Here is a 229,343-nt window from a genome sequence, read left to right on the forward strand (position 1 = left end):
GGACGCCGAGCAGACCACGGCCTCGGGCCTGGTCATTCCGGACACCGCGAAGGAGAAGCCCCAGGAGGGCGCCGTCCTCGCCGTCGGTCCGGGCCGCTTCGAGAACGGCGAGCGCCTGCCGCTCGACGTCAAGGTCGGCGACATCGTGCTGTACAGCAAGTACGGCGGCACCGAGGTGAAGTACAACGGCGACGAGTACCTCGTCCTCTCGGCCCGCGACGTTCTCGCGGTCATCGAGAAGTAGTTCACCCCGAAGCATCTGCTTCACCACTGCGCCCCTGGTTCCCGCGACCGTAACGAAGCCGGGCGGCCGGGGGCGCAGGCACATCCACCCAGATTTTCCGAGAGGGCTCCCGCTGTCATGGCGAAGACACTGAAGTTCGACGAGGACGCCCGTCGCGCCCTTGAGCGCGGCGTCAACAAGCTGGCCGACACGGTGAAGGTGACGATCGGCCCCCGCGGCCGCAATGTCGTCATCGACAAGAAGTTCGGCGCGCCGACCATCACCAACGACGGTGTCACGATCGCCCGTGAGGTCGAGATCGAGGACCCGTTCGAGAACCTCGGCGCCCAGCTCGTGAAGGAGGTGGCGACCAAGACCAACGACATCGCGGGTGACGGCACCACCACCGCCACCGTGCTCGCCCAGGCCCTGGTCCGCGAGGGTCTGAAGAACGTCGCCGCCGGCGCGTCCCCGGCCGCCCTGAAGAAGGGCATCGACGCCGCCGTCAAGGCCGTCTCCGAGGACCTGCTCGCCTCCGCGCGCCCGATCGACGAGAAGTCCGACATCGCCGCCGTCGCCGCGCTGTCCGCCCAGGACCAGCAGGTCGGCGAGCTGATCGCCGAGGCCATGGACAAGGTCGGCAAGGACGGTGTCATCACCGTCGAGGAGTCCAACACCTTCGGTCTGGAGCTGGACTTCACCGAGGGCATGGCCTTCGACAAGGGCTACCTGTCCCCGTACTTCGTCACCGACCAGGAGCGTATGGAGGCCGTCCTCGACGACCCGTACATCCTGATCAACCAGGGCAAGATCTCCTCGATCACCGAGCTGCTCCCGCTGCTCGAGAAGATCATTCAGACCAACGCCTCGAAGCCGCTGCTGATCATCGCCGAGGACGTCGAGGGCGAGGCCCTGTCGACCCTGGTGGTCAACAAGATCCGCGGCACCTTCAACGCCGTCGCGGTGAAGGCCCCCGGCTTCGGCGACCGCCGCAAGGCGATGCTGCAGGACATGGCCGTCCTCACCGGCGCCACCGTCATCTCCGAGGAGGTCGGCCTCAAGCTCGACCAGGCCGGTCTCGACGTGCTGGGCACCGCCCGCCGCGTGACCGTCACCAAGGACGACACCACGATCGTCGAGGGCGGCGGCAACGCGGCCGACCTCACGGGCCGCGTCAACCAGATCAAGGCCGAGATCGAGAACACCGACTCCGACTGGGACCGCGAGAAGCTCCAGGAGCGCCTCGCCAAGCTGGCCGGCGGCGTGTGCGTGATCAAGGTCGGCGCCGCCACTGAGGTGGAGCTGAAGGAGAAGAAGCACCGTCTGGAGGACGCCATCTCCGCGACCCGCGCCGCGGTCGAGGAGGGCATCGTCTCCGGTGGCGGTTCCGCGCTGGTCCACTCCGCGAAGGTCCTCCAGGACGGTCTCGGCAAGACCGGCGACGAGGCCACCGGCGTGAGCGTCGTCCGCAACGCCGTCGTCGAGCCGCTGCGCTGGATCGGCGAGAACGCCGGCCAGGAGGGCTACGTCATCGTCTCCAAGGTCAAGGACATGGAGAAGGGCCAGGGCTACAACGCGGCCACCGGCGAGTACGGCGACCTGGTCAAGGCCGGCGTCATCGACCCGGTCAAGGTCACCCGCTCCGCCCTGGAGAACGCCGCCTCCATCGCCTCCCTCCTCCTCACGACCGAGACCCTGGTCGTCGAGAAGAAGGAAGAGGAAGAGGCCCCGGCCGGCCACAGCCACGGCCACTCCCACTAAGGCAACAGCCCTTTAGGGCACGCGACTTCGCCCCGCCGGGTTCTCCTGGCGGGGCGAAGTGCTGTCCCGGCTCCGGGTCGGCCTTGGTCAGCGCGGCCCGTACTTGCGCCCCGTGCGGGCGCTGATTCCGCCCAGGAGGTTGCGGGGGGCGATCTTCGCCAGGCCCATGAGGGTCTTGTAGCGGGGGTCGGGGATGGAGACGGTCTTGTTGCGGGCGAGGTCGGTCAGGGCGGAGGCGACGAGTTTGTCGGCGTCGAGCCACATCCAGCCGGGGATGTTGTCCGTGCCCATGCCGGCCCGTTCGTGGAACTCGGTGCGGACGAAGCCGGGGCAGAGCGCCATCAGCCGGACCCCGGTGCCCGCGAGGTCCTTCGCCGCGCCCTGGGTGAACTGCACGACCCACGCCTTCGAGGCGCCGTACGTACCGCGCGGGACGAAGGCCGCCACCGAGGCGACGTTCACCACCCCGCCGCGCCCGCGCTCCCGCATCGCCTCCGCGGCCGCCGAGGTCAGCCGGAGCACCGCCTCGCAGTGGACCTTGATCATGCGCAGCTCGTCGGCCATGGAGACGTCGAGATAGCGGCCCTTGTTGCCGAACCCGGCGTTGTTGACCAGCAGGTCGACCGGGTGCTTGCGGTCACCGAGCCGCTCGGCCACCGTCTCGATGCCCTTGTCCTCGGCGAGGTCGGCGGTCAGCACCTCCGCCTCGATGCCGTGCCGGTCGTGCAACTCGGTCGCCTGCTCCCGCAGCCGCGCCGTGTCGCGCGCCACCAGCACCAGGTCGTGCCCGTCCGCCGCCAGCCGCCGTGCGAACGCGGCGCCGATGCCCGCGGTCGATCCCGTAATCAGAGCCGTTGTCATGGCCCAAGAGTAGGGCGGCCACCGGTCCGTGGTGACGGCCGCTCAGCGTGCCTGGTCCGCCAGGTACTTGTGGACCTTGGCGAGGGCCTCGCCGTGCAGGGCGTCGCCCGCCGCGAGCAGCGACGGCAGCAGCTCCCGCTCGGTGGTCACCGCGCGGAACTGCGTCGCCGCCGTCACCCCGTGCTCCGGCCGGTGCACGATCTCCACCACGTCCCCCGCCCGTATCTCCCCCGGCTCGATCACCCGCAGGTAGGCCCCCGTGACGGCCTTCCGGGTGAACCTCTTCACCCAGCCCGGCTCGGCCATATGGCCCTGGAACGTCCGGCACGGAATCCGCCCCGACGTCACCTCCAGCACCACCTCGGACCCGATCCGCCAGCGCTCCCCGATCAGCGCCCCGGAGACGTCCAGCCCCTCGGTGGTCAGGTTCTCCCCGAAGAAACCGTTGGACAGCGGCCGGCCCAGCTCGCGCTCCCAGTCGTCCAGGTCCTCGCGCGCGAAGGCGTACACCGCCTGGTCGTCCCCGCCGTGATGGCGCAGCTCGCACACCGCGTCCCCGGCCAGCCCGCTGCCGCCGACCCCCTTCGGCCCCGGCGCCGCCACCCGCACCGGGCCCTCGACGGGCCGCTTGTCGATGCCCGTCACCCCCTCGGCCTGGTCGGTGTACGGCACGGCGCGGGGTCGCCCCAGATTGACGGAGAGAAGCTTCATGCGCGCACGGTACGTGACCGTCGCCCAAAGCGTCGACGCGATATCGGGTCCCTCTCCCAAGCACCGCTTATGCTCGAAGGGTGATCGAGGCCCGCCATCTCCGCGTCCTGCGCGCCGTCGCCGCCACCGGTTCCTTCTCGGCGGCGGGGCGCGAACTGGGCTGCACCCAGCCCGCCGTCAGCCAGCAGATGAAGGCCCTCGAAGCCTCCGTAGGCACCCCGCTGCTGGTCCGGGGCGGCCGCGAGATGCGGCTGACCCAGGCCGGGGAGGCCCTGGTCAGGCACGCCTCCGGCATCCTCGCCGGGCTCACCGCCGCCGAGGAGGAGGTCGCCGCCATCGCGGGTCTGCGCGCGGGCCGGGTCCGGCTGGTCTCCTTCCCCAGCGGCACCTCCACCCTGGTCCCCACCGCGCTGGCCGCCCTGCGCGCCGCCCACCCCGGCACCCGCGTCTCCCTGGAGGAGGCCGAGCCGCCGCGGTCGGTCGAGCTGCTGCGCGAGGGCGACTGCGACGTGGCCCTCGCCTTCCGCTACCAGGGCGCCCCCGCCACCGAGGAGTGGGACGACCTGGTGGTACGACGGCTGCTGACGGACCGTCTGGTCGCCCTGGTCCCCGAGCGGCACCGGCTGGCGGGCGCCGAGTCCGTCGCCATCGGGGAGCTGGCCGAGGAGCCCTGGATCGCGGGCTGCCCGCGCTGCCGGGGGCAACTCGTGCAGGTCTGCGAGGGCGCCGGGTTCACCCCCCGCATCGACTTCGCCACCGACGACTACCCGGCCGTGGTCGGCCTGGTCGGCGCCGGCCTGGGCGTGGCCGTACTGCCCCAGCTCGCGGTGGAGTCGGTACGGCCCAGGGGAGTGCGCGTGGTCCGGCTGGAGCCCGCGGTACGACGGGAGATCGTCGCCCTCACCCTCCCCGACCTGGCCCAGGTCCCGGCCGTGGCCGCGACACTGGAACAGCTCGGCAGGGCGGCCTCGCGGGGCTAGAAAGGGCTGGGCACGGCTCAGGGGCACGCGGGTGCGTGCCCGGATGGATGCAGAAACGTTCCTTCAGGCGTGGGAGCCGGGGCCCCCGCTGGTGGTGGACACCAGGCGGTTGCGCGCCCGGCCCATCAGCTCTTCGCGCTCGTCCTCGGTCAGCCCGCCCCAGACGCCGTACGGCTCACGCACCGCCAGCGCGTGGGCCGCGCACTGCGCTCGGACCGGGCACCGCATGCAGACCTCCTTGGCCGAGTTCTCACGTGCACTCCGCGCCGCACCGCGCTCGCCCTCCGGGTGGAAGAAGAGCGAGCTGTCCACCCCTCGGCAGGCTGCCAGCAACTGCCAGTCCCACAGGTCCGCGTTCGGTCCGGGAAGGCGGGAGAAATCTGCCATTACGTGACCCCTTGTAGCCGTTCTGGGCGGATACCGTGCCTTCGACCGTACATCTCCGGTCTAAGGAGATGAAAATATGACTCATTGCGAATCTAGCCTCAGACACTGAGAAATGGGACCAAAAGCGACTAAATGGGGCACAGGTTGTGCGGAAAACCTGTGGGTCCGCCGCGCGTGACGGCACTGTGTCGGAGCCCTCACGTAGAGTGCCGAAGTCAGTACGCCGACCCGTAACTCTTTCGGGTGACCGTCGTTGAGAGTGCGGAGGCGGTTGAAAACACAAGTGCTCGGGCAGGCGTCCGAGACGGTCGACCGCACAGGTGACGATTCCGTACCAGCCTGGAGGCTCAAGGTGACGCGCATCAGCTCCGGAGGGCGGTCATGACTTCCGTCCTCGTCTGCGACGACTCCCCGCTTGCCCGAGAGGCGCTTCGCCGCGCGGTTGCGACCGTGCCCGGCGTCGAGCGCGTGACGACGGCTGCCAACGGCGAGGAAGTCCTCCGCCGCTGGGGCGCCGACCGCTCCGACCTCATTCTCATGGACGTACGCATGCCCGGACTGGGCGGCGTCGAGACCGTGCGCCGTCTGCTGTCCGCCGATCCGGGCGCGCGCATCATCATGCTGACCGTCGCCGAGGACCTCGACGGCGTCGCCCTCGCGGTCGCCGCGGGTGCGCGGGGCTACCTGCACAAGGACGCCTCCCGCGCCGAGCTGCGGGCGACGGTGACGCAGGCCCTCGCCGACCCGACCTGGCGGCTGGCCCCGCGCCGGCTGCGCTCGGCCGAGATGGGCGCGGCGCCCACGCTCACCGCGCGCGAGATCCAGGTGCTGGAGGGCATGAGTCACGGCCGCTCCAACGCGGAGATCGGCCGCGAGCTGTTCCTCTCCGAGGACACCGTCAAGACCCACGCCCGGCGCCTGTTCAAGAAGCTCGGCGCCTCGGACCGCGCCCACGCGGTGGCACTCGGCTTCCGCTGGGGACTGGTCCGGTAACGCAGTGCGCGGCCGCTGCGCTCGGCCTTGGCCGTGGGGGTCCTGGCGGGCGTCGGAGGGTGTGTGCGGGCGCCCGGTGGTGGTCCTGGCCGGTGCCGGGCCGGGTGTTCTCGCCGGGGTGCTCTCGGCCGGTGCGGGCGGGGCTCGTTGGTCCGGTTCGCCGGGGGCGCCGGCAGTGGATTCGGTGTCCGCCGATGCCGGGGGTGCGCTCGTGGTTGGCGGCCGGGTGGCCGCCGGGCGCGGGTCGAGTCCCGCCTGCGGCGGTGCGCTTCGCGGCGGCGGCCACGCCGGCTCGGGTGAGAGTCGTCGGGCGGGGCCGGTCGCGGCCGGTGCCGGATGCGGCTCGGCGTGGTCGGGCGCCGGAGGTGCTGTTCGTCCGCGCGGCCCGGCGGAGCCGCCGTCGGCCGAAGGCGGTACCCGTCCGTCAGGGCTGAGCCGCTTCACCGGAGACACCGCTGCTCACGGGCACCCCCGTGCCGCCCCCGCCGGAGGCGCGCGTGGCGGAAACGGTTCCGTTCGAGCCCCGCGAGGGACCGCGTGCTGCTTGTTTCGGTGGGGATGCCGCATCCTTGAGGTGTGGAGTCTCTCGGGGACGAGTCGAGCGAGCGGAAAACGAGCGGAAGGGGAGGGCGCAGGAGATGAGTGCCGGCGCACCTGCTCATAACGCTTCGGTGCACAACCACGAACGCGATGCCACGGACCGGACGGCCGCAAGGCACCATGGACCGATGCGCGACGACGAGGCGGGCACGGCCCCCGGGCCGATCGGCCCCCTGGTACACCGTGCCGTCGACGGGGACGAGCAGGCCACGCACGACCTGCTCGCACACGTCCACCCCCTCGCCCTGCGCTACTGCCGCACCCGCCTGTCCCGGCTGCCCGGCGACGCCCGCCACTTCGTGGAGGACCTCGCCCAGGAGGTCTGCGTGGCGGTGCTGCTGGCCCTGCCGCGCTACCGCGACACCGGCCGCCCCTTCGAGGCGTTCGTCTTCGCCATCGCCTCCCACAAGGTGGCCGACCTCCAGCGCGCCGCGATGCGCCACCCCGGCTCCACCGCCGTCCCCTCGGACGAGATGCCGGAGCGCCCCGACGACTCCCTGGGCCCCGAGGAGCGCGCCCTGCTCAGCTCCGACGCCGCCTGGGCGAAGAAGCTGCTGGCCAACCTCCCCGAGAACCAGCGCGAACTGCTGCTGCTCCGGATCGCCGTGGGCTTGACCGCGGAGGAGACAGGGCAGATGTTGGGAATGTCACCAGGAGCGGTACGAGTGGCCCAGCACCGCGCGCTGAGCCGCCTGCGCGCCCTGGCCGAGCAGTAGCCCACGAGGCTCCCGTACTGAAATTCGTACGAACATACGAAGCCTGAAGCGCCCCCGTAGCGTGGAATTTGCTCACGACGCTTCCCGTTAGCATGGACATCCGCACCGATCAAGGCCATTTGGGGAAGGTGTCATGACTGCCAACGTCGACGGAGTGCCCGGTAAATTCCAGACACTCGGGCTGACCTACGACGACGTGCTGCTGCTGCCGGGCTCGTCGGACATGGCGCCCGACGACATCGACACCGCCTCGTACGTCTCCCGGAACGTGCGGGTCAACATCCCGCTGCTGTCCGCGGCCATGGACAAGGTGACCGAGTCCCGCATGGCGATCGCCATGGCCCGTCAGGGCGGCGTGGGCGTGCTGCACCGCAATCTGTCCATCGAGGACCAGGCCAACCAGGTCGACCTGGTGAAGCGGTCCGAGTCGGGGATGGTCACCGACCCGATCACCATCCACCCGGAGGCCACGCTCGCCGAGGCCGACGCGCTGTGCGCCCGGTTCCGGATCAGCGGTGTGCCGGTGACGGACAACGACAAGAAGCTGCTCGGCATCGTCACCAACCGCGACATGGCCTTCGAGACCGACCGCGCCCGGCGTGTCCACGAGGTCATGACGCCGATGCCGCTGGTCACCGGCAAGGTCGGCATCTCCGGCCCGGAGGCCATGGAGCTGCTGCGCAAGCACAAGATCGAGAAGCTGCCGCTGGTCGACGACCGCGGTGTGCTCAAGGGTCTGATCACGGTCAAGGACTTCGTCAAGGCCGAGCAGTACCCGAACGCGGCCAAGGACTCCGAGGGCCGGCTGCTGGTCGGCGCGGCGGTCGGCGTGGCCGGCGACTCCTTCGAGCGCGCCCAGGCGCTGATCGAGGCGGGCGCCGACTTCATCGTCGTCGACACCGCGCACGGTCACTCCCGGCTGGTCGGCGACATGATCGCCAAGATCAAGTCCAACTCCTCCGGCGTCGACGTCATCGGCGGCAACATCGCGACCCGTGACGGCGCCCAGGCGCTGGTGGACGCGGGCGCTGACGGCATCAAGGTGGGCGTCGGCCCCGGCTCGATCTGCACCACGCGTGTGGTCGCCGGCGTCGGTGTCCCGCAGGTCACCGCGATCTACGAGGCCGCGCTGGCCGCCAAGGAGGCCGGGGTCCCGGTCATCGGCGACGGTGGTCTGCAGTACTCCGGTGACATCGCCAAGGCCCTGGTCGCGGGCGCCGACACGGTGATGCTGGGCTCGCTGCTCGCGGGCTGCGAGGAGTCGCCGGGCGAGCTGCTGTTCATCAACGGCAAGCAGTTCAAGTCGTACCGGGGCATGGGCTCGCTGGGCGCGATGCAGACGCGCGGCGACCGCAAGTCGTTCTCCAAGGACCGGTACTTCCAGGAGGGCGTCGCCTCCGACGAGGCGCTGATCCCCGAGGGCATCGAGGGCCAGGTGCCCTACCGCGGTCCGCTGTCCTCCGTGGTGCACCAGCTCGTCGGCGGTCTGCGCCAGTCGATGTTCTACGTCGGCGGCCGTACCGTCCCGGAGCTGCAGGACAACGGCCGGTTCGTCCGGATCACCTCGGCGGGTCTCAAGGAGAGCCACCCGCACGACATCCAGATGACGGTCGAGGCGCCGAACTACAGCAGCAAGAAGTGACGCACGCGCACGCGTGCCGGTCGTGACGAGGGCGGTCCCGGAGCATCCGGGACCGCCCTCCGCTTCGCCGGGGACGGCCATCGCGGGCCCCGTCGGGGATACTGGAAGACGCTGTAAGCATCAGGGAAAGGCATGACGTGACTGAGATCGAGATCGGGCGCGGCAAGCGCGGCCGCCGGGCGTACGCCTTCGACGACATCGCCGTCGTCCCCAGCCGCCGTACGCGGGACCCGAAGGAGGTCTCGATCGCCTGGCAGATCGACGCCTACCGCTTCGAGCTGCCGTTCCTGGCCGCTCCCATGGACTCGGTCGTCTCCCCGGCCACCGCGATCCGCATCGGTGAGATGGGGGGCCTCGGCGTCCTCAACCTCGAGGGTCTGTGGACCCGGCACGAGGACCCGCAGCCGCTGCTGGACGAGATCGCGGAGCTGCCGGCCGAGGCCGCCACCCGCCGCCTCCAGGAGATCTACGCGGCTCCGGTCAAGGAGGAGCTGATCGGGCAGCGCATCAAGGAGGTGCGGGACGCCGGTGTGGTCACGGCCGCCGCGCTCTCCCCGCAGCGCACCGCCGAGTTCTCCAAGGCGGTCGTCGACGCGGGCGTGGACATCTTCGTCATCCGCGGCACCACGGTGTCGGCGGAGCACGTGTCCTCCTCGCACGAGCCGCTGAACCTGAAGCAGTTCATCTACGAGCTGGACGTGCCGGTGATCGTCGGCGGCTGCGCCACGTACACCGCGGCCCTGCACCTGATGCGCACCGGCGCGGCGGGTGTGCTGGTCGGCTTCGGCGGCGGCGCCGCGCACACCACGCGCAACGTGCTGGGCATCCAGGTCCCGATGGCGACCGCGGTCGCCGATGTGGCCGCCGCCCGCCGCGACTACATGGACGAGTCCGGCGGCCGGTACGTGCACGTGATCGCGGACGGCGGGGTCGGCTGGTCCGGCGACCTGCCCAAGGCGATCGCCTGCGGCGCCGACGCGGTGATGATGGGCTCCCCGCTGGCCCGTGCCACGGACGCGCCCGGCAAGGGCCACCACTGGGGCATGGAGGCGGTCAACGAGGAGCTGCCGCGCGGCCAGAAGGTCGACCTCGGCACCGTCGGCACCCTCGAGGAGGTCCTCACCGGCCCCTCCCGCACCCCCGACGGCTCCATGAACTTCTTCGGCGCCCTCCGCCGCGCCATGGCCACCACGGGCTACAGCGAACTGAAGGAATTCCAGCGGGTGGAGGTAACGGTCGCGGACAGCCAGCACCGCCGCTGATCTCTTCTTACGCTGAAAGGGCCCGGTCATCTCGACCGGGCCCTTTCGTGCGCGCTCAGAGGCGGTGCGCCGCGCCCGTCGGGGTTGCTCCTCGGGTGTCGAGGAGGAGTTGGGCTTTTACGGAGAGGCCCTGGAGGTCGTAGGTGCGGTGGGGTTGGAGGAGGAGGGTGAGGTCGGCGGCGGCTGCTGCTTCGTAGAGGGAGTCGGCGCGGGGGACGGGGCGGTCCAGGACGTGCCAGGCGGGGATGTGGGGGTCGTGGTAGCTGATGGAGGCGCCGAGTTCCATCAGGCGGACGGCGATCTCGTGGGCGGGGGCGCCCTGCTGGTCGGCGAGGTCGGCCTTGTAGGTGACGCCGAGGAGGAGGACGCGGGCGCCGCGGGCGGACTTGCCGTGCTCGTTGAGGAGGGCGGCGGCGCGCTGGACGACGTAGTGCGGCATGCGTTCGTTGACCTGCTGGGCCAGCTCCACCATGCGCAGGCCCCGGCTGGCGTGCCCGGTGAGGTCCTGCGGCACACCGTGGCCGCCGACGCCCGGCCCCGGTCGGAACGCCTGGAAGCCGAACGGCTTGGTCTCCGCGCAGCGGATCACGTCCCACAGGTCGACGCCCAGCTCGTGGCAGACGACGGCCATCTCGTTGACGAGCGCGATGTTGACGTGCCGGAAGTTGGTCTCCAGCAGCAGTACCGCCTCCGCCTCGCGCAGCCCCCGCGCGCGGACCACCTTGTCGGTGAGCCGGCCGTAGAACGCGGCGGCCGACTCGGTGCAGGCCGGGGTGAGGCCGCCGATGACCCTCGGGGCGGGAGCGTGGTCGCGGCTGCCGGGGTCGGTCCGGCTGGGGGAGTAGGCGAGGTGGAAGTCGCGCCCGGCGCGCAGTCCGGAGCCCCGCTCCAGGATCGGCCGCAGCAGTTCCTCGGTGGTGCCGGGCAGGACGGGCGACTCCAGGATGACCGTGGTGTGCGGGCGCAGCCGCTCGGCCAGCGTGCGGGCGGCCGCCTCGACCTGGCCGAGGTCGAGTTCGCCGTCGGCCCCGCGCGGGGTGGGCGCGCAGATGACGGCGGTGCGGACCCGGCCGAGCTGGGCGGGGTCGGTGCTGGGCCTAAAGCCGGTGGAGCGCATCCGGCGCAGTTCGGCGGGGCTGAGCGACCCCGCCTCGGGGCCGGTGGCGTACCCGATGGTGGGGATGCCTGCGGCGACGGCGGCCTGGGCCAGCGGCAGGCCGTAGGGACCGAGTCCGATGACGGCGAGATCTGCGGGCATGGCGTGGGCCGTCCTTCCCGATAGCCGAAGTGGGAATGGTGCGCAAGCCCGGTGGACCGCCTGAGCGAGCGCACAGTCAGACTAGGTACAAATATGACCGTTATGTGTGATTGTGTTCGTGTGTCTTCCGGGTGTCTCGGGGCGATACACGCAGGTTGTCCACAGGCTGGGGGCCCGTGGTGGCCGAACCCGGCCGGGCCCGCCACACTTTTGAGCATGAGGTTCTGGGCATGAGGAGGGGACGAAGGGGCGGCGCCGCACCGGGCGCGGCCCATCAGGGGGTTTGCGAGAGCGGGAGGCAGCGGTGAGGACAGCGACCCTAGACCCGGCGCAGCGCGCCGAGGCACTGGCGGAGATGGCCGAGCGCGAACTGGACGTGCTGGTGGTCGGCGGCGGCATCGTGGGCGCGGGCACCGCCCTGGACGCGGCCACCCGTGGCCTGTCCACCGGCCTGATCGAGGCGCGGGACTGGGCGTCCGGCACCTCCAGCCGGTCCAGCAAGCTGATACACGGCGGCCTGCGCTATCTGGAGATGCTCGACTTCCCGCTCGTCCGCGAGGCACTGAAGGAGCGCGGCCTGCTGCTGGAGCGCCTCGCCCCGCACCTGGTCAAACCGGTCCCGTTCCTCTACCCCCTCCAGCACCGCGGCTGGGAGCGCCTGTACGCGGGCACCGGCGTCGCCCTGTACGACGTGATGTCCATGGCGAAGGGCCACGGCCGCGGCCTGCCCACGCACCGCCACCTCAGCCGCACCCGCGCCCTGCGCGTCGCCCCCTGCCTGCGCAAGGACGCCCTGGTCGGCGCCCTGCAGTACTACGACGCCGAGGTGGACGACGCCCGCTTCGTCGCCACCCTGGTCCGCACCGCCGCGTCCTACGGCGCCAAGGTCGCCAACCGCGCCCGCGTCACCGGGTTCCTGCGCGAGGGCGAGCGGGTGGTCGGGGTCCGGGTGGAGGACGTGGAGGGCGGCGGGGAGTACGAGATCCGCGCCCGCCAGGTGGTCAACGCCACCGGGGTGTGGACCGACGACACCCAGGGCCTGGTGGGAGAGCGCGGCCAGTTCCACGTCAAGGCGTCCAAGGGCATCCACCTGGTCGTGCCCAAGGACCGCATCCACTCCAGCACCGGCCTGATCCTGCGGACCGAGAAGTCCGTCCTCTTCGTCATCCCCTGGGGCCGGCACTGGATCGTCGGCACCACCGACACCGCGTGGGACCTCGACAAGGCCCACCCGGCCGCGTCCAGCGCCGACATCGACTACCTGCTGGAGCACGTCAACTCGGTCCTCGCGGTACCGCTCACCCGTGACGACGTCGAGGGCGTCTACGCGGGCCTGCGCCCCCTGCTGGCCGGCGAGTCCGAGGCCACCAGCAAGCTGTCCCGCGAGCACACCGTGGCCCACCCGGTGCCCGGCCTGGTGGTCGTCGCGGGCGGCAAGTACACGACATACCGGGTGATGGCGGAGGACGCCGTGGACGCGGCGGTGCACGGCCTGGACCGCAGGGTGGCCGACTCCGTCACCGAGGAGATCCCGCTGCTCGGCGCCGAGGGCTACCCGGCGATGTGGAACGCCCGCGAGCGCATAGCCGAGCGCAGCGGCCTGCACGTGGCCCGCGTCGAGCACCTGCTGAACCGGTACGGCTCGATGGCCGACCAGCTCCTCGACCTGATAGCCGCCGACCCCACCCTCGGCGAACCCCTGCGATACGCGGACGACTACCTGCGCGCCGAGATCGTCTACGCCGCCTCCCACGAGGGCGCCCGGCACCTGGACGACGTCCTCACCCGCCGCACCCGCATCTCCATCGAGACCTTCGACCGGGGCACCCGCAGCGCCCGCGAGGCCGCCGAGCTGATGGCACCGGTGCTCGGGTGGGACGAGGACCAGATCGCCCGCGAGGTCGAGCACTACGAGAAGCGGGTCGAGGCCGAGCGCGAGTCCCAGCGCCAGCCCGACGACCTCACGGCGGACGCGGCCCGGCTGGGGGCGCCGGACATCGTCCCGCTGTAGGGCGAGGTCCATTCACTCGAACGAGTGGCCGGGTGCGGGATCTCCGTTCCCGGCCCGCTCGTTCAAGGGGGTGTGGGGGCACAACTCGGGGGCGGGCAGGGCCCGTTAGACATGGGGGCCTGGTGCCGCGCGGGCGGATTCGGCGCAGCCGGTGATGCCGCTGGTGCGGAGGAGAAGGGTGCGCCGGGTGGGGCTGGATTCGCCGCCGGAGTGCCGTGTCCCGGCGCGGAGTCGGGGCAGGAGTCCGGGGAGGTTCCGTTCGACTGTGCCGGACAGGGAAAGCCGGTGTTGGGGGTGAGCAGCAGAGCCACGAGAACCGGTATGGACAGGACTGTCCGAAGGGTCGGCATCCCTGGCTCCTGCCGCGCCGGGGGACATCATCCCGGCAACTGGAACATCTGGTTCACAGGGGCCGCCGACATGGCGGACGAGGTGCGCCCGGAGGGGCCCCCTGGGCGTCGGCCGGTTGCCGGGTGAGGGACAATGAAGGCTCTGTCAGGGCGGGTTGCATGAGGGGACGCATGTCGGAGGCGGAGCGGGCGGGGTCATCCCGTCAGGAGACTCGTCAGGGCAAGAACGAGCGTCGTCTTCTCGCCGGGCGGTACCGGCTGGGGGACGTGCTGGGCCGGGGCGGCATGGGCACGGTCTGGCGTGCCGAGGACGAGACCCTGGGCCGGACGGTGGCGGTCAAGGAGCTGCGGTTCCCGTCGAACATCGACGAGGAGGAGAAGCGCCGCCTGATCACGCGCACGCTGCGCGAGGCCAAGGCGATCGCCCGTATCCGCAACAACAGCGCGGTGACGGTCTTCGACGTGGTCGACGAGGACGACCGGCCGTGGATCGTCATGGAGCTGGTCGAGGGCAAGTCCCTGGCCGAGGTCATCCGTGAGGACGGCGTGCTGACGCCCCGTCGGGCCGCCGAGGTCGGGCTCGCCGTGCTGGACGTGCTGCGGTCCGCGCACCGCGAGGGCATCCTGCACCGCGACGTGAAGCCGTCCAACGTGCTGATCGCCGAGGACGGCCGGGTCGTGCTCACCGACTTCGGCATCGCCCAGGTCGAGGGCGACCCGTCCATCACCTCCACCGGCATGCTCGTCGGCGCCCCCTCCTACATCTCCCCGGAGCGGGCCCGCGGGCACAAGCCCGGTCCCGCCGCCGACCTGTGGTCGCTGGGCGGCCTGCTGTACGCGTCGGTCGAGGGCGTGCCGCCGTACGACAAGGGGTCGGCCATCGCCACCCTGACCGCCGTGATGACCGAGAGCCCCGAGGAGCCCAAGAACGCGGGCCCGCTGGGCGACGTCATCAAGGGCCTGCTCACCAAGGAGCCCGAGCGGCGGCTCGACGACGCGGGCGCGCGGGCCATGCTCAACAAGGTCATCCGCGCCGGTGACGCCGAGCCGCTGGACGCCACGCGGGTCGTGCCGATCCCGGCGCAGGCCGATTCCCCCGATTCCGCCGGGACCAGGCGCGAGGAGTCCGGCGACAAGGTGCGCGGCGCGCTGCGTTCGGTGCGCAAGGCCGCCGGTGCCGCGTCGGCCGCGGCTGCCACGCGGTCGAAGAGTGAGTCCGGCGCCACGGCCGGCGCCGGTGGGCGCGGGACGTCCGCCGCGCCGAACTCCAGCGCGAACAAGCCAAGTTCGAGCTGGCCCGTGATGCCCCGGCCCGACATGGACCTCCCGCCGAGGCCGGCGCCGAAGGCGTCGCTCACCGATGTGGTGCCCCGGCGGACGCTGATCGTCATCGCGGTGGTGATCGCCCTGCTCCTGGTGGTGGTCGGCACTGTCCTCGCCCTCACCCTCGGCGGGGACGACGACAAGGGCACCGGCGCCCAGGGCGCGCCCAGCGCGAGTTCCTCGACCAAGCGGGACCCGGACAAGGGCGGCTCCGGCGCGACCGGTCCCGACGGCTCGGGCTCCGCGCCCGCGACCGACGGCTCCCGCTCCGGCGAGGCCAGTGACGCGAGCACCGCCGACGACTCCGACGGCAAGGGCAGTAGCGGCGATGCGGACGACGACTCCGCCGGCTCCTCCGGGAAGAAGGGCTCCGGGAGCGCGCCCGTCGTGACGACCCGCAAGAGCTCCCAGGGCTACTCGATCGGCCTGCCCAAGGGCTGGAAGTACGGGTCGTCGAGCGCCGCGGGCGACCGTTACACCGGCCCCGACGGGCAGAAGCTGCTCGTCGCCTGGACCAGCACGCCCAAGAGCGACCCGGTGAAGGACTGGGAGAACCAGGAGCGCTACATGGTGCGCTCCCAGTACGACCGCATCCGGATAGCGAAGGTGGACTACCGGGGCTGGAACACGGCCGACTGGGAGTTCACCTACGTGGACGGCGGCACCAAGTACCGCTCCATCGACCGGGGTTTCGTGGTCAACGACCACCTCGGGCACGCGCTGATGTACACCGCGAAGAGCGCCGGCTGGGACGACGCGCTGCGCGAGGACACCTGGAAGACGCTCACGACGTCCTTCGAGCCCAAGTCGTGACCTGAACGAGTTCGGGTTGGGAGCCTGTAATCGCTCATCCCCTCGGTGCGGGTTGCCTCCGGCACGTATCGTGAATGGTTGAGAACCGTACGCAGCCGGGTGTGACGCGTGACGGGCGGTGAACGATCGCGGGCGACCGGAACGGCAGGGGGTGGCAGACGTGGACGACTACGCGGGGCGCGTGCTCGCCGACCGCTACCGCCTGCCGCTGCCGCCCTCCGACGAGTACGAACTCACCGAGACGTACGCCTTCGACACCTACAGCGGGCAGGAGGTGCTGGTCCGTCAGGTGCCGTTGCCGGAGGTCGTCGAGGCCGAGGTGATCGACGCCGAGGGACTGCCCGAGGGGTTCACGGCGCGTGAGCGCGGCCGTCGCGCCCCGGCGGGCCGCAGCGCCACCCGTACGCCCAGGGACCCCGCCGTGCGGCGCGCCGTGGAGGCCGCGCAGGCGGCGGCCCGGATACCGGACCACCCGCGGCTGGACCAGGTCTTCGACGTGTTCGCCGAGGGCGGTTCGCTGTGGATCGTCAGCGAGGCGGTGTCGGCGCGCCCGCTGTCCGCGCTCCTCGCCGAGCAGCCGCTGTCGCCGTACCGGGCGGCCGAGGTCGCGGCCGACGTGGTGATGGCGCTGCGCGTGCTGCACGCCCACGGCTGGACCCACCGCAACATCACCGCCCGCACGGTCCTGGTCTGCGACGACGGCCGGGTCATGCTGACCGGCCTCGCGGTCGGCGCGGCGGAGGAAGCCCTCTGCGGGTACGACCCCGTTCCGGCCCAGGACGGCCCGGAGGACCACCCGGTGCCGGACCAGCGGCAGCCCGGCGGGAGTGTCGTACCGCGTACGGCTGCCACGGCGGCCGTCGCCGACACGGACCCCGAGGCCGCACGGCGTGCCGCGATCCAGGCGCGCGTGGCGGGCGGACTGCCCGCACCCGCCGCCGACTCCGGAGCCCCCGCGCCGGCTCTGCCGCGTCCCATGGAGAGCGGGGACGACATCCGGGCCGCGCGCGCCGGGGCCATCGCCGCGTACCGCGCGGGGGCGCGCGCTGCCGCCCGCGTACAGGAGTCGCAGCGGGGCGGCCGTACCGCCCTGCCGGGTGCGTGGACGCCCGCCGAGGGGGAGATCGCGGAGGAGGGCGGCAACCCGCCCGGTTACGTGGCCGACCCGTACGGGGTGGCCGGACGCCCCTGGCACGGCGCGGCGCCCCGCCAGGCCCAGCCGGAGGCGGCGCCGCCGTACCCGTTGAACCCCGCCCAGCCGGGCGTGCCCGCGCCGCCCCGGCCCGCGCTGCCCGCGCAGAACGGCGGCGGGCCCGGCGTGTCCGGGTGGGACGAGCCGGAGACGGCCGGGGCGCGGCGCGGGCCCGGTACCGCCATCGCGGCCGAGCGGTCGCGGCACATGCGGATGACCGTGGTCGGCCCGGTGACCGAGCGGTGGGCGCCGGAGCAGGCCGGGCCGGTGCACGAGAACTGGCAACTGGCCGCGCCCGTCGGCCCCGCGACCGACCTGTGGGCGCTCGGCGCGCTGCTCTTCCGTGCCGTCCAGGGCCACGCGCCCTACCCGGAGGAGTCCACCGCCGAGCTGGTGCAACTGGTGTGCGCGGAGCCGCCCGCCTATGCCGAGGAGTGCGGGCCGCTGCGCCCGGTCGTGGAGTCGCTGCTGCGTCAGGACCCCACCGAGCGGCTGGACTTCGAGGAGCTGAGCGGCTGGCTGCGCTCGCTGGTGCGCTCCGCGCCCGAGCCGGACGCCGGTGCCCATGTGGTGCCGGTGCCGCCCGCCGACCCGACCCGGCTGCCGATAGTGCGCCGGCGCGGTGAGCTGGCCCGCTGGCGGCGCCGCAACAAGGCGCCGGTGCCGCATCCGCACGCCCGGCACAAGCGGGCCCGGCAGGAGGCGCAGGGTTCCCCGCGCAGCCTCGGCCGCACCCTGCTGCTGCTCGTCCTCCTGCTGCTGGCCGGGGCCGTGGCGTACGCGGTGATGTTCATGCCCAAGCAGGGCGAGGACGGCGACCGCGCCGGAGCGGCGGGCCAGGCCAGCCCCGCGCCCTCCCACGAGCGGCAGCCGTCCCAGGAGCCAAGCACCCCGGACGACGGGCCCACCGCGTCCTCGCCCGCCACCGAGACCCAGACCGGCGGAGGCGCGGCGGCGGACGGGTTCACCCTGCGCACCGACCCGGCCGGTTTCAAGGTCGCCGTCGCCAAGGGCTGGTCGCACGCGCCGCGCAACGGCAGCGGCCAAGTGGTGTACTCGCACGGCAACTTCGAGCTGGTCGTCGTCCCCGGCCGGGACAGTACGTCCACCTACGGCAGCGATCCGATGGTGTACCAGCGGGACAAGGAACGGGAGTTGCAGCCGTACCGCGACTCCAGTTGGGCCACCGCGTCCGGGCTGCGCACCATCGAGGTGGGCGGACGGACCATGGCCGAGGGGCAGTTCACCTGGACCGACGCCCAGGGGCGCGACCTGTTCGTGCGGAACATGGCGATGCTGCTGAACGGGCGGTACCACATCGTGCAGGTGCGCGGCCCGGAGGCGGAGCGGGACGAGGTCACCCGGCTGTACGACCAGGCGACGGCCACCTACCGCTACACCGGCTGAGGCGACGCTCCGACAGCGCCCTTTGCGGAAGCGGGCGTTCGGTTGCGCGGACTGTGCGGAAGCGACAACAGTCACAGTGCGGATTCCGTGGCACCCCGCCGGTTCCCTGGGCGGGGGCCGGTCCATAGTCTGACCCTGACAAGAGCATTGCGGGGCAACGTGAATCAGATGCAGGGCCAGCTCGTGGCGGGCCGCTACCGGCTCACCGATTCCATCGGCAGCGGCGGCATGGGACGGGTGTGGCGCGCCCATGACGAGGTGCTGCACCGGAAGGTCGCCGTCAAGGAGCTGACCGCGGCGCTGTACGTCTCCGAGAGCGACCAGCACGTGCTGCTGGCCCGTACCCGCGCCGAGGCCCGCGCGGCCGCGCGCATCAACCACTCGGCCGTGGTCACCGTGCACGACGTGCTGGAGCACGACGGGCGTCCGTGGATCGTGATGGAGCTGGTCGAGGGCGAGTCGCTGGCCGACGCGGTCAAGGAGCGCGGGCGGATCGAGCCCCGCGAGGCCGCGCGGATCGGGCTGTGGGTGCTGCGGGCGCTGCGCGCGGCGCACACGGCAGGGGTGCTGCACCGCGATGTGAAGCCCGGCAACGTCCTGCTGGGCCGGGACAGCCGGGTGCTGCTCACCGACTTCGGCATCGCGCAGATAGAGGGCGACAGCACCATCACTCGTACGGGTGAGGTCGTCGGCTCGGTCGACTACCTCGCGCCGGAGCGAATACGCGGCCACGACCCCGGTCCCGCCTCCGACCTGTGGGCGCTCGGGGCGACGCTGTACACCGCCGTCGAGGGCCGCTCGCCGTTCCGCCGCACCTCGGCGCTGGGCACCATGCAGGCCGTCGTGGAGGAGGACGCCGAGGAGCCCCGCAACGCCGGCCCCCTCGCCCCGGTCATCGCCGCCCTGCTGCACAAGGACCCCGCCCGCCGCCCGGACCTGGCCACGGCCGAGCGCATGCTGGACGACGCGGCGGCGGGCCGCCCGACGCAGACCGCGCCGGTGTACACCGCGCCCCCGCAGCACACCGCTCCCGCGCCCCGCGACACGGCCGTCACCCCGGTGACCCCGGCCCGGCGCGGCCACCGCACCCGCATGCTCGCCCTGGCCGCGGCGGCCGTCCTGGTCTTCGGCGCGAGCCTGACCGTCGGCTACCTCCAGTGGGGCGGCGGCCACCACACGACGGGCACGGACGACCCCAGCGAGAGCCCGTCCGCGTCGGCCACGAACAGCTCCAACGCCGTCCCCGACGACTGGCAGCGGTACGACGACCCGGTCGGCTTCAGCCTCTCCCTGCCCAAGGGCTGGCAGCGGTCCGTCTCCATCGACAAGGACGGCCTCCGGCAGGTCGACTACTCACCCGACCGCGGCAAGCACCTCGTCCGGGTGGCCGTCGACACCGACCCGGACTTCCGCACCTCCTACGAGCACCTGACCGACCTGGACCAGCGGGTCTCGGCGCGGCTGCTTCAGTACCAGCGGCTGGTCCTCAAGGAGGAGGTCTTCCGCGACGAGCCGGGCGCCCGCTGGGAGTACACCTGGAACGCCCTGGCCAAGGACGGCCCCCACTACTTCCCGGGCCCGTACCACGCCATCGACGTCGGCTACATGAACCCCGACAACACCGAGTACGCCCTCTACTCGTCCTCCCCGGCCGACGACTGGCCCACCACCAAGAAGCAGTTCACCTGGATTCTGCGGAGCTTCCAAGAGGGCTGAACCGGCCGCCACTGTCGTACCTTGGCCGGTCAGCGCCCCGGAGGGGGTGGGTCCGGTGCGGCATGATGGGCGGTATGGGGACCGAGGGGCACGACCTCCGTGTGGTCGCGGGCCGTTACCGCCTTGAGGCGCGCATCGGTCGCGGCGGGATGGGTGTCGTCTGGCGGGCCGACGATCTGGTGCTGGGCCGTCAGGTGGCCGTCAAGGAACTCACCCTGGACGACTCGCTGTCCGAGGAGGACGCGCGCCGGCGCCGGGAGCACTCCTTCCGGGAGGCGCGGGCGGTCGCGCAGTTGCGGCACCCGCACATCATCGTGGTGCACGACGTGGTCGAGCAGGATGAACGCCCGTACCTCGTCATGGAGTTGATCGACGGCTGCTCGCTCGCCGAGCGCATCGCCGCAGGCGGCCCGCTGGACGCCGCCGAGGCCGCCCGGATCGGCGCCGACCTGCTGAGCGCGCTGGCCACCGCGCATGCGGCCGGGGTGCTGCACCGGGACATCAAGCCCGCCAACGTACTGCTGGAGTCCGGCACCGACCGGGTCGTGCTCACCGACTTCGGCATCGCGCGGGTCGCGGGCGCGACGACGCTCACCGAGACCGGTTCCTTCGTCGGCTCGCCCGAATACACCGCGCCGGAGCGGATGTCGGGGCTGCGCGGCGGCCCCGCGTCCGACCTGTGGTCGCTGGGCGCGCTGCTGTGCGCCGCGCTCAGCGGCGAGTCGCCCTTCCGGCGCGACTCGCTCGGCGGCATCCTGCACGCCGTCGTCACCGACGAGATCCGGCCGCCCGCCGAGGCCGGCCCGCTGCTCCCCGTCGTCCGGGGCCTGCTGGAGCGCGACCCCGAACTCCGGCTCGGCGCGGCGGACGCCGAGCGCATGCTGCGTACGTACCTGGAGACCGGCAGCATGCCGCCCGCGTCCGGTGTCCCCGCCGCCGCGCGCACGCTCCGGCTGCTCGGCGCGGTACGCGGCACCAAGTCCGACACGCCGCCACCGCTTGAGGCCCCGCAGAGCCCCGCCCGGCCGGCGTCCCCGAGGCGGGCGAGGCTGATCGCCGCCCTGCTGGTCGCCGCCGTCGCCGGAGCCGCGGTGTCGGCGGCGGTGCTGATGCTGCACGAGAACCGGGGCGGCACCGACGACGCGCCCGGCGGACCCTCCGCCTCCCGCACCCCAGGCCCCACCGGCACCCGGGCGCCCTCCGGCTACCGCACCGCCCGCGACCCCGCGGGCTTCGCCCTGGCCGTGCCGGACGGCTTCACCCGCGAACGGCAGGGCGAGCGCGTCTTCTACCTCTCCGCCGGGGGCGTCTTCCGCCTCGGCATCAAGATCTCCCCGCCGGAACCGGGCGGCCCCGCCGCTGTCCTGGAACGCCTCGCGGCCGAGGGCGCCGACAGCAACCCCGGCTACCGCGACGGCCGCGTCACCGAGACCAGCCACGAGAAACACCCCGCCGCCCTCTGGGAGTTCACCTGGAACGGCTACACCCCCGCCGAGGGCCCCCGGCACACCTACGACCTGTGCTGGGAGGAGGGCGGCCGGATGTACGACGTGTGGGTCTCGGGCCCGGTCGGCAAGGTGCGCGAGGCCCGCGAGCACTTCGACGTGGCCGTGGACACCTTCACCGTCACGGCCCCCTGAAAGCACCTCCGCTTGGTCACGGCTCTGTGACCGGTTCTCGTACCCCCTGGCTGGGGGCCCGGACCGCTTGGTAGGCATGAACCATGAGCAGCGACGGGGGAGTCGGCCGCGCGGCCGACGACACGACGAGTTTTGTACTGCGCCCACCGGACAAGGAGCCGGGGCAGCCGGCCGTACCGGCGCAACCGCCCCAACCGGCCGGGGAACCCGGTGCCGGGCGGCTGATCGCGGGCCGGTACCGGCTGCTGGGCAAGCTCGGGCACGGTGGGATGGGCACCGTGTGGCGGGCCAGGGACGAGACGGTGGAGCGCGAGGTCGCCGTCAAGGAACCCCGCGTGCCCGAGCACCTCTCCGAGCGCGAACGCGCCAACGTCTTCGAGCGGATGCGCCGCGAGGCCCGCGCCGCCGCCCGTCTCGACCACCCGTCCGTGGTGGACATGCACGATGTCGCCGTGGTCGACGGCCGCCCCTGGATCGTCATGGAGCTGGTGCACGGCCGCTCCCTCGGCAGCGCCCTCCAAGAGGGCACGCTGGATGCGCGCGAGGCGGCCCGGATCGGCCTGGACGTACTCGGCGCGCTGGAGACCGCGCACGCGGCGGGCGTCCTGCACCGGGACGTGAAGCCGGACAACGTCCTGCTGGGCCGGCACGGCCGGGTCGTCCTCACCGACTTCGGGATCGCCCAGATCGAGGGCGAGACCCAGCTCACCGACACCGGCGGCTTCGTCGGCTCGCCCGAGTACACCGCGCCGGAACGGGTGCTGGGCCGGCGGCCGGGACCGGCGAGCGACCTGTGGTCCCTCGGCGTGGTCCTGTACACGGCGACCGAGGGCGTGTCGCCGTTCCGGCGCAGCAACACCCCGGCCACCCTCCAGTCCGTACTGCACGCGACCCCGGCGCCGCCCGCCGCGCGGGGCCCGCTGGCCGAGGTCATCGACGGCCTGCTCCGCAAGGACCCCGCCGCCCGGCCGACGGCACCGCAGGTACGCGCCCTGCTGGAGGCCGCCGTACGGCCCCCGGCGCCGCCGCCGCGCACGGTGGCCGCACCCGGGTGGCGGCCGGGCAGGAAGACCTGGCTCGGGGCCGGGGCGGCCGTGGTGGTGGCCGCGATCGCGGGCTGGCTGGTGCTGGCCGACCCGTTCGCGGGCCCGCTGCCGGACGGCTGGACCGACCGGAAGGCGCCCGCGCTGGGCGCCACCCTCGCCGTACCGGAGAGCTACCGGGTGAAGCTCCCCGAGAAGGACGACACCGACAAGAACTGGGTGTCGTACTCCGACTTCAGCGGTGCCGTCTCCGTCGTGCTGAGCCTGGACCGCAAGGGCGACGACTCCCTGAACGACATCCAGAGCAACGCGGCCGCCCAGATGTACGCCGACGACGAGAAGTTCAAGAAGGACGGCGCCTACCAGCTCGACATGCCGGGCGGTGCGAAGACGAAGCCGGACGGCTCGGCCACGTACCAGGGGCGGAAGGCGGCACGGAACACCGTCTCGTACACGACCGACGACACGCAGAACCCGCTCCCGCGCGAACTCCAGCTCTTCTACTACCGGACCGCGTCGGGCGACATGTACAAGCTCGTCGTCGGCTATCCGGGCAAGGGCGACTTCACCGCGCGGGGCCGTGAGGTGGCCCGGCAGGCGATCGCCGGGGTGCGCTTCGACAAGCCCTGAAACCGGCCGAGTTGACGGCGTGCGCCCGCGTCGACAAGCGCCGGGTGCGCGCGGTACTGATGGGGCATGAGTGACGACGGCGCACCCCCGCTCGACGATCCCTTGCTCGGCGGGCGCTACCGGCTCCTCGAACGGGTCGGGGCCGGGCCGACCGGCACCGTCTGGCGCGCCCGCGACGAGCGGGACGGGGACCTGGTCGCCGTCAAAGAGCCGCGGTTGCCGGGCAGTTCGGCGGGCGAGGAGGCCGGGCGGACCGCGCACCGGCTGCGGCGCGAGGCCGGCGCCGCCGCCCGCGTACGCCATCCGTCCGCCGTACGGGTCCTGGACGTGGCCGATGAGGACGGGCTGCCCTGGATCGTCATGGAGTGGGTCGAGGGCGAGTCGCTGCGCGAGACCGTGGGGCGCGGTCCGCTGCCGCCCGCCGAGGCGGCCAGGATCGGGCTCTCCGTGCTGGGCGCGCTGCGCGCCGCGCACGCCGTCGGCATCGTGCACCGGGACATCAAGCCCGCCAACGTGCTGATCGAGTCCGGCACCGGGCGCGTGGTCGTCACCGACTTCGGGATCGGCGACGGGCACACCGAGCACGCCCCCGAGGGGTTCGTCGCGCCGGAGCGGTCGTCCGGGCGGGGCGGGCCCGCCTCCGACCTGTGGTCCCTCGGCGCGCTGCTCGCCGCCATGACGGCCGGCGCCCCCGGCCCGCTCGCCCCACTGCTGGACCGCCTGCGCACCCCGGCCCCCGAGGCCCGGCCGGACGCGGCGGAGGTGGCGGCGGAGTTGGCGAGATGTGCCGGGGTGGCAGCCGAGGAGGCGGAACCCGCACCCGCGAGGGAGCCCACCCGGACCGTCGTGACCCCCGCCCCGGTCGTCCGCCGGACCCCGCTCGCGGCCCTCGGACTGCTGCTGTCGAAAAAACCCGGCGCCGAGTGACCGGGCCGACAACGCGCTGATCAGCACGTTTACCGCCAGTGATCACTGGCGGAATGTGTGCGGCCGGTGAAACCCCGTTACCGACGGGTACCCAAAGGGGAAGCCACCGGCATACCCTGCCGCTCATGACGGACTCGCAGGCCCCGGAAGTCACCGGCACCAACCCGATCGCCCCGGCCCCCGAGGGCGTGCGCACCGCCGCCGACGTGGTCACCCCCGAGCTGCTGGCCCAGCTCACCAAGGGCGTCACCGGCTCCGGCCGGACCAGCAACCACACCCCGCTCACCGGGGCCAAGCTCGCCGACCTGCCCGAGTCCACCCTGGACGACGTCGCCGCCGCCTTCGAGGCCGCCCGCGCCGCCCAGCGGGTGTGGGAGCGGACCCCGGTGCGCGAACGGGCCGCGGTGCTGCTGCGCTTCCATGACCTGGTGCTGGAGCGCCAGTCGGAGGTGCTCGACCTCATCCAGCTCGAGACCGGCAAGGCGCGGCTGCACGCCCACGAGGAGGTGCAGGCCGTCGTCGTCGCCGCCCGGCACTACGGCCGCCGCGCCCCCGCCTACCTGCGCCCCAAGCGGCACACCGGCGCCATGCCGACCCTCACCAAGGTGACCGAACTGCGCCACCCGCGCGGGGTCGTGGGCCAGATCGCCCCCTGGAACTACCCCCTCGAACTCTCCGTCGGCGACGCCCTGCCCGCCTTCGTCACCGGCAACGCGGTCGTGATGAAGCCCGACACCGAGACCTGCCTGACCGCCCTGTGGGCCCGTGACCTGCTGATCGAGGCCGGACTGCCCGCCGGGGTCTTCCAGGTGGTCCTCGGCGAGGGCCCGGTGGTCGGCCCGGAGATCGTCCGGCACGCCGACTACGTCTCCTTCACCGGCTCCACCCGCACCGGCCGCGAGGTCGCCCAGGGCGCCGCCGCCCGTCTGATCGGCGTCTCCCTCGAACTGGGCGGCAAGAACGCCATGCTGGTCCTGGAGGACGCCGACATCGAGAAGGCCGCCGCCGGTGCCGTGCGCGCCTGCTTCTCCTCGGCCGGCCAGCTCTGCATCTCCATCGAGCGGCTGTTCGTGCACGAGTCGGTCGCCGACGCCTTCCTGGAGCGCTTCGCCGCCCGCACCAAGGCCATGCGGCTCGGCACCGCCCTCGCCTACGGCGCCGACATGGGCTCACTCGCCGGGGAACGCCAGCTCAAGGCCGTCGAGGCGCATGTGACCGAGGCCGTCGCCAAGGGCGCCAAGGTGCTCGCGGGCGGGGTGGCCCGGCCCGACATCGGCCCGTACTTCTTCGAGCCGACCATCCTCGACGGTGTCGACGACACCATGTCCGTCTGCGCCGAGGAGACCTTCGGCCCGGTCGTCTCCGTCTACCGCTTCGGCTCCGACGACGAGGCCGTGGAGCGCGCCAACGCCACCCCGTACGGCCTCAACGCCTCGGTGTGGACGACCAGTCCGAAGCGGGGCCTGGAGATCGCCGCCCGGCTGCGCACCGGCACGGTCAACGTCAACGAGGGGTACGCCCCCGCGTACGGCAGCGCCCAGTCCCCGATGGGCGGCATGAAGGACTCCGGCCTCGGCCGCCGCCACGGCTCCGAGGGCATCCTGAAGTACACCGAGGCCCAGACCGTCGCCCGCCAGCGGCTGCTGCCCATGGCGCCCTCGCTCGGTATGGACGACGCCGCGTACGCGGCCTTCATGAGCCGCAGCCTGAAGGTGATGAAGGCGCTCCGCTTCCGCTGACCACCGTATCGCCGCCCGATCCGCCCGTTCCACCACCGTTCTCGACGAGGAGAGCACGTGCCGCAGGAGAAGACTGTCCCCACCCGGAACGAGGAAGGGCGCGAAGGGCGCGACGACGGTTACGACTACGACGTGCTCGTGGTCGGCTCCGGCTTCGGCGGCTCGGTGACCGCCCTGCGGCTGACCGAGAAGGGCTACCGCGTCGGCGTCCTGGAGGCGGGCCGCCGCTTCACCCCGGCCACCCTGCCCCGCAACTCCTGGGACCTGCGCAACTACCTCTGGGCCCCGAAGCTCGGCCTGTACGGCATCCAGCGCATCCATCTGCTGGGCAACGTCATGGTGCTGGCCGGCGCGGGCGTCGGCGGCGGCTCCCTCAACTACGCCAACACCCTGTACGTACCGCCGAAGCCGTTCTTCGAGGACGCCCAGTGGCGGCACATCACCGACTGGCACGCCGAGTTGTCGCCGTACTACGACCAGGCCAAGCGGATGCTCGGGGTGCGGCTCAACCCGACGACCACCCCCTCCGACACGCATCTGAGGGCGGCGGCGCAGCGGATGGGCGTCGGCGACACCTTCCACATGGCGCCGGTCGGCGTGTTCTTCGGGGACGGCGAGGACGCCGACGGCACGGCGAAGGCGCGGGCCGGCGAGCAGGTGGCCGACCCGTACTTCGGCGGCGTGGGGCCCGCGCGGCGGGCGTGCACCGAGTGCGGCGAGTGCATGACCGGGTGCCGGCACGGGGCGAAGAACACCCTCAACGAGAACTACCTGTACCTCGCGGAGAAGGCGGGCGCGGTGGTGCACCCGCTGACCACCGTCGTCTCCGTCACGGACGACTCGCGCGGCGGCTACGCGGTCGCCACCCTCCCGACCGACCGCAAACGCACCGGCCAGGGGCGGCTGTTCACCGCCCGCCGGGTCGTCCTCGCGGCCGGCACCTACGGCACCCAGACCCTGCTGCACCGCATGAAGGCCAGCCATCTGCTGCCCCACCTCAGCGCCCGGCTCGGTGACCTCACCCGCACCAACTCCGAGGCCCTGGTCGGCGCCCAGACCGACGACCGGCGCTACCGCAAGGCGCACGGCGCGGACAAGGTCGACTTCACGCGCGGGGTGGCCATCACGTCCTCCGTCCACCCGGACGCCGACACCCACATCGAACCGGTCCGCTACGGCAAGGGTTCCAACTCGATGGGCGGGCTCACCATCCTCCAGGTGCCCTACGCCGAGGGCTCCTCGCGCGTTCTCGGCTGGCTCGCGCACGCGGTCCGGCACCCGGTGCAGCTCGTCCGCTCGGTCTCCAACCGGCGCTGGTCGGAGCGGACCATCATCGGCCTGGTGATGCAGTCGCTGGACAACTCCCTGACGACGTATCTGAAGCCCGGCGGCGTCGGCAAGGGGCTGCTGACCGCCCGGCAGGGCCACGGCGCGCCCAACCCGACCCAGATCAAGGCCGCCACCGAGGCCGCCTCCGCGCTCGCCGCCGAGATCAACGGCTTCGCGGGCAGCAACGTCGGCGAACTGATGGGCACCCCGCTGACCGCGCACTTCCTCGGCGGCTGTCCCATCGGCGACTCCGCCGAGACCGGCGTGATCGACCCGTACCACCGGCTGTACGGGCACCCCGGCATCTCGGTGGTGGACGGGGCGGCGGTCTCCGCGAACCTGGGCGTGAACCCGTCGCTGACGATCACCGCGCAGGCGGAGCGGGCCATGTCGTTCTGGCCGAACAAGGGCGAGGAGGACCCGCGGCCGGCGCCGGGGGCGGCGTACGAGCGGCTGGAGGCGGTGGCGCCGCGCACTCCGGCGGTTCCGGCGGACGCCTTCGGCGCGCTGCGGCTGCCGTTGCTGGCGGTGCCCGAGGTGCCGCGCAAGAAGGGCTGAGTTCCTGCGGGAAAGAGACAGGGACCTGCGTCCCCCTCCGAACGCAGGTCCCTCGATTCTCACCGTTTTCTTGATCCCGGTGCCTGGTTCGATGCGTGAGGACGCCCGGGGGTTGTACCGGTGGCCTGTATTCCGGTGTGGTGTCGATCACATCTGAGGGTGGGCATGACGAAGGGCCCCGCGGGACTCGGCCGCGGGGCCCTTCGTCGTCGGCACCGGCGTCAGGGAGGTGCCGGTGCCGGGGAAGCGGCGCCGGGGGGTCGCGCCGCTTCCACGGGTTCTTGTGTGCAGTTGTCCGCCGGACGGCCCCGGGCGTCCCCGGAGCCGGCCGTTCTCTTGGGTGACCGGGCTGCTGTCCCCTGCCGTCCGGTCACTGTTCCGGGACGAGGTCCCACGGCGTACGGCACGACCCGTACCCCTCATCGCCCCGGCGAGCCACGCGTGGTTCTGTCGGGCCCGCCCCTGGCTGGCACGGACATGGGGCTCAACGAAGCGGTGCGCGAGCCGGTCACGCGCCGTACGGGTGAGAGCGGCCCCGAACTCAGATGCGACCCCGGCACAGCTCCAGCAGGGTCATGGCGAGCGCGGTGCCGGGCTTGCCGAGGGCGTCCCGGTAGCGGCCGAGGATCTCCATCTCGCGGGACAGGCTGACCCGGCGGCCGCCGGAGGCGATCCGGGTCTGCTGGACGACGGCGGAGACGGCCATCCGCTCCTGGACGAGGCCGATGATCCGGTCGTCGAGGGCGTCGATGCGCGTCCGGGCGTCGTCGATGGTGCGCTCGGGCTCGGTGTGCGCGGTCGCGGTCTGCGGGGTGGCGGTGGTCATGCGGGGCTCCTGGTGGCTGGTGGCCGCCCCGGACCGGCAGGACCCGGAAAGACGACAGGCGCTCCGGGCCTTGTCGGCCCGGAGCGCCTGTCGTAAGTCGCTTGTCATGTGCTCAAGCAGAACGACCATGGCAGCCGGCGGGCCCGGTGCCATAGGTAAAGAGGAACGTCGTCTGGGTGAACACGGGGTCAGTATGCCACGACCATCCGTCACCCCGGACCGCCCGTGGACATCGCCCTCCGGCGTCCGGGAGGGGGTCGGCGCCCACCCCGTTAGAATCGGTCATACAGACCCCCGCCCCACCGCCGGAAGGCACCCCGTGTCATCAGCGACCCAGTCTGCCGACGCCCCCGACACCGTTCTGGTCGTCGACTTCGGCGCGCAGTACGCCCAGCTCATCGCCCGTCGCGTCCGCGAGGCGCGGGTCTACAGCGAGATCGTGCCCAGCAGCATGCCGGTCGCTGAGATGCTCGCCAAGAACCCGGCGGCGATCATCCTCTCCGGAGGCCCCTCCTCGGTCTACGAGGAGAACGCCCCGCAGCTCGACGGCGACCTCTTCGAGGCCGGCGTCCCCGTCTTCGGCATGTGCTACGGCTTCCAGCTCATGGCGCAGACCCTCGGCGGCACCGTCGACAACAGCGGCGCCCGCGAGTACGGCCGTACCGGTCTGCACGTCTCGATGTCCGGCTCCACCCTGTTCGAGGGCACCCCGGACGAGCAGCCCGTGTGGATGTCCCACGGCGACGCCTGCTCCGCCGCTCCCGAGGGCTTCACCGTCACCGCCTCCACCGACGTGGTCCCGGTCGCCGCCTTCGAGAACGACGAGAAGAAGCTCTACGGCGTCCAGTACCACCCCGAGGTCATGCACTCCACGCACGGCCAGCAGGTGCTGGAGCACTTCCTGTACCGGGGCGCGGGCCTGACCCCGTCCTGGACCACGGGCAACGTCATCGAGGAACAGGTCGCCGCGATCCGCGAGCAGGTCGGCGACAAGCGCGCCATCTGCGGTCTGTCCGGCGGCGTGGACTCCGCCGTCGCCGCGGCCCTGGTGCAGAAGGCCATCGGCTCCCAGCTCACCTGCGTCTACGTCGACCACGGTCTGATGCGCAAGGGCGAGACCGAGCAGGTCGAGAAGGACTTCGTCGCCGCCACCGGCGTCCAGCTCAAGGTGGTCGACGCCGAGGAGCGCTTCCTCAAGGCGCTCGCCGGGGTCTCCGACCCCGAGGAGAAGCGGAAGATCATCGGGCGCGAGTTCATCCGCGTCTTCGAGCAGGCCCAGGCCGAGATCATCGCGGACGAGGGCCCGGCCGTGGAGTTCCTGGTGCAGGGCACCCTGTACCCGGACGTGGTCGAGTCCGGCGGCGGCACCGGCACCGCCAACATCAAGTCCCACCACAACGTCGGCGGCCTCCCCGAGGACCTCGAGTTCCAGCTCATCGAGCCGCTGCGCAAGCTGTTCAAGGACGAGGTCCGCATGGTGGGCCAGGAGCTGGGCCTGCCCGAGGAGATCGTCCAGCGCCAGCCCTTCCCCGGCCCCGGCCTCGGCATCCGCATCGTCGGCGACGTCACCAAGGAGCGCCTGGACCTGCTGCGCGACGCCGACGCCATCGCCCGCGAGGAGCTGACCGCCGCCGGTCTGGACCGCGAGATCTGGCAGTGCCCGGTCGTGCTGCTCGCCGACGTCCGCTCGGTCGGCGTCCAGGGCGACGGCCGCACCTACGGCCACCCGATCGTGCTGCGCCCGGTCTCCTCCGAGGACGCCATGACCGCCGACTGGTCCCGGCTGCCCTACGACGTGCTGGCGAAGATCTCCACCCGGATCACCAACGAGGTCCGCGACGTCAACCGCGTCGTCGTCGACGTGACCTCCAAGCCGCCGGGCACCATCGAGTGGGAGTGACCCGGGTGCCGGTCCGCTGACCGGCACCGCCCGAGGTGGAACGGCTCCGGCCGTTCCACCTCTTTTTCGTCACTCGGCCTCTTTTGGTACCCCGCCACCCGACGGTAACTTCCGGTCCGTAAAGCACCCCAGCGCTGGAGGACTCATGCACCGGCCCACCCCTCCCTCGCCGCTGCCCACCGACAAGCTGCGGTTCGCCATGCCGCCCATGCACGAGTCGGTCGACGAGGAACGCCGCCACCGCAAGGAACGCCTCGCGGGCGCCCTGCGCCTCTTCGGGCGCGCCGGGTTCGAGGACGGCGTATCGGGCCACATCACCGCCCGCGACCCGGAGTTCAGCGACTGCTTCTGGGTCAACCCCTTCGGGATGCCCTTCAAGCACGTCACCGTGAGCGACCTGGTCCTGGCCAACCAGGACGGCCAGGTCGTCCAGGGGGGTTACCACGTCAACCAGGCCGCCTTCACCGTCCACGCGGCGGTCCACGCGGCCCGCCCGGACGTCGTCGCCGTCGCCCACTGCCACTCCACGCACGGCCGCGCTCTCGCCTCCCTCGGCGAGGTCCCCGACCCCATCACCCAGGAGAGCTGCGCCTTCTACGAGGACACCGCGCTCTACGACGCCTACACCGGCGTCACCGTCGACGCCGAGGAAGGCCGCCGCATCGCCTCCGTGCTCGGCTCCAACAAGGCCCTGGTGCTGCGCAACCACGGCCTGCTCACCGTCGGCGACTCGGTCGACGCGGCCGCCTGGTGGTTCATGTCCATGGAGCGCTCCTGCCAGGTCCAGCTCACCGCCGAGGCCGCCGGACGCCCCGTCCTCATCGAGCACCGGCAGGCCGTCGCCACCCGCGAACAGCTCGGCGGCGACCTCGTGGCCTGGATCAACTACCAGCCCCTGTGGCAGGACATCAGCCGCAGCGAACCCGACCTGCTGAGCTGAGCCTCCCGCACGGGCGTGCGAGTGGGTCAGCAGGATGGGCGGTCCTTTCCGCCCAGCGCGGACCCGGGAACCCGAGGTGTCCGGGGTAGGGCACAATTCGCCTTGTTCACAGGGGAGTTGCTCGGCCACCGCACGCACTGTGCGGGACGGCCGTATTCCGGGATCTCGGGCAGCGGGGAAGGCGGGCGTCGGTCGTGGCGGTGCAGGAGGCGAGGCAGAGCGCGGCGGACGGCGCGGGGGCCCACGGGGGCGGCTGTGCGTGCGGAGACTGCCCGCACGGGGCACGTGAGGGCCACCGGCGGGCGCTGGCCGCCTTCCGGCAGGGCCGCGACGAGTTCGCCGCCGGACGCGGGCTGCCCCCGGCCGTGGCCCACTCCGCCTCGGCGTCCCGCCAGTGGATCTCCGCCGAACTCGCCCAGCGCGCCGAGGCGGTCGCCGAACGCGGCCGCGCCGAGGGCGACGCCTGGCTCGCCGGCCTCTGGACCCGCACCGCCTTCCTGGCCTGGGGCGCCGTGGTCGTCCTGCTGCTCGCCCAGGCCCTCACCGCGATCGGCACGGGCTGGAGCAGCGCCCGCACCGCCGGACTGCTCGCCGCGGTCGCCGTCGCGGGCGCACTGACCCTGGCCGGCTTCCTCCACCGGGCGCGCGGCGGGGCGCTGGCCCCGATGATCGGCGAGGACAACCGGATGTCCACCTCCCGCACGGTCGCCGCCTGCTGGGTCCTCTTCGTCGCCTACGCCGTCCTCCTGCTCGCGGGCCGCCTCGCCGCCGCCTCCGACCCCGCCGAACGCGACTCCCTCCTCGCCGGTCTCGACCTCGCGCGCGGTGCCGGTGTGGTGACCGTCCTCGCCGTGGTGTGCGGCATCGCCGTCCTGGTCCGCCGGGTGGTCGGGCTGCGCGTCCTCGGCCAGCGGCTCCAGAAGGTCCCGGCGCACCGCCCGCGCGCCGCCGACCTGCTCACCGACGACGCGGGCCGGGGCGCCTTCGCCGACATCCAGTACGTCGTGATCAGCGCCGTCGCCCTGGTCTTCGCCGCCGTCCGCCTCGGCCGCCGCCCGGACCAGCTCCCCGACCTGCCCTGGGGGCTGGCCGTGCTGGTGCTGATCTCGGCGGCCACCTACCTGGCGGGCAAGTACGCCGAGGGCGGCCGTCCGGTGGTGCTGTCCGTGGTCCGCGCCCGCGAGCCCGGCGACCTGGACGGGCCGATCCGCACCGGGGACGACATCGAGATCCGCGGCACCGGTTTCGTCCCGCCCGGCGCCCAGGGCGCCGACCGGCTCGCCCGCATGGTCGTCCGCATCGGCGCGGTCGACGTCCATGTGCCCCTGATCCCGGTCCCCGGCGGCTTCCGCAACCCCACCGACAGCGTCCTCACCGTCCCGGTCCCGGTCGAGGTGGAGCCCGGCGCGGTGGAGGTGCAAGTGGTCACGGCGGCGGGGCTGGCCACCAACCGCTACCCCATCGAGGTGACGGACTGACCCCCCGTACGCTGCACCGATATCCGGAAAATCGTCCGGGGAGGATTGAACCGGCTCCCTTCGTCATACGTATCGTCGGGTGAGGGGTCCGGGACGGCGGGCGAGAGGCGGCTAGCAGTGATGACTCACGGTATGCGGACGGACACGCACACCTCCCATCTCAACGGGGACCGTGACTGGCGGGCGACCGCCACCCGTTACGCCCTCCTCCCACTCCGGATCTTCCTCGGCGTCACCTTCGTCTACGCCGGTCTGGACAAGATCACCGACAGCGCCTTCATGAAGGCCAGTGGCGCCGGTTCGCTCGGCGACACGATGCGCGGGGTCCGGGACTCATCCGCCATCCCGGCCCTCGTCGACCTGGCCCTCAAGAGCCCCGTCGGCTTCGGCTACGCCATCGCCTTCGGTGAGCTGGCCGTCGGCATCGGCATCCTGATCGGACTCCTCGGCCGGCTGGCCGCCCTCGGCGGTGCGCTGATCTCGCTGAGCCTGTGGCTGACGATGAGCTGGGCCTCCAGCCCGTACTACTACGGCAACGACCTCGCCTACCTGATGGCGTGGCTGCCTCTCGTCCTCGCGGGAACCCCCTATCTCTCCGTCGACGCTTCTCTGCGGGACCGGCGGCGACGCCGGTCGGGCGGGTACCGCTAGCCGGGGCGCCGGGCCCCGCTCGGCGGGCTGGACCGGGTCGGGGGCTCGGCCTTCTCGTCCTCCGCGCCGTTCCTCCTGCGCAGGGCACGGGTGAGGGCGGTGGTCGCGCCCGCCAGGAACAGGCCGCCGACGGCCAGGGGGATCGCGGTGAACCACGGGATGTCCCACAGCCCGCGCACGTCCCCCAGGTAGAGGGCGCCCGCGACGGTCAGGCAGACCCCGCCGACCAGCCGGCCGGGCTGGAACTCATGACGCAGCACGGCTGACCTCCACCTGTCCGATGCCCACATGAAGGTCGATCCGCAGCACACCGGCCTCCTTCGTCCCCTTGTCCGGCGTCAGATTCGCCGTCTCATGCCGGCCCGGCCGCACATCCACGTCCTTCGTGTTGTCGCCGGGCAACCGGATGTCGCCCACCCCCACATCGATGCTCAGCACCGCCGCCGCGTCCGCCGGGACGATCACGCGCAGCCGGCCCGCTCCCAGCCCCGCCCTGGTGGACACCGTCTGGTCCTTGGTCAGGCGCACCTTGGTCAGGTCGAGGGTGGCGGAGCCGGACCCCAGCTCGTAGACGGGCTGGACATCCGCCGTGGCCGCCGGCCGCCAGGACGTCTGCCGCCAGTGCGAGGTGACGTCGGCCGGCAGCATGGCGCTTCCGGCCAGGAGTAGCGCCGTCACCAGGGCCAGGAAGGCGGACCCGCCTCCCGTGCGCCCCAGGAAGGCGCTGACGGCTATGCCCAGTCCGAAGACCACCAGCGCGCAGGCCAGCCCGGTCTGGAGGCTGGTGGCCAGCGGGCGGGTCTCCCAGGTGCGGCTGCCGCCCAGATAACCGGCCAGCAGGGCGAGCAGGAACACCCAGCCGCTGATCCAGTGCGGTCCCCGGGGCTTGGGGCGCTTGTCGGCCGGTATGCGCCCGGCGAGCGAGTGCGGCCAGGGGAGCTGCATGACGAATTCGATCGGCGGAGAGGGCGAGACGTGCTGCTGGTCGTAGGCGTCGCTCGGGCCCCAGAAGTACCCGGTGCCGCCGACATGGGTGCCGTCCTTGACGATCGGGTCACGCCACCAGGAGGGCCCGCTGTAGTAGATCGGCGGTGCCTGCGTCTCCGGTGGGGCGTCGGCCGCCGCCTGTGCGGCTATGGGGTGGCCCCTGGGCGACTTCGGCTCGTCACTCGGGGAGGGGGCGGGGTCGGTGGTGGCGCGGTGCCGCGACCAGTACCCGGCGCCGGCCAGCAGCAGGGAGAGCACCACGGCGAAGGTCAGCACCCCGCCGTTGCGCAGGGTGGTCAGGATGACCCCGCTGCCGATCAGGGCGAACAGGACGGCGGCCAGCGCCTGTCCGTCGACCCGGCCGGTCAGCAGCTTGCGTACCTCGTTCTCCTCCTCGTCGTCGTACGGGACGAGGAGCCAGGCGAAGCCGTAGAAGATCAGGCCGATGCCGCCGGTCGCGGCCAGCACGGCCAGGGTGATGCGGAAGATCACCGGGTCCATGTCCGTGTGCCGGCCGAGGCCCGCGCACACGCCCGCGATCATTTTGTGCCGGCGGTCGCGGCGGAAGCGGCGGGGGGTCTCGGCGGTGCGGGGCCCTGCCGGGGTGTCCGCTTCTTCCGCGTGCCCCGGGTTCCTGGATGCGGAGCCCGGCGCTGCCGAGCCCTGCGCCCCCGGTTCCTCCGCTCCCGGCCCGTTCGCCCTGGAGTCCTTCTCTCCTGTGTCCCTCACTGCTCCACCCCCTCTCTCCGCGCCCCGCTCTCCCGCGGGCGTCTTCTGTGTTCCTGTGGTGTCCGCCCGGTCCGGACCCGTCCGCTCCGTCGCGGCGGGTTCGGCATCCGGCGGCCCGGTGCCCGAGGCCGGGCGTGGGCCGGTGCCGGGTCCCGGACCCGTCGCGGCGTGCTCGTGATCCGTCATGTGTCCATGGTGACGGGCCGGGAGCCGTGTGGGCAGTCGGGTCGACCCTGGTCGAACCCTGAAATCGCCCCTGAGACGAGCGGGGGAGATGTTCGACTCCGGGCCGGGATCCCCGCCCCGACCGGCCCGCCGGGACTCGGGGGAACCCCGGTGAAGATCAGGGGAGTCTCGGGGGACGACCCTGATGCCCCGGTCCCCGCCGCCGTGTGACCATCGTTGGCATGCCGGAAGCCGCAGCACTCCCACTCGAAGACCCGCGGCCGCCGCGCAAGCTCTACCGCAGCGGTGACGGCCGCTGGCTGGGCGGAGTGGCGCGGGGGCTCGCCGGGCATCTCGGGCTGCCCGTGGTGTGGGTGCGGCTGGCCTTCGTCGGCCTGCTGATGGCGAACGGACTCGGCGCGCTGCTGTACGCCGCGTTCTGGTTCTTCGTCCCGCTGGGCGTCGGCGGGGTGGGCGACCACAAACCGGCCTCGCTGGTCGGCACCGAGACCTCGCCGGAGGGGCGCCGCAGACTCGTCGCCCGCAAGCCGGACAAGGGGCAGATGGTCGCGCTGCTCCTCATGGTCATCGTGTCCATCGTCTTCCTGGGCAGCGTCAACCTGACCAACACCGCCAAGGCGTACCTGGTGCCGGTGGTGCTGGTCGCGGCCGGTGTCGCCCTGGTCTGGCGGCAGGCGGACAACGCCCGCCGGGCTCGCTGGGTCGAGGTCGGCGGCCGTCGGCGTACGCTCACCCTGCTCCGGGCGGCCGTGGGTGTGCTGCTGGTCGCCGCCGGTGTCTCCGCGATCTTCCTGATGCAGGTGTCCGCCGCCCACCTGGGCGCGGTGCTGGAGGCGGCGCTCGCCGTGCTGGTCGGCATCACCCTGCTCGCCGGCCCCTATCTCGTCCGCGTGACCCAGGACCTGTCCGAGGAACGCCTGATGCGCATCCGTGCCCAGGAGCGGGCCGAGGTCGCCGCGCACGTCCACGACTCGGTGCTGCACACCCTCACCCTGATACAGCGCAACGCGGACAACGCCGGGGAGGTGCGCCGCCTGGCCCGCGCTCAGGAGCGGGACCTGCGCACCTGGCTGTACAAGCCGGAGGGCACCGGCAAGGACGAGGCCGACGAGCCGGACACGGTCGCGGAGGCGGTGCGGCGCAACGCGGCCGAGGTGGAGGACAAGCACGGCGTGCCCATAGAGGTCGTGGTGGTGGGCGACTGCCCGCTGGACGACCGGACGACCGCGCAGATGCAGGCCGCGCGCGAAGCCATGGTGAACGCCGCCAAGTACGGTGGCGAGGGCGGTGCCGTGCAGGTCTACGCAGAGGTCGAGGGCCGTACGGTCTTCGTGTCCGTCCGCGACCGGGGTCCGGGCTTCGACCTCGACTCCATACCCGCCGACCGCATGGGGGTCAGGGAGTCGATCATCGGGCGCATGGAGCGCAACGGCGGTACGGCCCGGCTGCGGCCGGTGCCGGACGGCGGCACGGAAGTCGAGCTGGAGATGGAGAGGGCGGAGAAGACGGCATGAGTGACGCGACCGAGGCGAACGGCACGACGGGGGAGGCGGAGGTGGCCGAACCCGGACGCGACACCGCGAGGACGACCGAGGGCACCGAGGGCGCGGTCGGGCGGCATGTGCGCGTGGTGCTGGTGGACGACCACCGCATGTTCCGCACCGGCGTGCAGGCGGAGATCGGGCAGACCGCGCGGACCGGGGTCGAGGTGGTCGGTGAGGCACCGGACGTTGACCAGGCGGTCGCGGTCATCACCCGGACCCGGCCCGAGGTGGTCCTGCTCGACGTCCATCTGCCCGGCGGCGGCGGGGTCGAGGTGCTCCGGCGCAGCGCGGCCCTGATGGCGGACCCCGAGCAGCCGGTGCGCTTCCTCGCGCTCTCCGTGTCCGACGCGGCGGAGGACGTGATCGGGGTGATCCGGGGCGGGGCGCGCGGCTATGTCACCAAGACCATCACCGGGTCCGACCTGATCGATTCGATCTTCCGGGTGCAGGAGGGCGACGCGGTCTTCTCGCCCCGGCTGGCCGGGTTCGTACTGGACGCCTTCGCCTCCACCGACGCCCCGCCGGTCGACGAGGACCTCGACCGTCTCACCCAGCGCGAGCGTGAGGTGCTGCGGCTGATCGCGCGTGGCTATGCCTACAAGGAGATCGGCAAGCAGCTCTTCATCTCGGTGAAGACGGTCGAGTCCCATGTCTCCGCGGTGCTGCGCAAGCTCCAGCTCTCCAACCGGCACGAGCTGACCCGCTGGGCCACGGCCCGCCGGCTGGTCTGAGCCGAACCTCTAGGCGACCCGGGTGGCCCCCGCGAACGGCATCTGGTCGATGGGGGCGACCCGGACCGGCGCCGACGGGTTGGGCGCGTGGATCATGCGGCCGTTGCCCACGTAGATGCCCACGTGGCTGACGCCGGAGTAGAAGAACACCAGGTCACCGGGCTGGAGCTGGGAGCGGGAGACACGCCGGCCCGCGTTGATCTGGGCGTAGGTGGTGCGGGGGAGGGAGATGCCCGCGGAGCGGTAGGCGGCCTGGATCAGCCCCGAGCAGTCGAAGGCGTTGGGGCCGGTCGCGCCCCACACATAGGGGCTGCCGAGCTTGCGGTAGGCGTAGGCGACGGCAGCCGAAGCGCGTGAGGTGGGCGCGGGCACCCGTGCGGTCGTACGGCCGGTGGACGCCTTGCCAGAAGTGGCCGGAGCCGGGGCGGAGCGACCCCCACCGGCGGCACGGACCGGAACCGCCGGAGTGGCGGTGGTGGCCTTGGCCCGCTCGGGCGGGGTGAGCCGGGTGAGCAACTGCCGGGCCTGCTTGAGCTTGGTGGTGACCGCGTCCTTCTGCCGCTTCAGCTCCGCCTGCCGGGACCGTACCGACTTCGCCTCGACGCGGGCCGCGCCGCGCAGCCGCTCGATCTCCCGGAGCTGGGCGCGTACCCGGGTCACCTGCTGGGCCTGGTGGTGGCCGGCGCGTTCGGCGAAGGCGGCGTCGTCCAGGTAGCGGTCGGGGCTGCTGGAGAGGGCGAGCTGCCAGCTCGGGGCGATCGCGCCCTCGCGGTACTGCGCGGCGGCGGAGGCGCCCAGGGCACCACGGGCGGTGTTGAGTCTGTCCTGCCTGCGGGCGGTCTCGTCGCGCAGGGAGTTCAGCCTGCGCTGGGCGGCGCTCGCCTTCTCGCGGGCGCCGTTGTACTTCTCGGTGGCGGTCTCCGCCTCCCGGTACAGCCGGTCCACCTGGGTCTTGACCTGGGCGGTGGTGAGTTGCGGCTCGGCGTGTCCCGTTCCGTCGAAGGCCGTCGCGGTGGCCGCTCCCGCCAGGGCGAGAGTGGCGGCCGTGCGGGCCGTGTTGCCGCTGAGTGAGCGCGCTCGGAGCTTTCGGTGCGCTGCCACCTGGACCGTCACGTCCTTCCATGGGACTCGTGCGGCCGAGAACTGCGGACCCCTAGGGGCCGGTGTCCGGCGGCCGTCCGCACAGGGGAGACGGCGGCCGACGGACGGTCCTCGGCGGTGATGTCCGGCTGCCGCCCCTGGTCCGGGCGGCTGTGGGGAGCCGGTCACCTGGGGGAGGACGCTAGGCCGGTTGGTGACAGCTTGGTAACGCGTGTGCGGAACTGTCCGCGACGCAACGGAAAGTGACCGTTTCCGACCGGGTTACCGGGGTGGCGGAGGTGCCCATCCGAAGCCTGACGATCAAAGAGGGGAAGACGGGACCCGAGGGAGGCAGGGGGTGCTATGACCGGCGAGCCCGCGAGCGGGTGAGATCGGCCGGAGCCATGCGCCGGACGCGGGCCCCGGTACGGTGCCGACGGAATGTCGGGAACTAGGCTCGGTTCCCATGACCGTACTCATCCATGTCTTCGTCGCCCTGCACATCATCGGCATCGCCGCGCTGCTCGGCGGCTTCCTCACCCAGATGAAGGCGATGGGCCGGGGTACGGCCCGCTTCGTGCCCGCCATGCTGCACGGCGCGATCACCATGCTGGTCACCGGCGTGGTGCTGGTCGGCCTCAACGAGGCGGACGGCCACCACGTCAACAACATCAAGATCGGCATCAAGCTGGCGCTGCTGATCGTGATCCTCGGGCTGGTCTATGTGAAGCGCGACGAGGAGACGGTCGACAAGGGGATGTTCGGGCTGGTCGGCGCCCTGACCACGGCGAACATCTTCATCGCCGTGCTGTGGACGTGACGCCCGCCGTCCCCGTCTCCCGAGGGTCGCGGTACCCGGCGCGCGCCGCCAGCACCGCGCCCGCCGCGGCTGCCAGCCACACCGCGACCGCCACCCAGACCAGCACCTTCCCCGGCCCGCTCAGCCAGGACACGTCCAGGGCGGCCGAGACCGCGAGGGCCGCCGCCGCCGTCATCCCCATCGAGAACACGGTGGCCCAGCGCAGCAGGCCGTAGCGGGGCCGGGGGCGCGCCAGCTCGGCCAGTACCAGCACCGCGTAGCAGGCGAGGTCCAGGACCAGCAGGATCGCGGTGACCTGGTGCAGGACCCCGCTGTCGTCCTTGTTCCACAGGTACAGCCGCGCGCTGTCGGCGGAGATCAGCCGGGCCCCGGCCAGCGCCGAGATGGACAGCGCGCCGCCCGCGATCCAGTGGTCGCCCGGCCCGTGCAGGACCTGGCGGGAGTCGAAGCGGGGCAGGGCGAGGGCGTAGAGCAGCAGGCCCAGCCAGAACAGCACCAGCGCGGCGTGCGCCAGCCAGGCCGTGGCCTCGGCCCCGGCCAGGGTGGCCGCCAGTACCGCGAGCGCCTGTGTGGCCACGCAACACAGGAACACCGTGCCCGGCATGCGCTGCCCCCAGTTCCGCAGCACGGAGACCAACAGCACCGGCCAGAGCAGCGCGGCCAGCGCCAGTAGGGCCCCGGCCAGGGGCTGGACGCCGAGCAGCGAGATCCGGGTACCGAGTACCGCCGTGGCCGCCACCGCCGTGAGCGCGGCCGGGTCGCGGGCCTCCTCCGTCCAGCGTCCCCGGTGTCCCGCGAGCCGTACCGCGAAGGTGGCGGCGAGGGTCAGCCAGGCGAGGCAGGCCAGGACCAGGAAGATCCGGGACACCACCTCGACGCCCGCCAGCCGCAGGCCGATGGAGATGATGGCGGTCGCCATGACAGCGGTGCCCGCCGCCGGAGGACGCTCCGCCACCCACGTTCGCAAGCCCGAGATGCCCGACATGTCCCTGATGCTAGGGAGCGGCGCGGCCCCGACGGGGAGGGCACGCGCGCGTGGGGCTCGAAAAGAGGACCGGGCCGTCAGGGACCGTCCCCCCGGAAACGGGAGATCGTTCCGCCCGGAACGGAAGATCGTTCCGCCGGGAATCCGGCCATGTTCCCCGGACCGGGACCGGTTGTCGGTGCGGCGCCCTAGACTCGTAGAGCGATGAGCAGCCTCTTTGACGACAACTTCCTGGCCAGCCTCCAGCCCCCGCGCGGGCCCGAGGAGGAGTCCGCGCCGCCCGAGGACGAGCATGCTCCGGAGCCGGTCCCGGACGACCTGTTCGGGGGGAAGTTCGACCTGCCCCCGGACCGGGACACCCACTACCGCGACGGCGCCCCGCGCCCGCCGGTCGACGCGGCGGCCCTCCTGGAGGGGCTGAACGAGAACCAGCGCGCGGCCGTCGTCCACGCGGGCTCCCCGCTGCTCATCGTCGCGGGCGCCGGTTCCGGCAAGACGCGGGTGCTCACCCACCGCATCGCCCACCTCCTCGCCGAGCGCCATGTGCACCCCGGCCAGATCCTCGCGATCACCTTCACCAACAAGGCCGCGGGCGAGATGAAGGAGCGCGTCGAGCAGCTCGTCGGCCCGCGCGCGGGCGCGATGTGGGTCATGACCTTCCACAGCGCCTGCGTCCGCATCCTGCGCCGCGAGTCGAAGCGGCTGGGCTTCACCTCGTCGTTCTCGATCTACGACGCGGCCGACAGCAAGCGCCTGATGGCCCTGGTCTGCCGCGACCTGGACCTCGACCCCAAGCGCTACCCGCCCAAGTCCTTCAGCGCGAAGATCAGCAACCTCAAGAACGAGCTGATCGACGAGGAGGACTTCGCCGCCCAGGCGACCGACGGCTTCGAGAAGACCCTCGCCCAGGCGTACGCGCTCTACCAGTCGCGGCTGCGCGAGGCCAACGCGCTCGACTTCGACGACCTGATCATGACCACGGTCAACCTGCTGCGCGCCTTCCCGGACGTCGCCGAGCACTACCACCGCCGCTTCCGGCACGTCATGGTCGACGAGTACCAGGACACCAACCACGCGCAGTACGCGCTGGTGCGCGAGCTGGTCGGCACGGGCGCACACGATGAGGACGTACCGCCCAACGAGTACGACGTCCCGCCCGCCGAGCTGTGTGTCGTGGGTGACGCGGACCAGTCGATCTACGCCTTCCGGGGCGCGACCATCCGCAACATCCTGCAGTTCGAGGAGGACTACCCGGACGCGACGACGATCCTGCTGGAGCAGAACTACCGCTCCACGCAGACCATCCTGTCCGCCGCCAACGCGGTCATCGAGCGCAACGAGTCCCGCCGCCCCAAGAACCTGTGGACCAACGCCGGCCAGGGCGCGGGCATCACCGGCTATGTCGCGGACACCGAGCACGACGAGGCCCAGTTCGTCGCCGACGAGATAGACCGCCTCACCGACGCGGGCGACGCCAAGGCCGGGGACGTGGCGGTGTTCTACCGCACCAACGCCCAGTCCCGTGTGTTCGAGGAGATCTTCATCCGGGTCGGCCTGCCGTACAAGGTCGTCGGCGGGGTGCGCTTCTACGAGCGCAAGGAGGTCCGGGACGTCCTGGCCTACCTGCGTGTCCTCGCCAACCCCGAGGACTCGGTGCCGATGCGCCGCATCCTCAACGTGCCCAAGCGGGGCATCGGGGAGCGTGCCGAGGCGATGATCGACGCCCTCGCCCAGCGCGAGAAGATCAGCTTCCCGCAGGCGCTGAAGCGGGTGGACGAGGCGTACGGCATGGCCGCGCGCTCCACCAACGCGGTCCGGCGGTTCAACGCCCTCATGGACGACCTGCGCACCATCGTCGAGTCCGGCGCCGGACCGGCCACCGTGCTGGAGGCGGTCCTGGAGCGCACCGGTTACCTCGCCGAACTCCAGGCGTCCACCGACCCGCAGGACGAGACCCGGATCGAGAACCTCCAGGAACTCGCGGCCGTGGCGCTGGAGTTCGAGCAGGAGCACGAGGACGACGAGCAGGGCACGCTGGCCGAGTTCCTGGAGCGGGTCGCGCTCGTCGCGGACTCGGACCAGATCCCGGACGAGGAGGACGGCGACGGCGTCATCACGCTGATGACCCTGCACACCGCCAAGGGGCTGGAGTTCCCGGTCGTGTTCCTCACCGGCATGGAGGACGGCGTCTTCCCGCACATGCGCGCCCTCAACCAGACCAAGGAGCTGGAGGAGGAGCGGCGCCTGGCCTATGTCGGCATCACACGCGCGCGGGAGCGGCTCTACCTCACCCGCGCCGCGCTGCGCAGCGCCTGGGGGCAGCCGTCGTACAACCCGCCCTCCCGGTTCCTGGAGGAGATCCCGGCGACCCACCTGGAGTGGAAGCGGACCGGTGCCTCGGCCGCGCCCTCCTTCGGCAAGGCCGCCTCCTCGGTGGCGTCCACCCTCTCCTCGTCCCGGTCCCGTTCGTCGGCGGCCGGTGCCTCCGGGTTCGCCACCCGCCGGGCCGGCGAGAAGCCGGTGGTGTCGCTGGCGATCGGCGACCGCGTCACCCACGACCAGTTCGGCCTCGGCACGGTGGTCGCGGTGGCCGGCGAGGGCGACAAGGCCCAGGCCACGATCGACTTCGGCGGCGGCAACGCCAAGCGGCTGCTGCTGCGGTACGCGCCGGTGGAGAAGCTCTAGACAGACGACGCGAGCCCCGCCGGAAGGGCGGGGCTCACGTCATGTCGGGGCGGCGGGATCAGGTCGGGTCCAGCCCGTGGCTGCGGAGCCAGGGCAGCGGGTCGATGGCGGCGCCGCCCGCCGGGCGCACCTCGAAGTGGAGGTGCGGGCCGGTGGAGTTGCCGGAGTTGCCGGAGTAGGCGACCGGATCGCCTGCCTTGACCGAGGTTCCGGAGGGTACGCGGTAACTGGAGAGGTGGCAGTACCAGGTCTCCGTGCCGTCCTTCGCCGTGAGGACCAGCATGTTTCCGTAGGCGCTGTTCCACTTGGTGGTGACGACACCGTCGGTCGCGGCCATCACGGTGGTGCCGTACGACACGGGGAAGTCGATGCCGGTGTGGACGGACATCCAGTTGACGCCCGCCTGCCCGAACTGGGCGCTGAGGCCCTTCTGGAGCACCGGCAGCATGAACTTGGGGCGGAGTCTCTCCTTGAGCGCGGCCTCGGCGGCGGCCTTCTTCTTCTCCAGCGCCTGCTGCGCCTTGAGGTCGATGCGCTCCTGGGTCCGGCTCACCCGGTCGGTGAAGTCGTCGGCCCCGGCGGAGAGGGTGCGCAACTGAGTGTCGAGCTTGCTGTTGGCGACGGACGGCTTGACCGTGTGCGTGTCGGCCGCGGAGGCGGCGGCCTCCTGCGTCTCACCGGTCAGGTCGCCGACCGAGGCGGCGGCGATACCGGCCACGCCCATCACACAGGCCGACGGTACGGCGACGGTCAGCAGTGCGGAGCGCTTGGCGGGCGTACGGCGCCGGGAGCGGGCCGCGGCGCGTGAACCCGCGCGCGGGGCCGGGGTGACCTCCTCCTGGTCGTCCAGGAGGCCGGGCACGGCGGGGAGTTCACCGGTACCGGTCAACTCCTCGTCGGCGTCCGGGTGTTCGCCGTACGGGTGGTCCGCGTACTCGGCGTAGGCGGCGTCGTCCCCGTACGGGTCGTGGGTGACCTGGTCGAAGGTGGCCGTCGCCTGCTGGTCGAACGGCTCCTCGGCCCGCTGGTGCTCGGGCGTGCCGTCGGTGTTCCACTGGGTGGCGTCGTAGGCGCCGGTGTCGAAGGTCTGCGTGCCCCAGTCCCACTGCTGCGCGGGGTCCGGGGTGAGCTGCTGCCCGTACTGCGCCCAGGCGCCGGTGTCCTCGGGGGTGCCCTGCGCGGGGACGGTCCAGGCGGTGGTGTCGTAGGCGCCCGTGTCGTACGCGGTGTGCTGCTGGGCCGCGTAGGGGTCGTGGGCGAGGTGGCCGCCGTCGCCGGTCTGCCAGTGCGTGGTGTCGTACGCGCCGGTGGCGTGCTGGACGTCCGGGTATCCGCCGAGGTGCGGGTCGGCGGCGTAGGCCGCCTCGGCCACCGGAAATCCGGTGGTGTCGTAACCGCCGTACGTGGTGAGGTCGTCGTACGGGACTTCCGGTGCTCCGTACGGCGCGTAGTGCGCGGTGGAGGCGTCGGAAGCCGGAGCCGGGGTCATGGTCCCCGACGGGTGACGGTCGTTCACCAACTTCTCTTTCGCCTCGACAACAGGGGCTGCCAGAGCAGTGCGGCGACTGTACCCGGCGGTATGCGGGCGCGACAATCTTCCGCTGGTTTCATGTGGACGGGAAACGGGCATTCGGCCGTGTTTCGGGGTTCGCTGAACGCGAGTTTGGCCCTGTGTTCGAAGAGCGTTCGATGATTTGTGACGCTGCGTCACTCCTGAGAAGCCTGTGGCAGACCTGTCAGCCACTTCGTGTACCAACTGTGGAAGTCGCGCTCCAATGAAGTGAAGCCGCCCCAGTCGGGGTCGAGGAACCCGATCTCCCCGGCGTGCGGACCGTTCAGAACGAGGCGGACGTACATTCCGCAGCCTTCCTCGGCCAGTGCGAGGGTGCCTCGGGTCAGCGTGTCGGCGGCCGCGCCGAGGCGGCCGGGGGCGGGCTCGGTCAGGGGGAACGGGGAGGCCAGGCGGCCGGGGAGCCGGTCCCGCGCCCATTCGTCGTCCACCGCCCAGTCGTCGTCGGCCTCGGGGCGCGGGGTGATCAGCGGAAGCAGGCCGTGGGCCGGGCCGGCCGGGCCGTCGCCCACCTCGGCGACGAAGGAGCGGTAGTGCGGGGGCAGCTCGATGCCGTGGGCGGTCTCGAAGGCGCGGATCTCCGGCTCCGGCAGCGGGGGTCGCAATGCGTAACGGTGTGTATCCGCCCCGAAACGCTCCATGGCCCGGTCGTGCGCCGCGGCCTCCCGCAGGCGTGCCGTTACGGCGGTCCGGTCCCAGGTCTTCATGGGAGCGAACCTAACGAGGTCGGGCGACCTGTTCAGGCCACCGTCAGGCCGCCGCCCTCCTGGCGGTGCATGGCGGAGTCGGAGTCGAGGGCCTCGCGTATGCCGGCGGCGACTGTGGGGTGGACCGGGAGGGCGAGGTGGCCGATGCCGCTGACCTGGATGTTGTGGGCCTCCAGGTCGGGGTGGTCGACGCAGGCCGCCTCCAGGGGGGCCATCACGGAGTCCAGGTCGCTCCAGAAGCTCACGAAGCGGGTGCGGCAGCCCGGTGCCGGGCGGGCCAGCTCCTCGATCACCGGCGAGTCTGGCCGCATCTGCCGGACGATCGGGTGCGCGTTGGCCAGCGGCACCGCGCGGGTCCCGGAGTGCGGGGTGCCCAGGGTGACCACGGTGCGCACCCGGACGTCACCGCCGAGGCACTGTGCGTAGTACCGGGCGATCAGGCCCCCCAGGCTGTGGCCCACGATGTCCACCTGGGCGCTGCCGGTGCGCTCGCAGATCTCCTCCACATGCCGGCCCAGCAGCTCGGCCGCGGTGCGGATGTCGCAGGTCAGGGGGGAGTAGTTCAGCGATTCCACCCGCTGCCTGCCGTGCTGGGCGAGGTTGCGGCGCAGCAGCACGAACACCGAGCGGTTGTCGATGAAGCCGTGCACCAGCACGACCGGCGGCCCGGTCGGCACAGGCAGCCTCGACGTGCCCGCCGGCGCGGGAAGGGCGGCCTGGCGGCGCTCCTGGGTGAGGCCGGTCGGGTACAGCAGCATGTGACCGGCCAGGATCGCGGCCTCCAGGGCGGTGGCCTTCACCAGCGTCACGGACACGGAGGCCAGTCTGCCGGGCCACAGACGCCGGCAGATCGGGAGGAAGAGTGGCAGTACCCCGGTGACCTTCATTGGCCGACCTCCTGTCGGCACGCGGGGGGCGGCTCTGTCCCCCGCGTGCCCTCATGTCCCACCATGTGATTTCCCCCTCGCCGGGTGCCGTGAAACAGTCCGCTGCGGGATGCTGTGGATAACGTTCGTTCACTTCTCACAGGTGGCGGAACGTGCCAGGTGTGCGGTACTTGTCGGTACGGGACGGAAGCGGACGCTTCCGCGGTCCCTTGACGGTGGTCCCTTGATGGAGGCAGTGATGGGTGTGGCAGCCGGTCCGATCCGCGTGGTGGTGGCCAAGCCGGGGCTCGACGGCCACGATCGCGGGGCCAAGGTCATCGCCCGCGCGCTGCGGGACGCGGGCATGGAGGTCATCTACACCGGCCTGCACCAGACGCCCGAGCAGATCGTCACCACGGCGATCCAGGAGGACGCCGACGCGATCGGCCTGTCCATCCTCTCGGGCGCCCACAACACGCTCTTCGCGGCCGTCATCGACCTCCTCAAGGAGCGCGACGCCGCCGACATCCTCGTCTTCGGCGGCGGCATCATCCCGGAGGAGGACATCCCGCCGCTGCGCGAGAAGGGTGTCGCCCAGATCTTCACGCCGGGTGCGACCACCACGACCATCGTGGAGTGGGTGCGGGAGAACGCGCGTCAGCCGGCCACCTCCGGCTGAGCCCCCTCAGGCCCGTCCGGCGCCAGCTCGCGCACCATCGCCGCGCGCAGCCGCAGGGTGGTCGCCAGCCGCTGGAACGCCTCCGCCCAGTAGCCCCCTGCGCCGGGGGAGGCGTCCTCCCGTTCGTCGGGCACGGCCAGCAGGCTGTCCAGCCGGGCCGTCTCGGCCGGGTCGAGGCAGCGCTCCGCCAGGCCCATCACCCCGCTGAAGCTCCACGGGTAACTGCCCGCGTCCCGCGCGATGTCGAGGGCGTCCACGACCGCACGGCCCAGCGGCGCCGTCCAGGGAAGCGCGCACACCCCGAGCAACTGGAACGCCTCGGACAACCCGTGCCCGGCTATGAACCCGGCCACCCACGCGGCCCGTTCGTCCGCGTCCAGCGCGGCCAGCAGCTTGGCCCGGTCCGCCAGGGACACCGCGCCGGGCCCGCCCGCCTCCGGTGCGGACGGCGCACCCAGCAGCGCCCGCGCCCACCGCGCGTCCCGCTGCCGTACGGCCGCCCGGCACCAGGCTGCGTGCAGCTCGTCCTGCCAGTCGTCCGTCACGGGCAGCGCCACGATCTGCTCCGGGGTGCGCCCGCCGAGCCGGTCCGGCCAGGTGTCCAGCGGTGCCGACTCGACCAACTGACCCAGCCACCAAGACCGTTCACCCCGGCCCGCCGGGGGCCTGGCGGTCACGCCGTCACGCTCCATCTCCGGGTCGCAGGCGGCCGGTGCCTCCACGACGATCGCGGCCGTGCTGCCGGTGTGGTCCAGGGCGACGCAGGTCGCGGCCCGCTGCGCCATCCGCCCGGCCAGCGCCGAGCCGGGCAGGGTGGACAGCAGCTCGGCCGCCGTCGCCCGGACGTTCCGGCTGCGGTCGCCGAGCGCCTGCTCCAGGAAGGGCTCGTCGTCGGCCGTGAGGCCCGCGCGCAGCGAGTCCAGGAACATCAGCCGGTCCTCGGCCCGCTCCTGGGCCCAGGTCTCCGCGAGCAACTCCCTTGCTGAAGACGGGGTTCGGGCGCGTAGTGCGGTCAGCAGGGCGACCCGTTCCGCGAACAGTCCCTCCTGCCACAGCCGCCGTATCCCCTCGTCGTCCTCGGCGTCGGGCAGTGCCGAGGTATTCCCGGAGGCCGAGCGCTGGGCGAACCGCCAGTCCGGGTTCAGCCGGGCCAGCCACAGGGCCCGTGCGCCCGCGAACTCCAGCGCGGCCGGGCGGAGATCGGTACGGGCGCGGGCCGCGTCCAGCAGGGCGGGCACGGTCTGCGGGGGTGCCGCGTAGCCGTGCGCGTTGGCCGACGCGAGCCACTGGGGGAGGAGTTCGGTGAGGTCGGGGGTGCTGCCCCGGCGGCCGCCGCCTCCGCCGGGGCGGTCGGCCAGGAGCAGGGTGAGGCGGTGGGCCGCCGCTGGTGGCAGGGCGGGGCGGGTGTCGGCGGGGGCGGGTTCCGGACGTGTGCCCGCGCGTCCGGGGCGCAGGCCGGCCCGGCGCTGTACGGCCGCGACGGCGGCGGCGTCCAGCAGGGCGGCCGGGGCCTCGCGGCCGGCGGGGTCGAGGGGGAGCGTGCGGCGGTCGGTGCCCAGCAGAGCGGCGGTGAGCAGGTCGTCCCAGGTGGGCGCCGTGGTCATGGGGTTACCTTCCGGGCGGGTCGTGGACGCGGGCGGGGTGTTCAGCACAGGCTCACCGGCGCGGCCGTCCCTTCCGCCCACGCCGTCAGGGGCGTGAAGCCTCGGTGGCCGCACTCGCCGAACACCGTGAGCGGAGCGCCTCCGGCCAGCGCGACCAGCCGCCACAGGCCCGGGCGGGCCAGGAACGACGGGGTCAGCGGCAGGGCGGTGTCCGACTCGGCGTCGGCGTCGGCCAGGTGCCAGGAGCCGGAGGTGTCCTCCGGCACGGGTATGACCGCGTCCAGGGTGACCGGGACGGAGTCCAGCCAGGGGTCCTCGCGGAGGGCCTCGCCGTAGGAGGTGAGGGCCTGCGCGGTCGTGGTGCCGGGTGGGCGGGAGGCGGCGGGGGCCGCTGGGGCGTGCCGTTCGCCCAGGGTGGCCCGGATCTGGCCCGCACCGGGATAGTCGGACAGGTCGGCGTCCAGGGACAGGCCGACCGGCAGGGAGAGTTCGGGCGCCCGGCCCGCCGCGCCGAAGGAGAGGAGCAGGCGGGTGCGGCCCGAGTCCGCGCCGTGCAGCCAGATACGGCGGTTCGTCAGTTTGGCGTCGGCCGTGTCGTACTGCGCGAGCACCTGCCAGTGGTCGCGCACCGGTGGCCCGTCCGCCGAGGTGGGCAGGCCGAGGCGGGTGCGGACGGTGGCCGCGAGGGCGTCCGGGAGCCGGTCGCGGTGCAGCCAGCCCTGGTCGAGCAGATGGAGCAGGGCGCACTCCTCCAGCAGCCGGGCCGGCCAGCCCGCACCGGACGCCGGTATGGCCCCCAATTCCCGCACCCACGAGGCGAGTCCGGGCGCCTGGGCGTCGACCATGCGGGCTGCCGTCTCCTCCCACAGCCCGTACCCCGCGCGCTCGGCCGAGGCCAGGCCGTCGCGGAGGAGGTCGGCGAGGCGGCGCTCCAGCTCGGTCGCGCCCGCGGTGACCCGCTGGTCACGGCGCTCCGCGCGCTTCCGCGCGGCCTCCGGATCGGCCGCCGAACCCGCCGCAGCCTGCGTCTTCTTGGCCTCCACTCTTCCGCGCCGGCCCGCGAGCCACTGCTCGGCCCAGTCCGGCGCCGCCTCCGACTCGGGCACCGCGCTCTCGTCCCCGGCCCAGAGCAGCAGCAGCCCCAGCGCGTGTTTGCACGGGAACTTACGGCTCGGACAACTGCACTTGTACGCGGGCCCGGCGGGGTCCGACAGGTCCACCACCGTCTGGTACGGCTTGCTGCCACTGCCCTTGCACAGTCCCCACACCGCCCCCTCCCGGCCGCTGCCCGCACCGGACCACGGCCCCGCCACACCCAGTTTGCTTCCCGCTTTGCGCGACGACGCGTCAGGCGCCAGGTCCAGCACCTGCTCCGCGGTCCGGCGCACCCCCTGCTGAGTCATGCCAACGACGTTAGAACCCACCACTGACAATCGGTCATGGGAGTGGTTATCCACAGGTCAGAGCGATTGTCAGTGGGGTGCTGCATGGTGGATGCCAGATGACCCACGGCCGAGCTGGAGGGGGCCTCAGCCATGACTGTGTCCATGGAAACCACGACCACCGAACCGATCCCGAGCCAGGCGCCGCAGGCGTTGCGACCGCACGCCGAAGACGCCTTCGCCACCGAACTCACCGCGCTCGCCGCGCAGGACGACCGGCCGCGCCCGGAGCGCTGGAAACTGTCGCCGTGGGCGGTCGCCACGTATCTGCTCGGCGGCACGCTGGCGGACGGCACCGTGATCACACCCAAGTACGTGGGCCCGCGCCGGATCGTCGAGGTCGCCGTCACCACGCTGGCCACCGACCGCGCCCTGCTGCTGCTCGGCGTGCCCGGCACGGCCAAGACCTGGGTGTCCGAGCATCTCGCGGCCGCCGTCAGCGGCGACTCCACCCTGCTGGTGCAGGGCACCGCCGGCACCCCGGAGGAGGCGATCCGGTACGGCTGGAACTACGCCCGCCTGCTCGCCCACGGCCCGAGCCGGGACGCCCTGGTGCCGAGCCCCGTCATGCGGGCCATGTCCGAGGGGATGACGGCGCGGGTCGAGGAGCTGACCCGGATTCCGGCCGATGTGCAGGACACGTTGATCACGATCCTGTCCGAGAAGACCCTGCCGATCCCGGAGCTGGGCGAGGAGGTGCAGGCCGTGCGCGGCTTCAACCTCATCGCCACGGCCAACGACCGCGACCGGGGCGTCAACGACCTGTCCAGCGCGCTGCGCCGCCGCTTCAACACCGTGGTGCTGCCGCTGCCGGAGAGCGCGGACGCCGAGGTCGACATCGTCAGCCGCCGGGTCGACCAGATGGGCCGCTCGCTCGACCTGCCGCAGGCGCCCGAGGGGCTGGACGAGATCCGCCGCGTGGTCACCGTCTTCCGCGAGCTGCGCGACGGCGTGACCACCGACGGCCGCACCAAGCTGAAGTCGCCGAGCGGCACCCTGTCCACGGCGGAGGCCATCTCCGTCGTCACCAACGGCCTCGCCCTGGCCGCCCACTTCGGTGACGGCGTGCTGCGCGCCGGGGACGTGGCCGCGGGCATCCTCGGTGCCGTGGTGCGCGACCCGGCCGCCGACCGGGTCGTCTGGCAGGAGTACCTGGAGACGGTCGTGCGCGAGCGCGACGGGTGGACGGACTTCTACCGGGCCTGCCGGGAGGTGAGCGCGTGAGCGAGGCCCCGCCCCCGGCCGGGGCGTTCGAGACGGGCCCGCTGCTGCTGGGCGTCCGGCACCACGGGCCGGGCTCCGCGCGGGCGGTGCGGGCCGCGCTGGACGCCGCCTCGCCCGCCGTGGTCCTCATCGAGGGCCCGCCCGAGGCCGATCCGCTGGTCCCGCTGGCCGCCGACCCCAATCTGCGTCCGCCCGTCGCCCTGCTCGCCCACGCCGTGGACGAGCCCGGCCGCTCGGCGTTCTGGCCGATGGCGGAGTTCAGCCCCGAGTGGGTGGCGATCCGGTGGGCCGTCGAGCGGGGCGTCCCGGCCCGCTTCATCGACCTGCCGGCGACCCACTCGCTGGCCTGGGAGGAGGACACCGGCGACGGTGATTCACAGGAAGAGGCCGAGCACGCCCGCGTGGACCCCCTCGCCGCCCTGGCCGAGGCCGCCGGATACGACGACCCCGAGCGCTGGTGGGAGGACGCCGTCGAGCACCGGGGTCCGGGCCTGCGCGAGCCGTTCGCGCCGTTCGCCGCGCTGGAGGACGCCATGGGCGCCCTGCGGGAGCGGTACGGCGACGGCGGCCGGCCGCGCGACCTCGTGCGCGAGGCGTACATGCGGCTCCAGATCCGCGCCGCCCGCAAGGAGTTCGGGGACGAGGTGGCGGTGGTCTGCGGCGCCTGGCACGTGCCCGCCCTCCGCGCGAAGACCACCGTCACCGCCGACCGGGCGCTCCTCAAGGGCCTGCCCAAGCTCAAGACCGACCTGACCTGGGTGCCCTGGACCCACCGCAGGCTGGCCCGCTCCAGCGGTTACGGCGCCGGGATCGACTCGCCGGGCTGGTACGCCCACCTGTTCGGTGCCCCGGACCGGCCGGTGGAGCGGTGGCTCACCAAGGTCGCCGGACTGCTGCGCGAGGAGGACCGGATCGTGTCCTCCGCCCATGTCATCGAGGCGGTCCGGCTGGCCGAGACCCTCGCGGTGATGCGCGGCCGCCCGCTGGCCGGCCTCACCGAGACCACGGACGCCGTGCGCGCGGTGCTCTGCGAGGGCTCGGACGTGCCGCTGTCCCTGGTGTACGACCGGCTGGTGGTCGGGGACGTGCTGGGCGAGGTCCCGGAGTCCGCGCCCGCGGTGCCGTTGCAGCGGGACCTGGCCCGTGAGCAGCGCCGGCTGCGGCTCAAGCCGGAGGCGCTGGAGCGCGAGCTGGAGCTGGACCTGCGCAAGGACACCGACGCCGCGCGCGGCCGGCTGCTGCACCGGCTGCGGCTGCTCGGCGTCGGCTGGGGCGAACCGGCTCGCTCGCGCGGGAGCACGGGCACCTTCCGGGAGACCTGGCGGCTGCGCTGGGAGCCGGAGCTGTCGGTGCGCATCGCCGAGGCCGGGGTGTGGGGCACCACCGTGCTGGGCGCGGCCACCGCCAAGGCCGAGGCGGACGCGGTCGGCGCGCGGGCGCTGGCCGACGTGACCGCGCTGGCCGAGCAGTGCCTTCTGGCCGGGCTGCCGGACGCGCTGCCCGTGGTGATGCGGGTGCTCGCCGACCGCGCGGCGCTCGACGCCGACGTGAGCCACCTCGCCCAAGCGCTCCCCGCCCTGGTCCGCTCGCTGCGCTACGGCGACGTGCGCGGCACCGACACCGGCGCGCTGGCCGATGTCGCCGCCGCCCTCGCGGAGCGCGTCTTCATCGGGCTCCCGCCCGCCTGCACCACCCTGGACGCCGACGCGGCCCAGGAGATGCGGGGCCATGTCGACGCGGTGCATGGCGCGGTCGGGCTGCTCGCCGAGACGCTCACGGGGCACGACGACCTCCGGCCCCGCTGGCGGGCGGTGCTGCGCACGCTGTCCCAGCGGGACACCGTGCCGGGGCTGCTCCGGGGCCGGGCGGTGCGGCTGCTGCTGGACGACGGGGAGCTGGCGGCCGAGGACGTGGCCCGGCTGATGGGGCTGGCCCTGTCGCCGGGGACACCGCCGGGTGACGCGGCCGCGTGGGTCGAGGGGTTCGTCGGCGGGGGTGGGGGAGGGCTGCTGCTGGTGCACGACGAGCGGCTGCTCGGGCTGGTCGACGCCTGGCTGACCTCCGTACCCGCCGACGCGTTCACCGACGTGCTGCCGCTGCTGCGCCGCACCTTCTCGGCGTACGAGCCCGGTGTGCGCCGGACGCTCGGTGAGCTGGTCCGGCGCGGTCCGGGCGGCGGTGCCGGGGCCGTGGGCCACCCGGCGACCTCGTCCGGCTTCGCGCCGGAACCCGATGCCGGACGCGCGGACGCCGTACTGCCGGTGCTGCGCCTGCTGCTCGGGCTGACACCGGAGCGGCAACCATCGATGGACGACGACCTAGCGGGGGTGGGGGCATGACAACGGAGACGACACGACTCGACGGCGACGCCGAGCGGCTGCGCCGGTGGCGGCTGGTGCTCGGCGGGGATCAGGCGGACGGCACCGGGGTCGCCCTGTCCGGCCGGGACGCGGCGATGGACGGCACCCTGACCGCGCTGTACGGCCGGAACGACAAAGCGGGCAAGAGCCCGGCCGGGCGGGAGCGTTCGGCGGGGCTCGGCGGTTCGGCGCCCTCCGTGGCCCGCTGGCTCGGGGACATCCGCACTTACTTCCCCTCCTCCGTCGTCCAGGTCATGCAGCGCGACGCCATCGACCGGCTCGGGCTGGCCGCGCTGCTGCTGGAGCCGGAGATGCTGGAGGCGGTGGAGGCCGACGTCCACCTGGTCGGCACGCTGCTCTCGCTCAACAAGGCGATGCCGGAGACCACCAAGGAGACCGCGCGGGCGGTGGTGCGCAAGGTGGTCGAGGACCTGGAAAAGCGGCTGGCGACCCGCACCCGCGCCACCCTCACCGGCGCCCTGGACCGCAGCGCCCGCGTCAGCCGCCCGCGCCACCACGACATCGACTGGAACCGCACCATCGCGGCCAACCTCAAGCACTACCTGCCGGAGTACCGGACGATCGTGCCGGAGCGGCTCATCGGGTACGGGCGGGCCGCGCAGTTGGTGAAGAAGGAGGTGATCCTCTGCATCGACCAGTCCGGCTCGATGGCGGCGTCCGTGGTCTACGCGTCGGTGTTCGGGGCGGTGCTCGCCTCGATGCGGTCGATCAGCACGCGCATGGTCGTCTTCGACACCTCCGTGGTCGACCTCACCGACCAGCTCGACGACCCGGTGGACGTGCTCTTCGGCACCCAGCTCGGCGGTGGTACCGACATCAACCGGGCGCTCGCCTACTGCCAGTCGAAGATCACCCGTCCCGCCGAGACGGTGGTCGTGCTGATCAGCGACCTGTACGAGGGCGGCATCCGGGACGAGATGCTGAAGCGGGTCGCGGCGATGAAGGCGTCCGGCGTGCAGTTCGTGACCCTGCTCGCGCTCTCCGACGAGGGGGCGCCCGCCTACGACCGGGAGCACGCGGCCGCGCTGGCCGCGCTCGGCGCCCCGGCGTTCGCCTGCACCCCGGACCTCTTCCCGGAGGTGATGGCCGCCGCGATCGAGAAGCGCCCGCTGCCCATACCGGACACCGCGTGACAAGCTGGATGGGGTGACCTGCCGAACAAGTGCACCCCATGAGGCACGGCGTGTCAGGGAAAACGGCATCATGTGACAGGTATCACCGCTCGGGTGTGACCCGCGATTTAGAGGCCCCCGGCAAGCAGGGATAACCTGCGAGACGGACATGCCGCGCGCTCGGACACCGTGTGCGCACCCCTTGTGACAAGCGGACGTCACGTTGCCCTTCGCGGCACGCCCACGCATCCAACGACCGCGAGATCACTGATAGGGACGGAAGCGCGTGGACCTGTTCGAGTACCAGGCGAGGGACCTCTTCGCCAAGCACGATGTACCGGTGCTGGCCGGTGAAGTCATCGACACGCCTGAGGCGGCGCGCGAGATCACCGAGCGTCTGGGCGGCAAGTCCGTCGTCAAGGCGCAGGTGAAGGTCGGTGGTCGTGGCAAGGCCGGCGGCGTCAAGCTCGCCGCCACCCCGGACGAGGCCGTCGCCCGCGCGACGGACATCCTCGGCATGGACATCAAGGGCCACACGGTCCACAAGGTGATGATCGCCGAGACCGCTCCGGAGATCGTCGAGGAGTACTACGTCTCCTTCCTCCTCGACCGTGCCAACCGCACCTTCCTCTCCATCGCCTCCGTCGAGGGCGGCATGGAGATCGAGGAGGTGGCGGCCACCCGCCCCGAGGCCGTCGCCAAGACGCCGATCGACGCCATCGACGGCGTAGACGAGGCCAAGGCCCGCGAGATCGTCGAGGCCGCCAAGTTCCCGGCCGAGGTCGCGGACAAGGTCGTCAACGTCCTGATCAAGCTGTGGGACACCTTCATCAAGTCGGACGCCCTCCTCGTCGAGGTCAACCCGCTGGCGAAGGTCGCCTCCGGCGAGGTCCTGGCGCTGGACGGCAAGGTGTCGCTCGACGAGAACGCCGAGTTCCGTCACCCCGAGTACGAAGAGCTGCACGACAAGGAAGCGGCCAACCCGCTCGAGGCCGCCGCCAAGGCGAAGGGCCTCAACTACGTCAAGCTCGACGGCCAGGTCGGCATCATCGGCAACGGCGCGGGTCTCGTCATGAGCACCCTGGACGTCGTCGCGTACGCCGGTGAGAAGCACGGCAACGTCAAGCCCGCCAACTTCCTGGACATCGGTGGCGGCGCCTCCGCCCAGGTCATGGCGAACGGCCTGGAGATCATCCTGGGCGACCCGGACGTCAAGTCCGTGTTCGTCAACGTCTTCGGCGGCATCACCGCCTGCGACGAGGTCGCCAACGGCATCGTCCAGGCGTTCAAGCTCCTCGAGGAGCGCGGCGAGAAGGTCGAGAAGCCGCTCGTCGTCCGCCTCGACGGCAACAACGCCGAGCTGGGCCGCAAGATCCTCACCGACGCCGACCACCCGCTGGTCCAGCGCGTCGACACCATGGACGGCGCGGCCGACAAGGCCGCCGAGCTGGCCCACGCCGCAAAGTAAGCACTCAGGACGAGGACACCAACACACCATGGCTATCTGGCTCAACAAGGACAGCAAGGTCATCGTCCAGGGCATGACCGGCGCCACCGGCATGAAGCACACCAAGCTCATGCTGGGTGACGGCACCGAGGTCGTGGGCGGCGTCAACCCGCGCAAGGCGGGTCAGACCGTGGACTTCGAAGGCACCGAGGTACCCGTCTTCGGGACCGTCAAGGAGGCCATCGAGAAGACCGGCGCCAACGTCTCCGTCATCTTCGTGCCGGAGAAGTTCACCAAGGACGCCGTCGTCGAGGCGATCGACGCCGAGATCCCGCTGGCCGTCGTGATCACCGAGGGCATTGCCGTGCACGACACGGCCTCCTTCTGGGCGTACGCCGGCAAGAAGGGCAACAAGACCCGGATCATCGGCCCGAACTGCCCCGGCATCATCACGCCGGGCCAGTCCAACGTCGGCATCATCCCGGGCGACATCACCAAGCCGGGCCGCATCGGCCTGGTCTCGAAGTCCGGCACGCTGACGTACCAGATGATGTACGAGCTGCGTGACCTGGGCTTCTCGACCGCCGTCGGCATCGGTGGCGACCCGATCATCGGCACCACGCACATCGACGCCCTGGCCGCGTTCCAGGACGACCCCGACACCGACCTGATCGTGATGATCGGTGAGATCGGTGGCGACGCCGAGGAGCGCGCGGCCGCGTTCATCAAGGACAACGTGACCAAGCCGGTCGTCGGCTACGTCGCGGGCTTCACCGCGCCCGAGGGCAAGACGATGGGCCACGCCGGCGCGATCGTCTCCGGTTCGTCCGGCACCGCCCAGGCGAAGAAGGAGGCCCTCGAGGCCGCGGGCGTCAAGGTCGGCAAGACGCCGACCGAGACGGCCAAGCTGGCGCGGGAGATCCTGAGCGCCTGACGCTCGGCCTCCTTCGGGCAGCACACCGGCGGGCCCGTCCCCTTCATGGGGGCGGGCCCGCCGCTGTTTTGCGCGTACGGGGTGTCAGCCGGGTGACGGTGCCAGCCGTTCCGGGCCGTTGCCCGACTCCGTGCGCAGCTTGTTGCGCAGGGTCAGCTCCGTCTTCGAGAGCGGGCCGAGCGCGGGGGCCGCGGGGACGCCCCGCACCGCCTGGGCCGGTGCGATCGGCGCCTCGTAGTGCGTGGGTGCCGTGCGCAGGGTGAGGCCGGTCGCGCCGATGATGGCGACGGTGAAGGCGATGGCCGCGCGGGTCCAGAAGACGTTGCGGCGCTCGCCCGTGGTGCGGACGGTGGTCGGGGCGTCGGCGCGGAGCCGTTCGGTGGAGGCGAGTTCCGTCAGGCGCCGGTGCAGGGCGGCCGGGTCGGCCAGCTCCGGCACCTGGGCGGCCACGGCCTCGCGGGCGCGGGTCAGCCGGCCCGCCGCCGCCGGGGTGCTCGCCTCGGTCTCGGCCGCCGTCTCGGGCAGGTCGAGGCCGACGCCGTCGTACAGCACGAGGGTGCGGCGGTAGGAGGGCGGGAGGCGGAGCAGCGCGTTCAGCAGGGCGCGCGCGTCCGGGTCGGCGGGCGGGGGCTCGGGGGTGCGGTGGCGGGGGCGGAAGCCGTGCCAGGGGGAGAGGGCGTACTCGTACGCCGTCGCCCGGACCCAGCCGCCCGGGTCGCGGTCGCGGGCCACCTCGGGCCAGCGTTGCCAGGCCGCCTGGAACGCCCGCTCCACCGCCTCGCGGGCCAACTCCCGCCGCCCGGTGAGCAGATAGGTCTGGCGGACCAGGGCGGGGGCGCAGAACGCGTAGAGCGCGTCGAACGCCTGATCAGGGGTCAGGGTGGGTGCGGTGCTCTGCGTCACGGCTCACCCCTCTGTGTGAATAGGCACATAAACATATATTGGGCGACACTTCGGGGGTTCGCCTGTTACGCCGGGAAAGCGCGTGTCGTTGGGAGCATGGCGGGCGTGATCCCGCTGACACTCCGTCGCCTGTCGTCGTCCCTGCGGTCCCGGATGCGCGACCGTTCACCCGGTCTGGGGCCCGCGCTGGCGGGCGGTGCGCTCGCGGCCGGGCTCGGGCTCGGCGCGTGCGCGGCGCTGGTGATGGTGCTGTGGGTCAGTTCGCCGTACCCGGACAGCGGGCCCGGCGGCGCGCTGCATGTCGCGGCCGCGCTGTGGCTGCTGGCGCACGGGGTCGAACTGGTCCGCGCCGAGACGCTGTCCGGGGCGCCCCAGCCGGTCGGGCTGACGCCGTTGCTGCTGCTCGCGCTGCCGGTGTGGCTGGTGTACCGGGCGGCGCGGGACGCCACGGACGCGTCCGACGAGCCCGACGGCCCGCCGCCGGTTCCCACGCGTACGGCGTGGACGGGGGTCGTGCTCGGCTATCTCGCTGTGGGCGCGGCTGCCGCGCTGTACGCCTCCGGGGGTGAACCCCGGCCCGAATGGCTCTGGGTGACGGTGTGTCTGCCCCTGCTCGTCGGCGGGGCGGCGGGCGTCGGCGTCTGGGCGGGCTCCGGGCGCCCGCACCCGCCGGTGTCGTCCCGGCTGCCGCACTGGGTACGGGTGGACGCGCTCGGTACGGCCGCCCGCGCGGCCGGAGCGGCCACGGCCGTGCTCACCGGGGGCGGGGCGCTGCTGCTCGGCGCGTCCCTCGTCTGGCACGGGGACACCGCCCGGCTGGCGTTCACCCAGCTCACGGAGGGGTGGACCGGACGGCTCACGGTGCTGCTGCTCGCCGTCACGCTGGTCTCCAACGCGGCGCTCTGGTCGGCCTCGTACGCGCTCGGCCCTGGATTCGCGCTCGGCACCGGGCACATGGTGCACCCTCTCGCCTCGGACCCCGCTCCGCTGCTGCCCCCGTTCCCGCTGCTGGCGGCCGTCCCCGACGCCGGTACGGGGACCCCGCTGAACTGGGCCGTCGCCCTGGTGCCGATGGCGGCCGGGGTGACGGCGGGCTGGTTCGTCGCGGCGGCCGCCGTACGGCGGGCCCGCCCCTGGCTGCACTGGTCGGCGGGGCGGAGCGTGGGCGTCCTGGCCCTGTCCGCCCTGCTCTGCGCCCTGATCCTCACCCTCCTCGCCGCCCTCTCCGGCGGCCCCCTGGGCACGGCGACCCTCTCCCACTTCGGCCCCGTGGCCTGGCAGACCGGGCCGGCGGCAGCCCTCTGGCTCCTCGTGCTGGGCACCCCGGTGACCCTCACGGCAAGAGCCTGGCGCCTTCACGCCCTCCGCCGAGCGGGCGTACTCCCGTCCCGCCGCACAAAGAAGCGCACCTGGCTGACCAGAGCGAAGGCGGCCCGCCCGGCGGAGGCCACCCCGAAGGTCCCGGACCCCACCCCGGAGCCGAAGCAGGACGACCTCTACGACTTCCTGGAATCGGACACCCCGGAGCCGGCGCCCACCCCCGAGACGGTCCCGCACCAGCCCGCCGCCGAGGACACCACCGACACCCCCGACCCCGCCGACCCCTCGTCCCCGGAGACGACCCCGGACCCGGCCGCCCCGAACCCCTCGCCCTGACCGCCGCCGCTGACGCGGGGGTGAGCAGGCTGTGGCGAAGCCGCCGATCAGCCATCGAGCCCGTCGCTCACGCCCTGCTCCGGCCGCCGGCGATCCCGCCACCGGCGCACCCGAACCGCAGGCTCCCCAGCCCGCCGAATCCCCGTCCCCGGAACCCACCGCGGACTCGGCCGCGCCGAACCCCTCGGCCTGGCCGCCGCCGCTCACGCGGGGATGGGCAGGCTGGGACGAAGCCGCCGATCAGCCATCGAGCCCGACGCTCACGCCCTGCTCCGGCCGCCGGTGATCCCGCCACCGGCGCACCCGAACCGCAGGCTCCCCAGCCCGCCGAATCCCTGTCCCCGGACCCGCCCGAGCCGAAACCGTCGCCCTGACCGTCGCCGCTCACGCGGGGATGGGCAGGCTGGGGTGAAGCCGCCGATCAGCCATCGAGCCCGTCGCTCACGCCCTGCTCCGGCCGCCGGTGATCCCGCCACCGGCGCACCAGAACCGCAAGCTCCCCGGCCCGCCGAATTCCTGCCCCGCACCCCGGAACCCACCCCGTACCCGGCGGAGCCGAACCCCTCGGCCGGCCCGCCGCCCCTGACGCGGGGGTGAGCGGAGGAGGAAAAGCCGCCGATCAGCGGTGAATCACGGCACTCACGCTCCGCTCCAGCCGCTGCCCGGAGCCGTTCGAGGCCCCGCGTGCCGGCCCGTCGCCAAACCGCGGGCCCGGCCGACCCCGAGCCCGCCCCCTGAGCCAACCCTCAGGAGTTCGCCGACCCCAGCACCCCCCGCAGATGCTCCGGCAGGAGCTGGTCGCAGGACTGCTTCGACTGCTGGGTCAGGGCGTCGTTCACGCACGTGTAGTAGTCGCGGTACACGAGCTGGACGGTGAAGACCGCGGCGACCAGGACGAGGGCCAGGCCGGCGGTGATCATGCCGGTGATGGCCGCCGTGACCTGGGGGCGGACGCCCGTCGGGCGGGGTTCGTCCGGGGAGGGGGTGCGGGGCTTGGCGCGCAGGGAGCTGCCGCCCCAGTAGAGGGCGAGGGCGCCGAGGAGGAGGGAGACGTAGGGCCAGCCGAGGAGGACGAAGAAGACGGCCCACATGCCGGACAGCAGGGCGTAGCGGGCGCGCCGCTGGGCCGGGTCCGTCGGGTCCCAGCGCTGCTTGCTGGTGCCGCCGCCCTGGCCCTCCGGACCCGCGCCGGGGCGCTCGCCGAAGCCGCCGGGGGCGCGGCCGGGCTGGCGGTCGCTCCACTGGCTGCCCCAGCCGGAGTCCCCGGAACCCTGCTGACCCTCCTGGCCCTCGGGGTGACGCGGGCGCCAGGGCTGGTCGGGACGGTCCTCGGGCGGGGGCGCGTACGGGTTGTCGTCCTTGCGGTCACCGCCCCGGTCGTCGTCGCGGCCGCCGGAGGGTGCCTGGGGCGGCGAGGCCGGCCGCTCCCGCAGCAGGACAACGCCACGCTCGCCCTCCTGGCCGGTCAGCGGCGGGAACGTGAGGAGTCGCGGGCTGCGATCGGGCATCAAAGGAGCGTCTTCCCCTAGGTGATTCGAAGTCCGGCATGAGCTGTCATCCCGTGAACGCGCCGCACCACGGCCGCGTTCCCGAGCCGGCTCGTCCAGAACGCTACCTTCCGGCCACGCCCCCGTCCCGTGGGGGCCGTCCGGAGTGCCGGTATCGTTGCTGGCGGCCGGCCGCTTCGTAGACTTCCCCGTATGGCGGGACGCGAAGCATTCGTAGAACCCTACAAACGCCGGCCGCGACACACCGCCGTCCCGAGAAAGGGCCCCATCGTGGCCGCCACCCCCGCCGGTCCAGCGGCCCGGCGACTCGTCGTGCTGGTCTCCGGTTCCGGCACCAACCTCCAGGCCCTGCTGGACGAGATCGAGCGCGTCGGAGCCGAGGCGTACGGCGCGCGGATCGTCGCCGTGGGGGCCGACCGCGCCGGCATCGAGGGGCTGGCCCGCGCCGAGCGCGCCGGGCTGCCGACCTTCGTGTGCCGGGTGAAGGACCACCCGAGCCGCGAGGAGTGGGACGCGGCGCTCGCCGAGGCGGTCGCCGCCCACGAGCCGGACCTCGTGGTCTCGGCCGGCTTCATGAAGATCGTGGGCAAGGAGTTCCTGGCCCGGTTCGGCGGGCGGTTCGTCAACACCCACCCGGCCCTGCTGCCGAGCTTCCCGGGGGCCCACGGCGTACGCGACGCGCTCGCGTACGGCGCCAAGGTCACCGGCTGCACCGTCCACTTCGTCGACGACGGCGTCGACACCGGGCCGATCATCGCGCAGGGCGTGGTGGAGATCCGGGACGAGGACGACGAGAGCGCGCTGCACGAGCGCATCAAGGACGTCGAGCGAAGGCTGCTCGTCGAGGTCGTGGGGCGCCTCGCCCGCAACGGCCATCGCATAGAGGGACGAAAGGTAGTTATCCCGTGACCGCCACCGCCGAGAGCACCAAGCGGCCCATTCGCCGGGCGCTCGTCAGCGTCTACGACAAGACCGGCCTGGAAGACCTCGCGCGCGGGCTGCACGAGGCCGGGGTCGAGCTGGTCTCCACCGGCTCCACCGCCGCCCGTATCGCCGCCGCCGGCGTCCCCGTGACGAAGGTCGAGGAGCTGACCGGCTTCCCCGAGTGCCTGGACGGCCGGGTCAAGACCCTGCACCCCAAGGTGCACGCGGGCATCCTCGCCGACCTGCGTCTGGACAGCCACCGCGAGCAGCTCGCCGAGCTGGGCGTCACGCCGTTCGACCTCGTCGTGGTCAACCTGTACCCGTTCCGGGAGACCGTCGCCTCCGGCGCCTCGCCCGACGAGTGCGTGGAGCAGATCGACATCGGCGGCCCCTCGATGGTCCGCGCCGCCGCCAAGAACCACCCCTCGGTCGCCGTGGTCACCAGCCCCGAGCGGTACGCCGACGTGGCCGCCGCCGCGCAGGAGGGCGGCTTCGACCTCGCCGCCCGCAAGCGGCTGGCCGCCGAGGCGTTCCGGCACACCGCCGCCTACGACGTGGCCGTGGCCGAGTGGTTCGCCGGGGAGTACGCCCCGGTCGACGACTCCACGTTCCCCGACTTCCTCGGCGGCACCTGGGACCGCGCGCACACCCTGCGCTACGGCGAGAACCCGCACCAGCCGGCCGCGCTGTACGTGGCGCCGGGCGCCGAGGGCCTCGCGCAGGCGGAGCAGTTGCACGGCAAGGAGATGTCGTACAACAACTACACCGACACCGACGCCGCGCGCCGGGCCGCGTACGACCACGACGAGCCCTGTGTGGCGATCATCAAGCACGCCAATCCGTGCGGGATCGCGGTCGGCGCGGACGTGGCCGAGGCGCACCGCAAGGCGCACGCCTGTGACCCGCTGTCCGCGTTCGGCGGGGTCATCGCGGTGAACCGGCCGGTCAGCAAGGAGCTGGCCGAGCAGGTCGCGGAGATCTTCACCGAGGTCATCGTGGCGCCGGACTACGAGGAGGGCGCGCTGGAGGCCCTCGCCCGGAAGAAGAACATCCGGGTGCTGAGGGCGCCGCAGGGTCCCGCCGCCACCGTCGAGATCAAGCCGGTCGACGGCGGGGTGCTGGTCCAGGAGGCCGACCGCCTCCAGGCCGACGGCGACGACCCGGCCAACTGGACGCTGGCCAGCGGTGACGCGCTCTCCCCGGCCGAGCTGGCCGAGCTGGCGTTCGCCTGGCGGGCGTGCCGCGCGGTGAAGTCCAACGCGATCCTGCTGGCCAAGGACGGCGCCTCGGTCGGCGTCGGCATGGGCCAGGTCAACCGCGTCGACTCCTGCAAGCTGGCGGTCGAGCGGGCGGGCGAGGAGCGGGCGCGGGGTGCCTTCGCGGCCTCCGACGCGTTCTTCCCCTTCCCCGACGGGCCGCAGATCCTGATCGACGCCGGGGTGCGCGCCATCGTGCAGCCGGGCGGGTCGATCCGGGACGAGCAGGTCGTGGAGGCCGCCAAGGAGGCGGGCGTGACCATGTACTTCACGGGCACGCGGCACTTCTTCCACTGAGCGCATACGAAAAGCGGCCGCCCGCTCCCCTCGCGGAAGGGGAGCGGGCGGCCGCTGTACGAACCGCGCCTACTTGCTGACGATGACGATCGAGCCGCAGACCTTGTCGGAGAAGGTCTGGCGCTTGGAGTCCCACGCCGGCCACAGGTAACCGAGGTAACACGGCAGGCTGTCCAGCATGTGGGCGAGCTGACGCACGAACGCCATGCCGCCGCCCAGCGGCTGACCGGTGTCCTCCTTGAGCGTGCGGGTGCCGACGATCTTCTTGCCGATCGTCTGGCCCGTCCTGCCCTCCTGGACGATCTGGTAGATCACGAAGGCGATCATGAGGAGGACGCCGACGAGCGAGAGCGCCGGGATCTCCGCCTTCGCGCCGATGAGCACCAGCGGCAGGTAGACCACCATGTAGAGGATGGTGTCGATCAGCCTGCTGAGGAACCGCTGGCCCCAGTTCGCGTACGGCGGCTGCTGGTAGCCGTAGCCCGGCTGCTGCGGGTAGCCGTAACCGGCCTGCTGCGGGACCGGGGGCGCCTGCGGGTAGCCGTAACCGGGCTGCGGGGGCATGCCCTGCGGCGGCACGCCCTGCGGCGCCTGCGGGTAACCGGGCTGCTGCGGCTGCCCGTACCCCTGCTGGGGGTCCTGCGGCTGACCGTACGGGTTCTGGGGCGAGCCGAAACTCATGGCTGGATTCCTCCGTTGGAACTGCGGGAACGACGCGGACAGCACGGAGGAACGTCAAGATCTGAGCGGTTTGCCCCCCACCGGACCGCGATGTATGCGCCGTTCATGGTTGTGGAGCCGTCACGCGTTGTCCAGCCGCATTCGCGAGGTGTTGTGCAAGTGCAACATCAACGATCAACGGAGGACATCCGGGACGCGACGGTGGCGGAGCCCACGCGGACCGGATTGGAACCGGGGGGCCGTCATCCGCGAGGATGGGGGTATGACCGCCCAGATTCTCGATGGCAAGGCCACCGCAGCCGCGATCAAGTCCGATCTGACCGCCCGCGTGGCGGCGCTGAAGGAGAAGGGAATCACGCCCGGCCTCGGCACCGTCCTGGTCGGTGAGGACCCCGGCAGCCAGAAGTACGTCGCGGGCAAGCACCGCGACTGCGCCCAGGTCGGCATCGCCTCCATCCAGCGCGAACTGCCCGCCACGGCCACCCAGGAGGAGATCGAGGCGGTCGTCCGCGAGCTGAACGAGGACCCCGACTGCACCGGCTACATCGTCCAGCTCCCGCTGCCCAAGGGCATCGACGAGAACCGCATCCTGGAGCTGATGGACCCGGAGAAGGACGCCGACGGCCTCCACCCGATGAACCTCGGCCGCCTGGTCCTCAACGAGCCCGCCCCGCTGCCCTGCACCCCCAACGGCGTACTCACCCTGCTGCGCCGGTACGGCGTGGAGACCAAGGGCGCCGAGGTCGTGGTCGTCGGCCGCGGTGTGACCATCGGGCGCTCGATGCCGCTGCTGCTCACCCGGCGCAGCGAGAACGCCACCGTGACCCAGTGCCACACCGGCACCCGTGACCTGGCCTACCACCTGAAGCGGGCCGACATCGTCGTCTCGGCCGCCGGTGCCCCGCACCTGATCCGCGCCGATGACATCAAGCCGGGCGCGGCCGTGCTGGACGTCGGTGTCTCCCGCAACGCCGAGGGCAAGATCGTCGGCGATGTCCACCCGGACGTCGCCGAGGTCGCCGGGTGGATCTCCCCGAACCCCGGCGGGGTCGGCCCGATGACCCGCGCCCAGCTCCTGGTCAACGTGGTGGAGGCGGCGGAGCGGCGTGCCGGCTGACGAGTCCGGGGAGCCGCAGGTGCGGGACGCGATCAGCGCTCCCGACGCGCAGGGGCGCACCCGGCGCATGACCCGCCGCTTCCCGCTGTTCACCAAGGACACCGCGCGCCCCGAGGGCGGCGGCCGGGCCGCGAGCAGCGACGCCCCGGCGCCCGCCCGGCAGTGGCCGGTGCTGGTCGTGCTCTCCGCCGTCGCGCTCGGCCTGCTGCTGGTCGCCTTCGACGTGACCCGCGCCGGGCTCCTGCTGATCGGCGCGGCCCTGCTGGCGGGCGCCGCGATGCGCTGGACGCTGCCCGGCGTCGGCATGCTCGCCGTCCGCTCCCGCTTCACGGACATCGTGACCTACGGGGTGCTGGGCCTCGCCATCGTCCTGCTGGCCCTGATGGCCCAGCCCGAACCCCTGCTGCAGATCCCGTTCCTGAAGGACACCCTGCACTTCACGGTGTCCAACTAGCGCTGCTCGCAAGGCCGGTGGCTCGCCCCCACCCCCGATCAGGGGCGAGTCACCGGGACTTCACCCTGACGGGCCGGGCGGTTGCCGGGCAATGTCCCGCCGTGCGCTGTGGCACGGAGGTGACCGTTCCGCCACGGTGTCCGCGCCCTGCCACATCCGGGCAATCAGCGTCGTGACAAGGGCAGTTCGCCGGATACGTTCCGAACACCCCCCTCCTGCGGGCTACCGTGGAGCGGGGGCGGTGGCGTGACGCGGGGAGGCGTCGCGGTGCTTGCCGGGGGAGGAGCGAGGGGGGGAGCGGGCCATGGCTCGTTGGAAGGCGCTGCCGGAGGAACTCGACCCGGAGATCGGGGAGTTCACCCGTCAGTTGCGGGGACTCGTGGACCAGGGGGGTCTGAGTGTCGCCGCGCTGGCCGACCGTACCGGGTACAGCAGGACGTCCTGGGAGCGGTATCTGAACGGGCGGCTGCTGGCACCCAAGGGGGCCGTCGTCGCCCTCGCCGAGGTCACCGGGACCAGCCCGGTCCACCTCACCACGATGTGGGAACTCGCCGAACGCGCCTGGAGCCGGGCGGAGTTGCGCCACGACCGCACGATGGAGCAGATCCGGATCACCCAGGCCCGCGCGGAGTTGGGCGACCTCGGCGGGGGTACGACGATGGTCGACGCCCCACCGGTTGCCCCGCCCGACGCCGAGCCCCCTGCGGGCAAGCGTCGCGTCCTGCTCTTCCTGGCAGGCGCCGTGGCCGTACTCGTCGTCCTCGGCACCGTCTTCCTGCTCACCGGCCGAAACGGCGGCGAGAGCACACCGGCCGCTGCCAAGTCCCCCTCACCCTCCGCCACCAGCGCCGCCGACCTGCCGCCCGGCGTCAAGTGCGTGGGCGTCGGCTGCACCGGCAAGGACGCCGAGGCCATGGGGTGCAGCGGCGACCTGGTGACCACCGCCAGGACCGCCACCGTCGGCGCCGCCACCCTGGAGGTCCGCTACAGCAGGACGTGCGGCGCCGCCTGGGGCCGGATCACCGGCGCCGCACCGGGCGACCAGGTACGCGTCACGGCGGACGGCGAGAGCCGGCGGGGTGTCGCCGTCGCCGGGGAGACCTACACGTACACCCCGATGGTCGCCGTCGGCCGAGCAGGCGAGGCCGAAGCCTGCGTGACCCTGACGTCGGGACGCACCGGGTGCACCAAGTAGCCGGAGATTTCGGCGCGGGCCGCATGGGACGCCGGAATGGGGGCACGCGAACAAGTACCCCCCCACGGGAGTCCGGCAAGCCGGTACCCCCGACCGGCGGCCGCCTTCGTCCTCCTCTCCCGGACGGGCGGCCGCTGCCGTGTGCGGCGGCGGGAACCCATCCAGCCGGGCTGTGGGGCGGGCCACAGGGCCCCGGACGTCCGGCATGCCGGATGCGCGATAGCCTGACCGCTGATCTCTCTTGACGCCAAGAGATCGATCATCCGCACGGGGCAGGGACGCCCCACCGCCAGCCAAACGGAGAACGCCATGACCCGCACTCCCGTGAACGTCACCGTCACCGGCGCGGCCGGCCAGATCGGTTACGCCCTCCTCTTCCGCATCGCCTCCGGGCAGCTCCTCGGCGCGGACGTGCCGGTCAACCTCCGCCTGCTGGAGATCACCCCCGCGCTCAAGGCCGCCGAGGGCACGGCCATGGAGCTGGACGACTGCGCGTTCCCGCTGCTGAACGGCATCACCATCACCGACGACCCGAACGTCGCCTTCGACGGCACCAACGTCGCCCTGCTGGTCGGCGCCCGCCCGCGCACCAAGGGCATGGAGCGCGGTGACCTCCTGGAGGCCAACGGCGGCATCTTCAAGCCGCAGGGCAAGGCCATCAACGACAACGCCGCGGACGACATCAAGGTCCTCGTCGTCGGCAACCCGGCCAACACCAACGCGCTCATCGCGCAGGCCGCCGCCCCGGACGTACCGGCCGAGCGCTTCACCGCGATGACCCGCCTCGACCACAACCGCGCGCTGACCCAGCTCGCGAAGAAGACGGGCACCCCGGTCTCCGAGATCAAGCGCCTGACGATCTGGGGCAACCACTCCGCGACCCAGTACCCGGACATCTTCCACGCCACGGTCGCCGGCAAGAACGCCGCCGAGGTCGTGAACGACGAGCAGTGGCTGGCCGACGACTTCATCCCGACCGTCGCCAAGCGCGGTGCCGCGATCATCGAGGCCCGCGGTGCCTCGTCGGCCGCCTCCGCCGCCAACGCCGCCATCGACCACGTGTACACCTGGGTCAACGGCACCGCCGAGGGCGACTGGACCTCCATGGGCATCCCGTCGGACGGCTCCTATGGCGTCCCGGAGGGCCTGATCTCGTCCTTCCCCGTCACCACCAAGGACGGCAAGTACGAGATCGTCCAGGGCCTGGACATCAACGAGTTCTCCCGCGCCCGCATCGACGCCTCGGTGCAGGAGCTGGCGGAGGAGCGCGACGCGGTCCGCGGTCTCGGCCTCATCTGAGCCCCGCACGCACGAGTGACGGGCCCCCTCCGGTCTTCCGGGCGGGGCCCGTTCCCGTGTGCGGACTACTCCAGGCCGCGCTTGCCCGGCGCCCAGAACGGCTTGGTCAGCACCGAGCGCCGGTCCCAGCCCGCGTCCCGCAGCACATGCCGTACCGCCTGCACGGTGCGCGCCTCCCCGGCGACGTACGCGATTCCGCCCGGCGCCGGGGCCAGGCGGCCCACCGCCTCGGGGAGCGGGACGGTGCCGCGCAGCACCCAGTCGAGCCGGCCGGCGTGGGCCAGCGGGAGCCGGTCGTCCGCCGTGGCGGTCTCCACGCAGCCCGAGACCCGCGTGCCGTCTGGCAGCGCGGCGAGCATCGCGCCGAAGGCGACGGACGCCGTCTCGTCGCCGACGAAGACATGGTGCGCGGCGTCCGGGCGCAGGGTGAAGGAGCCCTCCGGCTTGCCGAGGCGCACCTCGTCGCCCGCCTTCGCCTCGCGCGCCCAGCGGGCTCCGGGGCCGTTCCCGTCGTGGTCCAGCACGCACAACTCCAGGGCGCCGGACGGCTCGTAGCGCCACACCGAGTAGGTGCGCCGGGTCAGCGCGGAGCCCACCAGCACCCGGACCTGCTGGCCGGGGAGCACGTCGAGCCCGGCCAGCGCCTCGCCCTCGATCCGCAGGCGCCGCATCCGCGCGGTGAACCGTTCCACGGAGGTCACGGTCCCCCGGAGCATTAGCAGATCGAGGACAGGGTTCAGCAGCGCGGACATGCACGGCTCCTAGAAGTGGACAACTCGGGCCCAGGCGACCGGAGTTGATCATCGGTGGGGGGTGGAGGGCGATGCTACGCGCTCCGGGACGGGCGTGGCAGACCGGAGGGTAGGGTTCCGGCCGCCCCATCCCGCGATCACCAGGGCGGTCGCCGCGAGCACCACGAGGGCGACGAGGCGCAGCGCCGGGCCCATGCCGTCCAGCAGGCCGGTGTGCGCGGAGAGCACGGTCCCGGTGACGGCGACGCCCAGCGCGGCACCGGTCTCGCGGGCCGTGGTGCCGAGGCCGCTGCCGAGCCCGGCCTGGTGCGCGGGGAGCGAGGTGATCACGCCCACGGTGAGCGCCGGCATCGACAGGCCCGTACCGGCGGAGACCACCAGCAGCCAGCAGACGTAGAGCGCGTACGGGGTGTCCACGTCGGCGGTCGACGCGGCGAGCAGGCCCAGGCCGATCAGGGCGAGGCCCGCGCCGACGAGGGCGCGGGGGTGAGCGGCCCAGCGGCCGGCGAGCCGCTGGGACACGGCCATGCCGACGGGCAGCGGCAGGATCGCCAGGCCGGTCAGGGCGGCGCCCATGCCCTTCGCCTCTTGCAGGTACTGGGAGTTGACGAAGAACAGCGCGAACAGGCCGAAGAAGCCGGTGGCCGTGCCCAGCGACGCGGCGCGCAGCCGGGCCGAGGCGAAGACGCGCGGGTCGAAGAGGGGGGCTGGGGAGCGCAGGGCGTGCGCGGTGAAGGCGCCGGTCAGCACGGCACCGGTGGCGAAGGCGCCGAGGATGCGCGCGGAGGTCCAGCCGTAGGAGGGGCCCTCGATGATGCCGAACAGCACGGCGACCAGGCCCCCGGTGAGCAGCAGGGTGCCCAGCGGGTCGAGGCCGGTGCCGGGGGAGCGCGGGGTACGCGGGGTGGTCGCGGCGACGGCGGCGGCGAGCAGCGCGGCGAGCGGCACCATGGCCGCGAACAGGGCCCGCCAGGACAGGTACTGCCCGGCGAAACCGCCCGCCAGGTTGCCGACCCCGCCGCCCAGGCCGAGCGACAGCGTCCAGGCGCCCATCGCGCGGGCCCGGGTCTCCGGGGTCGACAGCCGCATCAGGATCGACAGCGTGGCCGGGGTGATCAGCGCGGCTCCGGCCCCGGAGACCGCCCGGCCCGCGATGAGGACGGCCGGGTCGGCGGCGAGGGCACCGGTGGCGGCGCCCGCGGCGAACAGGGCGAGGCCGGTGAGCAGGGCGCCCTTGCGGCCGTAGCGGTCGCCGAGGGCGCCGGCCGGGACGAGGAGTCCGGCGAAGGCGATCACGTAGGCGTCGACTATCCACAGCAGTTGGCTGTGCGAGGGGTGCGGGGACGACGCCATGAACTGGGGGATCAGCAGGTTGATCGCGGCGACCATGCTCTGGGCGACCAGGACACAGGCGCACAGCACGAGCAGCGTCGAGCGTTTCAGGGCAGGCGGGGGCACGGCTCCTCCGGGAGCTGGTCGGGGTGGTGCGGGGATGTGCCTTCACCGTAGGGTCGGGTCCGACCTGCTTGCCAGTGCAACCTTCGCAAGGGATGATTGCGTGTGACGCAATCCGGAGACACCTCGCCGCTCGCGGGCGTGGACCTCAATCTGCTGCTCGCGCTCGATGTGCTCCTGGAGGAGCAGAGCGTCCGGGGTGCCGCCCGGCGGCTGCATCTGTCGGAGCCCGCGATGAGCCGCACCCTCGGCCGTATCCGCAAGGCGCTGGGCGACCCCGTACTGGTGCGCGCCGGGCGGCAGATGGTGCCGACCCCGCACGCGCTGGCGGTACGGGCCGAGGTCAGCGCGGTGGTCGAGCGGGCCCGCGCGCTGTTCGCACCCGGCCGGGACACCGACCCGCGCACGATGACCCGTACCTTCACGATCCTCGGCCACGACGCGACCGCCGCCACTCTCGGCGCCCCGCTGCTGACCCGCACCGCCCGCGAGGCGCCCGGCATCCGGCTGCGGTTCCTCTCCGAGAGCCCGGTCGACGCCCCCTTCCTGCGCCAGGGCACCGCCGACCTGGAGATCGGCGTGGTCGACACCACCGCCCCCGAGGTGCGGGTGGAGACGCTGTACGAGGACCGAATGCTCGGGGTCGTACGGGCCGGACACCCTTTGCTGGACGACGAGTTGACCCCTGAGCGGTTCGCCTCCGAGGCCGGGCATCTGAGCGTGTCCCGGCGGGGACGGCTGCGCGGGCCGATCGACGACGCGCTCGCCGCGCTCGGGCTCACGCGGCAGGTCGTCGGCAGCGTCGGGACCTACCCGGCCTCGCTGTTCGTACTGCGGGACACCGACCTGGTCGGGATCGTCAGCCGGGGGAGCCGGCCCCTGGCGGAGACGCTCGGACTGGTCACCTTCCCCATCCCGCTCCCGCTGCCGCCCCTGGAGGTCGGGCTCGCCTGGCATCCCCGCCACGACGCCGACCCGGCCCACGCCTGGCTGCGCGCCACGGTGAAGGAGTTGATGGCCGAGCGGATTGCGGTTTCCTGACCACCTGTCACCCCTCTATGCTCAGCGGTCGTCGTCCACCTTCTCGTGGGCGCGGGACTTCCATGCATCGGGGGATGGCATGAGCAGTGCTCAGGTACCGCCGCAGGCGGAGCGGACGTCGGCCGAGCGGGCACCGGTCCATCCGCCGCCCGTCCCGCCCCACGCCAGCGAGGCCACCCGGCTGCTGTGCGCGGGCGCGTATCTGGACTCCGGCTACCGCGACCGCGTCATCGAGGAACTCCACCTCAACGAGCAGCGGATCGTGGCCCCTTCGTTCGGTTTCGACGCGGCGCGGGTGCTGGCGCACGCGCTGCGGGCCCGGCGGCAGGAGCTGGTCTGGGCTGGCGCGATCACCGGGCTGTGGCTGGTGGGCCTGCCGCTCAGCGGCGGGCTGCTCGCGCTGTACCTGTGGCCCAGCATCTGGCTCGCGCTCGCCCCCTGGCTGCGCGGGCGCGCCGCTTCGCCGCCGCTGTACCGGCTGGTCCTCGCCTTCCTGGCGCGGTGGTGGGGACGGGCGTGGTTCGCGGCGCTGTTCGTGCTGACCGTCGTCACCGCGTTCGGCGGGGGTCCGTCCCCCGAGCCGTCCTACGACCCGTACGGGTACGGGGGGTACGGCGGTTCCGAGGACCTCTCCGACTCGCTCACCCCGGCCGTGGAGCTGTGGCAGGCGTGGTTCACCCTCGTCGTGCTCGCGCTCATCGCGGTGTGCGTGCACGCGCAGCGGACCCAGTTCAGCCGGGCGCTGGCCGGTGAGCTGTCCCCGCAGCGCTTCCCGGACGCCGCCGCCGACCCCGCCGAGCAGGCGCCGAGCCCGCGTTTCCAGCGGCTCAGGCAGCGCATCCGGCTGGAGCAGCACGCGCCGCTGGTCATGTACCACGAGGCCCGGCCGTTCTGCGGGGCCGGGGACGCGTACGACACGTGGGTGCTGGCCGTGGAACTGAAGCCGGACGAGCTGGCGAAGGAACGCCAGCCGCTCAGCAACCGGGCGATCCTGGAGAAGATCCGCCCCCGCCTGGAGCAGCTCCGGGTACCGGCCGAGTACGCGGGGCCCGGTGTCCGGGACCGGCTGCGCTGGCTGGAGATCGACGAGTGCGTGTTCCTGCCGGTGGAGGGGCTGCGGAAGCGGGAGCAGGCGCCGTACACCGCCGAGGCGTTCGAGCAGCACCGGGCACGGGCGGTGGAGGAGGGGGCCGAGAAGCGGCGGCACTTCCTGCGGGTGCGGGTCGGCGGCTGGGAGGAGGAGCTGGTCGTCACCGTGTACGTCCGCGTCCACACCCAGGGCGGCATGCTGATGCTGGAGATCGCGCCGCATGTGCTGACGCCGGTGCGCGAGGACTTCAAGGACGCCGACCGCGCGGCCCATCGGTTCCGGCACAACAACCACCTCGGCAAGGCCGCCACCGCGCTCGTCCTGGTGCCGGGTTCGGCGGGGCGGGCGATCGCCCAGCTCGGCCGGGGGCTGGTGCACGGCTGGCGGCTGCTGACCGGCGGGTACGCGAACGCCCTGCCCGACGGTCCCGCGCTCTCGGTGCGCGAGCTGGGGTCCACCCCTGTCGGTTCGCTGTTCCAGGAGATGGACGTCGTCCGGTATCTGCGCGGGGTGCAGGACCGGGTGGCCGACGGAGTGCGGTCCGCGCTCGCCGAATCCGGTTACCAGACGGGCGAGTTCGTCCGGAAGGTCGTCAACATCCGCAACGGGGACGTCCACATCGGCCGCGTCGAGGGCAGCACCTTCGCCGTCGGCAGCCACGCCACCGCCACGGGCGCGCCCGCGCCGCAGGAGGGAGCCGGGACATGACCGGTCAGGAGCCGAACGTGCGCATCGGAGACGTGTCGGGCAGCACCTTCGCCATCGGCAACCACGCCCACGCCGAGAGCCACCAGCACAGTACGGGCACCCCTGCCGACCAGGAACTCCTGGCAGCGGTACGGGAGTTGCGCGCCGACCTCGCGCGGGTACGGGCCACCGAGCAGACCGCCGCGCTGGGCGAGGCGCTCGCCGACACCGAGGCGGAACTCACCCGCACCGGCCAGGCGAGCCCCACCCGCCGCGAACGCCTCCGCGAACTCCTCACCGACTCCCAGTCCCTCCTGACCGTCCTCGCCTCGGCCGGCACGGTAGCCGGCCTCCTCGGACTCTGACCGCAACACACAAGGGGGGCCGCGATGAGCGGGGGAGAACAACACTGGAACGAAGACACCCAACGCTGGGAGGCCGGCCCCGCCGCCGACGCACCCCCGACCCCACCACCACCATCGCGCCCGGAGTACGCCCCGGCCCCGGTGTGGCCCCCGGCCGACCCGACGAGGCCCGCCGAACCACCGGCCCCGGCCGCCCCGACGAGGCCAGCCGGCCCACCGGCCCCGGCCTGGCCCCCCGCCGACCCGACGGGGCCCACCGAACCACCGGCTCCGGCCGACCCGACGAGGCCCGCCGGCCCGCCGGCCTCGGAGTGGCCCCCGGCCGCCCCCACCGAGTCCGTCGACACCCCGACCTCCACCTGGCCCCCGGCAGACCGCCGCACTCCTTCTGCCTCCGGCGGTCCGGCGGCCGATTCCCCGGCTTCCGCCGACGCGCCGACCTCCACCGATCCGTCGACCGGCGCGCGGTCCCCGGCCGAGCATTCGGCGTCCGCCGAGGGGTCCGGCTCTGCGGGGCCGATGGCTGGCGCCCGGTCCTCGGCGGAGCCGTCGGCGTCTGCCGGTGCGCGTTCCTCGGGTGAGCCTTCGGCGTCCGCCGGCCCTTCCGCCGCTGCCGGGGCGACGGCTGGCGGTCGGCCCTCGGGCGAGGCACCGGCGTCCGTCGAGGGGTCCGGGTTTGCGGGGCCGGCGGCTGGTGCCCGGTCCTTGGCGGAGCCTTCGGCGGCTGCCGAGCGGTCGACCGATGCGTGGCCCTCGGCTGAGCGTTCGGCGTCCGCCGGCCTCTCCGCCGCTGCCGGGGCGACGGCTGGCGGTCGGCCCTCGGGCGAGGCACCGGCGTCCGCCGAGGGGTCCGGGTTTGCGGGGCCGGCGGCTGGTGCCCGGTCCTTGGCGGAGCCTTCGGCGGCTGCCGAGCGGTCGACCGATGCGGGGCCCTCGGCTGAGCCTTCGGCGGCTGCCGGTCCCTCCGGCTCTGCCGGTCCGCCGACCGGGATCGGGCCCTCCGCCGACCCCTCGGCTTCCGCGTGGCCACCCGCAGATCGGCGGACGCCCCCGCCCTCCTCCTGGCCACCGGCCGGAGCTTCCTCGGAAGGGGAGCCGTCGGACGCTGCCTGGCCATCGGCCGAGTTTTCCGGGCGCGCGGAGCCGCCGAGCGGCTCATGGCCACCGGCCGAGTTGCCGGCGCACGCGGAACCCCCCACCGCCTCGTGGCCTCCGGCGGAGCCGGGTGCGCCTGCCGGCCCCTCGGCCGCCACCTGGCCCGCCGATTCCCAGACCGCCACCTGGCCCCCCACCCCTCCGACCTCGACCTTCCCCGCCGCCGCCCCCTGGCCCCCCGCCGATCCGGCACCGCCCCGCAGTGGCCCCAGTCGGCGCCTCCTCTGGTCTGTCATCGTCGGGGCCGCGGCGGCCGGGATTGCGGTGAGTCTGGTGTTGGCGCTGGTCGTCGGGAAGGACGACGGTGACGACCGGAGCCAGAAGGGGCGTACCTCCTCCGCGCCCGTGACTCGTAGCCCCAGCCCCCTCAGCAGTTCGCCCACCCCCAGCCCCTCGCCCAGCGCACCCCCCGCCGGATACGAGCTGCACGACGACGGTGAGGGGTTCCGGGTGGCCGTGCCCGAGGGGTGGACGCGGGCGACCGTGCCGTCCGAGTACGGGATGGCCGTCGTGAACTTCCGCAGCCCCGACAAGGAGCGCAGGCTCCAGGTGTACGAGGTGTCGGAGGCGAGCCCGGACGCGTCGTTCGACCTGTACCTCTCCGACCAGACCGCCAAGCCGCGCGGCTTCGAGAAGCTGGCGCTGACCAACCTGGACGAGGGGGACTTCACCGGCTCCCGGCTGGAGTACCTCGCGGACACCATCCGGAACGAGCCCGAGGTCGGCACCTGGCACGTCTACGACGAACGCTTCGTCGCCACCGACGGCAAGATCTACGCCCTCGCCGCCTACGGCCCGGACGCTGACGGCAGAGAAGACGAGCTGGAACTCCTCACCACCGCGCTCGACTGGTTCTGCCCGCCCGGCATGAACTGCGACCCGGCAGGGAACGCGGCGCTCGACTGATCGAATAGACCCGGTTCGCACGGGTGCGTACCGCGGTCGTGATCCACGCCACCCTCGCTCGTCCGATTCCTCCGCCTTTCTCCCGTAATTTCCGTGACCCAGCGCACTTTCGGCCATCGAATGCGCATGCGCGTCACCGGCCTCGGGCATGCGGTCCTCCGCCCAGACGTGGCAGCTCTGTCACGCAGGGCGGCTGAACAGGAACGGAAGGCAAAACCGATCATGGCGGACAGAACGGAACGACCGGCCGAGGCCACCATCCACGCCGGAGGCGAGTGGCTGGAAGCGGACTCCGGTGCGACCCGCGAGATCCTCGACCCCGCGGACGGCAGGCCCTTCGCCGTCGTCGCCGAGGGCGGGACCAAGGACGTCGACCGGGCGGTGGCCGCCGCCCGCCGCGCCTTCGACGAGGGCCCCTGGCCGCACACCCCGGTCGCCGAGCGCGCCGCCCTGCTGCGCCGCGTCGCGGACCTCCTGGTCCGCGACCGCGAGGAGCTGGGCCTGCTGGAGAGCAGGGACGCGGGCAAGACCGTCGAAGAGGGCCGCGTCGACATCGACTGCGTCGCCGACGCCTTCCGCTACTTCGCGGACCTGGTCGCCGCCGAGGCGCCCGGCCGGGTGGTCGACGCGGGCTCGCCCGACATCCACAGCGTCGTCGTGCACGAGCCGGTCGGTGTCTGCTCGCTGATCACCCCGTGGAACTATCCGCTGCTCCAGGCAAGCTGGAAGATCGCCCCGGCGCTCGCCGCGGGCAACACCTTCGTGATCAAGCCCAGCGAGATCACCCCGATGACCACCATCGCGCTGATCGGGCTGCTGGTGGAGGCCGGACTCCCCGAGGGCGTCGCGGGCCTGGTCACCGGCCCCGGCCACACCGTCGGCGCCCGCCTCTCGGACCACCCCGACGTCGACCTGGTCTCCTTCACCGGCGGCCTGGTCAGCGGCGTCAAGGTGGCCCAGGCCGCCGCGCCGAGCGTGAAGAAGGTCGCGCTGGAACTCGGCGGCAAGAACCCCAACGTGGTCTTCGCCGACGCCTGCGCCACCGAGGAGGGCTTCGACACCGCCGTCGACCAGGCCCTCAACGCCGCCTTCATCCACAGCGGCCAGGTCTGCTCGGCCGGCGGGCGCCTCATCATCGAGGAGCCCGTCCGGGACCGCTTCGTCGCCGAACTCGCCCTCCGCGCCCGGAAGATCAGGCTCGGCCGCGGCACCGTACCCGGCGTCGAGTGCGGCCCCCTCGTCTCCGAGCAGCAGCGCGCCAAGACCGAGGACTTCGTCGCCTCCGCGCTGGCCGAGGGCGCGCGCCTGGTCTGCGGCGGCAAGCGCCCCGAGCCCACCGCGGACCGCCCCGAGTCCGGCTACTTCTACGAGCCGACCGTCCTCGACCACTGCCACCGCGAGATGCGCGTCGTGCGGGAGGAGGTCTTCGGCCCCGTCCTCACCGTCGAGACCTTCCGCACCGAGGACGAGGCGGTCACCCTCGCCAACGACACCGAGTACGGCCTCGCGGGCGCCGTCTGGACCGCCGACCCCGGCCGCGCCCGGCGCGTCGCCGCCAAGCTGCGGCACGGCACCGTGTGGATCAACGACTTCCACCCCTACCTGCCGCAGGCGGAGTGGGGCGGCTTCGGCAAGAGCGGCACCGGCCGCGAACTGGGCCCCGCCGGCCTCGCCGAGTACCGCGAGACCAAGCACGTGTACCAGAACCTCGCCCCGAGCCCGGTGCGCTGGTTCGCCGGCTGAGCCTCCCCCCAGACCTTCGTACGACCTCCCTGCCCCCAGGAGTCAGACACCCCATGCCCGAACACACCCACGAGTACGACTACGTCGTCGTCGGCGGCGGCACGGCGGGCTCGGTCATCGCCTCCCGCCTGACCGAGAACCCGGACGTCACCGTCGCCGTCATCGAGGGCGGCCCGAGCGACGTCGACCGCGACGACGTGCTCACCCTGCGCCGCTGGATGGGCCTGCTCGGCGGCGACCTCGACTACGACTACCCGACCACCGAGCAGCCGCGCGGCAACTCCCACATCCGGCACAGCCGGGCCCGCGTGCTCGGCGGCTGCTCCTCGCACAACACCCTGATCTCGTTCAAGCCGCTCCCCTCCGACTGGGACGAGTGGGAGCAGGCCGGGGCGACCGGCTGGGGCGCCGTGCCGATGGAGGCGTACTTCGCCCGGCTGAAGAACAACATCGTCTCGGTGGACGAGAAGGACCGCAACGCCATCGCACGGGACTTCGTGGACGCCGCGCAGTCCACGCTCGGTGTGCCGCGCGTGGAGGGCTTCAACAAGAAGCCGTTCACCGACGGAGTCGGTTTCTTCGACCTCTCCTACCACCCCGAGAACAACAAGCGCTCCTCCGCGTCCGTCGCCTACCTCCACCCGGTGATGGACGAGCGCCCCAACCTCCACCTGTTCCTGGAGACTTGGGCCTACAAGCTGGAGCTGGACGGCACCCGCGCCGAGGGCGTCCACGTGCGCACCAAGGACGGCCAGGAGCTGCTGGTCAAGGCGCGCAACGAGGTGATCCTCTGCGCCGGCGCCGTCGACACCCCGCGCCTGCTGCTGCACTCGGGCATCGGCCCGCGCGCCGACCTGGAGGCCCTCGGCATCCCGGTCGTGCTGGACCTGCCCGGCGTCGGCGAGAACCTGCTCGACCACCCGGAGTCGGTCATCGTGTGGGAGACCCACGGACCCATCCCGGAGAACTCCGCGATGGACTCCGACGCGGGCCTGTTCGTCCGCCGCGACCCCGAACACGCGGGCCCGGACCTGATGTTCCACTTCTACCAGATCCCGTTCACGGACAACCCGGAGCGACTGGGTTACGAGCGGCCCGAGTTCGGCGTCTCGATGACCCCGAACATCCCCAAGCCCAAGAGCCGCGGCCGTCTTTACCTGACCAGCGCCGACCCCGAGGTCAAGCCTGCGCTGGACTTCAGGTACTTCACCGACGAGGACGACTACGACGCCCAGACCCTGGTCGACGGCATCCGTATCGCCCGCGAGGTGGCCAAGTCGGAGCCGCTGGCCCACTGGCTCAAGCGCGAGGTCTGCCCCGGCCCCGAGGTCCAGGGCGACGAGGAGCTGAGCGAGTACGCGCGCAAGGTCGCGCACACCGTGTACCACCCGGCCGGCACCTGCAAGATGGGCGCCGCCGATGACGAACTCGCCGTGGTGGACCCCGAGTTGCGTGTCCGGGGTCTCAACGGCATCCGCATAGCCGACGCGTCCGTCTTCCCGACGATGACCGCGGTGAACCCGATGATCGGAGTGCTCATGGTCGGGGAGAAGGCCGTCGAACTGATCGGTGGTGACGCGCGATGACGCTCACCGTTCCCACCCGTAAGCCGCCCACCACCAGCGACGCGCCGGTCTTCGCCGTCGACGGCCTGTGGAAGGTGTTCGGCCCCAAGGCCGAGCGCGTCCCCGCCGACCCGGCGCTGGCCGCGCTGAGCCCCGCCGAGCTGCGCGCCGAGACCGGCTGCACGGCCGCCGTGCGGGACGTGTCCTTCGAGGTCCGCAAGGGCGAGGTCTTCGTCGTCATGGGCCTGTCCGGCTCCGGCAAGTCCACCCTGGTGCGCTGTCTGACCCGGCTGATCGAGCCCACCGCGGGCACCATCGCCATCGACGGCGAGGACGTACGCGCCATGGACCGCGGCCGGCTGCGCGAACTGCGCCGCCACCGGGCCGCGATGGTCTTCCAGCACTTCGGCCTGCTGCCGCACCGCACGGTCCTCGACAACGTCGCCTACGGCCTGGAGATCCAGGGCATGGGCCGCGCCGAGCGCCGGGAGAAGGCCGCCGAGGTCGTCGCCAAGGTCGGCCTGGCGGGCATGGAGAAGCGCCGTCCGGGCCAGCTCTCCGGCGGTCAGCGCCAGCGCGTCGGGCTCGCCCGCGCCCTCGCCGTCGATCCCGAGGTGCTGCTGTTCGACGAGCCGTTCAGCGCGCTCGACCCGCTGATCCGGCGCGACATGCAGGACGAGGTCGCCCGTCTGCACAGCGAAGAGGGCCGCACCATGGTCTTCATCACCCACGACCTCACCGAGGCCCTCAAGCTCGGCGACCGCATCGCCCTGATGCGCGACGGCCGCGTGGTCCAGCTCGGCACCCCCGAGGAGATCGTCAACTCCCCGGCCGACGACTACGTCCGCGAGTTCGTCCGCGACGTGCCGCGCGAGCAGGTCGTCACCTGCCGTACCGCCATGCGCCCCGCCTCCCTGGAGGAGGCCGGCAGCGGTCCCGCCGTACGCCCCGAGGCCCCGGTCGCCGAGGCCATCGAGGCCGTCGCCCGCGCGGGTGAGCCGGCCCGTGTGATGGACGACGGCACCTGTATGGGTGTCGTCGACTCCGACGCCCTGCTCAACGTGGTCGCGGGCACCGGCACGGCCGCCCCCGCCGAGCGGGAGGCCGAGCCCACCCTCGTGTCCGCCGTCCCCGAGCCCAAGGCGGTCTGATGGCTACCATCACCGCCCCCAGCGCCCGGCGCGCCCTGCCCGGCCTGCTCAAGTCCCGTCCGGCGGCCAAGCTGCTCACGCTCGCCGTCGCCGCCGTGATCCTCGTCCCCCTGCTCGATGGCCGGTGGGGCAGCGGACACTGGCCGCACGCGCTGACCGTGAGCCTCACCGGTCCGCTCGGCGACGCCAGCGACTGGGTGATGAACAACCGGGACACCCACCCGCTGTTCCTGTACTTCTTCGGCCACATCAGCAACGCGGTCGTGCTCTGCGTACGCGGTGTCTACCTCGCCCTGCTCGCCATGGGCTGGGTCGGCGTCACCGTGCTCGGCGCCCTGGTCGCCTGGCGGGTGGCCGGGGTGAAGCTGGCCGCCGGGACGGCCGTGGCGTTCCTCGCCTGCGGCGCGCTCGGCATGTGGCTGCCCACCATGCAGACGCTCGCGCTCATGGTGGCCGCCGTGCTCGCGTCCGTCGCCGTCGGCGTCCTGCTCGGCCTCGCCGCCGGGCTCTCCGACCGGATGGACCGCGCGCTGCGCCCGGTGCTGGACACCATGCAGGTGCTCCCGGCCTTCGCCTACCTGCTGCCCGTGGTGCTGGTCTTCGGCATCGGCGTCCCCGCCGCCGTCCTGGCCACCGTGGTCTACGCGGCCCCGCCGATGGCGCGGCTCACCGCGCTGGGCCTGCGCGGCGCCGACCCCGAGGTGCTGGAGGCGGTGCGCTCGCTGGGCGCCACCCCGCGCCAGCGGCTGCTGACCGCCCGCATCCCGCTGGCCCGCAAGGAACTGCTGCTCGGCCTCAACCAGACGATCATGATGGCGCTGTCCATGGCCGTCATCGCCTCCGTCATCGGCGCCGGCGGCCTCGGTGACCGCGTCTACCAGGCGCTCGCCTCCGTCGACGTCGGCGCCGCCCTCGCGGCCGGCATCCCGATCGTGCTGCTCGCCATCGTGCTGGACCGGGTGACCGGCGCCGCCGGCCGCGCCGCCGACGGCACCGGCGAGTCCCGCCGTACGGTGTGGCTGCTCGCGCTCGCCGGCACCGCCGTCGCGGCGGTCGCCGCCCGGCTGCTCGGCGGCGCCGAATGGCCGGGCTCCGCGACCGTGAACATCGCGGAGCCGGTCAACCACGCCGTCAACTGGATGACCGCGCACCTCTACTCCGGCGTCCCCGTCATCGGCGGCACCGCCGACTGGGCCGCGCACTTCACCACCTGGATGCTGGACCCGCTCCGCGACGGCCTGCGCGCGCTGCCCTGGTGGTCGGTGCTGCTGATCGTCGCCGCGCTGGCCTGGCTGATCGGCACCTGGCGCACCGCGCTGACCGCCACCCTCGCCATGGCCGCGATCGGCGTGCTCGGTGTCTGGGACTCCTCCCTCGACACCCTCTCCCAGGTACTGGCCGCCGTCGCCGTCACCCTGGTCCTCGGCATCGCCACCGGCATCGCGGCCGCCCGCAGCGACCGGGTCGACCGGATGCTGCGCCCGGTGCTGGACGTGTTCCAGACCATGCCGCAGTTCGTGTACCTGATCCCGGTCGTCGCCCTGTTCGGCGTCGGCCGTGCCCCCGCCGTCGTCGCCGCCGTGGTGTACGCCCTCCCGGCCGTCGTCCGGATCACCGCGCAGGGCCTGCGCCAGGTCGACCCGGCCGCGCTGGAGTCCGCCCGCTCGCTGGGCGCCACCGGCCGCCAGCAGCTCTGGCAGGTCCAGCTCCCGCTGGCCCGCCGCTCGCTGCTGCTCGCGGTGAACCAGGGCGTGGTCCTGGTCCTCGCCGTGGTCATCATCGGCGGTCTGGTCGGCGCGGGCGCCCTCGGCTACGACGTCGCCTTCGGCCTCGCCCAGGGCGACCTCGCCACCGGCCTGGTCGCCGGTGCCGCGATCGTCTGCCTCGGTCTGATGCTCGACCGGGTCACCCAGCCCACCGGCCGCCGTACGAAGAAGGGAGCGTGACATGCGACTCCGTACGACCCTCTCGGTGAGCGTCGCCGCCGCGTCCGCGCTCGCCCTGCTCACCGGCTGCGGCGCGGCCGACATGACCAAGCAGGCCAGCCCGTTCGCCAACGCGGGCGGCGCGAAGAGCATGACCCTGTCCGTGCAGTCCTGGGTGGGCGCGCAGTCCAACGTGGCGGTCGCCAAGTACCTGCTGGAGCACAAGCTGGGCTATCGCGTCGACACCGTCCAGGTCGACGAGATCCCCGCCTGGGACGCGCTCAGCCAGGGCCGCGTCGACGCCCTGCTGGAGGACTGGAGCCACCCCGAGCAGGAGAAGCGGTACGTCCACGACAAGAAGACCGTCTCCTACGCGGGCGGGCTCGGGGTCACCGGGCACATCGGCTGGTTCGTGCCGACGTACTTCGCCAAGCAGCACCCGGACATCACGGACTGGAAGAACCTCAACAAGTACGCCTCCCAGTTCCGCACCGCCGAGTCCGGCGGCAAGGGCCAGATCATGGACGGCTCCCCGGCCTACGTCACCCATGACAAGGCGCTGGTGAAGAACCTGAAGCTGAACTACCAGGTCGTCTTCGCCGGGTCCGAGGCCGCGCAGATCACCCAGATCAAGCAGTTCGCCAAGGAGAAGAAGCCCTTCCTGAGCTACTGGTACACCCCACAGTGGCTCTTCAAGAAGGTCCCCATGACGGAGGTGAAGCTCCCGCCCTACAAGGAGGGCTGCGACACCGACACCGCGAAGATCACCTGCGCGTACCCGAAGACCCCGCTGCGCAAGTTCCTCAACGCCGACTTCGCCCGCTCCGGCGGCAAGGGCGCGGAGTTCCTGAAGAAGTTCCAGTGGACCACCGAGGACCAGAACGAGGTCTCCCTCATGATCGCCGAGCAGAAACTCAGCCCGGAGGAGGCCGCGAAGAAGTGGGTCGACACGCATCCTGACCAGTGGAAGCGCTGGCTTCCCTGACGGACGGTGCCGGGCGGCGGACTCGTAATCCGTCGCCCGGCAGCTCACTGGATCAGGTCGGTGTGCGGATGCTTGGGCGAGGCCGGGCAGACGTAGATCTGCATGTTGTCCGTGCTGCCGACCTCGACCTTGGTCGGCTGCGACGGGCTCTGGCCGCAGCAATGCCCGGCGGCGATGGCGGCGGCCTGGTCTTCCTGAGGTGCCCAGTTGTGTCCCTCGCCGCCGTCCCATTCACGGGAGGCGATGGTCAGCAGCGGGACCATCCGCACTTCACAGACAGCGCAGTACCGGGGCTCGGGGTCGGTGCGGCCCCACGGAGGCCAGCCGCCGACCTTCCAGCCGGGCGCGTCGGCCAGGTGGACGTCATAGAACTCCTGCGGATATTCCGCGTAGGAGCCGTCCACGTCGGCGTCGGCCGCCTGCCATCTGCTCCAGTCCCCCACCATCAGCCGCATCTGCGGGCTCAGATCGAGGCTGTTGGGGTACTCGGTGATCGCTTCCGGTGCCAGCACGCACGGCTCCGGCAGATAGCCCTCGTAGTTCACCTCGTACGGTTCGGGCGGTGTGGCGAGGATGTCGGCGACCTCGGCGGCGGACCGCCAGAACAGTGCGGTCGACGGCTTGTGATCCGGATCGTGGTCGTAGGGGCACCACAGAATCTGGAGCAGATCGGCCTCTCCGGGCGGCCGCAACAGGGGTATGTCGCGCAGGTAGAGCTGGGCCACGGGCAGCATGGGGACCGGGCAGTCCGCGGGGGGAGGGCCGGCGTCGAGCCGCTCCGCGAGCCTCGCGGCGTTCCGCTCCTTGACCGCCTCCTCCTCGGGCGTCATGCCACCGCGACTGTGATCAGCGTGCCACCGGACCCGCAAGCGTCTGGTGAGACGCACATCGTCCGGCGACTCGCGGAATCCGCTGTCCACGTGCAGGTGCGAGGCTTCACAGTGCGGCCATGGCTCATCCACCGGCCACAGCAACGGCCCCCCGACAGAACTCTCTTCGACCGAGGGCGCCCCGGGACGAGGGTGCAGACGGATCGCAGGACGTGCCAAGGGCGCCAACTCCGGGAAGACCCTGGTCACATCCACGGGCCGTGGCGGCGTCGTACGTACGAGAAGCATGCCGGTGATGCTGCCATCACCCACTGACAACTCCTGGCGATGGGCCGTTCCAGGCCGTCCCTCGGCACCCTTACTGGTGCTGCCCCGGCGTGTAATGCCCCGGCACCATCCGCGTCGACACCGCGAAGCGGTTCCAGGCGTTGATCACTGTGATCGCGGCGATGAGCTGGGCCAGTTCCGCCTCCTCGAACTGCTTGGCGGCGCGCTCGTACACCGCGTCCGGGACGAAACCGTCGGTGAGGACGGTGATCGCCTCGGTCAGTTCCAGGGCCGCCAGCTCACGGTCGGTGTAGAAGTGGCGGGACTCGTCCCAGGCGCTGAGCTGGATGATGCGCTCCACGCTCTCCCCGGCCGCGAGCGCGTCCTTGGTGTGCATGTCGAGGCAGTACGCGCAGTGGTTGAGCTGCGAGGCGCGGATCTTGACGAGTTCCAGCAGCGTCGGGTCGACGCCCTTCCGGGCGGCCGCGTCCAGGCGGACCATCGCCTTGTAGACCTCCGGCGCGTGCGACGTCCAGGACAGGCGGGCGGGGTGCTCGGGGGCGTACTCGGTGGTGTTCTCCGTGGTCTCCATACGGCAAGCCTAGGAGCGAAGCTGCCCAGGAGTATGGTCCATTTCCATGGCGGATTCATGGGCCAATCTGGGGATCGACCTCCACCTCGAACCGGCCGGGAGCAGTGGCCTGCGCCGGGGTCTCACCGACGCGCTGCGCGACGCCGTACGCACCGGCCGGCTCGCCCCCGGCACCCGGCTGCCCTCCTCCCGCACCCTGGCGGCGGACCTCGGGATCGCCCGCAACACCGTCGCCGAGGCGTACGCCGACCTGGTCGCCGAGGGCTGGCTCACCGCCCGCCAGGGCTCCGGCACCCGCGTCGCCGAGCGGCCCGTACCCGCGCCCGGAGCGGCGGGCGCCCCCGTCCGGCGCCGCACGCCGGGCCGCCCCGCGCACAGCCTGGTCCCCGGCACCCCCGACCTCGCCGCCTTCCCCCGCACCGAGTGGCTGAGGGCCGCCCGCCGCGCCCTGACCCGCGCCCCCAACGACGCGCTGGGGTACGGCGATCCGCGCGGCCGCCCCGAACTGCGCACCGCCGTCGCCGAGTACCTCGCCCGCGTCCGGGGTGTACGGGCCGACCCCGGCTCGGTACTGATCACGGCGGGCTTCTCCCACGCCCTGCGCCTCCTCGGCACCGTGCTGCGCGGCCGGGGAGCCCGCACGGTCGCCGTCGAGTCGTACGGCCTGTTCGTGCACCACGATCTGCTCGCCGCGTCGGGTCTGACGACCACCGCGCTGCCGTACGACGAACTCGGCACCGACACACGGCCGTTGGGCACGGAGGGTGCCGTACTCCTCACCCCCGCCCACCAGTTCCCCATGGGCACCCCGCTGCGCCCCGACCGGCGCGCGGCCGTCGTCGACTGGGCGCGGCGGACCGGCGGGCTGATCCTGGAGGACGACTACGACGGCGAGTTCCGCTACGACCGCCAGTCCGTGGGCGCCCTCCAGGGCCTCGACCCGGACCACGTGGTCTACCTCGGCACCGCCAGCAAGTCCCTCGCCCCCGGACTCCGCCTCGGCTGGATGGTGGTCCCCCCGGCCCTGCTGGCGGAGCTGACGGCGGCCAAGGGCCACAGCGACACCGTCGGCGTGCTGGACCAGCTCACGCTGGCCGAGTTCATCGCCTCGGGCGCGTACGACCGCCATGTGCGCGCCGCCCGGCAGCGCTACCGGCGCCGCCGGGACCAACTCGCCGCCGCCGTGGCCGACCGGGCGCCCGAGGTGACAGTCACCGGGATCGCGGCCGGGCTGCACGCGGTGCTGCGGCTGCCGCCCGGCACCGAGCGGGCGGTCGTGCAGGCCGCCCACTGGCAGGGCCTCGCGCTGCACGGCCTCGCCTTCTACCGGCATCAACTGGCCGTCGCCGAACCGCTGGAGGCGCTCGTCGTCGGCTACGGCACCCCGCCCGACAGCACCTGGCCCACCGTCCTGGAAGCCCTGTGCCGGGCACTGCCGTAGCCGTCAGCGCACCGGCTCCGCCTCCGGCTGAGCCGCCGGCTCCGGCGCCTCCCCGAACCGTCCCAGCGTCAGCGCCCCCGCCACCGCCACGACGAACCCCAGCACCGCGAGCGGACCGAGCCCCGGCCTCGTGCGGTCGCCCAGCCAGAGCACGCCCACCGCCGCCGGGCCCAGGGTCTCGCCGAGCACCATGCCGGCCGTCGCCGTGGTGACCGAGCCGCGTTGCAGCGCCGAGGTCAGCAGCAGGAAGGCGGCGCCGCCGCCGAGGAGGAGGGCGTAGAGGGACGGGGCGGTCAACAGGGCGGCTGGGACAAGGGAGTTCACCAGGCGTACCGCGACCTCGACCACCCCGAAGCCGAGCCCCGCGCCGAGGCCGAGGAGCAGGGCGCGCGGCCGTCCCGAGAGCCGGCCGCCCACCGCGCCGAGCAGCAGTACGCCCGCCGCCGTCGCGAGCAGCGCGTACGGCAGCCAGGCCGGGCCGCCGCGGTCGCCCTCCGCGCCCGAGGCCAGCCCGAGCAGCGCGAGCCCCGCGCACACCACGCCGACCGCCGCCCACTCCGCCCCGCTCAGCCGCACCCGCAGCAGCCGCGCCGCGACCACCGCCGTCACCGCGAGGCTCGCGGCCAGCGCGGCGCCCACCGCGTAGATCGGCACCGAGCGCAGCGCGAGGATCTGGCACACGAAGCCGAGCCCGTCCAGCGCGAGCCCCGCCGCGTACCGCCACTGCCGCACCGCCCGCAGCAGCAGCGCCGCCTCCCCGCCGCCCTGTTCCCCGGCCGCCCGCGCGGCCACCGCCTGAAGGACCGTGGCCGTACCGAAGCAGACCGCGGCGCCGAGCGCGCACACCATTCCAAAAAGCACAAAGCGACTCTAGGGTCTTTCGTTTGGATCAGGCCGGGCTCGCGGGCCCCGGCACCGCGCCTCGCCGCGTTGTCGTCACTCGCCATGGCTCCGCCATGACTCCCTCCTCCGCCTTGCGATCCACGGCACCGGACCCCACTCCCTGATCCGGCCTGATCCAAACGAAAGACCCTAGGGGAACAGGCGTACGCCGGGCCGCCCTGCCGGAAACTCATACCGATCTCTAAGCTGACTGCCGAACGCATCACCGACGGGGGAGAAGAGAACATGGCCGACACCCGCGCACAACTGCGGTCCACCACCGTGGTCCTGGGCGGCATGGGGCTGCTCGCCGCCGCCCTCACCGCATGCTCCTCGTCCGACCCGGACAAGCGCTGCGTGGACCGCGACAGCTACACCGTGGGCAAGGGCTACCACGTCGTCTCCGACAAGAACTGCAAGTCCGGTTCCAGCGGGGGTGCTTACTACTACGGCGGCAAGAAGAAGGGCTCCTGGGTCCGCAGCGGCTCCTTCACCCCGCCCCGCAAGTCCGGCAGCGGCTCAGGCCGTTCGGGCGACGACGACAACCACAGCGTGCACCGGGGCGGCTTCGGCAGCGGCCACGGCAGCTCCGGCGGCTGACCGGGCGGGGCCGCAGCCATGGAACGCCGTACGATCACGCCCCGCCCCGACTGGCAGCGCACCGTCGAGGAACAGGGGATCGTCTACCCGCTCACCCGCCACCCCGACGGCTCCCTGCGTCCCTACTGGGACGAGAGCGCGTACTACGTCTTCTCGCTGCCCGAGGTGGAGGCGCTGGAGGAGACCGTCGAGGAACTGCACACCATGTGCCTGGCCGCCGCCGGGCACCTGGTGGAGCACGGCCGGCTCGCCGACCTCGGCATCACCGACCCGCGGGTGACCGCCGCCGTCACCGAGTCCTGGCACCGACGTGCCGAACTCCCGTCCGTGTACGGCAGGTTCGACCTGCACTACGACGGCACCGGCCCGGCGAAGCTGCTGGAGTACAACGCGGACACCCCGACCTCGCTGGTGGAGGCCGCGTCCGCGCAGTGGTTCTGGATGGAGGAGCGCTTCCCCGGCGCCGACCAGTGGAACTCGCTGCACGAGCGCTTGGTGGACACCTGGCGCAAACAGGCGAAGCTCCTCCCGCCGGGCGCCCCGCTGCACTTCGCGCACTCCTCGGCCGACGAACTCGGCGAGGACCTGATGACGGTCGCCTACCTCAAGGAGACCGCCGAGCAGGCCGGGCTCGACACCGACTGGCTCGCCATGGAGGAGATCGGCTGGGACACCCTCTCCGGCCGCTTCGTGGACAACCGGCTGAGGTTCATCCGGGCGATCTTCAAGCTGTACCCGTGGGAATGGCTCACCACCGACGAGTTCGCCGGGCACGTCCTGGACACCCTGGACAACGGCGGCGGCACCGGCAGCACCCTGTGGATCGAGCCCGCCTGGAAGATGCTGCTCAGCAACAAGGCCCTGCTGGCGATCCTCTGGGAGCTGTACCCCGGCCACCCCCACCTCCTCCCGGCCTACCTGGACGGCCCCCGCGAGCTGGCCGCCACCACCGGCTACGCCGCCAAGCCGCTGCTCGGCCGCGAGGGCGAGGGCGTCACCCTGCACCCGCCGGGCAGCCCCGCCCCTCCGGCGCCCGAGGAGACCTGCTGCTACCAGGCCCTCGCCCCGCTCCCCGTCTTCGACGGCAACCATGTCGTCCTCGGCGCGTGGGTCGTCGGCGACGAGGCGGCCGGGCTCGGCATCCGCGAGTCCTCGGGGCTGATCACCGACTCCTACGCCCGCTTCCTGCCGCACGTGATCCTCTAGGGCCTCTCGTTTGGATCAGGCCGGGCTCGCGTGCCCCGGCACCGCGCCTCGCCGCGTTGTCGTCGGTCGACATGGCTCCGCCATGACTCCCTCCTCCGCCTTGCGATCCACGGCACCGGACCCCGCTCCCTGATCCGGCCTGATCCAAACGAAAGACCCTGGACCCCGCGCACACCCTCACCCACGGCCGGTACGCTGGTCGTGGGCCGTGACTGGCGCGCTGGGATGGGATGGACCATCGGGGAGCGGCCCGGGAGTCAGTGCCGTGCGCCTGGGCCGAACCGAACACGACGACACACCGACGCCCTGTCCGGAGGCCCCCATGCCCGAGAACCCCACCCCGTCCGGCTCCGCCGAGACCACCGCCTACCGCGCCGCGCTCGACGTCATCCGCGCGGTCGAGCCCCGCGTCGCCGACGCGATCGGCCAGGAGGTCCACGACCAGCGCGAGATGCTCAAGCTGATCGCCTCCGAGAACTACGCCTCCCCGGCCACCCTGCTGGCGATGGGCAACTGGTTCAGCGACAAGTACGCCGAGGGCACCGTCGGCCGCCGCTTCTACGCCGGCTGCCGCAACGTCGACACCGTCGAGTCCCTCGCCGCCGAGCACGCCCGCGAACTCTTCGGCGCTCGGCACGCCTACGTCCAGCCGCACTCCGGCATCGACGCCAACCTGGTCGCCTTCTGGGCCGTCCTCGCCGACCGCGTGGAGGTGCCGTTCCTGGAGAAGACCGGCGCCCGCCAGATCAACGAGCTGTCCGAGGCCGACTGGGCCGAGCTGCGGCAGGCGTTCGGCAACCAGCGCATGCTCGGCATGTCCCTGGACGCGGGCGGCCACCTCACCCACGGCTTCCGCCCCAACATCAGCGGCAAGATGTTCGACCAGCGCTCCTACGGCACCGACCCGGCCACCGGCCTGATCGACTACGAGGCGCTGCGCGCCCAGGCCCGCGAGTTCCGCCCGCTGATCCTGGTCGCCGGGTACTCCGCGTACCCGCGCCTGGTGAACTTCCGGATCATGCGGGAGATCGCGGACGAGGTCGGCGCGACCCTCATGGTCGACATGGCGCACTTCGCCGGTCTGGTCGCGGGCAAGGTGCTCACCGGCGACTTCGACCCGGTGCCGCACGCGCAGATCGTCACCACCACCACCCACAAGTCGCTGCGCGGCCCGCGCGGCGGCATGGTCCTGTGCGACGACTCCCTCAAGGACCAGGTCGACCGGGGCTGCCCGATGGTGCTCGGCGGCCCGCTCCCGCACGTCATGGCCGCCAAGGCGGTCGCCCTGGCCGAGGCCCGGCAGCCCTCGTTCCAGGACTACGCCCAGCGCGTCGTCGACAACTCCCGCGCGCTCGCCGAGGGCCTGATGAAGCGCGGCGCCACCCTGGTCACCGGCGGCACCGACAACCACCTCAACCTGATCGACGTCGCCGCCTCCTACGGCCTCACCGGCCGCCAGGCCGAGGCCGCCCTGCTGGACTCCGGCATCGTCACCAACCGCAACGCCATCCCCGCCGACCCCAACGGCGCCTGGTACACCTCCGGCATCCGCATCGGCACCCCCGCCCTCACCACCCGCGGCCTCGGCACAGCCGAGATGGACGAGGTGGCGGCCCTGATCGACCGAGTCCTCACCACCACGGAACCCGGCACCACAAAGTCCGGCGCCCCGTCGAAGGCCCAGCACATCCTGGACCAGAAGACGGCGGACGAAATCGCACAGCGAGCGACAGACCTGGTAGCAGCCTTCCCCCTGTACCCGGAAATCGACCTCGGCTGAGCGCTTGAGGGGCGCGGGGAACTGCGCGACAAGCCACGACGGCGCCGCAGCCCCCCGCGCCCCCGCACCCGCCCCCACCTAGGCACCGGACCCACCTCCACCTCTGCGAGAATGGGCACCATGGCCCCCGCTGACAAGAAGCCCCGCGTACTCTCCGGAATCCAGCCCACCGCAGGCTCGTTCCACCTCGGCAACTACCTCGGTGCCGTCCGCCAGTGGGTGGCCCTCCAGGAGACGCACGACGCGTTCTACATGGTCGTCGACCTGCACGCGATCACGCTCCCGCAGGACCCGAAGGACCTCCGCGCCAACACCCGCCTCGCCGCGGCCCAGCTCCTCGCGGCCGGTCTGGACCCCGACCGCTGCACCCTCTTCGTGCAGAGCCACGTCCCCGAGCACGCCCAGCTCGCCTGGGTCATGAACTGCCTCACCGGCTTCGGCGAGGCGTCCCGCATGACCCAGTTCAAGGACAAGGCCGCCAAGCAGGGCGCCGACCGGGCCAGCGTCGGCCTCTTCACGTACCCGATCCTCCAGGTCGCGGACATCCTGCTGTACCACGCGGACGAGGTGCCGGTCGGTGAGGACCAGCGCCAGCACGTCGAGCTGACCCGCGACCTCGCCGACCGCTTCAACGGCCGCTTCGGCGAGACCTTCACCAGCCCCAAGCCGTACATCCTCAAGGAGACGGCGAAGATCTACGACCTCCAGGACCCGGCGGTCAAGATGAGCAAGTCGGCGGCCTCGCCCAAGGGTGTCGTCAGCCTGCTGGACGACCCGAAGACGACGGCGAAGAAGGTGAAGAGCGCGGTCACCGACACCGACACGGTGATCCGCTTCGACCGGGAGAACAAGCCCGGCGTGAGCAACCTCCTCACCATCCACTCCACCCTCACCGGCACGCCCGTCGCGGAGCTGGAGCGGGAGTACGAGGGCAAGATGTACGGCGCCCTCAAGACCGACCTCGCCGAGATCATGGTCGCCTTCGTCACCCCCTTCCGGGAGCGCACCCAGCAGTATCTGGAGGACACCGAGACGCTGGACTCGATCCTCGCCAAGGGCGCCGAGAAGGCCCGCGCGGTGGCCGCCGAGACCCTGGCACTCGCGTACGACCGGGTCGGTTTCCTGCCGGCGAAGCACTGACCGGGCGTCCGGGGGCGCACAGCCGCCCCCGGACGTGCGACCCGCACGCGTGTCCGGTGGGGCAGAGCGCCGTACATCACTTCCGTTGCGCCTGCCCTGCGGACACCCGTGGCCGTACAGTCGATAGCCGAAGGCCGTGCGCGGGGACGGCCCACAGAACAGAGACGCGACGACAGGAGACGACGTGGGGATCGTAACGATCGGCGTGTCGATCGCGGTCCCGGAGCCTCACGGCAGCCTGCTCCAGCAGCGGCGCGCGGGCTTCGGCGATGCCGCCGCGCTCAGCATCCCCACGCACATCACCCTGCTGCCGCCGACCGAGGTGGAGGAGGCGGACCTCGCCGCCATCGACGCCCACCTCGCCGAGGTCGCCGCGGCCGGCCGCCCGTTCCCGCTGCGCCTGTCCGGCACCGGCACCTTCCGCCCGCTCTCGCCCGTGGTCTACGTCCGGATCGAGCAGGGCGCCGAGGACTGCACGGAGCTCCAGCAGCAGGTGCGGGACCCTGCCGGACCGGTGTCGCGCGAGCTGGCGTTCCCGTACCACCCGCACGTCACCGTGGCGCACGGCATCGAGGAGGCGGCGATGGACCGCGCCTTCGAGGAGCTGGCCGGGTTCGAGGCGGCCTGGCCGTGCGCCGGGTTCGCGCTGTACGAGCAGGGGGCGGACGGGGTGTGGCGCAAGCTGCGCGACTACCCCTTCGGCGCCAACGTGGTGCCCAGCCAGGGCGGCCCCGCCGAGCGCAACCCCATCGCGAGCCGCTGACCCTCTCAGACCGGGAGTCTGCGGAAGAGCGCGCGCGGGGCGTGCCGCAGGAGTGACATCACCGGGCGCAGCGCGCCGGGCACCCACACCGTCTCCGAGCCCCGGCGCAGGCCGAGTTCGACGGCGGCGGCCACCTGCTCCGGGGTGGTGGAGAGCGGGCCGGGCGCCAGATGGGCGGTCCTGGCGGTGCGCACGAAGCCGGGGCGTACGACCATCACCTGCACGCCCGTCCCGTACAGCGCGTCGCCGAGGCCCTGCGCGAAGGTGTCGAGCCCGGCCTTGCTGGAGCCGTAGATGAAGTCCGAGCGGCGGGCGCGTTCGGCGGCCACCGAGGAGAGGACCACCAGCGAGCCGTGGCCCTGGTCCTGGAGGGCGCCGGCGGCGACCAGCCCGGCGGAGACCGCGCCGGTGTAGTTGGTGGCGGCGACCCGGACCGCGCGCAGCGGCTCCCGCTCGTCCCGCGCCTGGTCCCCGAGCACCCCGAAGGCGAGCAGCACCATGTCGACGGCGCCCTCGGCGAACACCTTGCCGAGCACCGCCTCGTGGGAGTCCGGGTCCAGCGCGTCGAAGGCGACCGTACGGACGTCGGCGCCAAGTGCGGCCAGGCGGCCGGCCGCGCGGTCGAGCGCCGGGCCGGGGCGGCCCGCGAGCCACACGGTGCGGGTGCGGCGGGCGATGAGGCGGCGCGCGGTGGCCAGCGCGATCTCCGACGTGCCGCCGAGGACGAGCAGGGACTGGGGAGGACCGCAGACAGCAGACATGCGGGTGACCGTATCGTCCGCATATGGCAGGGTGGCCGCACGGCGGCACCGGGCTCCCCGCAATGGGTGATTAGTGCGACGCGCCGAGGGGTGGGCGAGGGGGCGGGCGCCATCCGGGGTATCGGCACATGGAGTTCGCGCGAAAAGGGCAGAGGCGGATCATGGACTGGCTGAAGAAGCTGCCCGGCATCGGGCCGATCGTGACCTGGCTGATGACCACGCACGCCTGGCGCTCGTACGCGCGTCTGGACCGGGTGAACTGGACGTGGCTCGCCGCGGCCATGACCTTCGTCAGCTTCATCGCCCTGTTCCCGCTGCTGACCGTCGCCGCGGCGGTCGCGGCGGCCACGCTGGACCCGGCCCGGCAGAAGACGGTCGAGAAGAACATCGCCGCCCAGTTTCCCGGCCTCGCCGACCAGCTCGACCTGAACGGGCTGGTGCAGAACGCGGGCACGGTCGGGCTGATCGCCGGTGCGGCCCTGCTGTTCACCGGTATCGGCTGGGTCGGCCAGGTCCGGGACTGTCTGCGCGCGGTGTGGGAGCTGCCCGAGCGGGACGGCAACCCGATCGTGCTGAAGCTGAAGGACGCCGGGGTGCTGATCGGGCTCGGCGGCGCCCTGCTGGTGACCCTGGCCGCCTCCACCCTCGCCTCGGCCGCGATCGGCAAGCTGGCGTCGGCGATAGGGCTCGACGAGCACAGTTGGGGCGCCGTGCTGCTGCGGATCGCCGCGTTCGCCGTCGCCGTCCTCGCCGACTTCCTGGTGCTGCTGTACGTGCTGAGCCTGCTGCCCGGGGTCGAACCGCCGCGCCGCCGCCTGCTGGTGGCGGCCCTGCTCGGCGCGGTCGGTTTCGAACTCCTCAAGCTGCTGCTGAGCGGCTACATCCAGGGCGTCGCCGCGAAGAGCGTGTACGGCGCCTTCGGTGTCCCCGTCGCCCTGCTGCTGTGGATCAACTTCACCTCGAAGCTGATCCTGTACTGCGCCGCCTGGACGGCGACGCGCAGCGACGAGGGCAAGGTCACGGACGCTGCCGCCGGCGCATCAGATCAGGCAGCGGCCAGCGGCGGTTGACCAGGAAGGCCGCGCCGCCGAGCAGCACCAGCAGCCCGGTGGCGATGGCCAGCGCGGTCCCGGCGCCCCGCGAGCCGCCGCTCTCGGCGGCGGCGCCCTTCACCGGCTCGGACCCGGCGCCCGCGGTGCCCTGCGGGGCGCCGGTGACGTCCGCGCTGGGCGCGCCGCTCGGCTGCGCGCTCGGGGTGGCGTTCAGCGGCGGGACGAGCACGCCGACCGGCTTGACCTTGCCGGCCGCCTTGAAGCCCCAGTCGAAGAGCTGGGCGGTCTCCTTGTAGACCTCGTCGTGCTCGTGCTTCTCCGGGTTCATCACGGTGACCAGCAGTACCTTGCCGCCGCGCTCGGCGACCCCGGTGAAGGTGGCGCCCGCGTTGGTGGTGTTGCCGTTCTTCACCCCGGCGATGCCCGGATAGACGGAGGTGTCCGTGTCGCCGCTCAGCAGCCGGTTGGTGTTCTGGATCTCGAACGTCTCGCGGGTGGGCTTGCCCTTGCCCTTGCTCGTGGTCGCGCCGGGGAACTTGGCGCGCACGGTGGAGCAGTACTCCCGGAAGTCCTTCTTCTGCAGCCCGGAGCGGGCGAACAGGGTGAGGTCGTACGCCGAGGAGTACTGCTGGGGGGCGTCGTAGCCGTCGGGGCTGACCACGTGGGTGTCGCCGGCCTGGAGGGCGTCGGCGTGGGCCTGCATGTCCTTGACGGTCTGCGCGACACCGCCGTTCATCGCGGAGAGCACGTGGACGGCGTCGTTGCCGGAGCGCAGGAAGACACCGAGCCACAGGTCGTGGACGGTGTACGTCTCGTTCTCCTTTATCCCGACCATGCTGGAGCCGGCGCCGATCCCGGCGAGGTCGGCGGGCACCACCTGGTGGCGCGTGTCCTTCGGGAAGCGGGGCAGCACGGTGTCCGCGAACAGCATCTTCAGGGTGCTCGCCGGGGGGAGCCGCCAGTGCGCGTTGTGCGAGGCGAGTACGTCGCCGCTCTCGGCGTCGGTGACGATCCAGGAGCGGGCGCTCAAGCCCTTGGGCAGCACGGGGACGCCCGTGGCGAGGTTCACCTGCGTACCGGGCACGCCGAGGCGGGCGCCGCCGACCTGGGACATGCGGGCCGGGGGAGCGGCGGTGGGGCTGCCGGAGGGCTTGGGTGCGGCGAAGGCTGACGGGGCGAGGCCGGAGACGGTCAGCAGTGCGGCGGATGTGATCAACAAGGATCGCTGAGCGATCTTCTTCGGTGCGGACACGATCGAGAACGTACCTGCCACGGGCTGTGAAGTCCCGCCTCCCGCTCCACCCCGGCCATGGAGCCGGATCGCGGGCGGCGATACTGGACTCATGAAGCTCAGCCGCCCGGTCTCCTGGTTCCTGCTCGCCTTCGGGGTGTGGAGCTGGGTCATCTGGGTCACTTTCGTCAAAAATTTGGTTGCGGACGGCAGCGGTCTCGCCTTCGACGACGGGCACCCCACGGCCTACTTCTGGGTGCACCTGACGCTGGCGGTCGTGTCCTTCGTACTGGGGACGGTCGTCGGGGTCATCGGGTTGCGCGGACTGCGCGCACTGCGTCGGACGTCATAGGGGACACGCCGGGTGGTCATCGTCTTCGCGCTCGTCGCCCTGGCCGTACTGGCCCTCGTGGCGGGCCTGCACTGGTACGTCTGGCGCCGCCTGATCCGCGACACCACCCGCCCGCGCGGGGCCGCCCGCCGGGCGGGCACGGTGCTCTTCGTCGCGGCCCCGGTGCTGATGATCGCCGCCCTGGTCGCGGAACGCTCCGGCGCACCCTTCTGGCTCCAACGGGCCCTGGCCTGGCCGGGGTTCCTGTGGATGGCGCTGGCGCTGTACCTGCTGCTGGCGACGCTCGCGACCGAGCCGGTGCGGGTGTGGGCGGGTCGGCGGGCGCGTCGGGCGACTCGGGAGGCGGTGTTCGCCGAGCTGGCCGGAGTGCCGGTGCCGTCGGCGGATCGGGCCGGGGCGGCTGAGGAGACGCCGGCTACGCCAGCAGAGCCGGCCGTGAGGGCTGACGAGGCGTCCCCGGCCCCGGCGTCGGCCTCGGCAGAGCCCTCCGCCGGGGCTGACGGCACGTCCCCCTCCGAAGCCCCGCAGGCTTCCGCGCTCGCCGCCTCAGCCCTCTCCCGCCGCGTCTTCGTCTCCCGCGTTGCCGGGGGTACGGCGGCCGCGGTGGCGCTGGGTACGACCGGCTGGGGCACGTACGGAGTACTGCGCGGCCCGCGCGTGAAGCGGCTGACGGTCCCCCTGGCCAAGCTCCCGCGCGCGGCGCACGGTTTCCGGATCGCGGTGGTCAGCGACATCCACCTGGGCCCGGTACTGGGACGCAACTTCGCCCAGACGGTGGTCGACACGATCAACTCGACCCAGCCGGACATGATCGCGGTCGTCGGCGACCTGGTGGACGGCAGCGTGAAGAACCTGGGCCCGGCGGCGGCACCGCTGGCCGGGCTGGAGTCCCGCCTAGGCACCTTCTTCGTCACCGGAAACCACGAGTACTTCTCCGGCGCCGCCCAATGGCTGGACGAGGTCCGCACCCTGGGCATGCGCCCGCTGGAGAACGCCCGCACGGAGCTGCCGTACTTCGACCTGGCCGGGGTCAACGACCTCCAGGGCGAGAGCGAAGGCCACGGCCCGGACTTCGCCAAGGCCCTCGGCGACCGCGACCCCGCCCGCGCCTGCGTCCTCATGGCCCACCAGCCGGTCCAGATCCACGAAGCCGTCCGCCACTCCGTGGACCTCCAACTCTCCGGCCACACCCACGGCGGCCAACTCTGGCCCGGCAACCTCATCGCGAAGGCCGCGAACCCCACGGTCGCCGGCCTCGCCCACTACGGCGACACCCAGCTCTACGTCAGCCGCGGCGCAGGCGCCTGGGGCCCACCGACCCGCGTGTGGGCCCCGTCGGACATCACCGTGATCGAACTGGCCTCCCGCGAGGCGTGACACATGCCCCTCATCGCGGAGTACCGCACCACCGCCCGGCCGGACCGTGGCCTTGTCGAGATCTACGACGCCGATGCGTACGAGGCCGACCACGAGGTCGCCGTCAGGGCCCGCACGGAGGTGGTCGCCGGGAACGGCTACCACCTGTACCTCCACACCCTGCAACCGGACCTGCGCGTCGACATCGCCATCCGGATCTGGGACGCTCCCCGCACTCCTCCGGCGGACGCCGAGGGCACGGTGGCCGTCTCGCTGGAATCCGAGACCGGTGATGTCGTCGTGAACCAGTTGACGCTCGGCCCGGCAGGCACGACCCGCCTGCCCCGCCCCGGCGTCTACACCGGCCACGCCTGGTGGACCGGCCGCCGACTACTACGACCAGCACGTCCGGGGAGGCACCCGGCGGCCCCTCACCACCGAGGACGTCGGCCGTGCGCGCGAGCGGTCCCCGGTGGCGGAGCGGTACACCCTCGACCTGTGGTTCCTCCACGACTGAGCACGGCCCCGGCCGCCGCTACGCGCCGTCGCGTAGGAAGGCGGGGATCTCCTCGCGGGTCGGGTGGTTCGGCAGGGGGGCCGGGGCGTTCTGGAGGAACGCGGTGATGACGGCGGCGGCTCGGCTGTTGTTGTCGTCCAAGCCGTTCCACATGTGGTGTCCGACGCGGGGCATGTACTGCGCGCGCCGGACGGCGGGGTCGTTGGCCAGGACGGCGGTCTCCCACTGGCGGACCTGGGAGGAGCACTCGGCGATCATCAGCATCGCGGGGGTCCGGGAGCGCCGGAGCTGGGAGGCGATGGAGGGCGAGTCCCTGACCGTCTGCTGGACGCGGAGGCTGGCGGCGGGACTGAAGGAGAAGTTCCGCCGGGTGTCCTCGACGGGGATGCGGTGCGCGTCGCGGGCGCAGTAGGCGGACGCGGTGTCGCTGCCGAGGTCCGCCGCGGTGAACGCGTTGTCACCCTCGGCCTGCCCGATCAGTCCCGTACCAGGGGTGAGTAGCCCGAGCCGCATGAGGCCGAACGCCACGGCGTAGCGGGGGAGTCGCGTGGAACGCGGTCCGCTCGGGGCCGGTGCTAGGCCGCGTGCGGATGCCCGGCCCTTGTGCCCGGTGAGGCGCGCGGTCGGGCCGTCCATGGGGCCGGGCTCGGCGATGACCGCCCGGTGCAGGCGCGCGGCGACACTCGGCTCGGCCAGGGCGCGGGTGAGCACGGTGCCGCCGGAGGAGAACCCGAGGATGTCGACCTTGCCCTGGCCCAGGCGGTCGACGAAGGCGGCCAGGTCGCGGACCGACCTGGAGATCGAGTACTGGCCCATGGGGAGCAGGTCGCTCCGTCCGCCACCGGCCTGTTCGTAGGCGTAGACGTCGTAGCCACGGCTGGCCAGGAGGCGCAGGAACCGGTGGTCGAGTTCTGAAATGCCGCGCACCGGACCGCCGTTGAGGTACACGAACGGGACGGGATGCCGGGGGCCGGACTTCGCGGGCGGGTAGTGGTACACCGCGACGCGACTGCCCGTGGCCAGCCGCCAGTGCTGCGTGGCCACGTACGGCAGCGCGGCCGGGTGGTGCCGGGCCGTCGGCGCGGTCGGGACGCAGACCGTCGCCGTCAGCGCCGCCGCGACGATCACCGGCAGGAACGGCACGAGCCGGGCCGGCCAAGTGCGGCGCCGTCCGCGCCAGATGGCGAGCGCGGCCCCGATCGCGAGGGTCGTCGCCCATGCGGCGAGCCCCGAGCCCGACCCGTCCGTGAGGGCGATCAGCCCGAGGAAGACGACGACCAGGGCGACGACGGCGGCCAGGGCCGACAGTAAGCGGATGAGACGCACGGCGAATGCAGGCAAGGCGGACCCCCGACGGTTTCAGAACGGTGTTTCAAAACGACGTTATCGTAGGCTGCTCGTCGTGGGTAGGCCGAGAACGAACGACCAGGCCGTCAAAGAACGGCTCGTGGTGTGCGCGACCGAGATGCTCGCCACCGGATCGCGGGATTCGGTGACGGTTCGCGCCGTGGCGGCCGCCGCCGAGACGTCGACGACGGCGGTGTACTCCCTGTTCGGCGGCAAGGACGGGCTGATCGGCGCGGTGCGCGACAGAGCCGTCTCCGGCCTGTACGCGGAACTGTCGGCGGTGCCGGAGTCCGAGGACCCGCTCGCCGACCTCTACGCGCTCGCCGTCGCCTACCGCCGCTGGGGACGCGGCCACAGGCACCTGTACGCCGTGCTGTTCGGCGGTGTGCAATCCTTCGACCCGTCCGGCGAGGTGGGCGCGGCCGACCCCGTCCGTCCGCTGCTGACGGCGATCGACCGCGCTTTGACGGCATCCGTCCTCACCGGGGAAGCCGATGCGATCGCCCTGTCCGTATGGGCCACCCTGCACGGCCTGGTGACCCTCGAACTGGCCGGGGCTCTGGATACGGCCACGGCGGAGGCCGCGTTCGGCTCGACGATCCGTGCCGCGCTACGGGGTTGGACGACGCCGGAGGTGTTCCGCAGCCTGCGCCGGGCCGAACCAGCCGGCTGAGAGGCTCAGCGCAGCCCGGCGAAGAGGTCGTCCTCCGGGGTCGGGGCGGCCGTGGGGTCCTGGACGCGGAGGAAGGTCTCCGTGCCCATCAGGTCGGCGAAGCGGTCCTTGCCCATGCGGAGGAAGAAGATGTTCTCGCCCTGGCTGGCGTGGGCGGCGAGGGCGTCGTACTTCTGGTCGCTGTAGGGGGTGGTGTCGACCCAGGTGGTGATCTCGTCGTCGGGGAGGCCGATCTCGGCGAGGGCGGCGGCCTCGGCGGGGTCGGGCTCGGGCATGTCGCCCGCGAACTCGCGCATGACCTCGCCGAAGCGGGCCATCTGGGAGCGGGGGACGGTGGTCCAGTAGACCTTGGGGGTCAGGTCGGTCAGCTTCAGCGCGGCCATCGTGATGCGGTGGGCCTGGATGTGGTCGGGGTGGCCATAGAAACCGTTCTCGTCATAGGTGACGACCACATCGGGGCGGTAGTGCCGCATCAACTCCGCGAGGCGGGCGGCGCCTTCCTCCACCGGGGTCTGCCAGAAGGAGTCGGGGGCGTCGTTGCTGGCCCAGCCGGTCATCCCGGAGTCGGCGTAGTCCAGCATCTCCAGGTCGCTGATCTTCAGGACCTCGCAGCTCGCCTCGAGTTCGTCCCGCCGCATCCGGGCGACCGCCGCCGGGTCGTGTCCGGGCTGGCCCGGCTTCACACCCCCCGGCCCGTCCCCGCAACCGCCGTCGGTACAGGTCACCAGCACCGTCCGGATGCCTTCCGCCGCATACCGCGCGAGCACCCCGCCGGTCCCGGTCGCCTCGTCGTCGGGGTGGGCGTGCACTGCCATCAGCGTCAACGGCCGGTCAGTCATGGAAGAGTCCTCCTGCGAGATGTGGCATGGCCCGTGGCGGGCGTACCGCACAACCTCGCCGACGGGACCGGATGTTCCCGCCCCGATGGCCCGCGTCGGTCAGGGCTCGATGCGCAGGTCCTCGATGAGGCCGCCACCGAGGCGGAAGCGGTAGTGCAGGTCCACCGCACCGCCCGGGAAGTCGCCCTCCAGGTGGTGGGTGGCGACGTAATGCTCCGCGTCCGCCCTCTGCGCGCCGGTGAGTTCGGTCGTGTACGTGTACTCGCCGGCGGAGCGGTTCATCCAGGCTTCGATCGCCGGGGCTCCCCGGTAGGTCCTGCCGTCGTCGGTCACGGTGGCGTCCGGACGGAGGAAGCCGAGTGCGGCGGCGGTGTCGTGGGCGCGGTGGGCCGCCAGGAAGCCGGTGACGACCTCGGGCAGCGCCTCGGGGGCGATGGACTGGGGCTGGTCGGTGGACATGGGGACTCCTGGGAGGGGGTTCAGACGGTGGGGACGGTGCCGCCGTCGATGACGTGCTCGGCGCCGACGATGCCGGAGGCGCGGTCGGAGACGAGGAACGCGACGAGTTCGGCGACTTCCTCGGGGTGGGCGGGGCGGCCCAGCGGGATTCCGCCGAGGGAGTCCATGAGCTGCTCCAGCGCCGCTTCACGGCTGGTGCCGGCGTTCTCCGCGAGGCGGCCGACGAGCCGGTCGGCGGCGGCGGTCCGGACGAAACCGGGGCTGACGGAGTTGACCCGGACACCGAGCGGAGCGACCTCGTTGGCCAGTCCCTTGCTGTAGGTGGTCAGCGCGGCCTTGGCGGCGGCGTAGGCGAGGGTGCCGTCCCACAGCGGCATGCGGCGCTGGATCGAGGAGATGTGCACGACGGCGCCCCGTCCGGCCTCCGTCATGGCGGGCAGCAGGCCGCGGTCCAGGCGGACGGCGGCGAGGAGGTTGACGTTCAGCTCCCTGGCCCAGTCGTCCTCGGTCAGGGCGGCGTACCCGCCCGAAGGGGCGCTGGAGCCGCCCACGTTGTTGACCAGGATGTCGACGCCGCCGAGGCGGCGCAGGGCCTCGTCGACCACAGTGGCGGCCCCCTCGGACGTGGCGAGGTCCGCGGTGATGATCTCCGAGGCGGCCAGGTCGTCCGGGCGGCTGCGCGCGGTGACCAGCACGGTGGCGCCGGCTTCGGACAGCCGCCGGGCGACGGCCGCGCCGACGCCTTTCGTGCCGCCGGTGACCAGGGCGCGCCGCCCCTTCAGGGAGTCGCCGGTGTCGCCTGGTGGAGTGGCCATGATGTCCTCCGTTCCCGGGTGCGGGCCGGAGAGAGGGCGCACCCGTCGTCACTGCTAAAATAGAAGCCAGTAACTTCGACATTAGCAGTAACTCGGCGGAGGTGGTCCACTTGGCGAGCCGGATCAGGGCGGAGGACTTCGAGTGCCCGCTGTCCACGACGGTGCGGCACGTCGGCGAATGGTGGACGCTGCTGATCCTCCACGACGCCTTCGACGGGTACACCCGCTTCGACCAGTTCCAGGAGAACCTCGGCATCTCCACCAGCATGCTCACCGCACGCCTCAAGACACTGGTCGCGGACGGCCTGTTGGAGCGCCGTCCCTACCAGACCAACCCGGTCCGCAACGAGTACGTCCTGACCGATCTGGGGCGCTCCCTGCGCCCCGTGATCGTCACGCTGGCGGCATGGGGCAACTCCCGCCTCGCGCCCGAGCAGCGCAGCATGATCCTCGTAGACACCACGAGCGGCGAGGAGGTCGAGCCGGTGGTCGTCGACGCGAAGACCGGCCGCCCCCTCGACGACAGCCACGCGTACGTGTTCGCCGCCGGCCCCGCCGCCAGTCCCGCCATGCGGGCCCGCTACCCCCGCGACGACGGGACGACCGCCTCAGGAGCCGGCTGACCTGATCATCGCGAACGGCGCGCCCTGCGGGTCGGTGACCACGGTCATGCGGCCCGCGGACATGTCGAACGGCGGCACGAGGACGTTGCCGTCGCGGCGGACCAGGGCGTCCACCGTGGAGTCGACGTCGTCGACCGCGAAGTACGTCAGCCAGTGGGCCGGGGTGCCGGGCGGGTCGTTGGCGAGGAGGGTGGCGCCGCCGACCGTACGGTCACCGACGCGCAGCACCCAGTACGAGTCGTGGCCCTCCATCGGCATGATCTCGATGCCGAACGCCTGGCCGTAGAAGGCGGTGGCGGCCTCGATGTCGCTGGTGTGCAGCTCGTTCCAGGTCAGCGCGCCGGGCTCGTTGACCACGCCCGCGCCGAAGAAGTCGCCGGGCTGCCAGACGCCGAACACCGCGCCCTGCGGGTCGGCGGCGACCAGCATCCGGCCGAGGGTGCCGACGTCCATCGCGGGCGCGAGCAGGGTGCCGCCGGCGGCCACGATCTGGTCCTGGGTGGCGATCGCGTCCGTGCTGGCGAGGTAGCTGGTCCAGACGGTGGGCGGCTCCGGCATGCCCTCCGGCGCCATCGTCGGCCCGATCCCGGCCACGGGCCGGTCCTGCAGCTCGCACACCGCGTACCCGCCGAACTCGGCCGGCCCCGGCGCGCCCTCCCACCCGAACAGGTCCCGGTAGAAGTCCAGCGCGGCCTGCTGATCCTGCGCCATCAGATCGACCCAGCAGGGGGTGCCGGCCGGGTAGGGGGTGGTGACTTCGGGCATCGCTCGCTCCCTGGTGGTGTGTCGGGGTGGACACCCTTCCGTCCCGGTACGGAAGCGTCCCCGCGACACGCCGCGAGGCAGTCACCGGCTCTTCCCGCCCTGCGTGGCCCGGCCTAGGATCACGCGATGAAGTACGTTCTGGTGCCGGGCGGTTGGCAGGGTGGCTGGGTGTTCGAACCGGTCGCCGCCGAGCTGCGCCGGGGTGGCCACCACGTCGAGGCGGTGACCCTGTCGGGGCTGGAGCCGGACGGCCCGGCCGATGCGGACCGCCCGCCGAACCTCGACGCCCACATTGACCAGGTGGCAGAGGTCATCGGCCGTGGCGACGGAACGCCCGTCGCGCTGTGCGGGCACAGCTACGGCGGGATGGTCATCGCCGGTGTCGCGCACCGCCTCGGCGACCGCATCGATCAGCTCGTCTTCATCGACGCGTACGTCCCGGACGACGGGGATTCCTGCTGGTCCCTGACCAGCGACAGCTTCCGGGAGCTGTTCATCGCCGGCGCCCGTGCCGACGGTCGGTGGGTCGCGGTCCCCGAGGGGCTCGACCCCCGCGCCCGACCGCACCCATTGGCGAGCTTCGTCCAGTCGATCAGCCTTGGGGGCAACCCCCACCCCGCGCTCGACCGCACGTTCATCAGCGGTGGCGCGTGGCCGGGCAGCCCGTTCATCACCCTGACCGAGCGGTTGCGCGCCGACCCGAACTGGCGGGTCCACGAGATCCCGGTCGGCCACAACATCGCCCGCCGCGACCCGCAGAGCCTCGCGGCGGTGCTCGGAGCGCTGCCGGGCGACTCCGACTGACGCAGGGACCTTCTCAGTGCATGGACGCGGGCAGCGTGGCCCGTGCCTGGTCGTACAGGGATCGGGCGTGGGAGTTGCCGGTGTGCGGCTTGATCAGCTTGACCATGGTGCGCATGCGGTCGTCGGCGCGGCCGGACTGGACCATGGGCCACTCGTCGAGCGCGGTCCGCCACGTCCGGCACGCCGCTTCGAGGTGCCCCAGCCGGAGTTGCCTGCGAGACGTGGTAGTTGAGTGACGAGGGGTCGTACGAGCCGAACGGCTTGCCCCTGCTCTCCGCGCGGTCCATCTCCGCCTCCGCCGCACGGATGTGCCGCAGGGCGACGGCGCGGTCGCCGAGGAGCGCCGCCGAGTGCGCCTGCTGCCCGGCGAGGAACGCCCGCATCCTGGGGCCGGCGGCGGGGGAGGCGGCAGCGGCCGCGTCCGCGAGGGCCATGGCCTTCGCCCCGTGGCCGAGGTCGACCGCCTTGACGCTCATGCCCCGCAGCGTCGTGCAGTACGTCAGGTGGTCGTCCGCTGCTCCCGCGAGTTCGAGGGCCTTGACGTAGTAGCGCTGAGCGAGGCCATGCAGTCCCTCGTCCACGGCCATGTAGCCCGTCAGGTAACTGAGATCCGACGCGGCGGCCATCGGCCGTGCGTGACGGCCGCCGAACTGGTCGTCCAGCTCGGAGACCTTGGCCGTCATGTCGATGACCATGTCGACTTCCGGCATCCCTATGCGCGTCGCCCGGCCGGTCTTGAACGCCTCCAGCCGTCCGAGCACGTCCTGCCATCCGGGGACGGTGAGCGCGACGGAGAAAAGCCCGCCCCCCAGGACGCCTCGCCGGGACGGGTCCATGCCCTGCCTACCCAGTTCGATCAGCCCTTCCACCGTGTCACCTCCGGCGGCAGGGTGGTCGTGCTTGGGCGGCGGGAACCCTGCTTCCGCGTAGGTGACGTACCGGTCCAGCTTCCTTCGCAGTGCTTCAAGGATGCAACGTCGAGCGGGTTCCCTGGGATTGGTCCCGTTCAACCAGTGGCTGACGGCGGACTCGTCATAGCGGAAGGGCGTACCCGTCTCCGTCCCCAGGGCGTTGGTGGCCCGCGCCAACTGGGCGTGCGTCCAGCCCGCCTCACTGATCAGCCGGGCCAACCCGTCGTTCGGTTCCTTGCCGCCCATCGCCACGACTCCCCGCCGCTTTCAAGTCCCGCTCCGGTGACGAAGCTAACGCGCAGCGTGCTCATGCGGTTGGCGTGTGCTGTGGCCAGAAGTGGTGCCTGCGGCCGGTCATTGGGGGGCAGCCATGGCAGGCCGACCCCATGGACGTTCAGCCTGTGACTCAGAACAGCGCTTGAACGCTCTCACCGCATGCGCGAACGCGCGAAGCCGTGGTGAGTATCTGTGATCACGAGCATCGTGACTGACAGACTCGGCGAAATCACTGCGGGCAGGCAATCGAATCGCCCGCGGTTCCTCGGAAAGGCGAACGATGAAACGACTGGTAGCCCGGCTTTGGCGTCTCATTCGCGGCCCTCTGCAGTGGCGGGTCCTGTGGTTCGCACACGCCAAATTCATGGTCGGCGTCACCGGAGTAGTGCGCAACGACGCCGGTCAGGTGCTGCTTCTCAAGCACCGCATGTGGCCCCCGGAGAGGCCCTGGGGGCTCCCCACCGGATACGCCGTCAAGAGTGAAGAGTTCCCGCTCACCGTCGTGCGGGAGGTGAAGGAGGAAACCGGGCTGGAGGTGAAGCCCGGTCGCCTGGTGAGTGTGACGAGCGGATACAAACTCCGGGTCGAGGTGGCTTACGAGGCACTGCACACCGGAGGAACCCTGAAGATCGACAACTTCGAGATTTTGGAGGCACAGTGGTTCAACCCGGACTCACTGCCCGAGGGAATGCAGGACTCTCACCGGCGGCTCATCCTGGGCAACCCATCGGCCTGACACCGCTGGCGCCGAACGAGACCGTTGTCGGAGATCACGCCGCGGCGGCTCTTGGTGCCTTACGGGCGGACCCGTCGGAGTTGACGGCCCAGCACCCGGACCACAGATTCTTGCCGGCCTCGGAGCGCCTCGCGAAGTCGATATGCGTGAGCCGGACGACGCGCTGGGCCGGCTCGTGTTCCGGGACGTAACAGGGACGCTGTCGGACGAGGACATCACGACCGGCCGGGAAGAGGGGCCGGTTGCTGAGGCGGCAGGGGAATCGCCGCGTGGCTCGATGCCCGGCACGGCCCTGGCACCTTCGCGGGCACCTTTCTGACGGGTGCCTACTTCGCTCACCCTGACGTGGGGCTCAGTGCCTAGGAACTACGACGGCGAAGCCTCGCGCTTCGCCGTACCTACCGAGCCCACCAGAGAGCGCACCATGAAGGCACTGCAACCACCCCAGCCACCGGCCCCGCGAGGAGCTCATCCGCCACCTGAAGGCCACCACCGAGGACCCCGCCGAATTACCCCCGCACGAACTGGCTTACCTCACCTGCGAGTTGCACGCGACGACTGCGAGTTCGTCCGGCTCACCCCCTGCGAAGCCCCCGCCGAGGACGACGACGCCTGCACCCTCTTCGCCGGCCACGAGCCCGGCCATTCCTGGGAGATGCGCGACCTCCTGCACGGCTGACGAAATCAGCCGAGCGGCAACGGTGTTGACGGCTTCATGACGCAGAGACCCGCTCCCCGCACTCTGTCCGACGAAGCCCTCTCCGAGCTGCTGGGCAAGCAGCGGTTCGGCACGCTCGCCACCGTGCGGCGCGACGGGCACCCCCACCTGACCACGATGGCGTACGCGTGGGACGCGCAGGCGCGTCTCGCGCGCTTCTCCACCACCGCCGACCGGGTCAAGGTCGCGCACCTGCGGAACGATCCCCGTGCCGCGCTGCACGTGCCGGGCGGGGACGTGTGGTCGTTCGCCGTCGCCGAGGGGGAGGCGGAGGTCTCCGGGGCCACGGAGGTGCCAGGGGACGCCGTGGGGCGGGAGCTGCTCGGGATGATCCCGGTGGAGGCGAGGCCCGCAGACGAGGCCGCGTTCTTCGCGGAGCTGGTGGCCGAGCGCCGGGTGGTCATCCGGCTGCGGGCCGACCGGCTGTACGGGACCGCGCTCGACATCGACGCCTGAGAGCGGCGGCGCGGGCCTCGGCCGGGGCCCGCGCCCCTGGGGGTCAGGAGTTGACGACCTTGCGCAGGTTCTCGATCGAGCCCGGCTCGTCCTTGAGGCGGCGGGCTCGGTCCTCCAGGAACGCCGCGCCCAGCTCCTCGCGGCGGGGCATCGGCACGTTCTCGCGGGCGCCGTTGAGGATGGTGCGCTCCTCCTCGTCGGTGTGGTGGGTGATGGCCTCCACCAGCTCCTCCAGCTTGGAGTCCCACTCCTCGGAGCCGACCTCCTTGACCTCCAGCAGGTGCAGCAGGGCCTCGTTCCCCTCGTCGTGCTCGTGCTCGCCGTGCTCGACCTCTTCGTTGTCGATGTTCCGGTACCGCTTGAGCGCCGGATAGACCTCGGCCTCCTCCGCCAGCGCGTGCGCCACCAGCAGATCGGCGAACTCCTTGAGCGCGGCGGACCGGTCGGCCTCGACGCTGCGCATCTGCCGGAAGAGGTCCTCCATGCGGCGGTGGTCCTGGAGGATGAGTTCGACGACGTCCTGGGTCTCGGCCATGAGGGGCACCACTCTCGTGCGAGGTATGCGAAGTGTTCGGGCCCTCACCGTGTACCCCCGCCGTGCGCAGGGATGACTCGCCGCGAGGGGCGGGATCAGCTCCGGTTGCGCGGCGCCGGGAGGGCCTTCGTCATCCCTGGCAGGAAGTCGTTGAAGAGTTCGTGGACCTCCAGGACCAGCGGGCGCAGGACCCGGAAGCGGGACAGGGCCACGCCGCGCGCGGTGAGGCGGGCGCCGCGCCGGGCCAGGCGGTAGCTGCGCTCGCGGTTCTCCGTACGGTCGAAGACCCAGTAGAGGACCAGGCCCATCTGGGAGAGCCACATCAACTCCGGTAGGGCGTCGCGGAGTTCGGGGGAGACCTTGGACTTCGAGCCCGCCAGTACCTCGCGGTGCACGCTGATCGCCTGCTCGCGGGCGTGCTCGCTCTCCGCGGAGAAGGGGCTGAGCGGGCTGTCCGGGTCGGCCGCGTTCTTGAAGAACTGCACGGCGAACTCGTGGTACGGCTCCGCGATGTCCAGCCACGCGGTGAGCACGCCCGCGAGCCGGGCCTCCAGGTCGGTCTCCTTCGCCAGCACCGACCGGACCGCCACCTGGTGCTCGGCGGCGATCCGGTCGTAGAAGCCCTGGATCAGGTGCTCCTTGCCCGCGAAGTAGTAGTACGCGTTGCCGACCGAGACGCCGGCCTCCTTGGCGATGGCCCGCATCGTGGTCTTGTCGTAGCCGTTCTCCTGGAACAGCCGCATCGCGGTCTCGAGGATCAGCGCGCGGGTGTGTTCCGACTTGCTCTGGGGTCCGGCCTCGGGGCCGTCGTTCTTCGCGGGCACGTAGGGAGCCTAACGAGTGGGGCAGGTGCGGCCCGCGCAGGACGGGGGGTCGTACACCCAGCCCTGGTCGCGCACGTACTTCCAGCCGTCCGCGCGGCGGTACGTGCCCTGCCCGCCCCAGGTGCCGCCGCGCTGCTTGCCCCACAGCGCGCCCCGGTACTTCGCCGCCGCCAGCACCGCGCCCCGCGCCAGCACCGCGCCGGCCGGGGTGCTGAGGCGGTGGGCCAGCGGGCGGTGCTCGCGCAGGGCCCACAGCACCACGACCCAGGCCGCCGCGCCCCGGTACACCTGGCCGGAGTCCCCGATCACGGTGACCTCCTCCAGCGTGCCCGCCGGGTCCACGCCGGGGAACCGGGCCTCGGCCTCGGCCGAGCCGGCGGGCACCAGCTCCAGGGGGACCAACTGCTGCTGCCGTACGAGCCAGTCGCGCAGGTGGGTGCAGAGGCCGCACTCGGCGTCGTAGAGGACCGTCAGGCCCCGGACCGGGGCGCTCGTGACGCCCCGGTCCACGGGCCCGCTCACGCTCCGGCCGTCGGCGCGACCCAGCCCTGCGGGGCGACCGGCGGCTGCGTCTCGCGCTCCATCAGGCCGCGGCGGCGGATCTTGTTGAGGACGAAGACGTTGCCGAGGTGCATCGCGCCGAGGACCAGCAGGACCACGCCGAGCTTGGCGGAGAGGGTCTCGAAGATGCCGCGGGTGTCCTCGATCGTGCCGTCGTCGCTCAGGTAGAGCGTCACGAAGCCGAGGTTGACCAGGTAGAAGCCCACCACCAGGAGGTGGTTGACGGCGTCCGCGAGCTTTTCGTTGCCGTGCAGCACGTCGGACAGGAAGACCCTGCCGTTGCGGCTGAGCGTGCGGGCGACCCAGACGGTCAGGCCGATGCTGACGGCCAGGTAGATCACGTAGGCGATGACGGTGCGGTCCATGCCCCACCCCTTCTTGAACGCGTTCAAAACGCTGACAGGGATGACTGTAGACCTGTTTTTGAACGTGTTCAACCAAGAAGGGTGAGGTCTGAGTCTCAAGCCCTGCGGGCGAGTTCGGGGCGCTTGGTGTAGTCGGTGAACCCGAAGACGTTCCCCCACGGGTCCGCGAACTCCACGGTTCGCCCGGTCGCCGTCGACATCGCCTCGTCCACGGGCTCGATCCCGACCCCCGCGAGCCGCCGTGCGGCCTTCCGCGCGTCCGGCACCTCCAGCCAGAGCCGGGACGCGGGCCAGGAGGGCGGCCGGTGCCCGAGCCCGTCCTCAACCCGCAACAAAATCCCCGGCGTCTCCCCGCCGACCCTCAGCAGCGCGATCCCACCCTCATCGAACCGGAACCCCACGCTGAACCCGGCCCGCTCGTAAAACCCCACCGCCTCCCCGAGATCCCCCACGGGCAGTACAACGTTGTCGAACCCCAGCAACTCATGCGCTTCGTCGTCTGACATACCGTCAGGCTAGCGACGAGGGCGTCCCGCCTCGATGATCGCGGCCACGTCCAGGGTGACCTTCGCTCCGATGGAGTCGGGTCGTCCTTCCAGTTGCCGGAGGTCACTTCGAGGACGAGGCGGAAGCAGGCGGGGTCGTACGCGTTGTTCGCGACGTGGTGATCTTCGATGTCGTCGTTGACCACTACGAGGTCAGGGACGGCGTAGTCCTCCGGGCCGGTGGGCAGCCGGATGGCGATCTTCTGCGCCACCAGGGTCTCGCCCCGGTGCAGCTCGCCGTTGATGAGCAGAACCATGACGTCGGTCAGTACGCAGGCGTGCGGGGCGTCCACGCGGGTGTGCCGGACATCGCTCTGCCTCCTGGATGACGATGAGCGGCATTCTCGTGCGGCGCACCACATCCACGCGTTCCGCGATCACCCACATTCACCCGAAAGGGCCCCGTTCCGGAATGCGGAACGGGGCCCTTGGGGACTGTCGGAGACGAGTCTCAGAAGCGACGCGTGATCAGTGCTCGCTTCACTTCCTGGATCGCCTTCGTGACCTCGATGCCGCGTGGGCAGGCGTCGGTGCAGTTGAAGGTGGTGCGGCAGCGCCAGACGCCGTCGCGGTCGTTGAGGATCTCCAGGCGCTGCTCGCCCGCGTCGTCGCGCGAGTCGAAGATGAAGCGGTGGGCGTTCACGATCGCGGCCGGACCGAAGTACTGGCCGTCGTTCCAGAACACCGGGCACGACGAGGTGCACGCGGCGCACAGGATGCACTTCGTGGTGTCGTCGAACCGCTCACGGTCCTCGGCGGACTGCAGCCGCTCACGGGTCGGCTCGTTCGTGTCGTTGGTTACCAGGAACGGCATGACGTCCCGGTACGCCTGGAAGAACGGCTCCATGTCGACCACGAGGTCCTTGAGCGCGGTCAGGCCCTTGATGGGCTCGACCGTGATCGGCTTCCCCGGGTTGACGTCCTTGATCAGCGTCTTGCAGGCCAGCCGGTTCTTGCCGTTGATCCGCATCGCGTCGGACCCGCAGATGCCGTGGGCGCAGGAACGCCGGAAGGTCAGCGTGCCGTCGAGGTCCCACTTGATCTTGTTGAGCCCGTCGAGGACGCGCTCCTTGGGGTCCATCTCCAACTGGAAGTCTTCCCAGTGGGGCTCCGCCGCGACCTCCGGGTTGAACCGGCGGATGCGGAGGGTGACCGTGATGTAGGGGGACGCCGCGGACGCCGCCTCGGCCTTGTCCAGAACAGGGGTAGCCATCAGTACTTACGCTCCATCGGCTGGTAGCGGGTCTGGACGACCGGCTTGTAGTCGAGACGCACGGTCTCCGAGCCGTCGTCGCCCACCTCGCGGTACGCCATCGTGTGACGCATGAAGTTGACGTCGTCGCGGTTCGGGTAGTCCTCGCGGTAGTGACCGCCGCGGGACTCCTTGCGGGCCAGCGCGGAGACCGCCATGACCTCGGCCAGCTCCAGCAGGTTGCCCAGCTCGATGGCCTCCAGCAGGTCGGTGTTGAACCGCTTGCCCTTGTCCTGGATCGACACGTTGAGGTACCGCTCGCGCAGCTCGGCGATCTTCTCGACCGCCGTCTTGATCGTCTGCTCGGTGCGGAACACCATCACGTTGGCGTCCATGGTCTCCTGCAGCTCCCGGCGGATGTCGGCCACCCGCTCGGTGCCGGTCGCGTCCCGCAGCCGCTCGATCTGCGCGACGACCATCCCTGCCGGGTTCTCCGGCAGCTCGACGAAGTCCACGGTGTGGGCGTAGTCGGCGGCGGCGATGCCCGCGCGGCGGCCGAACACGTTGATGTCCAGCAGCGAGTTGGTGCCCAGGCGGTTGGCGCCGTGCACGGAGACACAGGCGACCTCGCCGGCCGCGTACAGACCCGGCACGACGGTGGTGTTGTCCGACAGGACCTCACCCTCGACGTTGGTCGGGATGCCACCCATCGCGTAGTGCGCGGTGGGCTGGATCGGGATCGGGTCCGTGTACGGCTCGATGCCCAGGTAGGTGCGCGCGAACTCGGTGATGTCCGGCAGCTTCGCGTCCAACTGCTCCGGCGGCAGGTGGGTGAGGTCGAGGTAGACGTGGTCGCCCTCGGGACCGCAGCCCCGGCCCTCGCGGATCTCGGTGTAGATCGAGCGCGAGACGACGTCACGGGACGCGAGGTCCTTCATGACCGGCGCGTACTTCTCCATGAAGCGCTCGCCGTCCTTGTTGCGGAGGATGCCGCCCTCACCGCGGGCGCCCTCCGTCAGCAGGATGCCCATGCGCCAGATGCCGGTCGGGTGGAACTGGAAGAACTCCATGTCCTCCAGCGGGATGCCCCGGCGGAAGCACGCGGCCTGGCCGTCACCGGTCAGGGTGTGCGCGTTGGACGTCACCTTGAAGAACTTGCCGGTGCCGCCGGACGCGTAGATCACGGACTTCGCCTGGAAGACGTGGATCTCGCCGGTGGCCAGCTCGTACGCCACCACGCCGGAGGACGTCTTGACGCCGTCGACCTCGGTGATGAGCTGGTCCAGCACGTAGAACTCGTTGAAGAACTCCACGCCCTCCTTGACGCAGTTCTGGTACAGCGTCTGGAGGATCATGTGGCCGGTGCGGTCGGCCGCGTAGCAGGACCGGCGGACCGGGGCCTCGCCGTGGTTGCGGGAGTGACCGCCGAAGCGGCGCTGGTCGATCGTCCCATTGGGCGTCCGGTTGAACGGCAGGCCCATCTTCTCCAGGTCGAGGACCGCGTCGATGGCCTCCTTCGCCAGGATCTCGGCGGCGTCCTGGTCGACCAGGTAGTCACCGCCCTTGACCGTGTCGAAGGTGTGCCACTCCCAGTTGTCCTCCTCCACGTTGGCCAGCGCGGCGGCCATGCCGCCCTGCGCGGCGCCCGTGTGGGAGCGGGTGGGGTAGAGCTTGGTCAGCACGGCGGTGCGGCTGCGCTTCGTGGACTCGATGGCCGCGCGCATGCCCGCGCCACCGGCGCCGACGATGACGGTGTCGTACTTGTGGATCTTCATGATTCTCGCAGCCCCGTGCCTAGCGGATGTTCGGGTCGAAGGTGAAGATCACCAGCGTGCCCAGCAGGATGGTGAACACCGTGGCCGTGTAGAGCAGGCCCTTGAGCCACAGGCGGGTGTTCACGCGCTCCGCGTAGTCGTTGATGACCGTGCGCAGGCCGTTCGCGCCGTGCAGCATCGCCAGCCACAGCATCAGCAGGTCCCAGACCTGCCAGAACGGGGACGCCCAGCGGCCGGCCACGAAGGCGAAGCCGATCTTGGAGACGCCGCCGTCCAGCACGAGCTGGATCAGCAGGTGGCCGAGGACCAGCACGACCAGCACGATGCCGGACAGGCGCATGAAGAGCCAGGCGGCCATCTCGAAGTTGCCCCGCGTGGACTTCGGGGTCTTCTTGGTACGGGTGCGCGAGCGCGGGGCGTCGAGCGAGAGCGCGTAGGCGTCCTCGGCGGCGTCCGCGGAGGAGCCCGTCAGGTTGATCTCAGAGGTGGACATCGGCGTCAGCTCCCGAACAGGACACGAGCGGCGTGGCCGAGGACCGGGTACAGGGCGCCGGCCATCAGGATGATCCAGACGCCGAGGACGCTCCACAGCATCTGCTTCTGGTAGCGCGGGCCCTTCGACCAGAAGTCGACGGCGATGACGCGCAGACCGTTGAGCGCGTGGAAGAGGATGGCGGCGACGAGGCCGTACTCCAGCAGCGCGACGATCGGGGTCTTGTACGTGGCTACGACCTTGTCGTAGTCCTCGGGGGAGACACGCACGAGAGCGGTGTCCAGCACGTGAACGAACAGGAAGAAGAAGATGAGGACGCCGGTGACTCGATGAGCCACCCAGGACCACATGCCTTCCCGGCCGCGGTACAACGTTCCAGCCGGCACGGAAGAACCCTCCGGATGCGGGGACTAGGGCCGCGCCGGCTTCGCTGTCGGTCGGGCCCGGCCGGGTACGGTCCACCGGCCCTCAGCATCGTATCCATGAGGTGCGGCGAAGCTGACGGGGGGCCTGTTTCGGGTGATCCGGCCGCTTGTGGCCTTCCGGCTCGTGCGCATCCGTTCCGTTTGGTCCGCTATACACCCGGCCGGGGCGCGTAATCGCTGGTCGTACGGGTGGCGGCGGTGCCCAGGTGGGTCGTGAGCCGGTGCCGGGCCAGGCCCCGCAGCTCCTCGGCGGCGATCACCCGCTCGTCCTCGGGATCGTTCGCCAATCGTGACCGGATGCCCTCCAGGACGCGGTCCAGCGCCTCCTCGGGGGAAGCCCCGCCCGGCGCGATCACGAAGACATGGCCGAAGCGGGCCTCGTAGGCGGCGTGCGCCGCGCTCAGGGCCGTGTGGGCGGCCGAGTAGGTGTCCTCGGGCAGCTCGGGCAGGGACTCGCCCGCCAGGGCGTCGGCCAGGTCGACGACGCGCAGGTCGTAGGCCGCCTCGTCCGCCGCGGCCAGCAGGGCGGCCAGGTCGGGGTAGGGGCGGTGCTCGGCGAGCCGGTGCGCCCAGCGGGCGTTGCGCAGACAGCGCAGGAGCAGCGCGCGGGCCTCCTCGGCCGGCGCCAGGTTGAAGGCGTCGAGCGGGGTCGGGAGATACGGCGAACGGTGCGCAGGCAGCGTGGGTCCTCGTGGGAGGGGGGACGGCAGGGGGCGACAGGGGGAGCTGTGAAGGATGTGCCGACACGTTATCGAGAGTGGTCACTGTGTGTCCGGCTGATGCCCGAATTTCACTCGGACGGGAGAGTTTCGGAACGTCTCGGTGACGGGTGAACCGAGGATCGGTCGTACGTTGGGAGGGTGAGCCAGCACAGACATCGTGCTTCGGCACGACAGCTCAAGCGGAAGCGGGCCATCATGGCCGCCGCGGTCGTCGCAACCGTGGTGACCGGGGTGGGCGTCGGAGTGTGGGCGTCATCCGGAGGGGGTGGTTCCGGTGGAGGCTCGGACGCGGGCGCGGTCGGCGCCTCCCGGCAGGCCGACCCGCCGACCCCCTCGCCCAGCCGCTCGTACCCGATGTCGAAGGCGCCGCAGACCATCCCGGCGGTGCGCGAGCACACCGCCGCCCGAGGGCCGGGCTGGAAGCCTCAGGACGGCGGCCGGGTGGTGGTCACCGATCCGGCGCTGGCCGACGAGGGCAAGCTGATAGCCGGTGAGCTGGGCCTCGACTACGGCGGTGAGAAGAACGACGCCAAGGCCGGCGACGTCCGCCTCGGCCTCGGCGGGAGCGGCAACCCGGAGTCGTACACCATGACCGTGCGCGACGGCCGGGTGGACATCGAGGGGCCCGCCGACGCGGGCGTCTTCTACGGGACCCGGACCCTCAAGCAGGAGGTCCACGGCGGCGGCACGGCGCCCGAGGGCGTGGTCAAGGACGAGCCCGCCAAGCCCGCGCGCGGCTTCATGCTCGACATCGCGCGCAAGCCGTTCTCGGAGACCTGGATCGAGGACCGGATACGCGAACTCGGCGATCTGAAGTACAACGAGCTGGGACTGCACTTCTCGGACGACCAGGCGTTCCGCATCCAGTCCACCAGCCACCCCGAGATCGTATCCAAGGACCATCTCACCAAGGCGCAGGTCAAGAAGATCGTCGACCTGGCCGCCGCCCGGCACATCCAGATCGTGCCCGAGATCGACTCGCCGGGACACCTGGGCGCCGTCATCGCCGCCCACCCCGACCTCCAGCTCCGCAACGTCAACGGCAAGGCGACGCGCGGCGCGATCGACATCTCCAAGCCCGAGTCCGCGAAGATCGTCGACGATCTGCTCGACGAATACGCGGACCTGTTCCCCGGCAGCAAGTGGAACCTGGGCGGCGACGAGTACCAGGCGCTGGTCGTCTCCGACCCCGAGGCGTCCTACCCGCAGCTCGCCGCGGCCGCCCGTGACGCCTACGGCGCGAACGGCAACGTCGCCGACCTCACCACCGGCTGGCTGAACGGCCGCGCGGACACCGTCCGGGCCCACGACCGCACCATGCGGGCGTGGAACGACGGCTTTCTGCGCGACTCCACGATCCAGCCCGCCAAGGACATCCAGGTCGCCTACTGGACCGGCAAGGAGATCGGCGCCCGGCCCCCGGTGGACTACCTGAGCGCGGGCCGCAAGGTCTACAACTACAACGACGAGTACCTCTACTACGTCCTCGGGGAGCCGAACGACTTCACCTACCCGACCGGCCAGCGGATCTACCAGGAGTGGACCCCGCGCGTGATCCGGGGCACGAGCGCGGTCCCGGCGCAGTACGACGGTCAGATCCTCGGCGGTTCCTTCGCCGTGTGGTGCGACTTCCCGAACGCCCAGACCGAGAGCCAGGTCGCGTCCGGCATCCGGATGCCGCTGCGGGCCACCGTGCAGAAGCTCTGGGACCCGGGTCAACCGGCGCTGTCCTGGCCGCAGTTCAAGGAGCTGTCGAACAAGCTGGGGTGAGTGGACGGAATGTCGGCGTAACACGTATGTTTCCGTGTTCGCTCGTGTGTACGCGGCTCTGGGGAGGGCCGCGTACGCCGTTCCAGCCGTACCGGGGGGAACTCCTTCATGATCTGCGCCAGTTGCCACAGCACCGAGGCCGTCACCGGGGAGACGCGGTGCGCCCGCTGCGCGCCGGCCGACTCCTTCGCGCCCTTCGTGCCGCCGGGTCCGCCGCTGCGCTCGCCGGTGGGGCTGGGGCGGGCGACGGTGGTGATGCTGGGGCTGATCGGGGCCAGTGACGTGGTCTCGCTCTGGGGCGACTGGTGGCTGCCGTCCAGCCGGGCGATGGCGGTGGTCGGCATCGTGCAGGGGGTCCTGCTGCTCGCCACGGCGGTCGTGTACCTGTGCTGGCTGTGGCGGGTGCGGGTCAACGCCGAGGTGTTCGACGCCAGTTCGCAGAGCAAGGCGCGGTGGTGGACGATCGGCGGCTGGTTCATCCCGTTCGTGAACTTCTGGTTCCCGCGCCGGATCGTCCTGGACGCGTGGGACGCCAGCGCGCCGCAGGGGCGGCCGAGCGGGCACGGTCTGGTCGACCTGTGGTGGACGGCGTGGGTGGCCGGGCTGATCGCCGACCGGCTGCTGCGGGTGGAGTCCGGGGCCGGGATGCTCGCGGTGGCCGACGGCATCGACCTCGTCGCCGCCGCGCTGGCCGCCGTGGTGGTCCTTCGGCTGACCCGGATGCAGCACGAGAAGGCCCTCCGGGGGCCCTCACTGCCGTCCGCCGTGCTTGGCTGAAAAGCGGTGACTGTGACACTCCGGGCCCGTCGCACGCAGTAAGGGGAAATGCGGGCTCCGTACAGGCGGTGCCCAGGCGAGGGAGGCATTCCATGAGCCTGGAGGAACTGATCGCGCAGGCCGACGCACGCGGGCTGGCCGCGAGCGGGCTGGCTTGTTCGGATCGGTGCGTGTCCCTGCTCGTCGAGGACGACGAGTTGCTGCGCCCGTTGTGGGCGCATCTCGTGGACGGCTCCGACTGGTCCGAGAGCCTGGCGAAGGTGCGGGCGGCGCTGGACGCGGTGGAGCCCGGTTCCGAGGCGGCGGGGGTGGCGCGGGGGATGCTGCTGTCGGCTCCGGCCCAGCGGGAGGGGGACGCGCTGCGGGAGTGGGCCGAGGCGTGCTCGGCGGCTTCGCTGCGGGTGCACCGGCTGCTGGACCCTTCTTCCGGGTCCGCCGATGAGGAGCTGCCGCTGGTCGCGGCCGAGCTGGGCCGGCAGACGGTGGTCCTCCAACTCCTCGCGGAGCACGGCCCGCAGGGGTTGCGGCGGGCGCTGGACGTGTCGGGGGAGGGGCGGCGGGTGCTGCGGGCGGTGGTGTCGCGGCGGGCGCGGGCACAGGCTTAAACCTGGACTCGGGGTGGGTTCTGTGTCCGTCCTGTCGGCAGGTTGGGGCGGTCCTGCGCCGGTTGCCGAAAGGCCGCCGAATCCGTGTGACGCGCGACGGGCCAGGACCGCTAACCCCTATGTGACTACCCAGTACGCAACGACGCAGACGGACTACCGCCCCGCCGCCGCGGCACGCCCCGCACGGTGGGCCGCGGACACGGTCGCCACCATGCGCGAGGGCGCCCGCCTCCGCCTCGACTACTCCCCCCGGAGCCTCGGGCGCCTGGACCGCGTGATCGAGGAACTCCGCCACGACCACCCCCCGTACGAGGCCGTCGCCCACGTCCTCCGCGGCTTCGGCGCGTACGCGGGCGAGGTCATCGCCCGCGAGACGGGCGCGCAGTGGCACGCCACGGCCGACACCCCCTGGCTCCGTACCCCGGACGGCCGCCTCTGGGACCCCCTGGAGGAGGCCCACCTGGCCTTCACCGGCGAGGGTTCCCTCCGGGGGCTGTACCGGGAGGCGGCGGGGGTCCGCTGAGCCGGCCGGTGACGACACCTCCCGTTCACCTTTCGGTCCCCTCGAAGACTCCTGAAATCAACCCGTGATTCTCATGGGCTCCTCATGCGCCGTTGGTTGCTTGTACGAGGCCGGTCGGTCCGCAACGTATGAGCAAGGAGGCGCATGGTGTTCCTGTCGAGGGCAGCCGCGGCGCGCGAGAGCCGGACAGCGGAAGGCGGGGCCGACAAGGTCGGCGGGGACCCGGTCGGCGAAGAACCGCTGCACGTGGCCAGTCGGCTGCACGCGTTCAACCGGTTCGAACTGAAGTACCTGGTCCCGGTGGAGCAGGCGGCCGAGATCCGCGACGAACTCGCCGAGCGGATGGACCGGGACCTGTACAGCCCGGTCGGCGGGTACGGCGTGTGGAGCCTGTACTACGACACCCCTCAACTCCGGTTCTACTGGGAGAAGATCGAGGGTCTGAAGTTCCGCCGCAAGCTGCGCGTCCGCCACTACGGGGATCTGGACCAGGTCACCGACGACTCGCCGGTGTGCGTGGAGATCAAGCAGCGCGTCAACCGGGTCACGCAGAAGCGCCGCATCACCCTCCCCTACGGCGTGGCGCGCCAACTGTGCGACGGCCGGCAGATGGTGGACCACTCGCCGAAGGAGAGCGCCTTCGTCCAAGAGGTCCTCGAACTGATCGTGCGGCTGAACCTCCAGCCCACCGCGCTCACCGGATACCAGCGTGAGGCCCTGGTCGGCCGCGCCGCCGACACCGGCCTGCGGGTCACCTTCGACCGCCGCATCCGCGGCCGGGACCGCGACTTCCACTTCGGCACCGCGACACCGGAGAACCGGTTCACGATCCCGCCGCACATGTCGGTCATGGAGATCAAGGTCAACGAGCGCACCCCGCACTGGATCACCGATCTGGCCGCCCGGCGCAACCTCAACCTCGTCCGGATCTCGAAGTACGTGCAGTCGGTCGAGGCGTTCGGGCTGGCCCCGCGCTCGGTCTTCCACGTCGACGAGGCGGACTGTCCGCCGCCCCCCACCACCCCCCTACACGAGCAGCCGGCGCCCCAGGACGCACCGGCGAAGGCAGGAGCCCAGTGAACTTCGATCTCGATCTGCAGGAACTCAGCGGGACGTTCAGCGTCGCCGATGTCGTGGCGGCGATGGCGCTGTCGTTCATCCTGTCCACGCTGATCGGCTACGTGTACCGGTACACGCACCGCAACGTCTCCTACAGCCAGTCCTACGTGCAGACCCTGGTCATCGTCGGCATGATCGTCGCCCTGATCATGCTGGTCGTCGGCTCGAACCTGGCCCGCGCGTTCTCGCTGGTCGGCGCCCTGTCCGTGGTCCGTTTCCGGAACGCGGTCAAGGAGACCAGGGACGTCGGCTTCATCTTCCTGGCGATGGCGATCGGCATGGCCTGCGGTGCCCGGTTCTACACGCTCGCCGCCGTTGGCGCCGTCGTCATCTGCGCGGTCGTCCTGGTGATGTTCAAGTTCAACTGGTTCGCGCTGAACGTGCAGCGGCAGGTCGTCAAGGTCCAGGTCCCGGCCGGCGAGGACTACACGCCGCAGATCCGTGACGTGCTGATCAAGTACACCAGCGAGTTCGAGCTGGTGAGCACGGAGACGATCCGCGGCGGCGCCCTGACGGAGGTCTTCTACACGGTGCGCCTGAAGACGGGGGCCGAGCCCGGTGACCTGGTCGGCGCGCTGCAGGAACGTACGTCCGGCCAGCGGGTCACCGTGCTGACCGGCTACGACACGACGGACCTGTGATGAGCGGCGAGACCACCGCGCAGCGCGGGAGGCGGCTGAAGGACCGGCTGCCCGTCCGGCTGCGCCACCACTGGAAGCCGGCCGCGGCGCTGGGCGTCGGGCTCGCCGCGATGGTCGGGTTCCTCGGTGACGCGCGGATCTCCCCGTACGTGACGTCCTCCTCGCGCGTCGAGGGGGACCCCATCACCGAGGACGTCAAGGGGACGGTCGGCCTGTACGACACCTCCGAGGCGCACTCGATCCAGCTCACCTACAAGCAGACCGACTTCGACAAGATGATGAAGGAGTTCAAGGAGGACGGGACCAAGGACTACATCGAGGCCGACCTCGTCCTCGACGGCGTCTACCTCAACGACGTCGGCATCCGTCTCAAGGGGAACTCCACGCTGTCGTCCCTGCGGGGCAACCGGGGCATGCCCGGTGGCGGCCGGCAGATGCCCGGCGCCCCGCAGGGCGCCCCGGCCGGCGCCGGCGGCGCGGCCGGGGGCAAGGGCCGCCAGCCCGGCGGCGGGCAGCCCGGCGGCGCTCAGCCCGGCGGCGGAGCCGGTGGCGGCTTCGGCGGGATGACGCAGTACGACCTGTCCGCGGACAAGCCCGAGGAACTGCCCTGGCTCGTCAAGATCGACGAGTACGTCGAGGGCCGCGCCTATCAGGGCGAGCGGGAGATCTCGCTGCGTCCCGGCGCCAACGCGCAGGTCCCCCTCAACGAGGCGCTGTCCCTCTCGCTGACCGGGAAGAGCGGGCAGAAGGCCGAGCGGTACACCTTCACCGAGCTGAAGGTGAACAACCGGCCCTCCGCCGCCCGCCTCATGGTCGAGGCACCCGACACCGACTACGCCGACGACATCGCCGACGGCAACGGCGTGCTGTACAAGGCCAAGGCGAGCGGCAGCTTCGAGTACCGCGGGGACGACCCCAGCGAGTACGAGAGCTCCTTCAAGCAGCTCAACAAGAAGGGCAGCCAAGACCTCGAACCGGTGATGAAGCTCATCAAGTGGGCCGACGGCGCGTCGGACGAGGAGTTCGCCCGCGACCTCCACAAGTACGTCGACGTCGCCTCGCTGGCCCGCTACGTCGCCTCGCAGAACCTGCTGCTGAACTTCGACGACATCGCCGGACCCGGCAAGAACTACCTCCTCTGGTACGACCTGGACACCAAGAAGTTCTCCGTGCTCGGCTGGGACTACAACCTCACCTTCAGCGGGGACGCGACGGCCGGACCGGACGACTCCACCGGCATGGGCGGCGGCATGCCCCAGGGGATGCCGGAAGGCGCGCCCGGCGGCGAAGGCATGCCCGAAGGGATGCCGGAAGGGATGCCGGAGGGCGCGCCCGGCGGTGCCGGCGGCGACCGGGAGGGCGGCCCGGGCGGGGGCAGGGGCGGCATGTCCCACGTCCTGAAGACCAAGTTCCTGGCCCTGGACGCCTTCGACTCCGTCTACAAGAAGGCGTACCGCGAGCTGTACCAGGAGTTCTATGCCTCGGGCACGGCGGCGGACAGCGTCAGGGCGATCGCCGGGCAGGCCCGGGCGGCGGGCGCCGGCTCCAAGGAGCTGGACACCGCCGTGAGCAAGCTCACCAAGACCGTCACCGACCGCTCCGCGGCTCTGGCCAAGGACAAGGAGGTGACCGGCTGACAGGATGCCCGCCTATCATCGCGCCGCACGCACCGCAGCCGCCCCACCGCGGCTGCGCCGCCCGTACCGCCGAGGTGCCGAGAACGTGAACGCCCCCCTGAACCTGCCGGCCGCGCCCGTCGGCGCCCGGCACACCGTCCTGGTCGTGGAGGACGACGCCAGCATCCGCACCCTGCTGTCCTCGGCGCTGACCGCGGCCGGGTACGCCGTGGTGAGCGCGGGCACCGGGCAGGAGGCCATGTTCGAGGCGGGCAGCCGGCGGCCCGATTTGATCGTCCTGGACGTCATGCTCCCCGACACCGACGGCTTCCGGGTCATCCGCGAGCTGCGGGCCCAGGGCGTCTACACGCCGGTGCTGTTCCTCACCGCCCGGGCCGGTGTCGAGGACCGCATCATCGGGCTGAGCTCCGGCGGCGACGACTACGTCACCAAGCCCTTCCACGTCCAGGAGATCCTGCTGCGCATCCGCGCCATCATGCGCCGCAGCAACACCCCGCCCGCCGCGGACGAGGGCCGGCCGTCCCTGCGGTACGCCGACCTCACTCTCGACCAGAACAGCCACGACGTGGTCCGCGCGGGCCGGCTGCTGAAGCTGTCCCCGACGGAGTTCCGGCTCCTGGCCTGCCTCCTCGCCCAGCCCGAGCGCGTGGTGGAGAAGGCCGAGATCCTCCAGCAGGTCTGGCAGTACGACTTCTCCGGCGACACCCGGATCGTGGACACCTACGTCAAGAACCTCCGCCGCAAGCTCGACCAGGACGCGACCCCGTTGATCCACACCGTGCGCGGGGTCGGGTACTGCCTGCGGCTGCCGCGCGACGAGCCGCGTACGGCCGGCCGGTGAGGCGGCTGCGCCGGCTGCGGCCGCGCTCCCTGCGCAGCCGTCTCGTCCTGATCGCGGCGCTCCTCGCCACCGGCGCCGTCCTGCTGTGCCAGCTCGCCGGCCTCACCGTGCTGCGCGGCTGGCTCACCGACCAGGTGGACGACCGGCTCGCCCACTTCCGTCCTCCCGGCCGGGTCTACGGGGACGCCGGCACGGGCAAGGCGCCGCAGCCTCCCAGGCCGGACGACACCCTGCCCTCGGACTACCGCGTCTACTTCTACGACCGGGACGGGCACCTGCTGCGCACCTCCCTGGGAAGCGGCGAGAGCCCCGGCCCCCGGCTCCCGGCGCGCAAGGCCGACCTGAACTTGACCATGGGGCGGCCGAGCACCCTCCCGGCCGAGGGCGGCGCGTCGGGCTCCGGCTGGCGCGTGGTGGCCTACGAGGGGCCCGACCGCATGCGCGCCGTCGTCGCCCTCCCGCTGGACACCGTGGACGGCGCCACCACCAAACTCCTCTGGCTCAGCCTGGCCCTCGGGGCCGCCGTCGCCGTGGGGGTCGTCGTCCTCGGGAACGGCGCCGTCCGCCTGGGACTGCGCCCGCTCACCCGGGTCGAGCACACCGCCCAGCACATCACCGGGGGTGCCCTGGAGCTCAACGTCCCCGTGGCGGACCCGGACACCGAGGTCGGCCGGCTCGGCCTGGCCCTCAACACCATGCTCGACCGGCTGCGCACCGCCCTGCACCGCACGGAGACCTCCGAGGCGCGGCTGCGGCACTTCATGGCCGACGCCGGACACGAACTGCGCACGCCGCTCACCGCCATCCAGGGCTTCGCGGAACTCCTGCTGGACGAGCCGGACATGGCCGCCGGGCGGCGCCACGAGGCGCACGCCCTGATCGCCCACAACGCCGACCGCATGAGCCGCCTGGTGGACGACCTGTTCCTCCTCGCCAAGCTCGGCGAGGCGCCCGTGACCCACCGCGAACCCGTCGACCTGCTCTCCCTCGCGGCCGACGCCATCGCCACCACCGCGATACGCCATCCCCACCGCACGGTCACCCTGGAACCGCTCCCGGCCCCTCCCGGACCCCCCGGAACCGCCGGGGCGGGGGAGCCCTCGGGCGCCGGGACCGGAGGGGAACTCGACATCGTGGAGACGCCCGGCGATCCCCACCAGCTCGCCCAGGTCCTGGGCAACCTGCTGTCCAACGCCGCCGTCCACACGCCCCCCGAGGCCGCCGTCCGCGTCAGGGTCGGCCTCACCCGGGTCACCGCAGGCGGTGCCCCGGGCAGCGGCCGGTCCCTGCCGCCCGGCACACCCGTCTGCGTGGTCGAGGTCGCCGACGACGGCCCCGGCATCAAGCCGGACGAGGCCCACCGCGTCTTCGACCGCTTCTACCGCGCGACCCCTCACGACCGGTCGGGCGCACCGGGATTCAGGGCCGACCGCGAGCCGGGCTCCGGCCTCGGGCTCGCCATCGCCGCCGCCATCGCCGCGGCGCACGGCGGACGTCTCGAACTGGACAACCGCCCCGGCGAGGGCTGCGCCTTCCGCCTGCTCCTGCCCGACGCGACGGCCGCGCCGGAGGGCCACGCGGACGAGGCGCACCGCGCTCCGCGTCCCACGTGACCCCACCACCGGGGCCCGCGTGGGGCCCCGGCCACCCGACACGTCAGACGTGCACCTCGACGGTCACCGCCTGGCCTGCCCGGGCCGTCGCGGGAAGGTCGTCCAGGTCGACCAGGACGGTGTAGCGGACCACCTGGGTTGAGGACTGCTGTCCACCGCCTGCCTGGCCGGTGCCGCCCGAGCTGTCCGTGGTGACGGGTACGGGCGACACCGAGGTCACCCGGCCCTGGACCGTGGTGCCCGAGGAGTCCAGGGTGACCGATGCCTTCTGGCCGTCCTTCAGTTCGGCGATGTCGGCCTCGGTGAAGTCGGCGCTGACCCGCAACTGGGACAGGTCGGTGAGGGTGAGGACCGCGGCCCCCTGGGACACCGTCTGCCCGGCCTCGGCGTCGACCGTGGTCACCGTCCCGGCGAACGGGGCGACGATCTTCGTGCCCTCCACCGCCCGCTGGGCCTCGCGGTAGGCGTTGCGGGCCTTCACATAGGACGCGTACGCCTTCCGGTACCCCTCCTCGCCGGCCTCGTTCAGCTCCTGGGAGGCGGAGAGGTAGGACCAGTAGGCGGCCGTCCTGCTCTCGACGGCCCCGGTGGAGTCGACCTGGGCCAGGACGTCGCCCTTCTCGACCTTCTGACCGGCCTTCACCTTGAGCGTCGTCACCGTTCCTCCGGTCGCGAACGACAGTGTGCGGGTGCTGGGGCTCTCCAGCGTCCCGGAGGCGGACGGGTCCGTGCTGACCTCCACGTCGGGGACGGTGGTGGAGGGCTTTGCGGCCGATGGGGCGGCGGTGCTGCCCTCGGCGCGGACGGTCATGAACCCGCCGCCCATCAGGACGGCGCCGAGCACGCCGTACACGGCGGCCTTCCGGCGTCCCTTCCCTGTCGTCGTCCGACGTCTGTTCCCTGCCGCCACCGGTCAGCCTCCGTTCCGCGAGCCGTCGCCGCCGGACCCGCCCTGCTGGGGCCGCAGGGACGCGCACGCCTGCATGGCCTCCTGCTGCTCCGCCGACATGCTCGGCATGCCCGAGGGCCGCCCCGACGGGGTCCCGGACGGCGCGCCTTCCGGCATCCCGCTCGGGGCGCCGGACGGCCGTCCGCCGGGCGCGCCGGACGGGCGTCCGCCGGGGGCGCCTTCGGGCCGCTGTCCACCCCGGTCGGGCATGGTCACGCCGTGCTCGCCGAGGCACTCCTGGAATGCCTGCATGGAGTCGTCGGAAGGCTGCTGTCCGGCCTTGTCGCTGCCGCAGGCGACCGTGGCCAGCAGGACGCCCACGATCGCGGCCGCGCCCAGAATCCGCCTGGTCCTGATCATTCCGGTGCTCCTCCGGTCGGGGCGGAGGCCGGCGCGGAGCCCTGGCCGGAGCCCTGGGGCCGGAGGACGACCGAGTCACCGGTCTTGATCTCGACGGTCTTGCCGTCCTGTGTCGTGACCTCCACCACCCCGTCCTTGATCTTGCTGACGGTTCCGAAGGACATTCCCTGGCGCGCCTGGCCGCCACCGCCCTGGCCGCCACCGCCCTGGCCGCCACTTCCCAGGCCGCCTCCGCCGGGGAAGCCCGACCCGCCTCCCTGCGACCTGCCGCCGGGCATCTGACCGCCGCCGGGCCGAGTGGCGGAGGCGGTGTCGTCGCCCTTCTCCGCGTACACGCCGCCGATGAACCCGCAGACGGCCACGATTCCCGCGATCAGGAAGAGCGCCGCCCCGGGCGGACGCCTGCGCGCGGGCGCCGACTCGAGCTCGGCGTCGAGGTCCCCGGGGAACGGGGAGTCGGCCAGGATGTCGGTGTCTTGGTTCAAGGATCTGTCCTCACTCATGACGCAGCGCCTCGATGGGGCGCAGCGAGGCGGCACGGTTGGCCGGGTAGCTGCCGAAGAAGAGGCCGATGACGACCGATACGCCGAGCGCGAGGCCGATCGACCAGGGGGCGATCACCGGCTGCACGCCGACGATCTCGAACCGGCTGCTGACGACGCCCGCGACGACCCCGAGGACGCCGCCGATCAGGGAGAGAATGGTGGCCTCGGTGATGAACTGGCCGAGGATGGCTCCCCTGGGGGCGCCGATGGCCTTGCGGATGCCGATCTCGCGGGTGCGTTCGGTGACGGTGACGAGCATGATGTTGGTGACGCCGATGCCGCCGACCAGGAGACTGATCGCCGCGACCGCACCGAGCAGGACGGTGAAGGTCTCGCTGGACTCGGCGGCGGCCGACTGCAGGCTGGCCTGGTTGAAGACCTGGAAGTCGGTCGTGCCGTGCCGCTGGTCGAGCACCGTGGTGACCTCGGCCTGCGCCGCGTCGACCGCGTCCGGGGTCTTGGCCTGGACGACGATCTGGCTGAGCGCGCCGTAGCTGGTGAGCGTGCCCTGGACGGCGGTGTAGGGCGCGATGGCGGTGTCGTCGGCGTCCTGGAAGCCGCTGGAGGACGAGCCGGACTCCGCGAGGACCCCGATCACGGTGAAGAAGGCGCCGTTGACGTTCATCCTCTTGCCGATCGGGTCGACCCGGCCGAACAGCTCCTCGGCGACGGTCTGCCCGATGACGGCGACCTTGGCACCGGAGGCGACCTGTGCGGCGGTGAAGAGCGAACCGCGCCGGAGCGTCTTGTTGTTCGCCTTGAAGTACGCGGAGTCGCTGCCGACGAACTGGCCGATGCTGTGACTGGCCGTCAGGTACGTGGTGGTCTGGGAGCTGGCGTTGACCACCGGGGAGGCGCTCTCGACCGAGGGTGTGCTCACCGGGTCGACCAGCGCCTTGGCGTCCTCCACCGTCAGCTTCCTGGCCTGGGTGCGCGGCCCGGTGCCCGTCTGCTGTCCACCCGCGGCACCCGGGCCGGCCTGACGGCCTGCGCCGCCCTGACCGGTGGTCGAGGTCGACACGGTCAGGGCGCCCGCGCCCAGCCGGGCGATGCTGTCCTGGATCTGCCGGGAGGAGCCGTTGCCGACCGCCACCAGGAGGATGACGGCGCCGACGCCGATGAGGATGCCCAGCGTCGTCAGCCCGCTGCGGAGCTTGTTGGCGCCCAGGCCGCGCAGGGCGAACCTGAGGATCTCGAAGGGGTTCACTGTCTGCGGTCCTCCACGATCTCGCCGTCGACCAGGCGAATCACCCGCTTGCTGCGCTTGGCGACCTCGTCCTCGTGGGTGATCAGGACGATGGTGCGGCCGGACGCCGAGAGCTGGTCGAGGACATCGAGGACGTCGAGGGTCGACTTGCTGTCGAGGTTGCCGGTCGGCTCGTCGGCGAGGAGCAGGGACGGCGCGGTGGCCAGCGCGCGTGCCACGGCTACGCGCTGCTGCTGTCCGCCGGACAGCTCGTTCGGCTCGTGACCGGTCCGCTCGGAGAGCCCGACCAGGTCCAGTGCCGCGCGTGCCCGCCTGCGCCGCTCGGCCGCCTTCACCCCGCCGTAGGCGAGGGGGAGTTCGACGTTGGCGAGGGCCGTCATCCGGGGTATGAGGTTGAAGCTCTGGAAGATGAACCCGATCTTCCTGTTCCGGAGGATCGACAACTGCCGCTCGCTGAGCCCGCTGACGTCCGTGCCGTCCAGGAAGTAGCGCCCGTCCGTCGGCACGTCCAGGCAGCCCAGGATGTTCATCAGCGTGGACTTGCCGGAACCGGACTGTCCCATGATCGCCACGTAGTCGCCCTGCTCGACCGTCAGGTTGGTCTCCCGCAGCGCGTTGACGACCGTCTCACCCTGCCCGTAGACCTTGGTGACGTCGCGGACCTCGATGACGGGGGTGCTCACCGGCCACCGCCGCCCTGGGCGCGTCCGCCGCCCATGCCGCCGCCCATACCGCCGCCGAAGCCGCCGCCCGGCATCTGCGAGCCGCTGCCGCTCGTGCCGGTGGAGACCGTGAGCTGGACCTGCTCGCCCTCCTCCAGGCCGGACTTGATCTCCGTGCCCGTACTGCCGGCGATGCCCACGGTCACCGTCTTCACGACCGGCCGGCCGTTCTCGAGCACCGTCACCGTGCTCTGCCCGCCCGCGTTCGTGACCGCGGCGCTCGGCACGTACAGCGCGTCCTCGGCCCGGGAGACGGTGACCGTCGCGCTGGCGGTCTGCCCGATCCGTACCTGCGCGGGCTTCTCCTTCAGGGTGATCGTCACCGCGAAGGTGACGACGTTGTTCTCGGTGGTCGGCGTGCTGTCGATCGCGGCCACCTCACCTTGGGCCGTGACGCCCGACAGCGCGGCGAAGGTGACCGCCGCCTCCTGCCCGACCTTGAGCTGGGTGGCGTCCGACTCGGTGAAGTCCCCCGTCACCTGCACCTTTCCGGGGTCGGCGAGATCGATGAAACCACTCGACGAAGAAGCCGAAGAAGAGGAAGAGGAAGAAGACGAAGAAGAGGAGGAGCCCGTGGAGCCGGCGGACCCCGAGGAGCCCGAGGCGGAGTCACCGACGCTCCCGTTCACGGCGGTGACGGTCCCGGCGAACGGCGCGTACAGCACCGTCCCGTCGAGCGCCCGCTGCGCGGTGCTCACGGCGTTCTTCGCCTGCACATAGCTCGCGTAGCCCTGCGAGGTGCTGGTGTCCGCCTCGGCGGCCACGGCCAACTCCGCCTTCGCGGAGTCGAGTTGCTCCTGCGCCTCGGTCCGGTCCAGCTCGGCCAGCTTCTGGCCCTTCTTCACCGTGGTACCGACCTCGACGTAGATCTTGGTCACAGTTCCCGAGCCGGTGAAGGCCAGCGCCCGCTGCGTCGCGCTCTCCACCGAACCGGACGCCGACACCGACGCGGTGAGGTCGCCGCGCATCACCGTCGTACTCCTCGTGGTGGCCGAGGCAGTCGCCTCATCGTCGCCGAGCGACACGTAAGCGAGGCCGATGCCCCCGGCCAGCAGCACGGCCAGCGCGCCGTTGACCAGGACGGCCCGGCCTCTGATCACAGATCCCATGGCCCGAAAGGCTGGCCTGTCCGCCTGTGGCTCCGAGAGCGTTTACATGTGAGTTCCATATGAGAACGCGCCGCGGAACCGCCAGAGCAACGGCCGGAGTCGCCACCCCCCACAGGAGAGACTCCGGCCGTTGCGTGGTGCGGACCGCGGGCGGTCCGTCATGTTGTTCTGCGTCATGGCCGCGTCATATGTCACACCGGCCCGTGTCACGAGTCAGTTGCATCTTCCACAGACGTGGACGAGCAGCGGTTTCAGGCCGTAACGTGCCTTTCGCGCCGACCGAGTGACGGGCGTAAAGGGAGTGCGGTGCAGGGGGACGACGCGGAGTTGACGGCCGCGGTGCGCGCGGCTCAGGCGGGGGACGAGACCGCGTTCCGTACGGTGTACCGCGCGGTGCATCCACGGCTGCTCGGCTATGTACGCACGCTGGTCGGCGACTTGGACGCGGAGGACGTCACGTCCGAGGCGTGGCTCCAGATCGCCCGCGACCTCGACCGGTTCAGCGGCGACGCCGACCGCTTCCGGGGCTGGGCCGCGCGCATAGCCCGGAACCGCGCCCTGGACCACATACGGATGCGCGGCCGCCGCCCCCTGATAGGCGGCGACGAGACCGAACTGACCGGCAGGGCCGCCGAGTCGGACACCGCCGGTGAGGCCATCGAGGCCCTGACCACCGACGGCACCCTCTCCCTCATCGCCCGCCTCCCGCAGGACCAGGCCGAGGCCGTCGTGCTGCGTGTGGTGGTCGGGCTCGACGCCAAGACCGCCGCCGAGACGCTCGGCAAGCGCGCGGGCGCCGTCCGTACCGCCGCGCACCGGGGGCTGAAGCGGCTGGCCGAACTCCTCGGCGCCGACCCGGAATCGGCGGGAGGGCTCGACGCGCTCCCGCCCCAGCGGACGCCGCGCGGTGGCGCGGTGCGGTCCGCGAGTGTGACGCATCCGCGTACGCGGACGCAGAAGGACATGTGATGGCCGACGAGCACGACAAGTGGCTGGACGGTGAGACGTCGGAACGTCTGCTGCGCGGTGAGCCGTTGGAAGCCGTCGACGCCGAGGCGCGCGTCCCCGCCGACCGGCTCGCCGGACTGCTCGGCACCCTCGCCGCCCAGGGCGCGCCCGCGACCGGTGAACTCCCCGGAGAGAAGGCCGCGTTGGCCGCGTTCCGGGACGCCCGCGCGACCGTGCCCGCCGAGAGCGCGTACGGGTACGGCGACGCCGGCCTCGTCCGCATCGGCGCCCCCGCACCCCGTACCCGCCGCTCCCGCTGGGGCCGGCCCGTCCGGTTCGGTCTCGCCGCCGCGCTGGCCGCCGGCACGCTGGGCGGGGTCGCGGTGGCTGCGGGCAGCGGGGTGCTGCCCGGCCCGTTCCGGCACGACGCCCCCCGGCCCGGCGCCTCCGTCTCCGCCGCCGCGACCCCGGTCCGCCCCAGCGACCCGGCGACCCCGGCCCCCTCGCCGGGCACCTCGGGCACCCCGGACGTCACACCCCGCGCACCGGCCCCCGACGCCTCCCGCGAGGAGACCGGCAGCACCGGCGAAGCCACCGGCCGGCCCCCCTCCGCCGCGCCCTCGCGCCGCCCCGCCGCCCGCTGGTGGGCCGCCGCGACCGCCTGCCGCGACCTGCGGGAAGGCCGGGAGCCGGACGCCGGGAACCGGCGGACCCTGGAGGGCCTCGCGGGCGGCCCGACGCGGGTCAAGGTCTACTGCCGGGCCCTGCTTGCCGCCGCCGAGGCGAACGGCCGCACCCTCGATCGCCGGGACCCGGACGGCAGGGGCGGCAAGGGTGACACGGGCGGCAAGGCTGACACGGGCGGCGAGGACAAGAGCGGCGGCCGGGACGACGACAACCAGGGCGACGACGACGGCCGCACCCCCCGCCCGCGCCTCCACCTCAACCTTCCGTCGACCCGCCAAATCCCCTCTGACCTGCGACTTTGCCAATTCCGAAAATTTGTTTCGGAAAGGTGTGACGTTTCTGGAGGCGACGGCGCAGTACTGAGTGAGCCGACTGGTCATCGGCCGTCGCACTGAGCCGGGGTTCCCCCCGTACCCCAAGGCTCGTGCATTGGCGCGGGCGGGACACGTTCCCCCGGTCCCGCCCGCGCCCCCACAGGGAGAAACCCCGCTCAGCGGTACACCACCACCCGGTCCCCGTTCCGCACCTGTGCGAAGAGCGACGCGATCGCCCCCTCGTCCCGCACGTTCACGCAGCCGTGCGAACCGCCCGCGTACCCGTGCGCCGCGAAGTCGTAGGAGTAGTGGATCGCCTGGCCGCCGCTGAAGAACATGGCGTACGGCATGGGGGAGTCGTAGAGCGTCGACACATGGTGCCGGGACTTCCAGTAGATGCTGAACACACCCTCGCGGGTCGGGGTGTACTGCGAGCCGAAGCGGACCGAGACCGTGGTGAGCGTGCGGCCGTCAATCATCCAGCGCAGGGTCCGGCTGGTCTTGCTCACGCACAGCACCCGCCCGGTCAGACAGCGCGGGTCGGGCGGGGCGGCGGGCTGGCCGCCCATCAGATACAGCTCCCACTGGCCCGGCCGGTGCGTCATCGCGAGCAGCCGTTGCCAGGTCACGTGGTCCACGCGGCCCGTACGGGGCAGTCCGCGCTTGCCCTGGAAGCCGCTGACCGCCTGCTCGGTGAGGTCGTCGTACTCCCCGGTCGGCCCGTCGTTCAGCCACTCCACCTGACGCAGGCGTGCCTGCAACTCCCGTACGCCGGTCCCGCTGTCCCCGCGCGAGAACAGGGCCGCCCGCGTCGTGGTGTGCGGCCGGGCGGACGGCGTGTCGAAGTGGACCGGGTACTGCGGCTTCCCGTCGGCCCCCTGCGGCGGCGGCTTGCACCCTCCGAGCGCCACGGCGAGGGCGGCGGCCGAGGCGAACAGGGCGACGGTGCTCCCCGGAATCCTCATGCCGGGGATGCTTCCCCCGCGCGCCCGCCGCCGAACAACGAGGCATCGTGGAAGGCGACCGCAGCCCTCGGGAGGCAGCCATGGCGCGAGAGTCGGAGTCGGGCACCCCGGTCGAGCCGGTCTACGGCCCCGACGCCCTGACCGGCTGGGACCCCGCCACCGAGCTGGGCGAACCGGGCGCGTACCCCTACACCCGTGGCGTGTACCCGACCATGTACACCGGCCGCCCCTGGACCATGCGTCAGTACGCCGGTTTCGGCACCGCCGCCGAGTCGAACGCCCGCTACCGCGACCTGATCGCCCACGGCGTCACCGGCCTCTCGGTCGCCTTCGACCTGCCGACCCAGATGGGGTACGACTCCGACGCGCCCCTCGTACGCGGCGAGGTCGGCCGGGTCGGGGTGGCGGTGGACTCGGTCGAGGACATGCGGGAGCTGTTCGACGGGATCGAGCTGGACCGGGTCTCCACCTCGATGACGATCAACGCCCCGGCGGCCGTACTGCTGCTCCTGTACGAGCTGGTGGCCGAGGAGCGGGGGATACCGGGCGACCGCCTGACCGGCACCGTCCAGAACGACATCCTCAAGGAGTACATCGCGCGCGGCACCTACATCTTCCCGCCCCGCCCCTCGCTGCGGCTGACCGCCGACCTCTTCGCGTACTGCGCGCGCGAGCTGCCCCGCTGGAACACCATCTCGATCTCCGGCTACCACATGGCCGAGGCCGGAGCCTCGCCCGCACAGGAGATCGCCTTCACGCTGGCGGACGCGATCGCCTACGTCCGCGCCGCGCTCGCCGCCGGCATGGCCGTGGACGACTTCGCCCCGCGCCTGTCCTTCTTCTTCGTGGCGCGTACGACCCTGCTGGAGGAGGTCGCCAAGTTCCGTGCCGCGCGCCGGATGTGGGCCCGGATCATGCGGGAGGAGTTCGGGGCGCGGGACCCGAGGTCGTGGATGCTGCGCTTCCACACCCAGACCGCCGGGGTCCAGCTCACCGCCCAGCAGCCGGAGGCCAACCTCGTCCGGGTCGCCGTCCAGGCGCTCGCCGCGGTGCTCGGCGGCACCCAGTCCCTGCACACCAACGCCTTCGACGAGGCCCTCGCCCTGCCCACCGACAAGAGCGCCCGCCTCGCCCTGCGCACCCAGCAGATCCTCGCCCACGAGACCGACGTGCCCGCCACCGTCGACCCCTTCGCCGGGTCGTACGCGGTGGAACGGCTCACCGATGACGTGGAGCGGACCGCGCTGGCGCTGCTGCGCCGGGTCGAGGAACTGGGCGGCGCGGAGGCGGCCATCGAACTCGGCTACCAGAAGGCCGAGATCGAACGGAACGCGTACCGGATCGCCCGCGAGACGGAGTCCGGCGAACGGATCGTCGTCGGCGTGAACCGCTTCCGCCTGGACGAGGAGGAGCCGTACACCCCCCTCCGCGTGGACCCGGCCCTGGAGACCCGCCAACGCGACCGCCTGGCCCGCCTCCGCGCCCATCGCGACGCCCACGCCACCGACACGGCCCTCCTCGCCCTCCGCGAGGCCGCCGAGGGCACGGCCAACGTCCTCCCACCCATGAAACGCGCCCTCCGCGCCGAGGCCACCCTGGGCGAGGTCTGCGACACGCTGCGGTCGGTGTGGGGGACGTATCAGCCACCGGACGCCCGCTGAGCTGCCCACGTCCGCGTGCGACACTCGCTCCCATGTTCGGTGTCATCGATCTCCCCGCCTACCTGGCCGGGCTGCTGCTCATCATTCTGCTTCCGGGGCCCAACTCGCTGTACGTGCTGTCGGTGGCGGCGCGGAAGGGGGTCAGGCCGGGGTATACGGCGGCTGCCGGGGTGTGGTGCGGGGACACCGTGCTGATGACGTTGTCCGCGGCCGGGGTGGCCTCGCTGTTGCAGGCGAACGCGGTGCTGTTCGGGATCGTGAAGTACGCGGGGGCCGGTTATCTGACCTGGCTGGCGATCGGGATGCTGCGGGCCGCCTGGCAGATGTGGCGCACCCGGCGGGCGCCGGTGGTGGCGGAGGCCGCGGCCGAGGAGACGGCGGAGGCCGAGCGGCCGTTCCGGCGGGCGCTGGTGGTCAGCCTGTTCAACCCGAAGGCGATCCTGTTCTTCGTGGCCTTCTTCGTCCAGTTCGTGGACCCGGCCTACGCCTATCCCGCGCTGTCCTTCGTCGTCCTCGGCGCCTTCGCGCAGGCCGCCAGCTTCCTCTACCTCACCGCCCTGATCTTCAGCGGCACCAGGCTGGCCGCCGCGTTCCGCCGCCGCAGGCGGCTCTCGGCGACGGCCACCTCGGCGGCCGGGGTGCTCTTCCTCGGCTTCGCGGTGAAGCTGTCGCTGGCGGCCGGCTAGGTCAGGCCAAACCGACGCGGCGGGCGTAGGCACCGAGTCCCTCGGCCGAGTCGCCCGCCCAGCCGACGTAACCGTCCGGGCGGACCAGGAAGACGCCGGGGCCGTACGCCGCCGGCAGGGAGCGCACGCCGGGGAGTTCGGCGCCCAGGAGGGTCCAGTGCGGGCCCCGGAAGGCGTCGAAGAGGCGGACGCCGTCCACCGTGCCGTCCGGGGCTCGGTCGCCGGCGCGTATCCCGGTGGGCTCCGCGCGGGTGTCCTCGCTCAGGGACGACTCCCGGTAGCCCAGGCCGAGTTGGACCGTCGCCTTCCCCCGCTGGACCTCGCCCCGGTGCACCCCCGTGGAGAGGTCCAGCATGGCGGCGGCGTTGGCGCGGCGCTCCTCCTCGTAGGTGTCGAGGAGGGTGTCCGGGGCGCCGTCCCGCAGTACCGCGCCCAGCTTCCAGCCCAGGTTGTAGGCGTCCTGGACGCTGGTGTTCAGCCCCTGCCCGCCCGCCGGTGAGTGCACATGGGCCGCGTCACCGGCGAGAAAGACCCGGCCCGCCCGGAACCGGTCCGCGAGTGCCGCGCGCGGCCGGAACTCCGAGGCCCAGCGCACCTCGGTGAGGTCCTCGGGGTCGAGATGCGTACCGGCGCCGACCAGCTTGCGCAGGCCCTCCAGGGTCAGGTCGGGTATCTCGCCCTCGGGCAGCCGCGCGGCCAACTGGAAGTCCTCCGTACCGGCCAGCGGGCACAGCATGAGACCGGTGCCGTCCTCGCCGGGGAAGGCGTGCCAGTGCTCCCGGTCAAGACCGCGCACCCGGACGTCCGCGACCAGGAACGGGCTCGGGTCCACCGTCTCCCCGGTCATGCCGACGCCCACCGCGCGCCGGACCGCCGACCGGCCGCCGTCGGCCGCGACCAGGTACCGGGCGCGGACCGTCGTACCGTCCGCGAAGTGCGCGGTCACGCCCTCGGGGTCCTGGTCCAGGCCGGTCAGCTCGCGGCCGAAGGCGACCTGGCCGCCCAGCTCGGTCAGCCGGGCGTGCAGCACCTCCTGGGTGCGCCACTGGGCGACCATCAGCGGGGCGGTGTACGGGGCGCCCTCGGTCGCCTCCACCGGCTCGAACATCGGCCGTACGCCGACCTGTTGGCCGTCCCGCCAGATCATCCGGGGCGGGTACGGGCCACCGGCCGCGCGCATCGCGTCCAGCACGCCGAGGTCGTCGAAGACCTCCTGGGTGCGCGGCTGGATTCCCTTGCCGCGCGAACCGGGGAACAGCGTGTCCGCCCGCTCCGCCACCAGCGCCTCCACCCCGCGCCGGGCGAGGTCCACCCCGAGGGTCAGCCCGGTCGGACCGGCCCCCACCACCAGCACATCCACATCCATCGGGGCATTCATGGCAGATCTCCTTAACGCCGTTAAGTGCCGTCACCCACGAGCGTGCCCTTAACGTTGTTAAGCTGTCAAGCGTGAGTACGGAACGACGCGCCCCCCTGGACCGCCGCAAGGTCGCCGACACCGCGCTGCGGCTGCTGAACGAGACCGGCCTGGACGGCCTGACCCTGCGCGCCATCGCCCGCGAGCTGGACGTCAAGGCACCCGCGCTGTACTGGCACTTCAAGGACAAGCAGGCGCTGCTGGACGAGATGGCGACCGAGATGTACCGGCGGATGACGGCCGGCGCGGTGCTCGACCCCGCCGACACCTGGCAGGAACGGCTGCTGGCGGCCTGCCGGGGGCTGCGCAGCGCGCTCACCGGCTACCGCGACGGCGCCAAGGTCTTCAGCGGCTCCCGCTTCACCGGCACCGAGCACGCCCCCGCCATGGAGTCCCACCTGCGCGTCTTCACCGCCGCCGGCTTCACCCTGACCCAGGCCGTGCAGGCGATGCGCACGGCGAACATGTACACCATCGGCTTCGTCACCGAGGAACAGGGCGTACGGCCACTGCCCGGCGAGCGGCGCGAGGGGTACGACGTCGAGGAACGGGCGCGCAGGCTGGCCGAGTTCCCGCTCGCGGCCGAGGCCGGGAAGCTGCTCTTCGACGACTACGACGAGCAGTTCGAGGACGGCCTGAAGCTGATCGTCGCCGGGATCGAGGCCGCGTGCGGCATCCGGTAGCTCAGCTCTTGAGCGACCGGCGCAGCTTGGGCCCGAACGGCTTCTCCACGAACCGGTGCAGCAGCCACGCCAGCACCAGCATCCCCGCCACCGTCAGCCCCAGCGTCGGCCACGCGCCGAGCCCCAGCCCCCGGTGCAGCACCCGTACCGCGAACCAGCCCAGGTGCTCGTGCACCAGGTAGAACGGGTAGGTCAGCGCGCCCGCCGTCACCAGCCACGGCCAGGACGCCCACCGGGTCCAGCCCAGCGCGACGGCCGCCACCGAGGCGAAGGCCAGCGTGACCACGGTGACGATCACCACCGGATGCCGGGTGAAGTCGCCGTGCGCCCCCGGATGCCACAGCCCGCGCACGGCCGCGCTCTGCCCGAGCAGCCAGGACATCGCCACCAGCCCCCACAGCAGCGGGCTGCTGCCGAAGCGGTGGATCAGGTACAGCGCGAGTCCGCCGACGAAGAACGGGGCGTACTCCGGCATGACCAGGGCGTCGGTGAGGGCGTTGCCCGCGGTGGTGGAGATCGCGGCGGCCAGCGTCCAGACGCAGGCGAACAGCACCACGCGCCGGTAGGTCGCCCCGCGCCACACCACGAACAGGGCGAACAGCGCGTAGAACCGGACCTCCGCCCAGAGCGTCCAGCACACGCCGAGTATCCGGTGGGCGCCCATCGGCTGCTGGAGCATGGTCAGGTTGACCAGGAACTCGTCCGCCCGCACCGGATGCACCACCACCGGCAGCACGAAGGCCGCCCCGGTGACCAGCACCAGCGCCACCCAGTAGGCGGGGTACAGCCGGGCCACGCGGGAGCGGAAGAAGTCGCCGAGGGTGCGGCCCCAGCCGCTCATGCAGATCACGAAGCCGCTGATCACGAAGAAGAACTGCACGCCCAGACAGCCGTAGGGGGTGATCTGGGAGAGCCGGGGGAAGACCTCGGACGGGCTCTGGTGCCAGGACTCCGAGATCGTCCCGCCGCGCCCGGTGTAGTGGTACATGCACACCATCAGCGCGGCCACGAGCCGGAGCCCGTCCAGGGCGAGCAGCCGCCCCCGCGCCCCGGTGACGACCGGCTGGGAGAGGCCGGCGGGCGGGGCCAGCGGGGAGGTGGCGGTCATCTGCACGGTCCTTGGCATCGATTCGGTGGGAGGGCGGGTCAGCCGCGGGCGGTCCGGCGCAGGCCGCGCGCCCGGCGGGCCACCCGGCGGACGGTGGCGTTGCGCGGGATGAACGCGAGCTGCGCGGGCACCCCGCCGGGCAGCCCCAGCACGGTCAGCCGGCGGCGCTTGAAGTAGCGCAGGGTGGCCGGGTCCAGGTGCCGGGCGAGGAAGCCCTCCACCTCGGCGCGCAGCTTGGGCAGGATCTTCGGCTGCATGGCGAAGCCCACCGCGCTTACCAGTTCGCCCATTTCGGTGACCGCCATGCCGCGCCGCCCCTCGGTGACGGCCGCCCGGTCGCCCAGCTCGGGCAGCAGCGCGTCGACCACGGTGACCGGCACCCGGTTGCTGTTCTCGTAGGGGGCGAGCCGCTCCAGCAGGGTGCCGGTGCCGACCCGCGCGACCGGCAGGCCGTACAGCGTGGCGGCGGTCAGCAGGGCGGTGGAGAAGCAGCCGACGACCAGCGCCGGGCGCATCCGCTGGTACAGCACCTCGGCCAGCACCGGGGTGTCCAGCACCGTGAGGTCCGCCCCGAGCCGCTCCGCCTCCTCCTCCAGGGTGCGGGCGTAGCGGGCCGGTGCGGTGGGGTGCGGCTTGAACACCACGCGGGTGTGGCCCAGTTGGACCGCGCCGCGCAGCATGCGGACGTGCAGCGCCTCCTCCTCGTCCGGGGTGAGGATGTCCAGCGCGGAGAGGTACTGGCCCAGCAGCAGTGCGGGTTCCTCGATCGCGGGCAACTCGTCTCCGGTGGAGGCGAGTTCGGCCAGCACCTTGGTGAAGGCGGCGGACGGCACGATCTCGGCCGGGACCCCGAACTCGGTGAGCAGCAGCGGCTTCAGGCCCGGTACGAGGTCGAGGTGAAGCAGTCGGTCCACGCGGGTGCCGACCAGCGGGTCGATCTTGTTGCGGGTCGGGCCGTAGCTCATCAGGCCGTCGGCGTAGACCGTGACGGGGGCGCCGGTGAAGATCTGCGCGAGCGCGAGTGACGGGTTGACCTGGATCGACTCGACCGCCAACTCGACCGGTTCGTCACCGAGTTGCCACTCGTGGCGGAAGTACCGCTGCCACAGCGGCATGTCGTCCACGCGGGGCAGCCAGCCGCCGGGGTGGAAGGGGTGGATGGTCTCGTTGTAGGAGAGCACGTCGTCGAACCGGTCCCGGAGCCGCTCGAAGCCGGGCATCTCGTCCAGCGGGGGCGTGGTCTCCGGGGTCGTCGCGTTGTTGCAGACCAGCAGCACGCGCCGGTCGGCGGGGGCGAAGCAGCCGGAGTCCAGGGCGGCGGCCAGCGTGGCCACGCCGTACAGCGTGGACGCCTGGAAGATCTGGGTGGTCACGCGGCGGCCCCGGCGGGGGAGGGGCGGCGGCGCAGCCGGCGCAGGCGGGTGGCGCGGGCGAGGTCCATCGAGTCCAGCGCCTCGTTCAGCACGTCCTGCGGCATACGCCGAAGGGCGGCCGCGCTCAGGGATTTCAGTTTTCTCGCCACCGGGGGCTCGAACCTTTCGATGCTTCCCAGATGGTGGGAAATGATCGCGCAATAGGTGCGCACGGCCTTCGGCAGCAGTTCCTTCGCGTCCCGGTCGGCGGCCGTTTCGGCTATGACCTGGTCGAACGCGCGCAGGAAATCGAGCTGGCGGACATCGCCGATCTGGGTCAGCGAGGAGGCGACCCCGCGCCGGTAGAAGACGCCGAGCAGCCCCACCACGGCGAACGACTCCGCCTCCCGGTGCAGCCGCCAGATCCACGGCCGGTCCTCCGCCGTGCGCAGCCCGTCCGTGAAGTGCAGCAGTCCCTTCTCCGCGAGCCGCCGGTGGTAGATCCCGGCCCAGGCGTACGCGTAGTCCACCGACGTCGACCGGTCCGCGGGCAGGATGGCCGCCCTCGGGTCCAGCACGACCCCGCGCCGGCCGTGCGGCACCCGGTGCACGGACCGGGCCCGCGCGGTGCACTGGACATGGTCGGTGCGCAGGAAGTCGCACCCCAACTCGTCCATGTGCGCGACCAGTTGGTCGTAATAGCCGGGGGCGAGCCAGTCGTCGCCGTCGAGGAACGTCAGGTACTCGCCGCGCGCCCGGTCCAGACCGGTGTTGCGGGCGGTCGCCAGACCGCCGTTGCGCTCGTGCCGGACGACGACGGCGCCCGGCAGTTCGCGTCCGGCGCGCTCGAGGATGCCCGGTGTCCCGTCGCGGGAACAGTCGTCCACGAGAATGAACTCGTAATCGTCCCGCGCGTTCGCACGAAGACTCCTCAATGTGTCCGGCGCGTATTGCTGCACGTTGTAGAACGGCACGATGACCGAGAGCTTGACCACGCCGAGGACGTTAGGGCGGGGCCCGGCATTCGGGTCGACGCTCGCCTTGATACCGGGTGAACGACGCGTGGCGAAGCCGTGAACCAGGTTTTCCTGAAGGCCGATCCGGGCCCGAATCCCCATTCGTCGATGTGCTGTTAACCGTTTGTTGAGTTCGGGTTGGGCCGGGGCTACGAATCGCTTCCTAGCGTCCTCGGTGTGCCAGCCAGTGCAACGAAGTCCCCGCGGATCGCCGTCCTCGCCGATTCCGACACCCGGTGGAAGTGGGGCGCGCTCACCGCGCGCCGTATCGCTCCCGCCGACGCCGGAATCCGCCTCGACGGCTACCTCCTGCGGGGCCGGGCCACCCCGACACCCCGCCAGCTCGCGGAGACCGGCGCCACCGCCGACTCGCTCCGCGAGGTCACCGGTGCGGAGTTCCTGCGCGCCATGACCGGGGAGTCCTACGACATCCTGGTCCTCGCGCTGGTCGGCGGCGGGGTACAGGCCATGCTGCACGGCCTGCGCCACGCCTGGGGCAGCGGCCCGCGGCCGGTCGTCGTCACCGGTTACGTCGGTGTCGTCTACGAGAAGCTCGCCGACGGCCTGCTGCTCCGGCACGGCGCCGACCTCGTCCTCGCCAACTCGGCCCAGGACGCGGACCGGTTCCGCGCGGTGTACGAGGGGGTCGGGGCGGACGCCGGCGCGGTCACCGAGGTCGCGCTGCCGTTCCTCGGCGGGGAGGCGTACGGGGGTGAACGGGCGCCGTACACGGTGACGTTCGCGGCGCAGCCCTCCGTACCGGAGAACCGGGCCGACCGAACTTACCTGCTGGAGCGGCTCATCGGGCACGCCCGGCGGCACCCCGAGCGCGAGGTGCTGCTCAAGCTGCGCTCCAAGCCCGGCGAACACACCACGCACATCGAGGAGTTGCCGTACCAGAAGCTGGTCCGGGGGCGGGAGCTGCCGGCCAACTTCCGTCTGGTGTACGGGCACATGGGCGAGGTGCTGGACCGGACCGACCTGTTGGTCACCGTCAGTTCCACCGCCGCCCTGGAGTCGCTGCACCGGCGCATTCCGACGGCCGTGCTGACCGACCTCGGGGTGCGGGAGGCGCTGGGCAACCACCACTTCCTGGGCTCGGGGTGCCTCACCTCGTGGGACCGGCTGGACGCCGGGTACCGGCCCGAGCCCGACGTGGAGTGGCTGGCCCGGCAGGGGGTCGCCGCCGACGGCTCGTACGCGGGCGCCTTCGACGCGGCCCGCGCGCGGATCGCCGGCCTGCTGGAGCGGTCCGGCGCGCTGCCGCCACTGGAGCCCTACTACACGCCCGAGACCGCGCCCGGCTATCTGCCCGGCATCCTCGCCCGCCACCACCTGGGCCCGGACGGGGCCCCGCTACCCGGCAGCCCCGCCACCCGCGCGGAGGCCGGACCCGTCCGGCAGATCGTGCGCCGGGCCGCCCGGGGCGCGTACCGGCACGGCGTCCAGCGGGTCGCCCCGGTGATCCGGCGAATGGGCGAGCTGTGAACACGCCGGACGCGGTGAACGCCGTGAACACGGTGAATGCCGTGAACATCCCGCACGCCGTGAATGCCGTGAACACCTCGGACGCCGTGAGTGCCGTGAACACCCCGACCTCCCAACTTTCCGAAGCCTTTCGAGGAGCTGACCCCATGACCCACTGGCCCGCCGATCCGGGTGACCCGCCGCGCCGGGTGCTCGCCGTGATCCCGGCGCGCGGCGGCTCCAAGGGGGTGCCTGCCAAGAACCTCGCCCCCGTGGGCGGCGTCCCGCTGGTGGCCCGCGCGGTGCGCGCCTGCCTGGCCGCCCCCGCCGTCACCGACGTGGTCGTCTCCACCGACGACGCGGCCGTGGCCGCCGCGGCCCGCGCGGCCGGCGCCGAGGTCGTCACCCGGCCCGCCGCCATCGCCGGCGACACCGCCACCTCCGAGGCCGCCGTCCTGCACGCCCTGGACGCCTTCGAGGAGCGCACAGAGGCCACCGTCGACGTGGTGCTGCTCGTGCAGTGCACCAGCCCCTTCCTGCTCGCCGAGGAGATCGGCCGGGTCGCGGAGGCGGTCGCCCTGGACGGCGCCGACACCGCCGTCACCGTCGCCCCGTTCCACGGCTTCGTCTGGCGCGACGGCGCCCCCGGCAACCCCGACGAGCCCGGCGGCTTCGGCGTCAATCACGACAAGGCCGTACGCCCCCGCCGCCAGGACCGCCCGCAGGACCTGCTGGAGACCGGCGCCGCCTACGCGATGGACGTCACCGGCTTCCGCGCCCACGGCCACCGCTTCTTCGGCCGCACCGAGCTGGTCCGCACCGACCCGGCCCGCGTACTGGAGATCGACGATCCGCACGACCTGGCCCGCGCCCGCGCGCTGGCCCCGCTGCTCGACACCGTCCCGGCGGGCGCGCTGCCCACCCGCGACGACGTCGACGCCGTGGTCCTCGACTTCGACGGCACCCAGACCGACGACCGGGTGCTGCTCGACACCGACGGACGGGAGTTCGTCTCCGTGCACCGGGGCGACGGGCTCGGCATCGCCGCGCTGCGCCGCGCAGGGGTGCCGGTGCTGATCCTGTCCACCGAGCAGAACCCCGTCGTCGCCGCCCGCGCCCGCAAGCTCCGGCTGCCGGTGCTGCACGGCATCGACCGCAAGGACCTCGCCCTCAAGCAGTGGTGCGAGGAGCAGGGCATCGCCCCCGAGCGGGTGCTCTACGCCGGAAACGACGTCAACGACCTGCCCTGCCTCGCCCTCGTCGGCTGGCCCGTCGCGGTCGCCGACGCCCACGACGCCGTACGCGGCGCCGCCCGCGCCGTCACCACCGTCCCCGGCGGATACGGCGCGATCCGCGAGATCGCGGGCTGGCTCCTCGGCCCCTCCCTCGACACCTTTTCCACCTCCCCCAGCAAGTAAGGAAACACCCTGATGAGCAGCAACTCCCGCCTCCGCAGCTTCGGTTCCCGCGAGGCCGGCCCCGGCCGCCCGGTCTACGTCACCGGCGAGATCGGCATCAACCACAACGGTGAGCTGGAGAACGCCTTCAAGCTGATCGACGCCGCCGCCGAGGCCGGCTGCGACGCCGTGAAGTTCCAGAAGCGCACCCCGGAGATCTGCACCCCGCGCGACCAGTGGGACATCGAGCGCGACACCCCCTGGGGCCGGATGACCTACATCGACTACCGCCACCGCGTGGAGTTCGGCGAGGACGAGTACCGCCAGATCGACGCGTACTGCAAGGAGAAGGGGATCGACTGGTTCGCCTCCCCGTGGGACACCGAGGCCGTCGCCTTCCTGGAGAAGTTCGACGTCCCCGCCCACAAGGTGGCCTCCGCCTCCCTCACCGACGACGAGCTGCTGCGCGCCCTGCGCGCCACCGGCCGCACGGTGATCCTCTCCACCGGCATGTCCACCCCGAAGCAGATCCGCCACGCGGTCGAGGTGCTCGGCTCGGAGAACATCCTGCTCTGCCACGCCACCTCCACCTACCCGGCCAAGGCCGAGGAGCTGAACCTCCGCGTGATCAACACGCTGGAGAAGGAGTTCCCGAACGTCCCGATCGGCTACTCCGGCCACGAGACGGGCCTGCAGACCACGCTGGCCGCCGTCGCCCTCGGCGCCGTCTTCGTCGAGCGCCACATCACCCTGGACCGCGCCATGTGGGGCTCCGACCAGGCCGCCTCCGTCGAGCCGCAGGGCCTGATCCGCCTGGTCCGCGACATCCGCGCCATCGAGGCGTCCCTCGGCGACGGCGTCAAGAAGGTCTACGACTCCGAGCTGGGCCCGATGAAGAAGCTGCGCCGGGTCTCCGGTGTGGTCGCCGAGGCCGAGATCGCCGCCGCCGCGGGCGAGCCGGTCACGGTCTGACCCTTTTCCTCGCCCGACCGCACTACGACGGGACGGTCACCACCCGCCATGAGCCCTCGCGCCGGACACCCCGGCCCCGCCGCCCGCACGCTCGCCTTCGTGGAGAGCCCGGTGCAACTGCTGAACGTACTGGAGTGGGCCCACGCGGGCGGGGTGCCCGCGCGCGAGGGGGCCGGGGCCGAGCTGACCCTCGTCGTGCTCGCCCCCACCGACCCCATGACCCGTGGCCAGCTCCGCCGCATGGCCGACCTCGCCCGGGACGAGGGGTACGAGGTGCGCTGGGAGGAGGCGCGGGGCGGCGCGAGCGCCCCGTTCCACACCGTCGGCGCGCTGGCCGGGGCGCTCAGGCGGGCCGACCGGATCGTCATGGGCGACCCCTTCTCCCGCTACGTACAGCTCCTGCTCACCATCACCCGCGCGCCCGAGCTGGTCGTGGTGGACGACGGCACCGCCACCATGGAGTTCGTCGCCCAGTTGGCCCGAGGGGAGCGCCTGGTGCGCTGGCACCGCAAGGGCGGCCCGCCGGGACCCCGTGACCTGCTGTTCGCCCCGGTCTCGGCCACCGCCCGGCGCCGTCTCACCCCGAGCGGCGGCCGGCGCGTGGAGGTCTTCTCCGCGATGCCGGTGACCGAGACCCCGGACGGTGTCACGGTCACCGCCAACGAGTTCGCCTGGACCCGCGCCCGCTTCGGCCCGCCGCGCGTCACCAAGAGCGCCGACCTGGTCGGCACCTCCCTGGTGGAGACCGGCGTGGTCGACGCCGACCGCTACGTCGCGGCCGTCCAGGCCCTCGCCAAGGCCCACGGCGCCACCCGGTACTTCGCCCACCGCCGCGAGAGCACCCCCAAGCTGCACCGGCTGGCCACCGAGACCGGTCTGGAGATCGTCCGCCCCGACCTCCCCCTCGAACTCATCGCCCGCCGGGGCCCGATCGGCAGCACCGTCCTGAGCTTCCCCTCCACAGTCGTCCACACCCTCCCCCTCGCCCTGGCGGGCACCGGCGTCCGCGTGGCCGTCTGCGACATAGACCCCACCTGGCTCACCGCCCACGCCTCCCCCCGCGCCCAGGGCTTCCTGTCGGGGGTCACGGGCATGGCCCGCGACACGCACCGGCTGCCGACGGTGGTGCCGGGGACCTGAGGCCCAGCTTCTCCGTGCAGGTTCAGTCCTTCCGCGCCAGTACGAACCCCCGTGCCCGCGCCTCCTCGCCCTGCGGCTCGCGGATCACGGACGCGACCGGGGTCAGGCCCGCCTCCGTGAGGCCGGTGGCGATCGCGGCCGGGGAGCGCATCCAGTAGTGCAGGTCGATCTCGTGCCCGAAGCGTTCCGTCAGGTGCAGGTGGTCGGCCTCGCCGGTCTGGAAGGCCAGCAGGGCCGGGGCGCCGGGACGCAGGGTGCGGTGGAACTCGGCGAAGGCGCGCGGGAGAGCGTCGTCCGGGACGTGGATCGTGGAGTAGAGGGCCAGGATGCCGCCGAGGGTGGCGTCCGGGAGGTCCAGCGCGGTCATCGAGCCGACGTGGAAGCGCAGGTGCGGATGGGCCTCGCGGGCCAGGGTCACCATCGCGGGGGAGAGGTCCACCCCGAACACCGGCACGCCCAGGCTGTCCAGCAGGGCGGTGACGAACCCCGGCCCGCTGCCCAGGTCGGCCACCGGGGCCGGGCCGTTCTCCTTGACCAGCTCGGCGAAAGCGTTGATCAGGGAGCGGTCCAGGGGGTGGGGGAGGCCCGAGGGGAACCGCTCGGCGTACTCCTTGGCGATCGCGTCGTAGGACGAGCGGGTGGTACGCAGGAAGCGCGCGGTGCTGTCGGTCACGCCCCCGCACCCTACCGGCGCCGCTCCGCCGCACGGGTCCGGTCCCTGGACAAACCGAGCGCCGGGGCGGCGAGCGTGGTATCCGTGGAGGGAGAAAGAAAGGTTTTACCCAACCCAGTCCACCGCCAAGCGTCCGCCGGTCGATTTTTCTCCCCCCAACGGGCTGAACTTTTGTTGATCGAGGGTCAGTTGACCGTCCGGGCGTCCTACCCTTCAGAGGGTGAACCGATTGATGACCCGAGAGACCGTGGCCGAACTCCCCGGTGCTGTGCTCCCCGGCGCGCTCAGCGAGTCACTGCACGCCGAGCTCGTAGCCTTCCGCCGCGACCTGCACATGCACCCCGAGCTGGGCAACCAGGAGTTCCGCACCACCGCCGCCATCAAGGAGCGGCTGGAGCGGGCCGGGCTGAAGCCCCGCGTCCTGGTCACCGGAACCGGGCTCATCTGCGACATCGGGCACACCGAGGGCGAGCGCTCCGGCGTACCGCTGCTGGCCCTGCGCGCCGACATCGACGCGCTGCCCATCCCGGACACCAAGGACTGTGCGTACCGGTCCACCGTGCCCGACCGCGCCCACGCCTGCGGCCACGACGTGCACACCACCGTCGTGCTCGGCGCCGGCCTGGTCCTCGCCTCCCTGCACGCGCAGGGCCTGCTGTCCCGTCCGGTGCGGCTGATCTTCCAGCCCGCCGAGGAGCAGCTCCCCGGCGGCGCCCTGACCGCCATCGCCGACGGCGCGCTCGAAGGCGTCGGCCGCATCCTCGCCCTGCACTGCGACCCGAAGGTGGAGTGCGGCCGGATCGGCCTCAGGCACGGCCCGATCACCAGCGCCTGCGACCGGCTCGACGTGGCGCTCGACGGCCCCGGCGGCCACACCGCCCGGCCGCATCTGACCACCGACCTGGTCACCGCCGCCGCCCGCGTCGCCACCGACGTGCCCGCGCTGATCGCCCGCCGCGTCGACACCCGCAGCGGACTCGCCCTGACCTGGGGCCGTATCGAGTCGGGCCACGCGCCCAACGTCATCCCGCAGCACGCCGAACTCTCCGGCACCGTCCGCTGCCTGGACCTGGACGCCTGGCGGGACGCGCCCGACATCGTGCACGCCGCCATCGACGAGGTCGCCACCCTGCACGGCGCCAAGTCGGAGATCACCTACGTGCGCGGGGTGCCGCCGGTGGTCAACGACCGGGAGTCCGCCGAGCTGCTGCGCCGCGCGATGGTCGCCCGCTGCGGTCTTGACTCGGTGGAGAGCACCGAGCAGAGCCTGGGCGGCGAGGACTTCTCCTGGTACCTGGAGCACGTCCCCGGCGCCATGGCCCGCCTCGGCGTCCGCCGCCCCGGCGAGCGGACCGTACGCGATCTGCACCAGGGCGACTTCGACGCCGACGAGAACGCCATCACGGTCGGCGTCGAACTCTTCACCGCGGCCGCGCTGATGGAGTCGCCCGGGGTGTGACCGGCGCCCGGCAGAACCCGGAACGGCCCCCGCGTGGCACGCGGGGGCCGTTCGCGCAACACATCCGCAGGCCATTCGTATCCGCCCCGAAACATGGCGGCCCAAGGCTCGGTAGATCGAGTTCAAGTGCCGTTTGCCTCGGTTCGATAACGGCTGCCCGAGAGGTGTTTTTCTGACATCTACGCGCGTTACGATGCCGCGAAGCCGACGCCGACGGGGCGTCTCGGCCGGGGCGTCGTCAGACGCTCCCACCAAGCGCCAGGGTGGCGCTCAGGTCAGGTGAAGGAGCCTTCCCGTGCGCCGGGTAGCCAAGCTTTCCGCTGCGTGTATAGCCACCGCAGCTCTCGCCCTTTCTGCCACGGCCTGTGGCAGCACCTCCTCCGAGAACGACAAGTCGTCCGGCTCGTCCGGTGACGGCAAGGGTGTCAAGATCGGTCTCGCCTTCGACGTCGGCGGCCGTGGTGACCGCTCCTTCAACGACTCCGCCGCGCGCGGTGCCGACAAGGCGAAGGCCGAGTTCGGCGGCTCCGTCAAGGAGCTGACCGCCAAGACCACCGACACCGAGGCCGACCGCGAGCAGCGCCTCTCCGACCTGGCCGACGCGGGCTACAGCCCGATCATCGGTGTCGGCTACGCGTACGCGCAGTCCATGGGCAAGGTCGCCAAGAAGTACCCCAAGACCAGCTTCGGCATCGTCGACTCGGTCGTGGACGCGCCCAACGTCGACAGCATCACCTTCACCGAGGAGCAGGGCTCCTACCTGGCCGGTGTCGCCGCCGCGCTGAAGACGAAGAAGACGCACGTCGGCTTCATCGGCGGTGTGGACGTCCCCCTGATCAAGAAGTTCGAGGCGGGCTTCGTCCAGGGCGTCAAGGACACCAACTCCAAGATCAAGGTCGACACCCAGTACCTGAGCCACGGCTCGGACACCTCCGGCTTCGCCAGCCCCGACAAGGGCAAGGAAGCCGCGCAGGGCATGCTGGACAACGGCGCCGACGTGATCTACTCCGCCGCCGGCTCCTCCGGCAACGGTGCGATCGAGGCCGTCAACGGCAAGAAGGGCGCCTGGGCGATCGGCGTCGACTCGGACCAGTACAACATCCCGGGTCTCGCCAAGTACAAGGGCTCGATCCTGACCTCGGTCATCAAGAACGTCGACCTGGGCGTCTACGACGTCATCAAGTCCGTCCACGACGGCAAGCCGCAGACCGGCAACAGCGTCTACTCCCTCGCCAAGGACGGCGTCTCGCTGTCCACCAGCGGCGGCTTCATCGACGACATCCAGGGCAAGCTGGACGCCGCGAAGAAGAAGATCGTCGACGGCTCCATCAAGGTCAAGACCACCCCGTGACCTGACGGGTCCTGACCGGACCCCGGCTCGGCGTGGGGGCGCCATGAGCGCGCTCCCCGCCGGGCCATAACAATGTGTCAACTCTACGCGTGTAGTACTGAGTTGACGCAAGTTGTCGCGCTAGCGTCGCCGACGCCTGCCCCCACTCCCTCTGTGTCCCCCGCATCCCCCTTCCCCGAGGAGAGTGCGCCATCAACGCGTCCAGCCCTCCCGCTGCCGTCGAACTGCGCGGCATCACCAAGCGTTTCCCCGGCGTCGTCGCCAACCGCGACATCGACATCACCGTCCGCCCGGGCACCGTCCACGCCCTGTGCGGCGAGAACGGCGCCGGCAAGTCCACCCTGATGAAGATCCTCTACGGCATGCAGCAGCCGGACGAGGGCACCATCACCATCCACGGCGAGCAGGTCACCTTCGGCAACCCCGGTGACGCCATCGCGCGCGGCATCGGCATGGTGCACCAGCACTTCATGCTGGCCGACAACCTGACCGTGCTGGAGAACGTCGTCCTCGGCGCGGAGAAGCTGCACGGCATCGGCGCCAAGGCCCGTACGAAGATCCGGGAGATCTCCGACGCGTACGGCCTGGGCGTCCGCCCCGACGTGCTCGTGGAGCGCCTCGGTGTCGCCGACCGCCAGCGCGTGGAGATCCTCAAGGTCCTCTACCGGGGCGCCAAGACCCTGATCCTAGACGAGCCGACGGCCGTCCTGGTGCCCCAGGAGGTCGACGCCCTCTTCGACAACCTGCGGGAGCTGAAGGCCGAGGGCCTGACCGTCATCTTCATCTCGCACAAGCTGGGCGAGGTGCTGTCGGTCGCCGACGAGATCACCGTCATCCGGCGCGGCACCACGGTCGGCACGGCCGAGCCCCGCACCACCACGTCCAAGCAGCTCGCCGAGCTGATGGTCGGCAGCGAGCTGCCCACCCCGGAGACGGAGGAGTCCACCGTCACCGACGTCGCGCTCCTCGAAGTCGCCGGGCTGCACCTGGCGCAGACCGACCTGGACGGCATCGAGCGCGTCATCCTCGACGAGATCTCCTTCACCATCCACAAGGGCGAGGTCCTGGGCATCGCCGGTGTGGAGGGCAACGGCCAGTCCGAGCTGGTCGAGGCGATCATGGGCATGCGCGACCCGGACGCCGGCACGGTCACGCTCGACGGCGCCGACGTCAGCCACGTCCCCACCCGCCGCCGCCGCGAGGCCGGCATCGGCTACATCCCCGAGGACCGCCACCGCCACGGCCTGCTGCTCGAAGCGCCGCTGTGGGAGAACCGCATCCTCGGCCATGTCACCGAGCGCCCCAACTCCCGCCGGGGCCTGCTGGACCCGAAGGCCGCCCGCACCGACACCGAGCGCATCGTCGCCGACTACGACGTGCGCACCCCCGGCATCGACGTCACCGCGGCCTCGCTGTCCGGCGGCAACCAGCAGAAGCTGATCGTCGGCCGCGAGATGAGCCACCGCCCCAAGCTGCTCATCGCCGCCCACCCCACCCGCGGTGTGGACGTCGGCGCGCAGGCCGCGATCTGGGACTACATCCGCGCGGCCCGCCGCGACGGACTGGCGGTCCTGCTGATCTCCGCCGACCTGGACGAGCTGATCGGCCTCTCCGACACCCTGCGGGTGATGTACCGGGGCCGTCTGGTCGCCGACGCCGACCCCGCCACCATCACGCCCGAGGAACTGGGCTCCGCCATGACGGGAGCGGCCTCCGGCCACCTGGAGCACATAGAGGACGACGCCCGATGAACAAGCTGACCTCACGGATCGACAAGGAGCGGCTGCTCCTCGGCATCGCGGCTCCGCTGCTGGCCATCGTCGCGGCCCTGCTGGTCACCGCCCTGGTGATCCTGGCCACCGGCAAGAGCCCCGGCGCCGCGTTCAGCGACATGGTGACGTACGGCTTCGCCTCCGACAGCCAGGTCTACATCCTCAACAAGGCGACGACGTACTACCTGGCGGGTGTCGCGGTGGCCATCGGCTTCCGCATGAACCTGTTCAACATCGGTGTCGACGGCCAGTACCGGCTCGCCGCGTTCGTCGCCGCCGTCCTCGGCGGCGCGCTGACCGTGCCCGGCTGGCTCGCCATCCCGCTGATCATCCTGGCGGCCATGGCGACCGGCGCCCTGTGGGCGGCCATCGCCGGCATCCTCAAGGTGACCCGCGGGGTCAGCGAGGTCATCGCCACGATCATGCTGAACTCGATCGCCACCGCGATCATCGGCTACCTGCTCCAGCCCAGCCAGCTCGGCCAGCTCGACAAGGCCGGCACCCTGGTCTCCACCAAGCCGCTGCCCGAGTCCTCCTGGTTCTTCCAGATCGACACCGGCCCGGCGGGCATCCTGTGGGGCTTCATCGTCGTCGCGGTGATCGTCGGCATCGGCTACTGGTTCGTGCTCGGCCGCACCCGGTTCGGCTTCGACCTGCGCACGGTCGGCCAGTCCGAGACGGCCGCCGCCGCGAGCGGTGTGGGCGTGAAGAAGATGATCGCCACCAGCATGATCATCTCGGGTGCGGTGGCCGGTCTCATCGGCATGCCGACCCTGCTCAACGACAGCCACCAGTTCAGCAACGACTTCCCGGCGGGCATCGGCTTCACCGGCATCGCCATCGCGCTGCTGGGCCGCAACAACCCGGTCGGCATCGCGCTGGGCGCCCTGCTGTGGGGCTTCCTGGAGCGCACCACCAACCACCTGGAGTTCCAGGGCTACGACAAGGAGATCCTCGGCGTGATCCAGGGCGTCATCGTCCTGTGCGTCGTGATCGCCTACGAGGTCGTGCGCCGCTACGGCCTCAAGCGCCAGCAGCAGCGGGTCGGCGCCGAGCTGGCCGCCCGCGCCGCCGCCCCCACCGAGATGCAGGAGGTGGCGTGATGACCGCCACGATGACGGACGCGCCGCCGCCCGCGGCGCCCAAGGCGGACGACGCCGCCCAGCCGGCGGGCCGTTCGCTCGCGAAGATTCTGCTGGTCGTCGGCGGCGCGCTGCTGCTCGTGGCCGTGGTCCGGGTCATCACCGGGGCCAACCAGCTCACCTCCGAGGGCCAGGTCAGCGCGGCCCTCGGGCTCGCGGTGCCGATCGGGCTGGCGGGTCTTGCGGGCCTGTGGTCCGAGCGGGCCGGCGTGGTCAACATCGGCCTCGAGGGCATGATGATCCTCGGCACCTTCGGCGCCGGCTGGATCGGCTGGCAGTCCAGCCCCTGGCTCGGCCTGCTGTGCGGCGTCGGCTTCGGCGTCCTCGGCGGACTGGTGCACGCGGTCGCCACGGTGACCTTCGGGGTCGACCACATCGTCTCCGGTGTGGCGATCAACCTGCTCGCGCTGGGCGCCACCCAGTACCTCGCCAAGCTGTTCTTCGCCGAGGGCACGGCCGCCGAGGCGGGCGGCAACCCGAAGCAGTCGCCGCCGGTGAACTCGCTCGGTGACGTCACCGTGCCGGGACTCTCCGACGCGCTGCACTCGGTCGAGCAACACCACTGGTTCCTCATCTCCGACATCGCGGGCATTCTCGGCGGTATCGTCACCGACGTGTCCGTGGTCACGATCCTCGCCGTGCTGCTCTTCGTGGGTAGCTGGTGGGTGCTGTGGCGGACCTCGTTCGGCCTGCGCCTGCGCTCCTGCGGCGAGAACCCGGTCGCGGCGGAGTCGCTCGGCGTGAACGTGTACCAGTACAAGTACGCGGCCGTCGCCGTCTCCGGCGGTCTCGCCGGGCTCGGCGGTGCCTTCCTCGCGCTGGTCACCTCGCACACCTACCTGGAGGGCCAGACCGGCGGCCGCGGCTACATCGGTCTCGCCGCGATGATCTTCGGCAACTGGCGGCCGGGCGGTCTCGCCATGGGCGCCGGCCTGTTCGGCTACTCCGACGCCCTCCAGCTCCGCAACGGCGGCGTCACCGTGCACGCCCTGCTGCTCCTGCTGGTCGTGCTGCTCGCCGCCCTCGCGGGCTGGAAGCTGTACCGCAAGGCGCTCTGGCAGGGCGTGATCAGCGCGGTCATGGCCGTACTGGTCCTGGCCTGGTACCTGTTCACCGACGAGGTCCCGAGCGACTTCGTCGGCGCCACCCCGTACGTCGTCACGCTGCTGGTGCTGTCGCTGTCCGCGCAGCGGCTGCGGATGCCGAAGGCGGACGGCATGCGGTACCGGAAGGGGCAGGGCAAGTGACCACCGCCGCCTTTGACTGGGAGGCGCTGCGTGCCGAGGCCCGCGAGGCCATGGCGCACGCCTACGCCCCCTACTCGGGCTACCCGGTCGGCGTGGCGGCCCTGGTCGACGACGGCCGCACGGTCACCGGCTGCAACGTGGAGAACGCCTCCTACGGGATCGGCCTGTGCGCCGAGTGCGGGCTGGTCTCGCACCTCCAGCGCACCGGCGGCGGGCGCCTGACACACTTCACCTGTGTGGACGGCACCGGCGCCCTCCTCGTGCCGTGCGGCCGCTGCCGCCAGCTCCTGTACGAGTTCGGCGGGCCCTCGCTGCTGCTGGACACCCCCGAGGGCGTCCTCCCGCTCTCCGAGATGCTTCCGCAGGCGTTCGGCCCGGACCATCTCACCAAGTAAGTCCGTGCGGCCCCTCTGCTCGCCTTACGAGCAGGGGGGCCGTACATCTGCACCTCCCGGAAGGAACTCCCTGGCCATGGACGCCATCTCCGTCATCCGCAGCAAGCGGGACCGCGCCGCACTGACCGACGAGCAGATCGACTGGGTCATCGACGCGTACACCCGCGGCGAGGTCGCCGACTACCAGATGGCCGCCCTCAACATGGCGATCCTGCTCAACGGGATGGACCGCCGGGAGATCGCCCGCTGGACCGCGGCGATGATCGCCTCCGGCGAGCGGATGGACTTCTCCTCGCTGTCCCGGCCGACCGCCGACAAGCACTCCACGGGCGGCGTCGGCGACAAGATCACGCTGCCGCTCGCGCCCCTCGTGGCCGCGTGCGGCGCGGCCGTACCGCAGCTCTCCGGCCGCGGCCTCGGCCACACCGGCGGCACCCTGGACAAGCTGGAGTCCATCCCCGGCTGGCGCGCGCTGCTCTCCAACGAGGAGATGCTGTCGGTGCTGGACGGCACCGGCGCGGTGATCTGCGCGGCGGGCGACGGCCTGGCCCCGGCCGACAAGAAGCTGTACGCGCTGCGCGACGTGACCGGCACGGTGGAGGCGATCCCCCTGATCGCGTCCTCGATCATGTCCAAGAAGATCGCCGAGGGCACCGGCTCCCTGGTCCTGGACGTGAAGGTCGGCTCCGGCGCCTTCATGAAGACCCTGGACGACGCCCGAGAACTGGCCTCCACCATGGTCGGCCTCGGCACCGACCACGGCGTGAAGACGGTCGCCCTCCTCACCGACATGTCCACCCCGCTCGGCCTCACGGCGGGCAACGCCCTGGAAGTCCGCGAGTCGGTCGAGGTCCTGGCGGGCGGCGGCCCGGCGGACGTGGTCGAGCTGACCCTCGCCCTGGCCCGCGAGATGCTCGACGCGGCCGGCCTCAAGGACGCCGACCCCGCCAAGGCCCTGGCCGACGGCTCCGCGATGGACGTCTGGCGCCGCATGATCACCGCCCAGGGCGGCGACCCGGACGCGGTTTTGCCTGTCGCCCGCGAACAGCACGTAGTAGTGGCCCCCGCCTCCGGCACCCTCACCCGCCTCGACGCCTACGACATCGGCATCGCCGCCTGGCGCCTCGGCGCGGGCCGCGCCCGCAAGGAGGACCCGGTACAGGCGGGGGCGGGCGTGGAACTGCACGCGAAGCCGGGGGACACGGTGGTGGCGGGCCAGCCGTTGCTGACGCTGCACACGGATACGCCGGAGCGGTTCGGGTATGCGCTGGAGGCTACGGAGGGCTCCTTCGACATCGCCCCGGCGGGCACGTCGTTCACGGCCTCGCCGGTGGTGTTGGGGCGGGTGGACTGAGCCGGGGGACCTCTTCGTTCGGGACGAAGAGGTCGTGGGTTCAAATCCCGCCACCCCGACAGCTGTAACACCAGGTCAGGGGCCTGATCCGCTTAGCGGGTCAGGCCCCTGAGTGGTTTCCGGGCTCGCTTTGGGAGCCGTTTGGGAGCCAAGTACGGAAGACGGCTCCCAAAGCTGCTCGCAAGATCACGCATTCGGTGAACGGTCGCTCTCGCCGGTCGGCAGACGCTCACCCCCGCCCTCGGGGTCCCGTGTGAGCGGTGGCGCAGCAAAGAATCGTGGCTACTACCAGCCCAGCGTTTCCTGACTCGCCACAGCCAGTGATGCAGGTGCCAGCCCGAGGCCCACGACAGGGAGCACGGGGCGCGGATGCCGGGTCGGTGATAGTTGCGCGCGTCATGCCAGCGCCGATAGGTGATCCCGTACCGTGTAGTGCCTGCTGGCGGCCGGCGCCATATAGACGAGCTCGCCGCCACGCGCGGTCCCTCGCTCCTCGGGAAGAACAACCTTGATCAAGGCGAGCTGTCGACCAAGGTGAATCGCGCAGGATGGAAGCTGGCCATAGAAGGTATGCGCCGGCTTACGGGGGGCGGTTGGGGAGAGCAGCCCTGTAGCGCCTATCCGGCCGTCGGTGGCTGCACCCATGCGTGCGGCATAGCGTTCGCGGGAGCGGCGGACCAGGTTGGGGGCGAAGGACTGCTGGCGCTGATGGTGGTGGTCACTGCCCTGGCGTGACAAGAGTGGCGCTGTTCAAGCTGACTTCACGCCCGCGCTGCCGCCAGCCACGCACATTGACCCCGGAGGAGGTAGCTGCAACCCCCTTCTCAACTCCCTTATTAACTCAGTAAGGTACTGGGTTATGGACTTCACAATTATCAAGCACGCGGTCGAGGTTGACCACGGCATCAAGCGCTTGTCCATGCACTTCATCAAGAAGCACGCCGCGCCGGGACGAGCTCGACTCAGCTCCGAGCTGTGCACACAGATCAGCGACGAGTTCGAAAGGATCGGACTCACCTCCTTGCCACGCACGTTGCCGTCATCCGAGAACGAGTTCGTTTGGGTCATCCAACGCGACAGTGTCCTAGGTGAGGTTGCCGCCGTCGCCGCCGCCCTGGCGCACCTGGACAAGCTAGGGATGAATCCTCTCCCGCAGGTGTTCGATAACTACCCGCAAGCTAAGGACAACTTGAGCTGAGGCGACACGGAAGCAGAACATCCGGTTCCTGCATGTCACGTACATCAACAGACGTATCTCCTGCGCCATCCTGGCGCAGGATCTAAAAAGTGACTGCGCGAGCCGCAGCCCGTCCGTACGGTGGTAACAACGAACGGCACCAGCCACTCTGGTGACGACGCATCACCCTCGCCACTTATGCACCCCCGACAACGTCACTGTCAGGAGTTACGGATGAGCAACGCTGCAGAAATACCCATCCCATGCGAGGAACCCGTCTTCATCGTCGGCACCTCCGGGCGACTGCCGTTTCGCACCATCTGCGTGCTCGAACTGGCAGCAGCAGAGATCACGAAGTACCAGCATAAGTGGAACGCCCTTCTCGGCGACCGGCTACGAATCCCTACATCAGGGCCATTACCGCACCCGAGCAGACTCGTCAAGGGTGAATTTGACATCCGCCTGCAGGCCGCCAACCCCAGGGCTGCGCGTGCGCTGGGTCATCAGTACGCCAGACAATTCACCGAGGCTCTGGCCGATTTCCCCAAGCTACTCATCACCCACATATCCAAGCGGCATTCCCGGCAGGCGGAGCAGGACGTGCTCGACTGGTTGTGCACTCGGCTCGCAGGACGCCCCTCGGGATTCGCCCTCATCCATACCAGTCGCGGGATTACCTGGTACCGCCTCACTGCGGACGGTCCAGATCTTGAGCCCCTGCCCCCGGACTCACCGACCTTGAGGGCTCTCCCTTGCCGTGTGACCGAGATCGAGCTGCTCCTGACACCCACAAAGCTCGGGGCTTACGCCGCTTATCAACATCGGTGCTACCCGAACATGAGCTGCAGGCCGCCCTGGCTTCCGCCAGAGTTGCCTTGGGCAGACGAGGATATCTCGGTAGAAATGTTGAAATAACGACCAGGGTGGCGAGTTCATGACTCGCCACCCTTCGTAATGACCACCGCAGGCCACTTCAGACCACATTGGAGATCTGTACCCATGACCACCAGCAAACCCGCTGCTCTTTCCATCGACGTCTCCTGGGGGACGGACACGATCCGGGTAACCAACATCTCGCCCCATCTCCCTGCCGACTCGGCGGACAGCCATGTCGCAGCGGTGACCGCGGCCGGCCGGGCCAATCCGAACACCTGGCTTCCGGACGCCTCGTGGGACGCCATAGCGCGTGCAACAACTCGTCCCGATGCACTGACAGTTCAGCTTCGTCCGGCGCCGGATGAGCCCTCTGGCCTCCTGATGGTCGAAAACGTCGAGGGGGCAACGCTGTGGTCGGCCGTCACCCGTGTCCTGCTGAGCGAGCTGTTCCCCGGTCCTCAGCCTCGTACCGGCATGGAGGTCTTGGAGGTACCCGATCCGCAGGTGCACGGGATTACCAGTGAAGGGCGTCCCAGTGCGATCGTGCAGTACCGCTACGAGAACCTCGTCCATCTGCGGAACCACGTATGGCAGACCATCCACGCGACGCTGTCGCTCAACAGCTACGCGACCTCCATCCTCACGCGCTCCGTCACCCGCAACCTGATCACCCACCCTGTCGAGATCACCTTCGAGGACGGTACGGAGCCGATCCACGTTCTCGTCGTCCGTGACGGGATCACCCGGCTCGCCAGCGCTTGGGCGGTACTAGCCGGGCACGGTGCCGACCCCGCCGAGGTGGCCACCTTGGCCACTGACGCACTGCTCGGGAGGGCTTCCACAGCAGGGGTGGCCGCAGGGCCCGGTCTCGGGCAGCGGCTGACGGCCAGCCGGGCGCAGTGGCGCCAGGTACGGCGGCAGCAGTTCGACGGCGAGATGAAGGGGGCGACGCCCGGGCTCCAGGCCGCTCAGATCGCTCAGTCCTTCGTCGTTCCAGCACAGATCGCTGTCGGAGTCGAGGGCCATGACGGCCGGGTGCTGTCGCCGGAGGACATCTTCGACGACGCCATCCGCTCCGTACTGGCCTCGGTGCATGTCGAGTTCAAGCAGTGGGACGCAGCGGCCCAGAACGTCGAGGTCATCACCCGGGCCCTGAAGCGGATCATCCAGCAGGGAGACCCACGCTGGAACACAGCCGACCTCCAGGCGGTGTACGGCCTTGCCGTCGGCCGCATCCCCGTGACCGAGCTTCCGCAGGTCTTCGGAGACGAACCGGCCCCTCCCGGGACCGCCCTGTGGCGTGCCGTCTACCTGGTCAGCGCCCTGACCCAGCCGGACCTCCTCGAACTACTCAAGGACCAGGCCAAGGCCATCAAGGGCGGCCAGCGTATGAGCATGAAGGGATTCGGTGAGCTGCTCGGACCGATCATCGACCTGCCCTGGCGCGGGAAGAAGAAGCTGGTCACTAAGCAGGCGCGCAACGCATGGAACAACGGCGGTGTGCTATCAGCCGACGTCACCCAGGGCTGGACTCCGGTCCCCACCGAGGACTTCACCACGCTGATTGAACCAGCAATGAACGGCAACGACGACGCCCGCCGCACCCTCGCGGTGGCCGGCGGCGTCGCGTTGATCGCTGACAAGCTCCTGACCAGGAATGTCGGCTCATCGCTGGGGGCCAGGAAGGAGAAGGGCGGAGTCCCCTTCCGTTCGGATGTGAACAAGGTCATCGAGGGACTCTCCAAGCCGACGAACGAACTCGGCCTGTGGACCCTCGCGCTGGCCGCCAATACCTTCCGCAGCAACGACCTGCCCCAGAACTCCGTGCCCAAGCAGAGCCTCACAGGCAAGGAGTCGGTCGAATCCGACGAGCCGCCGTACATCTACTTCAAAGTCGACCTCGACGCGGAGGACCGTATCGCCGTCGACGCCGACGGCGTGCCGGTGCCGCTGTACGAGTGGGACGTCGTCGCCGCCTCGGACCCGGATCGCATGGCGAAGGTTGCGCCGCCGATGGTTGTCATCCCGCCTACGGCTCCGCCCGCGCCAAACGAGGGGACTAGGTCGACTAATGAGGCGGAGTCAGCACAGAGCGGGCCCCTCGTTGACGAATCCGGCGAGACGTCCGATGTGGCGGACTCCGGGACGCCACTGTTCCAGTACGGAACCATCGACGCAGGGGTCGGGACCGTGGTCGGAGCGTCGTTCCCCGGGCCCCGAGACGAGGACGTTCCGGTTCCGCCCAGCCAGCGCGCCGCCGCACACCGCAGGACCCTTCACCTCGGAGTGCAGGGCGCCCGAGACGCCCTCGACCACCTGCATGCACTGGAGCCGGAAGTCGGGGACCACACTCCGATCGTCCCGGTGGACCAACTCGACCATCTGCACAAAATGCTGGTCGGCATCCTGACCGACGTGGAGAACCTGCGGCGCAGGACCGTGGAAGACCATGCGCTGGAGGAGGACAATTCGGAATCCGAGGATTCCCCGGAGACGCTCCTTGACTGACCAGTAAAAGAGTCGAGGGCTCGAATCCCGCTGCCCCAACCATGACGCACCAGGTCAGGACCAGTGCTGGAGACCAGAACTGGTCCTGACTTGCTGTAGGCCCCGTTTTAGGTGCCACGAGTGGCATGCTGTGCCTACTACAACTCGGCTGGAACACGTGATACCCCGCGTGCCAGCAGGAGATCACTCAGTACGCGCACTGGTGACGTGGCACCCATGGCCAAACGTGCGTCGAGCGCTACCTCCCACTGTTCGGTCAGCCCCAACATGAGGCGCTTACGCATGCCTTGGATGACGTGTGCGTAGCGCGCCGAGGCCGAGCCGTCGATGTGGCCCATGCGGTCGTCCATGAGGACCTTCTCCGTACCGAGGTCCTCCATCACGGTTCGATGGGTGTGGCGCAGGCCGTGCGGAGTGAGGCCCTTGGCTATCGGGATCCAGCAGGAGTCAGCCCGCTCGCTGGCGCCGCGCCCCCTAGCCGGCACTCCTGGCCACGGCTCACCGAGCAGGGGCACGGGCCGCGCCTCCTGCGGGGCCTTCTTCGGGTACCAGCCGGAGACCGCCGGGGTGAACAGCCAGGTGGCGAAGCCGTTTCGGCGCCAGTGGGAAGCGTGCTCCGGCAATGCGCCGCCTCGTACGAACCCGAGGTCCGCGATGGCCTGCTTCACCTTCACTCGGGTGGCTTCGGTGACGCGGTTGGGGTGGTTGAGGACGTTGGACACCGTGCCCGTGGAGACTCCGGCGCGGCGCGCGACGTCGACGAGCTTGGCGCCCTGATGGCCACCGGTGCGGGCCGCTCCGTGCCCTCGGAAGACGTAGGTCTTGCCGTGACACGGGCACGGTGCGGGTTTCGTGCGGGCGATGCGGTTGGCGACCAGCGCCGAAAGCCAGTCCATCGAGTCGATGGTGCGGTAGCTGTCGTCCTTCGGTGGGCAGCGCACCAGCTCGCCCGTGTCGAGTTCGTACAGCTGCCATTCGACGCGGACAGCCCCAAGACGGGCGAACTCGGTGTCCAGCGTTCAACGCGGTTCCCGTCGACCAGCGTGCAGGCCATCAGGTCACGGATCCGGCCCACGCCCTGCGCAAGGTGATGCTGGAGCACCACCACTGCACCGACGCCTGGATCGTGTTGTCCCACTCCGGCTTCGACGAGGACCTGAAGCTCGCCGCCGCGTGCCCATTCGCGAACGTCATCTTCTCCGGTCACTGCCACAGCGACACCTACGGCCCCGTGCACATCGGCAACACCCTCGTCGTCAAGGGCCACGAGCTCGGCCTCGGATACGCCACCGCGGAGCCCGGCGGCAGCGGCTGGGGCGCCCGCGCGTGCGCCTTCCCGGACTCGGCCGCGGTCCCCGAGGGCCTCACCGCACTGCACGAAGAGATCAGCGTCATGGCACGGACACTGACGAGCCCACTCGGCACGGTGAACGAGCCTTACTGCAATGCCCCGTTGGACCGGCGCCGCCTCCTGGCCGAGATCGCCGGCCGCCTGCACTCCGGCCTCGGCGCGGACGCGGTCATCCTCAACGAGACCGCCCTGCGTTCCACCCCGCTCGGCCACACCCTGACCCTCGGCGACCTGCTGTCCATCGAGCCCTTCGACAACCAGCTCGTCCACGCCTTCCTCCCCGACGAGTACGCCCAGGGCCACGACAAGCTGCTCGACCACCTCACCGAACGCGTCGGTCCGCTGGTCATCACGCCCGAGCCTCTGCCGTCCGCGATACGCAGCGTGCTGACCACCGACTACCTCGCCGACAGCTACCTCGGCGGACGCACGCATCAAGCCGGACTGCGCCTGGGGCAGGCCGTACGAAGTGTCCTGTCCACACCCTTCCCCTCGGCTGCCGACCTCATCGAAGGAGGCGACCAATGATCCTCACCGGACCCGAAATCACCGCCGCGAAACACGATGGCCGCCTGGTCATCAGCCCCTTCGAGCCGGACCAGGTCAACCCCAACAGCTACAACGTCCGTCTCGGTCCGACGCTGCTGACCTACACCGCCACCGAGATCGACGCCCACCGCCCCAACCCCACCCACGAGGTCGAGATCGGTCAGGACGGCTACGTGCTCCAGCCCGGCGAGCTCTACCTGGGCCACACCATCGAGCACGTCGGCTCCAACACCTTCGTGCCGCTGCTGTTCGGCCGCTCCTCGGTCGGCCGACTGGGCCTGTTCGTCGAGATCACCGCCCCGATCGGAGACATCGGCTTTCACGGCCAGTGGACGCTGATGCTCTCCCCGATCCGCCCGTTACGCGTCTACGCGGGCATGAAGATCGGGCAGATCATGTTCTTCCTCTCCACCGGCGCCATCGACCTCTACCGCGGCAAGTACCAGGCCGCTGTGGGTGCCCAGTCTTCGGCTTACTGGCGCGACGTCACAAAACCTCGGACGGTGGCCTCGTGATCCTCACTGGCCCCGCAATCGCCGCCGCCATTCAGACCGGCGAGATCACCATCGAGCCGTACGACCCCGCCCGGCTCTCCCCGAACGCCTACGACTGGCGTCTCGGCGACACACTCCGCGTCTGCGACGGTGACCTCGACGCCGCCACCCCTACCGCATTCATCGAGCAGCCCATCCCCACCACCGGCCTGGTGTTGCAACCCGAGACGCTCTACCTCGGCGTCACGCTGGAGAAGACCGGTTCGGAGAAGTACGCACAGATGCTCAACGGCGACCGCACCATCGGCGCCCTCGGCATCTGGGTCCACGTCTCAGCCCCGCTCGGACACCAGGGTCACGCCATCCGCTGGACCCTGGAAATCCGGGCCGCCCGGCCCGTGCGTGTGTACCCCGGGATGACCTTCGGGAAGCTCGTCTTCCTCACGGCCTTCGGCGCCCCGGTCAGCTACCAGCAGCAACCCGCCAAGTACGCGTCGACGGACGGCATCGACATCTCCCGCCTCTACGAAGAGATTCCCGGGGGTGCCCTGTGAGCTCCCGCTCGGCCGCCGCGCCGCTGGTCGCCACTGTCCTGGACCTGCCCGCCGGAAGCCCCGGCGGCAGCGTCGAGCTCTTCCTCGACCTCTACACGGGCGACCGCCCCCTCATCCCTGCACGCGCGTTCATGCTGGGCCCTTCGAATCCCAGACGCCTTCTCCCCGCTGGGCTCGACCTGCTGCCCGTGTCGGGGAAGTGTCTGGAGGGTTCCGCTTTCGGCCGCTACGTGGCGGCCCTGCGCAGGGCTCTCGCGATAGCGATCGACCCGGCCCAGATCGGCGTACTGCACCTGCAGCACCTCGCGTTCGGTGCGGCTCCCGCCCTGATGCGGGCGCTCCCGCTGCATCCCCGCATCGCCTTAGTTCATGGCACGGACCTGATCTTCGCCGAGGCCCACCGTGACCAGCTCCAAGTTCTGCGCGAGACCGCCAGGGCGGCCGACGCGATCGTCGTTCCGACGGGGGCGATGGCCGACCACCTCCTCAAGCTCGCCCCACAGATCGACCGCCGGAAGGTCACCCGCATCCCCTGGGGCATCCCAGACCACCTGCTCACCGATCCGCTGGCACGACCCACCCGCAGGTCCTCCAGCCACCTACGCCTGCTGTACGCGGGACGGCTGACCGCCGAGAAAGGTGTCGAGTCCCTGGTCAAAAGCGTGGCCCCGGTGCCAGGTGTTGAACTGAGCATCGCCGCCCCCAGAGCCCAGTTCCATGCCCTGACCCCGCTCCTGCAACGGGTCGGCGTAAGGGCCCGTTACCTCGGCTGGCTCCGCCGTCCACAGCTATGGAGAGCGTTCACCGAGCACGACGTACTGGTCATGCCGTCAACCACCCTGGAAGCCATGGGCCTGGTCGCACTGGAGGCCCAAGCCTGCGGGCTGCCCGTCCTCTACCAACCCGTTCCCGGCCTCAACGAAGCCCTCGCCGCCTCCGGCGTCGCCACCGACTTCACCCACGCCGCCGCCCTGTCCCGTGACCTCGACCGGCTGCGTACCGCCCCCGGCCTGTTGCTCGCCCTGCGGCAGGCGGGCTACGCGAATGCCGCGCGCTATCCGCTCTCGGCGACCGCACGATCCCTGACCGAGCTCGGCCGCCAACTCGCCTGAACGGCCATCGAGCGGTCCGCCACGTCGCTGCCCGCCCCGCTCCGTGAACGTCACTACGCTGGCCGGCGGGATGCCCCAGCGAAGAGGGAGACCATGACGTACGACATCGAACGCATCGAGGCCCTGCTCGACGAGGGCGTTCGCGACAAGGTGTACCCCGGCGCCGTGTGGGCCATCGGCGACGCCAATGGCATCCGCGCCCAAGGCACCACTGGGGTCCTCGACCCCGACGAGCCGGACGTGCCGATGCGCGCCGACACCGTCTTCGACGCCGCCAGCCTCACCAAGATCCTCGCCGTGTGGTCATGCATCGGCGCTCTGTGGGGGGACGGCGCCCTCGACCTGGACCAGCCGCTTGGCGGCTTCTGGCCCGAGGTCACCGGCCATCCGCTCGGAGCCGTTACCGCGCGGCAACTGCTGACGCACACCGCTGGCCTTCCGTTGAGGGCCCAACTGAAGAACCTCTACGGCACCAACAGGGAGGACATCCGCCGAGGCGTGCTGCACGAGCAACTTAACCGGTCACCAGGCGAGGCCGTTGAGTACACCGACCGGGCTGCCCTCATCCTCGGATACCTCGCTGAACATCTCTCTGGCCAGAGCTTGGACCAGCTGGCTGCTGTCCGCATCTGGCGACCACTGGGCATGGACAGCACCCGCTTCGGGCCACTACCCGATCAGATCGCAGATCGCTGCGCCCCAACCGAGTACAACCGGGACACCGACACTCACCTCAAGGGAACCGCCCACGATTTCTCCGCGCGCCTCTTGGACGGCGTCTGCGGCATCGCTGGCGCTTTCACCGTCCTCGACGACCTCACCGTCTTCCTTCGCCACCTGCTGGACGTCGGTACCGCGCCGCGGCGCGCCGGATTCGGCCGCGGTTGGAGCACGACATCACTGACCGTCCAGACCGGCACGCTGACTCCCGTGCGTGGCCTGTTCTGGCACACCGCTCCTGGGACAGTTCTGGTCGATGACGTCTGGGTCCACTACGGATTCACTGGAACCGGCACATGGATCTCACCCCGCCAAGGCCGGTGGGCCGTACTGCTGACGAACAAGCTGTACTACACCCGTGACCGGCAGCCCTTGACCGACGTACGTAACGCCTTCCGTGGTCTGGCCTTTTCGCCGAATGAATCCCCATCTGTGTAACTCAGTCCCTCTGCACCGGCAATGCTCCGCACTCCCGCACGCGCCTCGGTTGTCAGAGGCGGGTGCCATGCTTCCTGGATGGCCAGCAAGAACAAGCGACGGCGTGGGCAGGTCGGGCCCGCCGTACCCACGAAGCAGAGCAACTCAAGCAGTGGACCCGATGGATCCTTGTGGATGCAAACGCGTTCTGGGGCGCGGGCGGGCCGCGGGTTTCACTACCAGGATGCCGTCGGAGCGTGGCTGTGCGGCCGCGTACTGTCCCGCGCTCTCGTCATCGATCGCATTGTCCCGGAGGGATTTGAAGACCTCTCCTGTGAAGGCCCGACGCCCTGGCACGTCCAGGTGAAGTCACGCCAGGAACGAGTCGGAGACTTCACCGCCTCCCACGTGGCCGCAGATCTTGTCACCATGGCCAAAGCCCACACCAAGCGTAAGCAAGCGGGGGTAGCTGGTCGAGCGGTCCTCGTACTCGAACGGCCAGTCAACAGTGAGTGGTTTACCGAATGGGGCCGCCCGCTGGATGCCCTTCCGCCGGGCCATCCGGTGCTGCGGGAACTCAACGCAAAGGCTGAGCGAGCCGGTCTGAGCAGAGACGAGATCGATGCCTGGTGCGCAATAGTTAGCCTCTACGTGCTGCCCTGGCGGACGGCTGCGGAGCAGACCTGCACGGCAGTAGTACAGCGCTTCGGGCTGTTGCCCGCAGGAGCAGAGCCGGTCGTGCTGGCGTTGCGCGACGCTGTCGCAGGCCATGCCGATGCCAACGCGGAGACGCGCCTCGCAGATGCGGCCGGGCTCAGCCGAACGAGCATCGACCGCATCGCGCAGGAGGTCGCGGAAACCATCGATCGGGAGTCGCTCGAAGAAGCACTTGCGGCAGGCGTTTGTGAGCCGGTCGACTTCGATCGCCCGCTTCAGCCGGCAGGTTTCTTCGAGGGAATCGACGTACAGCCCGGCCACATCGCCGCCGGCCTGCCAGCCCCCAGGCCAGGTCTGACTGGTCAGGTAGTGGCGGCGATCGACCGTGAAGAGAGCATCCTTGTCACCGGCCCATCCGGAGTTGGCAAGTCGACCGTCATGTGGACGGCCGCCTATGTGACCAGGCATGTGCTCTGGTACCGGATCCGGCACTTGCGGAACGAGGACACCGCCTCGCTAGTACGACTCGCCAAGGCGTTGAAACCATCGACGCGCTCGCCGGTCGGATTCGTGCTGGACGGCATCGGGATCGGAGCGGCCGAGGCTTGGGACGTTCTCCATCGTGAACTTGCACCCATTCCCGGCGTTCTGCTGTTGGGTTCTGTGCGTAGCGAGGACCTGCTACCGCTCCGAAGCCAGGCAGGTTGCGCCCAGATCTCGGTAGCGCTCGACGAGGAGGTCGCGAAACAGATCTACGCAGGTCTCTCCGCATCCGGTCTCACGAAAGCGCCACACTGGCGGGAGGCATACGAAGCAGCGGACGGACTGACTTTGGAGTTCACGCACCTCCTCACCCGCGGACGGCGATTGTCGGATGTCCTGTCTGAGCAGGTCAACCGACGGGTGATCGAAGGGCGACAGACGGAGATCGAGATCCTGGCGAGAATCTCGGTGGCCCATAGATGGGGCGCCGACGTGCCGCTGCGGGCAATACAGCAGCAACTCGGCATCGGCGACGCGGAACTCCGTCTCGCGCTCTCCCGCCTAATGGACGAACACCTCGTCCACGAGCGGCTGGGACGTCTGTCCGGGCTTCATCAGTTGCGCTCCGGCAGATTGGCCGATGCCGTCCATGCGGTGCCGCCACCGATGCTGGATGAGACCGTCATCTCGGTGATGCGAATGCTGGTCGATGCACAGCTCCAGCCGTTCGTGGCGGGCGTCCTCACGGAATACCCGGATCTGGATTCCGTCGTACTGCAGCAGGTCGTAGTCGAGCTCGGGCAAAGACCCAGTACAGCTGGGATGACAGGTGTTCTCCAGGCGCTGCGCCTCGTCGATTTCACCCGTCAGGCCGCCAAGTGGGCAGAGATCCTCGATCGGCACCGGGTGTCGCCCGCAAACCGTCGGACGCTCCTGTACTTCGCGGTGCTGGACGGCGATCCGCTGCCGAACCTGAAACCCGAGATCGCCGCTGCCACGGCCGAGATCCGCGCCGGTGGTCCTTCCAGTTCTCCGCTACGCGACGCACTGGCAGAACGGCTCGGCACGGCCGAGTTGGCGAACGTACTCGCACAGTGCGAGGAGGAGGCCGAAGCCCAGAGATTCCTGGCTGTACTCGCCCAAACGAAGCTGGATGTCACGGACTGGCCGCAAGTGCTCGCCGACTCACCGTTTGCGCGGCTACTCCTCCACTCACCAGTTGAGTCGCTGGGAGACCTCCTCACAGCGGCACGAGCCGTGTCGTCGAATCTGGCCAAGGACCTGCTCGAACTCGCGGGTGGAGAGGACGTAATCCTGGCGAGACTCATAGCTGAATCCCCGTGGGTGGTTGAGGCATCCGTCATAGAACGGGACGGCAATCCGGTCGCGTACGCCCGTCTCATGCATGTGTCCGGTCGGGCTCAGCCAGACGCGGAACAATCGGTCCGGGCGTTTGGGCGAATCCTGCTCCGCTGCCTTCCGCACTGCGAGAGCGTGGATGTCCAAAGCCTGCTGCCCGGTGGAATTCCACAGACAATCGGTGACTTCACGGGTGGAGTCAGCAGCTTGCAACGCAGGTACGACCGTTCGACGAGCCAGGTGGCATGGTTTCGCGCGCAGGCTCTGATCGCCACGGCTGCCGCCGGCACCACCGACTGGACAACTCGAACAGCAACAGCGAGCGCGGTGCTCCCCACGCTGAACAAGTACTTGATGGACCTGACCCGGGCCTGGGCCATCGGCCGCGCGGGGCCCAGGGACACGGCCAAGCTTCGTACGATGCAAGCGGCGCTGTCGGAGCAGGCCGCCGCGCTGACGTTGCCCGCCGACAGCACCTCCCTGTCCGCATTGCCTGCCGATGCCGCCGCTCCAGGCGGTGGTGTGGATAACCTGCACCTGCTCGTGGACGGAATCGCGGACAACCTCACCCGAAGGATTGTCGACCCCACGGAGCACCGGGCACTCGCCGGTTATGTCTGGGAGACATTGCGGGCGGGTCTCCTGCGCGTACGGGACGACGAACGCTGGCACCTCATCGGCCAGGAACCGCCGACCGTCCTCGATCAAGTAATGAAGACTCTCACCGACCTGCACCCCGTTCTCGCTGAGCTCACCTGGGGCACTCTTGAGTCGAACGCGCTCAGGACTGCGGCACGGTCTGGGCCGTCTGCACAGGGGCTCGCCCGAGCGGCGGACCTCGCCCGAGCGGCTGCCAACGAACGAGCGATAGCAGTCCAGCGGAAGCTTCAGGCCGAAGCCGAAGCAGTCGGTATCTCCATTCAGCTCTACTCTCGGCCGATCACCGACGCAAAGGCGGTGGAGTGGCCCCCCGTGCAGTTGGCAGTGGGCGTGGCGCTTGACGACGTTGCCCAATGGCAGGCCGTATTGACCCAGCTGAGCGGGCTGATGCGGCATGATCACGTATCTCAGGGGTACCGCAGGCCCGTCCTTATCGTGCCACTTGCCGACGGCAAGCCGGTTCGACGTCTCGCACAGCAGCTTCAAGATGAACTCTGGCCCGGAATCGACCTCTTCGACACCTGGAGCGCGGCCCTTCCTGAAGCCCACCCGACGCCGCTCACTAACGCGGTCATCGACGCCCACCAAGCTCTCCAGTGCCTCTCCGGCCTGGCCCACCTGATGGCTCTACGGGAACCCGACCCGCGACACCAAAGTATCGCCGACCAGGAAGTGGCGCGGTTCCAGCAGGCACAGGGCATCATCGCCGCACTCCGGCCAGGTGACCCAGTCATCGGTGAGGTCGAGCATTGCCTCAGCTTCCTGGCTCGTCGAGTAGAGAGCGAGTGCAGCCAGGGCACTCTCCGAGACTCACGGATGCCGAACCTCGCCACCGCCATCGCTCAAGGCATGACTAACCACCCGACGGAGGACTCCCAACAGTTGGACGGCCTGATCACGATCTCCCTGCAATGGGACCTCAGCCCCGACCGTGCTGCGCGACTCCTCGCCGAGCTATCAGATGACACCCCACCCGCGCAGTCCTGTTGACTCAGCGGATCTCACGGCGCTTCAACACCACCTTGTGTTGGCCCGTGGGTGTGCCCCAGTAGGCCGGAGAAGGCACCTGAGCCCACCGGACGAGCAGCAAGCACGTTGAACATCAAAGCAGTTGTGCAGAATCTCGGACATCAACTAAAGTCAGGACTGCAATGGAATGCTTCGATGCGTAGTCCGACCCTAGGAGTCGTCCGCATGAGTATGCCTTCGTCGTCGTGGACGACCGACGTGTTCGGCAAGCACGCAGTAGAGGCACGCCGCCGCGTCGGGCAGGGCCTTCGCAACATGCAGGCCAACGCACAAGCTGCACAGGAACAAGGCGCATCCCGCACCACCCGCGTCTACGGCACCAGCCGATACGAGAACCAGTACGAGCGTCTTCAGGACGAACTCAAGAAGGTGCCTGGCGCCCGTGCGGTCAAGCCGTTCGGCTTCTCGTACGAGCTGATGCTCATAGGTAACGGGCTGCTCTACCCGTTCCGGTACTCCAAGACCAAGTCAGACGTGCGTAGCGCGCGCATCCCCAGCCAGTCCCGCCTGGTGCAAGAGCTCTTCACGTTCGCGCCGGAGCCGAAGCACACCCAGGATCCGTTCGACCTCGACTTCGGGCCGACCGTTCCGATCACCGAACCGCGCGGCGCTCTGGCAACGATCCCGCAGGGCACCCAGCTGGTCCTGGTGCCTTTCGCCTGCAACGCCTCCGAGCTCCTTGAGGCGTACTGGGGCATCGCGGCGCTCGGGATGAACCGGCAGCTGGAGTGGGCCACCTCTCCCGAGCCGCTCCACCTGCCTCAGGAGGTCACCTCGTACACGCTGCGACCGATCAGCGTTCCGAACCAGTTCACGGCACACACCAGCTTCGCCGACGGAATCGAACCCACCCTTACGCTGTCCTCTCGTACCGCCTCGGACCAGGCTCTGCACGTACCTGCGCAGACCGAGGCAGAGCCCGTCGAGGACCAGACCAGCGAAGACGATGCGACCCATTAAGCAAGACCTCATTCCCGGTACGGAAGAACGCGGTGCCACACCACGTGCTATCTCCGACGGCTTTGATCCCACCCGGCTGACACAAGCTCGTCGGCTGGCGGAGATGACGAAGAAGGACGTGGCCGCCCAGCTCGGGGTGACGCCTGCCGCCGTGGGGCAGTACGAGACAGGGGTGTCGAAGCCACGACCTGACTTGATCCCCCGGCTTGCAGAGATCCTCAAGGTTCCGGTGACGTTCTTCCTGCTTGGAAGGCCGGCCAATCGGCTCGACGCTTCCATGGCGCATTTCCGAAGCTTGCGCAGCACGCCGAAGTCACAGCGAGAACGGGCGCTCGCCTTCGCCGAACAGGTCTGGGAGCTTACGTACGCGCTGGAGCAGCGGATCCAGTTGCCGCTCGTCGATCTGCCCGGTTTCGCTGGCGGAGAGGTCCATCCCGGCGAAGAGCTGCCCACCGACCCCGTATCCGCTGCCCGCGAGCTTCGCAGGCGCTGGGGACTCGGCAACGGCCCTGTCACGCATCTGGTGAGGCGGATGGAGTCACACGGGATCGTAGTGGTCATGCCACCTGCCAGTGACCCCTCCGCCGCGAGCGTGGATGCCTTTTCCACCCGGGCCGCGCGCCCTCTCGTTGTTCTGACCGCCAACCGGGCTGACGACATCTACCGGCACCGGTTCACGGCTGCGCATGAGCTGGGCCACCTCGTGCTTCACGGTGATGCCACCGGTGACAGCCGTCAGGAGAAGGAGGCTGACGCCTTTGCTGCCGAGTTTCTGACCCCCCAGGACAGCATCTTGCCGTTCCTGCCGCGGCGAATGGACTTTGCTCGCCTTGCCGAGCTCAGGGGAGTCTGGGGAGTCTCCCTCCACTCGCTCGTCTACCGCTGCCGCGAACTGGGGCTGATCTCTGACGCCACCGCCAGCAGGACATACCAGCGCCTACGCGCTCTCGACGGCCAGCCCGGCTTCACTGCCGAATCGGTCTCGAACTTCCCCGGCGAGCAGCCTTCGCTGCTCGGACAAGCCTTCGACCTGGCTGCCAAGGAAGGGGGCCTCTCGGTTTCCCGACTTGCCCATGAACTGGCCTGGACAGACAAGAGGGTGCGGGATCTTCTGGGCGTTCAGGAACAGAGGCCGGTGCTCCGCCTGGTCCAATAGCAGCGCCGCTCGACCTCAGGAGACGCGGGCGTGGTTCACTGCTCGGCACTCTGCCAAGTCCTTCTAACATCAGCGATGCCAGGAACCGAACTTGATCGGGCGATGTCGGCTGATTGCCTGACAGGTAGGGGATAAGTCCGGTAGATGTGTGCGCGTGACTGACTCCACACCCGAGGACGGCGAGCCCACCTCCTTCGCCGAGAAGACGAAGAACCTGTTCAGGAAGCACAGGGGGAAGTTCCTCGCCGTCGGCGGCGCTGTCGGCAGCGTGGCTCTGATCGCCGTTGTCGTGATCGCCCGGAACGCCGTGGAACCGAGCGTCCCCGAGGCCACCGAGGATCAGGAGCAGACCTCCGCCACTGAACCCACGGGCGAGCCTCGGCAGTCACCCGCCCCCCACCTAAGGAAGCTCGCCGAGGGCCAGAACGCCAGCGAGGAAAAGAAGGCGCAGTACAAGGCGGAGACAGGGGCCGACCTCGCACCCGGTACTACTTGGGTCCACCCCCCAGAGGACGAGGAGCCCGGCGAAGCCGCAGCCTGAGCACCAGGGCGAAGGGAGTTGCGGACTCTCATTCCTGAGCAGTGCCGGCGGATGCCACCAGAACGTCTTCACCGGGGCTGATCTGTTGCTTCTATCGCCACCGGAGGAAGCAGCGCGGGTCCCATCGATCTTGAACCCTGGCGGGACGGCTTACCGAAGCAGAGAGCGCCCGATCTGACGATCTTGAATCCTCAGCCGGTTCACCAACCCGTTTTGGCAAGGTTGGTACGCCATCCGTCGCGTGCTCTCCGTTGGCTACGAGTCACCTATCGAGCGGTCCCGACGAGAACTCCCCGAAGTCTGCCAACTCCTGTGCCTCGTGGCAGCAGCATCCGTGTCGCTGGTCCGGATCGTCGTCCCTCGCCTATCCGTCCAACTGGGTTGTCAGACCCTCCGCTTACTCTGCGCTGACCAAGCCGATGCAGCCGGATGGAGGACCAGGGGATGGCATCAACCTGCGCATGGTGTGGCGGCAGCATCCCACCAGAACGGGCTTCCCAGGCTAAGTACTGCGGGGTGGAGTGCCGCGAACGGCAAGGCGTTGCGAGCAAGAGGGGCACTCGCCGCCCAGCACAGAAGCACTTCGTCTGCATGGTGTGTGCAGGCCCAATCCCATCCACTCGGCATCGTGCCTGCGTGACCTGCTCCGACGTGTGTGCCACGGAACGACGCCGCGAAGTAGGCAATGAGACCCGCCGGGCCCAGACTCAGCGAAAGCTCGCCCGTCTCGCCAAGGCATGTGCACACTGCCAAGAGGTGTTCACCCCACAGGCCATGCCGTGGCAAAGGTTCTGCTCCAAGCCGTGCGCCCAGCGGGCCGGTGGAGAGCGCGCCGAGCGCAAGCGGCAGGAGCGGCTCTCGACCGGCGATTTCAAGCAGTGCACACTCGAAGGCTGCGGCGGTCTAGTCGTGGCGCGCGGGTACTGCCGCAGCCATTACGCGCGCTGGCAAAAACACGGAGACCCACTGCACCAAGCAGTTCCCCGGCAGACGCGCTTCTGCGCTGTTGAGGGCTGCCCGAAGGCGGCAGCCGCTTTGGGGCTTTGCCCTCGACACCGACGCTTGCAGAAGCTATACGGAGACACGTTGGGGGCCAAGTGCACCCAGTGCAGCATCAGATACACGGTATCTGGGCGGCCCGGCTGGTGTACTCATTGCGCTTCGGAAGTGTTTGCGAACAACGGCTACCGACCGCTGGAAGCCTTCCGGGGCAGCGCTCAGCCTGTGCAGGTCGCCTGCCTGAACTGCGGCGAGGTGTCAGCAGTGCTGCTCAGCAATGCGATCCGAGGTGGTTCATGCATCCACTGCTTTCGACGTCTCCGTGCGGGCCGGGACCGCGCTCTACCCAAGTCCGAGGCGATCAAAGCCTTGGCAAGTCTCCGTCTGGTTCTGACTGGGCTGTACGCCCGAGCTACGCTCGCAGTGGCTGCCGAATGCATGGATTGCGGCATCGGCACGATCGTCAAGGTCTCCGACATCACGGGCGGACGTCGCCAGATCGGGTGCCACAGTTGTGCACGGGACGCTGCAGCCAATGAGATCACCTACTGCGCGGCAGGCTGCGGCCGCTCCTTCGGACAGCCATTGGGCGGCCCTCGCCGCAAGTGGTGCAGCCAAGCATGCATGGAGTACTTCGGACACCACTCAAAGCCCTATCCGAAGCATGTGGGGGCACGCCTCTGCCGTGACTGCGAAGCGGACATCACGGCAAAGCAGCTCTCAGCAGTTCGCTGTGATGACTGCCTCCCGGCATGGAAAAACGAAGCGCGTCGTAGACGCTGGGCCGAAGATCCGGACCTCCGTCGTCGCCAGCAAGCAGACGCAGCGAACCGTCGTCGGGCCAGGATTCGCGGCAATGGCCGCGAGCGATACGAGCGACTCGACGTGTTCGAACGGGATCGTTGGCGGTGCCGACTCTGCTCTTTCTCCGTGGACCAGGCCGCACAGTGGCCGGACCCGCTGTCCGCCGCCATCGACCACGTAGTGCCCATCGCCGCTGGCGGACCCGACACCCTGAGCAACGTGCAGCTAGCTCACCAGGGCTGCAACTGGCGCAAGTCAAGCAAGGACTCGATTGGAATCGGCCCAGACGAATTCATCCACCCTGCCGTGGTCGCCCGGTTCCTCGGCAAGAAGGAGCCGGGTCCAGAAGCATCTCCTGCGAGACACCTCAACGACTGATAGCGGTCGTCTCCGCCGTGCTCCACAAAGCCTGCCCGTTTCACGGGGTACAGCCGCCTAGGACTGCCTTTCGACTTCATCACTCTCCTGCCCGGCCTGCGGCGGCGCGTGCCACAACGTGCCAGTACGGGCGCTAAACAGCGGGCACCATGGGGAGCGCCGCGACCTGCAGCATGCGAACCACCGGGCAGCGTTCCCCAGCGGCCACCGTAGGCATGTGCTTCCTGGGAGCCGTCTGGGAGCCGACTTGCTCCCCAAGCCCCCGCGGCACCACCCGAGCCCACCGCGCACCAATGCTGCGACCAGGCGAAACAACAAACCGGCCGGTGTCGATCCGGACCGAACCTCATTCGGGACGAAGAGGTCGTGGGTTCAAATCCCGCCACTCCGACAGAGTAAGACCAGGTCAAGGGCCTGATCCGCAGTGAGGATCAGGCCCTTCCTGCATCCTGGGTGATCGCCGAGGCCGACCCCTAGTCCTTGGCGCCGACGGCAGGACCGCGAGGCCCCTCGCTGAAGGCACCGAAGAGCCAAGCGGCGCAGTCCATTTGAGGCACCGAGCTGCGGTGATTCCCCGATAGGCTTCCGTCATGGTGACTGCTGAATCGAAGGTGTCACTCACCGGCATCAAGCCCACCGGCGAGCCGCACCTCGGCAACTACATCGGGGCGATCAAGCCCGCGCTGGAGTTGGCGGACGGGGCCGAGTCGATCTACTTCATCGCGGACTACCACGCGCTGACGTCCGTGCGGGATCCGCACCTTCTGGCTCGATGGACCCGTTCCGTGGCGGCGACCTGGCTGGCGGCAGGCCTGGACCCCGAACGCACCACGTTCTACCGGCAGTCCGACGTCCCCGAGATCTTCGAGCTTCACTGGCTCCTGTCGTGCTTCGCGGCCAAGGGGCTCATGAACCGGGCCCACGCCTACAAGGCGGCCCGGGACCGCAACCGCGAGGCCGGGGTCGAGGACCTGGACAAGGGCGTCAACATGGGGCTGTACAACTACCCCGTGCTGATGTCGGCGGACATCCTGACCATGGGGACGGATCTGGTGCCGGTCGGAAAGGACCAGCTCCAGCATGTCGAGTACGCGGCCGATATCGCTGGAGCGTTCAACGCGCTGTACGGGGACTCGTTCAAGCTGAAGCTGCCGAAGGCCGTCGTACCGAAAGAGGACAGCGGCCGTACCCTCCCGGGCACCGACGGCAGGAAGATGAGCAAGTCCTACGGGAACACCATCCCGCTCTTCGCCCCTGAAGCCGAACTGCGCAAGCTGGTCCGCCGTATCCCGACGGACAGCACCCCGGTGGAGGAGCCGAAGGACCCGGCCGCCTCTCACGTCTTCCAGATCCTGCAGCATTTCGCCTCCTCCGAGGAGACGGCGGCGGTCCGGGCTCGGCTGGAAGCCGGCGGGATGGGATGGGGGGATCTGAAGAACACGCTGTTCACCACCCTCGACGACCACCTCCGGCCGATGCGCGAGCGCTACGACGCGCTCATGGCTCCCGGCAGTGAGCTGGATGAACTCCTCGCGCTCGGTGCTTCCAAGGCTCGCCGGCGGGCCCGCCCCGTCCTGCAGCAGGCCCGCAAGGCGATCGGGATCGGCTGACACCCCTCAGCGCGGAGGGGACAGGACCTCGGCGACTCGGTCGGCTGCGTGCCAGGCGGTGGTCCATTTGCCTGGCAGGCAGACGACCAGATTGTCGGCGTCCCCCCAGCCTGGCGGTGGATCGCGCAGGTCCACCACCGTCACTGCGGGGTCGGGCCGATCGCCGGTGATCTCTGCGACCAGGCCCCAGCGCATCGCAAGCCGCTCGGCGGGCAGATGCGGCCATCGGTGCGAGAGCGCCGCGGCGAGGCGGTACTGCTCGGCGGCCTCGCTTCGGGGGCCCTCGGAGCGGCCAGGAAGGGCGACGTGCAGACCGTCGTCCTGAGGGCTGACAGCGAGGAGATCGCCGTCGAGACGGTAAGTGAGGGGGAAACCGGGCCGGGAGCCTTCCAGGACTGCGTAGGGAAGGTGGCTGACGGACAGCGGGTGCTCGATGCCCAGGAGGTCGAGCAGACGCGGGGTGTGGTGCCCGGCCGAGAGAACGACGGACTCGGCCAGGCGAAAGCAGTTGGCGGTGTTCGCGAGCACTGCGGAATTACCGGACCGGACGAGGGTGTAGCTCTCCTCGGGGGCGAGAAGAACGCCCTCCTCCTTGGCATGCCGACGCGTCTTGGCGTGGAGGGCGGTCACGTCGACCGCCATGTCCGGCAGAAGGAAGGCGGCAGCCGACGCATCGGTCTGTGAAAGACCCAGCGCGGGTAGATCCGCTGGTGCCAAGGGCTGTGCCGGGATTCTGAGGCAGTCCCAGGCATGCGTGTAGGCGGCGACGGCTGCGGGGTCGTCGAACAGGCCGACACAGGGAGTCCTGGCCACGTCAGGGCCCAGAAGAGGGAGCCAACGGGACCGATGGTCCCGGCAGGCGGCTGCGAGATCGGGGAGCACGGGGGCGTAGACCGCGCCGGAATGCAGTTGGCCGAAGTTGCGGAGGGAGGCGCCGGGAGTGCCGTTCCCGAGGCATCGGACCCGATGTCCTTGCTGCGCGAGGCGGGTGGCCACGGTGAGACCGCCGAACCCCGTTCCGAGGACGAGCGTTTCAGAACGAGCCATGGCCGTCGTCCTCCGTGGTCAGCGGCAATGCGGGTGGCAGGCCGAGACACCGCGCGAAGCGCCACAGCAGGAGCGGGGGCGCATGGTGGTGGTCCAGCCGTACTCGCGCGGGCTGAGGCAGTTGATCGAGCCAGGCGTGGCTGGCCCGGCGGAACGCCCCCGGGTCACTGCGGTGGGTCGTACGGGCCGCGACGGACATGGCCAGCGCTTGGGGAAGCCGAGTAGGCGATACGCGAGGGACGGCGGGGGCGGCGGGTGGCCTCAGCACCCACAGGCGCCGCGCCGCCGGTGAAGTGGCGATCACGTCGGCCAGTGCTCGCGCCGCCTGGGCGAAGGTGCGTTCACCGCCCGCACTTAGCTGAGGCAGGAGGACGAGGTCGAGTGGGTGCTCGCGTGAGTAGCGGCGGCCCTGGTGGTGTTTGGCGATGCCGTACGGGGTCCGCAGCCCGTACGGCGCCAGAGCGGCGGTGGTGCCGGCGACGACGAGCCGGGACGCCGTACCGGTCCGCCCCAGCCGACGGTGCAGGGCGATGGAGAACGCGGTCGAAGCGGCGATGGACCGGCGCATGGCGGTCACGCTGCCGCGGTCCAGGACGAGGTCGACGACGGTTACGTGCGTGGCGTGGCCCACGAGGTCGGCGACGGCCTGGAGCGCGGACGGTCTGACGGTCAGATCAGCGGTCAGCCAGGTGACCCGGTCGGTTGACCGGGGACGTCTGGAAAGGGTCACCAGCACGCCGGTCGAAGATGCCAGGAGCGGCAGGAGGTGCCCGCCGACGCGGCCGGCACCTCCGAGCACCACGAACGCCGGCGGGGAGGTCACCTTCCCGCCTCCCGCCAGAGCCTGGCATGGCCGGTGAAGCCCTCGACGAACCTCTCCTTGACCAGCTCCCAGCAGGAGGGGGTGGTCGTACGCGCGTGGAAGGCCTCGCGGGCCTGGTCGATCTCCGCCACGCTCCAGCCGCTGCTCAGCTCGATGGCGGACAGAAGGGGGCGCTGGCTGGCGGGCTCGTCGGTCAGTACCTGCGAAGCGATGTGGTCGTCGGTCATGCCGAGGTGGATGCTGGAGGCGGGGATGCTCTTCGACATCTTGGGATAGCCGCCGAGGCCCTCCAGAACCCGGAAGTAGAGCGCGCCCAGCTCCACCGTCCAGCCGAGGCTCAGCTCACCCGCCTCCTGCTGCCGTCGCAGAACCAGCCGGGACAATTCGGTGAAGTAGCCCTCCTCCAGCCCGGACAGCATCAGAACCCGCCCCGCTCCCTCCTCCGCGGGCGCGAGGATGTCGGCGACGGTGTACAGGGCATCGACGATGAGGCCGATCTCGCTGCCGAGCAGTCCGTGGTCCTGGTAGAGGTCGAGAAGGTCCTCGTGGTGGTCGAGGAAGTCCTGGCGGCTGAGAAAGCGTGCGATCCGACCGCATCGGACGAGGTTCTCCTCGTCGGTGTGGGAGCGCAGCCGGACCTCAGCGCCCGACGCCCCGCCGTCGAGGCCGATGGATCGCATGAAGCCGAACATCTGGTCTCGCACCGACACGAGCTGCTCCCACGGAACGTTGCGGGAGTTCCAGGCGCCCAGCTCGGAGACGACCACGGTCATGGGTACGCGGAGCTGACGCTGGAGTTCGCGGACGCCGAGCATCACCGAGAGCGTCCCGGCCGTCGGAGCGTTGGTGGGTCCGAAGCCGGTGACGATGGCCAGTGGTGCGTCGGACGCGGGCTCGAGTATCCGGTCGGCGCCGTCGTGGTGCGTGAAGCGCCGTGCCAGGGGACCGAAACAATCGGCGATCCATGCCTCGGTGGAGACGAGCTGTTCGACGGTCACCGGGACTCCTTCCGGGGGGTCGTCTCGCGCAGGCTGTGCAGGATGCGTGCCGGCCCGCCGCGACGCCGTGCCTCGTGGACGAGGGTGAGGGCGTCGTCCTCGGTGATCTCGGGTCGGGCCAGGGAGACGACGGCGGCGGCGTTGACGTCGACGAAGTCGGCGAGCACGGTCGTGGCGTCCGGCCGTAAGGACTCCAGGAGCACGGCGGCGTTCGCCCGGTGGCTCGCGCGGTGGGCTACCGCTCGCCGCCAGGGGCCGATGCTCCCGCCGAGGACGCGCTGGGTGACCTTGACGTGCCCCCAGTGCAGGTCGGCGTACGTGGTCCGACTCACCGGGGCGAGCTCGTCGACCCGCAGCCCCGGCCCGAGCAGGGTCGTCCCGACGCGGCCCCGGGCGATGTCCGGCCGCGCGGCGTGGATGCCGTGCGCCGCCGTGCCGACGTCGTCGTGCGCCAGACCGTGGAGAAACGCGTCCGCGCTCACCAGCAGTGAGGCGGCCGGCATGAGGAAGCTCATCGGGTTCAGCGCGCGGAAGCAGCCGTCGTACCGCGCCGCGTACCGGGGGCAGAAGGAGCCGTAGCTCACGAAGGCGATGCCGGTGCGCAGCACCGACTCGGTGACGAGTGCGGGGTCGTGGAGCACGGGCACCCCGATCTCCGCCAGGACGTCGTCCGAGCCCGAGACCGCCGAGACGGACGCCGAGGTCCCCTTGACGACGCTCACGCCCGCCGCCGCTGCCATCAGGGCCGCCGCGGTGGAGACGTTGAACGTCTTGAGCGTCTCCTTGCCGCTCCCGGACACACTGACCGTGCCGGGCGGGACCGGTACCGGCGCTTCGACGAAACGTGCCAGCGTCTCGTCGAAGCCGACCACCGCCTCCCAGATGCTTCGCAGAAGCTCGGTGTTGACCTGGTCCCGCTTGACGAGCCGGGCGGCCCAGGTCCGCCACGCGTCGTCAGCGCTCTCACCCTTGCTGCGGAGCGTCGCGGTGAACCATCGGGCCTGCTCCGGGAGGAGGGGCGGAGCCACGGGCGGATCTACGGGCCACGAGCCGCATTCCAGGGACGGATTGACCATCGAGCTACCTCCGGTGGTGTGATGCCGACGGCTGCTGTTGCCAGGGACATCACAACCGGCCTAGCGTGATCGCTGTATCACTCCGAGTTGCCGGGTCTCTTCGCTGAATCCCTCAGTGGGAATTCAACATCCGCTTATACATGGGGACGGCGAAGTCCTGTTCAGGCTCGTAAATGTGACGATTGATGAGCTGGTGGGGGAAATGGCCAGGAACCGATCCGGATGGCATCCCGCGAAGCTGCGGGAGGCCAGAGAGTCGCACGGTTTAACCCTGGAGGCGGCCGGCGAACAGTTACGGCTGACCGCCCAGCGCGCCGGCCTGACCGCACCGGCTGCCAACTTCCAGACCTTGTGGCAGCACGAACAGGGCGAGGTCTACCCAGGCCCGCACTACCGCCGCGCCTACTGCCTTCTCTACCGGGCCACCGAGCCCGAACTCGGCTTCCGCAGAGCCCTGCCCGGGGAACTCGCCGACCCGACCGACCTCGCGCAGGCAACCGGCCAATCCCGAATGGACGCTCTCGCCAGAACCCTTGGACAACTCCTCCGCGTCAAGGAGGAAGGAAGCGGGCTGCCGCCAGTGGCCGACCGAGTCCTGAGCGCCTGGCGCCACCGACGACAAGGCGGCGACCCGGGGCGGCCCTTGCTCATCCTCGTCGGCGGATACGCAGGCAGCGGAAAGACAGAACTCGCCCGCTTCCTGGCCCAGATGACAGGCTGACCCCTCCTCGACAAGGACCCGCTGACCCGTCCCCTCGTCGAGCGCCTGCTGGTCGAACTCGGCTGCGACCCCAACGACCGGCAGTCCGAGACGTACCGCAGCGAGGTGCGGCCTCTCGAATACCAATGCCTCATGGAATCGATCTACGCGAACATCGACAGCGGCATCCCGACCGTCGCCACCGCCCCCTTCGTCGCCGAGATGACCGATCCGGCGTGGATGAGCCGCCTCACCAACCGCTGCCGCGCCCGGCAGGTCGATCTCAGCCCGATCTGGATCACTTGCGACGAGGACTCCATGCGCGAGTACATCGGCTTCCGCTCTGCCGCCCGCGACGCGTGGAAGCTGTCGAACTGGCGAACCTACGCCGGTGCCCTCGACCACTCGCTGCGTCCGCGCAGCCCCCACATCTACGTCGACAACCGCTACGGCGCCGCGATAGCCCTGACCGACCAGGCCCGATTCACCCTCGGAGCGTCATCCGTATGAAAGCCGGCATCCTCCTCTACGGCCCGCCCGCCAGCGGCAAGGACACGATCTCCGCGGCCCTCACCGAGCAGGACCCCGGGCTGGTCCAGTTTCAGCGACTCAAAATCGGCCCCGGCCGCACCCACGGCTACCGCCTCGGCACGCAGGCTCAGTTGGAACAGCTCGAAGCCGAGGGCCTGGTCCTGTACCGCAACGATCGCTACGACAGTGTCTACCTCGTCGACCGGCCCGGCCTGGAAGCCCTCTTCGGCCAAGGGCGCACCCCCGTCATCCACCTCGGCCAACTCGCGGGAATCCACGCCCTGCAGAGCGGCTACCGCGCGGCCTGGCTGACCGTCCGCCTCGATTGCTCCCGCGAGGTCACCGCAGCCCGCTCGGTCGCACGCGGCGACACGGACACCTCCGCCCGGCTCGCCGCCTGGGACGCCACGTCCGACGACCTCCGCGGTCACGACCCGGCCATCTGGGACCTGCACATTCGCACCGATCAGCACGACCCCGCCGAGTCTGCGGAGACGATCCGCCGAACCCTCGCGTCCAGGGAGCGATCAGTCGTCCAAGGGTGACACGTGCAGGAGTGCCAGCAGGTCGTCACGGCTGATCGAGGCATCACGTTCCCCGGCCCAGCGCATGAGAGCGGAAGCGGCCTCACTGACAGGGCCGGCCGGGAGGCCGGCGTCTTCCAGAAGCTGCGCGGCCTCCTCCAGTTCCGGCCCCCAGCGCCAGGCTCGCGCGGCAGTCTTGGCGAAGTAGCCGGTCTCCGACAGGTAGCTGCCCGGCCGGGCACCGGCCACCTCCAACAACTCCTCCTCGACGCCGTGGTCGGCGGCCACGGCATACGAGAGGACCGCGAGTACCCGCGAAGCCTTCTGGTAGCTGGTGTACGCCAGCTTCAGAGCACTCACCCGCCCCAGGCCGTCGCCGAGGACCCGCGTACGGACGTCGGTGCCGACGAAGAGGGACTCGATCCGCTCGGTCGCGTCCGGGCAGCCGGACAAGAACAGCGTCGGACGTTTCCCCCCGCGAGGCGGAGAGCCGATCAACGCACCATCGACAACCTGGGCCTTGGGCAGAATCGTGCTGATCCGCTCGACCCGAGCGGGCGTGACGGCGTTCGCCTCCACGAACACCCCGGTGAAGTCGTACGCTGCCACCTGACGGGCGACCTGCTCGGCTGCCGCCGGAGGACAGATCGACAGCAGCAGGTCGCACTGCCGCACCAACTCTTCCAGAGTCGGCACCCCCACCAGCCCCGCCTGCTCCGCACGGCGCAGGGTGGCTTCCCCTCTCCCCGCCTCGCACCAGGCAACCGGCACGCCGTTGTCTCGCAACTGCGCGGCGACAGCGGCTCCCATACTGCCCGGGTGCAGTACGCCCACGTACCGACGGCCCTCAGACATCCGCGCCACCGTCCGTGGCAAGGATCAGCTCGACGGCCTCGGCCACCGTCCCGGCGCCGTGGTCAGCCTCGTCCGTACCGGGCGGGCCCCCTATCCAGACCGTGCGCAGGCCGGCGGCCCGACCACCATGAACGTCGTTCTGGAGACTGTCCCCCACCATCCAGCCGCCTGTGAGGGCGCCCAGCCCCAGCAACTGGCCGGCCGCCTCGAAGATCCCGCCGGCGGGCTTGCGGAGTCCCACTTCCTCCGAGATGCACACGGCGTCCACGAACGGCAGGAGGCCTGTTCGCCGCAGCTTGGCCCGCTGGATGTCTCCGGCGCCGTTCGTGACGACCGCCAGCGGCCACCCCGCAGCGCGCAGGCGCGTCAGCCCATCCAGGGTCTCCGGGCTGCACATGACAGCCTCCGCCATCGCCTCGCAGTAGCCGCGCCACAGTTCCTCGGCCGGTTCCGGAAGCGCGAACTGCTCCCGGAGGCGTGAGAAGTCGGCGCGGTAGGCACGCACGTACATCTCCCTGAGCAGCCACGCCGCGACGTCCTCGCCGAGCGAGAACAACCGGCAGAAGCGGCTCACACACTCCGGGAAGGCCCGACCGCGGTCAACGAGGGTGTCATCGAGGTCGAAGAAAACGAAGGGCACCTGCACAGAGTAGTGACCGACTGCGAAGTAGCGGTTCGCGATCCATCGTTCCCCAGTTGATCACCACACGGTAGCTCTTCCGCCGGCCCTGACGTCAAAGCGTTCACTGCCGTCCTCGTCACTCCGACGGGGGCGGCCGTTCCAAGCGCAGGTCCGGGAGCGGGACGTCGAGGACGTACGAGATCCGGAGGAGGACGCGGAACGTCGGACTCAACCGGCCTGAATCCTGTCGCTGAGGAGGCGCAGGCGGTGTACCGGGGTGCGAGGCCGTAGAACGGGATGGTCCGTGGCGCCGGTGTGGCGGATCAGGGCCGCGACGATGCGCCAGTGCGCGGCGACCAGGGTGCGGACGTACGCGCCGCCGTGCAGGTAGATCACCTCGGTGCTCGTGGCGCCCCGCTTCGAGGTGAGGGTGATGATTTCGTAGCCGTTCACCGTCTCGGTACGGACGGGGCAAGTCCGCCGTCGGGGCGGGGGTGGCGCAGGGCCTCGCGCAGGCTTCGCTCGGTGCGGAATACGTTCGGCCGCGCGCAGCAGAGTACGGGTCAGGCTCATGGCCAGCGACACGGCGTACTCCTCGTCCTGCGGGCACACTCACCCCCCGACAGGCTCCGTAAGCGCGCTGATGACGTGGGGGGTCAAGTGGTGGCCGTCGTAGTCGGGGCCGCTGGTCAGTTGCTGGGCGGTGAGGCCCTCGAAGAGGGCGGTCAGGAGGCGGGCCAGGGCTTCGAGGGGGATGGTGGGGCGGAGGCCGGCGCCGGTGAGGGCCTGGCCGAGGACCTCGGTCAGGCCCTGGGTCAGCCGGTTCTCGTGGACGGCGAGCTGGCGGGCCAGTTCGGGGTGCCGGGCGGCGTGCAGGGTGAACTCCATGGACACCAGGAACCACCGGCGTTCCTCCTCGGTGCGGCCGACCAGCCGGCTCTGGATGCCGACGACGGGGTTGTCACCCGGCACCACCTGCGCGGCGGCCTCCCGCAGCTCGGCCAGTAGCTGGTCGGCGTGCGCGTCGTAGAGGGCGAGGAAGATCTCTTCCTTGTCGCGGTAGTTGGAGTAGAAGGCCCCGCGGGTCAGCCCGGCGCGCTCCACGATGTCGCTGATCGACGTGGTGTGGAAGCCCTTCTCCGTGAACAGCGCCCAGGCGCTCTCGGTCAGGGCGCTCCGGGTGATCGGGCGGCGCTTGGTGGGCGACTTCGGCATGGTGGACCTCTCTGCGATACCGGTGCGCGGAACCGGGTCGGCAGACCAGGCTATGCCGTCCCGGTTCCTGGGAGCGCGCTCAGTCGCGGGCACCGTATTCGTAGAAGCCGCGCCCGGTCTTCACGCCCAGATGCCCGGCGTCGACGTACCGCCCGAGCAGCTCGCGCGGGCCGGTGGGCAGGTCCGGGTTCTCGGCCGCGTAGTGGTTCTCGATGTCCAGGACGACGTCCAGGCCGACCTGGTCCATCGCGCGGAACGGGCCGCCCGCGGTGCCGGTGTTGATGGCCCACATGCGGTCGACGTCCTCCGGGGTGGACACGCCCTCGGCGACGACGGACAGCGCCTCGCGCTTGATGGCCGCCCAGATGCGGTTGAAGATGAAACCGGTGCTCTCGCGGTGCGCCTCGAAGGGGAAGACGCCGTAGCGGGGCAGCACCTCCAGCAGCAGGTCCAGGACCGCCCGGTCGGTGTGGCCGCTGGACATCAGGTCGACCGCCGCCTGCGCGGGCGGCATGTAGAAGTGCATGTTGACCACCCGCTCCGGGGTACCGACGTGGTCGATGAAGCGGCTGGTCGGGTACGACGAGGAGTTGCTGGCCAGGATGGCGTCCGGCTCGGCGAGCCGGTCGAGGTCGGCGAAGACCTGCCGCTTCAGCTCCAGCCGCTCCGGGACGGCCTCGACCACCAGCCACGCGCCGGCGAGCGCCTCGGCCAGGTCGGTGGTGGCGGCCACGGAGCCGGGCGTGCCTCCCCCGACACGGGCCGCGACCTCGGACACGTGCTGCTCGACGTAGGCGCACGCCTGCTTTCCGGCCTCGGCGGACGGGTCGTAGATCCGTGTCTCGCCGCCTCGGGTGGCGAACATCAGGGCGATCCGGCGGCCGAGCGTGCCGGCGCCGAGGACGGTCACCGGGCGGGAGTCGAGGTCGGCGGGGAGGGTGAAGGTCATGGCGGTACTTCCTGGTGTGCGGGGGGTGCGGGCCGCCGGTTTGCGACGACGAGCCATGGGATTCACTATGTATCCGATACACCGTGTATGCAAATGGGGTGCCGCCCCGTCCGCTGCCCGACCCGCTCCACGAGAAGAGGCACCATGCGCGCCGAAGAGGTCCGCCACCGCATCAGCACACCGCTGACCACCCCCGTGTACCCGCCCCGGGCCACCCGGTTCACCGACCGCGAGTACCTCAACGTCGTCTACCGAACCGACCCCGAGGCCCTGCGCGCCGTCGTCCCGGAACCGCTGGAGACCGACGAGCCGCTGGTCCGCTTCGAGATCATGAAGATGGGCGACGTGGAGGGCTACGGCCCCTATCTGGAGTGCGGCCAGGTCATCCCGGTGCGCCACGGTGCCGAGCGCGGCGAGTACCTGCACGCCATGCACCTGGACAACTTCGCCGCCACCGCGGCCGGCCGCGAGCTGAGCGCGTACCCCAAGACGGTCGGCACCCCCGCGCTGTTCCCCGACAACGGCGCCCTGGTCGGCACCCTCGACTACGGCACCCAGCGCGTCGCCACCGCGACCATGGCCTACAAGTGGGAGCCCATGGACCTGGACGAGGCCCGCGCACAGATCACCGTGCCCACCTACGGCGTGAAGATCGTCCCGGAGCTGGTCTGCGCGCTCGCCCGCACCGAGATCACCGATGTCACCGTCAAGGGCGCCTGGCGCGGGCCCGCCCGCCTGGAGCTGTTCGCCCATGTGATGGCGCCGTTCGCCGACCTGCCCGTACGCGAGGTCGTCTCCGCGAGCCACATCCTGACCGACCTCACCCTCGCCCCCGCCGTCCCGGTCCACGACTACCTCGCGGGCTGAACCTCGTGCCCTCGGACCGCGCCGTGCGCAGTGTCGCCTGATCAGGGGACTTCTTCGTTCGGGTGAACCGGATCGGTGGACCGCCGCCGGTGCGGTTCGTCATGCTGGGATCGGTGACGCACTGACTTGGAGACCGCCATGAGCGCACTCACCGTGAGCCAGGACCCCGACCCGGCCTGGGGAGACCTCGTCCGGTTCTGGGACGAGTCGGACTGGCCCGAGGGCAGCAGGGTGGAGATCATCGAGGGGATCGTCACCGTGTCGCCCACTCCCGCGTACCGCCACAACGTGATGGCGGCGCGCATCCAGCGTCGCCTCTACTCCGTGATCCCCGAGGACTGGGAGATCTTCCAGACACTGGCCATCGCCGTGCCCTCCCATCTGGGCATGTTCATCCCTGACCTGGTCGTCGCGCCGCTGCGGCCGCCCGAGACGGAGTCACACATCCCGGCAGCTCTCGCCGAACTCGTCGTCGAGGTGACCTCGCCGCTCGACGCTCAGCACGACCGGATCAGCAAGCCGGCCGCGTACGCCACGGCGGGCATCCCGCTCTATCTGCTTGTGGACCCGTGGGCCCCTGGTGGCCCCACTGTCACCCTCTGCGGCGAGCCGAAGGACGACGTCTACCGGGTGCTCAGCGCGGTGAAGTTCGGTGACACCGTCCATCTGCCCAAGCCGTTCGACGTGGCGATCGACACCAGCGAGTTCCCCGTGGACTGATCGCCGTGCGATGAGTTAACCCCGTCCCCCCGGTCTACCCGACGTGGACCCCAGGACCGACCCCGTGCTCGTGCTGCGTGGCCCCGTCACCAGGGATGGTGTGGCGGGGCTGTGTGATGTGGTCCGGGGGAGGGTGATCAGCGGCGGGGTGGTCGTGTGTGACGTGCGCGGGCTGGGGCCGCCCGGCCTCGCGCACGTCGAGCTGCTCGCCCGGCTTGAGCTGGCCGCCCGCCGTGGAGGCGGGCGGATACGACTGCGGGGCCCGGACCCCGCGCTACGCGCCCTGCTCGGGCTCGTCGGGCTCGGCATCCAGGTGGAGGGGGAGGTCGAAGAGGGGGAACCAGCGGGGGGTGTCGAGGAAGCAGTGGAAGCCGGTGATGCGGCCTCCTGAGATCTCCAGGACCTGGACCGCCCAGGGGGTGAAGCCGCCCTTCTCCGGGTCGGGCTTGTAGTGGGCGAAGCCCGGGAGGCCGTTGACCTGGATCGGGAGGAGGCGGGAGCCCGCGCAGGAGGCGCCGATGGTGGACATGAAGCCGGTGATGTCGGCGGGGCCGAGCAGCCAGAGGTCGAACGGCGGCATGGTCATCACCGCGTCCTCGTGGAGCAGCGCGGTCAGCGCCGTCATGTCGTACCCCTCGAACGCCTTCACATAGCGCTCCAGGAGCTGTTTCTGCTCGTCGTCCAGCGGGTCGGAGACAGCGGCCTCGGCTCCGGTGTCCGCGCGTTCGGCGAGGGTGGCGCGGGCGCGCTGGAGGGCGCTGTTGACCGAGGCGACCGTGGTGCCGAGCAGTTCGGCCACCTCACTGGCCCGCCAGGCCAGCACCTCGCGCAGGATCAGTACGACCCGCTGCTTGGGCGGCAACTGCTGGAGCGCCGCCATGAACGCCAGCCGGATCGACTCGCGGGCCACCGCCGCCTCCGCCGGGTCGGTCACCTGGGGCAGTACCCGTGCGTCCGGCACCGGCTCCAGCCAGGTGTGGTCCGGGCGCGGGGAGAGCGCGGCCTGGGCTAGCGGGGTCGATTCGGTGAGGTCCATCGGGCGGGCCCGTTTGTTGCCCGCGGCCAGCATGTCCAGGCAGACGTTGGTGGCGATGCGGTACAGCCAGGACCGCAGACTGGACCGGCCCTCGAACTTGTCGTAGCTCCGCCAGGCCCGTACCAGCGTGTCCTGTACCGCGTCCTCGGCCTCGAAGGACGAGCCGAGCATCCGGTAGCAGTACCCGGTCAGTTCGGTCCGGTGCTTCTCCAGCGCGACATCGAGGTCCGCCGTCGCCGTGCCGTCACTCATCGTCCACCCACCCCTGTGGCCGTCCCGTACGCGCGCCGTCGCGCCCCAGTACTCCGGAAGCTACCGCAGCCCACTGACAATGGCCCCCGGAGTGGGGAAACCCGCAGCTCGGGCGGGCGCGCGCACCGGGTCAGTGCGCCGGTACGGCCTCCCGGCGCGCGGCGGTACGGGCGGCGAGGGTGCCCAGCGCGGTGATGGCGACGACCCCCACGACCGCGAGCAGGCCGACGCCGACCGTGCCCGCCCAGCCGCCGGAGTGGAAGGCGAGCGCACCGACGGTGCTGCCCGCGCTGGAGCCGATGTAGTACGACGACTGGTACAGCGCGGTCGCCTGGGCGCGGCCGTGCGTGGCCGTCTTGCCGACCGCCGAGGAGGCCACCGCGTGGCCCGCGAAGAAGCCGGCGGTGATCAGCACCAGGCCCAGCAGGACCAGCGGCAGGGACGGCACCAGCGACAGCAGCAGGCCCGCCGCCGTCGTACCGCCCGCCGTGTACAGCGCGCCCCGGCGGCCGAGGCGGCCCACCAGCCGGCCCGCCGACGACGCGGAGACCGTGCCGACCAGGTACACCAGGAAGATCGAGCCGATGATGCCCTGCGGCAGAGAGAACGGCGCCTCGGTCAGCCGGTAGCCGATCACCGTGTAGACGCCGCCGAACACCGTCATGAACAGGGCGCCGATCGCGTACAGGCGGCGCAGCAGGGGTGAGGAGAGGTGGTCGCGGACCGCGCGGGCCAGTACGCGTGGGCGCAACGAGCCCGCCTCGAAGTGCCGCGGCGCGGGCAGCAGCAGCCGGAACGCCACCGCGCAGCCCACCGCGACCAGGCCGATCACGCCGACGGCGATCCGCCAGCCCCATTCCTGCGCGACCCAGCCGGTGATGACCCGGCCGCTCATGCCGCCCACGCTGTTGCCCGCGACGAACAGGCCGATCGCCGTGACCAGCGCCTTCGGCCGGACCTCCTCGGCCAGGTACGCCGTCGCGGAGGCGGGCAGCCCGGCCAGCGCGGCGCCCTGCACGGCGCGCAGCGCGACCAGCGTGCCGATGGACGGCGCGAACGGCACCAGCAGGCCGACGCCCACCGCGACCATCAGGGACGCCGTCATCACGGTCCGGCGGCCGAACCGCTCCGACAGCGCGCTCATCGGCAGCACGAACAGCGCCAGTCCGCCGGTCGCCGCCGCCACGGTCCAGCTCGCCTCGCCGGCCGCCACCCCGTAGTCGTCGGAGATCAGCGGCAGCAGGGCCTGGGTGGAGTACAGCAGCGCGAAGGTCGCCATGCCCGCGAGGAAGAGGGCGAAGCTCATCCGGCGGTAACCGGGGCCGCCGGGCGTCAGCCGCGAGTCGGCCGGAGCGGGGGTCTCGGAGGTGGGGACGGGCGTGCGGGCGTCCAGGGTGACGGACGCCCCGGTACTGGCGGGAGACATACCTCGAAACTAAGGACGCGCCCACTCATCCGTCCAATGCATGGAATCGCCATAATCGTTCCCATGGAGCATCAGCAGAGGTCACAGCCGCGCCTGTCACCGTCCGGTGACACAGAAGACATGGCGCTGCTGCTCGCGCCCCGCCTCGCCTACTTCGCCGGGGTGGCCCGCACCGAGCACGTCACCCGCGCCGCGCACGAGATGAACGTCCCGCAGTCCACCCTCTCCCGCGCGATGGTCCGCCTCGAGCAGGACCTCGGGGTGGACCTGTTCGCCCGGCACGGCCGCACCGTCTCCCTCACCCCGGCCGGCCGCACCTTCCTCGGCTCGGTGGAACGGGCCCTCGCCGAGGTCGAGCGGGCCGCCGAGGAGGTGCGCGCGGACGCCGACCCGGCCACCGGGAAGGTCGCCTTCGGCTTCCTGCACACCATGGGCCCCGAGACCGTACCCGGCCTGCTGCACGCGTTCCGCGCCGACCATCCCCGGGTCCGCTTCAGCCTGGTGCAGAACTACGGCGAGGCCATGCTGGAGCGGCTCCGGGCGGGTGAGCTGGATCTCTGCCTCACCTCGCCGGTGCCGGACGCGCCCGACCTGGTCGCCCGGCGGCTGGACGAGCAGAAGCTCCGCCTGGTCGTCCCGGCCGACCACCGGCTGGCCGGCCGGCGCCGCATCCGGCTCGCCGAGGCGGCCGAGGAGACCTTCGTGACCCTGGAGCCCGGCTACGGCCTGCGCCGCATCACCGACGACCTGTGCCGCGAGGCCGGGTTCCGGCCCCGGGTCGCCTTCGAGGGGGAGGAGACGGAGACGCTGCGCGGGCTGGTGGCCGCCGGGCTCGGGGTCGCCCTGCTGCCGCCGCCCACCGTGCCCCGGCCGGGCGTGGTGGAGCTGACGGTGACCGCGCCGAGGGCGGTCCGCGAGATCGGCGTCGCCTGGCTGGCCGACCGCCCGGACACCCCGCCGGTGGCCGCCTTCAAGAAGTTCCTGCTCTCCAGGCGGGGCAGCCTGCTTCCCTCCTGAACCCGGTTCTGAATACCTCTACTTCCGCAGCGACTTCCCGAATCCCGACGCCAGCGGCATCCGCAGCCCTATCGGCGGCGGCGCCGCGAGCGCGTCCTCCACCGGGCGGGACAGCGGGGTGCCGAACAGGGCGCCCAGGGCGAAGTCCACGGTCAGCGCGAGCACTTCGTCCCGGTGCTGGTGCAGCCCGTGGCCGTCGGAGTGCACCTCGAACCGGCACACCTCCCGGTTCACCTTCTTCGCGCGGGCCGCCAGCCGGAACGACAGCTCCGGGTCGCACCGTTCGTCGTTCGTGCCGTGCGCGATCAGCACCCGGCGCCCCACCAACTGCTTGACGGGCTCTTCCGTGCCCTCCTCCGGCAGCCAAGGCGCGATCGCCACCACGGAGTTGACCGCCTCGTGGCCCCCGGCGCCCAGCGCGGCCCGGCCGCCCATGTCCAGCCCGACCAGGCACACCGGCACGTCCCCGTACCGCCGCACCACCTCGTCCGCGGCCCAGTCGGCGTCCGCCGCGAGGTGGGCCTCGGAGCCGTTCCAGCCGCGGTAGCGGTAGTGGACCGGGTGGACGGCCAGCCCCTCCTCCCGGCCGGCCCGGGCCAGGCTGCGGGCCAGGGCGCGGACGAAGGTGCCGGGCAGGAACGGGGACGGACGGCGGGTGGAGACCTCGTCCCCGCCGGGGAGCACCAGCACCGCTCCGCTGACCGCGCCCGGCGCGGGGCCGACCGCCTTTCCCAGCCTGGCCGTCCGGACCGGCGTCGTCGCTTGCTGTCCCATGGCAGAACACTGTCAGAAGGCGCGGTGTACGAAACCCTTCCCGGCGGTCACCATTGCGTATCGACGCGCACGGGGTACGGATCGCGCCACTGTGTGAATGGCCGGAATGCGCGCATCCTGTCGAGGAGTCCGTCCGCGTGCTCGATTTCCGGCGCCGGTTCTGAAGTCAATGCGATGAAATCAAGGTTCATTCCTTTCGATGAACGGTCCATGGCGGCCCAGGACTTCACCCACCCCGGATGTGAAGGACGGCCGCCCGAACGGCCGTTCCCGCTCGCCGCTGTCACCAGCGCGAATACGGGACGAGAAGGGCTGTATTACTAATCGCGCGCCCGGAGAATACGTACAGGCATTCACCGTCCGTCCGCATTTCGGTGATTGCGGTGGGTGGTCCGTGATGTTTACGGTCATGGACCGCTCGGATCATCCGTGATCCATGTCTCCGCATTCAAGGACGCATTCACCATGAAGCAGTCTGCTGCCAAGACCCTCGGTGTCGCCGCCCTCGGTGCCGCTTTCGCCGCCGCCGGCGCGGGCGCGGCCGACGCGGCTCCGCTCGCCCCGGACGCCCTCCCCGTCGTGGGTTCCGTCGCCCACACGCTGCCGGCCGCGAACGTCACCGAGGCGCTGCCCGGCGCCGCCGAGGCCGTCTCCCACGGGCAGGGTGTGATCGGCGGCGGCCTGAAGACCGCGCGCCCCGCCGTGCAGAAGGTGCTCGCCAACGGCCCGACCGCCCCCGTCGCCGGACTGCTCGGCGGTCTGCCGGTGCAGTCCCTGCCCACCCACGGCCTGGGCCTCAACGGCATCCCGCTCGGCTGACCCCCGCCCCGCGCGCCGCTCCCCACGCGCGAGGCCACACACGACGCCGCCGAGGCCGTCCGGTGCTCTCCGGGACGGCCTCGGCGGCGTTTCGCGTACGCGGAAACCGGCCGGGGCGGCGCGCGCTCACCAGGCGGTGGTGCGGGCCTTGTCCTCGGAGGGCAGGAGTATCCACAGGGCTATGTAGAGCAGGAACTGCGGGCCGGGCAGCAGACAGGACACCAGGAAGATCACCCGCATCGTCCCCGCCGACATACCGAAGCGCCGGGCCAGGGCGGCGCACACGCCGCCGATCATGCGGCCGTTGGTGGGGCGGGCAAGGGCGGTCATGGCGGGCTCCTCCGTCGTCGTCGGCCCGCGACCGGGCCGCCTGCCGGGGCGGGCCGAGTGCCGCGCCCCCGTCTGTCGTCGTATGCCCAACGGTACGGAGACGAAGCGGGAGAAGCATCACTCTAAGGGGCGATACCGACCCTGGGAATCGTCGGGGTCCGCCCCTGAGAAAGCTCCCCACGCACGCTCACCGCACCACCGGCCGGACCCGCGAAGCCGGCCCCGCCGATCCGGTCGGCCCCGCGCGCCTCCCCGGCCGGGTACCCGTCGCAACCCCCGGACACGCCCCCGGAGATGCCCTCCGGGACACCCCCGAGTCCGCCGCGCCCGCCCCGGTGCCCGTACCCCTCCTCCGGCAAGCCACCCCGGCCCAGCCGACGCCGCAGCCAGGCCCGCCCCGCCGGCACCACCGCCAGATGCGCCAGCAGCACACCCACGGTGTTCAGCAGCAGCACGTCCACATCCACCACCCGCCCCGGCACCCCCGTCTGCAACAGGGCGATCCCCAGCGAGATCAGGGCACCGGCGGCAGCGGTGCGGAACAGGGAGGCGAAAGGAGACACGCTGAGCCTGCCGTCGGCCATCGGCAGCAGGACGCCCAGCGGAGCCAGCAGGGCCAGCCCCTCGCCGATGCGGAGGCCCGCCTCGGGCCAGCCCAGCGCCAGGTCGGCGCGGAGCCCGGCCAGCGGGCGGAGGTTCGCCGGGCGTACCCACGGCACGTCCAGGGGCCGCAGCGTCAGCCAGGCGACGAGCGCGAGATGCGCGACGAGGAGGATTGCCCCGGTCACTCGGATGCGGTTCGCGGCGCTGCCGCCGATGGAGCCTTGACGCTGCACGTCCCCCAAGACGCCACGCCGCGCTCGAACGGTTCCGCTTCGGCGCCCCCCGCCCCGGTGAGGCGTGCGCCACACGCGCCCCGATTCAGTTCAACGCGACGGCACTGGAAGGGGGTTGGACCCGGCCCGGACGGTCGCGCACGTCCTCCGTGCACTCGTACCGGCGCGGTGCGGCCGGAGCCGGACCCGCCAGGACCACCGAGCCGTCGCCCTCCGCCGCCGCCGAGTCGGAGAAGGTGCACACCACCTGGGCGAGCGCGGGGGAGCCCAGCTTGTCCGGCGCGGTGCTCAGCCGCAGCGCCTCCTCGGGCTCCTCGCGGCCCGGACCGGTGACGGTGATGCCGCCCGGCACCCGCGTCTGGTAGCCCGCCGCGCGTTCCCCGGCGGAGGGCGCCGAGGCGAGCTGGTCCAGCAGGCCCTGCGCGACCATGACCCGACGCCGCGCGTCCGGTGTGCCCTCCGGCACCCGCACCGTACGGTCCACGGTCACCAGCGACGCCCCGCACAGCAGGAACACCTGCACCGGCACCCCCTCCGGCGACGCGCTCGCCTGCCCGGACCCGGCCGGCGAACACGGCACCCGCGACGGCGCCCCGCCGAAGTCGGTCGGCACCTCTGTGGGCCGGATGCCGCACCCGGTGAGCAGCGCGCCCAGCAGCGGCAGCGCCAGCAGTCCTCGTACCGCCCGCCCGTTCACGCGTCCTCCCCGCCGCCGCCCCCGGCCAGGGAGTCGCCCTTCTCGTCGTCGCCGGACTCCTCCGTCAGGCGGGAGGCGTCGCGCGGCAGCCGGAGCGTGAACACCGCGCCGCCGTCGGGGGAGTTGGCGGCCGTGATCTCGCCGCCGTGGATGTGGGCGTTCTCCAGCGCGATGGAGAGGCCGAGGCCGCTGCCCTCCGAACGCGGCCGGGAGGCGCTGGCCTTGTAGAAGCGGTCGAAGACGTGCGGCAGCACCTCCTCGGGGATGCCGGGCCCGTGGTCGCGTACCGCGATCAGCAGGTCGTCGCCGTCGATGCGGACCGAGACCCGCACCGGGGAGCCGCCGTGCTTGAGGGCGTTGCCGATCAGGTTGGCGAGGATGACGTCCAGGCGGCGCGGGTCGAGCCGGGAGTGGATGCCGCGCTCGGCGTCCAGCTCGACGGCGTCCAGCCAGGCGCGGGCATCGATGCAGGCGGTGATCTGGTCCGCGAGGTCGACGTCGTCCAGGACCAGCCGGGCGGTGCCCGCGTCGAAGCGGGTGACCTCCATCAGGTTCTCGACCAGGTCGTTCAGCCGCTTGGTCTCGCTGACCACCAGGCGTACCGCGGGCTCGATCATCGGGTCGATGCCGCCGCCCTCGAACTCCAGCTCGTCCTCCAGTACTTCGGTCACGGCGGTGATGGCGGTCAGCGGGGTGCGCAGTTCGTGCGACATGTCGGCGACGAAGCGGCGGGAGGACTCGTCGCGGGCGGCCATGTCCGCGACCCGCTTCTCCAGCGCCTCGGCCGCGTTGTTGAACGTCCTCGACAGGTCGGCAAGTTCGTCCGTGCCGGTGACCCGCAGCCGGGTGTCGAGCCGGCCCTCGCCGAGCCTTCGCGCGGCAACTCCCAGGCGGTGCACGGGTTTCAGCACCGTCGTGGCGGCGGCCTGCGCGAGCAGGGCCGAGCCGATCAGGGCGAGAGCCGTGGCGATACCCAGTGACCAGGCAAGGGAGTTGAGGTCCTTGGCCTCCGGCTCCAGCGACTTCGCCATGTAGCCGGTCGAGCCGCCGTCGACCACCTTCGTCCCGGCCACCAGGAAGGGCGTCCCGCGTTCGGAGACGCGCTGCCAATACAGGTGGTAGGGCGTCTTGTTGGAGCCGGACGTCTTCTGCCGCTTGTTCACCGCCGCGCGCAGCGACGGAGGTACGTCCTTCAGCGAGAAGCCGCTCAGGCCGCCCGAACCGCCGTACACCGTGCGGCCGTCGGGGTCCCGGGCGACCAGCAGCACGCTGAAGCGCTGGCTGCTGCCCGCCATCTGCCCTGCGGCGCGCTGGAGTTCGTCCTGCGTGGGACGGGCGGGCAGCGCGCCCGCGCGGTTCTGCATCTCCTGCCGGAAGTCGCGCAGCACCGCGTCCTGGGCGCGGGTGAGCACCGCCTCGCGGTTGAGCCAGTACGCGATGCCCGACGCGGACACCGCGGCCGTCAGCGCGACCAGCCCGAAGACCAGCACCAGCCGCAGCCGCAGGCTGGTGAAGCGCAGTCCGGCCAGCTTCCTCCCCCGTTCGGCCGTCCAGCGGCCGAATCCCCCGCGCTCGCTCACTGAGGGGCGTCCAGGCGGTAGCCGACACCACGGACCGTGCGGATCAGGGTCGGGGAGGACGGCACGTCCTCCACCTTCGCCCGCAGCCGCTGCACACACGCGTCCACCAGGCGCGAGTCGCCCAGATAGTCGTGCTCCCACACCAGCCGCAGCAACTGCTGCCGGGACAGCGCCTGCCCCGGCCGGCGGCTCAGCTCCAGCAGGAGGCGCAGCTCGGTCGGGGTGAGCTGGAGGTCCTCGCCGTTCTTGGTCACGGTCATCGCGGAGCGGTCGATGACCACGCTGCCGAAGGTCGCCGAGTCACTGGACTCGCGCTCCCCGCGCCGCAGCACGGCCCGGATACGGGCGTCCAGCACCCGGCCCTGGACCGGCTTGACCACGTAGTCGTCGGCGCCGGACTCCAGCCCGACCACCACGTCGATGTCGTCGTTCCGCGCGGTCAGCAGGATGATCGGCAGCTGGTCGGTGCGCCGGATGCGGCGGCACACCTCGAACCCGTCGATGCCCGGCAGCATCACGTCCAGCACGATCAGGTCGGGGCGCTGCTCACGCAGCAGCTTCAGGCCGTCCTCGCCGCTCGCGGCGGTGGCGACCCGGTGCCCCTGGCGCGTCAGGGACAGCTCAAGGGCCGTACGGATGGCGTCGTCGTCCTCGATCAGCAACAGGGAAGGCACGGGCTCATTCTGGCCCATGCACCGCCCGTCGTACGACCCGTGCCGCCGCGGGTTCTTGGACGGCGGACACGAGCCGGACACCGCGTACCAAAACGGCCCTTTGCCAGCTTCCGCCCGCCGGGACCTGCTGCGACCCGCCCGCGACGGCCCCTGTGACAGTTCTGTGACAGTCGGCGGACACGGCCATGAAGGACGATCGGCAAGCTTTTCGGCAGGCGGGAGAGCACCACCGGCCGCCGAGCACCGGAAGTCCACGACGGGGAGCGCGAGATGAACACGCCGCACGGCATGAGCACCAGCGCAGTGGTCACGCGTCTGCACGACGCACACCGGGGGGCTGCGGCTTCTGGGAACTCCGGGAAGTCCGGTGCCGGGACCACGCTGCCGCCTCGCGGCCGCGAGTCCCAGGGAGCACGGGGGTGCGCCCGCGGCACCGGGCGTCAGCACACCGGGTATATGACGGTGGTCGACGCCCGCACGGGGGAGGCGCACGGGGGAAGCGCGCACAGGGAGGAACCGGGGGAGCGTCGCTCGCTGACGGAGGCGGAGTTCACCGCCTACGTCCAGGAGCGCCGCGCCTCCCTGTACGCGACCGCCTACCACCTGACCGGCGACCGCTTCGAGGCCGAGGACCTGCTGCAGAGCGCGCTGTTCTCGACCTACCGGGCGTGGGAGCGGATCAGCGACAAGGCCGCGGTCGGCGGGTACCTCCGCCGCACCATGACCAACCTGCACATCAGCGCGTGGCGCCGCCGCAAGCTGAACGAGTACCCGACCGAGGAACTGCCGGAGACGCCCGCCGGGACGGACGCGATGCGCGGCACCGAGCTGCGCGCCGTCCTGTGGCAGGCGCTCGCCCGGCTGCCCGAGCCGCAGCGCACCATGCTGGTGCTGCGGTACTACGAGGGCCGTACCGACCCGGAGATCGCCGACATACTCGGCATCAGCGTCGGCACGGTGAAGTCCAGCATCTGGCGCTCGCTGCGGCGCCTGCGCGAGGACGAGGTCCTGAGCTTCGGCCGGGACCACGAGGACGCCTTCGGCGAGCTGGTGGCCTGAAGGACGGGTCCGTCGGGGGACGGACCCACGGGGGAACGGGGGGAACGAGCCGTCACGGCTCGGCCCGAGGGGAAACGGGGAATCGCGGGGGCCCACCGGGGGGAGGGTCCGCGCGGGAACCCGTAAGGGGAAACACGGGGGAACCACGGGGGAAAACGGGGGATCACCCGGAGGCGGGGCTGGACGGCTGGGGGGCCGTACAGTCCCGCTTTCGCATGTCCGCGCCCCGTCACGCCGCCGTCTGCTGCCGGGCCTGCCGGCCCGCCGCGGCCGCCGCCATCCGGCTCAGCGCCTCGTCCCGGCCGCAGGCGTGGGCGCCCAGGGCCACCTGGCGGGACACGATCGAGCGTTCCGCGCGCAGCAGCCGCCAGCCCCGGCGCAGCAGGAACGGCACCGACTTGCGCCCCTCCTTCAGATCCCGCAGGAAACGGCGCCGGAAGGTGGTGACCGGACCCCGGGTCAGACACAGCGCGTCCGCCAGCAGCCCGAGCTCCCGGCAGCGCCCGACGATCTCCGCCGCGAAGATGCCCTCGGCGATGAACAGCGGGGTACGGCCGATGCTCAGGGTGTCCTCGCCGGTACGGGCGCTCAGCGAGATGTCGTACACCGGCACCGGGGTCGCGCCGGACGCGCACAGGCGGGCGATCGCCGCGAGGGCCACGTCGGCGTCCCAGGACCGGGGGTGGTCCCAGTCGATGTCCGAGCTTCCGTCCACCACCGGCAGGGTGGGGTCGTCGCCCTCCTTGTAGAAGTCGTCGAGGCGCAGCACGGGCAGCCCGGAGAGGGCGGCGACGAGTGACTTGCCCGAACCGGAGGGGCCGCACAACAGCACCACACGGGCGGGGGACGGGGGATGGATGCTCACGGAACACCAGTTTGACGCATGGCAGCCGTCCTGCCGACCCCGCGGGTCCGCATTGGAGCGTGCGTCACATCTCAACTACCCTACGTGTCGACCGTATTACCCTGCGCACCAGAAGGCGGCACCACCGATGGCCCGACATTCCGTACCCCGGTCTCTCCGCCGGCCCGCCGCACGGCGCGCCCTGATCGCTCTCGCGTCGGCCGGAGCCGCGCTGGCGGCGGGCGCGAGCGCGGCGCACGCCGAGACGGCCGCGCCGCTGGTGGACGTGCCGCCGCTGCGCTCCGCCGACATCGGCGACATCAACCCGCAGTCCGGGGTGAACGCGCTTGCCACGTCGGTCGGTTACGCCACCGGCACCATCGCCGGCCTCAAGCCCAACCCGCTGGCCGGCACCGGCACCGACCCGCTGAACAACGGCATCGGCACCACCATCGCCGACTTCAAGCCGCTCAACACCCTGGCGCTGACCGCCCCGATCGCCCAGGCCCCGTCCTTCGGCGCGGTCCCGGTCGTCGGGCAGGCCCTGGGGCTGCTCACGCCGAAGGGCTGACACGCGCGAAAGCCGCGCCACCCCTTCGCGGTGAAGGGACGGCGCGGCTTCCGTGTGTCGCTCGGCTCAGTACGACGAGCCCGACGCTCCCAGCGCACCCGTGGGGTGCCAGACCGTCTTGGTCTCCAGGAACGCCGTCAGGCGGTCGGTGCCCGGAGTCGCCGTGTAATCCACAGGCTGTGGACGGAGAACCCGCTTGAGGTTGTCCGCCGCCGCGATCTCCAGCTCCTTGGCCAGTTCCGCGTCCGCGCCCGCGAGGTCGATCGCGTTGACGTCCTGGTGTGCGGCGAGCGGCGCGCCCAGCTCGGCCGTACCGCCCGACAGGATGTTGACGACACCGCCCGGCACGTCGGAGGTGGCCAGCACCTCGCCGAGGGACAGGGCGGGCAGCGGGGCCTTGGCGGAGGCGACGACGACCGCGGTGTTGCCGGTGGCGATCACCGGGGCCAGCACCGAGACCAGGCCCAGGAAGGACGAGTCCTGCGGGGCCAGCACCGCGACCACACCGGTCGGCTCGGGCGAGGAGAGGTTGAAGTACGGGCCCGCGACCGGGTTTGCGCCGCCCACGACCTGGGCGATCTTGTCGGTCCAGCCGGCGTACCAGACCCAGCGGTCGATCGCCGCGTCCACGACGGCGGCGGCCTTCGCCTTGGACAGGCCCTCGGCCTCGGCGACCTCGCGGACGAACTGCTCCTTGCGGCCCTCCAGCATCTCGGCCACCCGGTAGAGCACCTGACCGCGGTTGTACGCGGTCGCGCCGGACCAGCCGCCGAACGCCTTGCGCGCGGCCACGACCGCGTCACGGGCGTCCTTGCGGGACGAGAGGGGCGCGTTCGCCAGCCAGTTGTTCTTGGAGTCGGTTACCTCGTACACCCGGCCGCTTTCGGAGCGGGGGAACTTGCCCCCGACGTACAGCTTGTAGGTCTTGAAGACACTGAGCCTTGCTTCGGACTTCTCGGACTTCTCAGACATCGAGGTACGCCTCCAGGCCGTGGCGGCCGCCCTCGCGGCCGAAGCCCGACTCCTTGTAACCGCCGAACGGCGAGGTCGGGTCGAACTTGTTGAACGTGTTGGACCAGACGACCCCGGCGCGCAGCTTGTTCGCCACGGCCAGGATGCGGGAGCCCTTCTCGGTCCAGATGCCCGCCGACAGCCCGTACTGGGTGTTGTTGGCCTTGGCGACGACCTCGTCCGGGGTACGGAAGGAGAGGACCGACAGCACCGGGCCGAAGATCTCGTCGCGGGCGATGGTGTGCGCCTGGGTGACGTTCGTGAACAGCGTCGGGGCGAACCAGTAACCGGACGACGGGAGTTTGCACGCCGGGGACCAGCGCTCGGCACCCTCCGCCTCGCCCTTCTCGGCCAGCGCGGTGATCCGGGCGAGCTGCTCGGCGGAGTTGATCGCGCCGATGTCGGTGTTCTTGTCCAGCGGGTCGCCGAGGCGCAGCGTGGACAGGCGGCGCTTGAGGGCGTCCAGCAGCTCGTCCTGGATCGACTCCTGGACCAGCAGCCGCGAGCCCGCGCAGCAGACCTGGCCCTGGTTGAAGAAGATGCCGGTGACGATGCCCTCGACGGCCTGGTCGATCGGGGCGTCGTCGAAGACGATGTTGGCGCCCTTGCCGCCCAGCTCCAGCGTGAGCTTCTTGCTGGTGCCCGCGACCGTACGGGCGATCTCCTTGCCGACGGCCGTGGAGCCGGTGAAGGCGACCTTGTTCACGTCGGGGTGGCCGACCAGCGCCGCGCCCGCGTCGCCGTAGCCCGGCAGGATGTTGACGACACCCTTGGGCAGGCCCGCCTGGCGGCAGATGTCCGCGAAGAACAGGGCGGACAGCGGGGTGGTCTCGGCGGGCTTGAGGACGACCGTGTTGCCGGTGGCCAGCGCCGGGGCGATCTTCCACGCCAGCATCAGCAGGGGGAAGTTCCAGGGGATGACCTGGCCGGCGACGCCGAGGGGGCGGGGGTTCGCGCCGAAGCCCGCGTGGTCGAGCTTGTCGGCCCAGCCCGCGTAGTAGAAGAAGTGGGCGGCGACCAGGGGGAGGTCCGCGTCGCGGGTCTCCTTGATCGGCTTGCCGTTGTCCAGCGTCTCCAGCACGGCCAGCTCGCGGCTGCGCTCCTGGATGATGCGGGCGATGCGGAACAGGTACTTGGCGCGCTCGGCGCCGGGCAGCGCCGACCAGGACGCGAACGCCTTGCGGGCGGCCTTGACCGCGCGGTCCACGTCCGCCTCGCCGGCCTGGGCGACCTCGGAGAGGACCTCCTCGGTGGCGGGGGAGACGGTCTTGAAGACCTTGCCGTCGGCGGAGTCGGTGAACTCGCCGTCGATGAAGAGGCCGTAGGAGGGGGCGATGTCGACGACGGCGCGGGACTCCGGCGCCGGTGCGTACTCGAAGAGGGAACCCATGGTGATCAGTCCACCGTCACGTAGTCGGGGCCGGAGTAGCGGCCGGTGGCCAGCTTCTGACGCTGCATCAGCAGGTCGTTCAGCAGCGAGGAGGCGCCGAAGCGGAACCAGTGGTTGTCCAGCCAGTCCTGGCCCGCGGTCTCGTTGACCAGCACCAGGAACTTGACCGCGTCCTTGGTGGTGCGGATGCCGCCGGCGGGCTTCACGCCGACCTGGACGCCGGTCTGCGCGCGGAAGTCGCGCACCGCCTCCAGCATCAGCAGGGTGTTGGCGGGGGTGGCGTTGACCGCGACCTTGCCGGTGGACGTCTTGATGAAGTCCGCGCCCGCCATCATGCCCAGCCAGCTCGCGCGGCGGATGTTGTCGTACGTGGACAGCTCGCCGGTCTCGAAGATGACCTTCAGCCGGGCACTGGTCCCGCAGGCTTCCCTCACGGCGGTGATCTCGTCGTACACCTTGAGGTAGTCGCCCGCGAGGAACGCGCCCCGGTCGATGACCATGTCGATCTCGTCGGCGCCCGCCGCGACCGCGTCGCGCACGTCGGCCAGCTTCACGCCGAGGGCGGCGCGGCCGGCCGGGAAGGCGGTGGCGACCGAGGCGACCTTGACGCCGGAACCGGCGACGGCCTCCTTGGCGACGGCCACCATGTCGGGGTAGACGCAGACGGCCGCGGTCGTCGGGGTGGCCCGGTCCGTGGGGTCCGGGTGGACCGCCTTGGCGCCGAGCGCCCGGACCTTGCCGGGGGTGTCCGCGCCTTCCAGCGTGGTCAGGTCGACCATCGAGATGGCGAGGTCGATGGCGTACGCCTTCGCGGTGGTCTTGATCGAGCGGGTACCGAGCGACGCGGCACGCGCCTCCAGGCCGACCGCGTCGACGCCGGGCAGCCCGTGGAGAAAGCGGCGCAGCGTGCTGTCGGACGCGGTGACGTCGGCGAAAGCCTGTGCGGGGGATGCAGTGGTGGGCATGGTCACCAGACGAGCATATCTACGCGCGTAGCGGCTGTATAGCCCCGGGGGCGGGGTTGTGCGGGGTCACACCGCCGCAGGTCACGGATGCGTTCCTGTCTCGGGCCAGGTGGTGGTGGTCGCGCCCCCTTCGTGCACAATCGGGGCCATGACGACCCCGGACCACCAGTCACCCGCGTCCCGGCCCGTGGTGCCCGCCGCCAGGGACCGGATCTACCGCTCGCCGATGGGACTCGTGGGCGGTGTGCTCGTGCTGGCCCTCGTCGTCTGGCTCGGCTGCGACGCGCTGTTCCGCGGCCACGGCCGGGTGCCGTGGCTGGCGCTGGCGGTGATGATCCTGGTCGTGCCGCTGGTGACGGCGTTCACCCTGCGCCCGGCGGTCTTCGCCAACCAGGAACGCCTCCGGGTCCGCAACCCCTTCCGCGTGATCGTCCTCCCCTGGGGCGAGCTGGCCGCCTTCCGCTCGGGCTACTCCAACGAGGCGCTGGCCACCTCCGGCACCAAGTTCCAGCTCTGGGCGATCCCGGTCTCGCTGCGCGCCCGCAAGCGCGCGGCCAACAAGCGGGCGAAGGCGGCGGCGCAGGCGGCCCGCGGGAGCAGCGGCGGCCCCTTCGCCGGACCCCGCTTCGGCGTGTTCGGCGGCGACGCCTCCGTCCCCGACGTCCCGGCCGGCCCCGCCCGCGCCGAGACCGACAAGATCATGGACGACCTCCGCGACCTTCACGAACGCCACGGCGAGGCGGAACACGCCCAGGGCGAGATCACGACCCGCTGGGCCTACGAGATCCTCATCCCGGCCCTGGCGGGCGCCGTACTCCTGGCAGTCCTGCTGATCACGGGCTGACCCCGGCCACGGTCGGCGGCGGACGGAGAGACTCCGGCCGCCGCCGATTTTTGTGCCCCGCTCGCGTCGCGCTTTCGCGCGCACCACCTCCCGCATCCGAAGGACAGAGGAAAGACGGCAGTGAAGACCCGGCGCGGTTGGCGCGCGAACAAGAAGGCGCCGGAGAACCGGTACAGGCTGGGCCTCCTGCGCGCGATGACGGCCGCGGCCCGGCTGTCGCGTGACCGGAGGGCGTGGATCGCCGCCGGTGCCGTGGTGCTGGTCGCGGTGGCGGTGGGGGCCGGGGTCCATCTCGCCGGACGGCAGGACGGCCCGCCCGACACCCGCGCCCGCCAGTACAAGGAGTTCGACGCCTGTCTGCTGACCGGCGACAAGGGCATCGCGCAGGGCACCGACGCGGCCTCGGCGTGGCAGGGCATGCAGCGGGCGTCGCTTCAGACGCGTGCCCGGATCAACTACGTACCGGTGACGGGCGCGCAGTCGTCGGCCAACACCCAGCCCTTCCTCAACAGCCTGATGCAGCGCCACTGCGGTGTCCTGATCGCGGTCGGCACCCCCCAGGCGCGGGTCGCCCACGAGGCGGCCGCGAAGCATCCCGAGGTGCGTTTCGTCCTGGTCGACGGGGCGTCAAGTGCGGCCGACCACAAGGCGGGAAACGTCACCGTGGCCAAGCCGGGCGACGCGCTCCCGGAGACGGTGGCCGACGCGATCAAGCGGGCCGTGGACGCCTCCGGGCAGTGATACACGGGGAGTTGTAGTAAAGATCAGCTAAAAGTGAGGGTCATGTGTAGGGCAAGTGATCGAATCTGAGAAAAACTTACGAAGTTTTGCTGACTTCTTAAGTTAAGGCTCTCCCATGCGTATTCGCTGGGTCCGTAGCCCTCGCTTGTTCCCGCCGGGCGGTTCCGGCAGACGTCGAGCGAGGGCTACGGCTCTTTCTGTACTTGTCTCTCTCACCTTCATGCTCACCACCGAGACAGCGGCGGCCACCGGCGCCACCCTGCCGGCGCTGAGCATGCCCGAACTCTCCTTCGCCGGCCTGGTGAAGTGGGCCCACAGCTCTTCCCTCGACACCCCTGACCAGCAGGGCGGCACCGCCCGGGGCAAGAGCCACCACGCCTCGGCGGCGGCCACCAGCACCCACCGCACGGCCGGTCACAAGCCGGGCCGCGGCAAGGGCGAACTCGGCGCCTACCACCGCCATGTGAGCCGGCCCGAGAAGACCACCACCAAGGCCCTGGCCTCAGCGAAGAGCTTCAACCCCCGCACCAGCGAGCGGGACGCCAGGAAGTCCACCGCGACCTCCGACTACTTCGTCAACGCCGACGGCTCCACCACCGTCCGCCACTACGACGTACGGGCCAACTACAAGTCGGCGGACGGCACCTGGACGCCGATCGACACCAGCCTGAAGAAGACTGACGACGGCCGGTTCGAGCAGACCGCCAACTCCGTCGACGTCGACTTCGCCCCGGACGCGGCCGACGACCGGCTGGCCTCCCTCGGTCTCGGCAGCGGCCGTTCGGTCGCGTACTCCCTCATCGGCGCCCGTGAGAAGAAGGCGTCCGAGGACGAGAACGGCACCCTGCTGTACGCGGACGCCCTGCCCGGCACCGACGTGCAGCTCGCGCCGATCGCGGACGGCTTCAAGGAGAACCTCGTCCTGCGCTCCAAGGACGCGGACAACTCCTGGCTGTTCGCGCTGGACGCGAAGGGCCTGACCCCGCGCATCGCCGACGACGGCGACGTGGAGTTCACCGGCGCCGACGGCAAGGTGGCCGCGACCGTCCCCCATGCCTACATGGAGGACTCGCGCATCGACCGCCGCTCCGGCGACGGCGCCCGGTCCCACGAGGTCCGCTACGAACTGACCACCGTGGACGGCGAACCCGCGCTGCGGATGACCGCCGACCGGGACTGGCTGGACGACCCCGAGCGGGTCTACCCCGTCACCGTCGACCCCACCACGGTCGTGAACGCCAGCCAGGCGACGTACGTCCAGAACGACTACAGCTCCAACCGCTCGGCGGAGAACCAGATCAAGGTCGGTTCGTACGACGCGGGCACCACCAAGGCGAACTCCTTCCTCCAGTTCTCGTCGCTGGGTTCGACGATCGCCGGCCGACAGGTCTCCGCCGCCACCCTGAACGTCTGGGCGCTGTGGTCCGCGACCTGCACACCGGAGGCGTTCTCCGTCTACCCGGTGACCCAGTCGTGGTCCCCGTCGACGACCACCACCTACCCCGGCCCGTCCTACGGCGCGGCCCTCGGCTCCGCCACGCCCGACCCGGGTGCCTCCTGCTCCAACAGCACCGGCAGCACCGGTGTCGGGGTGAAGATGCCGGTGCCGCTGTCGACGTCCTGGTTCACCCAGGTCGCCGCGGGCGGGATCAACTACGGCCTGGCGCTGGCCGCGCCGACCGGTGACGGCCTGCACTGGAAAAAGTTCCACTCCGACGACTCCGCCACCGCGGCCTGGCGTCCCTCGCTCGACCTGACCTACGGCACCAATGTCGAGCCGCAGGTCAACGCCTCGTACCCGCCGGAGAACTTCCAGGCCAACACCCTCCAGCCGGAGCTGCTCGTCTACGCGAGCGACGCCGACAAGGCGCCCAACGCGGCGCTGTCGTACAGCTTCGAGGTGTACGACGCCGACTCCGGCAGCACCACGCCCGTCGTCACCTCCGGCGCCCTGACCAAGGGAAGCTGGAAGATACCGGCGGGCAAGCTCAAGTGGTCCAAGAATTACGCCTGGTACGCGGGGGTGAGCGACGGACTCGCCGAGACGACGTACTCCAGCCGCTTCACCACCGCCGTGCCCCAGCCGCCGGTCACCTCGGGCCTCGCCCAGAACACCGACGGCCACGACTTCGACCCGAGCGACGCCAACTACACCACCGACGACACCGACGCGGACGTCGAGGTGGTCGGTCCCTCGCTGGAGATCGGCCGCTCGTACAACAGCATCGACCCGCGGGTCGACGGTGCCTTCGGCGCCGGCTGGTCGACGGTCGCCGACATGAAGGCCGCCGAGGTCAAGAACCCCGCCGGCACCGTCACCAGCGTGATCATCACCTACCCCGGTGGTGAGCAGGTCGCCTTCGGCCGCAACACCGACGGCACCTTCCAGCCCCCGCTCGGCCGGTACGCGCGCCTCCAGCCGGTCACCGACGGCTACGCGCTGACGGACAAGGACTTCACCGAGTACGCCTTCACCCAGCCCACCGCCAAGGCGGGCACGAAGGCGATAGCCGGCATCAAGGACTACGCGGGCCGCACGGAGAAGTTCACCTACAACACCTCCAAGCAGCTCACGAAGATCACCAACGAGAAGTCGCAGCGCTCGCTCGCCCTGACCTGGGTCACGCCGTCCGGCGCCACCACGGCGCACGTCGCCTCGGTCGCGACCGACGCGGCGGTCGCGTCCGACTCCTCCACGGTCCAGACCTGGAACTACGGCTACAGCGGCGACCAGCTCACCTCGGTCTGCCCGCCCGGCACCCCCACCAAGTGCACCACCTACGGCTACGCCACCGGCAACCACTACCGCACCACGGTGCTGGACGCCGACCCGTACGCCTACTGGCGGCTCGGTGAGGCGTCCGGTGTCACCGTCGCGGCGGACTCCGTCGACAACAACCAGGGCCGCTACAACGGTCTGTACCACAATGTGACGCTGGGCGGCGCGTCCGTGCTCGCGGGCTCCACCCAGAAGACGGCCGCCTTCAACGGCACCACCTCCTACGTGGAGATGCCGAGCGCGCCGGGTGCCACGCCGTCGTACATGACGGTCTCGCTGTGGTTCAAGACCACCACCGCGGGCGGTGTCCTCTTCTACTACGGCGACAAGCCGCTGAGCGACTCCGACCCGGTCGGCCACACCAAGAAGAACACGCCCGCCGTGTACGTCGGCACCGACGGCAAGCTGCGCGGCTGCCTCGCCATGTCGCCGGGCTGCATGTCCACCATCACCTCGACGGCCGCCGTCACCGACGGCCAGTGGCACAACGCCGTGCTCACGGGCATGGCAACCAGCCAGACCCTGTACCTCGACGGTGTCTCCCAGGGCTCGCTGAGCGGCACCATCAACGACTGGGAGCAGCCGTACCTCTCCCTCGGCGCCGGTGTGAACACCGACGGCTGGCCCTCGATGAACCCGAACGACAAGCTCGGGCACTACACGGGCCAGATGGCCGAGGCCGCCGTCTACTCCGAGCCGCTCGACCCCTCGGTGATCACCGCGCAGTACCAGGCCGCCAAGCGGTCCGCCGGGCTGCTGAACAAGATCACCACGCCCGGCGGCAAGACCCAGGCGTCGGTCGTCTACGGCACCACCGACGACCTGGTCAAGCAGGCCACGGACGCCGAGGGCGGCACCTGGAAGCTCAACCCGCCCGTCGTCACCGGCTCCTCGCAGGTCTACCGCTCGGCGGTGATGGGCTCGGCCCCGGCCGGCTACTGGCGGCTGGCCGACACCCTGGGCGCGCAGCAGGCGGCCAACGAGCTGCACACCGGGTTCGGCACGTACAACACCGTCACGGAGGGTGTGGCCGGTCCGTTCGGCGCCGGTGACGTGACCGCGGCGTCCTTCGACGGCACGTCGTCGTACGCCGAGATCCCGTACGCCCCCTGGCACCGGTCGGGCGACCGTGCCGTCGAGCTGTGGTTCAAGACCAGCGCACCCGGTGTGATCCTCTCCGACCAGGCCAAGGCGCCGGCCGGCACCCCGTCCGGGTCCTGGAATCCGCTGCTGTACGTGGGTACCGACGGCAAGCTGCACGGCCACTGGTGGAGTGCCACCGGCTCCGGTGCCTTCGGCTCCACGGCCGCTGTCACCGACGGCACCTGGCACCACGCGGTGCTGTCGGCCTCCGGCACCACCCAGACGATGTACCTGGACGGCACCAAGCAGGCCGACTACACCGGCGCGGTGGGCGACCAGAGCAACACGCGGTCCTTCGTCGGCGCGGGCTTCGCCAAGTCCTGGGAGTCCGCTCCCGGTGACCTGAGCTTCTTCGACGGCTCCATCGCCGAGGTCGCCACGTACGGCCACCCGCTGACCGAGGACCAGGTCGAGCAGCACTGGTCGGCGTACAAGGCGTCGTCCGGTGTCGCCCCGGTGCGCACGGTCACGCTGACCGACCCGGCCGACAAGACGCTGAAGTACGTCTACGACGCGGAGATGGGCAACCGTCTGCTGGCCGCGATCGACACCGACGGCAACCGGACGACCTACGGCTACGACACGGGCGGCTTCCTGCACACCGTGACCGACGCCAACGGCAACCGGAGCACGACGGGTTACGACGTGCGCGGCAACACGGTCTCGCAGACCAGTTGCCAGGACACGGCGGCGGACAAGTGCGCCACCGAGTACTACACGTACTACCCGGACGCCACGACCGCCTTCCCGGCGATGGACCCGCGCAACGACCTGCTGCTCACCGAGCGGGACGGCCGTTCCTCGAGCCCCACCGACAACACCTACCTCACCAGCTACTCCTACGACACCGGCGGAAACCTGCTGTCGGTCACCAGCCCCCCGGTCCCCGGCAGTCCGGGCGGCCGTACGGCCACCACCACCTACACCACGGCGTCCACCCCGGCCGCCGAGGGCGGCGGCGCCCTGGCGCCGGCCGGCCTGACGGACACGGTCACCACACCGGGCGGCCGGACGACGAAGTACACCTACTTCGCCACCGGCGACCTCGCCACGGTCACCGATGCCAACGGCGCGAAGATCGCGTACACCTACGACAAGCTGGGCCGGCAGCTCTCCCGCACGGAGACCTCCGACTCCCAGCCGGCCGGTCTCACCACGACCCAGACGTACGACAAGAACGACCAGGTCGTCACCGAGACCAGCCCCGCCGTCACCAACCGCGTCACCGGCGCGGTGCACCAGGCGAAGACCACCACGGGCTTCGACGACGACGGCAACGTGCTCTCCCAGACGGTGGCCGACGTCCGGGGCGGTGACGCCACCCGGTCGACGTCCATGACGTACGACGCCTACAACCGGCTCGCCTCGCGGACGGACCCCGGCGGCGGCACCACGTCGTTCGAGTACGACGCCTACGGCAACAAGGTGAAGGAGACCGACCCGCTGGGGACGGTCAACACCTACACCTACGACGCCCAGCAGCGGCCGCTCACCACCAGTCTGCTCGACTACACCGGCGACCCGAACAACCCGTCGGCGCCGACGACCCTGGTCCAGGAGTCACGGGCGTACGACCCGGCCGGACGGCTCGCGTCGATCACCGACGCCATGGGCTGGGTGACCGCGTACACCTTCACCGACGACGGCCTGTCCGCCTCGGTCACCCGCAAGGACCCGGCGAACGGCAAGCAGTTCGTCGAGGAGGCCAACACCTACGACCTCGCCGGGAACCTGACCAAGCAGGTCACCGACGACGGCCGGACGACCTCCACCTTCGCGGTGGACGCCGCCGACCGGGTCGCCTCCTCCGTGCTGGACCCGGCCGGAGCCAACCGCAGCACCAAGGTGTCCTACGACCCGGACGACAACGTGGTGTCGCGGACGGAGACCGATCCGGCCACCGGAGACGTCGACCGCACCGACAACCGCTACGACAGCCTGGGCAACATCACCGGCTCCACCACGCACGACGGCACCACGGCGCCGGTCGGCCGCTGGAAGCTGTCGGAGACCAGTGGTCTCACCGCCCAGGACTCCTCCGGCGGCAACAACAAGGTGACGCTGGGCAGTTCGGTCACCCGCTCCACCGAGAAGGGCGGTTCCGCCGTCCTCAACGGCACGGCCACCGCCTACGGGCAGGCGGACGGCCCGGCGGTCAACACCAGCGGCGACTTCACCGTCTCCGCCTGGGTCAAGCTCGGCACCACCGCCGCCAACAGCACCGTCCTCGCCCAGGACGGCAAGCTCAACAGCGGTTTTCAGCTCTACTACTCCACGGCCTACGGCTGGACCTTCAACCGCCACTCCACGGACGCCGCCGGCGCCGCGACCGTCCGGACCAGCTCCGGCACCGCCGCGGTCAAGACCGGCACCTGGACCCACCTCACCGGTGTGTACGACCAGGCGTCCGCCTCGCTGAAGCTGTACGTCAACGGCGCCCAGTCCGGCACCACGACGTCCTTCACCTCACCCTGGGAGGCCACGGGACCGCTGCAGATCGGCCGCCGCCTGTTCAACGGCACCTACGCCGAGAACGCACAGGGCTCCATCGCCGACGTACAGGTCTACGGCGACGCGCTGAGCGCGTCCCAGGTGTCCGCGCTGGCGGGCGGCACGCTTCCGGCGGCCGGCAGCTCGGTGCGCTCGACCAGCTGGAAGCTGGACCAGCGGGGTCTGCCGACGTCGATGACCGACGTGTCGGGCAACACCACCGACTACGCCTACGACGAGGCGGCTCAGCAGACCATGGTCACCGAGCCGGTCGTCAACGCCGAGAAGGACGGCGGCGCGGCCAGCGCGGTCCGCCCCATCTCGACGACCGGCTACAACACCTTCGGTGAGACGACCGAGACGTCCGACCCACTCGGCAACGTCACGACCACCGCCTACGACGCGGAGGGCCAGGAGACCTCCACCAAGCTGCCCGACTACACACCGCCGGGTGCCTCGGCGCCGATCACTGCCACGTCCTGGAACGAGTACAACAAGCTCGGCCAGGTCACGGCGGAGGTCGACCCGCTGGGCAACCGCAGGACGTACACGTACACCCAGCTCGGCGACATCGCGTCCGTCACGGACCCGGGCGGCGGCACGTCGACCATGGTCTACGACACCAATGGCGACCTGCTGTCGTCACAGACCGCCGGCGGCGCACGTCAGGAGTCCACCTGGGACTACCTGGGCAACGAGCTGACCAGCACGGACGTCGTGCGCCAGCCGGCGCCGCGGGCCTACACGGCGATCAACGAGTACAACGCGCCCGGCGGTGAACTCTCCCGGCGGGTGAGCCCGAGCGGGGTCTCGGAGTCGTACAAGTACAACGCCCTCGGCGACGTCACCGAGATGACCGACGGCGCGGGCAACGTCTCCAAGTACACCTACACCAAGGACGGCGACGTCCTCACCACGACGGACGCCGACAACACCAGTACCCGGAACACCTACGACGGGTTCGGTCAACTGGTCGCCACCAGCGACCTCGATGCGAGCGGCGCCGTCCTGCGCACCAGCCGCACGAGCTACGACCGGGCCGGCAACCCGGTGTCGGTGACCGACGCGCGGGGCCACACCACCACCTTCACCGTGGACGCCACCAACCTGGTGACCAAGGCGGTGGAGCCCGTCTCCGCGACCGAGTCGATCACCACGTCCTTCGGCTACGACGTGGCGGGCAACCGCACGCGCTACACCGACGGCCGCGGCAACCCGTTCATCACCACCTACAACAACTGGGGTCTCCCCGAGTCCCTCGTCGAGCCGTCCACCCCCGACCAGCCGGAGGCGGCGGACCGCACCTTCACCACGGTGTACGACGCCAACGGGCGCGTAAAGGAGGAGCGTTCACCGGGCGGTGTGGTCGTCACGGACGAGTACGACGTCAAGAGCCGGCTGGTGAAGCAGACCGGTTCCGATGCCGAGGCCGCGACGGCCGACCACACCTACGCCTACGACTCCGACGACCGCGTCACGGCCGTGGCCGGAGCGGGAGAGGACCGCGACACCTTCACCTACGACGACCGGGGGGCGCTGCTCTCGGCGTCCGGACCGTCGGGCAGCTCGTCGTTCGCCTACAACGGCGACGGCGCGATGACGTCCCGCACGGACGCCTCGGGCACGTCGACCTACGGGTACGACACGGCGGGCCGGCTGAAGACGGTCAATGACGGAGTGACCGGCTCGACGTCGACCTACAGCTACAACGTCGACAACGCCGTCACCCAGATCGACTACGGCACGGGCAAGTCCAAGCGCACCTTCAGCTACGACTCGCTCCAGCGGCTGACCGGCGACAAGCTCACCTCGCCCGGCGGCAAGGTGCTCGCCTCGCTCACCCTCGGGTGGGACGACAACGACAACCTGACGTCGAAGACCACGACCGGGGTCGCGGGGGCGTCCGCCAACACCTACGGCTACGACTGGTCGGACCGGCTGACGTCCTGGAACAACGGGACGACGACCGAGGTCTACGGCTACGACGCCTCGGGCAACCGCACCCGCGTCGGCGGCGACACCTACACCTACGACGCCCGCAACCGGCTCACCTCGGACGGCCACAGCACCTACGCGTACACCACGCGGGGCACCCTGCGGACCGTCACCGACGAGGGGGGCACCAAGACCCAGGTGAAGTCGGACGCGTTCGGCCGCGTCGTCAACGAGGGCGACCGGACGTACGCGTACGACGGTCTGGACCGGGTGCTCGACGCGAAGGACGCGGACGGCTCGAGTGTCTTCTCGTTCCGGTACAGCGGCATGGGCAACGAGGTGGCCTCCGACGGCACCACGTCCTACAGCCGCAATCCGGACGGTTCGGTGCTCGGTGTGAAGTCGGGCGTGGCGTCCGCGCTGGCCCTGACCGACCTGCACGACGACATGGTGGCGCAGTTCACCGACTCCGGTGAGGCGCTGGCGGGTTCGAGCACGTACACGCCGTTCGGCAAGGTCTCCGCCACGGCGGGGATGCTGGGCAACCTCGGCTACCAGTCCGGCTGGACCGACCCGGCGACGGCCGAGGTCAACATGGCCGCGCGCTGGTACTCGCCGGAGACGGGCCAGTTCAACAGCCGGGACACGGTCGGCAACGACCCGCTGCCGGACTCGGTGAACGCCAACGCCTACGCGTACGCCAACCAGAACCCGATGACGGGCACGGACCCGACCGGGCACTGGTTCAGCTTCCTGAAGAAGGCGTACCACAAGTACAAGAAGAAGGTCGCGAAGAAGGTCAAGTCGGGCTGGAAGAAGGTCACCAAGGCGGTCAAGCACTACAAGGCCGCGGCCAAGAAGCGCCTCAAGCCCTACATCCGCAAGGCGCGCAAGGTGGTCCGGATCGTCCACGACCACTACGAGCGGGCCAAGACCTACGTCAAACGCAAACTCAAGCCGTACAGACGCTATGCCCACCGGGTCATACAGACCGTCAAACGGAAGGGACAGGCGCTCCACAAGGCCGCGGTCAGCGCGAAGAACAAGCTGGTCGCCAAGGGCAAGAGCGCGCTGAAGAAGGCCGGGCGTGCGGCGACGAGCGCCTACAAGGCGACGAGCAAGTTCGTCAAACAGCATGCGGCGACCATCGCCTCGGTGGCTGTCGGCGTCGCGGTCTTCGCCGGGTGCACGGCGGCCACATGGGGTGTCGGCGCGGTCGGCTGCGCGGCCCTGGCGGGCGCCGCGGCCAACGGTGTCGGCTACATGCTGAGCGACGGCCCCAAGACGGTCGGCGGGTTCCTCGGATCGGTGGCCATCGGTGCGGCGACCGGGGCGCTGGGCGGTGCCGCGGGTGGCGCGGCCTCCGGCGCGGTGGGCCGTCTGCTCGCCGGCGTTGGCGGCAAGGCGCTCCAGGGCGCGGCCATGGGCGCCGCGGGCGGCGCCGCCGAAGGCGCGGTCGGCTACGGCGTCTCCTGCGCCTCCAGTCAGGAGGGTTGCAGCGCAAGCGGCGCAGCCAAGGCATCGGCAGTCGGCGCGGCCACAGGCGGCGTCTTCGGCGCGGTGGCGGGCAAGTACGGCCGGAAGTCGGAGGGGGGCGGGGACAAGCCCAAGGCCACGGGCTGCCCGACCAAGCACAGTTTCACCGGTGCGACCGGTGTCCTGATGGCGAACGCCCTCACGAAACCGATCTCCCAGGTGAAGGCCGGTGACTACGTCCTCACGGCGGAGCCCGGCAAGAAGGGGCACGAGAAGCACAAGGTCAAGAACTCGATCATCACCAAGACTGACCGTGACTACGTCGATGTCGTCGTGGCCACGAAGTCGGGCCCGAAGACGATCCAGACCACCAAGCACCACCAGTTCTACGAGGTCGGCCACAACGCCTGGACCCAGGCCGGCAAGCTGAGGCCCGGCCAGACACTCCAGAGCGCCGCCGGCACCCCGGTGACGATCGTCCGCACCAAGGCGTACACGGCCAGCCGCGTGACGTACGACCTCAGCGTGGACGGGCTGCACACGTACTACGTGCTGTCCGGCGACTCGGTGACGACGGTCGACGAGCCCGCAGTCGACCTTGGCGCCGCGATGCTCGTGCACAACTGCGATGGTGCCGTCCCCGGACACTCGGAGGTTTGCGACTGCGATCCTGAGGACCCGACGAGTGAAGTGACCGTCGACGCGGGCTCCTTCGAGCAGGCCAGGAACCGCGGCCTGGCGATCGTCGGAAAACTCGACGTCGGGTCCAGGAAGACCATGAGGGGAACTCTGGAGGCCGCGGTGGAGACATTCGGTCGCGTCACGGGCTTCAGAGCGAAGAGCAATGGCGAGTACCGGGAATTCCGTCTCGACGTGGACGACAAGAAGGGAACGCACATCAACGTCATGACCGGTAAGAAGGGCACGGTGAGGAAGTGGGCCATCAGATGGCCGGGAAGCAGCGTGACGCCGTGGCTCAGGAGGAACACGTGAGAGGTTACGAGTTCTACGGCACCGAACCGGACTACCTGCCGGCATTCATGAACGACGCCACGGACGCGGATGGTCGCCGTGTTCGGAAGCTCACTGCCGAGGAGACCCAGGCGCTCAGGAGGCTGAGTCTTTCCCGGTTCCCCGTATCGGGTGGGGCGGACCTCGACTGGAGCCGGAGTCCGCACACCGACCGGCAGATGTGTGAGACCGACGAGGACTGGGCGCGAGTGGCGGCGGAGTATTTGTCCCCGTACGCGGGCGAAGGCCGCTCCGTGGTCGTCTTCTGGGGTGACCTGTCGATGCCGAGTGTCGAGATGCCTGTGGAAGTGGCGATTCGCCGGTCCCTGGACTTCATGGACGCGGACATGCACTTCTGGATGCACCCTCTTGGCAGCTCCGTCCTGATCGAGTACCTCCAGGACGGACGGGTGACTGTGGCTCCCATTCCGGGCGACTGAGTTCCGGAACCCATGGAGCACCAGCTCCTCGCGCAAGGTCAGGTACCCGGCCATCCGGCCGGGTACCTGACCCGTTCTCATGACTTGTAATAAAGGTCGAACTGCCTGTTGCTGCCCGAGTTGTTCGTAATCCCGAAGCACAGCCGAGGCGCGCCCGCGCCCGTGTAGATCGCCATTCCTTCCGGCTCGCGCGGGTCCGCTGCCGCGTCCGCCTCCGAGTGGGTGCTGGTGATGTAGCCCGTCGTGGGGTTGTTCGCCGTGCCGTTGAGGTCGAAGGACGTGGTGTGGATGGCCCACTTGTCGGTGCCCGTGAGGGTGCTGGACGGGGGAGTCGTGCGGGGGTCGCCGTCGAGCATGTAGACGTACTGGCCGTAGGACGTGAAGCCCTGGAAGGTTGCCGGGGTGGTGGGGTCCGGGGTGCCGTCGGCCTTGTACTTGTAGAGCGGGGGCTGCTGGATGCGGGCCAGGGGGGCCGGGAGGGCGCCGGTGCCGGCCGTGGCCGACGCCGCGGCCAGGTCGTACGCCGCGAACCAGTGCGCGGAGCCCAGCGCGTAGCGGATCAGCAGGATGTTGTGGTCCGCGTCCACCGACGGCGTCATGGAGGTCGCCGCCGGGTCCGGTGAGCCGAAGCGCTGCACCGACGGGTGGCTGGTCCACAGCACGGTCTTGGTGGCGAAGGGGAAGCGGACGACCTCCTGCCCGTACCCGCTGCGCCCGGACCCCGCCTCGGTCCACACGTACGCCGGGTTGCCCCCGCTCGCGGGCTGCACCCCGAGGGACACCCCGTGGCCGAAGCCCAGCAGGTACATGTACCCGTTGACCGCGCCGGTGGCGATGTCGTGCCGGGTCAGACAGAGGTCGCCCGACTCCGCGTGGTCGTCCCCGCCGATGGACGCCGTCACCGCGACCTGGCTGCCCGAGCGGAGGTAGGCGATCTGGCTCGCCCCGGCCACCTGGAGCGTGTAGAAGTGCCCGGCCGCCGAGTCGAAGGCGATGCCCTGGAGCGTGGTCGAACTGTCCTGGTTGGCGACCCCGGCCAGCCAGCGGGTGGACCCGGCGGCGACATCGATCAGCGCGGTCCCGCCCGGCACGCTCGCCGGGTTGTCCACGGGCGCGGCCACTGCCGCCCGGGCGGGCAGCCCCAGCCCGGCGGCGGCACCGGCGGCGAGGCCGGTGCCGCCCCGGATCAGATTGCGACGCGTCATGTTCATGGTCATGACGCGGACCCTAGCGGCTCAAAACGCCCCCGCCGCCGGGTACTTGTGCAGTTCTTGACCTGGGGGAAGCCCCCTCAGATCCCCGCCGCCTCCGACAGATCCCGCTTGATCGCCGTCAGCAGCTCCGCAGCCCGTGCACGCGCCGCCGGGAGGGCCGAGCGGTCCGCGACCGGGACCACCACCTCCAGGTAGCACTTCAGCTTGGGTTCCGTGCCGCTCGGGCGGACGATGACGCGGGCGCCGTCGAGGGTGTAGCGGAGGCCGTCCGTGGGCGGGAGGGTGGCCGTGCCGCGGGTGAGGTCCTCCGCCGAGGTGACCGGGAGGGACGCCAGGGAGGTCGGCGGGTGTTCGCGCAGGCGGCGCATGGCGGACGCGATGACCGACAGGTCCTCCACCCGTACCGAGAGCTGGTCCGTGGCGTGCAGGCCGTGCTCCAGCGCGAGGTCGTCGAGGAGGTCGAGCAGGGTCCGGCCGGACTCCTTCAGCTCCGACGCCAGCTCGGTGATGAGCAGCGCGGCGGTGATGCCGTCCTTGTCCCGTACGCCCTCGGGGTCGACGCAGTAGCCGAGCGCCTCCTCGTACCCGTACCGCAGGCCGTCCACGCGGGCGATCCACTTGAAGCCCGTCAGGGTCTCCTCGTAGCCGAGGCCCGCCTTCTCGGCGATCCGGCCCAGCAGCGAGGAGGAGACGATGGACTCCGCGAAGGTGCCCGTGACGCCCCGGCCCACCAGGTGCGCGGCGAGCAGCGCGCCCACCTCGTCGCCGCGCAGCATCCGCCAGTCGCCGCCGTCGCGTACGGCCACCGCGCAGCGGTCCGCGTCGGGGTCGTTGGCGATGACGAGGTCCGGCTCGGTGACGGTCGCCCGTTCGAAGGCGAGGTCCATCGCGCCGGGCTCCTCCGGGTTGGGGAAGGCCACGGTCGGGAAGTCCGGGTCGGGCTCGGCCTGCTCGGCCACCAGCACCGGCTCCGGGAACCCGGCCCGCGCGAACGCCGCGAGCAGCACGTCCTTGCCGACGCCGTGCATCGCCGTGTAGACGGTACGGGCACTGCGGGCCGACCCCTCGGCCAGCACCGCGTCCGTACGCGCCAGATACGCGTCCAGTACCTCGTCGCCCAGCACCTCCCAGCCCGCCTCGGGCCGGGGCACGTCGGCGAGCACGCGCACCGCGTCGATCTCGGCGGCGATCTCCGCGTCGGCGGGCGGCACGATCTGGGAGCCGTCGCCGAGGTACACCTTGTAGCCGTTGTCGCGCGGCGGGTTGTGGCTGGCGGTGACCTCCACGCCCGCGACCGCGCCCAGGTGCCGTATGGCGAAGGCGAGGACCGGGGTCGGCAGCGGGCGCGGCAGCACGGCGGCGCGCAGTCCGGCGCCGGTGATCACGGCGGCGGTGTCCCGCGCGAAGTCGGCCGACTTGTGCCGGGCGTCGTAGCCGATGACCACCAGGCCGCCCGTCTCGCCCTTCGCCTTCAGGTACGCGGCGAGTCCTGCGGCGGCGCGGATCACGACGGCGCGGTTCATCCGCATCGGGCCCGCGCCCAGCTCGCCGCGCAGCCCGGCGGTGCCGAACTGGAGCGTGCCGCTGAAGCGCGCGGTCAGCTCCGCCGTGTCCCCGGCGTCGATGAGCTTCGCCAGCTCCTCGCGGGTCTCCGCGTCGGGGTCCTCGGCCAGCCATGCCTGGGCCCGTGCGATCACTTCGTCCTGCACCTCGGGTGAACCTTTCTCTCGAACTCTCCGACCCCCTGAGCGGGCTACAGCCGGTTCAGCACCTGGCCCAGCAGCTCGCCCATGCGCGCCGCCGAGTCGCGGCCCGCCTGGAGGACCTCCTCGTGGTTCAGCGGCTCGCCCGTCATGCCGGCGGCGAGGTTGGTGACCAGGGAGATGCCCAGCACCTCGGCGCCGGCCTCGCGCGCGGCGATGGCCTCCAGCACCGTGGACATGCCGACCAGGTCCGCGCCGATCACGCGGGCCATGCGGATCTCGGCCGGGGTCTCGTAGTGCGGGCCGGGGAACTGCGCGTAGACGCCCTCCTCCAGGGAGGGGTCGATCTCCTTGCACAGGGCGCGCAGGCGCGGCGAGTACAGGTCGGTGAGGTCGACGAAGTTGGCGCCGACGATCGGGGAGGTGGCCGTCAGGTTCAGGTGGTCGCTGATCAGCACCGGCTGGCCGGGGCGCATGCCCTCGCGCAGACCGCCGCAGCCGTTGGTCAGCACGATGGTCTTGCAGCCGGCGGCGACGGCGGTACGGACCCCGTGCGCGACGGCGGCGACCCCGCGGCCCTCGTAGTAGTGGGTGCGGCCCAGGAACACCAGGGCGCGCTTGTCACCGAAGGTGTACGAGCGGATCTTGCCGCCGTGCCCCTCGACGGCCGGCGGCGGGAAGCCGGGCAGCTCGGTGACCTGGAACTCGGCGTCGGGCTCGCCCAGGGCGTCCACGGCCGGGGCCCAGCCGGAGCCCATCACGAGGGCGACGTCGTGGGTCTCGGCGCCGGTGAGTTCGCGCAGGCGCGCGGCGGCGGCGTCGGCGGCGGCGTGCGGGTCGCCCTGGCGGTCGTCCGGAAGGAGAGATGCGTTCACGCGGACGAGGGTAGCCGGTGTTCTCCTACGCGCGTAGATGACAGAGCCCATGGGAATGCGATCGTTGTCATGCAGATTTCGACAAAGGCTGGGCAAAACGGCTGCGCAACGGGTGTGCGGTGTCCATTACCGCCCCGCCGCACCCGCTTCCCGCCGGGTGCGGGACAATGGGGTACGTGACTCGGATCGTGATCATCGGTGGCGGACCCGGCGGATACGAGGCGGCGCTGACGGCCGCCCAGCTCGGCGCGGAGGTGACCGTCGTGGACTGCGACGGTCTGGGCGGGGCGTCGGTGCTGACCGACTGCGTGCCGTCGAAGACCCTCATCGCCACGGCCGAGGTGATGACCACCTTCGACTCCTCCTACGAGGAGCTGGGCATCATCGTCGCCGACGACACCCCGCACATCGAGCAGGCGGCCCGCGTGGTCGGCGTGGACCTCGGCAAGGTCAACCGCCGGGTGAAGCGGCTCGCGCTCGCGCAGTCCCACGACATCACCGCCTCCGTCACCCGCGCCGGCGCCCGCGTCATGCGCGGCCGGGGCCGGCTGGAGGGCATGCAGGCCCTCGACGGCTCCCGCAAGGTCGTCGTCACCGCCGCCGACGGCACCGAGGAGACCCTCACCGCCGACGCCGTGCTCATCGCCACCGGCGGCCACCCGCGCGAGCTGCCCGACGCCCAGCCGGACGGCGAGCGCATCCTCAACTGGACCCAGGTCTACGACCTCACCGAGCTGCCCGAAGAGCTGATCGTGGTGGGCTCCGGCGTCACCGGCGCCGAGTTCGCCGGTGCGTACCAGGCGCTCGGCTCCAAGGTCACCCTGGTCTCCTCGCGCGACCGCGTGCTGCCCGGTGAGGACCCGGACGCCGCCGCCGTGCTGGAGGACGTCTTCCGCCGCAGGGGTATGAACGTGATGGCCCGCTCCCGCGCCCAGTCCGCCAAGCGGGTCGGCGACCGGGTCGAGGTCACCCTCGCCGACGGCCGCGTGATCACCGGTACGCACTGTCTGATGGCGGTCGGCGCGATCCCGAACAGCGCCGGGCTCGGCCTGGAGGAGGCCGGCGTCAAGCTGCGCGACTCCGGGCACATCTGGACCGACAAAGTCTCCCGCACCAGCGCGCCCGGCGTGTACGCGGCCGGTGACGTGACCGGCGTCTTCGCGCTGGCCTCCGTCGCGGCGATGCAGGGCCGGATCGCGGTCTACCACTTCCTCGGCGACGCGGTGGCCCCGCTCGACCTCAAGACGGTCTCCTCCAACGTCTTCACCGACCCCGAGATCGCCACCGTCGGCTACAGCCAGGCGGACGTGGACGCGGGCAAGATCGACGCGCGTGTGGTGAAGCTGCCGCTGCTGCGCAACCCGCGCGCGAAGATGCAGGGCATCCGGGACGGCTTCGTCAAGATCTTCTGCCGGCCCGGTACCGGGATCGTGGTCGGCGGTGTGGTCGTGGCGCCGCGCGCCTCGGAGCTCATCCACCCCATCTCGATCGCGGTCGACAACAACCTGACGGTCGAGCAGATCGCCAAGGCGTTCACGGTCTACCCCTCGCTGTCCGGCTCGATCGCCGAGGTGGCCCGCCAGTTGCAGACCCGTAAGGCGGGCGGGGCGGGCTGAGCGGCGGGGCCCCGGCGGCCCATGCGGGCGGCATAGTCGGCCGGTAGGTCCCTATATCACTTCCAGGGTCCGGTTGCGAACAACTTCTGCTATTCGGCGCAAACTGCTGAAAGCAGACGGTCGTTGGGGTTACTGTCAGTTTCGTGTTCGCTGCAGAACGTCGTCAACTGATCCTCGAAATGGTGCGAGCGAACGGGGCCGTGTCGCTCCGTGAACTCGCCCGCGTCGTCCAGACCTCCGAAGTGACCGTACGGCGGGACGTGCGCGCGCTGGAGGCAGAAGGACTCCTCGACCGCCGGCATGGCGGTGCGGTACTGCCGGGTGGATTCACGCGAGAATCCGGCTTTCCGCAGAAATCCCATCTCGCGACCGCGGAGAAGACGGCCATCGCCGATGTCGCCGCGGGGCTGGTCGAAGAGGGCGAGGCCATCGTGGTCGGCGCCGGTACGACCACCCAGGAGCTGGCCCGCAGACTGGCCCGGGTACCGGGTCTGACCGTGGTGACCAACTCCCTGCTGGTGGCACAGGCGCTGGCCCATGCCAACCGGGTGGAGGTCGTCATGACCGGCGGCACCCTGAGGGGCTCCAACTACGCCCTGGTGGGCTCCGGCGCCGAGCAGTCCCTCCAAGGGCTGCGCGTCTCCAAGGCGTTCCTCTCCGGGAGCGGCCTGACCGCCGAGCGCGGGCTGTCCACGTCCAACATGCTGTCGGCCTCCGTGGACCGGGCCCTGGTCCAGGCCGCCTCCGAGGTCGTGGTCCTCGCCGACCACACCAAGCTGGGTACGGACACCATGTTCCGTACGGTGCCCACGGAGGCGATCACCCGCCTGGTCACCGACGAGCCCCCGCCCCACGACGACCGCGCCGCCACCGAACTCCAGGCCCTGGCCGACCAGGGCGTGCAGATCACGGTGCCCGGCGCCCCGGCGCCCGACCAACCCCAGGCCCCCCGCGGCCAACGCTCCTCCCAACTCCCCGGCCCCCGCCGGGGCCAGGTCCCCGGCTCCCCCCTCCGCGGAGTCCTGAACGACCAGCCCACCGACCGCGCCAGGGTGGCGGACCTGCGCCGCAGGTAGCGCCTCGACGGGGTACGCCGTGACCGCACACCCTGCGTAGGGTTCCGGGCATGACTCAGGCACACCCCACCCGCACGGCCCCGGAGGATCTGCTCCACCGCCTCACCCACCTCCGGGTGAACCGTTCCTCCGGCGCACCGGCGCTGTACAAGCCGGTGACGCTGCTGTGGGCCATGGGGCGGGCCCGGCGCGGGGCGGAGCGGCTGCTGTCCTGGTCCGGGACGGAGCGGGAGCTGGGCGAGGCGCTGGCGGCGGCGGGAGTGCCCGCGCGCCCGCACTACCCGGTGGCGTCCCTCAGCCAGGACGGGCTGTGGTCCCTGCCCGGCCAGGCGGACGCGCCCACCGCCCACGGCGACCCGCGCCCCTGGTTCACCGCGCGCCAGCCGCTGGGCGGCCCCACCGAGGAGGTGTACGACCTCTTCCGGGACTCCGCCGTGGCCCGGCTCGCCGTGCAGGAGCAGTTGCTGGAGCTGTACTTCGCCGACCGCGACCCGGCGCCCCTGCTCGCCCGCCTCGGGCTGCCGTACGCCGAGCCCGAGGCGCCCGCCGAGCCGGAGCCGGACCCGCTGGACCTCCAGTGGCCCGAGGCCCGCCCCGGTGACCCGGAGCCCTGGCTGGTCACCGCCGCCGAGTACGAACAGGGCTGCCGGCTGCTGGAGCTGACGGAGGAGCGGCGGCACGGCAGGCGGTCCTCCGTCACGGGCAGTCGGCCCGTGCGCTCCTCTGCGGCGAGGCTGCTGGTGCTGGGGCGCAGCGAGGGGCGCTGCGAGAACCCGGAGTGCGGCGGGCACCCCGCCGAGCGGACCGACCGGGGGCTGCCGCTGCTGGAGGTCGACCACGTACGGGAGTTGACCCTGGGCGGCCGCGACCACCCGAGCCAGATGGTCGCCCTCTGCCCCAACTGCCACGCCGTCAAGACCCGTGGCCGCTCCCGCGAACGGCTGCGCGCGCTGCTGCTGAAGGTGGCGGAGGAGCGGCACCGGGAAAAGTCCGCCGGGAAATGACGAACGCCCGGCTCCGAGCCGGGCGTTCACCACAATCGGCTGAGCTTGTCAGTCCTTGATCTCGCAGATCGGGGCGCCCGAGGTGATGGAGGCGCCGATTTCGGCGAGGAGGCCCTTTACCGTGCCGGCTCGGTGGGCGTTGAGGGGCTGTTCCATCTTCATGGCCTCCAGGACGACGATGAGGTCGCCCTCCTGGACGGTCTGGCCCTCTTCGACGGCCACCTTGACGATGGTGCCCTGCATCGGGGAGGCGAGGGTGTCGCCGGAGGCCACGGGGCCGGACTTCTTGGCCGCGCGGCGCTTGGGCTTGGCGCCCGCCGCGAGGCCGGTACGGGCCAGGGACATGCCGAGCGACGAGGGGAGGGAGACCTCCAGGCGCTTGCCGCCGACCTCGACCACGACCGTCTCACGGCCCAGCTCCTCGTCCGCTTCCGCGTCGGCGGGGGCGGTGAAGGGCTTGATCTCGTTGACGAACTCGGTCTCGATCCAGCGGGTGTGGACCGTGAAGGGGTCCTTGGAGCCGGTCAGCTCCGGCGCGAAGGCCGCGTCCCGGACCACCACGCGGTGGAACGGGATGGCCGTGGCCATGCCCTCGACCTGGAACTCGTCCAGCGCCCGCGCGGCGCGCTCCAGCGCCTCCTTGCGGGTACGGCCGGTCACGACCAGCTTGGCCAGCAGGGAGTCCCACGCCGGGCCGATGACCGAGCCGGCCTCCACGCCCGCGTCCAGGCGGACACCGGGGCCGGCCGGGGGATCGAAGCGGGTGACCGTACCGGGGGCGGGCAGGAAGCCCCGGCCCGGGTCCTCGCCGTTGATGCGGAACTCGAAGGAGTGCCCGCGCAGCTCGGGGTCGCCGTAGCCCAGCTCCTCGCCGTCGGCGATGCGGAACATCTCGCGGACCAGGTCGATCCCGGCGACCTCCTCGGTCACGGGGTGCTCGACCTGGAGGCGGGTGTTGACCTCCAGGAAGGAGATCGTGCCGTCCTGGCCGACCAGGAACTCACAGGTGCCGGCGCCCTCGTAGCCCGCCTCCTTGAGGATGGCCTTGGACGCGCGGTACAGCTCCTCGACCTGGGCCTCGGAGAGGAACGGCGCCGGGGCCTCCTCCACCAGCTTCTGGTGGCGGCGCTGGAGCGAGCAGTCACGGGTGGAGACGACGACCACGTTGCCGTGCTTGTCGGCCAGGCACTGGGTCTCCACGTGCCGGGGACGGTCGAGGTAGCGCTCCACGAAGCACTCGCCCCGGCCGAACGCGGCGACGGCCTCGCGGACCGCCGAGTCGTACAGCTCCGGCACCTCTTCGAGGGTGCGGGCGACCTTCAGACCACGGCCGCCACCACCGAAGGCGGCCTTGATCGCGATCGGCAGGCCGTGTTCCTTCGCGAAGGCCACGACCTCGTCCGCGCCCGACACCGGGTCCGGCGTGCCGGCGACCAGCGGGGCACCCGCGCGCTGCGCGATGTGCCGGGCGGCGACCTTGTCACCGAGGTCCCGGATCGCCTGCGGCGGCGGGCCGATCCAGGTCAGGCCCGCGTCCAGCACGGCCTGGGCGAACTCGGCGTTCTCCGAGAGGAAGCCGTAGCCGGGGTGGATGGCGTCCGCGCCGGACTCCCGCGCGGCGTTCAGGACCTTCTCGATGTCCAGGTAACTGGTGGCCGGGGTGTCACCGCCCAGGGCGAACGCCTCATCCGCGGCCCGGACGTGCAGAGCGTCCCGATCCGGGTCGGCGTACACGGCCACGCTCGCAATGCCTGCGTCCCGGCAGGCCCGCGCCACACGGACAGCGATTTCGCCACGGTTGGCGATGAGCACCTTGCGCACGATTGAGGCTCCCTCCTTGAAACAAGCCGAGTTTAGGGACAGCCGACACGGCACATCGACCCGTCCCCAATGGTGAGCTTGCCCACACGGAGCGTGATGCGTGGCCCGCTCGACCCACGAAAGCCCTTGTCGCACCTCGGTACGCAGGACTCCACCGGAAAACCCTAGCCCCGCCATGTGGCCAAGGTCTCTGTGAGAGCGTGCTGCGGGCCACGCGGTTTCTTTGTGGAGTCCCTACGAATGGCCCAATGATTCTTTGCCACCGGCCGAGGTCTTGTCCCCCGTCCTACCGATTAGTAGCGTTCGCGCTGATCCGGCGTACTGCCGGTAACAGGCGATCCGCGCGGGGGCGGCGGCGAAGGTGGGGTGGGGCCGGTGGTGCGCAGACCGGTGGCATGGATCGTGACGGTCGTCCTGCTGGCCGAGGCGGCCGGCGTCGCGGCGGTGAACTGGCTGCTCGGCGTGGTGGTGGACAACCAGCGGATGTCCCTGGCCGGCCTCGACCCCGATGTGATGGCGACGTCCTCGAAGGTCGGAGCCGTGGTCTTCGGGCTCTACTTCGCCTTCTGCGCCCTGGTGGCCCTGCTGGTCGCGGTGCGCGACCGCGCCCCGGCCGGCCTCGGCCGCGTCCTGCTGATCAGCGCCGCCGTGGTGAACGGCCTGCTGGGCGCGGTCGCCTGGGGCCTGGTGGGCACGGGCGCGTTCCTGGCGATGATGGTGGTCCTCGCCCTGCTGGTGCTGCTGCTGGTGACGTACGACCGCCCGCGCGGCACGGGCGCCCGTCCGGCCGACACGCCCGGTGCGGGAGGCGCCCCGGAGGCCGCCCCCGAGCCGAACCCCACGTCCACCCCTACGGGTGACCCTCAGGGCCGTACGGCCGACACCCGGAACATCACTCGGACGGCGCCCACAACTCCGTGATCCCGACACCCAGTTCGCGCAGCAGCTTGCGGACCAGGGGGAGGCTGATGCCGATCACGTTGCCGTGGTCGCCCTCGATGCCCTCGATGAAGGGTGCCGAGCGGCCGTCCAGGGTGAAGGCCCCGGCGACGTGGAGGGGCTCACCGGAGGCCACGTAGCGGGCGATCTCCTCGTCGGTGGGCTCGCCGAAGCGGACCACGGTGGAGGCGGTCGCGGAGACGTACCGCTTGGCGGCGGTGTCCCAGACGCAGTGCCCGGTCTGCAGGACCCCGGCGCGGCCGCGCATCGCCTTCCAGCGGGCGGTGGCCTCCTCGGCGTCGGCGGGCTTGCCGAGCGCCTGCCCGTCCAGCTCCAGAACCGAGTCGCAGCCGATCACCAGCGCGCCCTGCACCTCGGGCCTCGCCGCCACCACGGACGCCTTGGCCTCGGCGAGGGCGAGGGCCAGCTCGGCCGGGGTGGGGGCGGTGACGGCGTCCTCGTCGAATCCGCTGACGATCACCTCGGGCGCCAGCCCGGCCTGCCGCAGCAGACCCAGCCGGGCGGGGGACTGGGAGGCGAGAACGAGACGGCGCCGCTGGTCTGTCATGCGATCAGCCTAGCGCCGCCGCCGTGCTCACCTCAGCCCGATGACGATCATCGCCAGCACCATGGCCAGGGCCATGAAGAGGCCGAGCCGCCTGAGCTTCTCCTCCATGCGACGGAGTTCCTCGGGCGGCTCGTTCTCGGGGTCTGACCACAGCATGGCTCCAGCGTGGGGCGCGGTCCGGCCCGCGCGCCTGAGTACCCGTACTCAGGTTCCTGCTCAGCCCCCGGGCCAGTAGGTCCGGGACCACGACACCGGGCCCGGCGCGGGCAGGCGCCGACCCGCGACGCGGGCCGGGTCCGACCACGCGTCGCGCGGCCCCTCCGCGCCGGACGACGGCTCGGCCGCCGCCACGGCGCGGGCGCGGACCACCGCCAGGGCGGCGGCCAGCTCCTCCGGGGTCGGGTTGCCTCGTACGACCTTGATGTTCATGACCGCTCCCGTCGGCGCTGTCCTACAGGGGGATGTTGCCGTGCTTCTTCGGAGGCAGGGATTCCCGCTTCGTACGGAGCTGACGCAGCCCCCGGACGATGTGCGCGCGGGTGTCCGACGGCATGATCACCGCGTCGATGTAGCCGCGCTCGGCCGCCACGTACGGGTTGAGCAGCGCGTCCTCGTACTCCCGGACCAGCCGCGCCCGCGTCTCCTCGCCGGTGCCCGCGCTCTCCGCCTCGGCGATGGTGCGGCGGTGCAGGATGTTGACCGCGCCCTGCGCGCCCATCACCGCGATCTGCGCGGTCGGCCAGGCCAGGTTGAGGTCGGCGCCCAGGTGCTTGGAGCCCATCACGTCGTACGCGCCGCCGAACGCCTTGCGGGTGATGACGGTGATCAGCGGGACGGTGGCCTCGGCGTAGGCGTAGATCAGCTTGGCGCCGCGCCGGATGATGCCGTCCAGCTCCTGGTCCACGCCGGGCAGGAAGCCGGGCACGTCCACGAAGGTCAGCACCGGGATGTTGAACGCGTCGCAGGTGCGGACGAACCGGGCGGCCTTCTCGGACGCCTTGATGTCCAGGCACCCCGCGAACTGCATCGGCTGGTTGGCGACCAGACCCACCGGGTGCCCCTCGACCCGGCCGAACCCGGTGAGGATGTTCGGCGCGAACAGGGCCTGCGTCTCGAAGAACTCCCCGTCGTCCAGGACGTGTTCGAGCACGGTGTGCATGTCGTACGGCTGGTTCGCGCTGTCCGGCACGAGGACGTCCAGCTCGCGGTCCTCGTCGCTGGGGGCGAGGTCCGCCTCCTCCGGGTAGACCGGGGCCTCGCTGAGGTTGTTGGACGGCAGGTACGACAGCAACTGCTTGACGTACTCGATCGCGTCCTTCTCGTCGCCCGCCATGTGGTGGGCCACACCGGAGTTGGTGTTGTGGGTGCGGGCGCCGCCCAGCTCCTCGAAGCCGACGTCCTCACCGGTGACCGTCTTGATCACGTCGGGGCCGGTGATGAACATGTGCGAGGTCTGGTCGACCATCACCGTGAAGTCGGTGATCGCCGGGGAGTACACCGCGCCGCCCGCGCACGGGCCGACGACCAGGCTGATCTGCGGGATCACCCCGGAGGCATGGGTGTTGCGGCGGAAGATCTCGCCGTACGCGCCCAGCGAGGCGACGCCTTCCTGGATGCGGGCGCCGCCGGAGTCGTTGATGCCGATGACCGGGCAGCCGGTCTTCAGCGCGAAGTCCATGACCTTGACGATCTTCTGGCCGTACACCTCGCCGAGGGCACCGCCGAAGACGGTGAAGTCCTGGGAGAACACGGCCACCGGGCGGCCGTCCACCGTGCCGTACCCGGTGACGACACCGTCGCCGTACGGGCGGTTCGACTCCAGGCCGAAGTTGGTGGAACGGTGCCGGGCGAATTCGTCCAGCTCGACGAACGACTCCTCGTCCAGGAGGAGTTCGATGCGTTCACGGGCGGTCAGTTTGCCCTTGGCGTGCTGCTTCTCCACCGCGCGTTCCGAGCCGGCGTGCGTCGCCTCGTGGATGCGCCGCTGGAGATCCGCGAGCTTCCCGGCGGTCGTGTGGATGTCGGTGTCGTGACGCTCTTCCGGCTCGGACATCGGGATGCGGCTCCCTGCCTGCTCAAAAGGGGGGACGATTACTCATCCGTAGCGTAGTGCGGGGCCCGTCCCTCAGGAGTGCGGTCTTTCCCACACCTAGGGTTACTTGCATGACGCCGCACAATGCCTCAGGTCCCAGCCGCTGGTCCGACCTGGACCGCCCCCCGCTCAACGCGACCGCGCTGCGCCGCGGGCTCCTCCACGAGGGCGGGCTGTGGACCTCGGTCGACGTGGTCCAGCGCACCGGCTCCACCAACTCCGACCTCGTCGCCCGCGCGGGCTCCGGCGAGGCCGGGGAAGGCGCCGTACTGGTCGCCGAGGAGCAGACGGCCGGACGCGGGCGGCTGGACCGGCGCTGGACGGCTCCGCCGCGCTCGGGCCTCTTCTTCTCCGTCCTGCTCCGCCCCGCCGGGGTCCCGCTGGAACGCTGGGGCTGGCTCCCGCTGCTGACCGGCGTCGCTGTGGCCACCGGACTGTCCCGCGCGGCCGGGGTCGACACCGCCCTGAAGTGGCCCAACGACCTGCTGGTCACCGTCGGCCGCGAGGAGCGCAAGGCGGGCGGCATCCTGGCCGAGCGCGCGGGCGAGGACGGCGTGGTGGTCGGCGTCGGCCTCAACGTCACCCTGCGCGCCGACGAACTCCCCGTCCCGCAGGCGGGTTCGCTGGCGCTGGCCGACGCGGTCTCCACCGACCGCGACACCCTGCTCCGCTCGGTGCTGCGCTCCCTGGAGACCTGGTACGACCGCTGGCGCTCGGCCGGCGGCGACCCCGTCACCAGCACCCTCCAGGAGACCTACGCGGCCGGCTGCGCCACCCTCGGCCGCCAGGTCCGCGCGGAGCTGCCCGGCGACCGGGCGCTGGTGGGCGAGGCGGTCGCCATCGACGGCGACGGACGGCTGGTCATCGCCACGGCGGAGGGCACGCGGGAGGCCGTGGGAGCGGGCGACATCGTGCATCTGCGTCCTGCGTAGGGCTGCTCCGGGTCGGTAAAACGGGCGTTCCCGGCCCCGGAAAGTGGGCAGAGGGGCGTGGGGACACCGGGCCGCGCGACTGCCGTGCGCTGTGCGCGCCGGGCGGTGCTTCCAGGGGGTGAAGGGTGCGTCCGGGTGGGCGGTCCCGGCGGAGTGAGCTGGCGCACACCTGCCGTAGAGTTGAGGCCGGTCGGACCTGACCGCGGCAGATCGGAAGGGCAGCAGGCGTGAGCGTCGACGACACGGGCTCCGGCGCGGGCGCGGAGGGCCGGGTGGACCCCGATGCCCCCGACCCCGGCGACGACCCGCTCGCCCTCCGCCTCGAACAGCTCATCCTCGGCGCCGAGCGCCGTTACACCCCCTTCCAGGCCGCCCGCAGTGCCGGTGTCTCCATGGAGCTGGCGTCCCGTTTCTGGCGGGCGATGGGCTTCGCCGACATAGGCCAGGCGAAGGCGCTCACCGAGGCGGACGTACTCGCCCTGCGGCGGCTCGCCGGTCTGGTCGAGGCGGGGCTGCTGAGTGAGGCCATGGCGGTGCAGGTGGCGCGCTCCACCGGGCAGACCACCGCCCGGTTGGCCGAATGGCAGATCGATTCCTTCCTGGAGGGGCTGACCGAGCCCCCCGAGCCGGGCATGACCCGCACCGAGGTCACGTACCCGATCATCGAACTGCTCCTGCCCGAGCTGGAGGAGTTCCTCGTCTACGTCTGGCGCCGCCAGCTCGCCGCGTCCGCGGGGCGCGTGGTGCAGAACGTGGACGACGCGGAGATGGTCGACCGCCGGCTCGCCGTCGCCTTCGCCGACCTGGTGGGCTTCACCCGGCTCACCCGGCGGATGGAGGAGGAGGAACTCGGCGAGCTGGTCGAGGCGTTCGAGACCACCGCCGCCGACCTGGTCGCCGCGCGCGGGGGCCGGCTCATCAAGACCCTGGGTGACGAGGTCCTCTACGTCGCCGACGACGCGGCCACCGCCGCCGACATCGCCCTCCGCCTGGTGGAGACGCTCTCCCACGACGAGACGATGCCCGAGCTGCGGGTCGGCATGGCCTTCGGCACGGTCACCACGCGCATGGGCGACGTCTTCGGCACGACCGTCAACCT

The 229,343-nt window shown here is 71.3% G+C and carries 199 protein-coding genes, 5 pseudogenes and 1 riboswitch (2 of these 205 running past the window's edge); of the genes and pseudogenes, 120 read left to right on the top strand and 84 right to left on the bottom strand.

What is annotated here, in order from left to right; genetic code table 11:
* Both groES and groL read left to right on the top strand, forming a co-directional pair.
* A protein-coding gene (gene groES / locus E5083_RS01175; RefSeq protein WP_135783711.1) for a co-chaperone GroES crosses the window boundary here: on the top strand, positions 1-244 show its 3' portion. The gene continues 65 nt to the left of window position 1, outside the view; 244 of the gene's 309 nt are visible here — the last part of the coding sequence; its start codon lies off the left edge, out of view; its stop codon occupies positions 242-244.
* Between the two features lie 117 nt (positions 245-361).
* The gene (groL, locus tag E5083_RS01180) at positions 362-1,984 is read left to right on the top strand and encodes a chaperonin GroEL (protein ID WP_135783712.1); all 1,623 of its coding nucleotides are present in this window, start codon (positions 362-364) and stop codon (positions 1,982-1,984) included.
* Positions 1,985-2,071: 87 nt separating this feature from the next.
* Here the strand turns inward: groL and E5083_RS01185 are convergent, their stop codons facing one another.
* Both E5083_RS01185 and E5083_RS01190 read right to left on the bottom strand, forming a co-directional pair.
* Positions 2,072-2,845, bottom strand: coding sequence for an SDR family NAD(P)-dependent oxidoreductase (locus E5083_RS01185; protein ID WP_135783713.1), 774 nt, complete (start codon positions 2,843-2,845; stop codon positions 2,072-2,074).
* 42 nt (positions 2,846-2,887) lie between these two features.
* Positions 2,888-3,556 carry an MOSC domain-containing protein gene (locus E5083_RS01190; protein WP_135783714.1) on the bottom strand — a complete coding sequence of 223 codons (669 nt, stop codon included), beginning with the start codon at positions 3,554-3,556 and terminating at the stop codon, positions 2,888-2,890.
* Positions 3,557-3,636: 80 nt separating this feature from the next.
* Between E5083_RS01190 and E5083_RS01195 the strand changes: the two genes are divergently transcribed.
* The gene (locus E5083_RS01195) at positions 3,637-4,536 is read left to right on the top strand and encodes a LysR family transcriptional regulator (RefSeq protein WP_135783715.1); all 900 of its coding nucleotides are present in this window, start codon (positions 3,637-3,639) and stop codon (positions 4,534-4,536) included.
* Positions 4,537-4,599: 63 nt separating this feature from the next.
* On the opposite strand, the gene E5083_RS01200 is transcribed toward E5083_RS01195, so the two are convergent.
* Positions 4,600-4,923 (bottom strand): WhiB family transcriptional regulator, encoded by a 324-nt coding sequence (locus tag E5083_RS01200; RefSeq protein ID WP_030811804.1) that lies wholly within the window; start codon positions 4,921-4,923, stop codon positions 4,600-4,602.
* A 381-nt stretch (positions 4,924-5,304) separates the two neighbouring features.
* Here E5083_RS01200 and E5083_RS01205 point away from each other — a divergent pair, with 381 nt between their 5' ends.
* The 4 genes from E5083_RS01205 to E5083_RS01220 all read left to right on the top strand — a co-directional run bounded on the left by E5083_RS01205 (position 5,305) and on the right by E5083_RS01220 (position 10,136).
* A complete protein-coding gene (locus E5083_RS01205) occupies positions 5,305-5,916 on the top strand; it encodes a response regulator transcription factor (RefSeq protein ID WP_003948568.1) in 612 nt (203 codons plus the stop codon).
* Between the two features lie 728 nt (positions 5,917-6,644).
* Positions 6,645-7,232: a sigma-70 family RNA polymerase sigma factor gene (locus tag E5083_RS01210; RefSeq protein ID WP_030811807.1), complete on the top strand. Its 588-nt coding sequence runs from the start codon at positions 6,645-6,647 to the stop codon at positions 7,230-7,232.
* A 133-nt stretch (positions 7,233-7,365) separates the two neighbouring features.
* Positions 7,366-8,874: an IMP dehydrogenase gene (guaB, locus tag E5083_RS01215; protein ID WP_135783716.1), complete on the top strand. Its 1,509-nt coding sequence runs from the start codon at positions 7,366-7,368 to the stop codon at positions 8,872-8,874.
* Positions 8,875-9,011: 137 nt separating this feature from the next.
* Entirely contained in the window at positions 9,012-10,136 is a 1,125-nt protein-coding gene (locus E5083_RS01220) for a GuaB3 family IMP dehydrogenase-related protein (RefSeq protein ID WP_030811813.1), read from the top strand.
* Between the two features lie 55 nt (positions 10,137-10,191).
* On the opposite strand, the gene E5083_RS01225 is transcribed toward E5083_RS01220, so the two are convergent.
* Positions 10,192-11,394: a nucleotide sugar dehydrogenase gene (locus tag E5083_RS01225; RefSeq protein ID WP_135783717.1), complete on the bottom strand. Its 1,203-nt coding sequence runs from the start codon at positions 11,392-11,394 to the stop codon at positions 10,192-10,194.
* Positions 11,395-11,698: 304 nt separating this feature from the next.
* On the opposite strand from E5083_RS01225, the gene E5083_RS01230 reads away from it, so the two are divergent.
* From E5083_RS01230 to E5083_RS01270, 9 genes are all read left to right on the top strand, one after another.
* Positions 11,699-13,405: a glycerol-3-phosphate dehydrogenase/oxidase gene (locus E5083_RS01230; RefSeq protein ID WP_135783718.1), complete on the top strand. Its 1,707-nt coding sequence runs from the start codon at positions 11,699-11,701 to the stop codon at positions 13,403-13,405.
* 521 nt (positions 13,406-13,926) lie between these two features.
* The gene (locus E5083_RS01235) at positions 13,927-15,891 is read left to right on the top strand and encodes a serine/threonine-protein kinase (RefSeq protein WP_208753904.1); all 1,965 of its coding nucleotides are present in this window, start codon (positions 13,927-13,929) and stop codon (positions 15,889-15,891) included.
* Positions 15,892-16,051: 160 nt separating this feature from the next.
* A complete protein-coding gene (locus tag E5083_RS01240) occupies positions 16,052-18,490 on the top strand; it encodes a protein kinase (protein WP_135783719.1) in 2,439 nt (812 codons plus the stop codon).
* Between the two features lie 168 nt (positions 18,491-18,658).
* On the top strand, positions 18,659-20,206 hold the full coding sequence (locus E5083_RS01245; protein WP_135783720.1) for a serine/threonine-protein kinase: 1,548 nt from the start codon (positions 18,659-18,661) through the stop codon (positions 20,204-20,206).
* A 74-nt stretch (positions 20,207-20,280) separates the two neighbouring features.
* The gene (locus E5083_RS01250; protein WP_135783721.1) at positions 20,281-21,846 is read left to right on the top strand and encodes a serine/threonine-protein kinase; all 1,566 of its coding nucleotides are present in this window, start codon (positions 20,281-20,283) and stop codon (positions 21,844-21,846) included.
* An 83-nt stretch (positions 21,847-21,929) separates the two neighbouring features.
* On the top strand, positions 21,930-23,519 hold the full coding sequence (locus E5083_RS01255; RefSeq protein WP_135783722.1) for a serine/threonine-protein kinase: 1,590 nt from the start codon (positions 21,930-21,932) through the stop codon (positions 23,517-23,519).
* Between the two features lie 66 nt (positions 23,520-23,585).
* On the top strand, positions 23,586-24,446 hold the full coding sequence (locus tag E5083_RS01260; protein ID WP_135783723.1) for a serine/threonine-protein kinase: 861 nt from the start codon (positions 23,586-23,588) through the stop codon (positions 24,444-24,446).
* Positions 24,447-24,571: 125 nt separating this feature from the next.
* Positions 24,572-26,185 (top strand): succinic semialdehyde dehydrogenase, encoded by a 1,614-nt coding sequence (locus E5083_RS01265; RefSeq protein ID WP_135783724.1) that lies wholly within the window; start codon positions 24,572-24,574, stop codon positions 26,183-26,185.
* Positions 26,186-26,242: 57 nt separating this feature from the next.
* The gene (locus E5083_RS01270; protein WP_279632427.1) at positions 26,243-28,072 is read left to right on the top strand and encodes a GMC family oxidoreductase N-terminal domain-containing protein; all 1,830 of its coding nucleotides are present in this window, start codon (positions 26,243-26,245) and stop codon (positions 28,070-28,072) included.
* Between the two features lie 541 nt (positions 28,073-28,613).
* Here E5083_RS01270 and E5083_RS01275 read toward each other — a convergent pair.
* Entirely contained in the window at positions 28,614-28,898 is a 285-nt protein-coding gene (locus E5083_RS01275; RefSeq protein ID WP_135783725.1) for a chorismate mutase, read from the bottom strand.
* A gap of 319 nt (positions 28,899-29,217) precedes the next feature.
* Here E5083_RS01275 and guaA point away from each other — a divergent pair, with 319 nt between their 5' ends.
* The 4 genes from guaA (at position 29,218) to E5083_RS01295 (ending at position 33,867) form a co-directional block, all read left to right on the top strand.
* Entirely contained in the window at positions 29,218-30,798 is a 1,581-nt protein-coding gene (guaA, locus tag E5083_RS01280) for a glutamine-hydrolyzing GMP synthase (RefSeq protein ID WP_130331523.1), read from the top strand.
* Positions 30,799-30,943: 145 nt separating this feature from the next.
* Positions 30,944-31,738, top strand: coding sequence for a class II aldolase/adducin family protein (locus tag E5083_RS01285; protein WP_135783726.1), 795 nt, complete (start codon positions 30,944-30,946; stop codon positions 31,736-31,738).
* Positions 31,739-31,932: 194 nt separating this feature from the next.
* The gene (locus E5083_RS01290) at positions 31,933-33,216 is read left to right on the top strand and encodes a hypothetical protein (protein WP_135783727.1); all 1,284 of its coding nucleotides are present in this window, start codon (positions 31,933-31,935) and stop codon (positions 33,214-33,216) included.
* Positions 33,217-33,336: 120 nt separating this feature from the next.
* Positions 33,337-33,867, top strand: a complete 531-nt coding sequence (locus E5083_RS01295) for a DoxX family protein (RefSeq protein ID WP_135783728.1) — start codon at positions 33,337-33,339, stop codon at positions 33,865-33,867.
* Here E5083_RS01295 and E5083_RS01300 read toward each other — a convergent pair.
* Both E5083_RS01300 and E5083_RS01305 read right to left on the bottom strand, forming a co-directional pair.
* Positions 33,864-34,127 (bottom strand): hypothetical protein, encoded by a 264-nt coding sequence (locus E5083_RS01300; protein WP_135783729.1) that lies wholly within the window; start codon positions 34,125-34,127, stop codon positions 33,864-33,866. The two genes, E5083_RS01295 and E5083_RS01300, sit on opposite strands and share 4 nt — an antisense overlap.
* Positions 34,114-35,769, bottom strand: coding sequence for a PspC domain-containing protein (locus tag E5083_RS01305; protein WP_167513428.1), 1,656 nt, complete (start codon positions 35,767-35,769; stop codon positions 34,114-34,116). The genes E5083_RS01300 and E5083_RS01305 overlap by 14 nt, the downstream gene beginning before the upstream one ends.
* A gap of 221 nt (positions 35,770-35,990) precedes the next feature.
* Between E5083_RS01305 and E5083_RS01310 the strand changes: the two genes are divergently transcribed.
* Together E5083_RS01310 and E5083_RS01315 are read left to right on the top strand one after the other, a co-directional pair.
* Positions 35,991-37,283, top strand: a complete 1,293-nt coding sequence (locus E5083_RS01310) for a PspC domain-containing protein (protein ID WP_135783730.1) — start codon at positions 35,991-35,993, stop codon at positions 37,281-37,283.
* Positions 37,280-38,044: a LuxR C-terminal-related transcriptional regulator gene (locus E5083_RS01315; protein WP_135783731.1), complete on the top strand. Its 765-nt coding sequence runs from the start codon at positions 37,280-37,282 to the stop codon at positions 38,042-38,044. Before E5083_RS01310 ends, E5083_RS01315 begins: the two co-directional genes overlap by 4 nt.
* Before the next feature lie 9 nt (positions 38,045-38,053).
* Here the strand turns inward: E5083_RS01315 and E5083_RS01320 are convergent, their stop codons facing one another.
* Entirely contained in the window at positions 38,054-39,145 is a 1,092-nt protein-coding gene (locus tag E5083_RS01320; RefSeq protein WP_135783732.1) for a C40 family peptidase, read from the bottom strand.
* A gap of 445 nt (positions 39,146-39,590) precedes the next feature.
* On the opposite strand from E5083_RS01320, the gene E5083_RS01325 reads away from it, so the two are divergent.
* Positions 39,591-39,944: a hypothetical protein gene (locus tag E5083_RS01325; protein ID WP_030811871.1), complete on the top strand. Its 354-nt coding sequence runs from the start codon at positions 39,591-39,593 to the stop codon at positions 39,942-39,944.
* Here the strand turns inward: E5083_RS01325 and E5083_RS01330 are convergent.
* The gene (locus E5083_RS01330; RefSeq protein WP_135783733.1) at positions 39,922-40,929 is read right to left on the bottom strand and encodes an SLAC1 family transporter; all 1,008 of its coding nucleotides are present in this window, start codon (positions 40,927-40,929) and stop codon (positions 39,922-39,924) included. The genes E5083_RS01325 and E5083_RS01330 overlap by 23 nt on opposite strands.
* Before the next feature lie 204 nt (positions 40,930-41,133).
* On the opposite strand from E5083_RS01330, the gene pcrA reads away from it, so the two are divergent.
* Positions 41,134-43,614 (top strand): DNA helicase PcrA, encoded by a 2,481-nt coding sequence (gene pcrA, locus E5083_RS01335; RefSeq protein ID WP_135783734.1) that lies wholly within the window; start codon positions 41,134-41,136, stop codon positions 43,612-43,614.
* A 58-nt stretch (positions 43,615-43,672) separates the two neighbouring features.
* Here pcrA and E5083_RS01340 read toward each other — a convergent pair whose 3' ends face one another.
* The 3 genes from E5083_RS01340 to E5083_RS01350 form a co-directional block, all read right to left on the bottom strand.
* Complete coding sequence (locus E5083_RS01340; protein WP_135783735.1) at positions 43,673-45,130, bottom strand: M23 family metallopeptidase; 1,458 nt, start codon at positions 45,128-45,130, stop codon at positions 43,673-43,675.
* A 191-nt stretch (positions 45,131-45,321) separates the two neighbouring features.
* Positions 45,322-45,891: an SMI1/KNR4 family protein gene (locus E5083_RS01345; protein WP_135783736.1), complete on the bottom strand. Its 570-nt coding sequence runs from the start codon at positions 45,889-45,891 to the stop codon at positions 45,322-45,324.
* Positions 45,892-45,923: 32 nt separating this feature from the next.
* Entirely contained in the window at positions 45,924-46,778 is an 855-nt protein-coding gene (locus E5083_RS01350) for an esterase/lipase family protein (RefSeq protein ID WP_135783737.1), read from the bottom strand.
* Between the two features lie 238 nt (positions 46,779-47,016).
* Between E5083_RS01350 and icmB the strand changes: the two genes are divergently transcribed.
* The gene (gene icmB, locus E5083_RS01355; RefSeq protein WP_135783738.1) at positions 47,017-47,436 is read left to right on the top strand and encodes a coenzyme B12-dependent isobutyryl CoA mutase small subunit; all 420 of its coding nucleotides are present in this window, start codon (positions 47,017-47,019) and stop codon (positions 47,434-47,436) included.
* On the opposite strand, the gene E5083_RS01360 is transcribed toward icmB, so the two are convergent.
* Both E5083_RS01360 and E5083_RS01365 read right to left on the bottom strand, forming a co-directional pair.
* On the bottom strand, positions 47,415-49,040 hold the full coding sequence (locus tag E5083_RS01360; protein WP_135783739.1) for a DUF5691 domain-containing protein: 1,626 nt from the start codon (positions 49,038-49,040) through the stop codon (positions 47,415-47,417). The genes icmB and E5083_RS01360 overlap by 22 nt on opposite strands.
* 41 nt (positions 49,041-49,081) lie before the next feature.
* Positions 49,082-50,443 (bottom strand): SWIM zinc finger family protein, encoded by a 1,362-nt coding sequence (locus tag E5083_RS01365; RefSeq protein ID WP_135783740.1) that lies wholly within the window; start codon positions 50,441-50,443, stop codon positions 49,082-49,084.
* Between the two features lie 132 nt (positions 50,444-50,575).
* Here E5083_RS01365 and E5083_RS01370 point away from each other — a divergent pair, with 132 nt between their 5' ends.
* From E5083_RS01370 to sucD, 5 genes are all read left to right on the top strand, one after another.
* Entirely contained in the window at positions 50,576-51,706 is a 1,131-nt protein-coding gene (locus E5083_RS01370; RefSeq protein WP_135783741.1) for an ATP-binding protein, read from the top strand.
* Positions 51,703-54,045 carry a DUF5682 family protein gene (locus E5083_RS01375; RefSeq protein WP_167513429.1) on the top strand — a complete coding sequence of 781 codons (2,343 nt, stop codon included), beginning with the start codon at positions 51,703-51,705 and terminating at the stop codon, positions 54,043-54,045. Before E5083_RS01370 ends, E5083_RS01375 begins: the two co-directional genes overlap by 4 nt.
* Positions 54,042-55,220 (top strand): VWA domain-containing protein, encoded by a 1,179-nt coding sequence (locus E5083_RS01380; RefSeq protein ID WP_135783742.1) that lies wholly within the window; start codon positions 54,042-54,044, stop codon positions 55,218-55,220. The genes E5083_RS01375 and E5083_RS01380 overlap by 4 nt, the downstream gene beginning before the upstream one ends.
* Before the next feature lie 265 nt (positions 55,221-55,485).
* Positions 55,486-56,667, top strand: coding sequence for an ADP-forming succinate--CoA ligase subunit beta (sucC, locus tag E5083_RS01385; RefSeq protein ID WP_135783743.1), 1,182 nt, complete (start codon positions 55,486-55,488; stop codon positions 56,665-56,667).
* 28 nt (positions 56,668-56,695) lie between these two features.
* A complete protein-coding gene (gene sucD / locus E5083_RS01390; protein WP_135783744.1) occupies positions 56,696-57,580 on the top strand; it encodes a succinate--CoA ligase subunit alpha in 885 nt (294 codons plus the stop codon).
* An 84-nt stretch (positions 57,581-57,664) separates the two neighbouring features.
* Here the strand turns inward: sucD and E5083_RS01395 are convergent.
* A pseudogene (locus E5083_RS01395) lies at positions 57,665-58,459 on the bottom strand (RNA polymerase sigma factor); the annotation flags it as partial.
* Positions 58,460-58,579: 120 nt separating this feature from the next.
* Here E5083_RS01395 and E5083_RS01400 point away from each other — a divergent pair.
* Entirely contained in the window at positions 58,580-60,139 is a 1,560-nt protein-coding gene (locus E5083_RS01400; protein ID WP_135783746.1) for a cell division protein PerM, read from the top strand.
* Between the two features lie 746 nt (positions 60,140-60,885).
* Here E5083_RS01400 and E5083_RS01405 read toward each other — a convergent pair.
* Positions 60,886-61,647 (bottom strand): hypothetical protein, encoded by a 762-nt coding sequence (locus tag E5083_RS01405; RefSeq protein ID WP_135783747.1) that lies wholly within the window; start codon positions 61,645-61,647, stop codon positions 60,886-60,888.
* A gap of 270 nt (positions 61,648-61,917) precedes the next feature.
* Here E5083_RS01405 and purN point away from each other — a divergent pair, with 270 nt between their 5' ends.
* The gene (gene purN / locus E5083_RS01410; protein WP_135783748.1) at positions 61,918-62,556 is read left to right on the top strand and encodes a phosphoribosylglycinamide formyltransferase; all 639 of its coding nucleotides are present in this window, start codon (positions 61,918-61,920) and stop codon (positions 62,554-62,556) included.
* Complete coding sequence (gene purH / locus E5083_RS01415) at positions 62,553-64,124, top strand: bifunctional phosphoribosylaminoimidazolecarboxamide formyltransferase/IMP cyclohydrolase (protein ID WP_135783749.1); 1,572 nt, start codon at positions 62,553-62,555, stop codon at positions 64,122-64,124. The genes purN and purH overlap by 4 nt, the downstream gene beginning before the upstream one ends.
* A gap of 69 nt (positions 64,125-64,193) precedes the next feature.
* Here the strand turns inward: purH and E5083_RS01420 are convergent, their stop codons facing one another.
* Positions 64,194-64,805 (bottom strand): RDD family protein, encoded by a 612-nt coding sequence (locus E5083_RS01420; protein WP_135783750.1) that lies wholly within the window; start codon positions 64,803-64,805, stop codon positions 64,194-64,196.
* 262 nt (positions 64,806-65,067) lie between these two features.
* Between E5083_RS01420 and E5083_RS01425 the strand changes: the two genes are divergently transcribed.
* From E5083_RS01425 to E5083_RS01440, 4 genes are all read left to right on the top strand, one after another.
* A complete protein-coding gene (locus tag E5083_RS01425; protein WP_135783751.1) occupies positions 65,068-65,922 on the top strand; it encodes a bifunctional methylenetetrahydrofolate dehydrogenase/methenyltetrahydrofolate cyclohydrolase in 855 nt (284 codons plus the stop codon).
* The gene (locus tag E5083_RS01430) at positions 65,912-66,376 is read left to right on the top strand and encodes a DUF3017 domain-containing protein (protein ID WP_135783752.1); all 465 of its coding nucleotides are present in this window, start codon (positions 65,912-65,914) and stop codon (positions 66,374-66,376) included. The genes E5083_RS01425 and E5083_RS01430 overlap by 11 nt, the downstream gene beginning before the upstream one ends.
* A gap of 304 nt (positions 66,377-66,680) precedes the next feature.
* Entirely contained in the window at positions 66,681-67,571 is an 891-nt protein-coding gene (locus E5083_RS01435; RefSeq protein ID WP_135783753.1) for a DUF2690 domain-containing protein, read from the top strand.
* 309 nt (positions 67,572-67,880) lie between these two features.
* Positions 67,881-68,870, top strand: coding sequence for a malate dehydrogenase (locus E5083_RS01440; protein ID WP_135783754.1), 990 nt, complete (start codon positions 67,881-67,883; stop codon positions 68,868-68,870).
* Between the two features lie 65 nt (positions 68,871-68,935).
* Here the strand turns inward: E5083_RS01440 and E5083_RS01445 are convergent, their stop codons facing one another.
* Positions 68,936-69,622 (bottom strand): siderophore-interacting protein, encoded by a 687-nt coding sequence (locus E5083_RS01445; RefSeq protein WP_135783755.1) that lies wholly within the window; start codon positions 69,620-69,622, stop codon positions 68,936-68,938.
* Between the two features lie 48 nt (positions 69,623-69,670).
* Positions 69,671-71,080, bottom strand: coding sequence for an MFS transporter (locus E5083_RS01450; protein ID WP_135783756.1), 1,410 nt, complete (start codon positions 71,078-71,080; stop codon positions 69,671-69,673).
* A 96-nt stretch (positions 71,081-71,176) separates the two neighbouring features.
* On the opposite strand from E5083_RS01450, the gene E5083_RS01455 reads away from it, so the two are divergent.
* The 9 genes from E5083_RS01455 (at position 71,177) to E5083_RS01495 (ending at position 83,690) form a co-directional block, all read left to right on the top strand.
* The gene (locus E5083_RS01455) at positions 71,177-72,118 is read left to right on the top strand and encodes a LysR family transcriptional regulator (RefSeq protein WP_135783757.1); all 942 of its coding nucleotides are present in this window, start codon (positions 71,177-71,179) and stop codon (positions 72,116-72,118) included.
* Between the two features lie 79 nt (positions 72,119-72,197).
* Positions 72,198-73,916, top strand: a complete 1,719-nt coding sequence (locus E5083_RS01460; protein ID WP_135783758.1) for a hypothetical protein — start codon at positions 72,198-72,200, stop codon at positions 73,914-73,916.
* Positions 73,913-74,260 (top strand): hypothetical protein, encoded by a 348-nt coding sequence (locus E5083_RS01465; protein ID WP_135783759.1) that lies wholly within the window; start codon positions 73,913-73,915, stop codon positions 74,258-74,260. Before E5083_RS01460 ends, E5083_RS01465 begins: the two co-directional genes overlap by 4 nt.
* A 1,419-nt stretch (positions 74,261-75,679) precedes the next feature.
* Entirely contained in the window at positions 75,680-76,321 is a 642-nt protein-coding gene (locus tag E5083_RS01470) for a hypothetical protein (protein WP_135783760.1), read from the top strand.
* 222 nt (positions 76,322-76,543) lie between these two features.
* The gene (locus E5083_RS01475) at positions 76,544-78,064 is read left to right on the top strand and encodes an aldehyde dehydrogenase family protein (RefSeq protein ID WP_135783761.1); all 1,521 of its coding nucleotides are present in this window, start codon (positions 76,544-76,546) and stop codon (positions 78,062-78,064) included.
* Between the two features lie 53 nt (positions 78,065-78,117).
* Positions 78,118-79,650, top strand: coding sequence for a GMC family oxidoreductase (locus E5083_RS01480; protein WP_135783762.1), 1,533 nt, complete (start codon positions 78,118-78,120; stop codon positions 79,648-79,650).
* On the top strand, positions 79,647-80,780 hold the full coding sequence (locus tag E5083_RS01485) for a quaternary amine ABC transporter ATP-binding protein (RefSeq protein ID WP_135783763.1): 1,134 nt from the start codon (positions 79,647-79,649) through the stop codon (positions 80,778-80,780). Before E5083_RS01480 ends, E5083_RS01485 begins: the two co-directional genes overlap by 4 nt.
* Positions 80,780-82,726, top strand: coding sequence for an ABC transporter permease (locus E5083_RS01490; protein ID WP_135783764.1), 1,947 nt, complete (start codon positions 80,780-80,782; stop codon positions 82,724-82,726). The genes E5083_RS01485 and E5083_RS01490 overlap by 1 nt, the downstream gene beginning before the upstream one ends.
* Position 82,727: 1 nt before the next feature.
* Entirely contained in the window at positions 82,728-83,690 is a 963-nt protein-coding gene (locus E5083_RS01495; RefSeq protein ID WP_135783765.1) for an ABC transporter substrate-binding protein, read from the top strand.
* 44 nt (positions 83,691-83,734) lie between these two features.
* On the opposite strand, the gene E5083_RS01500 is transcribed toward E5083_RS01495, so the two are convergent.
* Together E5083_RS01500 and E5083_RS01505 are read right to left on the bottom strand one after the other, a co-directional pair.
* Positions 83,735-84,808 (bottom strand): hypothetical protein, encoded by a 1,074-nt coding sequence (locus tag E5083_RS01500; RefSeq protein ID WP_135784383.1) that lies wholly within the window; start codon positions 84,806-84,808, stop codon positions 83,735-83,737.
* A 70-nt stretch (positions 84,809-84,878) separates the two neighbouring features.
* On the bottom strand, positions 84,879-85,379 hold the full coding sequence (locus E5083_RS01505) for a carboxymuconolactone decarboxylase family protein (RefSeq protein ID WP_135783766.1): 501 nt from the start codon (positions 85,377-85,379) through the stop codon (positions 84,879-84,881).
* A gap of 46 nt (positions 85,380-85,425) precedes the next feature.
* On the opposite strand from E5083_RS01505, the gene pdxR reads away from it, so the two are divergent.
* Positions 85,426-86,820 (top strand): MocR-like pyridoxine biosynthesis transcription factor PdxR, encoded by a 1,395-nt coding sequence (gene pdxR / locus E5083_RS01510; RefSeq protein ID WP_135783767.1) that lies wholly within the window; start codon positions 85,426-85,428, stop codon positions 86,818-86,820.
* A gap of 3 nt (positions 86,821-86,823) precedes the next feature.
* On the opposite strand, the gene E5083_RS01515 is transcribed toward pdxR, so the two are convergent.
* A complete protein-coding gene (locus E5083_RS01515) occupies positions 86,824-87,669 on the bottom strand; it encodes a DMT family transporter (protein ID WP_135784384.1) in 846 nt (281 codons plus the stop codon).
* Between the two features lie 279 nt (positions 87,670-87,948).
* Here E5083_RS01515 and E5083_RS01520 point away from each other — a divergent pair, with 279 nt between their 5' ends.
* The 5 genes from E5083_RS01520 to E5083_RS01540 all read left to right on the top strand — a co-directional run bounded on the left by E5083_RS01520 (position 87,949) and on the right by E5083_RS01540 (position 93,191).
* Positions 87,949-88,302, top strand: a complete 354-nt coding sequence (locus E5083_RS01520; RefSeq protein ID WP_135783768.1) for a hypothetical protein — start codon at positions 87,949-87,951, stop codon at positions 88,300-88,302.
* 18 nt (positions 88,303-88,320) lie between these two features.
* Positions 88,321-89,508, top strand: coding sequence for a glutathionylspermidine synthase family protein (locus tag E5083_RS01525; protein WP_135783769.1), 1,188 nt, complete (start codon positions 88,321-88,323; stop codon positions 89,506-89,508).
* Between the two features lie 198 nt (positions 89,509-89,706).
* Positions 89,707-89,792, top strand: a riboswitch (ZMP/ZTP riboswitch).
* Between the two features lie 38 nt (positions 89,793-89,830).
* Entirely contained in the window at positions 89,831-91,288 is a 1,458-nt protein-coding gene (locus E5083_RS01530; protein WP_135783770.1) for a glycine hydroxymethyltransferase, read from the top strand.
* 111 nt (positions 91,289-91,399) lie between these two features.
* Positions 91,400-92,428, top strand: a complete 1,029-nt coding sequence (gene trpS, locus E5083_RS01535; protein ID WP_425276682.1) for a tryptophan--tRNA ligase — start codon at positions 91,400-91,402, stop codon at positions 92,426-92,428.
* A 184-nt stretch (positions 92,429-92,612) separates the two neighbouring features.
* A complete protein-coding gene (locus E5083_RS01540) occupies positions 92,613-93,191 on the top strand; it encodes a 2'-5' RNA ligase family protein (RefSeq protein WP_135783772.1) in 579 nt (192 codons plus the stop codon).
* Positions 93,192-93,196: 5 nt separating this feature from the next.
* On the opposite strand, the gene dprE2 is transcribed toward E5083_RS01540, so the two are convergent.
* On the bottom strand, positions 93,197-93,952 hold the full coding sequence (dprE2, locus tag E5083_RS01545) for a decaprenylphospho-beta-D-erythro-pentofuranosid-2-ulose 2-reductase (protein WP_135783773.1): 756 nt from the start codon (positions 93,950-93,952) through the stop codon (positions 93,197-93,199).
* A gap of 161 nt (positions 93,953-94,113) precedes the next feature.
* Here dprE2 and E5083_RS01550 point away from each other — a divergent pair, with 161 nt between their 5' ends.
* On the top strand, positions 94,114-95,022 hold the full coding sequence (locus E5083_RS01550; RefSeq protein WP_135783774.1) for a YihY/virulence factor BrkB family protein: 909 nt from the start codon (positions 94,114-94,116) through the stop codon (positions 95,020-95,022).
* On the opposite strand, the gene E5083_RS01555 is transcribed toward E5083_RS01550, so the two are convergent.
* Positions 94,970-96,256, bottom strand: coding sequence for a D-alanyl-D-alanine carboxypeptidase family protein (locus E5083_RS01555; protein WP_244317347.1), 1,287 nt, complete (start codon positions 96,254-96,256; stop codon positions 94,970-94,972). The two genes, E5083_RS01550 and E5083_RS01555, sit on opposite strands and share 53 nt — an antisense overlap.
* Before the next feature lie 91 nt (positions 96,257-96,347).
* Here E5083_RS01555 and E5083_RS01560 point away from each other — a divergent pair, with 91 nt between their 5' ends.
* Both E5083_RS01560 and E5083_RS01565 read left to right on the top strand, forming a co-directional pair.
* Positions 96,348-96,587: an SCO4848 family membrane protein gene (locus E5083_RS01560; RefSeq protein ID WP_086695049.1), complete on the top strand. Its 240-nt coding sequence runs from the start codon at positions 96,348-96,350 to the stop codon at positions 96,585-96,587.
* A 12-nt stretch (positions 96,588-96,599) separates the two neighbouring features.
* Positions 96,600-97,964 carry a metallophosphoesterase gene (locus E5083_RS01565; RefSeq protein ID WP_135783776.1) on the top strand — a complete coding sequence of 455 codons (1,365 nt, stop codon included), beginning with the start codon at positions 96,600-96,602 and terminating at the stop codon, positions 97,962-97,964.
* A gap of 514 nt (positions 97,965-98,478) precedes the next feature.
* Here E5083_RS01565 and E5083_RS01575 read toward each other — a convergent pair.
* The gene (locus E5083_RS01575) at positions 98,479-99,801 is read right to left on the bottom strand and encodes an alpha/beta fold hydrolase (RefSeq protein WP_135783777.1); all 1,323 of its coding nucleotides are present in this window, start codon (positions 99,799-99,801) and stop codon (positions 98,479-98,481) included.
* Positions 99,802-99,862: 61 nt separating this feature from the next.
* Here E5083_RS01575 and E5083_RS01580 point away from each other — a divergent pair, with 61 nt between their 5' ends.
* Positions 99,863-100,480, top strand: a complete 618-nt coding sequence (locus E5083_RS01580) for a TetR/AcrR family transcriptional regulator (protein ID WP_135783778.1) — start codon at positions 99,863-99,865, stop codon at positions 100,478-100,480.
* A 5-nt stretch (positions 100,481-100,485) separates the two neighbouring features.
* Here the strand turns inward: E5083_RS01580 and E5083_RS01585 are convergent, their stop codons facing one another.
* The 3 genes from E5083_RS01585 to E5083_RS01595 all read right to left on the bottom strand — a co-directional run bounded on the left by E5083_RS01585 (position 100,486) and on the right by E5083_RS01595 (position 102,593).
* Positions 100,486-101,319, bottom strand: coding sequence for a PIG-L family deacetylase (locus E5083_RS01585; RefSeq protein ID WP_135783779.1), 834 nt, complete (start codon positions 101,317-101,319; stop codon positions 100,486-100,488).
* 99 nt (positions 101,320-101,418) lie between these two features.
* Complete coding sequence (locus tag E5083_RS01590; protein ID WP_135783780.1) at positions 101,419-101,778, bottom strand: nuclear transport factor 2-like protein; 360 nt, start codon at positions 101,776-101,778, stop codon at positions 101,419-101,421.
* A gap of 20 nt (positions 101,779-101,798) precedes the next feature.
* Positions 101,799-102,593, bottom strand: a complete 795-nt coding sequence (locus E5083_RS01595) for an SDR family oxidoreductase (protein ID WP_135783781.1) — start codon at positions 102,591-102,593, stop codon at positions 101,799-101,801.
* Positions 102,594-102,703: 110 nt separating this feature from the next.
* On the opposite strand from E5083_RS01595, the gene E5083_RS01600 reads away from it, so the two are divergent.
* On the top strand, positions 102,704-103,216 hold the full coding sequence (locus E5083_RS01600; protein WP_208753908.1) for a winged helix-turn-helix transcriptional regulator: 513 nt from the start codon (positions 102,704-102,706) through the stop codon (positions 103,214-103,216).
* On the opposite strand, the gene E5083_RS01605 is transcribed toward E5083_RS01600, so the two are convergent.
* The gene (locus E5083_RS01605; RefSeq protein WP_135783782.1) at positions 103,202-103,981 is read right to left on the bottom strand and encodes a VOC family protein; all 780 of its coding nucleotides are present in this window, start codon (positions 103,979-103,981) and stop codon (positions 103,202-103,204) included. The genes E5083_RS01600 and E5083_RS01605 overlap by 15 nt on opposite strands.
* A gap of 126 nt (positions 103,982-104,107) precedes the next feature.
* Here E5083_RS01605 and E5083_RS01610 point away from each other — a divergent pair, with 126 nt between their 5' ends.
* Complete coding sequence (locus E5083_RS01610) at positions 104,108-104,785, top strand: alpha/beta fold hydrolase (RefSeq protein ID WP_135783783.1); 678 nt, start codon at positions 104,108-104,110, stop codon at positions 104,783-104,785.
* Positions 104,786-104,798: 13 nt separating this feature from the next.
* On the opposite strand, the gene E5083_RS32305 is transcribed toward E5083_RS01610, so the two are convergent.
* Entirely contained in the window at positions 104,799-104,930 is a 132-nt protein-coding gene (locus E5083_RS32305; RefSeq protein ID WP_483025177.1) for a hypothetical protein, read from the bottom strand.
* Positions 104,926-105,942 (bottom strand): annotated as a pseudogene (locus E5083_RS01615) (NsdA family TPR-like regulatory protein); the annotation flags it as partial. The gene E5083_RS32305 and the pseudogene E5083_RS01615, both read right to left, overlap by 5 nt.
* A 310-nt stretch (positions 105,943-106,252) precedes the next feature.
* Between E5083_RS01615 and E5083_RS01620 the strand changes: the two are divergent.
* Together E5083_RS01620 and E5083_RS01625 are read left to right on the top strand one after the other, a co-directional pair.
* Positions 106,253-106,708: an NUDIX domain-containing protein gene (locus tag E5083_RS01620; protein WP_135783784.1), complete on the top strand. Its 456-nt coding sequence runs from the start codon at positions 106,253-106,255 to the stop codon at positions 106,706-106,708.
* Between the two features lie 715 nt (positions 106,709-107,423).
* Entirely contained in the window at positions 107,424-107,882 is a 459-nt protein-coding gene (locus tag E5083_RS01625) for a PPOX class F420-dependent oxidoreductase (RefSeq protein ID WP_135783785.1), read from the top strand.
* A gap of 43 nt (positions 107,883-107,925) precedes the next feature.
* Here the strand turns inward: E5083_RS01625 and E5083_RS01630 are convergent, their stop codons facing one another.
* From E5083_RS01630 to E5083_RS31590, 6 genes are all read right to left on the bottom strand, one after another.
* Positions 107,926-108,417: a hemerythrin domain-containing protein gene (locus tag E5083_RS01630; protein ID WP_135783786.1), complete on the bottom strand. Its 492-nt coding sequence runs from the start codon at positions 108,415-108,417 to the stop codon at positions 107,926-107,928.
* A 95-nt stretch (positions 108,418-108,512) separates the two neighbouring features.
* Positions 108,513-109,241: a TetR/AcrR family transcriptional regulator gene (locus E5083_RS01635; RefSeq protein ID WP_135783787.1), complete on the bottom strand. Its 729-nt coding sequence runs from the start codon at positions 109,239-109,241 to the stop codon at positions 108,513-108,515.
* Between the two features lie 9 nt (positions 109,242-109,250).
* Positions 109,251-109,763 (bottom strand): thiol-disulfide oxidoreductase DCC family protein, encoded by a 513-nt coding sequence (locus tag E5083_RS01640; protein ID WP_244317348.1) that lies wholly within the window; start codon positions 109,761-109,763, stop codon positions 109,251-109,253.
* Positions 109,760-110,167 (bottom strand): hypothetical protein, encoded by a 408-nt coding sequence (locus E5083_RS01645; protein WP_135783788.1) that lies wholly within the window; start codon positions 110,165-110,167, stop codon positions 109,760-109,762. The genes E5083_RS01640 and E5083_RS01645 overlap by 4 nt, the downstream gene beginning before the upstream one ends.
* Before the next feature lie 95 nt (positions 110,168-110,262).
* Positions 110,263-110,646 carry a VOC family protein gene (locus tag E5083_RS01650; protein WP_279632436.1) on the bottom strand — a complete coding sequence of 128 codons (384 nt, stop codon included), beginning with the start codon at positions 110,644-110,646 and terminating at the stop codon, positions 110,263-110,265.
* The gene (locus E5083_RS31590; RefSeq protein WP_244317377.1) at positions 110,529-110,924 is read right to left on the bottom strand and encodes a PDDEXK family nuclease; all 396 of its coding nucleotides are present in this window, start codon (positions 110,922-110,924) and stop codon (positions 110,529-110,531) included. The genes E5083_RS01650 and E5083_RS31590 overlap by 118 nt, the downstream gene beginning before the upstream one ends.
* Between E5083_RS31590 and E5083_RS31595 the strand changes: the two genes are divergently transcribed.
* Positions 110,829-111,041 (top strand): hypothetical protein, encoded by a 213-nt coding sequence (locus E5083_RS31595; RefSeq protein WP_244317386.1) that lies wholly within the window; start codon positions 110,829-110,831, stop codon positions 111,039-111,041. The genes E5083_RS31590 and E5083_RS31595 overlap by 96 nt on opposite strands.
* A gap of 122 nt (positions 111,042-111,163) precedes the next feature.
* On the opposite strand, the gene E5083_RS01660 is transcribed toward E5083_RS31595, so the two are convergent.
* The 5 genes from E5083_RS01660 to E5083_RS01680 form a co-directional block, all read right to left on the bottom strand.
* Positions 111,164-111,925 carry a succinate dehydrogenase iron-sulfur subunit gene (locus E5083_RS01660; protein WP_086689828.1) on the bottom strand — a complete coding sequence of 254 codons (762 nt, stop codon included), beginning with the start codon at positions 111,923-111,925 and terminating at the stop codon, positions 111,164-111,166.
* Positions 111,925-113,679, bottom strand: a complete 1,755-nt coding sequence (gene sdhA / locus E5083_RS01665) for a succinate dehydrogenase flavoprotein subunit (protein ID WP_135783790.1) — start codon at positions 113,677-113,679, stop codon at positions 111,925-111,927. The genes E5083_RS01660 and sdhA overlap by 1 nt, the downstream gene beginning before the upstream one ends.
* A 19-nt stretch (positions 113,680-113,698) precedes the next feature.
* Positions 113,699-114,172, bottom strand: a complete 474-nt coding sequence (locus tag E5083_RS01670) for a succinate dehydrogenase hydrophobic membrane anchor subunit (protein WP_030806556.1) — start codon at positions 114,170-114,172, stop codon at positions 113,699-113,701.
* Positions 114,173-114,177: 5 nt separating this feature from the next.
* Positions 114,178-114,558, bottom strand: coding sequence for a succinate dehydrogenase, cytochrome b556 subunit (gene sdhC / locus E5083_RS01675; RefSeq protein ID WP_037774792.1), 381 nt, complete (start codon positions 114,556-114,558; stop codon positions 114,178-114,180).
* A 188-nt stretch (positions 114,559-114,746) separates the two neighbouring features.
* Entirely contained in the window at positions 114,747-115,307 is a 561-nt protein-coding gene (locus E5083_RS01680; RefSeq protein ID WP_135783791.1) for a 2-oxo-4-hydroxy-4-carboxy-5-ureidoimidazoline decarboxylase, read from the bottom strand.
* A gap of 207 nt (positions 115,308-115,514) precedes the next feature.
* Here E5083_RS01680 and E5083_RS01685 point away from each other — a divergent pair, with 207 nt between their 5' ends.
* The 9 genes from E5083_RS01685 (at position 115,515) to E5083_RS01725 (ending at position 124,845) form a co-directional block, all read left to right on the top strand.
* Positions 115,515-117,089 (top strand): beta-N-acetylhexosaminidase, encoded by a 1,575-nt coding sequence (locus tag E5083_RS01685; RefSeq protein WP_135784387.1) that lies wholly within the window; start codon positions 115,515-115,517, stop codon positions 117,087-117,089.
* 108 nt (positions 117,090-117,197) lie between these two features.
* Positions 117,198-117,866, top strand: a complete 669-nt coding sequence (locus tag E5083_RS01690) for a DUF4328 domain-containing protein (protein ID WP_135783792.1) — start codon at positions 117,198-117,200, stop codon at positions 117,864-117,866.
* Positions 117,867-117,958: 92 nt separating this feature from the next.
* Positions 117,959-118,471, top strand: a complete 513-nt coding sequence (locus tag E5083_RS01695; RefSeq protein ID WP_135783793.1) for a hypothetical protein — start codon at positions 117,959-117,961, stop codon at positions 118,469-118,471.
* Between the two features lie 121 nt (positions 118,472-118,592).
* Positions 118,593-118,994: a DUF6278 family protein gene (locus tag E5083_RS01700; protein WP_135783794.1), complete on the top strand. Its 402-nt coding sequence runs from the start codon at positions 118,593-118,595 to the stop codon at positions 118,992-118,994.
* Positions 118,995-119,240: 246 nt separating this feature from the next.
* On the top strand, positions 119,241-120,074 hold the full coding sequence (locus E5083_RS01705) for a polyphosphate polymerase domain-containing protein (protein ID WP_244317378.1): 834 nt from the start codon (positions 119,241-119,243) through the stop codon (positions 120,072-120,074).
* Positions 120,071-120,754 (top strand): DUF4956 domain-containing protein, encoded by a 684-nt coding sequence (locus E5083_RS01710; protein WP_135783796.1) that lies wholly within the window; start codon positions 120,071-120,073, stop codon positions 120,752-120,754. Before E5083_RS01705 ends, E5083_RS01710 begins: the two co-directional genes overlap by 4 nt.
* Positions 120,754-122,391: a CotH kinase family protein gene (locus E5083_RS01715; RefSeq protein WP_135783797.1), complete on the top strand. Its 1,638-nt coding sequence runs from the start codon at positions 120,754-120,756 to the stop codon at positions 122,389-122,391. The genes E5083_RS01710 and E5083_RS01715 overlap by 1 nt, the downstream gene beginning before the upstream one ends.
* Positions 122,392-122,476: 85 nt before the next feature.
* Positions 122,477-123,232 carry a response regulator transcription factor gene (locus E5083_RS01720; protein ID WP_244317350.1) on the top strand — a complete coding sequence of 252 codons (756 nt, stop codon included), beginning with the start codon at positions 122,477-122,479 and terminating at the stop codon, positions 123,230-123,232.
* On the top strand, positions 123,229-124,845 hold the full coding sequence (locus tag E5083_RS01725; RefSeq protein WP_135783799.1) for a HAMP domain-containing sensor histidine kinase: 1,617 nt from the start codon (positions 123,229-123,231) through the stop codon (positions 124,843-124,845). The genes E5083_RS01720 and E5083_RS01725 overlap by 4 nt, the downstream gene beginning before the upstream one ends.
* 43 nt (positions 124,846-124,888) lie before the next feature.
* Here E5083_RS01725 and E5083_RS01730 read toward each other — a convergent pair whose 3' ends face one another.
* Genes E5083_RS01730 through E5083_RS01755 form a run of 6 tightly spaced genes read right to left on the bottom strand, consistent with a single transcriptional unit; the run spans position 124,889 to position 129,737 of the window.
* The gene (locus E5083_RS01730; protein WP_135783800.1) at positions 124,889-125,698 is read right to left on the bottom strand and encodes an efflux RND transporter periplasmic adaptor subunit; all 810 of its coding nucleotides are present in this window, start codon (positions 125,696-125,698) and stop codon (positions 124,889-124,891) included.
* A 60-nt stretch (positions 125,699-125,758) separates the two neighbouring features.
* Positions 125,759-126,154, bottom strand: coding sequence for a hypothetical protein (locus tag E5083_RS31060; RefSeq protein WP_167513430.1), 396 nt, complete (start codon positions 126,152-126,154; stop codon positions 125,759-125,761).
* Positions 126,151-126,639, bottom strand: coding sequence for a cupin domain-containing protein (locus tag E5083_RS01740; protein ID WP_135783802.1), 489 nt, complete (start codon positions 126,637-126,639; stop codon positions 126,151-126,153). Before E5083_RS01740 ends, E5083_RS31060 begins: the two co-directional genes overlap by 4 nt.
* Before the next feature lie 10 nt (positions 126,640-126,649).
* Positions 126,650-127,906 (bottom strand): ABC transporter permease, encoded by a 1,257-nt coding sequence (locus tag E5083_RS01745; protein WP_135783803.1) that lies wholly within the window; start codon positions 127,904-127,906, stop codon positions 126,650-126,652.
* On the bottom strand, positions 127,903-128,589 hold the full coding sequence (locus E5083_RS01750) for an ABC transporter ATP-binding protein (protein ID WP_135783804.1): 687 nt from the start codon (positions 128,587-128,589) through the stop codon (positions 127,903-127,905). The genes E5083_RS01745 and E5083_RS01750 overlap by 4 nt, the downstream gene beginning before the upstream one ends.
* A complete protein-coding gene (locus tag E5083_RS01755) occupies positions 128,586-129,737 on the bottom strand; it encodes an efflux RND transporter periplasmic adaptor subunit (protein ID WP_135783805.1) in 1,152 nt (383 codons plus the stop codon). Before E5083_RS01755 ends, E5083_RS01750 begins: the two co-directional genes overlap by 4 nt.
* 306 nt (positions 129,738-130,043) lie before the next feature.
* Between E5083_RS01755 and E5083_RS01760 the strand changes: the two genes are divergently transcribed.
* On the top strand, positions 130,044-130,706 hold the full coding sequence (locus E5083_RS01760) for an RNA polymerase sigma factor (RefSeq protein WP_135783806.1): 663 nt from the start codon (positions 130,044-130,046) through the stop codon (positions 130,704-130,706).
* Positions 130,706-131,767 (top strand): hypothetical protein, encoded by a 1,062-nt coding sequence (locus E5083_RS01765; RefSeq protein WP_135783807.1) that lies wholly within the window; start codon positions 130,706-130,708, stop codon positions 131,765-131,767. Before E5083_RS01760 ends, E5083_RS01765 begins: the two co-directional genes overlap by 1 nt.
* 95 nt (positions 131,768-131,862) lie before the next feature.
* On the opposite strand, the gene E5083_RS01770 is transcribed toward E5083_RS01765, so the two are convergent.
* Positions 131,863-132,651: a L,D-transpeptidase family protein gene (locus E5083_RS01770; RefSeq protein WP_135783808.1), complete on the bottom strand. Its 789-nt coding sequence runs from the start codon at positions 132,649-132,651 to the stop codon at positions 131,863-131,865.
* A gap of 80 nt (positions 132,652-132,731) precedes the next feature.
* Here E5083_RS01770 and E5083_RS01775 point away from each other — a divergent pair, with 80 nt between their 5' ends.
* Complete coding sequence (locus tag E5083_RS01775) at positions 132,732-134,312, top strand: acyl-CoA mutase large subunit family protein (RefSeq protein WP_135783809.1); 1,581 nt, start codon at positions 132,732-132,734, stop codon at positions 134,310-134,312.
* Between the two features lie 32 nt (positions 134,313-134,344).
* The gene (leuE, locus tag E5083_RS01780; protein ID WP_135783810.1) at positions 134,345-134,998 is read left to right on the top strand and encodes a leucine efflux protein LeuE; all 654 of its coding nucleotides are present in this window, start codon (positions 134,345-134,347) and stop codon (positions 134,996-134,998) included.
* Position 134,999: 1 nt separating this feature from the next.
* Here the strand turns inward: leuE and E5083_RS01785 are convergent, their stop codons facing one another.
* Positions 135,000-136,364 carry an FAD-dependent oxidoreductase gene (locus E5083_RS01785; RefSeq protein WP_135784388.1) on the bottom strand — a complete coding sequence of 455 codons (1,365 nt, stop codon included), beginning with the start codon at positions 136,362-136,364 and terminating at the stop codon, positions 135,000-135,002.
* Between the two features lie 83 nt (positions 136,365-136,447).
* Here E5083_RS01785 and E5083_RS01790 point away from each other — a divergent pair, with 83 nt between their 5' ends.
* Entirely contained in the window at positions 136,448-137,098 is a 651-nt protein-coding gene (locus E5083_RS01790) for a TetR/AcrR family transcriptional regulator C-terminal domain-containing protein (RefSeq protein ID WP_135783811.1), read from the top strand.
* Position 137,099: 1 nt separating this feature from the next.
* Here the strand turns inward: E5083_RS01790 and E5083_RS01795 are convergent, their stop codons facing one another.
* Genes E5083_RS01795 through E5083_RS01805 form a run of 3 tightly spaced genes read right to left on the bottom strand, consistent with a single transcriptional unit; the run spans position 137,100 to position 140,553 of the window.
* Positions 137,100-138,206: an acyltransferase family protein gene (locus E5083_RS01795; protein WP_208753911.1), complete on the bottom strand. Its 1,107-nt coding sequence runs from the start codon at positions 138,204-138,206 to the stop codon at positions 137,100-137,102.
* A gap of 38 nt (positions 138,207-138,244) precedes the next feature.
* Positions 138,245-139,579: an alpha-2,8-polysialyltransferase family protein gene (locus tag E5083_RS01800; protein ID WP_135783812.1), complete on the bottom strand. Its 1,335-nt coding sequence runs from the start codon at positions 139,577-139,579 to the stop codon at positions 138,245-138,247.
* Positions 139,576-140,553 (bottom strand): glycosyltransferase family 2 protein, encoded by a 978-nt coding sequence (locus E5083_RS01805; protein ID WP_135783813.1) that lies wholly within the window; start codon positions 140,551-140,553, stop codon positions 139,576-139,578. The genes E5083_RS01800 and E5083_RS01805 overlap by 4 nt, the downstream gene beginning before the upstream one ends.
* A 198-nt stretch (positions 140,554-140,751) precedes the next feature.
* On the opposite strand from E5083_RS01805, the gene E5083_RS01810 reads away from it, so the two are divergent.
* From E5083_RS01810 to E5083_RS01825, 4 genes are all read left to right on the top strand, one after another.
* On the top strand, positions 140,752-142,062 hold the full coding sequence (locus tag E5083_RS01810) for a DUF6716 putative glycosyltransferase (RefSeq protein WP_135783814.1): 1,311 nt from the start codon (positions 140,752-140,754) through the stop codon (positions 142,060-142,062).
* A gap of 146 nt (positions 142,063-142,208) precedes the next feature.
* Positions 142,209-143,459: an N-acylneuraminate cytidylyltransferase gene (locus E5083_RS01815; protein ID WP_135783815.1), complete on the top strand. Its 1,251-nt coding sequence runs from the start codon at positions 142,209-142,211 to the stop codon at positions 143,457-143,459.
* A gap of 12 nt (positions 143,460-143,471) precedes the next feature.
* The gene (locus tag E5083_RS01820) at positions 143,472-144,410 is read left to right on the top strand and encodes an N-acetylneuraminate synthase family protein (RefSeq protein WP_135783816.1); all 939 of its coding nucleotides are present in this window, start codon (positions 143,472-143,474) and stop codon (positions 144,408-144,410) included.
* A 48-nt stretch (positions 144,411-144,458) separates the two neighbouring features.
* Entirely contained in the window at positions 144,459-145,550 is a 1,092-nt protein-coding gene (locus tag E5083_RS01825) for a hypothetical protein (protein ID WP_135783817.1), read from the top strand.
* A gap of 22 nt (positions 145,551-145,572) precedes the next feature.
* Here E5083_RS01825 and E5083_RS01830 read toward each other — a convergent pair whose 3' ends face one another.
* Positions 145,573-146,223: a class I SAM-dependent DNA methyltransferase gene (locus E5083_RS01830; protein ID WP_135783818.1), complete on the bottom strand. Its 651-nt coding sequence runs from the start codon at positions 146,221-146,223 to the stop codon at positions 145,573-145,575.
* A 232-nt stretch (positions 146,224-146,455) separates the two neighbouring features.
* On the opposite strand from E5083_RS01830, the gene E5083_RS01835 reads away from it, so the two are divergent.
* From E5083_RS01835 to E5083_RS01880, 10 genes are all read left to right on the top strand, one after another.
* Complete coding sequence (locus E5083_RS01835; protein WP_135783819.1) at positions 146,456-147,682, top strand: M20 family metallopeptidase; 1,227 nt, start codon at positions 146,456-146,458, stop codon at positions 147,680-147,682.
* Positions 147,683-147,977: 295 nt separating this feature from the next.
* Complete coding sequence (locus E5083_RS01840; protein WP_135783820.1) at positions 147,978-149,033, top strand: BMP family lipoprotein; 1,056 nt, start codon at positions 147,978-147,980, stop codon at positions 149,031-149,033.
* A gap of 224 nt (positions 149,034-149,257) precedes the next feature.
* Complete coding sequence (locus tag E5083_RS01845; protein WP_425276690.1) at positions 149,258-150,784, top strand: ABC transporter ATP-binding protein; 1,527 nt, start codon at positions 149,258-149,260, stop codon at positions 150,782-150,784.
* Positions 150,781-151,908 carry an ABC transporter permease gene (locus E5083_RS01850; RefSeq protein WP_135783822.1) on the top strand — a complete coding sequence of 376 codons (1,128 nt, stop codon included), beginning with the start codon at positions 150,781-150,783 and terminating at the stop codon, positions 151,906-151,908. The genes E5083_RS01845 and E5083_RS01850 overlap by 4 nt, the downstream gene beginning before the upstream one ends.
* Positions 151,908-153,194: an ABC transporter permease gene (locus tag E5083_RS01855; protein WP_135783823.1), complete on the top strand. Its 1,287-nt coding sequence runs from the start codon at positions 151,908-151,910 to the stop codon at positions 153,192-153,194. Before E5083_RS01850 ends, E5083_RS01855 begins: the two co-directional genes overlap by 1 nt.
* Positions 153,191-153,589 (top strand): cytidine deaminase, encoded by a 399-nt coding sequence (locus E5083_RS01860; protein WP_135783824.1) that lies wholly within the window; start codon positions 153,191-153,193, stop codon positions 153,587-153,589. The genes E5083_RS01855 and E5083_RS01860 overlap by 4 nt, the downstream gene beginning before the upstream one ends.
* A gap of 70 nt (positions 153,590-153,659) precedes the next feature.
* Positions 153,660-154,943, top strand: a complete 1,284-nt coding sequence (locus E5083_RS01865; protein ID WP_135784390.1) for a thymidine phosphorylase — start codon at positions 153,660-153,662, stop codon at positions 154,941-154,943.
* 859 nt (positions 154,944-155,802) lie between these two features.
* The gene (locus tag E5083_RS01870) at positions 155,803-156,141 is read left to right on the top strand and encodes a hypothetical protein (protein WP_135783825.1); all 339 of its coding nucleotides are present in this window, start codon (positions 155,803-155,805) and stop codon (positions 156,139-156,141) included.
* A 213-nt stretch (positions 156,142-156,354) separates the two neighbouring features.
* The gene (locus tag E5083_RS01875; protein WP_135783826.1) at positions 156,355-157,035 is read left to right on the top strand and encodes a hypothetical protein; all 681 of its coding nucleotides are present in this window, start codon (positions 156,355-156,357) and stop codon (positions 157,033-157,035) included.
* Between the two features lie 84 nt (positions 157,036-157,119).
* Positions 157,120-159,504 carry a hypothetical protein gene (locus E5083_RS01880; RefSeq protein WP_135783827.1) on the top strand — a complete coding sequence of 795 codons (2,385 nt, stop codon included), beginning with the start codon at positions 157,120-157,122 and terminating at the stop codon, positions 159,502-159,504.
* A 137-nt stretch (positions 159,505-159,641) separates the two neighbouring features.
* Here E5083_RS01880 and E5083_RS01885 read toward each other — a convergent pair.
* Positions 159,642-160,520: pseudogene (locus E5083_RS01885) on the bottom strand (LacI family DNA-binding transcriptional regulator); the annotation flags it as partial.
* On the opposite strand from E5083_RS01885, the pseudogene E5083_RS01890 reads away from it, so the two are divergent.
* From E5083_RS01890 to E5083_RS01940, 11 genes and pseudogenes are all read left to right on the top strand, one after another.
* A pseudogene (locus E5083_RS01890) lies at positions 160,520-161,383 on the top strand (bifunctional UDP-sugar hydrolase/5'-nucleotidase); the annotation flags it as partial. The pseudogenes E5083_RS01885 and E5083_RS01890 sit on opposite strands and share 1 nt — an antisense overlap.
* Positions 161,380-161,919 (top strand): dCTP deaminase, encoded by a 540-nt coding sequence (gene dcd / locus E5083_RS01895; protein ID WP_135783828.1) that lies wholly within the window; start codon positions 161,380-161,382, stop codon positions 161,917-161,919. The pseudogene E5083_RS01890 and the gene dcd, both read left to right, overlap by 4 nt.
* Positions 161,916-162,452 carry a dCTP deaminase gene (locus tag E5083_RS01900; protein WP_135783829.1) on the top strand — a complete coding sequence of 179 codons (537 nt, stop codon included), beginning with the start codon at positions 161,916-161,918 and terminating at the stop codon, positions 162,450-162,452. Before dcd ends, E5083_RS01900 begins: the two co-directional genes overlap by 4 nt.
* The gene (locus E5083_RS01905; protein WP_135783830.1) at positions 162,449-163,564 is read left to right on the top strand and encodes a glycosyltransferase family 4 protein; all 1,116 of its coding nucleotides are present in this window, start codon (positions 162,449-162,451) and stop codon (positions 163,562-163,564) included. The genes E5083_RS01900 and E5083_RS01905 overlap by 4 nt, the downstream gene beginning before the upstream one ends.
* Before the next feature lie 93 nt (positions 163,565-163,657).
* The gene (locus E5083_RS01910) at positions 163,658-164,722 is read left to right on the top strand and encodes a serine hydrolase domain-containing protein (protein ID WP_135783831.1); all 1,065 of its coding nucleotides are present in this window, start codon (positions 163,658-163,660) and stop codon (positions 164,720-164,722) included.
* Between the two features lie 78 nt (positions 164,723-164,800).
* Positions 164,801-168,850 (top strand): hypothetical protein, encoded by a 4,050-nt coding sequence (locus tag E5083_RS01915; protein WP_135783832.1) that lies wholly within the window; start codon positions 164,801-164,803, stop codon positions 168,848-168,850.
* 204 nt (positions 168,851-169,054) lie between these two features.
* On the top strand, positions 169,055-169,849 hold the full coding sequence (locus tag E5083_RS01920) for a hypothetical protein (protein WP_135783833.1): 795 nt from the start codon (positions 169,055-169,057) through the stop codon (positions 169,847-169,849).
* Complete coding sequence (locus E5083_RS01925) at positions 169,836-171,005, top strand: helix-turn-helix domain-containing protein (RefSeq protein ID WP_279632429.1); 1,170 nt, start codon at positions 169,836-169,838, stop codon at positions 171,003-171,005. Before E5083_RS01920 ends, E5083_RS01925 begins: the two co-directional genes overlap by 14 nt.
* Positions 171,006-171,159: 154 nt before the next feature.
* A complete protein-coding gene (locus E5083_RS01930; protein WP_135783834.1) occupies positions 171,160-171,546 on the top strand; it encodes a hypothetical protein in 387 nt (128 codons plus the stop codon).
* Between the two features lie 1,167 nt (positions 171,547-172,713).
* Complete coding sequence (locus E5083_RS31450; RefSeq protein WP_208753913.1) at positions 172,714-173,727, top strand: HNH endonuclease; 1,014 nt, start codon at positions 172,714-172,716, stop codon at positions 173,725-173,727.
* 590 nt (positions 173,728-174,317) lie between these two features.
* Entirely contained in the window at positions 174,318-175,337 is a 1,020-nt protein-coding gene (locus E5083_RS01940; protein ID WP_135783835.1) for a tryptophan--tRNA ligase, read from the top strand.
* Positions 175,338-175,343: 6 nt separating this feature from the next.
* Here E5083_RS01940 and E5083_RS01945 read toward each other — a convergent pair whose 3' ends face one another.
* From E5083_RS01945 to E5083_RS01960, 4 genes are read right to left on the bottom strand one after another with little or no spacing between them, the layout of a single operon-like run.
* Entirely contained in the window at positions 175,344-176,384 is a 1,041-nt protein-coding gene (locus tag E5083_RS01945; RefSeq protein WP_135783836.1) for an NAD(P)/FAD-dependent oxidoreductase, read from the bottom strand.
* Entirely contained in the window at positions 176,371-177,207 is an 837-nt protein-coding gene (locus tag E5083_RS01950; protein ID WP_135783837.1) for an NAD-dependent epimerase/dehydratase family protein, read from the bottom strand. Before E5083_RS01950 ends, E5083_RS01945 begins: the two co-directional genes overlap by 14 nt.
* Positions 177,204-178,205 carry a nucleotidyl transferase family protein gene (locus E5083_RS01955; protein WP_135783838.1) on the bottom strand — a complete coding sequence of 334 codons (1,002 nt, stop codon included), beginning with the start codon at positions 178,203-178,205 and terminating at the stop codon, positions 177,204-177,206. The genes E5083_RS01950 and E5083_RS01955 overlap by 4 nt, the downstream gene beginning before the upstream one ends.
* Positions 178,202-179,233, bottom strand: a complete 1,032-nt coding sequence (locus tag E5083_RS01960) for a hypothetical protein (protein WP_167513431.1) — start codon at positions 179,231-179,233, stop codon at positions 178,202-178,204. Before E5083_RS01960 ends, E5083_RS01955 begins: the two co-directional genes overlap by 4 nt.
* A 223-nt stretch (positions 179,234-179,456) precedes the next feature.
* Between E5083_RS01960 and E5083_RS32105 the strand changes: the two genes are divergently transcribed.
* The 3 genes from E5083_RS32105 (at position 179,457) to E5083_RS01970 (ending at position 181,057) form a co-directional block, all read left to right on the top strand.
* Positions 179,457-180,002: a hypothetical protein gene (locus E5083_RS32105; RefSeq protein WP_341869854.1), complete on the top strand. Its 546-nt coding sequence runs from the start codon at positions 179,457-179,459 to the stop codon at positions 180,000-180,002.
* Between the two features lie 132 nt (positions 180,003-180,134).
* Positions 180,135-180,491 (top strand): P-loop nucleotide/nucleoside kinase family protein, encoded by a 357-nt coding sequence (locus E5083_RS32110; protein ID WP_341869855.1) that lies wholly within the window; start codon positions 180,135-180,137, stop codon positions 180,489-180,491.
* Positions 180,488-181,057 carry a phosphotransferase-like protein gene (locus E5083_RS01970; protein WP_135783840.1) on the top strand — a complete coding sequence of 190 codons (570 nt, stop codon included), beginning with the start codon at positions 180,488-180,490 and terminating at the stop codon, positions 181,055-181,057. Before E5083_RS32110 ends, E5083_RS01970 begins: the two co-directional genes overlap by 4 nt.
* Here the strand turns inward: E5083_RS01970 and E5083_RS01975 are convergent.
* From E5083_RS01975 to E5083_RS01995, 5 genes are all read right to left on the bottom strand, one after another.
* Positions 181,040-181,891: an NAD(P)-dependent oxidoreductase gene (locus E5083_RS01975; protein WP_135783841.1), complete on the bottom strand. Its 852-nt coding sequence runs from the start codon at positions 181,889-181,891 to the stop codon at positions 181,040-181,042. The genes E5083_RS01970 and E5083_RS01975 overlap by 18 nt on opposite strands.
* Entirely contained in the window at positions 181,884-182,531 is a 648-nt protein-coding gene (locus E5083_RS01980) for an HAD family hydrolase (RefSeq protein WP_167513432.1), read from the bottom strand. Before E5083_RS01980 ends, E5083_RS01975 begins: the two co-directional genes overlap by 8 nt.
* 210 nt (positions 182,532-182,741) lie before the next feature.
* A complete protein-coding gene (locus tag E5083_RS01985) occupies positions 182,742-182,966 on the bottom strand; it encodes a hypothetical protein (RefSeq protein ID WP_135783843.1) in 225 nt (74 codons plus the stop codon).
* A 159-nt stretch (positions 182,967-183,125) separates the two neighbouring features.
* A complete protein-coding gene (locus E5083_RS01990) occupies positions 183,126-183,728 on the bottom strand; it encodes a TetR/AcrR family transcriptional regulator (RefSeq protein WP_135783844.1) in 603 nt (200 codons plus the stop codon).
* 79 nt (positions 183,729-183,807) lie between these two features.
* Positions 183,808-184,677, bottom strand: coding sequence for a 3-hydroxyacyl-CoA dehydrogenase family protein (locus E5083_RS01995; protein WP_135783845.1), 870 nt, complete (start codon positions 184,675-184,677; stop codon positions 183,808-183,810).
* 144 nt (positions 184,678-184,821) lie between these two features.
* On the opposite strand from E5083_RS01995, the gene E5083_RS02000 reads away from it, so the two are divergent.
* The 3 genes from E5083_RS02000 (at position 184,822) to E5083_RS02010 (ending at position 186,655) form a co-directional block, all read left to right on the top strand.
* Positions 184,822-185,544: an acetoacetate decarboxylase gene (locus E5083_RS02000; RefSeq protein ID WP_135783846.1), complete on the top strand. Its 723-nt coding sequence runs from the start codon at positions 184,822-184,824 to the stop codon at positions 185,542-185,544.
* Between the two features lie 138 nt (positions 185,545-185,682).
* Positions 185,683-186,264, top strand: coding sequence for a Uma2 family endonuclease (locus E5083_RS02005; RefSeq protein ID WP_135783847.1), 582 nt, complete (start codon positions 185,683-185,685; stop codon positions 186,262-186,264).
* A gap of 118 nt (positions 186,265-186,382) precedes the next feature.
* The gene (locus E5083_RS02010; RefSeq protein WP_341869858.1) at positions 186,383-186,655 is read left to right on the top strand and encodes an STAS domain-containing protein; all 273 of its coding nucleotides are present in this window, start codon (positions 186,383-186,385) and stop codon (positions 186,653-186,655) included.
* Here the strand turns inward: E5083_RS02010 and E5083_RS02015 are convergent.
* Positions 186,539-187,552, bottom strand: a complete 1,014-nt coding sequence (locus tag E5083_RS02015; RefSeq protein WP_135783849.1) for a sigma-70 family RNA polymerase sigma factor — start codon at positions 187,550-187,552, stop codon at positions 186,539-186,541. The genes E5083_RS02010 and E5083_RS02015 overlap by 117 nt on opposite strands.
* A 130-nt stretch (positions 187,553-187,682) precedes the next feature.
* Entirely contained in the window at positions 187,683-188,978 is a 1,296-nt protein-coding gene (locus E5083_RS02020) for an MFS transporter (RefSeq protein WP_135783850.1), read from the bottom strand.
* Positions 188,979-189,041: 63 nt separating this feature from the next.
* On the opposite strand from E5083_RS02020, the gene E5083_RS02025 reads away from it, so the two are divergent.
* A complete protein-coding gene (locus E5083_RS02025; protein ID WP_135783851.1) occupies positions 189,042-189,995 on the top strand; it encodes a LysR family transcriptional regulator in 954 nt (317 codons plus the stop codon).
* Positions 189,996-190,013: 18 nt separating this feature from the next.
* Here the strand turns inward: E5083_RS02025 and E5083_RS02030 are convergent, their stop codons facing one another.
* Positions 190,014-190,769, bottom strand: coding sequence for an alpha/beta hydrolase (locus E5083_RS02030; RefSeq protein ID WP_135783852.1), 756 nt, complete (start codon positions 190,767-190,769; stop codon positions 190,014-190,016).
* A 465-nt stretch (positions 190,770-191,234) separates the two neighbouring features.
* Here E5083_RS02030 and E5083_RS02035 point away from each other — a divergent pair, with 465 nt between their 5' ends.
* Positions 191,235-191,588 carry an ATP-binding protein gene (locus tag E5083_RS02035; RefSeq protein ID WP_135783853.1) on the top strand — a complete coding sequence of 118 codons (354 nt, stop codon included), beginning with the start codon at positions 191,235-191,237 and terminating at the stop codon, positions 191,586-191,588.
* Positions 191,589-191,714: 126 nt separating this feature from the next.
* On the opposite strand, the gene E5083_RS02040 is transcribed toward E5083_RS02035, so the two are convergent.
* The 5 genes and pseudogenes from E5083_RS02040 to afsQ1 form a co-directional block, all read right to left on the bottom strand.
* Positions 191,715-191,918 (bottom strand): PspC domain-containing protein, encoded by a 204-nt coding sequence (locus tag E5083_RS02040; RefSeq protein WP_030806720.1) that lies wholly within the window; start codon positions 191,916-191,918, stop codon positions 191,715-191,717.
* A gap of 364 nt (positions 191,919-192,282) precedes the next feature.
* Positions 192,283-192,754, bottom strand: a pseudogene (locus E5083_RS31600) (VanZ family protein); the annotation flags it as partial.
* 85 nt (positions 192,755-192,839) lie between these two features.
* Positions 192,840-193,451: a hypothetical protein gene (locus E5083_RS02050; RefSeq protein ID WP_135783855.1), complete on the bottom strand. Its 612-nt coding sequence runs from the start codon at positions 193,449-193,451 to the stop codon at positions 192,840-192,842.
* Positions 193,448-195,031 (bottom strand): sensor histidine kinase, encoded by a 1,584-nt coding sequence (locus E5083_RS02055; RefSeq protein WP_167513433.1) that lies wholly within the window; start codon positions 195,029-195,031, stop codon positions 193,448-193,450. The genes E5083_RS02050 and E5083_RS02055 overlap by 4 nt, the downstream gene beginning before the upstream one ends.
* Positions 195,028-195,705, bottom strand: coding sequence for a two-component system response regulator AfsQ1 (afsQ1, locus tag E5083_RS02060; RefSeq protein ID WP_158707462.1), 678 nt, complete (start codon positions 195,703-195,705; stop codon positions 195,028-195,030). The genes E5083_RS02055 and afsQ1 overlap by 4 nt, the downstream gene beginning before the upstream one ends.
* Positions 195,706-195,975: 270 nt before the next feature.
* Here afsQ1 and E5083_RS02065 point away from each other — a divergent pair, with 270 nt between their 5' ends.
* The gene (locus tag E5083_RS02065) at positions 195,976-196,764 is read left to right on the top strand and encodes a SigE family RNA polymerase sigma factor (RefSeq protein WP_135783856.1); all 789 of its coding nucleotides are present in this window, start codon (positions 195,976-195,978) and stop codon (positions 196,762-196,764) included.
* A gap of 229 nt (positions 196,765-196,993) precedes the next feature.
* On the opposite strand, the gene E5083_RS02070 is transcribed toward E5083_RS02065, so the two are convergent.
* Positions 196,994-197,596 (bottom strand): uridine kinase family protein, encoded by a 603-nt coding sequence (locus E5083_RS02070; RefSeq protein WP_135784394.1) that lies wholly within the window; start codon positions 197,594-197,596, stop codon positions 196,994-196,996.
* A gap of 160 nt (positions 197,597-197,756) precedes the next feature.
* Between E5083_RS02070 and E5083_RS02075 the strand changes: the two genes are divergently transcribed.
* Positions 197,757-198,179 (top strand): hypothetical protein, encoded by a 423-nt coding sequence (locus E5083_RS02075; protein WP_135783857.1) that lies wholly within the window; start codon positions 197,757-197,759, stop codon positions 198,177-198,179.
* Positions 198,180-198,245: 66 nt separating this feature from the next.
* Here E5083_RS02075 and E5083_RS02080 read toward each other — a convergent pair whose 3' ends face one another.
* The 3 genes from E5083_RS02080 to deoC are packed head-to-tail and all read right to left on the bottom strand — an operon-like array spanning position 198,246 to position 201,551.
* Entirely contained in the window at positions 198,246-199,151 is a 906-nt protein-coding gene (locus tag E5083_RS02080; RefSeq protein ID WP_135783858.1) for an aldehyde dehydrogenase family protein, read from the bottom strand.
* A complete protein-coding gene (locus tag E5083_RS02085; protein WP_135783859.1) occupies positions 199,144-200,580 on the bottom strand; it encodes an aldehyde dehydrogenase family protein in 1,437 nt (478 codons plus the stop codon). The genes E5083_RS02080 and E5083_RS02085 overlap by 8 nt, the downstream gene beginning before the upstream one ends.
* 5 nt (positions 200,581-200,585) lie before the next feature.
* The gene (gene deoC, locus E5083_RS02090) at positions 200,586-201,551 is read right to left on the bottom strand and encodes a deoxyribose-phosphate aldolase (protein WP_425276683.1); all 966 of its coding nucleotides are present in this window, start codon (positions 201,549-201,551) and stop codon (positions 200,586-200,588) included.
* 142 nt (positions 201,552-201,693) lie between these two features.
* Between deoC and E5083_RS02095 the strand changes: the two genes are divergently transcribed.
* The 4 genes from E5083_RS02095 to E5083_RS02110 all read left to right on the top strand — a co-directional run bounded on the left by E5083_RS02095 (position 201,694) and on the right by E5083_RS02110 (position 214,404).
* Complete coding sequence (locus E5083_RS02095) at positions 201,694-202,389, top strand: PH domain-containing protein (protein WP_135783861.1); 696 nt, start codon at positions 201,694-201,696, stop codon at positions 202,387-202,389.
* A gap of 120 nt (positions 202,390-202,509) precedes the next feature.
* Positions 202,510-203,130 (top strand): type 1 periplasmic-binding domain-containing protein, encoded by a 621-nt coding sequence (locus E5083_RS02100; protein ID WP_167513434.1) that lies wholly within the window; start codon positions 202,510-202,512, stop codon positions 203,128-203,130.
* Between the two features lie 220 nt (positions 203,131-203,350).
* Complete coding sequence (locus E5083_RS02105; protein ID WP_244317354.1) at positions 203,351-213,946, top strand: LamG-like jellyroll fold domain-containing protein; 10,596 nt, start codon at positions 203,351-203,353, stop codon at positions 213,944-213,946.
* Positions 213,901-214,404, top strand: coding sequence for a hypothetical protein (locus E5083_RS02110; protein ID WP_135783863.1), 504 nt, complete (start codon positions 213,901-213,903; stop codon positions 214,402-214,404). The genes E5083_RS02105 and E5083_RS02110 overlap by 46 nt, the downstream gene beginning before the upstream one ends.
* Before the next feature lie 77 nt (positions 214,405-214,481).
* Here the strand turns inward: E5083_RS02110 and E5083_RS02115 are convergent, their stop codons facing one another.
* The 3 genes from E5083_RS02115 to E5083_RS02125 all read right to left on the bottom strand — a co-directional run bounded on the left by E5083_RS02115 (position 214,482) and on the right by E5083_RS02125 (position 218,196).
* Positions 214,482-215,621 (bottom strand): hypothetical protein, encoded by a 1,140-nt coding sequence (locus E5083_RS02115; RefSeq protein ID WP_135783864.1) that lies wholly within the window; start codon positions 215,619-215,621, stop codon positions 214,482-214,484.
* A 74-nt stretch (positions 215,622-215,695) separates the two neighbouring features.
* Positions 215,696-217,327: a phospho-sugar mutase gene (locus tag E5083_RS02120; protein ID WP_135783865.1), complete on the bottom strand. Its 1,632-nt coding sequence runs from the start codon at positions 217,325-217,327 to the stop codon at positions 215,696-215,698.
* Positions 217,328-217,371: 44 nt separating this feature from the next.
* Positions 217,372-218,196, bottom strand: a complete 825-nt coding sequence (locus E5083_RS02125; RefSeq protein WP_030806759.1) for a purine-nucleoside phosphorylase — start codon at positions 218,194-218,196, stop codon at positions 217,372-217,374.
* A gap of 167 nt (positions 218,197-218,363) precedes the next feature.
* Here E5083_RS02125 and E5083_RS02130 point away from each other — a divergent pair, with 167 nt between their 5' ends.
* From E5083_RS02130 to E5083_RS02140, 3 genes are all read left to right on the top strand, one after another.
* The gene (locus tag E5083_RS02130) at positions 218,364-219,812 is read left to right on the top strand and encodes an NAD(P)H-quinone dehydrogenase (protein ID WP_135783866.1); all 1,449 of its coding nucleotides are present in this window, start codon (positions 218,364-218,366) and stop codon (positions 219,810-219,812) included.
* A 143-nt stretch (positions 219,813-219,955) separates the two neighbouring features.
* A complete protein-coding gene (locus tag E5083_RS02135) occupies positions 219,956-220,888 on the top strand; it encodes a DeoR/GlpR family DNA-binding transcription regulator (protein ID WP_135783867.1) in 933 nt (310 codons plus the stop codon).
* Between the two features lie 50 nt (positions 220,889-220,938).
* Positions 220,939-221,892 (top strand): HNH endonuclease signature motif containing protein, encoded by a 954-nt coding sequence (locus E5083_RS02140; protein WP_135783868.1) that lies wholly within the window; start codon positions 220,939-220,941, stop codon positions 221,890-221,892.
* Positions 221,893-221,940: 48 nt separating this feature from the next.
* Here the strand turns inward: E5083_RS02140 and E5083_RS02145 are convergent, their stop codons facing one another.
* Entirely contained in the window at positions 221,941-223,713 is a 1,773-nt protein-coding gene (locus E5083_RS02145) for an acetyl/propionyl/methylcrotonyl-CoA carboxylase subunit alpha (protein WP_135783869.1), read from the bottom strand.
* A gap of 375 nt (positions 223,714-224,088) precedes the next feature.
* On the opposite strand from E5083_RS02145, the gene E5083_RS02150 reads away from it, so the two are divergent.
* The gene (locus E5083_RS02150) at positions 224,089-224,634 is read left to right on the top strand and encodes a hypothetical protein (protein WP_167513435.1); all 546 of its coding nucleotides are present in this window, start codon (positions 224,089-224,091) and stop codon (positions 224,632-224,634) included.
* Here E5083_RS02150 and E5083_RS02155 read toward each other — a convergent pair.
* The 4 genes from E5083_RS02155 to E5083_RS02165 are packed head-to-tail and all read right to left on the bottom strand — an operon-like array spanning position 224,606 to position 227,273.
* The gene (locus E5083_RS02155; RefSeq protein ID WP_135783870.1) at positions 224,606-225,220 is read right to left on the bottom strand and encodes a Maf family protein; all 615 of its coding nucleotides are present in this window, start codon (positions 225,218-225,220) and stop codon (positions 224,606-224,608) included. The two genes, E5083_RS02150 and E5083_RS02155, sit on opposite strands and share 29 nt — an antisense overlap.
* A 27-nt stretch (positions 225,221-225,247) precedes the next feature.
* Positions 225,248-225,376 (bottom strand): morphogenic membrane protein MmpB, encoded by a 129-nt coding sequence (gene mmpB, locus E5083_RS31950; protein ID WP_267974112.1) that lies wholly within the window; start codon positions 225,374-225,376, stop codon positions 225,248-225,250.
* Positions 225,377-225,436: 60 nt separating this feature from the next.
* Positions 225,437-225,649, bottom strand: coding sequence for an acyl-CoA carboxylase epsilon subunit (locus E5083_RS02160; protein ID WP_135783871.1), 213 nt, complete (start codon positions 225,647-225,649; stop codon positions 225,437-225,439).
* A gap of 22 nt (positions 225,650-225,671) precedes the next feature.
* A complete protein-coding gene (locus E5083_RS02165) occupies positions 225,672-227,273 on the bottom strand; it encodes an acyl-CoA carboxylase subunit beta (protein WP_135783872.1) in 1,602 nt (533 codons plus the stop codon).
* Positions 227,274-227,383: 110 nt separating this feature from the next.
* Here E5083_RS02165 and E5083_RS02170 point away from each other — a divergent pair, with 110 nt between their 5' ends.
* Both E5083_RS02170 and E5083_RS02175 read left to right on the top strand, forming a co-directional pair.
* Positions 227,384-228,244 (top strand): biotin--[acetyl-CoA-carboxylase] ligase, encoded by an 861-nt coding sequence (locus E5083_RS02170; protein WP_135783873.1) that lies wholly within the window; start codon positions 227,384-227,386, stop codon positions 228,242-228,244.
* Between the two features lie 227 nt (positions 228,245-228,471).
* Positions 228,472-229,343: the 5' portion of an adenylate/guanylate cyclase domain-containing protein gene (locus E5083_RS02175; protein WP_130331781.1), read on the top strand. It continues 253 nt past the right edge of the window; 872 of the gene's 1,125 nt are visible here — the first part of the coding sequence; the start codon lies at positions 228,472-228,474; its stop codon lies off the right edge, out of view.

The organism is Streptomyces bauhiniae, from assembly GCF_004784475.1.
GTDB classification, from domain to species: Bacteria; Actinomycetota; Actinomycetes; order Streptomycetales; family Streptomycetaceae; genus Streptomyces; species Streptomyces seoulensis.

What these genes read in the sequence shown, in the direction of transcription:
- groL (WP_135783712.1), top strand. Translation starts at nt 362, where the DNA reads ATGGCGAAGACACTGAAGTTCGACGAGGACGCCCGTCGCGCCCTTGAG.
- E5083_RS01185 (WP_135783713.1), bottom strand. Translation starts at nt 2,845, where the DNA reads ATGACAACGGCTCTGATTACGGGATCGACCGCGGGCATCGGCGCCGCG.
- E5083_RS01190 (WP_135783714.1), bottom strand. Translation starts at nt 3,556, where the DNA reads ATGAAGCTTCTCTCCGTCAATCTGGGGCGACCCCGCGCCGTGCCGTAC.
- E5083_RS01200 (WP_030811804.1), bottom strand. Translation starts at nt 4,923, where the DNA reads ATGGCAGATTTCTCCCGCCTTCCCGGACCGAACGCGGACCTGTGGGAC.
- E5083_RS01205 (WP_003948568.1), top strand. Translation starts at nt 5,305, where the DNA reads ATGACTTCCGTCCTCGTCTGCGACGACTCCCCGCTTGCCCGAGAGGCG.
- E5083_RS01210 (WP_030811807.1), top strand. Translation starts at nt 6,645, where the DNA reads ATGCGCGACGACGAGGCGGGCACGGCCCCCGGGCCGATCGGCCCCCTG.
- guaB (WP_135783716.1), top strand. Translation starts at nt 7,366, where the DNA reads ATGACTGCCAACGTCGACGGAGTGCCCGGTAAATTCCAGACACTCGGG.
- E5083_RS01225 (WP_135783717.1), bottom strand. Translation starts at nt 11,394, where the DNA reads ATGCCCGCAGATCTCGCCGTCATCGGACTCGGTCCCTACGGCCTGCCG.
- E5083_RS01235 (WP_208753904.1), top strand. Translation starts at nt 13,927, where the DNA reads ATGTCGGAGGCGGAGCGGGCGGGGTCATCCCGTCAGGAGACTCGTCAG.
- E5083_RS01245 (WP_135783720.1), top strand. Translation starts at nt 18,659, where the DNA reads ATGCAGGGCCAGCTCGTGGCGGGCCGCTACCGGCTCACCGATTCCATC.
- E5083_RS01250 (WP_135783721.1), top strand. Translation starts at nt 20,281, where the DNA reads ATGGGGACCGAGGGGCACGACCTCCGTGTGGTCGCGGGCCGTTACCGC.
- E5083_RS01255 (WP_135783722.1), top strand. Translation starts at nt 21,930, where the DNA reads ATGAGCAGCGACGGGGGAGTCGGCCGCGCGGCCGACGACACGACGAGT.
- E5083_RS01260 (WP_135783723.1), top strand. Translation starts at nt 23,586, where the DNA reads ATGAGTGACGACGGCGCACCCCCGCTCGACGATCCCTTGCTCGGCGGG.
- E5083_RS01265 (WP_135783724.1), top strand. Translation starts at nt 24,572, where the DNA reads ATGACGGACTCGCAGGCCCCGGAAGTCACCGGCACCAACCCGATCGCC.
- E5083_RS01275 (WP_135783725.1), bottom strand. Translation starts at nt 28,898, where the DNA reads ATGACCACCGCCACCCCGCAGACCGCGACCGCGCACACCGAGCCCGAG.
- E5083_RS01285 (WP_135783726.1), top strand. Translation starts at nt 30,944, where the DNA reads ATGCACCGGCCCACCCCTCCCTCGCCGCTGCCCACCGACAAGCTGCGG.
- E5083_RS01295 (WP_135783728.1), top strand. Translation starts at nt 33,337, where the DNA reads ATGACTCACGGTATGCGGACGGACACGCACACCTCCCATCTCAACGGG.
- E5083_RS01305 (WP_167513428.1), bottom strand. Translation starts at nt 35,769, where the DNA reads ATGACGGATCACGAGCACGCCGCGACGGGTCCGGGACCCGGCACCGGC.
- E5083_RS01310 (WP_135783730.1), top strand. Translation starts at nt 35,991, where the DNA reads ATGCCGGAAGCCGCAGCACTCCCACTCGAAGACCCGCGGCCGCCGCGC.
- E5083_RS01315 (WP_135783731.1), top strand. Translation starts at nt 37,280, where the DNA reads ATGAGTGACGCGACCGAGGCGAACGGCACGACGGGGGAGGCGGAGGTG.
- E5083_RS01325 (WP_030811871.1), top strand. Translation starts at nt 39,591, where the DNA reads ATGACCGTACTCATCCATGTCTTCGTCGCCCTGCACATCATCGGCATC.
- E5083_RS01330 (WP_135783733.1), bottom strand. Translation starts at nt 40,929, where the DNA reads ATGTCGGGCATCTCGGGCTTGCGAACGTGGGTGGCGGAGCGTCCTCCG.
- pcrA (WP_135783734.1), top strand. Translation starts at nt 41,134, where the DNA reads ATGAGCAGCCTCTTTGACGACAACTTCCTGGCCAGCCTCCAGCCCCCG.
- E5083_RS01345 (WP_135783736.1), bottom strand. Translation starts at nt 45,891, where the DNA reads ATGAAGACCTGGGACCGGACCGCCGTAACGGCACGCCTGCGGGAGGCC.
- E5083_RS01350 (WP_135783737.1), bottom strand. Translation starts at nt 46,778, where the DNA reads ATGAAGGTCACCGGGGTACTGCCACTCTTCCTCCCGATCTGCCGGCGT.
- icmB (WP_135783738.1), top strand. Translation starts at nt 47,017, where the DNA reads ATGGGTGTGGCAGCCGGTCCGATCCGCGTGGTGGTGGCCAAGCCGGGG.
- E5083_RS01360 (WP_135783739.1), bottom strand. Translation starts at nt 49,040, where the DNA reads ATGACCACGGCGCCCACCTGGGACGACCTGCTCACCGCCGCTCTGCTG.
- E5083_RS01365 (WP_135783740.1), bottom strand. Translation starts at nt 50,443, where the DNA reads ATGACTCAGCAGGGGGTGCGCCGGACCGCGGAGCAGGTGCTGGACCTG.
- E5083_RS01370 (WP_135783741.1), top strand. Translation starts at nt 50,576, where the DNA reads ATGACTGTGTCCATGGAAACCACGACCACCGAACCGATCCCGAGCCAG.
- E5083_RS01380 (WP_135783742.1), top strand. Translation starts at nt 54,042, where the DNA reads ATGACAACGGAGACGACACGACTCGACGGCGACGCCGAGCGGCTGCGC.
- sucD (WP_135783744.1), top strand. Translation starts at nt 56,696, where the DNA reads ATGGCTATCTGGCTCAACAAGGACAGCAAGGTCATCGTCCAGGGCATG.
- E5083_RS01400 (WP_135783746.1), top strand. Translation starts at nt 58,580, where the DNA reads ATGGCGGGCGTGATCCCGCTGACACTCCGTCGCCTGTCGTCGTCCCTG.
- E5083_RS01405 (WP_135783747.1), bottom strand. Translation starts at nt 61,647, where the DNA reads ATGCCCGATCGCAGCCCGCGACTCCTCACGTTCCCGCCGCTGACCGGC.
- E5083_RS01420 (WP_135783750.1), bottom strand. Translation starts at nt 64,805, where the DNA reads ATGAGTTTCGGCTCGCCCCAGAACCCGTACGGTCAGCCGCAGGACCCC.
- E5083_RS01425 (WP_135783751.1), top strand. Translation starts at nt 65,068, where the DNA reads ATGACCGCCCAGATTCTCGATGGCAAGGCCACCGCAGCCGCGATCAAG.
- E5083_RS01435 (WP_135783753.1), top strand. Translation starts at nt 66,681, where the DNA reads ATGGCTCGTTGGAAGGCGCTGCCGGAGGAACTCGACCCGGAGATCGGG.
- E5083_RS01440 (WP_135783754.1), top strand. Translation starts at nt 67,881, where the DNA reads ATGACCCGCACTCCCGTGAACGTCACCGTCACCGGCGCGGCCGGCCAG.
- E5083_RS01445 (WP_135783755.1), bottom strand. Translation starts at nt 69,622, where the DNA reads ATGTCCGCGCTGCTGAACCCTGTCCTCGATCTGCTAATGCTCCGGGGG.
- E5083_RS01460 (WP_135783758.1), top strand. Translation starts at nt 72,198, where the DNA reads ATGAGCAGTGCTCAGGTACCGCCGCAGGCGGAGCGGACGTCGGCCGAG.
- E5083_RS01465 (WP_135783759.1), top strand. Translation starts at nt 73,913, where the DNA reads ATGACCGGTCAGGAGCCGAACGTGCGCATCGGAGACGTGTCGGGCAGC.
- E5083_RS01475 (WP_135783761.1), top strand. Translation starts at nt 76,544, where the DNA reads ATGGCGGACAGAACGGAACGACCGGCCGAGGCCACCATCCACGCCGGA.
- E5083_RS01480 (WP_135783762.1), top strand. Translation starts at nt 78,118, where the DNA reads ATGCCCGAACACACCCACGAGTACGACTACGTCGTCGTCGGCGGCGGC.
- E5083_RS01485 (WP_135783763.1), top strand. Translation starts at nt 79,647, where the DNA reads ATGACGCTCACCGTTCCCACCCGTAAGCCGCCCACCACCAGCGACGCG.
- E5083_RS01490 (WP_135783764.1), top strand. Translation starts at nt 80,780, where the DNA reads ATGGCTACCATCACCGCCCCCAGCGCCCGGCGCGCCCTGCCCGGCCTG.
- E5083_RS01495 (WP_135783765.1), top strand. Translation starts at nt 82,728, where the DNA reads ATGCGACTCCGTACGACCCTCTCGGTGAGCGTCGCCGCCGCGTCCGCG.
- E5083_RS01500 (WP_135784383.1), bottom strand. Translation starts at nt 84,808, where the DNA reads ATGCTTCTCGTACGTACGACGCCGCCACGGCCCGTGGATGTGACCAGG.
- E5083_RS01505 (WP_135783766.1), bottom strand. Translation starts at nt 85,379, where the DNA reads ATGGAGACCACGGAGAACACCACCGAGTACGCCCCCGAGCACCCCGCC.
- pdxR (WP_135783767.1), top strand. Translation starts at nt 85,426, where the DNA reads ATGGCGGATTCATGGGCCAATCTGGGGATCGACCTCCACCTCGAACCG.
- E5083_RS01515 (WP_135784384.1), bottom strand. Translation starts at nt 87,669, where the DNA reads ATGGTGTGCGCGCTCGGCGCCGCGGTCTGCTTCGGTACGGCCACGGTC.
- E5083_RS01520 (WP_135783768.1), top strand. Translation starts at nt 87,949, where the DNA reads ATGGCCGACACCCGCGCACAACTGCGGTCCACCACCGTGGTCCTGGGC.
- E5083_RS01525 (WP_135783769.1), top strand. Translation starts at nt 88,321, where the DNA reads ATGGAACGCCGTACGATCACGCCCCGCCCCGACTGGCAGCGCACCGTC.
- E5083_RS01530 (WP_135783770.1), top strand. Translation starts at nt 89,831, where the DNA reads ATGCCCGAGAACCCCACCCCGTCCGGCTCCGCCGAGACCACCGCCTAC.
- trpS (WP_425276682.1), top strand. Translation starts at nt 91,400, where the DNA reads ATGGGCACCATGGCCCCCGCTGACAAGAAGCCCCGCGTACTCTCCGGA.
- dprE2 (WP_135783773.1), bottom strand. Translation starts at nt 93,952, where the DNA reads ATGTCTGCTGTCTGCGGTCCTCCCCAGTCCCTGCTCGTCCTCGGCGGC.
- E5083_RS01550 (WP_135783774.1), top strand. Translation starts at nt 94,114, where the DNA reads ATGGACTGGCTGAAGAAGCTGCCCGGCATCGGGCCGATCGTGACCTGG.
- E5083_RS01560 (WP_086695049.1), top strand. Translation starts at nt 96,348, where the DNA reads ATGAAGCTCAGCCGCCCGGTCTCCTGGTTCCTGCTCGCCTTCGGGGTG.
- E5083_RS01585 (WP_135783779.1), bottom strand. Translation starts at nt 101,319, where the DNA reads ATGACTGACCGGCCGTTGACGCTGATGGCAGTGCACGCCCACCCCGAC.
- E5083_RS01590 (WP_135783780.1), bottom strand. Translation starts at nt 101,778, where the DNA reads ATGTCCACCGACCAGCCCCAGTCCATCGCCCCCGAGGCGCTGCCCGAG.
- E5083_RS01595 (WP_135783781.1), bottom strand. Translation starts at nt 102,593, where the DNA reads ATGGCCACTCCACCAGGCGACACCGGCGACTCCCTGAAGGGGCGGCGC.
- E5083_RS01605 (WP_135783782.1), bottom strand. Translation starts at nt 103,981, where the DNA reads ATGCCCGAAGTCACCACCCCCTACCCGGCCGGCACCCCCTGCTGGGTC.
- E5083_RS01610 (WP_135783783.1), top strand. Translation starts at nt 104,108, where the DNA reads ATGAAGTACGTTCTGGTGCCGGGCGGTTGGCAGGGTGGCTGGGTGTTC.
- E5083_RS32305 (WP_483025177.1), bottom strand. Translation starts at nt 104,930, where the DNA reads ATGGTCCAGTCCGGCCGCGCCGACGACCGCATGCGCACCATGGTCAAG.
- E5083_RS01620 (WP_135783784.1), top strand. Translation starts at nt 106,253, where the DNA reads ATGAAACGACTGGTAGCCCGGCTTTGGCGTCTCATTCGCGGCCCTCTG.
- E5083_RS01625 (WP_135783785.1), top strand. Translation starts at nt 107,424, where the DNA reads ATGACGCAGAGACCCGCTCCCCGCACTCTGTCCGACGAAGCCCTCTCC.
- E5083_RS01630 (WP_135783786.1), bottom strand. Translation starts at nt 108,417, where the DNA reads ATGGCCGAGACCCAGGACGTCGTCGAACTCATCCTCCAGGACCACCGC.
- E5083_RS01645 (WP_135783788.1), bottom strand. Translation starts at nt 110,167, where the DNA reads ATGGACCGCACCGTCATCGCCTACGTGATCTACCTGGCCGTCAGCATC.
- E5083_RS01660 (WP_086689828.1), bottom strand. Translation starts at nt 111,925, where the DNA reads ATGGCTACCCCTGTTCTGGACAAGGCCGAGGCGGCGTCCGCGGCGTCC.
- sdhA (WP_135783790.1), bottom strand. Translation starts at nt 113,679, where the DNA reads ATGAAGATCCACAAGTACGACACCGTCATCGTCGGCGCCGGTGGCGCG.
- E5083_RS01670 (WP_030806556.1), bottom strand. Translation starts at nt 114,172, where the DNA reads ATGTCCACCTCTGAGATCAACCTGACGGGCTCCTCCGCGGACGCCGCC.
- E5083_RS01685 (WP_135784387.1), top strand. Translation starts at nt 115,515, where the DNA reads ATGGCCGCCGCGGTCGTCGCAACCGTGGTGACCGGGGTGGGCGTCGGA.
- E5083_RS01690 (WP_135783792.1), top strand. Translation starts at nt 117,198, where the DNA reads ATGATCTGCGCCAGTTGCCACAGCACCGAGGCCGTCACCGGGGAGACG.
- E5083_RS01695 (WP_135783793.1), top strand. Translation starts at nt 117,959, where the DNA reads ATGAGCCTGGAGGAACTGATCGCGCAGGCCGACGCACGCGGGCTGGCC.
- E5083_RS01715 (WP_135783797.1), top strand. Translation starts at nt 120,754, where the DNA reads ATGAGCGGCGAGACCACCGCGCAGCGCGGGAGGCGGCTGAAGGACCGG.
- E5083_RS31060 (WP_167513430.1), bottom strand. Translation starts at nt 126,154, where the DNA reads ATGATCAGGACCAGGCGGATTCTGGGCGCGGCCGCGATCGTGGGCGTC.
- E5083_RS01755 (WP_135783805.1), bottom strand. Translation starts at nt 129,737, where the DNA reads ATGGGATCTGTGATCAGAGGCCGGGCCGTCCTGGTCAACGGCGCGCTG.
- E5083_RS01765 (WP_135783807.1), top strand. Translation starts at nt 130,706, where the DNA reads ATGGCCGACGAGCACGACAAGTGGCTGGACGGTGAGACGTCGGAACGT.
- E5083_RS01770 (WP_135783808.1), bottom strand. Translation starts at nt 132,651, where the DNA reads ATGAGGATTCCGGGGAGCACCGTCGCCCTGTTCGCCTCGGCCGCCGCC.
- E5083_RS01775 (WP_135783809.1), top strand. Translation starts at nt 132,732, where the DNA reads ATGGCGCGAGAGTCGGAGTCGGGCACCCCGGTCGAGCCGGTCTACGGC.
- leuE (WP_135783810.1), top strand. Translation starts at nt 134,345, where the DNA reads ATGTTCGGTGTCATCGATCTCCCCGCCTACCTGGCCGGGCTGCTGCTC.
- E5083_RS01785 (WP_135784388.1), bottom strand. Translation starts at nt 136,364, where the DNA reads ATGGATGTGGATGTGCTGGTGGTGGGGGCCGGTCCGACCGGGCTGACC.
- E5083_RS01795 (WP_208753911.1), bottom strand. Translation starts at nt 138,206, where the DNA reads ATGACCGCCACCTCCCCGCTGGCCCCGCCCGCCGGCCTCTCCCAGCCG.
- E5083_RS01815 (WP_135783815.1), top strand. Translation starts at nt 142,209, where the DNA reads ATGACCCACTGGCCCGCCGATCCGGGTGACCCGCCGCGCCGGGTGCTC.
- E5083_RS01820 (WP_135783816.1), top strand. Translation starts at nt 143,472, where the DNA reads ATGAGCAGCAACTCCCGCCTCCGCAGCTTCGGTTCCCGCGAGGCCGGC.
- E5083_RS01825 (WP_135783817.1), top strand. Translation starts at nt 144,459, where the DNA reads ATGAGCCCTCGCGCCGGACACCCCGGCCCCGCCGCCCGCACGCTCGCC.
- E5083_RS01835 (WP_135783819.1), top strand. Translation starts at nt 146,456, where the DNA reads ATGACCCGAGAGACCGTGGCCGAACTCCCCGGTGCTGTGCTCCCCGGC.
- E5083_RS01850 (WP_135783822.1), top strand. Translation starts at nt 150,781, where the DNA reads ATGAACAAGCTGACCTCACGGATCGACAAGGAGCGGCTGCTCCTCGGC.
- E5083_RS01855 (WP_135783823.1), top strand. Translation starts at nt 151,908, where the DNA reads ATGACCGCCACGATGACGGACGCGCCGCCGCCCGCGGCGCCCAAGGCG.
- E5083_RS01870 (WP_135783825.1), top strand. Translation starts at nt 155,803, where the DNA reads ATGGACTTCACAATTATCAAGCACGCGGTCGAGGTTGACCACGGCATC.
- E5083_RS01875 (WP_135783826.1), top strand. Translation starts at nt 156,355, where the DNA reads ATGAGCAACGCTGCAGAAATACCCATCCCATGCGAGGAACCCGTCTTC.
- E5083_RS01880 (WP_135783827.1), top strand. Translation starts at nt 157,120, where the DNA reads ATGACCACCAGCAAACCCGCTGCTCTTTCCATCGACGTCTCCTGGGGG.
- dcd (WP_135783828.1), top strand. Translation starts at nt 161,380, where the DNA reads ATGATCCTCACCGGACCCGAAATCACCGCCGCGAAACACGATGGCCGC.
- E5083_RS01910 (WP_135783831.1), top strand. Translation starts at nt 163,658, where the DNA reads ATGACGTACGACATCGAACGCATCGAGGCCCTGCTCGACGAGGGCGTT.
- E5083_RS01915 (WP_135783832.1), top strand. Translation starts at nt 164,801, where the DNA reads ATGGCCAGCAAGAACAAGCGACGGCGTGGGCAGGTCGGGCCCGCCGTA.
- E5083_RS01920 (WP_135783833.1), top strand. Translation starts at nt 169,055, where the DNA reads ATGAGTATGCCTTCGTCGTCGTGGACGACCGACGTGTTCGGCAAGCAC.
- E5083_RS01925 (WP_279632429.1), top strand. Translation starts at nt 169,836, where the DNA reads ATGCGACCCATTAAGCAAGACCTCATTCCCGGTACGGAAGAACGCGGT.
- E5083_RS01940 (WP_135783835.1), top strand. Translation starts at nt 174,318, where the DNA reads ATGGTGACTGCTGAATCGAAGGTGTCACTCACCGGCATCAAGCCCACC.
- E5083_RS01945 (WP_135783836.1), bottom strand. Translation starts at nt 176,384, where the DNA reads ATGGCTCGTTCTGAAACGCTCGTCCTCGGAACGGGGTTCGGCGGTCTC.
- E5083_RS32110 (WP_341869855.1), top strand. Translation starts at nt 180,135, where the DNA reads ATGGAATCGATCTACGCGAACATCGACAGCGGCATCCCGACCGTCGCC.
- E5083_RS01970 (WP_135783840.1), top strand. Translation starts at nt 180,488, where the DNA reads ATGAAAGCCGGCATCCTCCTCTACGGCCCGCCCGCCAGCGGCAAGGAC.
- E5083_RS01975 (WP_135783841.1), bottom strand. Translation starts at nt 181,891, where the DNA reads ATGTCTGAGGGCCGTCGGTACGTGGGCGTACTGCACCCGGGCAGTATG.
- E5083_RS01990 (WP_135783844.1), bottom strand. Translation starts at nt 183,728, where the DNA reads ATGCCGAAGTCGCCCACCAAGCGCCGCCCGATCACCCGGAGCGCCCTG.
- E5083_RS01995 (WP_135783845.1), bottom strand. Translation starts at nt 184,677, where the DNA reads ATGACCTTCACCCTCCCCGCCGACCTCGACTCCCGCCCGGTGACCGTC.
- E5083_RS02000 (WP_135783846.1), top strand. Translation starts at nt 184,822, where the DNA reads ATGCGCGCCGAAGAGGTCCGCCACCGCATCAGCACACCGCTGACCACC.
- E5083_RS02005 (WP_135783847.1), top strand. Translation starts at nt 185,683, where the DNA reads ATGAGCGCACTCACCGTGAGCCAGGACCCCGACCCGGCCTGGGGAGAC.
- E5083_RS02015 (WP_135783849.1), bottom strand. Translation starts at nt 187,552, where the DNA reads ATGAGTGACGGCACGGCGACGGCGGACCTCGATGTCGCGCTGGAGAAG.
- E5083_RS02020 (WP_135783850.1), bottom strand. Translation starts at nt 188,978, where the DNA reads ATGTCTCCCGCCAGTACCGGGGCGTCCGTCACCCTGGACGCCCGCACG.
- E5083_RS02025 (WP_135783851.1), top strand. Translation starts at nt 189,042, where the DNA reads ATGGAGCATCAGCAGAGGTCACAGCCGCGCCTGTCACCGTCCGGTGAC.
- E5083_RS02030 (WP_135783852.1), bottom strand. Translation starts at nt 190,769, where the DNA reads ATGGGACAGCAAGCGACGACGCCGGTCCGGACGGCCAGGCTGGGAAAG.
- E5083_RS02035 (WP_135783853.1), top strand. Translation starts at nt 191,235, where the DNA reads ATGAAGCAGTCTGCTGCCAAGACCCTCGGTGTCGCCGCCCTCGGTGCC.
- E5083_RS02040 (WP_030806720.1), bottom strand. Translation starts at nt 191,918, where the DNA reads ATGACCGCCCTTGCCCGCCCCACCAACGGCCGCATGATCGGCGGCGTG.
- E5083_RS02065 (WP_135783856.1), top strand. Translation starts at nt 195,976, where the DNA reads ATGAACACGCCGCACGGCATGAGCACCAGCGCAGTGGTCACGCGTCTG.
- E5083_RS02075 (WP_135783857.1), top strand. Translation starts at nt 197,757, where the DNA reads ATGGCCCGACATTCCGTACCCCGGTCTCTCCGCCGGCCCGCCGCACGG.
- E5083_RS02080 (WP_135783858.1), bottom strand. Translation starts at nt 199,151, where the DNA reads ATGTCTGAGAAGTCCGAGAAGTCCGAAGCAAGGCTCAGTGTCTTCAAG.
- E5083_RS02085 (WP_135783859.1), bottom strand. Translation starts at nt 200,580, where the DNA reads ATGGGTTCCCTCTTCGAGTACGCACCGGCGCCGGAGTCCCGCGCCGTC.
- E5083_RS02095 (WP_135783861.1), top strand. Translation starts at nt 201,694, where the DNA reads ATGACGACCCCGGACCACCAGTCACCCGCGTCCCGGCCCGTGGTGCCC.
- E5083_RS02105 (WP_244317354.1), top strand. Translation starts at nt 203,351, where the DNA reads ATGCTCACCACCGAGACAGCGGCGGCCACCGGCGCCACCCTGCCGGCG.
- E5083_RS02110 (WP_135783863.1), top strand. Translation starts at nt 213,901, where the DNA reads ATGGCCGGGAAGCAGCGTGACGCCGTGGCTCAGGAGGAACACGTGAGA.
- E5083_RS02115 (WP_135783864.1), bottom strand. Translation starts at nt 215,621, where the DNA reads ATGACCATGAACATGACGCGTCGCAATCTGATCCGGGGCGGCACCGGC.
- E5083_RS02130 (WP_135783866.1), top strand. Translation starts at nt 218,364, where the DNA reads ATGGGGTACGTGACTCGGATCGTGATCATCGGTGGCGGACCCGGCGGA.
- E5083_RS02140 (WP_135783868.1), top strand. Translation starts at nt 220,939, where the DNA reads ATGACTCAGGCACACCCCACCCGCACGGCCCCGGAGGATCTGCTCCAC.
- E5083_RS02155 (WP_135783870.1), bottom strand. Translation starts at nt 225,220, where the DNA reads ATGACAGACCAGCGGCGCCGTCTCGTTCTCGCCTCCCAGTCCCCCGCC.
- mmpB (WP_267974112.1), bottom strand. Translation starts at nt 225,376, where the DNA reads ATGCTGTGGTCAGACCCCGAGAACGAGCCGCCCGAGGAACTCCGTCGC.
- E5083_RS02160 (WP_135783871.1), bottom strand. Translation starts at nt 225,649, where the DNA reads ATGAACATCAAGGTCGTACGAGGCAACCCGACCCCGGAGGAGCTGGCC.
- E5083_RS02165 (WP_135783872.1), bottom strand. Translation starts at nt 227,273, where the DNA reads ATGTCCGAGCCGGAAGAGCGTCACGACACCGACATCCACACGACCGCC.
- E5083_RS02170 (WP_135783873.1), top strand. Translation starts at nt 227,384, where the DNA reads ATGACGCCGCACAATGCCTCAGGTCCCAGCCGCTGGTCCGACCTGGAC.